At 56.0% G+C, this 221943-nt stretch carries 200 protein-coding genes and 7 tRNA genes (1 of these 207 running past the window's edge); 94 read left to right on the forward strand and 113 right to left on the reverse strand.

All coding sequences use genetic code 11. From position 1 onward, the window contains the following. The 3 genes from cadA to lysS all read left to right on the forward strand — a co-directional run. Positions 1 to 293, forward strand: the end of a protein-coding gene (gene cadA / locus AC2CGP_RS10870; protein WP_032707573.1) for a lysine decarboxylase CadA. Its footprint begins 1855 nt before the window's first position; only the last 293 of its 2148 coding nucleotides appear in the window; its start codon lies beyond the left edge, outside the window; the stop codon is at positions 291 to 293. Positions 294 to 353: 60 nt separating this feature from the next. Next, positions 354 to 1826 (forward strand): dipeptide permease DtpD, encoded by a 1473-nt coding sequence (gene dtpD, locus AC2CGP_RS10875; protein ID WP_047076211.1) that lies wholly within the window; start codon positions 354 to 356, stop codon positions 1824 to 1826. Between the two features lie 204 nt (positions 1827 to 2030). Further along, positions 2031 to 3548 carry a lysine--tRNA ligase gene (lysS, locus tag AC2CGP_RS10880; protein WP_015704650.1) on the forward strand — a complete coding sequence of 506 codons (1518 nt, stop codon included), beginning with the start codon at positions 2031 to 2033 and terminating at the stop codon, positions 3546 to 3548. Between the two features lie 58 nt (positions 3549 to 3606). Here lysS and AC2CGP_RS10885 read toward each other — a convergent pair whose 3' ends face one another. The 6 genes from AC2CGP_RS10885 to AC2CGP_RS10910 form a co-directional block, all read right to left on the reverse strand. Then, a complete protein-coding gene (locus AC2CGP_RS10885; RefSeq protein ID WP_015367855.1) occupies positions 3607 to 4995 on the reverse strand; it encodes an amidohydrolase family protein in 1389 nt (462 codons plus the stop codon). A 17-nt stretch (positions 4996 to 5012) separates the two neighbouring features. Then, positions 5013 to 5963, reverse strand: a complete 951-nt coding sequence (locus AC2CGP_RS10890) for a carbamate kinase family protein (protein ID WP_015367854.1) — start codon at positions 5961 to 5963, stop codon at positions 5013 to 5015. Positions 5964 to 6090: 127 nt separating this feature from the next. After that, the gene (locus AC2CGP_RS10895) at positions 6091 to 7509 is read right to left on the reverse strand and encodes a YlbE family protein (protein ID WP_213759364.1); all 1419 of its coding nucleotides are present in this window, start codon (positions 7507 to 7509) and stop codon (positions 6091 to 6093) included. Further along, on the reverse strand, positions 7509 to 9056 hold the full coding sequence (gene fdrA, locus AC2CGP_RS10900; protein ID WP_015367852.1) for an acyl-CoA synthetase FdrA: 1548 nt from the start codon (positions 9054 to 9056) through the stop codon (positions 7509 to 7511). Before fdrA ends, AC2CGP_RS10895 begins: the two co-directional genes overlap by 1 nt. Next, a complete protein-coding gene (locus AC2CGP_RS10905) occupies positions 9046 to 9909 on the reverse strand; it encodes an oxamate carbamoyltransferase subunit AllH family protein (protein WP_163389337.1) in 864 nt (287 codons plus the stop codon). The genes fdrA and AC2CGP_RS10905 overlap by 11 nt, the downstream gene beginning before the upstream one ends. A gap of 39 nt (positions 9910 to 9948) precedes the next feature. Next, positions 9949 to 10554: an ankyrin repeat domain-containing protein gene (locus AC2CGP_RS10910; RefSeq protein WP_020079417.1), complete on the reverse strand. Its 606-nt coding sequence runs from the start codon at positions 10552 to 10554 to the stop codon at positions 9949 to 9951. 259 nt (positions 10555 to 10813) lie between these two features. On the opposite strand from AC2CGP_RS10910, the gene AC2CGP_RS10915 reads away from it, so the two are divergent. From AC2CGP_RS10915 to AC2CGP_RS10945, 7 genes are all read left to right on the forward strand, one after another. Beyond that, complete coding sequence (locus tag AC2CGP_RS10915) at positions 10814 to 11308, forward strand: DUF1097 domain-containing protein (protein ID WP_015367847.1); 495 nt, start codon at positions 10814 to 10816, stop codon at positions 11306 to 11308. A gap of 101 nt (positions 11309 to 11409) precedes the next feature. Continuing rightward, positions 11410 to 12348 carry a LysR substrate-binding domain-containing protein gene (locus tag AC2CGP_RS10920; RefSeq protein ID WP_045361905.1) on the forward strand — a complete coding sequence of 313 codons (939 nt, stop codon included), beginning with the start codon at positions 11410 to 11412 and terminating at the stop codon, positions 12346 to 12348. A gap of 118 nt (positions 12349 to 12466) precedes the next feature. Continuing rightward, positions 12467 to 13108 carry a helix-turn-helix domain-containing protein gene (locus AC2CGP_RS10925; RefSeq protein WP_063410671.1) on the forward strand — a complete coding sequence of 214 codons (642 nt, stop codon included), beginning with the start codon at positions 12467 to 12469 and terminating at the stop codon, positions 13106 to 13108. A 93-nt stretch (positions 13109 to 13201) separates the two neighbouring features. Next, on the forward strand, positions 13202 to 13537 hold the full coding sequence (locus AC2CGP_RS10930; RefSeq protein WP_015367844.1) for a DUF3302 domain-containing protein: 336 nt from the start codon (positions 13202 to 13204) through the stop codon (positions 13535 to 13537). Beyond that, positions 13537 to 14679 carry an HlyD family secretion protein gene (locus AC2CGP_RS10935; RefSeq protein ID WP_032707576.1) on the forward strand — a complete coding sequence of 381 codons (1143 nt, stop codon included), beginning with the start codon at positions 13537 to 13539 and terminating at the stop codon, positions 14677 to 14679. The genes AC2CGP_RS10930 and AC2CGP_RS10935 overlap by 1 nt, the downstream gene beginning before the upstream one ends. 115 nt (positions 14680 to 14794) lie before the next feature. Further along, entirely contained in the window at positions 14795 to 15220 is a 426-nt protein-coding gene (locus AC2CGP_RS10940; protein ID WP_475702378.1) for a hypothetical protein, read from the forward strand. A 175-nt stretch (positions 15221 to 15395) separates the two neighbouring features. After that, complete coding sequence (locus AC2CGP_RS10945) at positions 15396 to 15860, forward strand: RcnB family protein (RefSeq protein WP_032712794.1); 465 nt, start codon at positions 15396 to 15398, stop codon at positions 15858 to 15860. A gap of 89 nt (positions 15861 to 15949) precedes the next feature. Here AC2CGP_RS10945 and AC2CGP_RS10950 read toward each other — a convergent pair whose 3' ends face one another. Further along, positions 15950 to 16540, reverse strand: a complete 591-nt coding sequence (locus tag AC2CGP_RS10950; protein ID WP_032707577.1) for a lipid-binding SYLF domain-containing protein — start codon at positions 16538 to 16540, stop codon at positions 15950 to 15952. A 235-nt stretch (positions 16541 to 16775) separates the two neighbouring features. Between AC2CGP_RS10950 and AC2CGP_RS10955 the strand changes: the two genes are divergently transcribed. The 3 genes from AC2CGP_RS10955 (at position 16776) to AC2CGP_RS10965 (ending at position 19834) form a co-directional block, all read left to right on the forward strand. Then, positions 16776 to 17954 (forward strand): M20 aminoacylase family protein, encoded by a 1179-nt coding sequence (locus AC2CGP_RS10955; RefSeq protein WP_015704662.1) that lies wholly within the window; start codon positions 16776 to 16778, stop codon positions 17952 to 17954. Positions 17955 to 17973: 19 nt separating this feature from the next. Beyond that, the gene (locus AC2CGP_RS10960) at positions 17974 to 18750 is read left to right on the forward strand and encodes an ABC transporter substrate-binding protein (RefSeq protein ID WP_015367838.1); all 777 of its coding nucleotides are present in this window, start codon (positions 17974 to 17976) and stop codon (positions 18748 to 18750) included. A 130-nt stretch (positions 18751 to 18880) separates the two neighbouring features. Continuing rightward, complete coding sequence (locus tag AC2CGP_RS10965; protein ID WP_015704664.1) at positions 18881 to 19834, forward strand: aldo/keto reductase; 954 nt, start codon at positions 18881 to 18883, stop codon at positions 19832 to 19834. Between the two features lie 775 nt (positions 19835 to 20609). On the opposite strand, the gene AC2CGP_RS10970 is transcribed toward AC2CGP_RS10965, so the two are convergent. The 4 genes from AC2CGP_RS10970 to AC2CGP_RS10985 form a co-directional block, all read right to left on the reverse strand. Beyond that, positions 20610 to 21401, reverse strand: coding sequence for a MoaF C-terminal domain-containing protein (locus tag AC2CGP_RS10970; protein WP_059305215.1), 792 nt, complete (start codon positions 21399 to 21401; stop codon positions 20610 to 20612). 25 nt (positions 21402 to 21426) lie between these two features. Next, positions 21427 to 22203 carry an SDR family NAD(P)-dependent oxidoreductase gene (locus AC2CGP_RS10975; protein ID WP_063410602.1) on the reverse strand — a complete coding sequence of 259 codons (777 nt, stop codon included), beginning with the start codon at positions 22201 to 22203 and terminating at the stop codon, positions 21427 to 21429. An 88-nt stretch (positions 22204 to 22291) separates the two neighbouring features. Further along, entirely contained in the window at positions 22292 to 24025 is a 1734-nt protein-coding gene (locus tag AC2CGP_RS10980; RefSeq protein ID WP_475702377.1) for a sulfatase-like hydrolase/transferase, read from the reverse strand. A gap of 45 nt (positions 24026 to 24070) precedes the next feature. After that, positions 24071 to 25258 carry an anaerobic sulfatase maturase gene (locus AC2CGP_RS10985; protein WP_020079410.1) on the reverse strand — a complete coding sequence of 396 codons (1188 nt, stop codon included), beginning with the start codon at positions 25256 to 25258 and terminating at the stop codon, positions 24071 to 24073. Positions 25259 to 25682: 424 nt separating this feature from the next. On the opposite strand from AC2CGP_RS10985, the gene AC2CGP_RS10990 reads away from it, so the two are divergent. From AC2CGP_RS10990 to AC2CGP_RS11000, 3 genes are all read left to right on the forward strand, one after another. Next, entirely contained in the window at positions 25683 to 26366 is a 684-nt protein-coding gene (locus AC2CGP_RS10990) for a helix-turn-helix transcriptional regulator (RefSeq protein ID WP_015367829.1), read from the forward strand. 117 nt (positions 26367 to 26483) lie between these two features. Further along, positions 26484 to 27677 (forward strand): MFS transporter, encoded by a 1194-nt coding sequence (locus tag AC2CGP_RS10995; protein WP_015367828.1) that lies wholly within the window; start codon positions 26484 to 26486, stop codon positions 27675 to 27677. Continuing rightward, positions 27674 to 28789, forward strand: a complete 1116-nt coding sequence (locus tag AC2CGP_RS11000) for a class II histone deacetylase (protein WP_049162529.1) — start codon at positions 27674 to 27676, stop codon at positions 28787 to 28789. Before AC2CGP_RS10995 ends, AC2CGP_RS11000 begins: the two co-directional genes overlap by 4 nt. Before the next feature lie 6 nt (positions 28790 to 28795). Here the strand turns inward: AC2CGP_RS11000 and AC2CGP_RS11005 are convergent, their stop codons facing one another. From AC2CGP_RS11005 to AC2CGP_RS11020, 4 genes are all read right to left on the reverse strand, one after another. Next, complete coding sequence (locus AC2CGP_RS11005) at positions 28796 to 29389, reverse strand: DUF3156 family protein (protein ID WP_213759369.1); 594 nt, start codon at positions 29387 to 29389, stop codon at positions 28796 to 28798. Then, the gene (locus AC2CGP_RS11010; protein ID WP_015367825.1) at positions 29367 to 30866 is read right to left on the reverse strand and encodes an APC family permease; all 1500 of its coding nucleotides are present in this window, start codon (positions 30864 to 30866) and stop codon (positions 29367 to 29369) included. The genes AC2CGP_RS11005 and AC2CGP_RS11010 overlap by 23 nt, the downstream gene beginning before the upstream one ends. Positions 30867 to 31240: 374 nt before the next feature. Beyond that, on the reverse strand, positions 31241 to 31606 hold the full coding sequence (locus AC2CGP_RS11015; protein ID WP_015704675.1) for a cupin domain-containing protein: 366 nt from the start codon (positions 31604 to 31606) through the stop codon (positions 31241 to 31243). Positions 31607 to 31619: 13 nt separating this feature from the next. Then, the gene (locus AC2CGP_RS11020; protein ID WP_020079404.1) at positions 31620 to 32921 is read right to left on the reverse strand and encodes an NAD(P)/FAD-dependent oxidoreductase; all 1302 of its coding nucleotides are present in this window, start codon (positions 32919 to 32921) and stop codon (positions 31620 to 31622) included. Between the two features lie 158 nt (positions 32922 to 33079). Here AC2CGP_RS11020 and AC2CGP_RS11025 point away from each other — a divergent pair, with 158 nt between their 5' ends. The 5 genes from AC2CGP_RS11025 (at position 33080) to pheP (ending at position 41389) form a co-directional block, all read left to right on the forward strand. Next, entirely contained in the window at positions 33080 to 34564 is a 1485-nt protein-coding gene (locus AC2CGP_RS11025; protein ID WP_045388713.1) for an aldehyde dehydrogenase family protein, read from the forward strand. Between the two features lie 328 nt (positions 34565 to 34892). Further along, the gene (locus AC2CGP_RS11030; RefSeq protein ID WP_484502336.1) at positions 34893 to 36197 is read left to right on the forward strand and encodes an NAD(P)/FAD-dependent oxidoreductase; all 1305 of its coding nucleotides are present in this window, start codon (positions 34893 to 34895) and stop codon (positions 36195 to 36197) included. Positions 36198 to 36565: 368 nt separating this feature from the next. Beyond that, positions 36566 to 37648, forward strand: coding sequence for a YncE family protein (locus AC2CGP_RS11035; protein ID WP_032712803.1), 1083 nt, complete (start codon positions 36566 to 36568; stop codon positions 37646 to 37648). A 59-nt stretch (positions 37649 to 37707) separates the two neighbouring features. After that, complete coding sequence (locus AC2CGP_RS11040) at positions 37708 to 39906, forward strand: TonB-dependent receptor (RefSeq protein ID WP_015704681.1); 2199 nt, start codon at positions 37708 to 37710, stop codon at positions 39904 to 39906. Positions 39907 to 40012: 106 nt separating this feature from the next. Then, the gene (gene pheP / locus AC2CGP_RS11045) at positions 40013 to 41389 is read left to right on the forward strand and encodes a phenylalanine transporter (RefSeq protein ID WP_015367815.1); all 1377 of its coding nucleotides are present in this window, start codon (positions 40013 to 40015) and stop codon (positions 41387 to 41389) included. A 36-nt stretch (positions 41390 to 41425) separates the two neighbouring features. Here pheP and AC2CGP_RS11050 read toward each other — a convergent pair whose 3' ends face one another. The 3 genes from AC2CGP_RS11050 to AC2CGP_RS11060 form a co-directional block, all read right to left on the reverse strand. Further along, positions 41426 to 41842, reverse strand: coding sequence for an Exc2 family lipoprotein (locus AC2CGP_RS11050; protein WP_045381305.1), 417 nt, complete (start codon positions 41840 to 41842; stop codon positions 41426 to 41428). A 131-nt stretch (positions 41843 to 41973) separates the two neighbouring features. Next, a complete protein-coding gene (locus tag AC2CGP_RS11055) occupies positions 41974 to 43218 on the reverse strand; it encodes a mechanosensitive ion channel family protein (RefSeq protein ID WP_015367814.1) in 1245 nt (414 codons plus the stop codon). A gap of 77 nt (positions 43219 to 43295) precedes the next feature. Next, positions 43296 to 44723 (reverse strand): MFS transporter, encoded by a 1428-nt coding sequence (locus AC2CGP_RS11060; RefSeq protein ID WP_058676007.1) that lies wholly within the window; start codon positions 44721 to 44723, stop codon positions 43296 to 43298. Between the two features lie 109 nt (positions 44724 to 44832). Here AC2CGP_RS11060 and AC2CGP_RS11065 point away from each other — a divergent pair, with 109 nt between their 5' ends. Further along, entirely contained in the window at positions 44833 to 45702 is an 870-nt protein-coding gene (locus AC2CGP_RS11065; RefSeq protein ID WP_020079399.1) for a helix-turn-helix transcriptional regulator, read from the forward strand. Positions 45703 to 45726: 24 nt separating this feature from the next. Beyond that, positions 45727 to 46764, forward strand: a complete 1038-nt coding sequence (locus tag AC2CGP_RS11070; RefSeq protein WP_015367811.1) for a DUF2157 domain-containing protein — start codon at positions 45727 to 45729, stop codon at positions 46762 to 46764. A 143-nt stretch (positions 46765 to 46907) separates the two neighbouring features. On the opposite strand, the gene nfsB is transcribed toward AC2CGP_RS11070, so the two are convergent. From nfsB to AC2CGP_RS11085, 3 genes are all read right to left on the reverse strand, one after another. Beyond that, a complete protein-coding gene (nfsB, locus tag AC2CGP_RS11075; protein ID WP_015367810.1) occupies positions 46908 to 47561 on the reverse strand; it encodes an oxygen-insensitive NAD(P)H nitroreductase in 654 nt (217 codons plus the stop codon). A 120-nt stretch (positions 47562 to 47681) separates the two neighbouring features. Beyond that, positions 47682 to 48050 (reverse strand): MmcQ/YjbR family DNA-binding protein, encoded by a 369-nt coding sequence (locus tag AC2CGP_RS11080; RefSeq protein WP_015367809.1) that lies wholly within the window; start codon positions 48048 to 48050, stop codon positions 47682 to 47684. After that, on the reverse strand, positions 48050 to 48631 hold the full coding sequence (locus tag AC2CGP_RS11085; RefSeq protein ID WP_032714030.1) for a TetR/AcrR family transcriptional regulator: 582 nt from the start codon (positions 48629 to 48631) through the stop codon (positions 48050 to 48052). Before AC2CGP_RS11085 ends, AC2CGP_RS11080 begins: the two co-directional genes overlap by 1 nt. Positions 48632 to 48804: 173 nt before the next feature. Between AC2CGP_RS11085 and AC2CGP_RS11090 the strand changes: the two genes are divergently transcribed. Together AC2CGP_RS11090 and AC2CGP_RS11095 are read left to right on the forward strand one after the other, a co-directional pair. Further along, a complete protein-coding gene (locus AC2CGP_RS11090) occupies positions 48805 to 49920 on the forward strand; it encodes an MBL fold metallo-hydrolase (RefSeq protein ID WP_015367807.1) in 1116 nt (371 codons plus the stop codon). Between the two features lie 32 nt (positions 49921 to 49952). Beyond that, the gene (locus AC2CGP_RS11095) at positions 49953 to 50294 is read left to right on the forward strand and encodes a RamA family antibiotic efflux transcriptional regulator (protein ID WP_015367806.1); all 342 of its coding nucleotides are present in this window, start codon (positions 49953 to 49955) and stop codon (positions 50292 to 50294) included. 57 nt (positions 50295 to 50351) lie between these two features. Here AC2CGP_RS11095 and AC2CGP_RS11100 read toward each other — a convergent pair whose 3' ends face one another. Then, complete coding sequence (locus AC2CGP_RS11100; RefSeq protein WP_015367805.1) at positions 50352 to 50600, reverse strand: DUF1158 domain-containing protein; 249 nt, start codon at positions 50598 to 50600, stop codon at positions 50352 to 50354. A 501-nt stretch (positions 50601 to 51101) separates the two neighbouring features. On the opposite strand from AC2CGP_RS11100, the gene AC2CGP_RS11105 reads away from it, so the two are divergent. Then, positions 51102 to 53825, forward strand: a complete 2724-nt coding sequence (locus AC2CGP_RS11105) for a cation-transporting P-type ATPase (RefSeq protein WP_484502337.1) — start codon at positions 51102 to 51104, stop codon at positions 53823 to 53825. Positions 53826 to 53869: 44 nt separating this feature from the next. Here the strand turns inward: AC2CGP_RS11105 and AC2CGP_RS11110 are convergent, their stop codons facing one another. Both AC2CGP_RS11110 and AC2CGP_RS11115 read right to left on the reverse strand, forming a co-directional pair. After that, positions 53870 to 54598, reverse strand: coding sequence for a phosphodiester glycosidase family protein (locus tag AC2CGP_RS11110; protein WP_484502338.1), 729 nt, complete (start codon positions 54596 to 54598; stop codon positions 53870 to 53872). 48 nt (positions 54599 to 54646) lie between these two features. Continuing rightward, on the reverse strand, positions 54647 to 55762 hold the full coding sequence (locus tag AC2CGP_RS11115) for a YbdK family carboxylate-amine ligase (RefSeq protein ID WP_032712811.1): 1116 nt from the start codon (positions 55760 to 55762) through the stop codon (positions 54647 to 54649). A 181-nt stretch (positions 55763 to 55943) separates the two neighbouring features. Here AC2CGP_RS11115 and AC2CGP_RS11120 point away from each other — a divergent pair, with 181 nt between their 5' ends. Beyond that, a complete protein-coding gene (locus AC2CGP_RS11120; protein WP_484502339.1) occupies positions 55944 to 56294 on the forward strand; it encodes a hypothetical protein in 351 nt (116 codons plus the stop codon). On the opposite strand, the gene betA is transcribed toward AC2CGP_RS11120, so the two are convergent. The 3 genes from betA to betI are packed head-to-tail and all read right to left on the reverse strand — an operon-like array spanning position 56291 to position 60047. Next, positions 56291 to 57955 (reverse strand): choline dehydrogenase, encoded by a 1665-nt coding sequence (gene betA / locus AC2CGP_RS11125; RefSeq protein ID WP_045366491.1) that lies wholly within the window; start codon positions 57953 to 57955, stop codon positions 56291 to 56293. The two genes, AC2CGP_RS11120 and betA, sit on opposite strands and share 4 nt — an antisense overlap. Positions 57956 to 57969: 14 nt before the next feature. After that, positions 57970 to 59442 carry a betaine-aldehyde dehydrogenase gene (gene betB / locus AC2CGP_RS11130; protein WP_484502340.1) on the reverse strand — a complete coding sequence of 491 codons (1473 nt, stop codon included), beginning with the start codon at positions 59440 to 59442 and terminating at the stop codon, positions 57970 to 57972. A gap of 11 nt (positions 59443 to 59453) precedes the next feature. Then, complete coding sequence (gene betI, locus AC2CGP_RS11135) at positions 59454 to 60047, reverse strand: transcriptional regulator BetI (protein WP_015367796.1); 594 nt, start codon at positions 60045 to 60047, stop codon at positions 59454 to 59456. Between the two features lie 128 nt (positions 60048 to 60175). On the opposite strand from betI, the gene betT reads away from it, so the two are divergent. Together betT and AC2CGP_RS11145 are read left to right on the forward strand one after the other, a co-directional pair. After that, on the forward strand, positions 60176 to 62209 hold the full coding sequence (gene betT / locus AC2CGP_RS11140) for a choline BCCT transporter BetT (RefSeq protein WP_015704693.1): 2034 nt from the start codon (positions 60176 to 60178) through the stop codon (positions 62207 to 62209). Between the two features lie 313 nt (positions 62210 to 62522). Then, the gene (locus AC2CGP_RS11145) at positions 62523 to 62885 is read left to right on the forward strand and encodes a hypothetical protein (protein ID WP_484502341.1); all 363 of its coding nucleotides are present in this window, start codon (positions 62523 to 62525) and stop codon (positions 62883 to 62885) included. Positions 62886 to 62965: 80 nt separating this feature from the next. Here the strand turns inward: AC2CGP_RS11145 and AC2CGP_RS11150 are convergent, their stop codons facing one another. Then, complete coding sequence (locus AC2CGP_RS11150; protein WP_020079389.1) at positions 62966 to 63604, reverse strand: helix-turn-helix domain-containing protein; 639 nt, start codon at positions 63602 to 63604, stop codon at positions 62966 to 62968. A gap of 276 nt (positions 63605 to 63880) precedes the next feature. Here AC2CGP_RS11150 and AC2CGP_RS11155 point away from each other — a divergent pair, with 276 nt between their 5' ends. Together AC2CGP_RS11155 and AC2CGP_RS11160 are read left to right on the forward strand one after the other, a co-directional pair. Beyond that, positions 63881 to 65380: a DUF1254 domain-containing protein gene (locus AC2CGP_RS11155; RefSeq protein ID WP_484502342.1), complete on the forward strand. Its 1500-nt coding sequence runs from the start codon at positions 63881 to 63883 to the stop codon at positions 65378 to 65380. Positions 65381 to 65397: 17 nt separating this feature from the next. Then, the gene (locus tag AC2CGP_RS11160) at positions 65398 to 66861 is read left to right on the forward strand and encodes a DUF1254 domain-containing protein (protein ID WP_020079387.1); all 1464 of its coding nucleotides are present in this window, start codon (positions 65398 to 65400) and stop codon (positions 66859 to 66861) included. Between the two features lie 98 nt (positions 66862 to 66959). Here AC2CGP_RS11160 and AC2CGP_RS11165 read toward each other — a convergent pair whose 3' ends face one another. The 10 genes from AC2CGP_RS11165 to AC2CGP_RS11210 form a co-directional block, all read right to left on the reverse strand. Further along, a complete protein-coding gene (locus tag AC2CGP_RS11165; RefSeq protein ID WP_015367793.1) occupies positions 66960 to 67991 on the reverse strand; it encodes a methionine synthase in 1032 nt (343 codons plus the stop codon). Positions 67992 to 68017: 26 nt separating this feature from the next. After that, on the reverse strand, positions 68018 to 68998 hold the full coding sequence (locus AC2CGP_RS11170; RefSeq protein WP_045411852.1) for a DUF1852 domain-containing protein: 981 nt from the start codon (positions 68996 to 68998) through the stop codon (positions 68018 to 68020). 307 nt (positions 68999 to 69305) lie between these two features. Then, a complete protein-coding gene (locus AC2CGP_RS11175; RefSeq protein WP_032707593.1) occupies positions 69306 to 70091 on the reverse strand; it encodes an SDR family oxidoreductase in 786 nt (261 codons plus the stop codon). A gap of 88 nt (positions 70092 to 70179) precedes the next feature. Further along, positions 70180 to 70977 (reverse strand): SDR family oxidoreductase, encoded by a 798-nt coding sequence (locus tag AC2CGP_RS11180; RefSeq protein WP_045361948.1) that lies wholly within the window; start codon positions 70975 to 70977, stop codon positions 70180 to 70182. Positions 70978 to 71039: 62 nt separating this feature from the next. After that, positions 71040 to 72107, reverse strand: a complete 1068-nt coding sequence (locus tag AC2CGP_RS11185; protein ID WP_015367789.1) for an ABC transporter permease — start codon at positions 72105 to 72107, stop codon at positions 71040 to 71042. Between the two features lie 17 nt (positions 72108 to 72124). Further along, positions 72125 to 73669, reverse strand: coding sequence for a sugar ABC transporter ATP-binding protein (locus AC2CGP_RS11190; RefSeq protein WP_047047098.1), 1545 nt, complete (start codon positions 73667 to 73669; stop codon positions 72125 to 72127). A 1-nt stretch (position 73670) separates the two neighbouring features. Further along, entirely contained in the window at positions 73671 to 74291 is a 621-nt protein-coding gene (locus AC2CGP_RS11195; RefSeq protein WP_058674156.1) for a DUF2291 family protein, read from the reverse strand. A 43-nt stretch (positions 74292 to 74334) separates the two neighbouring features. Beyond that, the gene (locus tag AC2CGP_RS11200) at positions 74335 to 75270 is read right to left on the reverse strand and encodes a D-ribose ABC transporter substrate-binding protein (RefSeq protein WP_015367786.1); all 936 of its coding nucleotides are present in this window, start codon (positions 75268 to 75270) and stop codon (positions 74335 to 74337) included. Between the two features lie 170 nt (positions 75271 to 75440). Further along, positions 75441 to 76961 carry an FGGY family carbohydrate kinase gene (locus AC2CGP_RS11205; RefSeq protein WP_126027577.1) on the reverse strand — a complete coding sequence of 507 codons (1521 nt, stop codon included), beginning with the start codon at positions 76959 to 76961 and terminating at the stop codon, positions 75441 to 75443. Between the two features lie 347 nt (positions 76962 to 77308). Further along, positions 77309 to 78259 carry a sugar-binding transcriptional regulator gene (locus AC2CGP_RS11210; protein WP_015367784.1) on the reverse strand — a complete coding sequence of 317 codons (951 nt, stop codon included), beginning with the start codon at positions 78257 to 78259 and terminating at the stop codon, positions 77309 to 77311. 372 nt (positions 78260 to 78631) lie between these two features. On the opposite strand from AC2CGP_RS11210, the gene AC2CGP_RS11215 reads away from it, so the two are divergent. Next, positions 78632 to 79462, forward strand: a complete 831-nt coding sequence (locus AC2CGP_RS11215) for a transketolase (RefSeq protein ID WP_015367782.1) — start codon at positions 78632 to 78634, stop codon at positions 79460 to 79462. Beyond that, the gene (locus AC2CGP_RS11220) at positions 79455 to 80396 is read left to right on the forward strand and encodes a transketolase family protein (RefSeq protein ID WP_045361960.1); all 942 of its coding nucleotides are present in this window, start codon (positions 79455 to 79457) and stop codon (positions 80394 to 80396) included. Before AC2CGP_RS11215 ends, AC2CGP_RS11220 begins: the two co-directional genes overlap by 8 nt. A gap of 43 nt (positions 80397 to 80439) precedes the next feature. On the opposite strand, the gene fepA is transcribed toward AC2CGP_RS11220, so the two are convergent. Then, positions 80440 to 82668: a siderophore enterobactin receptor FepA gene (gene fepA, locus AC2CGP_RS11225; protein ID WP_015704704.1), complete on the reverse strand. Its 2229-nt coding sequence runs from the start codon at positions 82666 to 82668 to the stop codon at positions 80440 to 80442. 236 nt (positions 82669 to 82904) lie between these two features. Here fepA and fes point away from each other — a divergent pair, with 236 nt between their 5' ends. The 3 genes from fes to entF are packed head-to-tail and all read left to right on the forward strand — an operon-like array spanning position 82905 to position 88272. After that, positions 82905 to 84173, forward strand: coding sequence for an enterochelin esterase (gene fes / locus AC2CGP_RS11230; protein ID WP_225317915.1), 1269 nt, complete (start codon positions 82905 to 82907; stop codon positions 84171 to 84173). Between the two features lie 3 nt (positions 84174 to 84176). Then, complete coding sequence (locus AC2CGP_RS11235; protein ID WP_015367778.1) at positions 84177 to 84380, forward strand: MbtH family protein; 204 nt, start codon at positions 84177 to 84179, stop codon at positions 84378 to 84380. Positions 84381 to 84390: 10 nt separating this feature from the next. After that, positions 84391 to 88272 (forward strand): enterobactin non-ribosomal peptide synthetase EntF, encoded by a 3882-nt coding sequence (gene entF, locus AC2CGP_RS11240; RefSeq protein ID WP_213759373.1) that lies wholly within the window; start codon positions 84391 to 84393, stop codon positions 88270 to 88272. Positions 88273 to 88359: 87 nt separating this feature from the next. Here the strand turns inward: entF and fepC are convergent, their stop codons facing one another. Genes fepC through fepD form a run of 3 tightly spaced genes read right to left on the reverse strand, consistent with a single transcriptional unit; the run spans position 88360 to position 91147 of the window. Further along, entirely contained in the window at positions 88360 to 89154 is a 795-nt protein-coding gene (gene fepC / locus AC2CGP_RS11245; protein ID WP_015367776.1) for an iron-enterobactin ABC transporter ATP-binding protein, read from the reverse strand. Beyond that, complete coding sequence (gene fepG / locus AC2CGP_RS11250) at positions 89151 to 90140, reverse strand: iron-enterobactin ABC transporter permease (protein WP_213759396.1); 990 nt, start codon at positions 90138 to 90140, stop codon at positions 89151 to 89153. Before fepG ends, fepC begins: the two co-directional genes overlap by 4 nt. Next, positions 90140 to 91147 (reverse strand): Fe(3+)-siderophore ABC transporter permease, encoded by a 1008-nt coding sequence (gene fepD / locus AC2CGP_RS11255; protein ID WP_015704708.1) that lies wholly within the window; start codon positions 91145 to 91147, stop codon positions 90140 to 90142. The genes fepG and fepD overlap by 1 nt, the downstream gene beginning before the upstream one ends. A 112-nt stretch (positions 91148 to 91259) precedes the next feature. Here fepD and entS point away from each other — a divergent pair, with 112 nt between their 5' ends. Continuing rightward, positions 91260 to 92501 (forward strand): enterobactin transporter EntS, encoded by a 1242-nt coding sequence (entS, locus tag AC2CGP_RS11260; protein WP_015367773.1) that lies wholly within the window; start codon positions 91260 to 91262, stop codon positions 92499 to 92501. Between the two features lie 58 nt (positions 92502 to 92559). Here entS and AC2CGP_RS11265 read toward each other — a convergent pair whose 3' ends face one another. Both AC2CGP_RS11265 and fepB read right to left on the reverse strand, forming a co-directional pair. After that, positions 92560 to 94692 carry a glycoside hydrolase family 18 protein gene (locus AC2CGP_RS11265; protein WP_213759374.1) on the reverse strand — a complete coding sequence of 711 codons (2133 nt, stop codon included), beginning with the start codon at positions 94690 to 94692 and terminating at the stop codon, positions 92560 to 92562. Between the two features lie 226 nt (positions 94693 to 94918). Beyond that, positions 94919 to 95878: a Fe2+-enterobactin ABC transporter substrate-binding protein gene (gene fepB, locus AC2CGP_RS11270; protein ID WP_213759375.1), complete on the reverse strand. Its 960-nt coding sequence runs from the start codon at positions 95876 to 95878 to the stop codon at positions 94919 to 94921. Between the two features lie 187 nt (positions 95879 to 96065). Between fepB and entC the strand changes: the two genes are divergently transcribed. From entC to AC2CGP_RS11305, 7 genes are all read left to right on the forward strand, one after another. Further along, positions 96066 to 97241 carry an isochorismate synthase EntC gene (gene entC, locus AC2CGP_RS11275; RefSeq protein WP_042893318.1) on the forward strand — a complete coding sequence of 392 codons (1176 nt, stop codon included), beginning with the start codon at positions 96066 to 96068 and terminating at the stop codon, positions 97239 to 97241. 9 nt (positions 97242 to 97250) lie between these two features. Continuing rightward, positions 97251 to 98858, forward strand: coding sequence for a (2,3-dihydroxybenzoyl)adenylate synthase EntE (gene entE, locus AC2CGP_RS11280; protein ID WP_015704713.1), 1608 nt, complete (start codon positions 97251 to 97253; stop codon positions 98856 to 98858). A 13-nt stretch (positions 98859 to 98871) separates the two neighbouring features. Continuing rightward, positions 98872 to 99723 (forward strand): enterobactin biosynthesis bifunctional isochorismatase/aryl carrier protein EntB, encoded by an 852-nt coding sequence (entB, locus tag AC2CGP_RS11285; protein ID WP_015367768.1) that lies wholly within the window; start codon positions 98872 to 98874, stop codon positions 99721 to 99723. Further along, the gene (gene entA, locus AC2CGP_RS11290) at positions 99723 to 100478 is read left to right on the forward strand and encodes a 2,3-dihydro-2,3-dihydroxybenzoate dehydrogenase EntA (RefSeq protein WP_015367767.1); all 756 of its coding nucleotides are present in this window, start codon (positions 99723 to 99725) and stop codon (positions 100476 to 100478) included. The genes entB and entA overlap by 1 nt, the downstream gene beginning before the upstream one ends. After that, a complete protein-coding gene (entH, locus tag AC2CGP_RS11295) occupies positions 100479 to 100892 on the forward strand; it encodes a proofreading thioesterase EntH (protein WP_213759376.1) in 414 nt (137 codons plus the stop codon). Positions 100893 to 101189: 297 nt separating this feature from the next. Then, positions 101190 to 103295, forward strand: coding sequence for a pyruvate/proton symporter CstA (gene cstA / locus AC2CGP_RS11300; RefSeq protein ID WP_149270601.1), 2106 nt, complete (start codon positions 101190 to 101192; stop codon positions 103293 to 103295). A 79-nt stretch (positions 103296 to 103374) separates the two neighbouring features. Then, entirely contained in the window at positions 103375 to 103572 is a 198-nt protein-coding gene (locus AC2CGP_RS11305; RefSeq protein ID WP_002893903.1) for a YbdD/YjiX family protein, read from the forward strand. Here AC2CGP_RS11305 and AC2CGP_RS11310 read toward each other — a convergent pair. From AC2CGP_RS11310 to AC2CGP_RS11320, 3 genes are all read right to left on the reverse strand, one after another. Next, positions 103569 to 103973, reverse strand: coding sequence for a helix-turn-helix domain-containing protein (locus AC2CGP_RS11310; protein WP_015704715.1), 405 nt, complete (start codon positions 103971 to 103973; stop codon positions 103569 to 103571). The two genes, AC2CGP_RS11305 and AC2CGP_RS11310, sit on opposite strands and share 4 nt — an antisense overlap. Continuing rightward, positions 103948 to 104250 carry a type II toxin-antitoxin system RelE/ParE family toxin gene (locus AC2CGP_RS11315; protein WP_475702371.1) on the reverse strand — a complete coding sequence of 101 codons (303 nt, stop codon included), beginning with the start codon at positions 104248 to 104250 and terminating at the stop codon, positions 103948 to 103950. The genes AC2CGP_RS11310 and AC2CGP_RS11315 overlap by 26 nt, the downstream gene beginning before the upstream one ends. A 183-nt stretch (positions 104251 to 104433) precedes the next feature. After that, complete coding sequence (locus AC2CGP_RS11320) at positions 104434 to 105177, reverse strand: SDR family NAD(P)-dependent oxidoreductase (RefSeq protein ID WP_032712840.1); 744 nt, start codon at positions 105175 to 105177, stop codon at positions 104434 to 104436. Between the two features lie 306 nt (positions 105178 to 105483). Here AC2CGP_RS11320 and AC2CGP_RS11325 point away from each other — a divergent pair, with 306 nt between their 5' ends. From AC2CGP_RS11325 to AC2CGP_RS11335, 3 genes are read left to right on the forward strand one after another with little or no spacing between them, the layout of a single operon-like run. Then, positions 105484 to 106986 carry a sugar ABC transporter ATP-binding protein gene (locus AC2CGP_RS11325; RefSeq protein WP_325910919.1) on the forward strand — a complete coding sequence of 501 codons (1503 nt, stop codon included), beginning with the start codon at positions 105484 to 105486 and terminating at the stop codon, positions 106984 to 106986. Continuing rightward, complete coding sequence (locus tag AC2CGP_RS11330; RefSeq protein WP_015367760.1) at positions 106983 to 107981, forward strand: ABC transporter permease; 999 nt, start codon at positions 106983 to 106985, stop codon at positions 107979 to 107981. Before AC2CGP_RS11325 ends, AC2CGP_RS11330 begins: the two co-directional genes overlap by 4 nt. A gap of 20 nt (positions 107982 to 108001) precedes the next feature. Further along, positions 108002 to 109066 carry a sugar ABC transporter substrate-binding protein gene (locus AC2CGP_RS11335; protein WP_015367759.1) on the forward strand — a complete coding sequence of 355 codons (1065 nt, stop codon included), beginning with the start codon at positions 108002 to 108004 and terminating at the stop codon, positions 109064 to 109066. An 8-nt stretch (positions 109067 to 109074) separates the two neighbouring features. Here the strand turns inward: AC2CGP_RS11335 and mtnK are convergent, their stop codons facing one another. Beyond that, entirely contained in the window at positions 109075 to 110274 is a 1200-nt protein-coding gene (gene mtnK, locus AC2CGP_RS11340) for an S-methyl-5-thioribose kinase (protein WP_213759379.1), read from the reverse strand. A 104-nt stretch (positions 110275 to 110378) separates the two neighbouring features. On the opposite strand from mtnK, the gene mtnA reads away from it, so the two are divergent. Then, on the forward strand, positions 110379 to 111404 hold the full coding sequence (mtnA, locus tag AC2CGP_RS11345) for an S-methyl-5-thioribose-1-phosphate isomerase (RefSeq protein ID WP_045361985.1): 1026 nt from the start codon (positions 110379 to 110381) through the stop codon (positions 111402 to 111404). A gap of 25 nt (positions 111405 to 111429) precedes the next feature. Beyond that, a complete protein-coding gene (locus AC2CGP_RS11350) occupies positions 111430 to 112035 on the forward strand; it encodes a methylthioribulose 1-phosphate dehydratase (protein ID WP_032714064.1) in 606 nt (201 codons plus the stop codon). Between the two features lie 3 nt (positions 112036 to 112038). On the opposite strand, the gene AC2CGP_RS11355 is transcribed toward AC2CGP_RS11350, so the two are convergent. Together AC2CGP_RS11355 and mtnC are read right to left on the reverse strand one after the other, a co-directional pair. Continuing rightward, positions 112039 to 112581, reverse strand: coding sequence for a 1,2-dihydroxy-3-keto-5-methylthiopentene dioxygenase (locus AC2CGP_RS11355; RefSeq protein WP_015367755.1), 543 nt, complete (start codon positions 112579 to 112581; stop codon positions 112039 to 112041). Next, positions 112578 to 113267 (reverse strand): acireductone synthase, encoded by a 690-nt coding sequence (mtnC, locus tag AC2CGP_RS11360; protein ID WP_032712849.1) that lies wholly within the window; start codon positions 113265 to 113267, stop codon positions 112578 to 112580. The genes AC2CGP_RS11355 and mtnC overlap by 4 nt, the downstream gene beginning before the upstream one ends. A gap of 184 nt (positions 113268 to 113451) precedes the next feature. Here mtnC and AC2CGP_RS11365 point away from each other — a divergent pair, with 184 nt between their 5' ends. Then, positions 113452 to 114597: a pyridoxal phosphate-dependent aminotransferase gene (locus AC2CGP_RS11365; protein ID WP_162778441.1), complete on the forward strand. Its 1146-nt coding sequence runs from the start codon at positions 113452 to 113454 to the stop codon at positions 114595 to 114597. Here the strand turns inward: AC2CGP_RS11365 and AC2CGP_RS11370 are convergent, their stop codons facing one another. The 4 genes from AC2CGP_RS11370 to dsbG form a co-directional block, all read right to left on the reverse strand. Then, positions 114598 to 115224, reverse strand: a complete 627-nt coding sequence (locus AC2CGP_RS11370) for an IbrB-like domain-containing protein (protein ID WP_015367752.1) — start codon at positions 115222 to 115224, stop codon at positions 114598 to 114600. After that, a complete protein-coding gene (locus AC2CGP_RS11375) occupies positions 115209 to 116432 on the reverse strand; it encodes a phosphoadenosine phosphosulfate reductase (protein WP_015367751.1) in 1224 nt (407 codons plus the stop codon). Before AC2CGP_RS11375 ends, AC2CGP_RS11370 begins: the two co-directional genes overlap by 16 nt. A 150-nt stretch (positions 116433 to 116582) precedes the next feature. Then, positions 116583 to 117485, reverse strand: a complete 903-nt coding sequence (citR, locus tag AC2CGP_RS11380) for a DNA-binding transcriptional repressor CitR (RefSeq protein ID WP_015367750.1) — start codon at positions 117483 to 117485, stop codon at positions 116583 to 116585. A gap of 193 nt (positions 117486 to 117678) precedes the next feature. After that, positions 117679 to 118431, reverse strand: coding sequence for a thiol:disulfide interchange protein DsbG (gene dsbG / locus AC2CGP_RS11385; protein WP_015367748.1), 753 nt, complete (start codon positions 118429 to 118431; stop codon positions 117679 to 117681). A 402-nt stretch (positions 118432 to 118833) separates the two neighbouring features. On the opposite strand from dsbG, the gene ahpC reads away from it, so the two are divergent. Together ahpC and ahpF are read left to right on the forward strand one after the other, a co-directional pair. Further along, entirely contained in the window at positions 118834 to 119397 is a 564-nt protein-coding gene (ahpC, locus tag AC2CGP_RS11390) for an alkyl hydroperoxide reductase subunit C (RefSeq protein ID WP_004859485.1), read from the forward strand. A 127-nt stretch (positions 119398 to 119524) separates the two neighbouring features. After that, positions 119525 to 121090, forward strand: coding sequence for an alkyl hydroperoxide reductase subunit F (gene ahpF, locus AC2CGP_RS11395; protein WP_213759380.1), 1566 nt, complete (start codon positions 119525 to 119527; stop codon positions 121088 to 121090). A gap of 80 nt (positions 121091 to 121170) precedes the next feature. On the opposite strand, the gene uspG is transcribed toward ahpF, so the two are convergent. From uspG to dcuC, 4 genes are all read right to left on the reverse strand, one after another. Beyond that, positions 121171 to 121599, reverse strand: a complete 429-nt coding sequence (gene uspG / locus AC2CGP_RS11400) for a universal stress protein UspG (RefSeq protein ID WP_015367746.1) — start codon at positions 121597 to 121599, stop codon at positions 121171 to 121173. A 189-nt stretch (positions 121600 to 121788) separates the two neighbouring features. Next, complete coding sequence (gene rnk, locus AC2CGP_RS11405; RefSeq protein WP_015367745.1) at positions 121789 to 122199, reverse strand: nucleoside diphosphate kinase regulator; 411 nt, start codon at positions 122197 to 122199, stop codon at positions 121789 to 121791. A gap of 172 nt (positions 122200 to 122371) precedes the next feature. Beyond that, entirely contained in the window at positions 122372 to 123169 is a 798-nt protein-coding gene (gene rna, locus AC2CGP_RS11410) for a ribonuclease I (RefSeq protein WP_213759381.1), read from the reverse strand. A gap of 93 nt (positions 123170 to 123262) precedes the next feature. Next, complete coding sequence (dcuC, locus tag AC2CGP_RS11415; RefSeq protein ID WP_015367743.1) at positions 123263 to 124636, reverse strand: anaerobic C4-dicarboxylate transporter DcuC; 1374 nt, start codon at positions 124634 to 124636, stop codon at positions 123263 to 123265. Between the two features lie 291 nt (positions 124637 to 124927). Between dcuC and pagP the strand changes: the two genes are divergently transcribed. Together pagP and cspE are read left to right on the forward strand one after the other, a co-directional pair. Then, positions 124928 to 125503, forward strand: coding sequence for a lipid IV(A) palmitoyltransferase PagP (pagP, locus tag AC2CGP_RS11420; protein WP_161798749.1), 576 nt, complete (start codon positions 124928 to 124930; stop codon positions 125501 to 125503). A 193-nt stretch (positions 125504 to 125696) separates the two neighbouring features. Further along, a complete protein-coding gene (gene cspE, locus AC2CGP_RS11425) occupies positions 125697 to 125906 on the forward strand; it encodes a transcription antiterminator/RNA stability regulator CspE (protein ID WP_012542460.1) in 210 nt (69 codons plus the stop codon). Positions 125907 to 125963: 57 nt separating this feature from the next. Here cspE and crcB read toward each other — a convergent pair whose 3' ends face one another. Then, positions 125964 to 126347: a fluoride efflux transporter CrcB gene (gene crcB, locus AC2CGP_RS11430; protein ID WP_015367741.1), complete on the reverse strand. Its 384-nt coding sequence runs from the start codon at positions 126345 to 126347 to the stop codon at positions 125964 to 125966. A gap of 88 nt (positions 126348 to 126435) precedes the next feature. Between crcB and AC2CGP_RS11435 the strand changes: the two genes are divergently transcribed. Both AC2CGP_RS11435 and tatE read left to right on the forward strand, forming a co-directional pair. Further along, positions 126436 to 127224, forward strand: coding sequence for a deaminated glutathione amidase (locus AC2CGP_RS11435; protein WP_072382741.1), 789 nt, complete (start codon positions 126436 to 126438; stop codon positions 127222 to 127224). A 138-nt stretch (positions 127225 to 127362) separates the two neighbouring features. Continuing rightward, positions 127363 to 127569: a twin-arginine translocase subunit TatE gene (gene tatE / locus AC2CGP_RS11440; protein ID WP_004859519.1), complete on the forward strand. Its 207-nt coding sequence runs from the start codon at positions 127363 to 127365 to the stop codon at positions 127567 to 127569. 204 nt (positions 127570 to 127773) lie between these two features. On the opposite strand, the gene lipA is transcribed toward tatE, so the two are convergent. The 15 genes from lipA to leuS all read right to left on the reverse strand — a co-directional run bounded on the left by lipA (position 127774) and on the right by leuS (position 143202). After that, a complete protein-coding gene (gene lipA, locus AC2CGP_RS11445) occupies positions 127774 to 128739 on the reverse strand; it encodes a lipoyl synthase (RefSeq protein WP_015367739.1) in 966 nt (321 codons plus the stop codon). Positions 128740 to 128920: 181 nt separating this feature from the next. Then, a complete protein-coding gene (locus tag AC2CGP_RS11450) occupies positions 128921 to 129895 on the reverse strand; it encodes a YbeF family transcriptional regulator (RefSeq protein ID WP_199802300.1) in 975 nt (324 codons plus the stop codon). A 104-nt stretch (positions 129896 to 129999) separates the two neighbouring features. Further along, complete coding sequence (gene lipB, locus AC2CGP_RS11455) at positions 130000 to 130641, reverse strand: lipoyl(octanoyl) transferase LipB (protein ID WP_015367737.1); 642 nt, start codon at positions 130639 to 130641, stop codon at positions 130000 to 130002. A 100-nt stretch (positions 130642 to 130741) separates the two neighbouring features. After that, positions 130742 to 131005 (reverse strand): DUF493 family protein YbeD, encoded by a 264-nt coding sequence (ybeD, locus tag AC2CGP_RS11460; RefSeq protein ID WP_015367736.1) that lies wholly within the window; start codon positions 131003 to 131005, stop codon positions 130742 to 130744. 113 nt (positions 131006 to 131118) lie between these two features. After that, positions 131119 to 132318 (reverse strand): D-alanyl-D-alanine carboxypeptidase DacA, encoded by a 1200-nt coding sequence (dacA, locus tag AC2CGP_RS11465; RefSeq protein ID WP_015367735.1) that lies wholly within the window; start codon positions 132316 to 132318, stop codon positions 131119 to 131121. Positions 132319 to 132460: 142 nt separating this feature from the next. After that, positions 132461 to 133597: an endolytic peptidoglycan transglycosylase RlpA gene (gene rlpA / locus AC2CGP_RS11470; protein ID WP_015367734.1), complete on the reverse strand. Its 1137-nt coding sequence runs from the start codon at positions 133595 to 133597 to the stop codon at positions 132461 to 132463. Between the two features lie 10 nt (positions 133598 to 133607). After that, the gene (gene mrdB, locus AC2CGP_RS11475) at positions 133608 to 134720 is read right to left on the reverse strand and encodes a peptidoglycan glycosyltransferase MrdB (protein ID WP_008805635.1); all 1113 of its coding nucleotides are present in this window, start codon (positions 134718 to 134720) and stop codon (positions 133608 to 133610) included. Continuing rightward, on the reverse strand, positions 134720 to 136621 hold the full coding sequence (mrdA, locus tag AC2CGP_RS11480) for a peptidoglycan DD-transpeptidase MrdA (protein WP_015367733.1): 1902 nt from the start codon (positions 136619 to 136621) through the stop codon (positions 134720 to 134722). The genes mrdB and mrdA overlap by 1 nt, the downstream gene beginning before the upstream one ends. 27 nt (positions 136622 to 136648) lie before the next feature. After that, entirely contained in the window at positions 136649 to 137116 is a 468-nt protein-coding gene (gene rlmH / locus AC2CGP_RS11485; RefSeq protein ID WP_015367732.1) for a 23S rRNA (pseudouridine(1915)-N(3))-methyltransferase RlmH, read from the reverse strand. A gap of 3 nt (positions 137117 to 137119) precedes the next feature. Continuing rightward, positions 137120 to 137437, reverse strand: a complete 318-nt coding sequence (gene rsfS, locus AC2CGP_RS11490; RefSeq protein ID WP_002894623.1) for a ribosome silencing factor — start codon at positions 137435 to 137437, stop codon at positions 137120 to 137122. A 243-nt stretch (positions 137438 to 137680) separates the two neighbouring features. Continuing rightward, positions 137681 to 138289 carry an adenosylcobalamin/alpha-ribazole phosphatase gene (locus tag AC2CGP_RS11495; protein WP_126028429.1) on the reverse strand — a complete coding sequence of 203 codons (609 nt, stop codon included), beginning with the start codon at positions 138287 to 138289 and terminating at the stop codon, positions 137681 to 137683. A gap of 51 nt (positions 138290 to 138340) precedes the next feature. Continuing rightward, positions 138341 to 138991 (reverse strand): nicotinate-nucleotide adenylyltransferase, encoded by a 651-nt coding sequence (gene nadD / locus AC2CGP_RS11500; protein ID WP_032707612.1) that lies wholly within the window; start codon positions 138989 to 138991, stop codon positions 138341 to 138343. After that, positions 138984 to 140015, reverse strand: coding sequence for a DNA polymerase III subunit delta (holA, locus tag AC2CGP_RS11505; protein ID WP_126028430.1), 1032 nt, complete (start codon positions 140013 to 140015; stop codon positions 138984 to 138986). The genes nadD and holA overlap by 8 nt, the downstream gene beginning before the upstream one ends. After that, a complete protein-coding gene (gene lptE / locus AC2CGP_RS11510) occupies positions 140015 to 140605 on the reverse strand; it encodes an LPS assembly lipoprotein LptE (RefSeq protein WP_015704738.1) in 591 nt (196 codons plus the stop codon). Before lptE ends, holA begins: the two co-directional genes overlap by 1 nt. A gap of 14 nt (positions 140606 to 140619) precedes the next feature. Further along, positions 140620 to 143202: a leucine--tRNA ligase gene (leuS, locus tag AC2CGP_RS11515; RefSeq protein ID WP_015367727.1), complete on the reverse strand. Its 2583-nt coding sequence runs from the start codon at positions 143200 to 143202 to the stop codon at positions 140620 to 140622. 226 nt (positions 143203 to 143428) lie between these two features. On the opposite strand from leuS, the gene AC2CGP_RS11520 reads away from it, so the two are divergent. Beyond that, positions 143429 to 143911: a zinc ribbon-containing protein gene (locus AC2CGP_RS11520; protein WP_015704740.1), complete on the forward strand. Its 483-nt coding sequence runs from the start codon at positions 143429 to 143431 to the stop codon at positions 143909 to 143911. A 45-nt stretch (positions 143912 to 143956) separates the two neighbouring features. Here the strand turns inward: AC2CGP_RS11520 and AC2CGP_RS11525 are convergent, their stop codons facing one another. The 11 genes from AC2CGP_RS11525 to miaB all read right to left on the reverse strand — a co-directional run bounded on the left by AC2CGP_RS11525 (position 143957) and on the right by miaB (position 157164). After that, the gene (locus tag AC2CGP_RS11525; RefSeq protein ID WP_047053360.1) at positions 143957 to 145750 is read right to left on the reverse strand and encodes a filamentous hemagglutinin N-terminal domain-containing protein; all 1794 of its coding nucleotides are present in this window, start codon (positions 145748 to 145750) and stop codon (positions 143957 to 143959) included. Between the two features lie 38 nt (positions 145751 to 145788). Continuing rightward, positions 145789 to 147462: a ShlB/FhaC/HecB family hemolysin secretion/activation protein gene (locus tag AC2CGP_RS11530; RefSeq protein ID WP_484502343.1), complete on the reverse strand. Its 1674-nt coding sequence runs from the start codon at positions 147460 to 147462 to the stop codon at positions 145789 to 145791. Positions 147463 to 147825: 363 nt separating this feature from the next. After that, complete coding sequence (locus AC2CGP_RS11535; RefSeq protein WP_015367722.1) at positions 147826 to 148551, reverse strand: amino acid ABC transporter ATP-binding protein; 726 nt, start codon at positions 148549 to 148551, stop codon at positions 147826 to 147828. Next, on the reverse strand, positions 148551 to 149225 hold the full coding sequence (gltK, locus tag AC2CGP_RS11540) for a glutamate/aspartate ABC transporter permease GltK (protein WP_015367721.1): 675 nt from the start codon (positions 149223 to 149225) through the stop codon (positions 148551 to 148553). The genes AC2CGP_RS11535 and gltK overlap by 1 nt, the downstream gene beginning before the upstream one ends. Further along, positions 149225 to 149965, reverse strand: a complete 741-nt coding sequence (locus AC2CGP_RS11545) for an amino acid ABC transporter permease (protein ID WP_015367720.1) — start codon at positions 149963 to 149965, stop codon at positions 149225 to 149227. Before AC2CGP_RS11545 ends, gltK begins: the two co-directional genes overlap by 1 nt. A gap of 163 nt (positions 149966 to 150128) precedes the next feature. Beyond that, a complete protein-coding gene (locus tag AC2CGP_RS11550) occupies positions 150129 to 151040 on the reverse strand; it encodes an amino acid ABC transporter substrate-binding protein (RefSeq protein WP_015367719.1) in 912 nt (303 codons plus the stop codon). A gap of 428 nt (positions 151041 to 151468) precedes the next feature. After that, the gene (gene lnt / locus AC2CGP_RS11555) at positions 151469 to 153007 is read right to left on the reverse strand and encodes an apolipoprotein N-acyltransferase (protein ID WP_015367717.1); all 1539 of its coding nucleotides are present in this window, start codon (positions 153005 to 153007) and stop codon (positions 151469 to 151471) included. A gap of 22 nt (positions 153008 to 153029) precedes the next feature. Continuing rightward, positions 153030 to 153908 (reverse strand): CNNM family magnesium/cobalt transport protein CorC, encoded by an 879-nt coding sequence (gene corC / locus AC2CGP_RS11560; protein ID WP_015704743.1) that lies wholly within the window; start codon positions 153906 to 153908, stop codon positions 153030 to 153032. Positions 153909 to 154066: 158 nt separating this feature from the next. After that, on the reverse strand, positions 154067 to 154540 hold the full coding sequence (ybeY, locus tag AC2CGP_RS11565; protein WP_020079357.1) for an rRNA maturation RNase YbeY: 474 nt from the start codon (positions 154538 to 154540) through the stop codon (positions 154067 to 154069). Then, a complete protein-coding gene (locus AC2CGP_RS11570; protein WP_015367714.1) occupies positions 154537 to 155583 on the reverse strand; it encodes a PhoH family protein in 1047 nt (348 codons plus the stop codon). Before AC2CGP_RS11570 ends, ybeY begins: the two co-directional genes overlap by 4 nt. A gap of 156 nt (positions 155584 to 155739) precedes the next feature. Then, a complete protein-coding gene (gene miaB, locus AC2CGP_RS11575; RefSeq protein WP_015367713.1) occupies positions 155740 to 157164 on the reverse strand; it encodes a tRNA (N6-isopentenyl adenosine(37)-C2)-methylthiotransferase MiaB in 1425 nt (474 codons plus the stop codon). Positions 157165 to 157334: 170 nt separating this feature from the next. Here miaB and ubiF point away from each other — a divergent pair, with 170 nt between their 5' ends. Beyond that, positions 157335 to 158510: a 3-demethoxyubiquinol 3-hydroxylase gene (gene ubiF / locus AC2CGP_RS11580; protein ID WP_015367712.1), complete on the forward strand. Its 1176-nt coding sequence runs from the start codon at positions 157335 to 157337 to the stop codon at positions 158508 to 158510. Positions 158511 to 158624: 114 nt separating this feature from the next. On the opposite strand, the gene AC2CGP_RS11585 is transcribed toward ubiF, so the two are convergent. From AC2CGP_RS11585 to nagB, 11 genes are all read right to left on the reverse strand, one after another. Beyond that, positions 158625 to 158699: transfer RNA gene (locus AC2CGP_RS11585), tRNA-Gln, on the reverse strand. A gap of 45 nt (positions 158700 to 158744) precedes the next feature. Then, a tRNA-Met gene (locus AC2CGP_RS11590) sits at positions 158745 to 158821 on the reverse strand. A 23-nt stretch (positions 158822 to 158844) separates the two neighbouring features. Continuing rightward, positions 158845 to 158919 (reverse strand) — tRNA-Gln (locus tag AC2CGP_RS11595). A gap of 36 nt (positions 158920 to 158955) precedes the next feature. Then, a tRNA-Gln gene (locus AC2CGP_RS11600) sits at positions 158956 to 159030 on the reverse strand. Positions 159031 to 159053: 23 nt separating this feature from the next. Further along, positions 159054 to 159138: transfer RNA gene (locus AC2CGP_RS11605), tRNA-Leu, on the reverse strand. An 8-nt stretch (positions 159139 to 159146) separates the two neighbouring features. Continuing rightward, a tRNA-Met gene (locus AC2CGP_RS11610) sits at positions 159147 to 159223 on the reverse strand. A 386-nt stretch (positions 159224 to 159609) separates the two neighbouring features. After that, the gene (gene asnB / locus AC2CGP_RS11615) at positions 159610 to 161274 is read right to left on the reverse strand and encodes an asparagine synthase B (protein WP_475702368.1); all 1665 of its coding nucleotides are present in this window, start codon (positions 161272 to 161274) and stop codon (positions 159610 to 159612) included. Positions 161275 to 161553: 279 nt separating this feature from the next. Next, the gene (locus AC2CGP_RS11620; protein ID WP_015367710.1) at positions 161554 to 162306 is read right to left on the reverse strand and encodes an HAD-IIA family hydrolase; all 753 of its coding nucleotides are present in this window, start codon (positions 162304 to 162306) and stop codon (positions 161554 to 161556) included. A gap of 45 nt (positions 162307 to 162351) precedes the next feature. Next, complete coding sequence (nagC, locus tag AC2CGP_RS11625) at positions 162352 to 163572, reverse strand: DNA-binding transcriptional regulator NagC (RefSeq protein ID WP_015367709.1); 1221 nt, start codon at positions 163570 to 163572, stop codon at positions 162352 to 162354. Between the two features lie 8 nt (positions 163573 to 163580). After that, positions 163581 to 164729 (reverse strand): N-acetylglucosamine-6-phosphate deacetylase, encoded by a 1149-nt coding sequence (nagA, locus tag AC2CGP_RS11630; RefSeq protein ID WP_015367708.1) that lies wholly within the window; start codon positions 164727 to 164729, stop codon positions 163581 to 163583. 102 nt (positions 164730 to 164831) lie between these two features. Further along, positions 164832 to 165632: a glucosamine-6-phosphate deaminase gene (gene nagB / locus AC2CGP_RS11635; protein ID WP_015367707.1), complete on the reverse strand. Its 801-nt coding sequence runs from the start codon at positions 165630 to 165632 to the stop codon at positions 164832 to 164834. Between the two features lie 314 nt (positions 165633 to 165946). On the opposite strand from nagB, the gene nagE reads away from it, so the two are divergent. The 4 genes from nagE to AC2CGP_RS11655 all read left to right on the forward strand — a co-directional run bounded on the left by nagE (position 165947) and on the right by AC2CGP_RS11655 (position 171960). Further along, complete coding sequence (gene nagE / locus AC2CGP_RS11640) at positions 165947 to 167899, forward strand: PTS N-acetyl glucosamine transporter subunit IIABC (protein ID WP_015704747.1); 1953 nt, start codon at positions 165947 to 165949, stop codon at positions 167897 to 167899. Positions 167900 to 168076: 177 nt separating this feature from the next. Then, positions 168077 to 169744, forward strand: a complete 1668-nt coding sequence (glnS, locus tag AC2CGP_RS11645; protein ID WP_015704748.1) for a glutamine--tRNA ligase — start codon at positions 168077 to 168079, stop codon at positions 169742 to 169744. A gap of 435 nt (positions 169745 to 170179) precedes the next feature. Beyond that, positions 170180 to 171580 (forward strand): chitoporin ChiP, encoded by a 1401-nt coding sequence (chiP, locus tag AC2CGP_RS11650; protein WP_015704749.1) that lies wholly within the window; start codon positions 170180 to 170182, stop codon positions 171578 to 171580. A 47-nt stretch (positions 171581 to 171627) separates the two neighbouring features. Next, positions 171628 to 171960, forward strand: coding sequence for a ChiQ/YbfN family lipoprotein (locus AC2CGP_RS11655; RefSeq protein WP_015367703.1), 333 nt, complete (start codon positions 171628 to 171630; stop codon positions 171958 to 171960). A gap of 52 nt (positions 171961 to 172012) precedes the next feature. Here AC2CGP_RS11655 and tcuC read toward each other — a convergent pair whose 3' ends face one another. The 8 genes from tcuC to ybfF form a co-directional block, all read right to left on the reverse strand. Then, positions 172013 to 173308, reverse strand: coding sequence for an MFS transporter (tcuC, locus tag AC2CGP_RS11660; protein ID WP_015704750.1), 1296 nt, complete (start codon positions 173306 to 173308; stop codon positions 172013 to 172015). Positions 173309 to 173362: 54 nt separating this feature from the next. Next, positions 173363 to 174502 carry a tricarballylate utilization 4Fe-4S protein TcuB gene (tcuB, locus tag AC2CGP_RS11665; protein WP_015367701.1) on the reverse strand — a complete coding sequence of 380 codons (1140 nt, stop codon included), beginning with the start codon at positions 174500 to 174502 and terminating at the stop codon, positions 173363 to 173365. Then, positions 174489 to 175892 carry an FAD-dependent tricarballylate dehydrogenase TcuA gene (tcuA, locus tag AC2CGP_RS11670; protein WP_015367700.1) on the reverse strand — a complete coding sequence of 468 codons (1404 nt, stop codon included), beginning with the start codon at positions 175890 to 175892 and terminating at the stop codon, positions 174489 to 174491. Before tcuA ends, tcuB begins: the two co-directional genes overlap by 14 nt. 96 nt (positions 175893 to 175988) lie before the next feature. Next, entirely contained in the window at positions 175989 to 176915 is a 927-nt protein-coding gene (tcuR, locus tag AC2CGP_RS11675; protein ID WP_015367699.1) for a tricarballylate utilization LysR family transcriptional regulator TcuR, read from the reverse strand. A gap of 113 nt (positions 176916 to 177028) precedes the next feature. Further along, a complete protein-coding gene (fur, locus tag AC2CGP_RS11680; RefSeq protein ID WP_015367698.1) occupies positions 177029 to 177481 on the reverse strand; it encodes a ferric iron uptake transcriptional regulator in 453 nt (150 codons plus the stop codon). 292 nt (positions 177482 to 177773) lie between these two features. Then, on the reverse strand, positions 177774 to 178304 hold the full coding sequence (gene fldA, locus AC2CGP_RS11685) for a flavodoxin FldA (RefSeq protein ID WP_015367697.1): 531 nt from the start codon (positions 178302 to 178304) through the stop codon (positions 177774 to 177776). Positions 178305 to 178453: 149 nt separating this feature from the next. Beyond that, positions 178454 to 178747 (reverse strand): LexA regulated protein, encoded by a 294-nt coding sequence (gene ybfE / locus AC2CGP_RS11690; protein ID WP_015367696.1) that lies wholly within the window; start codon positions 178745 to 178747, stop codon positions 178454 to 178456. A 133-nt stretch (positions 178748 to 178880) separates the two neighbouring features. Then, on the reverse strand, positions 178881 to 179654 hold the full coding sequence (gene ybfF, locus AC2CGP_RS11695) for an esterase (RefSeq protein WP_015367695.1): 774 nt from the start codon (positions 179652 to 179654) through the stop codon (positions 178881 to 178883). Positions 179655 to 179883: 229 nt separating this feature from the next. Here ybfF and seqA point away from each other — a divergent pair, with 229 nt between their 5' ends. Continuing rightward, complete coding sequence (gene seqA / locus AC2CGP_RS11700; protein WP_015367694.1) at positions 179884 to 180444, forward strand: replication initiation negative regulator SeqA; 561 nt, start codon at positions 179884 to 179886, stop codon at positions 180442 to 180444. 32 nt (positions 180445 to 180476) lie between these two features. Next, on the forward strand, positions 180477 to 182117 hold the full coding sequence (gene pgm / locus AC2CGP_RS11705) for a phosphoglucomutase (alpha-D-glucose-1,6-bisphosphate-dependent) (RefSeq protein WP_015367693.1): 1641 nt from the start codon (positions 180477 to 180479) through the stop codon (positions 182115 to 182117). Positions 182118 to 182171: 54 nt separating this feature from the next. Here pgm and kdpE read toward each other — a convergent pair whose 3' ends face one another. The 6 genes from kdpE to kdpF are packed head-to-tail and all read right to left on the reverse strand — an operon-like array spanning position 182172 to position 189957. After that, the gene (gene kdpE / locus AC2CGP_RS11710) at positions 182172 to 182849 is read right to left on the reverse strand and encodes a two-component system response regulator KdpE (RefSeq protein WP_015367692.1); all 678 of its coding nucleotides are present in this window, start codon (positions 182847 to 182849) and stop codon (positions 182172 to 182174) included. Continuing rightward, positions 182846 to 185533: a two-component system sensor histidine kinase KdpD gene (gene kdpD / locus AC2CGP_RS11715; protein ID WP_015367691.1), complete on the reverse strand. Its 2688-nt coding sequence runs from the start codon at positions 185531 to 185533 to the stop codon at positions 182846 to 182848. Before kdpD ends, kdpE begins: the two co-directional genes overlap by 4 nt. A gap of 3 nt (positions 185534 to 185536) precedes the next feature. Next, positions 185537 to 186109, reverse strand: coding sequence for a potassium-transporting ATPase subunit KdpC (gene kdpC, locus AC2CGP_RS11720; protein WP_015367690.1), 573 nt, complete (start codon positions 186107 to 186109; stop codon positions 185537 to 185539). A 10-nt stretch (positions 186110 to 186119) separates the two neighbouring features. After that, the gene (kdpB, locus tag AC2CGP_RS11725) at positions 186120 to 188168 is read right to left on the reverse strand and encodes a potassium-transporting ATPase subunit KdpB (protein WP_020079350.1); all 2049 of its coding nucleotides are present in this window, start codon (positions 188166 to 188168) and stop codon (positions 186120 to 186122) included. Positions 188169 to 188188: 20 nt separating this feature from the next. After that, positions 188189 to 189868 carry a potassium-transporting ATPase subunit KdpA gene (gene kdpA, locus AC2CGP_RS11730; protein WP_475702367.1) on the reverse strand — a complete coding sequence of 560 codons (1680 nt, stop codon included), beginning with the start codon at positions 189866 to 189868 and terminating at the stop codon, positions 188189 to 188191. Continuing rightward, positions 189868 to 189957 carry a K(+)-transporting ATPase subunit F gene (kdpF, locus tag AC2CGP_RS11735; protein WP_020079348.1) on the reverse strand — a complete coding sequence of 30 codons (90 nt, stop codon included), beginning with the start codon at positions 189955 to 189957 and terminating at the stop codon, positions 189868 to 189870. The genes kdpA and kdpF overlap by 1 nt, the downstream gene beginning before the upstream one ends. Positions 189958 to 190270: 313 nt before the next feature. Between kdpF and AC2CGP_RS11740 the strand changes: the two genes are divergently transcribed. Continuing rightward, a complete protein-coding gene (locus AC2CGP_RS11740; protein WP_015367687.1) occupies positions 190271 to 190477 on the forward strand; it encodes a DUF2517 family protein in 207 nt (68 codons plus the stop codon). 179 nt (positions 190478 to 190656) lie between these two features. Beyond that, on the forward strand, positions 190657 to 192066 hold the full coding sequence (gene phrB / locus AC2CGP_RS11745) for a deoxyribodipyrimidine photo-lyase (RefSeq protein ID WP_032712885.1): 1410 nt from the start codon (positions 190657 to 190659) through the stop codon (positions 192064 to 192066). Between the two features lie 3 nt (positions 192067 to 192069). On the opposite strand, the gene AC2CGP_RS11750 is transcribed toward phrB, so the two are convergent. Beyond that, entirely contained in the window at positions 192070 to 193548 is a 1479-nt protein-coding gene (locus tag AC2CGP_RS11750; RefSeq protein WP_015367685.1) for an MFS transporter, read from the reverse strand. Positions 193549 to 193816: 268 nt separating this feature from the next. On the opposite strand from AC2CGP_RS11750, the gene ybgI reads away from it, so the two are divergent. The 8 genes from ybgI (at position 193817) to nei (ending at position 200142) form a co-directional block, all read left to right on the forward strand. After that, positions 193817 to 194560 (forward strand): radiation resistance protein YbgI, encoded by a 744-nt coding sequence (ybgI, locus tag AC2CGP_RS11755; protein WP_015367684.1) that lies wholly within the window; start codon positions 193817 to 193819, stop codon positions 194558 to 194560. A gap of 14 nt (positions 194561 to 194574) precedes the next feature. Next, positions 194575 to 195231 carry a 5-oxoprolinase subunit PxpB gene (gene pxpB, locus AC2CGP_RS11760; RefSeq protein WP_015704760.1) on the forward strand — a complete coding sequence of 219 codons (657 nt, stop codon included), beginning with the start codon at positions 194575 to 194577 and terminating at the stop codon, positions 195229 to 195231. Then, the gene (gene pxpC / locus AC2CGP_RS11765; protein WP_015704761.1) at positions 195225 to 196157 is read left to right on the forward strand and encodes a 5-oxoprolinase subunit PxpC; all 933 of its coding nucleotides are present in this window, start codon (positions 195225 to 195227) and stop codon (positions 196155 to 196157) included. The genes pxpB and pxpC overlap by 7 nt, the downstream gene beginning before the upstream one ends. Beyond that, positions 196147 to 196890 carry a 5-oxoprolinase subunit PxpA gene (pxpA, locus tag AC2CGP_RS11770; protein WP_032714092.1) on the forward strand — a complete coding sequence of 248 codons (744 nt, stop codon included), beginning with the start codon at positions 196147 to 196149 and terminating at the stop codon, positions 196888 to 196890. The genes pxpC and pxpA overlap by 11 nt, the downstream gene beginning before the upstream one ends. A gap of 73 nt (positions 196891 to 196963) precedes the next feature. Next, positions 196964 to 197689, forward strand: a complete 726-nt coding sequence (locus tag AC2CGP_RS11775; protein WP_047056001.1) for a DUF969 domain-containing protein — start codon at positions 196964 to 196966, stop codon at positions 197687 to 197689. After that, positions 197686 to 198681, forward strand: a complete 996-nt coding sequence (locus AC2CGP_RS11780; protein ID WP_015367679.1) for a DUF979 domain-containing protein — start codon at positions 197686 to 197688, stop codon at positions 198679 to 198681. The genes AC2CGP_RS11775 and AC2CGP_RS11780 overlap by 4 nt, the downstream gene beginning before the upstream one ends. Positions 198682 to 198690: 9 nt before the next feature. Next, positions 198691 to 199335, forward strand: a complete 645-nt coding sequence (gene pcp / locus AC2CGP_RS11785; RefSeq protein WP_020079342.1) for a pyroglutamyl-peptidase I — start codon at positions 198691 to 198693, stop codon at positions 199333 to 199335. A gap of 15 nt (positions 199336 to 199350) precedes the next feature. Beyond that, entirely contained in the window at positions 199351 to 200142 is a 792-nt protein-coding gene (gene nei, locus AC2CGP_RS11790; RefSeq protein WP_047054882.1) for an endonuclease VIII, read from the forward strand. A gap of 97 nt (positions 200143 to 200239) precedes the next feature. Here the strand turns inward: nei and gltA are convergent, their stop codons facing one another. Continuing rightward, a complete protein-coding gene (gene gltA, locus AC2CGP_RS11795; RefSeq protein WP_015367676.1) occupies positions 200240 to 201523 on the reverse strand; it encodes a citrate synthase in 1284 nt (427 codons plus the stop codon). A gap of 183 nt (positions 201524 to 201706) precedes the next feature. Further along, positions 201707 to 201838: a hypothetical protein gene (locus tag AC2CGP_RS11800; protein WP_418268990.1), complete on the reverse strand. Its 132-nt coding sequence runs from the start codon at positions 201836 to 201838 to the stop codon at positions 201707 to 201709. 324 nt (positions 201839 to 202162) lie between these two features. Here AC2CGP_RS11800 and sdhC point away from each other — a divergent pair, with 324 nt between their 5' ends. The 20 genes from sdhC to AC2CGP_RS11900 all read left to right on the forward strand — a co-directional run bounded on the left by sdhC (position 202163) and on the right by AC2CGP_RS11900 (position 221942). Beyond that, positions 202163 to 202567 (forward strand): succinate dehydrogenase cytochrome b556 subunit, encoded by a 405-nt coding sequence (gene sdhC / locus AC2CGP_RS11805; RefSeq protein ID WP_020079340.1) that lies wholly within the window; start codon positions 202163 to 202165, stop codon positions 202565 to 202567. Further along, positions 202561 to 202908 (forward strand): succinate dehydrogenase membrane anchor subunit, encoded by a 348-nt coding sequence (gene sdhD / locus AC2CGP_RS11810; protein ID WP_015367674.1) that lies wholly within the window; start codon positions 202561 to 202563, stop codon positions 202906 to 202908. The genes sdhC and sdhD overlap by 7 nt, the downstream gene beginning before the upstream one ends. Then, the gene (sdhA, locus tag AC2CGP_RS11815; protein ID WP_015367673.1) at positions 202908 to 204674 is read left to right on the forward strand and encodes a succinate dehydrogenase flavoprotein subunit; all 1767 of its coding nucleotides are present in this window, start codon (positions 202908 to 202910) and stop codon (positions 204672 to 204674) included. Before sdhD ends, sdhA begins: the two co-directional genes overlap by 1 nt. 15 nt (positions 204675 to 204689) lie before the next feature. Continuing rightward, the gene (gene sdhB / locus AC2CGP_RS11820; protein WP_020079339.1) at positions 204690 to 205406 is read left to right on the forward strand and encodes a succinate dehydrogenase iron-sulfur subunit SdhB; all 717 of its coding nucleotides are present in this window, start codon (positions 204690 to 204692) and stop codon (positions 205404 to 205406) included. Positions 205407 to 205671: 265 nt separating this feature from the next. After that, positions 205672 to 208479, forward strand: a complete 2808-nt coding sequence (sucA, locus tag AC2CGP_RS11825) for a 2-oxoglutarate dehydrogenase E1 component (protein WP_213759392.1) — start codon at positions 205672 to 205674, stop codon at positions 208477 to 208479. Between the two features lie 14 nt (positions 208480 to 208493). After that, entirely contained in the window at positions 208494 to 209714 is a 1221-nt protein-coding gene (gene odhB / locus AC2CGP_RS11830) for a 2-oxoglutarate dehydrogenase complex dihydrolipoyllysine-residue succinyltransferase (RefSeq protein WP_020079338.1), read from the forward strand. Positions 209715 to 209859: 145 nt separating this feature from the next. Continuing rightward, complete coding sequence (gene sucC / locus AC2CGP_RS11835) at positions 209860 to 211026, forward strand: ADP-forming succinate--CoA ligase subunit beta (RefSeq protein ID WP_015367670.1); 1167 nt, start codon at positions 209860 to 209862, stop codon at positions 211024 to 211026. After that, positions 211026 to 211895 (forward strand): succinate--CoA ligase subunit alpha, encoded by an 870-nt coding sequence (gene sucD, locus AC2CGP_RS11840; protein ID WP_015367669.1) that lies wholly within the window; start codon positions 211026 to 211028, stop codon positions 211893 to 211895. The genes sucC and sucD overlap by 1 nt, the downstream gene beginning before the upstream one ends. Before the next feature lie 791 nt (positions 211896 to 212686). Then, positions 212687 to 214255 carry a cytochrome ubiquinol oxidase subunit I gene (gene cydA, locus AC2CGP_RS11845; RefSeq protein ID WP_015367666.1) on the forward strand — a complete coding sequence of 523 codons (1569 nt, stop codon included), beginning with the start codon at positions 212687 to 212689 and terminating at the stop codon, positions 214253 to 214255. Positions 214256 to 214270: 15 nt separating this feature from the next. Then, on the forward strand, positions 214271 to 215410 hold the full coding sequence (cydB, locus tag AC2CGP_RS11850; RefSeq protein ID WP_015367665.1) for a cytochrome d ubiquinol oxidase subunit II: 1140 nt from the start codon (positions 214271 to 214273) through the stop codon (positions 215408 to 215410). Between the two features lie 15 nt (positions 215411 to 215425). Next, positions 215426 to 215539 (forward strand): cytochrome bd-I oxidase subunit CydX, encoded by a 114-nt coding sequence (gene cydX / locus AC2CGP_RS11855; RefSeq protein WP_004100325.1) that lies wholly within the window; start codon positions 215426 to 215428, stop codon positions 215537 to 215539. After that, positions 215539 to 215829, forward strand: coding sequence for a cyd operon protein YbgE (gene ybgE, locus AC2CGP_RS11860; RefSeq protein ID WP_015367664.1), 291 nt, complete (start codon positions 215539 to 215541; stop codon positions 215827 to 215829). The genes cydX and ybgE overlap by 1 nt, the downstream gene beginning before the upstream one ends. A gap of 160 nt (positions 215830 to 215989) precedes the next feature. Then, entirely contained in the window at positions 215990 to 216394 is a 405-nt protein-coding gene (gene ybgC / locus AC2CGP_RS11865; protein ID WP_004859689.1) for a tol-pal system-associated acyl-CoA thioesterase, read from the forward strand. Beyond that, a complete protein-coding gene (gene tolQ / locus AC2CGP_RS11870) occupies positions 216391 to 217083 on the forward strand; it encodes a Tol-Pal system protein TolQ (RefSeq protein WP_015704769.1) in 693 nt (230 codons plus the stop codon). The genes ybgC and tolQ overlap by 4 nt, the downstream gene beginning before the upstream one ends. A 3-nt stretch (positions 217084 to 217086) precedes the next feature. Then, the gene (gene tolR, locus AC2CGP_RS11875; protein ID WP_015367661.1) at positions 217087 to 217515 is read left to right on the forward strand and encodes a colicin uptake protein TolR; all 429 of its coding nucleotides are present in this window, start codon (positions 217087 to 217089) and stop codon (positions 217513 to 217515) included. A gap of 90 nt (positions 217516 to 217605) precedes the next feature. After that, positions 217606 to 218910 carry a cell envelope integrity protein TolA gene (tolA, locus tag AC2CGP_RS11880; protein WP_015704770.1) on the forward strand — a complete coding sequence of 435 codons (1305 nt, stop codon included), beginning with the start codon at positions 217606 to 217608 and terminating at the stop codon, positions 218908 to 218910. Positions 218911 to 219040: 130 nt separating this feature from the next. Then, positions 219041 to 220333, forward strand: coding sequence for a Tol-Pal system beta propeller repeat protein TolB (gene tolB, locus AC2CGP_RS11885; RefSeq protein ID WP_015367659.1), 1293 nt, complete (start codon positions 219041 to 219043; stop codon positions 220331 to 220333). A gap of 34 nt (positions 220334 to 220367) precedes the next feature. After that, a complete protein-coding gene (gene pal / locus AC2CGP_RS11890) occupies positions 220368 to 220892 on the forward strand; it encodes a peptidoglycan-associated lipoprotein Pal (RefSeq protein WP_004859700.1) in 525 nt (174 codons plus the stop codon). A 9-nt stretch (positions 220893 to 220901) separates the two neighbouring features. After that, a complete protein-coding gene (gene cpoB / locus AC2CGP_RS11895; protein ID WP_015704771.1) occupies positions 220902 to 221705 on the forward strand; it encodes a cell division protein CpoB in 804 nt (267 codons plus the stop codon). A gap of 161 nt (positions 221706 to 221866) precedes the next feature. After that, a tRNA-Lys gene (locus AC2CGP_RS11900) sits at positions 221867 to 221942 on the forward strand. Position 221943 lies beyond the last annotated feature (1 nt).

The raw sequence follows: 221943 nt of genomic DNA on the forward strand, positions 1-221943 counted from the left end.
CCCCGTATGCCGCGTTCCAGAAAGAGCTGCACGGTCAGACTGAAGAAGTGTACCTCGAAGAGATGGTAGGCCGCGTCAACGCCAACATGATCCTGCCGTATCCTCCGGGAGTACCGCTGGTCATGCCTGGTGAGATGATCACCGAAGAAAGCCGCCCGGTACTGGAATTCCTGCAGATGCTGTGCGAAATCGGCGCTCACTACCCGGGCTTCGAAACCGATATCCACGGCGCATATCGTCAGGCGGATGGTCGTTACACCGTTAAAGTGCTGAAAGAAGAAAACAACAAGTAATAGACGCACACAAGGGAAGTGGCTTGCCACTTCCCTTTTTTCACGCTGCAAGGAGAACCTATGAAAACACCCTCACAGCCGCGCGCGATTTACTACATCGTAGCGATCCAGATCTGGGAGTACTTCAGCTTTTACGGCATGCGCGCCTTACTCATCCTTTATCTCACCCACCAACTTGGCTTTGATGATAGCCACGCCATCAGTCTGTTCAGCGCCTACGCATCTTTAGTTTACGTAACCCCCATTCTCGGCGGCTGGCTTGCCGACCGCCTGCTCGGCAACCGCACGGCGGTGATTGCCGGGGCGTTGTTGATGACCCTCGGCCACGTGGTGCTGGGCGTCGAATCTGATTCCACCTGGAGCCTCTATCTGGCGCTGGCGATCATTATCTGCGGCTATGGCCTGTTCAAATCCAATATCAGCTGCCTGCTTGGCGAACTGTACGCCGCTGACGACCATCGTCGCGATGGCGGTTTCTCGCTGCTGTATGCCGCCGGTAACGTCGGTTCGATCGCCGCGCCCATTGCCTGCGGGCTGGCGGCGCAGTGGTACGGCTGGCATATCGGCTTTGCGCTGGCGGGGATCGGCATGTTCATCGGCCTGATGATTTTCTTAAGCGGCAGCCGCTATTTCCGTGACACCCGGGGTGTCGATAAACAGGCGCTGTGCGCGGTGAAATTCGTGTTGCCGACCTGGGGCTGGCTGGTGGTGATGCTGTGCCTGGCGCCGGTGTTCTTCACCTTGCTGTTAGAAAACAACTGGTCCGGTTATCTGCTGGCGATTGTCTGCCTGTTCGCCGCGCAGATGGTGGCGCGGATCATGATCAAATCGCCGCAGCATCGCCGCGCGCTGTGGCAAATCGTTCTGCTGATGTTGACCGGAACGCTGTTCTGGGTACTGGCGCAGCAGGGCGGCAGCTCGATTAGTCTGTTTATCGACCACTTTGTCGATCGCCGGCTGTTCAATATTGAAGTACCAACCGCGCTATTCCAGTCGGTTAACGCGGTAGCGGTGATGGCGGCTGGCGTGATCCTGGCGTGGCTTATCCGCCCGGAAGGGCGTACCCGCTCGGTGTTAAAAGTATGGCTGAAATTCGCATTCGGCCTGCTGCTGATGGGGGGTGGATTTATGCTGCTGGCGCTAAATGCCCGCCACGGCGCGGCTGACGGTCAGGCCTCGATGGGCATGATGGTCGCCGGGCTGGCAATGATGGGCTTTGCCGAACTGTTTATTGACCCGGTGGCGATGGCGCAGATAACCCGTCTGAACATGCCCGGCGTCACCGGCGTATTAACCGGCATTTATATGTTGGCCACCGGCGCGGTCGCCAACTGGCTGGCCGGGGTGGTGGCGCAGCAAACCACCGAATCGCAAATCAGCGACACGGCGATTGCCGCCTATCAGCATTTCTTTTCGCAGATGGGCGAATGGACTATCGGCTGCGTAGCGGTGATTGTCATTGTCGCCTTTGCCGCGATTTGCAGCCCCGGCCAGCGCAGCGCGACCGGGGACATTAACTCAACAGCCAAGTGAACAGGAGGTGGATATTCTGGCAGGCGCGGAAGCCAACGATAAAAAATACCGTTAGTGAAGCCATAGCTGAGTGAGATCAGCTTGTAGTGAATCCAGAGTCGTTAAGATTGTTCTCTGGTGTGTTACCAGAGACAGGCCGCGCTGAATGGTGACCTGGTTCAATTTATCGAAGCTAGTTTGAAAGCAGGGTTATGAGGAACCAACATGTCTGAACAACAAGCACAAGGTGCCGATGAGGCAATTGACCTTAATAATGAACTGAAAACTCGTCGCGAAAAATTGGCTGCGCTGCGTGAGCAGGGCGTCGCTTTTCCGAACGATTTCCGTCGCGATCATACCTCTGACCAATTGCACGCTGAATTCGATGCGAAGGATAACGATGAACTCGCTTCCCTGAACGTTGAAGTCTCTGTTGCAGGCCGTATGATGACCCGCCGCATCATGGGTAAAGCCTCTTTCGTCACTCTTCAGGACGTCGGCGGCCGCATTCAGCTGTACGTCGCGCGCGATGACCTGCCGGAAGGCGTCTACAACGAACAGTTTAAAAAATGGGATCTCGGCGACATTATCGCCGCCCGCGGCAAGCTGTTCAAAACGCAAACCGGCGAACTCTCCATTCACTGCACCGAGCTGCGTCTGCTGACCAAAGCCCTGCGCCCGCTGCCGGATAAATTCCACGGCCTGCAGGATCAGGAAGTCCGCTATCGCCAGCGTTATCTGGATCTGATCGCCAACGAAGAGTCGCGTCATACGTTCCGTATCCGTTCGCAGATCCTCGCCACCATGCGTCAGTTCATGGTTGCTCGCGGCTTTATGGAAGTCGAAACCCCGATGATGCAGGTGATCCCAGGCGGCGCTTCCGCCCGTCCGTTCATCACCCATCACAACGCGCTGGATCTGGATATGTACCTGCGTATCGCGCCGGAACTGTATCTGAAACGTCTGGTGGTTGGCGGCTTCGAACGCGTCTTCGAAATCAACCGTAACTTCCGTAACGAAGGGATCTCCGTACGCCATAACCCAGAGTTCACCATGATGGAACTGTACATGGCGTATGCGGATTACAAAGACCTGATCGAACTGACCGAGTCGCTGTTCCGCACTCTGGCGCAGACGGTGCTGGGCAAAACCGAAGTGCCGTATGGCGACCAGGTGTTTGACTTCGGCAAGCCGTTTGAAAAACTGACCATGCGCGAAGCCATCAAGAAACACCGTCCGGAAACCAACATGGCGGATCTGGATAACTTCGACGCGGCGAAAGCGCTGGCGGAATCTATCGGTATTCAGGTAGAGAAAAGCTGGGGTCTGGGACGTATCGTGACCGAGATTTTCGATGAAGTGGCGGAAGCGCATCTGATCCAGCCGACCTTCATCACCGAATATCCGGCGGAAGTTTCTCCGCTGGCACGCCGCAACGACGTGAACCCGGAAATCACCGACCGCTTCGAGTTCTTCATCGGCGGCCGCGAAATCGGTAACGGTTTCAGCGAGCTGAACGATGCGGAAGATCAGGCGCAGCGTTTCCAGGATCAGGTCAATGCCAAAGCGGCGGGCGATGATGAAGCGATGTTCTATGACGAAGACTACGTCACCGCGCTGGAGTACGGCCTGCCGCCGACCGCCGGTCTGGGGATTGGTATCGACCGCATGGTGATGCTGTTCACCAACAGCCACACCATCCGCGACGTTATTCTGTTCCCGGCCATGCGTCCGCAGAAGTAATTGCGTCTGGTAAATGACAAAACCCCGGCTTGCCGGGGTTTCTTACATGACGCTGGCTTCAGGTGCCGACGCTGCCCCAGACCATCTTACCGTTATGGAAGGTGGCGGTGCGCGGCGAAATTCGCGCCACGGCTTCGGCGGAACAGGAGGCATCGACCAGCACAAAGCTGGCGTCGTCCTGCGCTTTTGGCCATACGCGCTCGCCCTTGTCATTCAGCGGCAGCACGTCGCCGGTGGCGATGGCCAGCGCGCGCGACAGGGTCTGCTCATTGGGGCGGATATACAGCTGGGCGTAGAGATTGGCTTTCTCCAGCATGTCGCCCAGTCCGTACGGCGACCAGTGGTCAATTACGCTATCGGTACCGGTCATCACGAAGACGCCTTTTTCGCGCAGTTGCTTGAGCGGCATGTGCAGAGTGCCGATCGGAACGGTGGAGGCGATGGTGATCTGCTGCGCCGCCATGCGGGTCGCGATGGCATCGACCTGCTGCTCGTTGAGCGTCGCCAGCGCAAAAGCGTGGCTGATGGTCAGCTTGCCTTTCAGCGCCGGGGTCTTCTCCACGGTTTCCACCATATAGTTCACCGCCGCCACGCCCGCCGGGCTGGTTTCATGCAGATGAATATCCACCCCTTTGTCGTAATCGAGCGCAATCTGGAACATGGTATCGAGCGATTTCTCCATCGCGCCATCGACGTTAGTCGGGTCGAGGCCGCCGACATAATGGGCGCCGGCCTGCATCGCTTCGCGAACCAGCGATTCCGATTTCGACAGCAGCAGCCCGTGCTGCGGAAAAGCGACGATTTCGCAGTCAAAGCCTGGCTTACGCCGCGCCAGTACTTCCTGCAGATTCTCAAGGTTCTTCAGCCCGGACACCGGCTCAATATTGCAGTGGCTGCGGGCGATGGTCGAGCCTTTGGATTGAATCAGGTCGATAAGCTTCTCGGCGTGCGCCTGCGTGTAAGGCTGGAGTTCCGGCAGCAATTTCTGCTCAAGCTTGATCATATCCTGAATGGTGGTGCCCGCCGGGCGGTTAAGCGAGCGCCACGGGCCGCCGTAAAACGTTTTGTCCAGATGGATATGCATGTCGCGCATGGCAGGCAGCATCAGTTTACCGCCCGCATCGTAGCGCGGCAGCGTGGCGTCCGGGTGGCTCAGATTGCTGCGCAGGGCGACGATTTTGCCGTCTTTTATTTCCAGTGTTTGCCGCTCGGTCCGGGTGTGAACCACCACGCCGTTTTCATATTCGAAGCCGCTTTCCAGCAGCACGTTATCAAGGTAGTAATGTTTATCGGCGACGTTGACCGCGCCTTTATTATCGCAGGTGGCCGCGGATGGCGGGTTGCTTGCGGCATACGCCGCCGGCGCGCCTGCCGCCAGCAGGGCGGCGGCGGTGACCATTTTTCCGCTTTGGGTAAGAAATTCACGGCGGCTATTGTCTTTATTCATTCTTTCTTCCTTTTGTGTCAGTCATGCACAATATGAGTTCCCGTTTCGCCACGTAGCGCGGCTGGCAGACATTCCGGCGTGGTGATGATCACCCGCTTGCCGCCGTGTTGCAGGAACGCGAGGCTGGCGACGATTTTTGGCAGCATGCTGCCAGCCGGGAAATGTCCTTCTTGCATATAGCGGCTCATCTCGTCGATACCGACGCGACCCAATGCCTGCTGATTAGGCTTGCCGAAATTCACGTACACTTTCTCCACCCCGGTGGTGATCACCAGAATATCAGCATCAATTTCGCGGGCCAGCAGGGCGGTTGAGAGATCTTTGTCGATCACCGCATCCACGCTCTGGTAGTCGCCCTGCGGGCTGCGCACCACCGGGATCCCGCCGCCGCCGGCGCCGATCACCACAAAGCCTTGCCGGGTCAGCGCTTTAATAGCTTCCGCTTCGACAATGCGTTTCGGCTCCGGCGAGGCGACCACCCGGCGATAGCCGCGGCCCGAATCTTCCACAAAGCGCCACTCAGGATGCGCCTGTTGTAGTTCATCGCGCTGGCTTTCGCTAAAGAACGCGCCGATAGGCTTGGTCGGATAGGCAAAGCCGGGATCGTTTTTATCGACTTCAACCTGGGTGACGACGGTAACCGCCTTTTGCTCGCCGCGCTGGGCAAGGCGGTTATTCAACGCCTGCTGGATCAGGTAGCCGATGCCGCCCTGGGTATCGGCGACGCAGTTAGCCAGCGGCGTCAGCGGCAGACCTTCTCGTTCATGGGCTATCTCCGAGCGGCGTAAATCCAGCCCAACCTGCGGGCCGTTACCGTGGGTTAGCACCACGTTATAGTCCGAAGCCAGCATCTCCAGCACCGTGCTGGCCACCGCTTTGACCGCCTCGGCCTGATGCTCGATCGACTGGCTGGCGTTATCTTTGATAATGCTGTTGCCGCCAATGGCAACGACGATAAGTTCTTTCATATCCGGCTTCCGCTACAGAAGGTGATGTGGTTATTGTTATTGTGTGGTCGTGGTAGTCGCCCGGCCAGGCGTAGGGCTGCCGGGGATTTCCCGGGGTCGGCGTAAACGCCTCGCCCGGGCTACAACGCTAAACGTCGTAACGATCGCACCAGCTGAGGATCGCTTTTTCGAAACAGGCAAACGGCGGATGAACGATCCCGGCGCCGATCATGCCGATCCCGGCGTCTTTGTGGGCGATAGCGGTGTTGATCACCGGTAAAATACCGCTGCTGCCGACGCGGGTGATGTCGATCGCGGTCGGGATCCCCATAAAGCCGAGCAGCGGAATGGTGACGTTCGGGTTTTCGCCAAGGGTGATTTCACGCATCTGGCGCGAGAAATCGACCGCTTCTTCTACCGTTCCGCCGACCAGCGCGACGATAGCCGGCGCCGTCGCCATGGCGAAACCGCCGATGCCATAGGTTTCGGTAATCGCGCTGTCGCCGATATCGAGGCCGGAGTCTTCCGGTTTAAAACCGGCAAACATCGGGCCTATCACCTGCTGCGCCGGGCCGGTAAACCATTGTCCCGGCAGGCCGCTGACCCGCAGTCCGAACTCGACGCCGTTACGCGCCATGGTGGTCACCACGGTGCTGTATTCAATACCGTGGGCCGCGTCCATCGCCGCTTTGCACATCGCCATCCACGTCGGCCCGGAGAAGTAATCGCTGCTGGCGACAAATTCGAACACTTCGCGCTGCTGCTCTACCGGATAACCGGCCTGAATAATCCCCGGCGTGAGCGCCTGAATCAGCAGGGTGGTGCCGGCGTTGTTGCGGTTATGGCACTCATCGCCCATGTGTAGCGCCTGCGCCAGCATTAAGCGCAGATCGATTTCGCCGATGATCTTCATGGCGTCGCGCAGCATGGGGCCCAGCACGTCGCGCATCCAGTTCAGACGATCGATCACGCTCTTATCGTTAGCCCCCATGCGCAGGATCTTCGCCATCTGCTCGCTCATGTTGGTATAAGCGATATTGCCGTAGGTTTTGTTCTCGACGATGTGCATGAACATCGACGCCGACGTCACGCCCGCCATCGAACCCACGCAGTCGTGTTCGTGACAGGGTGAGAAGGTAATTTCACCGGAGGCGGCAAGCTCGGCGGCTTCATCCAGATCTTTCGCCAGCCCTTCAAAGACCAGCGCGCCGGTGACCGCGCCTTTCATGGCGCCGCACATGTTTTGCCATTCCACCGGCGGGCCGGCATGCAGAATGGTTTTTGGCGTCATGCCCGGCACGACGTTAATGGCCTGATCAAAGCCGATGAGTACCGGGTGCGACTGAATAATACGCTCCAGCGCCTGCTGGTTGGCGGCGGCGATTTTATCCGCCAGCGGCGAGTCGGCGATGCGATCCAGCGCCTCGACCACCTGCATATTGCCCTGGCCCGGCGGCGTCCAGTCGAGCTGGGTGACGGCGGTGTGCTGCTTTTTCAAATCGTCGCTGAACATGGCGATACCGACGTTAATCACGTTCAACGGCTGGTTAAATAGCGACTGGCTCATCAGGCTTGCTCCCCTTTGCAGATAAATTCACGCGCCAGCAAACCGGTATTGGTACTGCTGCTGGCCAGAATGACGCCAGCGTCAAGCAGCATCTGGCGCTGTTGCTCCAGCGACGGCGTATCGATGTCGGTGCCTAACACGTAAGCGAGAATCGCTAATGGGCGGCCATCGGCGGCGGCAATGGCTTTGGCCTCTTTGATCGCCGCGATCGTCGAACCCACCGGATCTTCATGCGCTCCGAAGCCCAGCACGAAGTCCATGACGATGACCGCCACTTCGGGATCGCGCGCTTCTTGCAGCAGGCGACTGATACGGTTGGTTGGGTCGATCATCGGGTGCGGCTTACCGTTAGTGAAGTCGTCATCGCCGAAATCGAGGAAGGTGTGTTTGATGCTGCGATTGATATCGCTCAGGCGATAAGCCGGATCCGGCTGAATGTTGCTATAAACATCCGCGTGTTTTTCCAGTACCGCGAACATGGTTTCATCGCACAGGGTACCGCCGCAGAACAGGCCGCGAATGTACTTTTGCTGTGGCGTGAGCTGCGCGCGAACGTCAGCAATCAGCGCCTGGTTCAGCGGATGCACATCGAGATTTTCCTGCTTAATACCGCTCAGCAGGACGGCCTTCAGCGCCGCGTCTTTAGTGCCGCGGGCGAACTGCAGGCCTGGCTCATCGGCGGGGGGCTCGGCGCGGCCGAGGAAGCACGCCACCACCGGTTTACGGCAGGCGCGAGCGCGTTCGAGCACTTTTTTCGCCACCGCTGGAGCCGGTGGTTTTGAAACAAGGACGATAATTTCTGTTTGCGGATCGGCTTCCAGCATCTGAATGGCGTCGAGCATCATCAGGCCGCCGATTTTCTCACTCAGATCGCGGCCTCCGGTACCAATCAGCTGCGAGATGCCACCGCCGAAATCGTGGATACGGACGCTCAGCTCCTGGCTACCGGTGCCGGAGGCGCCGATAATGCCGATGTTGCCACGGCGAACCGCGTTACCGAAGCACAGCGCCGCACCGTTAATAATGGCGGTGCCGCAGTCTGGCCCCATCATCAACAACCCCTTTTCGTGGGCCAGCTGTTTCAGCGCCAGTTCGTCGTCAATAGAGACGTTATCGGAAAACAGCATCACGTTAAGATCGTTTTGCAGCGCCTGACGCGCTTCGCGAGCGGCAAACAGGCCGTTGACCGAAATAATCGCGAGGTTACTTTGCGGAAGATGTTTTTTGGCGCTGGCGAGGGTAGCGTAGCGCGCTTCGTGCTGGCCGCTTTCGGCCTTTTTGCTGAACAGCGCTTCTATTTCACTGAGTATTTGTTCGCAATCGGCGCCGTCTTTGCCCTTGATGACGATCATCAGGTCGCCGTTTTTCGCTGCTTCCAGCTCCGGGGTCAGCAGCCCAAGGTTATTCAGCACCCCTTTATTCATTTCCGTCGCCATCGCCACAAATGCCTGCTCTACGCCATCGAGCTTATTAGCGCGGGTGGAAATCGACATTAATGAGACGGAATCAAAATAGGTATTCTTCTTCACCACTATTTTAACTGACATTATTCCCTCCATACGTTTGGCTCAGCGCGCAGGCATCCGCCATGCCCAATAGCATGTCGCTGCCGGAACTTGAGCCAATATTTTTAATATCGGCAATAGCCTCAATAGAAAAGGTTGTCGATTGATTAACCAGCAGATTAATCAACACGGCGATACTTTCTCGATAACGTTGGTTTATCGCTGCCTCCAGCGTTATCGCGCTGAGCGGCGTAGTATTTTGTCGGGCGCTTTGCAGCGCGGTTATAAATGCTTCCCGGTATTGATTAGCCGGGTGCCCCTTTATGAATAAAATAACGCTTAGACCTAGCAAATAATCATCCGCCGATGGCGTCAGGCCAATGCCTAATCCGATCATGTTCGCCACGGCGGCGCTGATATTTTTATTTTCGCCAAGCGCTTTAAATAAGGTTTCCCGTCGCTGCTGGAGTTCATGACGCATCGCGTGATAAAAGGGATTGTCGCCGCGATAGAGAAATAACGTGTCATCCTCATGTAACTGCGTAACGATAATGTTGCGCCATCGTCGCCAGGCTATCTGGCTAAATGTTGCCGCGTTTAATACTGCCTGCGGCGTTTGCCAGCGCTCACAACGGTGGATGTCTATCCATGTATTATCGCCAATGTAAATCCCTGAATCGGTAAACCGGACGCTTTCCCCTGGCCAGAGCAGGTTGTCAAAGTGGGTGAGTGCTAACCTACAGCTATTGGGCGCATTATCAGAAGTTTCACACAGCAGCGTCAGAAGCCCTGGTTTGCCGGGGATGAGCAGGTTCACCGCATGAGTGAAAACCTGCTCGACCTGTCCGCCGCCGCGCTGCGAGAGAAAGCTCTCATCCGCAGTTAGCGCTTGCACACACCGCCATGAGGAGGTGTTAATGGCGATTCTCCTTCCTCAGGCTCCGGCGGCGACCAGCAGGTGGGCGATTTCACTGAATCCCTTATCCCATGCCAGCTCCAGCGGCGATTTACCGTACTTATCGGTCATATGCGGGTTGGCGCCGTGGTCCAGCAGCAGTTTGACGATCTCCTGCTGCGTCGCACCGCCGTCGTTTAAGACAATCGCTTCCAGTAGCGGTGTCCAGCCAACGAAATTGGTGTGGTTAACGTTAATATTGGTTTCCGTCAGCAATATTTTGACGATCTCAAGATGGCCTTTTTCACAGGCCGGGGTCAGGCCTACACCACCGAAACGCGTTAATCGTTCGAGGTCGGGATTTGCCGGCAAAATTAAGCGCAGTAGTTCGACGTCGTTATTCAGGCAGCTAATTAAAAACGGGTTAAAACAGGTCTGGTCCTGCTTATTAATATCCGCGCCAGCGGCAATAAGAACCGAGACACAAGCATAATGTTTATTCAGGCTGGCGAGGGTAATGGCGGTTCGCCCCTGACGATTACTGGCATTAATATCGACGCCACTTGCCAGGCAGGCTGTTAATTTCGCAATATTTCCCTGCTCTGCAGCCAAAAGATAGTCAGCAATAATATTTTCCGTGGCCATCATCTTGCTCCTGTTGTTGCGGCTGAGACTTTCTCGATGGCTTGAGCATAGCAACCAGAAATAGATAAAAGAACCCGCTTAAATTTTATTCGCCATAATCCGGTGGATTATTGAATAAATTTCAATAATCGATGCAGACTGTGCGGCAGAGCAATGTTTACTTCTTTACGCTTATACCCCTTAACGCAATCGGGTTTTCTTTCGATATAGTTGCCGTCAGAAAGCAACGTCATCAATCTATTTTTCAGAGGGGAAAGAGATGAACGGACTCACCGCTACGGGGATCACCGTCGGTATTTGCGCAGGCGTTTGGCAGCTCATTTCCTCGCACGTCGGGCTGCAGCACGGTTGGGAATTATTGGGAACCATCGGCTTCGTCGCGTTCTGTAGTTTCTATGCGGCAGGGGGGGGTCAATCCGGCTTTGTCAAAAGCCTGTGCGTTAACTATTCCGGGGCAGTGTGGGCGTGGCTGGCGGCGCTGGCCGCCGGCGCTCTCGCTTCAGCCAGCGGTATGTCGGGGTTCTGGGCAAGCGTCATTACCACGGTGCCGTTTTCGGCAGTCATCGTCTGGCAGGGGCGATTTACGCTGACCTCGTTTATTCCCGGCGGTTTCCTCGGCATGACGCTCTTTTTCGCCACCGGTTTGAACTGGACGGTGACTCTGTTGGGATTTCTGGCGGGCAATTGTGTCGGCTTTATTTCAGAATATAGCGGGCGCAAACTCAGCGAGGCGACCAGTAAAGAGCGAGCCTGAAGCCGCGACGGGTATTAAGCATTGTTCAAAAATGATTGCCCCTCGCCACAGTAACCAATACATTCAGCTCATGTATGGTTTAGCGAAGGCGGGAAGGGCGCATGAACTCGATTTTTACTGAAGAAAATCTGCTGGCATTCACCACCGCGGCGCGTTTTGGCAGCTTCAGCAAGGCGGCCGATGAGCTGGGGTTAACCACCTCAGCCATCAGCTATACCATCAAACGGATGGAAGCCGGGCTGGACGTGGTGCTGTTTACCCGCAACACCCGCAGCATTGAACTGACGGAATCTGGTTACTATCTGTTTCGCAAGGCCACCGATCTGCTTAATGATTTCCATGCGATAAAGCGCAGCATTGATACTATCTCGCAGGGCATTGAAGCGAGGGTGCGCATCTGCATCAATCAACTGTTATATACGCCGCGCCATACCGCCCGCCTGCTGCAGGTGTTGAAAAAACAGTTTCCCACCTGCCAGATAACCGTTACCACCGAGGTATACAACGGCGTCTGGGATTCGATCATCAATAACCAGGCGAATATTGCTATCGGCGCGCCGGATACACTACTTGACGGCGGCGGTATCGATTATACCGAGATCGGCGCGATCCGCTGGGTGTTTGCTATTGCCCCGGATCATCCGCTGGCGTTTATGCCCGAACCTATTTCAGAAAGCCAGTTACGCCTCTATCCCAATATCATGGTTGAGGACACCGCCAGTACGATTAATAAAAAGGTCGGTTGGCTTCTGCATGGCCAGGAGGCGATCCTGGTTCCCGACTTCAATACCAAATGTCAGTGTCAGATCCTCGGCGAAGGGATCGGCTTCTTACCCGACTATATGGCTCATGAAGCCATTGCGGAGAATCTGTTGGTGATCCGCCAGATCCACAACCCGCGCCAGGATTCCGGCATGTTGCTGGCCACTCAGCACGCGGCTACCGGCCAGGTGACGCAGTGGATTAAGAAGCAATTCCGCCCCGGCGGGATTTTAACGGCGATCTATGCTGATTTATTGCATCGTGGAGAGGGGAAATAGTCTTGCCAGACATATCTTTACGCCAAAACTCCAGCTGTGGACTTTTCCCCTCGCTTTGCCTTATATATATTTGATGACGTCGGTGATACGGGAAAGTACGGCAATGGATACGGGGAAGTTGAATAGCAGTTTTGGTCGTATCCATGCGTGCTACCAGAAGCTGCAGTTAAATGCGCATCTCCCACACGTCATCGCCTGTAGCGAAAACGTCGAGTGCGCCACCGGCGAGCGTTTTCAGCCGCAGGATGGGTTCATTTACTTTCTGCTGTCCGGGCAAATCACCCTCGCAGTCAACGACCCTGATAACCTGTTGGGGATTGTGATCGAGCATATGCCGCTGGGCCTGCTTGAGCACTACTGCCCGGCGGTAGAGCTACTATATCAATGTCTCGATCGCTGCCGTTTTGCCAGAATCAGCGTGGAGGATTTCGAGCGTATCTTCTTTTACTCTTCGCCGGAGTATATGAAAGAGCTGACGACTATTCTGGCCTACATGGGCATTTTTGCTCTCGATGCGCACAACGAGCGCGGCAACCTGTCCGGTTTTCAGACCATAAAATCGATGCTATCGCGTTATCTGTACCGTAACGAGATCGATTGTGGAAAACGTGAAAGCCTGTCCGCTTTTATTATTAAACGGACCAATCTTTCGCGCAGCTATGTATATCAGGTTTTAGCGGCGTTAAAAGAAGGCGGTTATATCACGGTGAAAAAAGGTCAACTCATTTCTATCGACCGAAAAATACCGGATAAATTCTGATTAATATGGTCAGTTGTCAGGGCGATTATGCCCGGCTTGCTGACGCCTGTATAAAGTGAATGTGAAATACGTCACACATTCTGGAGTTATTTTATGACCCTGGATTATATTGCTTTAGCCATCCTGATTGCGGTGGTGCTGATTTTATTTTATGGAATTATCATGATCCACGATATTCCGTATGAAATAGCCAAAAAAAGAAATCATCCGCACCAGGATGCGATTCATTACGCTGGCTGGGTGAGCTTGTTCACCCTGCACGTGCTGTGGCCGCTGCTGTGGATCTGGGCCACGCTGTGGCGAGAAGACCGCGGCTGGGGAATGCAGCAGTTAAAGACCGACCAGCACGATTTACATCAGCGTCTGGATGCGATGCAGGCGGAATTAAACCGTCTGAAAAATAGCGCCGTCAATCAGGAGGGTAAATAATGGAAACGTTATTACTGCTGTGTTATGCCGCCTTGTGTATCGTGATATTTAAAGTATTCCGTATTCCATTAAATAAATGGACGGTTCCCACTGCGGTATTAGGTGGCGTGATACTGATTGGCATGTTAATCCTCGGTATGAATTATAACTTCCCCTATAGCGAAGTCGGGAAGCAGGTTTATCGCACCGTGCCCATTGTTTCGCAAACCCGCGGTCGAGTCACCAGCGTGCCGGTGAAACCAAATCAGATGCTGCATGAAGGCGACATCTTGTTCACCATCGACCCAACCCCGTTCCAGGCGAAGGTGGACGACCTGACCGCGCAGGTGAAAGCGGCCAGCCAGGAGGCGTTGTCGCTGGATGCGGGGTTAACCAGCGCGCAGGCTGATTTAAGCAAAGCGGTCGCCGAGCGCGACCGGGCCCAGCGTGAATACGCCCGCTTCCAGGCAGGTCATGATAAAGGGGCCTTTTCCGATCAGATGGTCGATACCCGTCGCCAGAACTGGAAAGCCTCGCAGGCGGCGGTTGACGCCGCCCGGGCAAAGGTCGCACAGGCGCGTAACGATCTCAATTCGGTGGTGCACGGCGAGAACACCAAAGTCGCTTCGCTGCTGGCGCAGCTGCGCGAGGCGCAATTTAAGCTCGATAACACGGTGGTGCGCGCGCCGTCTGACGGCTATGTCAGTACCGTCGGTCTGCGTCCTGGGACCATGTCCACCGCGTTGGGGCTGAAGCCGGTAATGACGTTTGTGCCAACGGATAATGCGAATTCACGTGAATACGTCGCCGCATTCCGCCAGAACGCGCTGCAGCGTTTGCAAAAAGGTGAACAGGCTGAATTACTGTTCCCCTCTATTCCGGGAACCGTATTTAAAGCGCAGGTTGCGGAAGTGCTGCCGGCGATTGGCGAAAGCCAGTTTCAGGGTCAGGGGACGTTGCTGACGGCCAACGATCTGGCGGCGCGCGGCCGAGCGCTGGTGGTATTAAAAGTGACCGACGATCGTCTGGCAAATTATCAGTTGCCGCAGGGCGCGGATGTCGAAGCCGCCGTCTATTCGGAACATTTTGAGCACCTGTCGCTGATAAGAAAGATCCTCATCCGTATGAAAAGCTGGGAAAGCTATCTCTATCTCGATCACTAAAACGACGGAATAGCGGTCAGGCAGTTTTAAGAACTTTTCCTAATGCCAAGCGCAGAAGCTTATGCCATGCTGAATGTGACTCGTAACATAAAGCACGCGTTAAGAGAGGAAAAATATGAAAAAAGCAATGATTGCACTATCCGCTATTCTGGTCGCTTCTCCGGTATTCGCGGCAACCACTACACATGCAACCGATGATACCGTGGCCGCAGCCCACGAAAATGCCAACACGGCAAAAGAAAAACTGCACCAGGCGCAGAATCAGGGCGAAGAGATGAAGCTCAAGTCCAAACATGCTGCTGAAGGGAAAAGCGATAGCGTCGGCAGCCAGATAAGCGAAGGCACGCAGAATACCTGGAATAAAACCAAAGAAGGCGCCGAGAAGGGCTGGGATAAGACCAAAGAAGGCACTGAGAAAGGCTGGAACGCCACTAAAGAAGGCGCCAGCAAAGGTTGGGATAAAACCAAAGAAGTCAGCGAGAAAGGCTGGGATAAAACCAAGCAAGGCGCTGAAGAGTTAAAGAATAAAGTCTCTGAGTAATACTGACTCGCTGAGAACAAAAAAGGTCGCGTTAGCGGCCTTTTTTACGTCTGGCGCTCGCTGAAATTATTGTTTGCTTTCCTCCTGAATTAGCCAGGAATAGTCCTGGATAGGTTGCTAATCACTATTTCTCCACATTTGCAGGGTAGAAAAGAGATATATCAGGAGGTGTACTATGAAAAAGATGATTTCTCTGGCGGTTATTTTATCCTGTGTGCTGAGCGCTCAGGCTTTTGCCGATGGCCCAAATGACGGTCATCGTCCGGGGCAACAGCAGGTATGGCAGAATGGCCCGAAGCAGGGTGACCAGAATGGACACCACCAGCCGGGCGGTCCTGGCGATCACCATCAGGGCAACAATGATAGCCGCGGCCCGGACCGAAGAGGTCATGACGATCGTCACCAGGAACGCCATGAACAGGACCATTTCGCCTGGAGGGGTAACGATTTCCGTAAAGGCCATCCGGCGCCGGAGCATTATCGCGGTGATGAATATCGTGTTAGTAACTGGAACGAACGTGGCCTGCCGCGCCCCCCGGAGGGTCATCACTGGTCTTATATCGATGGCAATTACGTGCTGATCGCCGCAGCGACAGGAATCATTACCTCAATACTGGTAAGCGGCGCCCTCGGTCATTAAATAATGATACTTGCGGCATGGCATTCGCGCCGGGTCAGGCTAACGTCTGACCCGGCTTATGGATGCTAACTTGTACGGACCGCAGTGGATCACCTTTTATTCAGCTCGTCATCCGGCCAGTATTTATAACCGTTGACCATTGCCTGAGCCGCCAAACCTTTCTCGGTGATTTCATAAACATTGACTTTTGACGGCAGCGAAGAGGTATCTTTCGCCACGCCGTTGGCTGACGCGCCTATCGGGGCGATGCCGCTGTCGTCATATTTCGCTGCCGCGTTGGCATCCGCGCCGACCATATAGCCTTTAGTAATGAAAGTATTCAATGCGTCTTTATCGTGGAATACCAGTACGGTACGCAACTGTTTCACGCCCATACCCACACCGGCGCCGCCCTGGGCCATTTTCATATAGGTATCTTTGCCGGTGGCGCTATTTTTCACCACGCCGTAACCGCTACCGAATCCAAAGACTAATATCTTGCTGCTGTTACTGGCGAAGACCGCGTAGCCCTTTGAATGCTGGATATCGCTACGCGCTTCCGGGTACAGGCTATAGAGTTTACTGAGCGTGTTGGTACGCATCTTTTGGATGCTGGCGCGTTGCTGGCTGGCGGTGTCGCCCTCAGCGCTGCAGCCTGTTAGCGTCAGCGCGCAGGCAAGTAAAAGTAAATGATATTTCATGGCTGTTTATTTTTATTTAAAACTGAATTAAGCGGGGATAGTAGAGTAAGTGTTGGTGTGTAACCCATAAAATAAACGTTTATATTTAAATTTTGCCAGTTTTAATGGTTATTGTTCTGCGATTTGTCTGTATTAAAAATATGATGGATGGTGTTCCAGCAATTAGAAATGCTACTTGCATAAACTTTGCGCCAGGATAACTTGTTAAGTTCTTAATCTATTCCCGGAGAACGGCATGTCTGATTGTGTAATTCCAGAAATTAAAGCCACGGAAGATGAAATGATTTCTATCCGTCATTATTTACATGCCAATCCGGAATTAAGTCTGGAAGAGTTTAATACCAGCGAGCTGGTTGCCGGTAAGCTGACAGAATGGGGCTATCAGGTGACCCGCGGCCTCGGTAAAACCGGCGTCGTCGGCAGCCTGAGCAAAGGCGACTCGCCGCGCACTATTGGCCTGCGCGCCGATATGGACGCATTACCGATTTATGAAACCACCGATTTACCCTGGGCCAGTACCGTACCCGGAAAAATGCACGCCTGCGGCCATGATGGCCACACCACGATTTTGCTCGCGGCGGCGAAATATATCGCCTCGCCGGCCTGCCAGTTCAACGGCACGGTGCATCTGATTTTCCAGCCCGCGGAAGAAGCCATCGGCGGCGCGGATCTGATGATTAAAGATGGCCTGTTTGAGCAGTTCCCCTGCGAACGCATCTTCGGCCTGCACAATATGCCGGGGCTACCGGTTGGCAAGCTGGGCTTCTATGCCGGCAACTTTATGGCCTCGGCGGACACGGTCAAAATCACGATTACCGGCTACGGCGGCCACGGCGCGCATCCGGAACGAACCGTCGACCCTATCGTGGCCGGCGCGGCGCTGGTGATGGCGCTGCAGAGCATCGTCGCGCGCAACGTGCCGCCGGGTGAAACGGCGGTCGTCAGCGTGGGGACTTTCCAGGCCGGCATCGCCTCGAACGTGATTCCTGAGAGCGTGGTGATGGAGCTCAGCGTGCGGGCGATGAAACCGGAAATTCGCGATCTGCTGATTAAGCGTATTCAAGAGCTGACCGAGTTTACTGCCAAAAGCTATGGCGCCAGCAGCGAAGTCGAGATTTACGACTCTTACCCGGTATTAACCAACAGTAACGAAGAGACCGATTTCGCCCAGGCGCTGGCGCTGGAAGTCTTTGGCCGCGAAGGGGTGCTGGAGTCGGTATCGCCAATGAACGCCAGCGAAGATTTCGCTTTTATGCTGCGCGAGCGTCCGGGCTGTTACTTCCTGCTCGGCAACGGTGAAAAAGGCGAGAAGGGCGGCTGCATGGTGCATAACCCCGGTTATGACTTTAACGATGACATTATCTGCACCGGCGCGACGCTGTTCGCGCGTTTAGTGCAAGCCCATTGCCGTTAATCCCTGGAGAAGACTTCGAATGAAAAAATCACTGTTGTTGTGTTTGGCATTAATGGCGTCGACTTCGGCGCTGGCCGCCGGGGCGAAAGAGATCCGTTTTGGCGTTGACCCGACCTTCGCGCCGTTTGAATGGAAAGATCCGCAGGGCAAGCTGGCGGGATTTGATATCGATTTGGGCAACGCGATATGTCAGCAACTGCAGGCGAAGTGCGTGTGGGTGGAAAGCAACTTCGACGGCATCATCCCGGCGCTGAAGGCGCGTAAATTCGACGCGATCCTCTCAGGGATGTATATGACCGAGAAGCGTAAAGAGCAGATTGCTTTTAGCGATAAGCTGTACAACGGGCCGGTGTTTTTGGTGGCGCGCAAAAATACCCTCAAAGGCAATACGCCAGAGCAACTGAAGGGGAAAACTATCGGCGTCGAGCAGGGGTCGGCACAGGAAACTTATGTGAACCAGTACTGGCGGCCGCAGGGGATTAACATTGTCGCCTATCAGGGCGCCGATAGCGTCGTTCGCGACCTTGAGTCAGGTCGTCTCGATGGCGCGGTACTCTCCGGCATGATGGCCGATTACAGCTTCCTGCAGCAGCCGCAGGGCAAGGATTTCGCCTTTGTTGGCGGACAACTGCAGGATAATAAACTGTTCGGCGCCGGGGCGGCGATTGGCCTGCGTCAAGGCGACGATGCGCTGCGCGAAGAGATAAATGGCGCGATTGCGAAAATGCTTGCCGACGGCACCTACAAAAAACTGGCCGGGAAATATTTTAGCTTTGACGTTTATTCCGGGACATAATGTCAGAGTGTACCCTGCGGGCATGGACTGCCCGCCGCAAGATTCCTTTTCTGATTATCCACTCGACATCCTCTTCAGACCCCCTGCGGTTATCTGAGGGAAACAGAATATAAGCTAAGGAGTAATCGGCATGATGACACGTCCATTGGGCAAAAGCGGATTTTCCATCGCCCCATTAGTATTTGGCGGCAACGTCTTTGGCTGGACCATCGATGAGAAAACCAGTTTTGCCATTCTTGATGCTTTTGTTGACCACGGTTTTGATGCTATCGATACGGCGGATGTGTATTCCCGCTGGGCGGAGGGCAATCAGGGCGGTGAATCCGAAACCATTATTGGCCGCTGGCTGCAGGCGCGCCCTGGCATACGCGATAAAGTCAAAATCTTCACTAAAGTTGGCTCTGATATGGGGCTACCCGGCCATAAAGGATTGAAAAAAGCCTGGATCCAGCAGGCGATTGACGACTCGTTGCGCCGCCTGAATACGGATTACGTCGACCTCTATTTCGCCCACTGGCCGGATCCTGAAACGCCAATCGATGAAACGTTAGAAGCATTCCAGGCGCTGCAGCAGGCCGGCAAGGTGCGGGCGATTGGCGCTTCAAACCTCGACGCCGGACAGCTGTCATCGGCGCTGGAAGTGGCGCGTAAAGGCGGCCTTCCTGCCTGGCAGGTGCTGCAGCCGGAATATAACCTCTATCACCGCTCCGCCTTTGAAGGGGCGCTACGCGATCTCTGCGTCAGCCGCGATATAGGCGTGGTGACCTACTACAGCCTGGCTTCCGGCTTCCTGAGCGGTAAGTATCGCCAGCCGTCCGATTTAGCGCAAAGCCAGCGCGGTAGCGGCATCGCTAAATATCTCAATCCACGCGGAATGCGGATTATTGACACGCTGGTCGCGGTGGCGGAAGAACAGCAGGCGAAGCCCGCAGAAGTGGCGTTAGCGTGGCTGATGAGCCGGGAAGGCGTTACCGCGCCGATTGCCAGCGCCACCAGCCTGGCGCAGGTGGAAAGCTTCGCCCGCGCGGCAGCGCTGAGCCTTAGCAGCGAGCAGTTGGCGCGGCTCGACAGCGCCAGCGCCTGAGTCAGTCGCTCATCCCCGGAGGCGGCGCGTTGCGCCTTGTCCGGGCTACCAAATCGCACAGTGCCGTAGCCCCGGTAAGCGGTAGCGCCACCGGGGATTTTGCGGCCCCCAACCTCGGCAGTTTCAGCCACCATGGTGAATAATTAATGGCAGGCCACCCGGACCGTAGATACTGTTACCACTTTTCAACTTTTTTAGCCTGAGAAAAGCGTTTATCCCGTGGCGCTTCGGAGTATATTGCGCTCCCGGTTAATTTTTCTGCAATATGTTTTCTGTGGCGCAGGGAGCGCACAGAGGGCGGCCAGTCGCCGCCGCCCTCTGTACTCCCGGGCTCTGGCCGCCAAAATCGCCACTTCGTGGTGCCTTCGACTTATCCCGGCAGGCTTCGGGTCGGGCCGAGGCAGCGTCCCTGCAAATCACGGCCCTCAGCCCGCATCCATGCGGGCTGCCCCGGCCTGCCGGGAACGTCTCAGCGATTTTGAGGCCACCAACCTCGGCAGTTTCAGCCAGCGTGGTGAATAATTAATGGCGGGCCCCACGAACGGTAGGCCGGATAAGGCGCAGCCGCCATCCGGCGCAAAGCTGCTCCTTATCCGCGGATGTTGCCCGGCGTAGCGACACATGACCCCCTTTACTCATCAGGCTCACCCGCCGTTTCTGCTCCTGAACATGCATTTCCGTCAGTGCCTGATGCCGAAGCACCCGCGCCCGCAGGGCCCGTTCAACCGGATGGGGCGCTTCCGGTTGAACGGGCGCGTCTCCCGGCCACGCAATATTATTCCTGATGGCGGGTGACGTTGAGGATCTTCGCGCTCGCGCCGACCGGGAAATTACTCAAGGCGCCAAAATCACTGCCCTGATAACCCATGATCTTACCATCGGTACGCATCTGCTGAAGATCGATCAAGATAGCCCCCAACGTGGGAATGATTTTCTCCCGCCAGACGAACAAATAGAGATCCTCAGCCACCTGCACGTAATGGCAGCGATCGACATCCGCCAGCCCCTTTTCCACGCCATCCAGACACTGCCAGGCGTAAAAATTATCGTTGAGATAGATGTGTTCATAACGCTCGGTCGGGCTATAGGTGTACTGATTGCGCATGCCGACCAGCGCGGTGGTAAAGTCCGGCAGCGGTCCCGGCTGGGTATCCAGGCGGGCGAAGACAAATCGCGCCTCGACGGCGGTCAGCGGCAACCCTTGCTCTACCCGGCTGAAGGCGTCCAGCCGCGCGGCGGCTTCGTCCGGTAGCTGGCCGTATACCAGCGTGGCGTTGCGCTGCGTCAGGTTGCATACCGCGCTGAGACTGGCGTTATCGCGCTCCGGGTCAAGAAAATCGATAAACAGAATATCGGGGCGCAGGGCGGTTGCCCGCCAGGGCGCGCGTTTGCCGTTCCAAAGCAGTGTCTGGTCATTTTCGATAACCAACTGCTGCGGCTCGCTCCCGTCGGCATAAAAGGTAAAGCGTTCGCCTGCGGGCAGACTGGCGGTGGCCAGCAGGTTGCCGTGCGGGGCGAAACCATCGGCCAGCGCGCCGACCTGGATAAATACGGCTTCTGAAGTCATGTGAGCTCCTGAGTAGAGTAGGGCGTTAAGTGAACGCCAGCGTTGGAACATCGACGATGCTGGAACCGCCATCGGCGACCAGCGTCGCGCCGCTGATGATGGCGGCCTGCGGAGAGCAGAGAAACTGACAGGCCTGGGCTATCTCCTCGGGGCTGGCGGGGCGGCGTAGCGGAACGTCGCGGCACACCCGTTGATAGGCTTCGGTAAGCGACAGCCCGTGTTCCTGCGTCAGTGGGATCATCTCTTCATCCGCCATCGGAGTGGTGACCCAGCCGGGACAAATCGCATTGGCGCGGACGCCCTGTGGACCGTAATCGCGGGCGATGGAGCGCATCAGGCCAATTAACGCGTGTTTGGCGGTGACATAGCCACAGGCCTGCGGCCCGGCAGCGAGTGAGGCGATGGAGGCGACAAACAGCACATTGCCGCGGCAGGCAATCAGTGAAGGCAGGCAGGCGCGCACGCTGACGAAAGCGCTGTTTAAATTCGCGTCCAGCGCCTCGCGCCATTGGCGATCGCTGGTATCGGCGGCGGCGCTATTGCCCATGCCGCCGGCGCTGCAGATGAGTACATCAATACCGTGAGTCTGGTCGAGAATCGGCGGTAGCAGCCGTTCCCGCCAGACGTCGCCGTCGGCGGCATCGCCCACCAGCGCCGTCGCACCGGTTTCAACGGCGATCTTGTGTAGCGGCGCTTCACGTCTGCCGGTAATAAACACCCGATCTCCCGCCGCGCTCATCAACCGAGCGCAGGCGGCGCCGATCCCGCTTCCGCCTCCGGTAATCACCACGACTCTCGCCATCCGCTCTCTCCTGTAATGGGGTTCAGGATTACCTTAGAAAGCGAGTCTACTTCCGGCTATCGCCCGGAAGAACGATAACCGGGTTCGTTTATTTGCCCTCGCTCACAGGAATGGCTTGCGGCGCGGGCACCGGCTTCATGGTCGCCGGATCGACCGCCAGGTAGCGTCCGGTTTTGCTATCGATGCCGACATAATCGATCATCTTGCCCTGCGCTTTGGTAACCATGGTGCGCTTAGCAAATGCCTCGTAGGCGTCGCTCATGGCTTTGACCCGGTCGGCATGTTGGGCCGCGATATCGTGCGTTTCCAGCGGATCGTCATGCAGGTTAAACAGCTGCCACGGCGCGTCGCCGGCGCTGAGGCCACGAGGTACCAGCCGTCGCAGCTTCCATTCGCCATCGACCCAGGCCGCCTGATTATGCAATTCGACCCCGTAGTTGCCGCGCGGCGGCTGCTGGACTTCGCCGGTCAGATAGCGCTTAAAGCTGACGCCAATCATCGGCAATACGGGTTTCTTAGCCAGCGATTTGTTGGGATCGATGCCGGCGAATTCATATAGCGTCGGCGCCACGTCGTACACCGCCATCGTTGAGGCGTCGATTTTACCGCGCCGGGTAATGCCGGGGCCGGAGATCATAAAGTCGGTATTGATGCCGCCCTGGGCGCTGGTGGTTTTGTGATAATTGGCGTAGGGGGCGTTGCTGACGTTGGCCCAGTGGGGGCCGTAGGAGACAAAGGATCCTTTGCGGCCCACGTTGTCATAGCTGTTATCGAACTGCTTCCAGAATTCGGGAGTAGATTCGTAATAAAAACCCTGTGCCGGGTTGGCGCCGTTATCGGTTAAAAACACCAGCAGGGTATTTTTATCGCGCCCGGTTTGTTTCAGTGTCTCCATCAGCGTGCCGATTTGCGCGTCCATATTGGCGATCATCGCCGCATATACCTGCATCACTTTCGCCGTATATTTCTGCTGCTCTGGCGTTAGCGCTTCCCACTCTTTATCCAGCTCCAGATGCGGCAGCGGGGTGTCGTCATGAATAATTCCCAACGCTTTCAGGCGGGCGATGCGCTGGCGATAGACCTCGGCGTAACCCTGCTCATACTGGCCTTTAAAGCGCTTAATCCACTCGTCCGGCGCCTGCAGGGGGTCATGAGGGGCGGTGAAAGCCAGCCAGGCGAAGACCGGCTGCTCGTTCGGCGTCGCTTTAATCCAGCTATTCATCTGGCGGGCGTAAGCTTCGCTGGAGTAAAAATCATCTGGCAGGGAGACGCGCTCGCCATCGCGGGTATAGTAAGTGTGGAACGCCTCGACGGTTCCGAGCGGTATTGCATCGTTAAAATGGCTGGTGCCGCCGCCCATAAAGGCGAAGGAGTGGTTAAAGCCGCGATCTTTCGGCGTGGCGCCGGGAACAAAACCGAGATGCCATTTGCCGGCCATCAGCGTGTTATAGCCGGCATCTTTAAAGCGCTCGGCCATGGTGGTGACGCGGTCGGTCAGCCGCAGCTCGTAACCCTCCTTGCCAATGGTGCTGTCGTACCACCACATGCCGCCCATCCCGGCCTGCTGGTTACTGTTGCCGGTCAACAGCATCGAACGCGCCGGGGCCGACATCGGTGAGGTGTAATACTGGCTCATGCGGATACTTTGCTTCGCCATGGCCTGCAGGTTGGGGGTGGGGATCTCACCGCCGAAGGGGCTGATATCGGAATAACCCATATCATCGGCGATAATCACGATGACGTTTGGATGCTCATTCTGCGCGCCGTGCGCGCCGCCGGCGAGGATCATGCTGACCGCCGCGGCCATGGCTTTTTTGTTCACGACTGACTCTCCTGTTCATAGTGGGACAACCATCAGGGCAAAGGGCTACGCGGGATGCGCGGCCCCAACAAACGCGGCCCGCCAGGCTTTCAGGCCGTTAAGGTCGCGGGAAAAGGGGCGTACTGGCGCGAGGATTTCGCTAAAGAAACGGTAATAACCGCCGCAGAGGCGGTTGTTGCCAGCGGCGTTGAGATGCGCGGGGCAGCCGCCCTGGCAGACCATTTTTACGGAGCAAGTCTGACATTCGCGGCGCTGGCTTTTTTGCTGGCCGAAAGGGAGCTGAACTGAAGCGTCAACTGCGGCGGCAAGCGTCTGCTCGTCAAGGCGACCCAGCCGATGTTCGGCATTGATCAGATGATCGCAGGCGTAAAGTTGTCCATCCGATTCCATCACCAGATTGCTGCCGCAGCGGGCGCTATGCACGCAGCTGCCGCTGGTATGGGTAAAGTATTGCGCCCACGCCTGTTCGATATTGATGACGAACACCCGCCCCATATCGCAGCGCTTTTGCCACTGTCGCCAGATACCGACCATAAAACGCCCCCAGTTATCGGCGCTGAGCTGATAACCCTCACGCAGCGCGGCGCCTTCGCTCATTAGCGGCTGGAACTGCAGATAGCGCGCGCCAAGCGTGACCACCCGGTCATAAATCGCCGCCGCGTGGGCGGCGATTTCGTTATGCACCACTACCAGCAGATTAAACTCCACCTGATGCTGGTGGAGCAGGGCGATACCGCGCAGCGCAGCCGGCCAGGAAGCCTGCCCGCGTTTATCAGGACGATGGTGGTTTTGCAGCGCTTCGCTACCTTCGAGGCTGACGCCGATAATAAAGCCATGTTCGCGGAACAGCCGGCACCAGGCGTCGTTGATCAGCGTCCCGTTGGTCTGCAGGCTATTGCTGATGGTTACGCCATCAGGGGCGTAGCGCTGCTGCAGGGCGAGCGCTTTTTTATAAAAACTTAACCCGGCCAGTAGCGGCTCGCCGCCCTGCCAGACAAAGTTGATTTCCCGCGCGCTGGCGGGCTGGGCGGCAATATAGCGGCGGATAAACTGCTCCAGCCGCGCCTCGTCCATCTTCCTGACCGGCGTTTCATCCTGCGGGTAGTAGCAGTAGCGGCAGGCGAGGTTGCAGGCGGGACCAATCGGTTTCATCAGAATATGAAACGGCAGCGATGAGCGCGGTTCAACGGCCAGCGGAATTTGCTGCTGGCGTAAGGCGGCGATATTCAGCATCGGCTTATCCTCTATTAATTGCTGGCCTGGGCGGCATATTTGGGCAATAGCAAGTCAGGCGTAATCCGTTGATTAAGCCGCGGCGTTAAATTATCGACATCCTTTTTAGGGTATAAATGAAAAAATGCAAAAAACTATCGTTCTTAAGGATGAGATCGGACCTGCCAATATAAGGGTTTTTAATCCTTGCCGGAAAATAACGCGTAATGTTAATAACTTTTGTTTATGTTTTAACGCCGCTACGTTAACAGATAGCAGGGGGATTTTTAAATGCTTTAAATAACAATGTATTGATGAAAAATTTGTAATGGATATCACATTGTTAACATGTTAATGATTGTGTTACTTAAATGTGAAATGTATGCTTCATCTTACTCTGGTAATCCGCGTGTTACGCACCACCACCTTGACGGGGGGAAATATCATGTCTGCTTTATTAAAAGCCAGTCGTAATGATGCGATAATAGCCCGTTGTTTACAGACTATTTCACAGTTAATTCCACTGTCTTCAGCGGTTTTTTATCGAGTAAATAATCGTTTAAAACCTGAAAACTATATATTGCATAATATTTCGGATAATACACACCAACAATATCTGGAGAGCTTCCAGCCGTTGGATCCACACCTGCCGGCGCACTTTAGCCACCAGAGTACGACCATGGCAGCGATGACGCCGCGACTCTGTGACCGCAACCGCCATTACTATCATGAATTTATGTTGCCGAATAACGTACGCGACATGACCGAAATCTTTATTCGCCGCGAACGGCGGATCGTTGCCGGTATCTCGCTGATGCGCGACGTGCCTTTTTCCAGCGAGGAACGACTGCGGGCCCAGGCGGTACTGCCTTTGGTGGAACTGGCTATTCGCGATTTCCTGCAGGAAGAGGATGAACTCCCTGCCATCCTGACGGCCAAAGAGCGCGAAATCGTCGGCATGGTGCGTGAAGGCGCCAGCAACAAGCTGATTGCCCGCCAGCTGGATATCTCGCTCTCGACGGTGAAAACCCACCTGCGCAATATTTTCGCCAAGACCGAAGTCGTCAACCGGACTGAACTCGTTTCCCGAACCTGGATGCCTGCCGCTCAGCGTACGCTGCATCTGTAATCTGACTATCGCATCCCGCGCGCGCCGTGGCAGCACGGCGTTTTCCTGATGCCTGTGGGTATCACTCCCTGGATAACCGTCCGGGGGGAGGCTTTTTTGACTGGAGCACGCCCTACGATGTCGAGTACACCTCTTTCTGAAAATACCCTTTCCCGGCCTGACGGGCTGGTGGTGTCGCTGCGTTTGCTGGCGGCGATTGTTATTTTCGCCGCCATTGCGCCGGGGATTTTAATGACCGCGCCGGCGGTGGCGGCGCAGCTGGCCAGCGAATGGCACCTTAAACCAGGACAGATCGGCTGGCTATTTTCGGCGGAGCTCGGCGCGATGAGCCTGGCGACGCTCCCGGCGTGGTGGTGGATGAACCGCCTCGACTGGCGGCGGGTGGCACTCGTCGCCTGCGCGGTATTTCTGCTCGCTAACCTTGCTTCGGCGGTGGTAACTCAGTATGCGTCGCTGCTGGCGGTACGCTTTATTGCTTCCCTGGCGGGCGGCACGCTAATGATTTTGTGCATCAGCTGCGCGGCGGGAACGCCGAATCCATCGCGGGTGTACGCATTCTGGGTACTGGGGCAGCTGCTGTTAGGCATGCTTGGCCTGCTGGTGTTGCCCGGCCTGTTCGTGACCTTTGGCCTGAAGGTTGTTTATCTGATTCTCGCCGCCATCATGCTCTGCTGTTTGCCGCTGGTTTCCGCCTTCCCGTCGTGTTTTCAAGCGCGATCGGCTTCCCATCGCCAGCCGCCTGCGGCGTCGTGGCGAAAGGCGCTGGCGGTGCTCGCAGTTCTCACCTTCTATATCAGCCTCAGCGCGGTATGGACCTTTATCGGCACCATCGGCAGCGGGGCGGGGTTGAGTCCGACACAGGTCGGTCTGGTGCTGGCGGCGGCGACGGTGTTCGGCATTATCGGCGCAGGCGGCGCGGCGCTGCGCGGTACTCATCGCCCGGACCGGCTGGCGGTGTGGCTGGGATACGCGCTGCTGATCGCCAGCGTGCTGTTACTGACGGGCCATCCGCTGCTGGTGCGTTACGCCATTGCGGCGCTGCTGTTTAAGTTCACCTGGACATTCGTGCTGCCCTTTATCCTCGCTCGCGTGGCCGCGCTCGATAATAACGGCCGGTTGATGAACAGCATCAATCTGGTGATCGGCGGCGGAATGGCCGCCGGTCCGGCGCTCGCGGGGGCCTTACTGCAACACTTCGCCAGCGCCAATCCGCTGCTGGCGGCGGCAGGCGCCTGCGCGCTGCTGTCGCTGATTTTGATTGCGGCGGCGTCGTCCGCCGGAAAAGGTTTAGCCAACGGGAGGATAGAGTGAAAAGAAAAACCGGTTTCTTCTTTGATGAACGTTGTTTCTGGCACAGTACCGGCCTGCACGCGGTAACACTGCCGGTCGGTGGTTGGGTGCAGCCGCCGGCTGGCGGCGGCCATGCCGAGTCGCCGGAGACCAAACGGCGGATGAAAAACCTGATGGACGTCTCCGGGCTGACGCCGCAGCTGGAACTATGCAGCGCGGCGGCGGCGAGCCTTGAGGACCTGCGGCGGATCCATCCCGATAGCTATCTTGAGCGTTTTAAGGCAATCAGCGATAACGGCGGCGGCATGCTCGGCAAAGAAGCGCCGCTGGGGCCGGGGAGTTATGAAATCGCCTGCCTTTCCGCCGGACTGGCCTGTGCCGCCGTGGAAGCAGTGTTGAAAGGGGAGCTGGATAACGCCTATTCGCTGTCGCGGCCGCCAGGACACCACTGCCTGCCGGATCAGTCGATGGGGTTTTGTTTCCTCGCCAATATTCCCATTGCCGTTGAACGGGCGAAAGCGTTGCTGGGGCTCGGCAAGGTAGCGATTATTGACTGGGACGTTCACCACGGTAACGGTACACAGCATATCTATCTGCAGCGCGATGATGTGCTGACTATCTCATTGCATCAGGATGGCTGCTTCCCGCCGGGCTACTCCGGGGAGGACGATCGCGGCGTTGGCGCGGGCGAAGGTTACAACATCAATATTCCGCTGCTGGCCGGGGCGGGCGACGACAGCTGGCGCTATGCGCTGGAAACTATCGTCATTCCCGCGCTGGCGCGTTTTGAACCGGAGTTGATCATTGTCGCCTGCGGCTATGACGCCAACGCGATGGATCCATTAGCGCGGATGCAGCTACATAGCGACAGCTTCCGCGCGATGACCGAACAGGTCCAGCAGGCGGCGGATCGCCTGTGCGGCGGGAAACTGGTGATGGTGCACGAAGGCGGCTACGCCGAGTCCTACGTGCCGTTTTGCGGCCTGGCGGTGATGGAAACGCTGAGCGGGGTGCGCACCGAGGTTCAGGATCCGCTGCTGGAATTTATTCAGCAGCAGCAGCCGCGCGCCGCATTTGCGCAGTTCCAGCGCGAGGCCATCGATCGGCTGGCGCAGCAGTTTGGTCTGCTATAAACCACCTCAGCTTCCCCGCGGTGATGGCGGGGAAGTCAATGCTTTCTCTTCTGCGATTTCACCGCGCATCCACTGACTTATCGCCTGATTAATCATCGCCAGTACACTGAGCAGCAGCATCCGCTGCTGCGCTTCGAGCTTCAGATAACGGCGCAGCGGCGGCATTTTACAGACCACTTCGCTGGCGGCCCAGGGTTCAATGCAGCAGCGCCAGCCGCTATCGTCAAAGGTCAACGAAAAGCGGCGGTAGTCCAGCTCGCTTAAGGTCTGCTGGAGATTAGGAAAACCATTGAGATAGCCGGCGAGTTCCGCGCTCTCTTTACTGCCGATAAAACGGATTGGCAGGCGTTTTAGCCAGCCGGATTGGTGGGCGCGGATCTTGCCGCGAGCGGGCCGGGTAACCGGCCCCTCGACGACAAACTCGCAGCTGTGAATGCTGGCCATAAATAGCCGCTTCTGGCGCACGCTGAAGGTGACGGCGGTGATGTCGTTTAGCCGCAACATCGCGCTGCTTTCGCTCAGTTTTTCGCTCGGCCAGCCCGCTAAGTCGCGCTGCACCGCGTTCATTAATGGCGTTTCAAACCAGGGGACGGAGGACATCAGGCGTCATCTCCCCGCGGGTCTGTTTCTCGTAATTGCCGATAGCGCGCTCGACCACCTCTTCCACCTCCAGCGGCTTGAACGGATTAACGCGCTGTACGCACAGCGTCCAGAACAGGGCATAGGCAGCGGTCAGGCCGAGCATAATCCCGAACGGCACCAGCACCTCGCGGCTGTCCATTCCCGGTGGGGTAATATTCACGATCGCGATGATAATTCCGACGCTGGAGATAATCTGCGGTAGCGGGAACCACGGCGAGCGGTAGGCGCGCGGCAGGTCCGGGCGGCGAATGCGCAGCATCACCACCGACAGGGTGACCAGCAGATAGGCTACGCCCCAGGCGCAGACCGCGGCGAGGATCAGCGGCACGATGCGGTCCAGATCGCCGTTCAGGTACCAGGCGTGCAGGCAGGGGATGGCCACGCCGATGGCAATCGCGATCACCGGTGTTTTGAAGCGCGGATGCAGCCAGGTAAGAAAACGCGGCAGCGCGCCGTCCAGCGCCATACCGTAAATAATACGCGGCACCGCGGCCATCAAAGTATTAATTGTGGCGCAGCCCGCCAGCAGCAGGCCGACCCCGAGCCAATACTGGCCGGCGTGGCCCATCACCCGCTCGGCGAAGGCCGGGATCGCCATCGGCGTGTCCAGCAGATGGATGTTATTCGCCGCATCGACCACCACGTTTTCCACCTGGCGGTTAATCGCCGCGCCGTAGATAAACATGCAGCTGGCGACGCCCAGCAGACCCAGCGCCATCGCCCGCGGAATGGTGCGGTGGGCTTTTTTGATTTCCGGCGCCATCGGCGTCACCAGTTCGCAGCCGACGAACATAAACATCGCCATGCCGATATAGCCGAACAGGCCGGAGATATCGCTAACGTTCAGCGGTGTGCCGAACCAGCCGGAAAGGTGAGTCACCGGCGCCATAAAAATGCCGCACAGGCCGAAAATGGTCAGCGTCGTCCACATGCCAAAGGTGAGCACCACTTCGACCTTGCCGAAAATTTCCACGCCAATGGCGTTCAGCAGGCCGAAAATGACCACCATACCGACGCCGACCATCCAGGTGTTTTGATGGGCGGCCATCTGCGCGTTGACCGATTCGAAGTTCACCAGCGCCATAATGCCGGCGAGAATGGTCTCCGCGGTGCCGGCGAAGATATGGACGATAAGATAGGCGCACAGCGCGCCGGTAATGGCGAAGAAGCGGCCCATACCGCAGGAGATATAGTCGTACACCGAACCGGTGGTGGGGATTAACGTCGCGGCTTCAGCGAAGGTAGTGACCTGCGCCTGCATCATAATAAAAGCCAGCAGTACCGCCAGCGCGAAGGTGTCGCCGCCCATGCCGAATCCGCTGGTGACCGTCAGGATCACCGGGCTTGCCATAATCAGCCCAACCGAGCTGGCGAGGGTCGTCGGAAAGCCGACGACGCCGCGTTCAAGATGGCTGGCGAGTCTGTTACTAAACATAGTCAACCTCTGCACAATGTAGGGGAGGGCAGGGAATAGCCAGCGCCACTCCCGGATAGTCATAATTTAGGCGGGCATCCTGCTCAACGAATATCGTCCGGAAGGTGGAGAGCAACGGGTGAATCTGTGACGTAGTCCATGAATGTGGCGGTTGATAAATAAAATAGCCCCGGAAAGCGGGGCCATCTGTCTTGCCACGTTGCGCGTATTTCTGCCGGGTGGCGGCTAGCGCCTTACCCGGCCTACGGTCCGTGCGGCCTGCCTTTAATTTGGCCTCAAAATCCCCGGTGGCGCTGCCGCTTACCGGGGCTACAGCGCTGTGCGATTTGGTAGCCCGGAGAAGGCGTAATGCGCCGCCGGGCATTATCAGCGTGTTAGCGCGTCTCGACGTTCGCCAGGTAGTGTTTGACGAAACGCGGGGTGAGGATTTTCCACTCCACTTCGGTACCCTGTTTGACAAACCAGCTGTCCCCCGGCGCGAAGCGCTGCGGCTCGCCGCCGGCGACGGTCAGTTCAACTTCGCCCTCCAGCACGGTGGCGTGTTCGGTAAACGGATAGGTCATGGTAAAGCTCCCTTCGGTGGACGAAAACAGTCCGCAGGTAAAGGCATCCTGCGGCTCGCCGTAGATCATCGCGCCCGCTACCTGCGGGTCGCCGACGGTCGGCGTCGCGCCGAGCAGGCTGACGCTGCCGATCGGCTGCAGTTCAGGTACCGGGTGTTTGAGTTTAAAAGCGTGCATAGCGTTCTCCTGATTAACTCCGGCCTTTCCAGAAACCGGCGGTTTGATGCATCAGTTTTCCGGCGGTGACTAATAGCAAGCGCAGGCTGTCACGGCCGTGGATGGTCGCGTGGGGAATGCTGCTTAGCAGACGATAGCGGTCGGAACCACCATTGATCCCTTCGGCGAGGATTTTGCACACGATGTGCGAGGGGGTGACGCCGAAGCCGGAGTACCCCTGGACGTAAAAGACGTTGTTATGGTCGCGTAAGGTGCCAATCTGCGGGAACAGGTTGGCGCTACAGGCCATCGGCCCGCCCCAGGCGAAATCGATCTTCACATCTTTCAGGTACGGGAAGACCTCCGCCAGCAGCGTACGATTCCAGGCGGCGAAATCGTTCGGCGTATACTCCAGGAAGCGGGTGGCGCTACCAAACAGCAGGCGGTTTTCGCGGGTGACGCGGTAGTAGTTAATCACCGGGCGAATGTCGCTGAAGGCGCCGCGCAGCGGGCTGATGCGCTCGATCAGTTCATCGGAGAGCGGCTCGGTTGATACCTGATAGGAGTAGGTGACCAGCGTTTTGTTGTAGATCTCCGGCTCCATATTGTTGAGGAAGCTGTCGCAGGCCCACAGTAGTTTGGCGGCTTTAACGCTGCCCATCGCGGTGCGCACCTGCACCTGTTTGCCGTAATTCACCTCTACTACCGGTGAGGATTCGAAAATCTTCACCCCCAGAGAATGCGCGGCCTGTGCCGAACCAAGCAGCATATTGAGTGAATGGATCTGCCCGCCGCCCATATGTTTCAGCGCGCCGCAGTAGACCTCGGAGCCGACCACCTGCTGTACCTCTTTCCCGGTATACAGTTCAATCTCTTCATCCGGGGTAGCGGCTTTAAACTCCTTTTCCCACTGGCGCAGCGTTTTAAGCTGCCGCTGGTTATAGGCCAGGTAGCCGTAGCCGGGTACGAAATCGGCGTCGATGTTGTATTTGCGGATGCGTTCGCGAATGATACCCGCGCCGAGGTTGGCGATTTTAAACAGCGTTTCCAGCCCCTCTTTGCCGACGTGTTTTTTTACCGCTTCGATATCGTGGCCGATCCCGGCCATCACCTGGCCGCCGTTGCGCCCGGTGCCGCCATAGCCAAGATGGCGCGCTTCCAGCACCACCACGTTGGTGATCCCCTGTTCCGCCAGTTCCAGCGCGGTGTTAATGCCGGAGAAGCCGCCGCCGATAATCACTACATCGGCTTCGATATCTTCCCGCAGCGCCGGAAAATGGAGCTGGTATTTCTTCGTCGCGCCGTAGTAGTTCAGCGCATCGATTTTAATATTCATCGCGTTACCCTGTCGTCTTGCCTGGCTCAATGTCCTCATCACAGCACGCCGCGCGGGCGTTGAATATCGTCCGGAAGAATGACGTTCTTTAGAACGATGGGCGTCGCGGAACAACCGTGCTGTGATGGGCTAACTTTGCTGAAAAACGAGTGCTGACGATGAGCGAAATAACCTTACTGGCGGAAGTGACCGCCTTTTTACGCCAGCCGCACGGGCAGTTTATTGCCGGTCATCGGGAGGCGGGCCACGGCGCGCCGTTCGCGGTGATAAACCCGGCGACCGGAGAGGCGATTGCCGAAATCACGGCGGCGGATGTCGGCCAGGCGGACCGCGCCATGGAAAGCGCCCGCCAGGCGTTTAATCAGTGGCGCGAGATGCCGACGCTGGCGCGCGGCGCGCTGCTACTAAAGCTGGCGGACACGCTGGCAGAGCATCGCGAAGAGCTGGCGCAGCTGGAAAGTCTCTGCTCCGGTAAAACCATCATGCTGGCGCGGATGCTCGAGCTGGATCAGTCGGTGGCGTTTTTGCGCTACTTCGCCGGCTGGGCGGGAAAAATCACCGGCGAAACCCTGGATGTCTCGCTGCCTTCGATGGCCGGGGAGAAATATACCGCCTTTACCCGCCGCCAGCCGTTGGGCGTGGTGGTCGGCATCGTACCGTGGAACTTCTCGATTATGATTGCCATCTGGAAGATGGCGGCGGCGCTGGTCTGCGGCTGCACTATCGTCCTCAAGCCGAGCGAGTATACGCCGCTGACGCTGCTGCGGGTGGCGGAACTAGCGAAAGCGGTAGGTATCCCGGATGGCGTCATTAACGTGGTCAACGGCGCCGGCGGCGAAATTGCCCAACGCCTTATCACGCATCCGACCTGCGCCAAGGTGAGCTTCACCGGCTCGGTGGCGACCGGGGAAAAAGTCCAGCAGTCGGCCAGTGCGTCAGGTAAACGGGTTACGCTGGAGCTGGGCGGTAAAAACGCCGCGCTGTTTCTCGATGACCTGACGCCGGAGGCCATGGTGAACGGCATTATCGAAGCCGGTTACCTCAACCAGGGGCAGATTTGCGCCGCCGCTGAGCGCTTTTATCTGCCGCAGGGCAAACTGGATGCGGTGCTGGCGCTGCTGAAAGACAGGCTCAGCGCTTTCGCGCCGGGGTCGCCGCTGGATGAACAAACGCTGATGGGGCCGCTGGCCAACCGCCAGCAGTATGACAAGGTCTTGCGGCTCATTCAGACCGCACGCGAAGAGGGGGATACCATCGTCTGCGGCGGCGAAGCGCTGCCCGGCGAGGGCTATTTCCTGCAGCCGACGGCGGTTAAGGTGCGCAGCGAAGAGAGCACCCTGATGCGCGAGGAGACCTTCGGCCCGGTATGCAGCTTTATTGGCTATCGCAGTGAAGAAGAGGCGCTGGCCCGAATTAATGCTTCGCCGTATGGACTGGCGGCCAGCGTCTGGTCGGATAATATCCGCCAGGCGCTGCGCTATTCTCAGGCCATTGACGCCGGGATTGTCTGGGTCAATATGCATACCTTCCTCGACCCGGCGGTGCCGTTCGGCGGCATGAAAGGATCGGGTATTGGCCGTGAGTTTGGTAGCGCGTTTATTGATGATTATACTGAACTTAAATCGGTGATGATGCGTTATTAAACCACAGGAATACCGGAATGCCGCTAATCACCATTAATTAGTGAAACATAAGACTTGCTGGTTATTATTATCTAACCCACCACCAGGCCGCCAAATAATAATTTGGTGGCCTTTTTGTTTACCTCGAATATACGTGCAGGAAAATTACCCGGAAACTTGTACAATAATACCCCGATTAAAAATTGCCGCCAATTAAATTTGCGATTACCAATATGCACCGCGTCATCATCTAATGGATATCTGGCATTTTATTGTTTGGATTATTGTTAACTAAAAATTATTTAGAGTGTTTTTAATTAACATTTAATTAATTATTTTGGAGGTCACATTGACTACGCCATTAAAAGAGATCGTTATTGTCGGCGGCGGCGCCGGTGGGCTGGAGCTAGCGACCCAACTGGGACGTAAATTAGGGCGCCGAGGGAAAGCGAATATCACCCTTGTCGACCGCAGTCAGAGCCATCTGTGGAAGCCGCTGCTGCACGAAGTCGCCACCGGTTCGCTGGATGAAGGCGTGGACGCGTTAAGCTTTCTTGCCCATGCCAGCAAACACCACTTTTCCTTCCAGCACGGTTCGGTAATGGATATCGATCGGCAGAATAAAACGATTACTATCGCCGCACTGCGGGATGAACAAGGCGAGGTGTTGGTGCCGGAGCGTAAATTATGTTGGGACACTCTGGTAATGGCGCTGGGCAGTACTTCCAATGATTTCAATACGCCGGGTGTTAAAGAGCACTGTATTTTTCTCGACAGTTCTGAGCAGGCAAAAGTATTTCATCAGCAAATGCTGAACCAATTTCTGCGCTATTCTGCCGACCCTCAGACGTCAGGTAAGGTCAATATTGCCATTGTTGGCGGGGGCGCTACCGGGGTTGAATTATCTGCCGAATTACATAATGCGGTAAAAGAACTGCGTAGCTACGGTTATAAAGATCTGACCAACGAAGCGTTAAATGTCAGCCTGATAGAAGCCGGCGACGGTATTTTACCTGCGCTGCCAAAACGGATTTCCAGCGCTGTGCACGAAAAGCTGACCCAACTTGGCGTGAATGTGATGACCAATACCATGATCACCGGCGTTGAAGAAGGTGGCCTGCATACCAAAGATGGCCAGTTTATCGAGGCGAGTTTAATCGTCTGGGCGGCGGGGATAAAAGCGCCGGACTTCATGAAGGATATTGCCGGGCTGGAGACCAACCGTATTAATCAACTGATGGTGACCCCGACGCTGCAAACCACGCGCGACGCTGATATTTTTGCTTTCGGCGACTGCGCGGCGTGCCCGCGTCCGGAAGGTGGATTTATTCCACCGCGTGGCCAGGCGGCGCATCAAATGGCGCTCTTCACTGCCGACAATATTATCGCCCGGATGAAGGGGCATCAGTTGAAATCGTTCTCCTATCGCGATCGCGGTTCGCTGGTTTCGCTCTCCGGCTACACGACCTTTGGCAGCATCATGGGGCATCTACCGATCGGCCCGATGATGGTCGAAGGCCGTATTGCGCGGATGGTTTACGATTCGCTGTATCGGATGCACCAGGTGACGCTGCACGGTTATTTTAAAACCGGCCTGATGATGTTGTCCGGCGGGATTAACCGGATTATTCGCCCGCGCCTGAAATTGCATTAAGCGTGCTAAGCCGCCCTTCGCAAGAAGCGTGCGGCATAGCCTCCTGTCGCCCGGATAAGGCGTAGTGTCCCGCTATCCGGGTATGTATCGATCCCGAAGTTTCTTTCTTCCCCTATCAATCCGCTATTCCACGTTAAATAATCAGCAGATTATCTTTTTTGCCCGCCGGGGGTTGCCTGATACATGATAATGCGTATAGTTCTCATTCTCTTTTTTGTTCGCAGACTAAGCAGGGATCGATCTGCGCCAGTGAGTCGTTCACAAGGAACAGCAAAGGCGTAGGGTGACGCAAAGACAGCAGGCCGGAAACACACAATATCGGCCACTGCGCGACCACCGGGTCATTGATTTTTTATAGGGTTGTTCCAATGAAATACACTCTTCCTGCGTTGGCGCTGGCCATCAGCGCGACGTTAGGCGGCTGCGCGACTCACCATTCCGCTGCCGTTGCGCAACCGGTTGTTAACTCTCCTGCGGCTAACGTGGCGCAACCGCTGCAGCGCCAGCTAGCGGAAGGGTTGTACGAGATGGCGCTAAGCCCGCAGGGTGATGCGCTGTACGTCGCCAGCGCCGAAGGCTTTAAAGATGTGCAGGGCGGGGCGGTTTACAAGCTGGATCCGCAAACCCTTAATACCATAGGCCTGACGCATACCGATCTGAAAAACTTCGCTTTGCAGCTCTCTGCGGATGGTAAAACGCTATACGTCAGCAATTCGCTTGACGGCGGCATCAGCGCTATCGACACCGCCACCGGCAAGGTAAAAAACCGCCTGCTGTTCAGCGAGCGCAATGAAAAAGGGCTCCCCTATGGGGCGCGTCAGCTGCTGCTGTTAAATAATACCCTCTACGTTGGCGCGGTCGCCGACCCGGCGCAAATCTGGGTGGTTGACGCCACTACCATGAAGCTGAAAACGCGGATTAAAAACACCGGTAAATGGATGACCGGCCTGCACTATTCTGCACAAACCGGGCGCGTATACGCCGCCAACGGCAGCGGTGAAATTCTGGTGATCAACCCGCGTAACCAACGCATTGAACAGCGCTGGAAGCCGCTGGGCGACAAGCCGGCGCTGCTGCTTAATATGGCCGAAGATAGCGACACCGGTCGTCTGTTCGTGACCGATAACTCGAAAGCGAAAACCACCCTGGTGCTGGATATCCACAGTGGCAAACTGCTTAAACAGCTCGAGGTCGGCGATTCGCTGGCGGTGCAGTTCAATGGGAAACGCCACGAAATTTATATTTCACAGCGTGAATCCGGCAAGGTTATCAGCCTTGACGACAGCCGCTATACGCTGAAGAAAAGCTGGGCGCTGCCGGCCAATCCCAACAGCCTGCTGCTTTCCGCCGATGGTCAGACGCTGTTTGTCACCGTCAAACAGCCCTTCAATAAAGACCACTCCACTAAAGGCCCGGACAGCGTCGTACGCATCGACCTGAACGAGCAATAAAAATAACTGGCCCGGCGACGGGCCCTTTGATCCATTTATCCTCATCCATGGGGCAAATTATGCACACCACGCACTATTCATCCTTCCCGCTGCGTAAAACGCTGTTGGCCTTAGCCATCGGCGCCGCCAGTCAAACGGCGATGGCCGCGGACGCTACCGCCGCGAAGCAACCTGGCGAAGAGACCCTCATCGTCGAGGCTAACGAAACCAGCGATTTTAAATCCGGCGGCGACCTGGTGGTTCCGGCATTCCTCGACGGGCAGATCGCCCACGGCGGCCGTCTGGGGATGCTTGGCGAACAAAAGGCGATGGACGTTCCTTTTAACGTCATCGGCTATACCTCGAAACTGATTCAGGATCAGCAGGCGAAAACCATCGCCGATGTCGTCAGTAACGACGCTGGCGTGCAGGCCGTACAGGGCTACGGAAACTTCGCCGAGACCTATCGAATCCGCGGGTTTAAGCTCGATGGCGATGACATGACCATGGGCGGTCTGGCGGGCGTGGTGCCGCGTCAGGTGATGGACACCCAGATGCTGGAGCGCGTTGAAATTTTCAAAGGGGCTAACAGCCTGCTTAACGGCGCGGCCAGCAGCGGCGTCGGCGGGATGATTAACCTCGAGCCGAAACGGGCGGAAGATCTGCCGACCGCACGTGTTGGCGTCGACTATACCTCTGATTCGCAGGTTGGCGGTACCCTCGACCTGGGACGCCGTTTCGGCGATAACAACCAGTTCGGCGCCCGGGTCAACCTGGTGCATCGCGAGGGCGAAGGCGCTATCGATAACGATAAACGCCGTACCACGCTGGCTTCGCTGGGGCTTGATTACCGTGGCGATCGTTTCCGCTCCTCGCTCGATTTCGGCTATCAGAAGAAAACGTTCCACGGCGGTACGATGGGCGTCAATATCAGCAGCGTAGATTTCATCCCGGCGCTGCCGGACAACAGCAAAAACTACAGCCAGAAGTGGGGCTATAGCGATATTGAAAGCGAGTTCGGCATGGCGAAGGCGGAATATGACCTGAGCGATAGCTGGACGGTATACAGCGCCCTCGGCGGTCAGCATTCGCATGAAATCGGCACCTACAGCGCGCCGAAGCTGCTCAATAAAAACGGCGATGCAACGGTTGGCCGCCTTGATACTAACCGCATCATCGACGCGATCAGCGGCATGGGCGGGGTACGCGGCGATTTCAATACCGGCGCGATTTCGCATAAGGTGAATCTCGGCTATGCGGCGCAGGTGCATACCGATGCGACCGCCTGGCGGATGTCGGCGAAGAATCCGACCACCAATATCTATGACAACCGCGATGTGGCAATGCCGGATAACGCCTATTTTGGCGGCAACTACCACGATCCGCTGGTCACCTCGCGCAGCCGTACGCAGGGCTGGCTGCTGAGCGACACTCTCGGCTTCTTTAACGATAAGGTGCTGTTTACCGCGGCTGCTCGTCATCAGAAAGTGGTCGTGCGCAACTACAGCAACGCCACCGGACTGGAAGATACCTCTTCGCGTTATACCCAAAGCCGCTGGATGCCGACGTTTGGCCTGGTGTACAAGCCGTGGGAGCAGCTGTCGCTGTATGCTAACCATACCGAAGCGCTGCAGCCGGGCTCTGTGGCGCCGACTACGGCGGCCAATGCCGGGCAGAGTACCGGGATAGCGCACTCGAAGCAGGACGAAGTGGGCGTCAAGATCGACTACGGAACGATCGGCGGATCGCTGGCGCTGTTTGAAATCAAAAAACCGAACGCCATTTCCGATACCGCTGGCAATTACGGCCTCGACGGCGAGCAGCGTAACCGCGGCGTAGAGATGAACGTCTTCGGCGAGCCGATGCTGGGGCTGCGTCTTAACGCCAGTACGGTGTGGCTGGATGCCAAACAGACTAAAACCGCTAAAGGCGCAACCGATGGTAAAGATGCCATCGGGGTGGCTAATTTCTACGCGGTGCTCGGCGCCGAGTATGATATTAAGCCGGTGGAAGGCCTGACCGCGACAGCGCGTGTCAATCATAGCGGCTCGCAGTATGCCGATGCGGCCAACACCAAGAAGCTGGATAGCTACACCACCCTGGATTTAGGCCTGCGCTATCGTATGCGCCTGAACGCCGACCAGAACGAAATGACCTGGCGCATCGGGGTGACCAACGTGACCAACGAGAAGTACTGGTCCGGCATTGACGATACCGGAACCTATCTGTTCGAAGGCGATCCGCGTACCGTTCGCGTCTCAATGAGCTACGACTTCTAACGCTAAAAAAGCGGGGCGGGCGGCTGATGCTTGCCCCGCGCAACTTGCGACAATCCCCCCTAAGTGATAAAAGGTGCCCCTTCACAAAAACACACAGGGGAACGACGTGAAAGACGCGTCAACGTCGTCGGATGCCGTAGAAGAGAGCGGCCCGACGCTTCATCGCGGTTTACAGAACCGACATATTCAACTTATCGCCCTTGGCGGCGCGATTGGGACCGGCCTGTTTCTTGGCATTGGTCCCGCGATTCAAATGGCTGGCCCGGCGGTGTTGCTGGGTTACGCCGTGGCCGGTATTGTCGCTTTTCTGATTATGCGCCAGCTTGGCGAGATGGTGGTGGAAGAGCCGGTATCCGGTTCTTTTGCCCACTTTGCCTATAAATACTGGGGCCCGTTCGCCGGTTTCCTGTCCGGCTGGAACTACTGGGTGATGTTCGTGCTGGTAGGAATGGCGGAACTGACCGCCGCCGGGATTTATATGCAGTACTGGCTCCCCGATGTTCCCACCTGGGTCTGGGCGGCGGCTTTCTTCATCATTATTAACGCCGTCAACCTGGTCAACGTACGCCTGTACGGCGAGGCGGAGTTCTGGTTCGCGCTGATAAAAGTGCTGGCGATTATCGGCATGATCGCCTTTGGCCTGTGGATGCTGTTTGGCGGCCACGGCGGCAGCAAAGCCGGTTTTGATAACCTGTGGAAGCATGGCGGTTTCCTCGCCACTGGCTGGCATGGCCTGGTGCTGTCGCTTGCGGTGATTATGTTTTCTTTCGGCGGGCTGGAGCTTATCGGCATCACCGCTGCGGAAGCGCAAAATCCGGAAAAGAGCATTCCGAAAGCGGTCAACCAGGTGGTTTACCGTATCCTGCTGTTTTATATCGGTTCGCTGGTGGTGCTGCTGGCGCTCTACCCGTGGGTGGAGATTAAATCCGACAGCAGCCCGTTTGTGATGATTTTCCATAATCTTGACAGCAACGTGGTGGCCTCCGCGCTGAACTTCGTCATTCTGGTGGCATCGCTGTCGGTCTATAACAGCGGCGTCTATTCCAACAGCCGGATGCTGTTCGGCCTGTCGGTACAGGGCAATGCGCCGAAGTTTCTCGCCCGCGTCAGCAAACGCGGCGTGCCGGTGAATTCGTTGCTGCTGTCAGGCGTCATTACCTCGCTGGTGGTGGTGCTCAACTATCTGCTGCCGCATGAAGCGCTGGGGCTGCTGATGGCGCTGGTGGTGGCGACGCTGCTGCTGAACTGGATCATGATCTGTATGGCGCACCTGAAGTTTCGCGCCGCGCAGCGTCGTAAGGGGCGTGAATCGAAGTTCAAAGCGTTACTGGCGCCAGCCAGCAACTACTTCTGTATCGCCTTTCTCGGTTTGATTCTGGTGCTGATGTGCACCATTGACGGGATGCGTCTGTCGGCAATACTGCTGCCGGTGTGGATTATCTTCCTGTTTGCCGCCTTCAAACTGCTGCGCCGCCCGGCGTAAGGCTTATCGCCCCGCGGACTGGCGGGGCGACACAGCTTATTTTATCCCGTGGAAGCCGTCCAGATAGGCGCCAGCCAGCTCATTACCAAACAGACGAGCATCCTTCGCTTCCATCGTTTCGCTCCACCGATCGCTCGCATTACCGTTGAAGGAGTGTTGTGACTTCACCCCTTCCAGCGCCTGTTGCTTAATGGCGTCGGCAACCCGCTGCGCATCGCTTTCACTCACCCCTTTTTTCCGATCTTCTTGCCCGCGGGCATAGATATCGCGGAAGTTAGGCAGGTTCATCTGATAATTTTGCTGACGGTTAACGGTGAAATTACCGCCGACGAAATCTGAACGGTGAGACACGAAGCTATAAGCATGGCGTTCTGGCGAGGTCTTCGATGATGTGCAACCGGAAAGGAGTGCTAAAGCGCAGCCAAGCGCGACAAACGTTGTGGTTAATTTCATTATGCAGAGCGTCCTTTGGCGATAATCCATGTTGGTGAAAAGATCATCTGCTTAAACTGTGTCGACGGCTAGCCCTGAGAAATGATAGTGGAGTGAGAGTACGCTGGCGCGCAATGCGCGCCAGCCGGGAATCAGGACGACAGCGCGCCCGACAGTGAACGAATGTCGTTGCCGGTTGGCGTCTGGTGAATACGCAGGCCGAACTCGTCAACCACCGCAAAGATATGGTCGAAGATGTCCGCCTGAATGCCTTCATACTCCGCCCACACCACGGTATTGGTGAAGCAGTAGATCTCAATCGGCAGGCCGTTAGCGTCCGGCGCCAGCTGGCGCACCATCATGGTCATATCCTTACGTAGCCGCGGATGGTTACGCAGATACTCCTGCAGATAGGCGCGGAAGGTGCCGATATTGGTCATTTTGCGCAGGTTAAGCACCGACGGTTCATTAGCGTGCTGTTGGTTCCACTCATTAATTTCCTGATGGCGCGAGTCCATATAGGGCTTCAGCAATTTGGCCTGAATCAGCCGCTGCTGCTCCTGCTCGTCAAGAAAATGGATGCTGGTGGTATCGATGTTCAGGCTGCGCTTAATACGACGACCGCCGGAGGCCGACATCCCGCTCCAGTTTTTAAACGAATCCGAGACCAGCGACCAGGTGGGGATCGTGGTGATAGTGTTATCCCAGTTGCGCACTTTTACCGTCGTCAGGCCGATATCAATAACCGCGCCATCGGCGCCGTATTTCGGCATCTCCAGCCAGTCGCCGAGTTTGAGCATGTCGTTGGCGGAAAGCTGGATCCCGGCCACCAGGCCAAGAATCGGGTCTTTAAATACTAACATCAGCACGGCGGCCATCGCGCCAAGACCGCTAATCAGAATCGCCGGCGATTGTCCAATCAGCAGCGATATGATCAGGATGCCGATAATAATTGCCGTGACCAGCTTAATCCCCTGGAAGATACCTTTAAGCGGCAGCTGCGAGGCAGTGGGGAATTTTTGCGCCAGGTTGAAAATCACGTCCAGCAGCGAGAAGAAAGAGAGCATGGCGTAAACCATGACCCACAATTGCGCGCAGGTAGATAAGATTTCCGCCGCTTCGCTGCCTTTCTGCAGCCAGAGCACGGCCTGAACGTTGACGATAATCCCCTGCAGGGTGAACGCCAGGCGGTGGAAGAGTTTATTTTGCGTAATGATCTGCAGCCATAAATGGCTGCTGGCCTGCGCCCGCTTTTCAAAGGTGCGTAGAACCACTTTGTGCAGAATGAGATGAACGACAATCGCCGTCAGAAAAATAATGCCAAAAGTAATGATGAGCGAGGTGGTAGGGGTGATTTTGATGCCTAATGCGGCGATTTGCGATATTAATTCCTGCATAACGTCTCCTGTACATCCAGCGGTTATGATGACCGCTGGATGACTATTATGCAAATCAGAGGTTACACAGTTGTGAATCAGGACGCCGTCGCCGCCGGCTGCAGGTTCAGGTGATGGCGCAGCCAAAGGGCAATAGCGCCCAGCAGCAGCATCATCGCCACCTCGACCAGCAGGAAGACGATCAGCGCCTGCGTATAGTCACCGCCGCCGCGCTTGGCCAGGGTTAAGAACAGTGAGCCGAGAATGGCCGGCCCCAGCCCCAGCGTCGCCTGCTGCAAGGTGCTGAGGATGGCGCTACCGGCTCCGGCATCGCAAGCGCGAATGTCCCGCATCCCGATACGATAGAAACTGTTGACGATTAACGCCTGACCATAGCCGATCAGCGCGGTGGAGGGCACCAGCGCCAGCGTCGTGGTCCGCAGGCCAAGTTGATAAAAGGTGACGCTCAGCAGCAGCAGGCCGCTAATCTGCACCACCAGGCCAATCAGCAAAATCCGTCCCATGCTGTAGCGAGCGATAAGCTTTGGCGCGTACAGCGCGGAGATAAAATAGGCCACCCCGAGAGCGATAAAACTGTTGCCGGACTGCCACGGCGCCATCCCCAGCCCGGCCTGCATGGTCAGCGCCATACAAAACATAAAGCCGGACCAGGCGCTGAAGAACAGCAGTGCGATAGCCATACCAAAACGGATGCTGGTGAGCTTCAACAGCCGCGGCGGCAGCAGCGGTTGCTCGCCGCGCTGCTGCTTACGCAGCGCGCTCAGGCGCATCCAGGCGAGCAGGGGGAATACGGCCAGCAAAAGCAGCTGTAGCTCCCATGGCCAGTGCAGTTCCGGCCCCAGCGCCATCGGAAACAGCAGGCAGCAGAGGATTAACGCCAGGCTGAAAGTTCCCTGCCAGTCGATGCTGGAATGGCTTTCGCGGCGGGTTTCCGGCACATAGCGGCGGCTAAAAGCGAGCACCAGCAGGCAGATTGGCACGTTGATAAAGAAGGCGTTACGCCAGCCGAGCCCGGCGATATCGGCGGAGACCAGCCAGCCGCCGCCCATCTGGCCGACGATAAACGCGATGCCGCCGATACCGCCGTACAGGCTTATCGCCCGGGCGTGAGCGGTGCCTTTCAGGGTGACGTGCAGGGTGGCGAGGATTTGCGGCACGATCAGCGCCGCGCCCGCGCCCTGCAGCGTTCGTGCGGCGAGTAGGGCGTTAATGGAGTTAGCCATTCCGCATAGCAGTGAGGCGATGCCGAATACCGCCACCCCCCACAGAAACAGGCGGCGGCGTCCATAGTTATCGCCCAGTTTGCTGCCCATCGCCAGGCAGACGGCAAAGGCCACGCCGTACAGCGCGACGATAAGCTCCAGTTGGGTGGCGCTGGCGTCGAGGGAGTGGGTGATCGAGTCCAGCGCCACGTTGGTTATCGAGGTATCAATTAACGGCAGCATCTGGCCGGTCAGTAACAGCAGTAATCCGGCGCGGCCGGGTGAAACAGCAGACGAATTCATCGGATCTCTCCATTGCGTCATTCAGCGGATGGCCGTAGCATCTCCGATTAATTAAACGGGTACCAGTTCCTGTCTATACTGGTATTGGTACTACCATGCTGGAGGAACAATGACGCTAATGCTGCAACGTGAGGCGCTGAATCTCGCGCCCGATGATAGCCGTAAACAGCTGGGAGCATTTCTGCGCGCCCGCCGCGAGAGTCTTGACCCGCAGCGACTCGGCCTGCCGCGCGTCGGGCGGCGGCGGACGCCGGGGCTGCGCCGGGAAGAGGTGGCGATGCTGGCGGACGTCGGCGTGACCTGGTACACCTGGCTTGAGCAGGGGCGAGAAGTGAATCCGTCGGCGGCGGTATTAAGCGGCGTGGCCAGCGCGCTACAGTGCAGCCCGCTGGAAACCCGCCATCTGTTCGTACTGGCCGGCTTAACGCCGCCGGAGAATACGCAGGCCACGGTTTGCGAGGGGATCAGTCCCGGAACCCGACGCATGCTTGATAGCCTGATGCCGCAGCCCGCCAGCATTCAGAAACCGAACTTTGATATCGTCGCCTGGAATGACAGCTTTTGCCGCCTGATGGGCGTTGATTTCGCGACGATTGCCGAAGAAGACCGCAATTGCATCTATCTCTATCTCACCTGCGAAGCCTGGCGTAGCCGCATTGAAAATCGTGACGTGTTGCCGACTTTTGTTTCCTATTTTCGCGCGGCGATGGCTGAGCATCGCGGTTCTCCAGAGTGGGAAGATAAGCTGGCGCGCTTTTTCGCCGCTTCAGCGGAGTTCGAAGCGCTATGGCACCAGCGCTATGAGGTGCGCGGCGTCGAAAACCAGGTGAAAAATTTTAACCATCCGCAGCTCGGGCGCTTTAGCCTGCAGCAAATGTACTGGTATTCCGCGCCGCGCAACGGTTCGCGTCTGCTGGTCTATTTACCGCTGGATGAAACCGGAGAACAGGCGCTGGCCTGGCTGGATCAACAGGGCTAAGCCCGCAATGGACAAGGAACGCTTATGAACGTCACCCGCAAGCAGCAGCGGATTCTTCAACGCGCTATTGAGCAATGGCAGCAGGAGGGGGTCCTGAACAGCAGTGACGGCCAACGGCTGTCAGCGTCGCTATCTGTCCGTACTTTCGACTGGCAGCGCCTGAGCCGCTATGCCTTCTGGACCGCGATAGCCTGCGTCTTGATTGCGCTGGGGAGTCTGTTCGCCGATGCTGAATTGATTGCGGCGATTATCAATCTGTTCAGCGACTCCGCCGTGGCGCGGATTATCCTGCCGACGCTGCTGGCCATCGCATTTTACTATTGGGGGTTCCGCCGCCAGCGGCGCGAATCCCAGTGGCACTACAGCACCGAGGCGATTTTGTTCCTCGGCGTCGTCTGTACCGCCATTGCCTTGTGGCAGCTAGGCGATCGGCTGGACGACGGCAGCGGCCACGTGGCGCCGCTAATACTGCTCGGCTGCGCCATTTACGGCCTGATAGGGTTTTTCGCCCGCTCCGGGCTGGTGTGGCTGTTCTTCCTGCTGGCGTTAGGTAACTGGTTTGGCGCGGAAACCGGCTATATATCAGGTTGGGGCGCCTACTGGCTGGGGATGAGCTTCCCGATTCGTTTCGTGCTGTTCGGTGGCGTGCTGCTGGCGCTGTGCTACTTGATGCAAAATGTGTTACGTCAGCGGCAGTTGTTTACCGTTAGTAAGGCGATGGGGCTGACCTGGCTGTTTGTCGCGCTGTGGATCCTGTCGATTTTCGGCAACTACGATTCCGATAGCTGGTATGGGGTGAGCCAGGCGCAACTGCTGCCGTGGGGGCTGCTGTTTGCGCTGGCGGCGGCGATCTGTATTTATATCAGCCTGAAAACCGACGATGGCATGCTGCGTGGATTTGGCCTGACGTTTCTTGCCATCAACCTCTACACCCGCTTCTTCGAATTCTTCTGGTACAGCCTGCACAAGGTGGTGTTTTTCCTGATCCTGGCGGTATCGCTGGCGATGATTGGCCGTTACGCCGAGCGGATCTGGCACGCCGGCGAGGGGGAGAAAAAGTAACGGTTTTTCCCTGCTAAGCGTAAGCGATCGCCGCAGCCCTCCCCGGATGGCGGCGCGTTGCGCCTTATCCGGGCTACGATCCGGCACTCGGTTGGTAGCCCCGGTAAGCGTTAGCGCCATCCGGGGAGGGCAGCGCGCGGAGATTAGATCTCGGTGATGGTGGTGGACTGCGGCAGGCGGGATTTCGGCAGCGCGGCGTTGAAGTCTTCCACGCTGTGATGACCGACCGGCACCACGACCACGCTGGTATAACCTTGCGCTTTCAGGCCAAATTCTTCGTCGAGGATAGCGAAATCGACGCCTTCGATCGGCACCGCATCCAGACCCATTGCCGCCACGCCGAGCAGGAAGTTGCCCACGTTAAGATAAACCTGCTTCGCCATCCACTGATCGTCATCTTTCAGCTCTTTGCGGTGCATATCGGCAAAGAAGGTGCGGCCTTTGTGGTTACCGGCTTTGGCTTCCGGAGTGGCAAAACGGCCATCGGCATCTTCCTGATCAACGACTTTTTCCAGCCACGCATCGTCCATTGCGGTTTTCGCACAGAACACGACAACGTGGGAAGCGTCGAGGATTTTACGTTCGTTGAACACATAGGTGCCGCTGGCTGCTTTCGCGACGCGAGCTTTACCTTCATCGCTGCTGGCGACGATAAAGTGCCATGGCTGGGAGTTGGTGCTCGACGGGCTATATTGCAGCAGCGTTTTCAGGTTTTCCGCCTGTTCAGCCGTCAGTTTTTTCGCCGGATCGAAAGCCTTAGTGGAGTAACGTTTTAAGGCAACTGAGATAATATCCATGACTCTTCCTCACAATTTTCAGCCCCTTACGGGCACATTTCGTGGGAGGAAGAGTACAGCGATGCGCGGGAAATGATAAGAGTGAAAAATGCGATAACACTTATCGCATTTATTTGAAAATCAGCCGGGACGCAGCCGACGCTGGTCTTTTTTCGCCAGCTTATCCACCACCAGATTCCACGAGTCGTCAATAAGCTCGGCAAGTAAATCCTCGCTGATATCCTCGCCCGGGACCACGGTGATCCAGTGCTTTTTGTTCATGTGATAGCCCGGTTCGATGCTGCGGTATATTTGCTGATTGAGCAGCGATTTTTGCGGATCGGCCTTCAGGTTGACTATGGCACGCCCGCGAAGGGTCATGGTCAACATGAAAATACGCCCACCGACTTTAAACACGTCATACTCCGGGCCAAACGGCCAGCAGTGTTCGGTAAAAGGGTAGGTCAGCGCGATACGCTGCGCGTGATGGTGTAGCGCTTCGTTATCCATTACGACTCACTCTCATGCAGCGCATTCCACATGGCCTCAAAACCGAGGGCAATGATCTCGCGGGCGCGCTGTGGATCGTGGCTGGCGAACTCGATGGTGGTTTCGGCCAGCGACAGGAACAGGGCATCGCCGAAAGCGCGATAGGCGTCGCTAAGGAAAACCGCTTTCACCGACAGCTGGCACATCTCGTTCAGCTCGGGAAAACTCTCTTTGACCTGGCTGCGGGTTTCATCGGTAATGCGTTCGCTCAATGCCATACGGCGAATGGCGCGGTATTCCATAGGGTTACGCATCCCCCAGTCGATATAACTGTTCCAGATGTTCCGCGCGTTTTCTTTTGGGCGTTTTTCGTCAGGATTGAGCCCGGCGATCATTGTCTGTACTAAGCGCATCTTAATGGCGAGGTATAACTCGTTGAGCAACTCATCTTTAGTGGCGAAATAGCGAAACAGCGTTCCCTCGGCAACCCCCGCGCTGCGGGCTATCGCCGATGTTGAAGCGGCAATGCCGGACTGGGCGAAAGCGGCCGTGGCGGCTTCCAGTAACGCTTGTTTTTTATCTTCACTCTTAGGACGAGCCACTACATTTTACCTCGCTGAAAGTTAAACCTCGATCTAATCACGGCGGACCGCACAACTGCAACGCCAGATGTCAAAAATTGAAAATAGTCTTGACGATTTTCTACTCCTTCCTAATAATGAGTGCTTACTCACTCATAATCAAGTTATATCATAAAGTCCCCTGGATGGGGCTTTTGTCTGGTCAGGATATGAACCGTGTCACCTTTAGCGTGGTCGCCATTATGTTATTAGCAGCAGCAACGACATTGCCGTTTGTTCTTAATGCCGGTTTTGGCAAAGCGCCGCAGGGTGCGCAGCTCAGTCTTGTCGAACAGTCGCCGAACTACCGTGACGGCCAGTTCCATAACCAACTGCCGACGCCGGGATTCACCGGCCAGAAAAACATGCTGGCCGCGTGGTGGGATTTTCTGGTCACGAAGCGAGAAAACGCGCGCCCGCAGCAGCCGTTGCCGCTGGTGAATACCGATCTTGCCGGTTTGCCGTCTGGTGAAGACGTCATGGTCTGGCTCGGTCACTCATCGTGGTATCTGCAGCTGGCGGGTAAACGTATCCTGATCGACCCGGTATTTAGCGATTACGCCGCGCCGTTCTCTTTCATCAATAAGGCTTTCCCCGGTGATTACCCGTGGAACGCGCAGCGGATGCCGGAGATCGATCTGCTGATTATCTCCCACGATCACTACGACCATCTCGACTACGCCACCATTAAGGCGCTGATGCCGAAAGTTAAACGCGTGGTGACGCCGCTCGGCGTCGGCTCGCATCTGCGCTACTGGGGAATGGATGCGGCGATTATTGATGAAGTGGACTGGAACCAGACGATAAAAATCAGCGATGAACTCACCGTACATGCGCTGCCGGCTCGCCATTTCTCCGGCCGTGGGCTGAAACGCAACCAGACCTTATGGGCCAGCTTCCTGTTCGTCACTCCGCAGGAAAAGATTTATTACAGCGGCGATAGCGGCTATGGCCCGCATTTTAAGGCCATTGGCGAACAGTTTGGCCCTATCGACCTGGCAATCATGGAAAACGGTCAATATGACCAGGACTGGAAGTACATCCACATGATGCCGGAAGAAACGGCGCAGGCCGCCGATGATTTACGCGCCCGGTCGGTATTACCGGGGCATGCCGGACGCTTTGTGCTGGCAAAACACAGCTGGGACGATCCGTACCAGCGGCTGGCGGCAGCCAGCGAAGGACGTGAGTGGCGTTTAGTCACGCCAATGCTGGGCGAACCGGTGTGGGTCGCTGATAAGACACAATCATTTAACGCCTGGTGGCGCTAACCGCCAGAGTGGTTCAGAAGGAGAGAAGAGATATGAATATATCCGCTCAGGTGATTGACACTATCGTGGAATGGATTGATGACAATCTGCATCAACCGCTGCGTATTGATGATATTGCGCGCCATGCCGGGTATTCGAAATGGCATCTGCAACGGCTGTTTTTACAGTACAAAGGGGAAAGTCTCGGGCGCTACATTCGCGAGCGTAAACTGCTGCTGGCAGCGCGCGACCTGCGCGATACCGATCAGCGGGTTTATGATATCTGCCTGAAATACGGCTTTGATTCGCAGCAGACTTTCACCCGTATCTTTACCCGTACCTTCAATCAGCCGCCGGGCGCGTATCGCAAAGAGAACCACAGCCGCGCGCACTGAGCGCCGGCTGCATACCAGTCCGCCTCTATCGGCGGGCTTTTTTTGCTCTCGTACGGCTTAATCTGCCAGCGAGAACCAGCGGCGCCATATCCAGCGCAATACCAGATACTCAACGACTCCCAGCGCTAAGAACCACAGGCAGAAGATCAAGGTATAGAGCTGGTTGAGATCCATCAGGTGGAAGGATGTGACCAGTTTTTGCGCCAGCGTCAGGCCGAGCGAGGGCGCCGGCAGCAATAAGCATGAGATCAGGGCTAACAGCAAAATGCCGGCGGCGGATAACAGCGTTTCCAGCGGGTGTTTCATTATAATGTTAATCGTCAGTTAAAAAACATATTGTCTGGTAAAAAGTCCGTTAACGCAATATGCTTTATCCGCTTATTAATTTACGTCATTCATATTATTTCTAATACTATTAATTAAACCCCCTCTGTTAATTTATTGAGTAATATTTGTGATTAAGTTAATTGCACCGCGAGGTAAATTAACGTCATTTATTATCCCAGCATTTTTACAAAAGTATAGGTACTATATCCCACTATTGTGGCGATAATAATTGCCAGTGCGACATACAGCACCAGCCGGCGTCCACGGTAGATTCCAAACATGTTTCACCTCGTTTATAAATGGTTTAGAAATACCCTGTAATATTTGTTTTTCAGAACCAACTTACCATGTATTTTTTAATTTGCGAGTAAATAAATATTCTGGCTGGATAATTTGATCTTGCTCGCAAAACGCATTAATTCATTGGCCAGAAATGATTTCAGGCTTTCCGAATGACGGAATTTAAAAGGAAACTTAATTTTGACCCGGATGATTAACCCCCACAACATCACGCCTTCGGGCGACAGCGCGCCACAGCAGGTTTATCAGCAAACAGTCGAAGCGGTACTGGCGCAAAAAAAGAGCCATGCCGACGGTCTCAGCACCGCTGAAGCCGTCGGGCGCCTGAAATCATACGGCCCTAACGCGCTGCCGGAAAAGAAAGGCAAACCGGCCTGGCTGCGTTTTCTTGCCCACTTCAACGATGTCCTGATTTACGTCCTGCTGGCCGCTGCCGCGCTCACCGCGGTGATGGGCCACTGGGTCGATACCCTGGTTATTCTCGGCGTTACCGTCATTAATGCGTTGATCGGTCATATTCAAGAGAGCAATGCCGAAAAATCGCTGCAGGGGATCCGCAACATGCTCTCCAGCGACGCCCGCGTCCAGCGCAACGGCAAGCATGAAACCATCCCCACCCGTGACCTGGTGCCGGGCGATATTGTTATTTTGCGCGCTGGCGATCGCGTCCCGGCGGATATGCGCCTGATTGAAAGCCACAATCTACGGGTCGAAGAGGCGATTCTCACCGGCGAATCAACGGTGGTGGATAAAACCACTGTGGCGTTGCAGGGCGAGCTACCGCTGGGTGACCGCACCAATATGGTCTTCTCCGGCACCACTATCAGCGCCGGCAGCGGCGTCGGTGTGGTCACCGCTACCGGTCAAGAGACCGAGCTAGGCCACATCAATCAGATGATGGCGGCTATTGAAAAGCACCGTACTCCGCTGCTGGTGCAGATGGATAAGCTGGGGAAAGCGATTTTTGTCATCATCCTCGCAATGATGGTGGCGCTGTTCTTCTTCAGCCTCGCGTTGCGCGATATCCCGCTGGGCGAGCTGCTGCTGTCGCTGATTAGCCTCGCGGTGGCGGCGGTGCCGGAAGGCCTGCCGGCGATTATCTCGATTATCCTGTCGCTCGGCGTACAGGCGATGGCGCGCAAGCGGGCAATTATCCGCAAGCTGCCGACGGTTGAAACGCTTGGCGCGATGACCGTGGTGTGTTCGGACAAGACCGGCACCCTGACCATGAACGAAATGACGGTGAAAGCGATCATCACCGCCGACTGCTGCTACCGCGTTGAAGGCGACAGCTATGAGCCGCAGGGGCGCATTTTCCAGGAGGGCAGCGACGAGCCGGTGGTGGTCCAGCCGGGCAGCGTTTTGGAAACCTACCTCCGTACCATCGATCTGTGCAATGACAGCCAGATCGTTCAGGACGAGCGTGGCCTGTGGGGGATCACCGGCGGCCCGACCGAAGGGGCGCTGAAGGTGCTGGCGGCGAAAGCCCAGTTAGCGCCGGTCGCCACCCGGTTGGTGGCGAAAATACCCTTCGACTCGCAGTACAAATATATGGCCACCCATCAGCAGATCGGCGATGAGGAGCGGGTGCTGATTACCGGCGCGCCGGATGTCATCTTTGCCCTGTGCGGCCAGCAGATGAGCAAGCAGGGGCCAAGGCCGTTTGACCGTCAATACTGGGAAGACGAAATGGCGCGTTTCGCCCGTCAGGGGTTACGGATGGTTGCCGCCGCCTGTAAACCGGCAACCGTCGGCAGCGCCACATTGACCCACGATGATCTGAAGGAAGGTCTGGTGTTCCTCGGCATCGCCGGAATGATGGATCCGCCGCGTCCGGAGGCGATTGACGCGATCCACGCCTGCCAGACCGCCGGGATCCGCGTGAAGATGATCACCGGCGACCACCCGCAGACGGCGATGAGCATCGGGCAGATGCTGGGGATCGCCAACAGCCGCCAGGCGATGACCGGCTATCAACTTGAGCATATGGATGATGCCGAGCTGGCGAAGGCGGCGGTGGAGTTTGATATTTTCGCCCGTACCAGTCCGGAGCATAAACTGCGTCTGGTCAAGGCGCTGCAGGATAGCGGCGAAGTGGTCGGGATGACCGGTGACGGCGTTAACGACGCCCCGGCGCTGCGTCAGGCCGACGTGGGCATCGCCATGGGCATTAAAGGAACCGAGGTGACCAAAGAGGCCGCCGATATGGTGCTTACCGACGACAACTTCGCCACCATCGCCGGCTCGGTGAAGGAGGGACGCCGCGTCTACGACAATCTGAAAAAGACTATCCTGTTCATCATGCCGACCAACCTCGCGCAGGGACTGTTGATCATCATTGCGCTGCTGGCGGGCAATATTATTCCGCTGACGCCGGTGCTGATTTTGTGGATGAACATGGCGACCTCGGCCACGCTCTCCTTCGGCCTGGCCTTTGAAGCCGCCGAGCGCAACGTGATGAACCGTCCGCCGCGTAAGACCGGCCAGCACGTGATGGATGGGTTCGCCGTCTGGCGCGTCGCTTTTGTCGGTTCGATGATTGCCGTCGCCGCTTTTGTTCTCGAAGCCTGGCTGGCGCCGCGCGGCCACAGTGCTGAGTTCATCCGCACCGTACTACTGCAGATGCTGGTGACCGCCCAGTGGGTCTATATGATCAACTGCCGCAGCAGCGACAGCTTCTCCCTGAACAAAGGATTGCTGCGCAACAAAGGCATCTGGCTGGTGACCGGCGTCTTGTTGCTGATGCAGCTGGTCATCATCTATGTGCCGCTGATGCAGAACATGTTCGGCACCGAAGCACTACCGCTGCGCTACTGGTTCGTGACCCTGGCGATTGGCGTGGCCATGTTCCTGGTGGTCGAAGTCGAGAAGCGGCTAACCCGCCGTTTGCGTAAACCTACCTGATACCGAATGGCGCCCCTTCAGGATAGAGCGGGCGCCATTTTCGTTTAGCCAGGTTTTTGGGTTTCCACCGCGATCATGGTGACGAACGGATGGTATTGCCACGGTATGCTGCCGCCCTTTTGATACATTTTTGAAATCGTACCGTCGAGGTAGAGCATCTGGCGCACGTGGAGTTTGGACTGTGCGTAACAGGCGAAATCGTAGAAATTGGTTTCGCGCTCGCTAAGCATAAATACCACCCGTCCCTGCTTATCAATGCCGACGCCGTTGCGCAGTTTGCGCGAGCTGGCGGAGGGCTTCAGTCGCCAGTTGATGGCGCCGTTTTCAATCAGCATTGGCCCGGACTGCACGGCGTAGGTTATCTCAGGCGATAGCTTAAATTTATTGATAGGCGTTATTCCCGCCCGCTGGCCCTTCAGCCAGAATACGCCGCCGGGGCGAATGAAAAAGTTGCCGCCGCCGGAGGCGCGGTTGAGGGGCTTTATCTGCTCGCCATTTTCGATATACAAGCCCAGCGGTTCGTAGGCCTTATCGTATATCCCGCCGTTCATCGCCATCTGGACGCGGTCGTCTTTATTGATATCCGCAAGCAGCGAGCGTAGCGAGCCCCAGGCTTTGCCATTTTGCTTTTGCCAGTACATCACGATGCGCTCTTGCTGCGGATTAACCGTATAGCTTTGCAAGGTCATCGTTGGGTCGGTGAGCGTACAGGCAGCATGGGTAAAGGCGGTGAAGGGAAGAAGCGCAAGAGGGAGCAGGCGGCGTAATAACATGAACAATCCTTTTGAATATCCTGCGCCGAGTATACCCGTTTCGCTTCCTTATGCCGCCCAAATCTCGCAATGCTTTTGTACCAGGCCGATCAGCGAACCGCCGTTGGCGATGAATTCGCGCATCTGCTGCGCTTCGCTGATGGTGGACCTGGCCTGGCGCACAACCGATTCCAGCGCCGCGCTGGCGTGCACCTTATGGGCAAAGGGCGCCAGTCTGTCGGCTAACTGTAGAATGTTCGCGCGGATGCTTTGTTGTTCTCCGGACCAGACATCGGTTATCACCCCGTCGAGGCCGTAACGACAGGCCTGATAGCGGTTGAAAGGGTAGAGGAGGTAATCCTCCGGCTGATGTTTAAACGGCCGTTCGCTTAACAGCCAACAGGCTAGCGTCTGGATAAATCCGGCGATATTCACCGCCTGGCCTATCGTCAGCGGCGTATCCATCACCCGCACCTCGACGGTACCGAAAACCGGGCTCGGGCGAATATCCCAGTGCAGATCCTTCATGCTGTCGATCATGCTGGTGTAGCTCAGGCGGCGGAATAAACGCTGAAAGGCCTGCCAGTTCTCTACCCACGGCATCGGCCCGTTATCGGGATAGGAAGAGAAACGGTTCAGGCGCGAACAGGCAAAGCGGCTATCGGTGCTGTCGAACCACGGCGAGGCGGCGTTGAGGGCAATAAAGTGCGGTACAAAGCGTGACAGCCCGTGCAGCAAATAGATGGCGTCGTCGCCGTTCTGACAGCCGACGTGGACATGTTGGCCAAACACCGTCGCCTGCTTTGCCAGATAGCCGAAGTGCTCGACGGTTTTCACATAGCGCGGGTTATCGCTGATTTGTTGACGCTGCCAGGCGTGGAAAGGATGCGAACCGCCGCCGCAGATTTGCAGGTGGTGATGGAGAGCGGCGCGCTGTACCGCCTGATGGATGGCGCCTAGCTGTGTGGTGGCGTGGCTGATATCGCGACAGATGCCGGTGGCTATCTCCAGCATGCTTTCGGTGATGTCGTGTTTGGCCTCTCCCGCCGTCAGTTCGCGTTGGATATCGGCAATCAGCGTGGAGGCATCCTGGCTGAGGTCGTATCCCGGCGGGTTGACGACCTGTAACTCCAGCTCAATACCAAGCGTAAAAGGCGCTGAAACGTGAAAATCGGGTAGCGTCATCGTCTTTCTCCTGTCCCCGCTTAAACTGCAAGTATAGGAGAAGCGCAGTGAGTGCGGACGGGATGAGAAAACCCCGGTGGCGCTGCCGCTTACCGGGGCTACAGAGTTGTGCGATTTGGTAGCCCGGATGAGCGCAGCGCAATCCGGGAGGCCGGGTGGTGTATCGCTGACACCGGTGCTGGTGGCTTCAAAATCCCCGGTGGCGCTGTCGCTTACCGGGGCTACAGCGCTGTGCGATTTGGTAGCCCGGATTAGCGCAGCGCAATCCGGGAAGGCGGGTGGCGTATCGCTGACACCGGTGCTGGCGGCTTCAAAATCCCCGGTGGCGCTGTCGCTTACCGGGGCTACAGAGTTGTGCGATTTGGTAGCCCGGATGAGCGCAGCGCAATCCGGGAGGGCGGGTGGCGTATCGCTGACACCGGTGCTGGTGGCTTCAAAAACCCCGGTGGTGCTGTCGCTTACCGGGGCTACAGAGTTGTGCGATTTGGTAGCCCGGATTAGCGCAGCGCAATCCGGGGACCTGCTCGTTTAGCGGCGAACCGGCGCGTCGCCGGCGACATAGTAGGCCGCGGTGCTGCGCGGTAACGGCTGACGCCCGCGAATGGCATCGGCCATCTTCTCGCCAATCATGATAGTGGTGGCGTTCAGGTTGCCGGTAATAATCTGCGGCATAATCGACGCGTCGATGACTCTCAATCCTTCCATGCCGTGGACGCGGCCTTCTCCGTCGACCACCGCCATGTCGTCGTACCCCATCTTACAGGTGCCGCACGGGTGGAACGCGGTCTCGGCGTGATTACGCACAAACTCATCCAGTTCGGCATCGCTCTGGCACTCAAGTCCAGGGCTGATTTCGCGCCCGCGATATTTATCCAGCGCCGGCTGGTTCATGATTTCGCGGGTAATACGGATGGCGTCGCGGAATTCCTGCCAGTCCTGGTCGCTCGACATATAGTTGAACAGGATTGCCGGATGGGCATGCGGGTCGCGCGATTTCAGACGCACGTGACCGCGGCTTGGTGAACGCATCGAGCCAACGTGGCACTGGAAACCATGCTCTTTAACCGCATTGGATCCATTGTAGTTAATCGCCACCGGCAGGAAGTGGTACTGAATATTCGGCCAGGCGAATTCCTCGCGGCTGCGAATAAATCCGCCCGCTTCAAACTGGTTGCTGGCGCCGATCCCGGTGCCGCCGAACAGCCATTCCGCGCCGATTTTCGGCTGATTCCACCATTGTAGCGCCGGGTACAGCGATACCGGCTCTTTGCACTCGTACTGCAGGTACATCTCAAGATGGTCCTGCAGATTTTCACCGACGCCGGGCAGGGCGTGGACCAGCGGAATATCAAACTGGCGCAGGAGTTCCGGATTGCCGACCCCGGAACGCTGCAGAATCTGCGGCGAGGCGATGGCGCCGGCGCAGAGCAGCACTTCTTTATTGGCCATTGCTTTCGACGGCGCGCTGCTGTCGCCTTCCAGCCACTCGACGCCAACGGCGCGTTTGCCGTCAAAAATAATGTGATCGGTCATGGCATGGGTACGGATGGTCAGGTTCGCGCGGCTGCGGGCCTGATCGAGATAGCCGCGGGCGGTGCTGGCACGGCGTCCCTGCGGCGTCACGGTGCGGTCCATCGGGCCAAACCCTTCCTGCTGATAACCGTTGAGATCGTCAGTACGCGGATAGCCCGCCTGCACGCCGGCTTCCACCATTGCATGAAACAGCGGGTTATTATTCTGTTTCGGCGTAGCGACGCTCACCGGGCCGTCGCCGCCGTGATAGTCGTTAGGGCCGATGTCGCGGGTTTCCGCTTTCCGGTAATAGGGCAGGCAGTCGAGGTAGCTCCAGTGTTCCAGCCCCGGCGCGGCGGCCCAGTTATCAAGGTCCATGGCGTTGCCGCGGATATAACACATGCCGTTAATCAGCGAGGAGCCGCCGAGCCCTTTACCGCGTCCGCACTCCATGCGGCGGTTGTTCATATAGGGTTCCGGTTCGGTCTCATAGGCCCAGTTGTAGCGTTTGCCCTGCAGCGGGAAAGCCAGCGCGGCGGGCATCTGGGTGCGGAAATCAAAGCGATAATCCGGGCCGCCCGCTTCCAGCAGCAGGACGGTGGTGTTGGGATCTTCCGTTAAACGCGTCGCGAGGACGTTGCCGGCGGAGCCGGCGCCAATAATGATGTAGTCAAACTGCAAAAATGACCTCCTGGTTAAAATATGGATTGAAACTGACCCATCTCAACCTGGATGGATTTCACTTGGGTATAGCTCTGTAGCGTCATCACGCCGTTTTCTCGGCCAATGCCGGAGTGTTTATAGCCGCCGACCGGCATTTCCGCCGGCGATTCTCCCCAGCTGTTTATCCAGCAAATGCCGGCTTCCAGCTGGTGGATGATGCGGTGAGCGCGGTTCAAATCCGGCGTGACCACGCCAGCGGCAAGGCCGTACTCGGTGGCGTTAGCGCGGCGAATCACTTCCGCTTCATCGTCATAGCTAAGAATCGACATCACCGGTCCGAAGATCTCTTCGCGCACGATAGTCATGTCGTCGGTGCAGTCGGTGAAGACCGTCGGAGCGACCCATGCGCCATTCTCGAAGCCTTCGCCTTTCAGCACATCGCCGCCGCACAGCAGGCGAGCGCCTTCGCTTTTGCCGCTCTCGATATAGCGCAGGACATTCTGGCGATGCGGGAAGCTGACCAGCGGGCCGAAATTGGTATCATCGGCAAACAGGTCTCCGGCGCGGATACGGCCCACGCGCTCCAGGATCTTGTGTTCAAATTCGGCTTTAAACTTCGCGGGCACAAACACGCGGGTGCCGTTGGTGCAGACCTGACCGGAGCTGTAGAAATTGGCCATCATGGCGATATCGGCGGCGAGGTCGAGGTTGGCATCTTCCGCGATAATCAGCGGTGATTTACCGCCCAGCTCCATGGTCACCTCTTTTAAAGAAGAGGCGGCGGAGTTGGCCATGACTTTTTTGCCGCTGGCGACACCGCCGGTGAAGGAGATTTTGGCGATATCCGGATGCTCGGTCAGGTACTGGCCGGTTTCGGCGCCGATCCCCGGCAGGACGTTGAAGACCCCTTCCGGCAGACCCGCTTCTCGGTAGATTTCCGCCAGCTTCAGCGCGGTGAGGGGAGTGACTTCGCTCGGTTTAAAGATCATCGCGTTACCGGCGGCCAGCGCCGGGGCCGATTTCCACAGCGCTATTTGGATCGGGTAGTTCCAGGCGCCGATACCGGCGACCACGCCAAGCGGTTCACGGCGGGTGTAGACAAAAGAACTGTCGCGCAGCGGGATCTGGCTGCCTTCCAGCGCCGGGATCAATCCGGCGTAGTACTCCAGTACATCGGCGCCGGTCACGATATCGACGGCGGCGGTTTCGCTCAGCGGTTTGCCGGTATCGAGCGTCTCCAGACGCGCCAGCTCATCGTTACGTTCGCGCAGAATATCAACCGCTTTACGCAGGATCCGCGAGCGCGCCATCGCGCTCATCGCCGCCCAGACTTTTTGCCCCTGTTGGGCGCTTTTTACCGCACGGTCGACGTCTTCACGCCCGGCGGCCTGGACGGTTGCCAGCACTTCCCCAGTGGCAGGGTTGATGGTCTCGAAAGTTTTACCGCTGGTGGCGGCGACAAACTTGCCGTGAATATAAAGCTGCTGTTCGGCCATTCGGGACATGGTTTCCTCCATTATTGCGAAGTCGGTGGCAGATACTGACTGATGAAATGGTCGGCGAGGGTTTCGGCACGCGTTTTGTCGAGCGGTTTACCGCTTAACGCCGCCCGCAGCCACAGGCCGTCGATCAGCGCCGCCAGACCGTAACCTGCTTCCTGCGCCTGCTCGCGGGGTAGCTGACGCTGAAACTCATACACGATGTTCGACAACAAACGTTTACTGCTGACCTGCTGCAGGCGATAGAGCATCGGCTGATGCATACTGCTGGCCCAGAAGGCGAGCCAGGCCTTCATCGCCGCGCCGCTTATCTGGCTGTCATCGAAATTGCCGGCGACGATGGCCCGCAGGCGCCGTTCAGCGCTGGCGCCGGGTAGCGCCCGCAGCCGCTGTAACACCGCATGGCGTAGCTGGCCGGTGATGTCGCGCATCGTCGCTTCCAGCAGTCCGTTTTTATCCTTGAAATAGTGGCTGATGATGCCCGTCGATACGCCCGCCCGGCGGGCGATCTGCGCGATGGTGGCGTCATGCATGCCGACCTCATTAATCGCCGCCAGCGTGGCGTCGATCAGCTGCCGCTGACGTATCGATTGCATCCCCAGTTTTGGCATTTCCCGGACTCCATTCATCAGATTTGTTTATCTATTAAAGCGGTTTTTGATTGGACGTTCAATATAAAATGTGTCTTAATTGTTGCCGATTTGCTTTTTAATAGTTGCAATAAATGTAAGGAGAATGGATGACAGACCTTTCGCCGAGCAGAGAAAAGGACAAAATCAATCCGGTGGTTTTTTACACTTCCGCAGGACTGATTTTGTTGTTTTCCCTGATGACTATCTTCTTCAGCGATTTTTCCGCGGCCTGGATTGGCCGTACCCTGAACTGGGTTTCTAAGACATTTGGCTGGTATTATTTACTCGCCGCCACGCTGTATATCGTGTTCGTCGTCTGTATTGCCTGTTCGCGCTTTGGTTCGGTGAAGCTGGGGCCGGAACACTCGAAGCCGGAGTTCAGCGTGCTGAGCTGGGCGGCGATGCTGTTTGCCGCCGGTATCGGTATCGACCTGATGTTCTTCTCGGTCGCCGAACCGGTCACGCAGTATATGCAGCCGCCGGAAGGGGCGGGGCAGACCATGGAAGCGGCGCGCCAGGCGATGGTATGGACGCTATTCCACTACGGCCTCACCGGCTGGTCGATGTACGCCCTGATGGGAATGGCGCTGGGATACTTTAGCTATCGTTATAATTTGCCGCTCACCATTCGCTCCGCGCTCTATCCTATCTTCGGGAAAAAGATTAATGGCCCCATCGGCCACAGCGTCGATATCGCCGCGGTGATCGGTACGATTTTCGGCATCGCCACTACCCTCGGTATCGGCGTGGTGCAGCTCAATTACGGCCTGAGCGTGCTGTTCCATATTCCTGATTCCTTGGGCGCAAAGGCGGCGCTGATTGTATTGTCGGTGATTATCGCCACCATTTCAGTGACCTCCGGCGTGGATAAGGGCATTCGTATCCTTTCCGAGCTCAACGTGGTACTGGCGCTGGGGCTGATCTTATTCATTCTGTTTATGGGCGATACCGAGTTCCTGCTCAATGCGCTGGTGTTGAACGTCGGGGATTACGTCAATCGCTTTATGGGAATGACGCTAAACAGCTTCGCCTTCGACCGCCCGGTTGAATGGATGAATAACTGGACGTTATTCTTCTGGGCCTGGTGGGTGGCGTGGTCGCCATTTGTCGGCCTGTTCCTGGCGCGTATTTCGCGCGGGCGCACCATTCGTCAGTTTGTGGTCGGTACGCTGATTATTCCGTTCACCTTCACCCTGCTGTGGCTGTCGGTATTCGGCAATAGCGCGTTATATGAAATTATTCATGGCAATGCAGATTTTGCCGCCGAGGCCATCGCTCACCCGGAGCGCGGTTTCTATAACCTGCTGGCGCAGTATCCGGCGTTTACCTTTAGCGCCTCGGTCGCCACCATTACCGGCCTGCTGTTTTACGTCACCTCAGCGGACTCCGGCGCGCTGGTGCTCGGCAACTTCACTTCGAAGCTGAAGGATATTAATAGCGATGCGCCGAACTGGCTGCGCATCTTCTGGTCGGTGGTGATTGGCCTGTTGACCCTCGGTATGCTGATGACTAACGGCATCTCCGCGCTACAGAACGCGACGGTGATCATGGGGCTACCGTTCAGCTTTGTGATTTTCTTCGTGATGGCGGGGTTATATAAGTCATTGAAGGTGGAAGATTATCGCCGCGAAAGCGCCAATCGCGACACTGCGCCGCGCCCGCTGGGCGTGCAGGATCGTCTGAGCTGGAAAAAGCGCTTGTCACGCTTAATGAACTATCCCGGCACGCGCTATACCCGCCAGATGATGGAGACGGTGTGCTTCCCGGCGATGGAAGAGGTGGCGCAGGAGCTGAAGCTGCGCGGCGCTTACGTTGAGCTGAAAAGCCTGCCGCCGGAAGAGGGCGATAACCTTGGTCACCTCGATCTGCTGGTGCATATGGGCGACGAACAAAACTTCGTCTACCAGATTTGGCCGCAGCAGTACTCGATTCCTGGTTTTACCTACCGGGCGCGCAGCGGCAAATCGACCTACTACCGTCTTGAGACTTTCCTGCTGGAGGGGAGCCAGGGCAATGACCTGATGGATTACAGCAAAGAGCAGGTGATCACCGATATTCTCGACCAGTACGAGCGACACCTGAACTTTATTCATCTACACAGGGAAGCGCCGGGGAATAGCGTCACCTTCCCTGGAATGTAAACCCGCTTTTACCAGGGCGTCATGTAATAAATGACGCCCTTTTTTTGCAATCTAATACATTGTCAATTTACAGCTTTAATTATTAAATAGCCATTTAATGTACTATTTGTGCTTAATTAAATTTTTTTATTTGTGTTATTACTGGTTGTCATATAGTCATGGGGGAGTATCTACGCTTAAATATCGTTATTTGCAAATAATGAAATGAAATAATGGGGCCTGCAGGATTGCTTCCAGGGACGACAACGATATCACGTTTTAAATTCGTATAAATCGCACTATTAACAATAACAATCATTACATGAGAAATATAATGGAAAAATATTCAGGGATCATTATTCGTGGGCCCTTCTATGCGATGATGGCCGCGGTTGTCTTCTGTTTTTCCAGAGGTTTTTTCCTCTACTGGATGATCAAAAGGGATCCTGTAGCGACCCGCGCCAGTATCGTGACTTACTACCCAAAAACGCCAAACGATCGTGGTGAGGTGAGTATTGTATTAACGTATAGCTTTAGTGCCGAAGGTAAAATTTATAGTAAGGCCAATCAGTTTATGACTATTAATACGGTGGATCTCGATAAGGTTTATGTGGGAAAAGAGGTACCCGTGATCTACTACCGGGCTAATCCTAAGTTCAGTCAGTTAGATTATTATCATGAAGAATTAAAGTATTGAGAGTTTGCTAGCGGATTGGCGCCCCAGGCGTAGATAGATTTTGAGTGTTTTTTATTTATTGGGGGGCGATCCCCGGTTAGTTAAAAATCATTGGGTAGCTTCCGGTTAATAGCGATCAATTTTCCTTTCTGTATTGTAATGTATTGGCCTTCTTTCAATTCTGCCAAAACACGGAAAACATAGCTTCTGGAAAGGTTGGTTCTACGAATAATAAAATTGGCAATGCCTTCCCTTTCAAATGAATTAACGCTTCTACGATACATGTAACGATGCAACATCGCCTTGATTGTATGATAGCCAGAGTCTGTTCTGCGCTCTACATGCACATCCAGAATAAAAATCAGCATATACGAAAGGATCGCTGCGAGTTCTTGCATATACTCTTTTGTATTGCCAAAAAATATCCGATCAAACTCTTGTTGAGAAATTTTAATCATGGAAGTTGGGGTGAGCGCGGAGTAACGGAATTGAGCGATAGGGCAAAATCTTTCTAAAAGCCCAATCGGCATATATTCAATGGTTGTACCGATAATTCGCTCATCGTCATCAACGGCGATAGACATTACCCCAGTATCAACATAGTAAATAAAATTTTTCTCCATATTGAGGATTTCATTTGATTTCATATTAAATCGAATGCCTGCCTCGATCACGCGGTGACGATGTTCGCTAAAATTCTGTTTGCGGTAGAATTCATGAATAGTTTCAAAGGCTAACATCGATACGGTCCCTCCTGAGCACAGAGCACTATGTCAGTTTAGCGACATGGTATCAATCTCCAGGCCATTTTTTTTACAAAAGGTCCCCACCGGGACTTTTTTGAAATGCTGCAGTCATTAAACTTAAGTGAGTTTGGATGAGTTACGGCTATCCAATCCTTAACTTCTCATTTCCAGTGCTACATAGCGTGCCGTCAAAAATGTTAGTAACACTATATTTTTTCGAGAATTAGTGTCTATGCTTAGTGGATTGACGCTTACCTGATGGAGTATATGATGACCAAGAAAAAACCGGCCCTGCGCCTTATCGCAAGCGCAGTGCTGTTTGCTTGCCTTAGCAGTAGTTCGGCGTTTGCAGCCCCTGCCAGCGCGCCGCTTTCACCGCTGATGAAACAATTAAATAACGGCAATTGGCTACCGCAACAGGAAGCGCAATCGCTAAGCGATGAGCTCTATTATCAGGATGCAATCCACGCCTACATTCAGACGCTGCCTCTGTTGAACACTATTGGTTTACGCGATGGTTCAGAAGCGGCATTCGGCAAAGGCTATAACGTGCTGCCAATTTGGAAGGAGCGTATGGACAGCCGGGCGGTGGTGCCCACGCCAAATGGTGATGTCATCTACTCCATGAGCTATCTGGATCTGAAAGAAACGGGTCCATTAGTGATTAAGGCCCCGGCGAATGTCATCGGCATGTTTACGGACTTCTTCCAGAAAACTATCACCGATGTCGGCGCCATTGGTCCCGATCGTGCTCGTGGTGGGTTATACCTGCTGTTACCGCCAGATTATAACGGCCCAGTTCCGCAGGGGTATTACGCATTTAAATCTTCCACCTACAACGTATTCCTGTTCTTCCGCACCATTATGGGTAAAGGAGAGGGCAAACCTGACCCAGCGCCGGCGGTCAAAAATGCGGAAACTACCCGTATTTATCCGCTCTGGGATGTTGAAAAAGAAGTCAAACCAATGCAGTTCCCTGATGCCAGCGGTAAGCGTGTCAACATGATGTATCCAACGGACAACAACTACTGGAAAAAACTCAAAGACTTCGTCGATTATGAACCGCTGACCGCTATCCCGGAAGATACCCGCAGCGCGTTATTGAGTATCGGTATTGTTAAAGGAAAACCGTTTAAGCCTACGGCGAAACAGCAAGAACTGCTGAAGAAAGCGGTAGAAACGGCACCGCGGATGATCCTCGCCCGTCGTCAGGTTGGCCGAGACGATCAGCGTCAGTTGTACTACAAAGACCGTCAGTACGAAAACTCCTGGGCAGGCGCTACCGCTGAGTGGATGCAATACGGTACCCTGGATGAAAATCAGCGCGCGGCGTTCTTCCAGATTGCGTATTCCAGCGCAGCGGCGATGGTGATGCATACCACGGGGGCGGGTTCGAAATATCCTTATACCACCCGAGACAAAGAGGGCAAATTCCTCAACGGCGGCAATACGTATAAGCTGCATCTGCCGCCTAATCCGCCAGCCGCATTGTTCTGGGCAGTAACGGCTTACAACATTACCGATGGCACTATGCCGGAAACCGACCAGTTACTGCCATCCACCAATGGTTATTACAATCTGCCGAAAAACAGCGACGGCTCGATTGATATCTGGTTTGGTCCGCAAAAACCGGATGGTGTGGCGGATAACGCCTTTATCAAGACGGTACCGGATCGCAACTTCCTCGTTGCCCTCAGGCTATATGGCACCGAAGACGGTTTCTACGATCAGACTTGGGTACCTGACGATCTGGTTCAGACAAATAAATGAATACGAAGGGAAAAATAATGAAACTCAAATCTCTGGCACTGCTGACCGCATTGGCGTTCAGCGCTGGCGCGGCGGCACAATCGGCGCCGTTAACTATCCCTCACCCCACTCAGTTTGACCAGTTAGCGACTACGCCGACCGATGTCAAAATGCCTGAGGCGTACGTGAAAGCAATTGCTCAACAGGCCTATATCTGGGGGTGGCCGATGGTTAACCAGTTTAACCGTCGTGAAACCATCACTAAAGCACCTTACCCAGCGCTTAATGGCGGGATGGTTCCGGTGGCGCCGATGGGTCAGTTGAGCATGCTGACCGACTACATCAAACCGCAGGAGACCTTTGTCACCTGTCCTAACCAGGACGTGGCATATGGATTAGGTTTTTATGAACTGGATAAAGAGCCGGTCGTCATTCAGGTGCCTGATTTTGGCGATCGTTTCTGGGTATATGCGATTTATGACGCGCGTACTAACCAGATCGGTAACGTCGGTAAACCTTACGCGACTAAACCGGGTTTCTATCTGCTTGTCGGGCCAAACTGGAAAGGCGAAACGCCGAAAGGATTTAACGGGGTGATCCACTCGTCTACCGAGATGGCGAATATGATCCCGCGTATCCAGATGGATGATACACCGGAAGATCGTGCCGCTATCCAGGCGCCAATTAAAGAGGTGATGTCGTACCCGCTCAGCGAATTCAACGGCAAAATGAAGTCTTATGAATACGCGAAAATTCCGGCAATTGGCGATAAACCGGATCCAAACGCCGGTGAGACGAAATGGGTGGTTCCGGAAAAATATTTCGATCAGCTAGCGAATGTACTGAATAAAGTTGCGCCGTTGCCGGGTGAAGAGGCGATGTACGCCCAGTATCGTCATTTGATTGAAGCCGGTAAGAAAGATCCGCAAATCCGTAAGTGGATGGATGAAGCAGCCGTTGAGACCGATAAAACGGTTATCGCCGAGTTCTTTAAATGGAAAAATAACGGTGTTCCGGCAGGCAACGGCTGGAATCGTTCGAAGAACAACGCCCAGTTTGGTGTTGATTACTACAACCGTACCGGCACCGCGAAGTCAAACATGTTCGATAATAAGCCGGACGAAACGCAATATTTCTACACGGATAATGATGCGGGCGGCGTTCAGCTTTCGGGCGATCATGCTTATACCGTTACTTTCCCGAAAGGCGAATTGCCGCCGGTGAAAGGCTTCTGGTCGCTGACACTGTATAACAGTAAGCATCTCTTCAGCCCGAATGAGCTTAATCGTTATTCTTTGGGTACCAAGAATAAGGATCTCAAATTTAATAATGATGGCTCGCTGACGCTTTACGTCAGCAAAGATCGTCCGGCTGCAGACAAAATCAACAACTGGCTTCCGGCGCCGGATGGGACATTCTCGCTCTATATTCGCGCATACTGGGGAGAGAAACCGATTCTGGATGGAACCTGGCAGCCGCCTAAAATTGAAAAGATTAACTAGCGCTTAGTCGTTCTTTCTTTGAGGAAGCCATAGCTAACAACAGGATCCAGATGTGAGCGGATCCTGTTTTATTTTCAGAAGTGAACGGCGGGCGGCGATTATTTCGCCGCCAGCTCCCGGCGAATAATATCCGCCCCGGCGCTTAGCGCATGTAGCTTACCGCTGGCGACCTGACGCGATAACGGCGCCATGCCGCAGTTGGTTGATGGATAGAGCTTGTCGGCGTCAACGAACTGCAGGGCTTTGCGTAGCGTGCTGGCCACCTCTTCTGGCGTCTCAACGGCGTTGGTCGCCACATCGATAGCTCCGACCATCACTTTCTTACCGCGGATAAGCTCCAGCAGGTCCATCGGTACGCGCGAGTTGTGGCACTCCAGCGAAATAATATCGATAGAGGAGGTCTGGAGTTTCGGGAACGCCTCTTCATACTGGCGCCATTCGGAGCCGAGCGTTTTTTTCCAGTCGGTATTGGCCTTAATACCGTAGCCATAGCAGATATGCACGGCGGTTTCGCATTTCAGCCCTTCAACGGCTCTTTCCAGCGCGGCGATCCCCCAGTCATTGACTTCATCAAAGAAGACGTTAAACGCGGGTTCATCAAACTGAATAATATCTACCCCGGCGGCCTCTAATTCCCGGGCTTCCTGGTTGAGAATTTTGGCAAATTCCCAGGCCAGCTTTTCACGGCTTTTATAGTGATTGTCATACAGCGTATCGATCATCGTCATTGGCCCAGGCAGGGCCCATTTAATCGGTTTGTTGGTGAGTTGACGCAGGTATTTTGCATCTTCCACAAACACCGGCTGCTGGCGCTCGACGGCGCTGACTACGGTCGGCACGCTGGCGTCATAGCGGTTGCGAATTCTTACCGTTTGCCGTTTCTCAAAATCGACGCCGCTAAGATGTTCAATAAAGGTGGTGACAAAGTGCTGACGCGTCTGCTCGCCATCGCTGACGATATCAATGCCTGCGCGCAGCTGATCGTCGAGCGATAAACGCAGCGCATCGCGTTTGCCCAATACTAACTCTTCATTCTGTAATTTCCACGGTGACCACAGCGTCTCAGGCTGCGCCAGCCAGGTCGGTTTCGGTAAACTGCCTGCGGTGGATGTCGGGAGCAATGTTTTCATACAGGTGACCTTTATTTTTTTATGATTTAGAGAGCGTAATGAGCTGACCATTGCTCAAGAATATGCTGGTACGGCTTAATAAACTGTTGTTCGGTAAATTTGCCCTGTTCAATCGCCAGGCGGCTGCGCTCTTCGCGGTCATAAACAATCCGGGTCAACGAATGATCCTGATTATTCAGGTTCGGCTGATAGCACTGCCCGGCCGCAGAGTTAGCGTTATAAATTTCCGGGCGATAAATCTTCTGGAACGTCTCCATCGTGCTAATAGTGCTGGCAAGCTCAAGGTTGCTGTAATCGCTGAGCAGATCGCCCGCGCAGAAGAAGGCCAGCGGCGCTACGCTATTGGCCGGCATAAAGTAACGCACCTGCAGGCCCATCTTATTGAAATAGGCCTCGGTCAGCGCCACGCCATCCTGCTGGTACTCGACGCCGAGAATAGGGTGCTGATTGCCGGTCCGGCGATAGGTATGCTTATTAGATACGCTCAGGCAGATGACCGGCGACTTTTTAAAACATTCATGGTATTCGGCAGAGCGTATGAAATGTTTGAAAATATTGCCATGCAGAACGCCATAATTTTCCGGCACGCTGAATGTTGCTTTATCTTTATTATATTCCGGCAGTAATACGCTAAAATCATAATCGCGCACATAAGAGGAGAAGTTATTCCCAACAATACCTTCGATTCGCGCGTTGGTGGCTTTATCAATAATATTGGTTTGCAGAATCTCAATCACCGGGAATGCCGCATTATGGCCGTTATCGCTAATATTCATTTCGACCGAGATGATATCGAGCTCGACGGAGTAGCGGTCGCCGTTCGGGTTGTCCCACTGCACCAGGTTATTAAAGCGATTATCAATCATTGCCAGCGCATTGCGCAGGTTCTGCTGACGGTTTTCGCCCCGCGCCAGGTTGGCAAAATTGGTGGTAATACGCGTATTTTCCGCCGGGTTATAGTGTTCATCAAAACGACTACGTTTAATCGTAAAGGTAAAGTCTGTCATCGTCTCTTTCCACCCTGGGTTCTGATATAAAAATGCAGGTATTTCACATTCCCAGAATGACCTTGCGATTTATCTGGATTTATTATTCAGTAGCATTCATATTGTCTGCAGTTGCTGAAGACTATTTTTGCCAGAGTCATTGAGTGAGTGAAAGAGAGTTAATTTCAATACTGCATGAGCCATCTTCATGATCCATCATGTGCTCTGCATAGATGTGCAAGACGGCTGAAGAAAATTGCGCCGGGAGAGGTGCGTGCGGAAAGAAAACGCCCCGGCTTGTGCATCGTTAGCCGGGGCAAGACCGGTTTTACCAGCAGACAAACCCACCGTCGACCACCAGATCCACGCCGGTGCAGAATGAGGCGGCGTCGCTGGCGAGGAACAGCGCCGGGCCGGCCATCTCTTCTACCTTCGCCATGCGCTGCATCGGGGTCTGGCTTTCAAACTCGCGGGTCTGATGCACCATCTCCGGGCGGGTATTCATCGGCGTGGCGGTATAGCCTGGGCTGATGGCGTTGACGCGGATCCCTTTATCAACCCACTCCATGGCCAGGCTTTTCGACAGATGAATAACGCCGGCTTTCGAACAGTTGTAATGCGCCTGATCGAGGCCACGGTTCACGATAATCCCCGACATCGAGGCGATATTGATAATCGATCCACCGCCGGACTCCTGCATCAATTCCGCTTCTGCTTTGCAGGAGTTCCATACGCCGGTGAGGTTGATGTCGATAACCCGCTGCCACTGCTCGCTTTCCATCTCCAGGGCCGGATTGGCGTTGGCGATACCGGCGGCGTTAACGGCGATATCGAGGCGGCCAAAGCGGCTTTTGGCCAGCGCAACGGCGGCGCGCAGGTCGGCAAGCTGGCGGACATCGCCGGTATAAGAACAGGCCTGGCCGCCGATGGATTCAATATGGCTGACCGTTTCCGCCAGCCCGCCGTCGTCGCGAAGATCAAAACAGACCACCCGCGCGCCGGCGCTGGCGAGCGCGCAGGCGATGGTTTGGCCGATGCCGCTGCCGGCGCCGGTCACGAAAGCGACGCGCTCCTGTAGGTTAAACAGCTGCTGTGCAAAGTCTTTGCCGATCATAGTGATTACTCTCTTCAATATAGTGTCGAACGTCGGGAGCCCGCTTTCCCGGATGGCGGCGCGTAGCGCCTTATCCGGGCTATCGCGTTCAGGACATAATCAAACCGCCATCGATATTGATGGTCTGCCCGGTGAGGTAGCGTGCATCGTCGGAGGCGAGGAAGGCCACCAGCCCGGCTACGTCTTCCGGCTTACCGGCGCGCTTCATCGGGATCCCTTCGACCCATTCCGCCATCAGTTCGCCCTTGCCGTAACGCTTTTGCTCGGTGCTGAGAATTTCTCCCCACACGCGATCGTTGTAATCCCACATTTCGCTTTCAATAATGCCGGGGCAGAAGGCGTTGACGGTGATGTTCCACGGCGCCAGTTCGTGGGCCAGGCTTTGGGTAATACCGATCACGCCCATTTTGCTGGCGGCGTAGTGCGGCGTGTAGATAAAGCCCTGACGCCCCTGGCCGGAAGAGGTGTTAATCAGGCTGCCGTGGTTCTGTTTCACCATATATTTAGCGGCCTCGCGGCAGCACAGCCACACGCCGGTGGTGTTAACCGCGAGCACTTTTTCAAAATCGGCTTTTGGCATCCGATCGTAGTAATCGATGGTGATCACCCCGGCGTTCTGAATGGAGACGTCAATGGTGCCGAAGCGCGCGGCGGCCTGCTCATACAGCGACTGTACCTGGGCTTCATCGGTCACATCGACCTGCAGCGATAAAATATCCGCCTGATAGCGCTGACGCAGGATTTCGGCGGTCTCGTGAACGCGCTCGGCGTTGGAGACCATCACCAGATTAGCGCCGTCGCGGGCAAAGCGCTCCGCAATACCTGCGCCGATGCCGCGGCAGGCGCCGGTGATAACCACCGTTTTATTATGGAAATCTCGTTGCATATTTTTTCCCTTTCGATAAGCCGGGCGCCAGGCCCGGCGGAATACGTGTATACGGTTGCCGATTAGCTGGAGGTGGCGCCGTTCGGCGGGATGGCGGCCAGCTTCTCTTCGTGGCGGCGCATCAGGATGACTTTGTTCTGCAGCTTCTGCTGGAACTGGTCGACGACAACGGCGGTGACGATCACCAGGCCCTTAATGACCATCTGCCAGAAGTCGCTAACGCCCATCATCACCATGCCGTCGGCGAGGAAGACGATCACGAAGGCGCCGATAATCGAGCCGGTCACCCGGCCGCGGCCTCCTGCCAGCGCGGTTCCGCCGAGCACGGTGGCGCCGATGGCGTCCATCTCAAACATGTTGCCGGTCATCGGGTGGGCGGTTTGTAGCTGGGAGGCGACGATCAAGCCGACGAAGGCGGCGCACAAGCCGGAGAAGGCGTAGACGAAAATTTTGGCTTTGACGATCGGTACGCCGGCGAGGCGAGCGGCGGATTCGTTGCCGCCGATAGCGTAGATGTAGCGACCAAGCGGCGTTTTGGTGGTCAGCCAGTAGCCCAATACCAGGAAGCCGATCATCAACCAGATCGGCAGATAAACTCCAAGCAGGGTACCGGAGCCCAGCGTGGCGAAACCGGTATTGCCCAGCGCTTCCATGCCGTTGAGGTTCGGGTAGGTGCTGCCGTTGTTAAACAGTAGCGCGGAGCCGCGGGCGACGTACATCATCCCTAAGGTGCAGATAAACGGCGCGACGCCGAAGCGGGTAATCACCGCGCCGTTAACCAGCCCCACCAGCACGCCGAAGACCGCGACGCAAAGGATCACTTCCGGGACGTTAAAGAAGATGATGTCGCCGTTCCATAGAGGCAACCCGTTGGTCAGCAACGCGCCCGCGACCATCCCGCAGATACCCGCCACCGCGCCGACGGACAGGTCAATGCCGCCGGTGAGGATCACCAGCGTCATACCGATGGCCAACAGGCCGGTAATCGCCACGTGCTGGGTCATGATCAGCAGGTTAGAGGCGGTCAGGAAGTTCGGTACCATCACGCTGAAGAATGCGATCACCAGCAGCAGGGCGATGAAGGTTCTGGCCTTCAGCAGGTACATATAAATCATATATTTCTGGTTCATGATGGATTCCAGCCTGATTAATCTTGAGGTGTTGAAGCCGCGATTAACTTTTCGCGGGTCACCGCATGGCGCGGTAAATCGGCGGTAATGCGGCCATCGGCCATCACCAGGATGCGGTCGGCCAGCGCCATCACTTCATCCAGCTCCGAAGAGGAGAACATAACCGCCAGCCCCTGCTGGGCCATTTTGCCGATCAGGTGATAGACATCGGTTTTTGCGCCGACGTCGATACCGCGCGTCGGTTCGTCGAGGAACACCACCTGCGGCTGGGTCATCAGCGCCTTACCCAGCACCACTTTTTGTTGATTGCCGCCGCTCAGCGAGGTGATGGGCAAATTGGCGTCGCTCACCTTGATAGCCAATTGCTGAATCATCTCTTTTACGCAGGACTCTTCTTTCTGCGGATTCAGCCACCGCCAGGCGCGGCGAAAACCCTGCAGGCTAAAATCAGAGAGCGTCATGTTGGATTGAATCGACATCATCTGCACCACGCCTTCGCCCTGACGGTCTTCCGGCACCAGCGCCAGCCCCTTTTTCAGGCGGTGTTGAAAGCGAGATTTGCCGATGCTTTCGCCGTTAAGATGTACCTCGCCGTTCTGGCAGGGCATCAAGCCAACCAGCCCTTTAAACAGCTCGGTGCGCCCGGCGCCCAGCAGGCCGTAAATGCCGATCACTTCGCCTTTGCTGAGGGTAAAGGTGACATCATTGAGTTTGTAGCCGCCGCTCGGATGCAACGCGGTCAGCCCCTTGACGTCAAGCACCGCGTTGCCTTTTGGCGCGGGCTGATAATCAAAGTGCTTTTTCTTATCGCCGACCATCTGTTCGATGATCCACGGAACGCTGGCGTCGCTGACGTTGCGTTCGCTGATAAAGCGACCGTCGCGGAAAATGGTGATGTTGTCGCCAATCTCCATCAGCTCTTCGAGGCGATGCGAAATATAGATAATGGTGACGCCGCGGCGCTTAAGCTGCTCGATGACCTTAAACAGCACTTTGACCTCGGACTGGCTCAGCGCCGAGGTGGGTTCATCCATAATCAGCACGCGGGTGTCTTTTGATAGCGCACGGGCGATTTCAACCAACTGCTGATGGCCAATCCCCAGTTCGCCCAGCTGCGTGTAGGGATCGACGTCGAGCTCCAGCCGCTCCAGTAGCGATTTAGCTAACGCATATTGATATTTCTCGTTGATGCGTCCTTTCTGAAAGAATTCATTAGCCATGAATATGTTGTCCATCACATTCATATTGGGGAATAAATTCAGTTCCTGGAAAATAATGCTGATGCCGAATTTCTCTGCCTGATGGGTAGAGTTTAAAGTCACCGCCTCGCCATCGAGAATAATTTGACCGGAGGAGGGCGTTTCAACGCCGGCAAGCATTTTCATCATGGTGGATTTACCCGCACCATTTTCTCCGATCAGAACGTTAACCTTATTTCGATAGACCCGGTAATTCACGTTATCCAGCGCGGTCACGCCGGGATAAATGCGCGAAAGGCCACGGGTTTCGATAATCACTTCAGATTCGACTGGTTGGGGAGCGACGATATCTTGCGGCGTCATATTATTGACCTCCCGGATGAACGATTTTCGCCGGGGTGATTTCCGGAATAGTTTGTGGAATATCCCAGGCCGAAAAGACGCCATACACTTCTACGTTGTCGCCGGTTTTCAGGTTGGCCGCCTGAATCATTTTGACCGCCTGACTATTAATATTTTTGCTGTATTCGCCAAACAGCACCTGGTCGTTAAAGTCCTGGTAGCTGGCGCCGCGGTAACCGTCGCGCAGCAGGGTGCCGCGCAGAGTAGGGCCAATCTGCACCACTACATTACCGATGCTGCCATCGGCAAGGGTCATTTTGCCGCTACGCGAGGCGCTATCCAGCTTGCTGACGGCGCCTGTCACCTTAACGTAAAAGATGCACGGGTTTTCGTCCTGGGCGCGGTAGCCCAGCGCTTTGCAGGCGCTATCGATATCTTTTTGCGCCTTCAGCGCGCTCATCAACTCCGCCGCCGGGCGGGCGTTGGCGACCACCTGCGGCACGATGCTCTGCTGCCAGGTTTTATCGATGTTCGCCATATGCGGATTGGGCGGGGATTTCAGGTCTGCCAGTTCCTGCTGCGAGACGATGCGGCAGCCGCCAAGCGCCAGAACGGCAAGCGCGAGACAGGTTTTCTTGTACATAATGCTCTCCTCTGCGCCCCCGCAGGGGCGCAACCACCCGAACTCAGGACTTGATGTTGAAGTCCTGAACTTTATCTGCGTTATCCTGGGTAATCAGAATGCCGCGGAACATCACGCGCTGCTTCGCCGGCTTCTCGCCTTTTTGCAGGTAGTTATCCAGATCGGTAACGCCCTGGGCGGCGATGGCCTGCGCCTGGAGCATCACGGTCGCCTGTAGCGTACCGGCCTTCACCGCATCGCGTTCATCGTTGCTACCGTCGATACCGACGACGATCACATCGTTACGATTGGCCGCTTTTAGCGCCGCGATGGCGCCAAGGGCCACCGGGCCGTTACCGCAGATCACCCCTTTGACATCCGGGTGAGCCTGGAGAATGCTATCCATTATGCGTTTGCCGTCGATCAGGGTGCCTTTGGCATCCTGTTTTGCCACGCTGACCATATCCGGGTACTGGTCAATCACCTGGTGGAAGGATTTAGAACGGGTGACGCAGTTATTATCGGCGAGGTTGCAGGTCAGTTCGGCGTATTTGCCTTTTTCCGCCATTTTCTCAACAAATACGTTGGCGACTTCTGAACCGGCCTGGAAGTTATTGTGGGTAATTTGTTCCAGCGCGACATCATCAACCGGAATTTCACGGTTAATTAATACCACCGGAATGCCCGCTTTTTTGGCTTTTTCAATGGCGGCGACGCTGGCGGTGGAGTCGGCGTTATCGAGAATAATCCCCTGCACCTTTTTACCAATGGCGGTATCAATCAGCTCATTTTGCTTTTTGACATCTTCGCCATGCGAGAGCACGGTCGTTTTATAGCCGAGGGCTTGCGCTTTTTCGCTGGCGCCTTTGGCTTCCGAGGCGTAATAAGGGTTATCCAGCGAGTTAACCATTATCATAATGGTGCCTTTTTCGGCGCTATGCGCGGCAAAGGAAAAGGCAGTCAGGGTCGCAGCGGTTAAAAGAGTTAAACGTAATTTCATGACTCTGTTCCTATATTTTTATATTCGAACAAATGAGCCCCTGAGCGGGCAGGATTTTACGGTCTGAAATTTCCCCAGAATAAATTCGGGGGTGTGATACATCGTTATGGGCCGGGGTTCTCCTGTAGTGGGTTAATAAGGTTCGTCGCTCAATCTGACGCCGATGGGCATCAGGCTGGCGAATCCGGTTTCCATAATGTTCTGTTTACCGCATGGCGCCACTCCCGCCAGCGCTGCTGTAGTCGCTGGTGGCGGGCCATGTCGGGTTGAAAAGCGCTGTGTTCGGTTAAAAAGGCTTGCAGGTCGGCGGTCTCGCCCGGAGTGAGGGCTTTGCGGGCGAGTAGCGCCGCGCCGATGGCGGACAGCTCCGGGATATCGCTGCGCATTACCGGGCAGCCGAGCAGGTCGGCCTGATATTGCATCAGCCAGTTGTTGTTGGTTGGGCCGCCGTCGACCATTAACGCCGTCAGGGTGAATTCAGCGTGCTGGCGCATCGCCGCCACCACGTCGGCGATTTGATAGGTAATGGATTCCAGCGCCGCGCGGATCAGGTGCGCGCGCTTGACGCCGCGGCTGAGGCCGCAGATCACCCCGCGGGCGCTGTCATCCCACCAGGGGGCGCCGAGCCCGGTCAGCGCCGGCACGAAGTAGACCCCTAAGGTCGAATCGACGGAGGCGGGCAGGGTATTCAGCTCGTGGGCCAAATCGGCTGCTGAGAGTTCGCTCAGCCCGGTGCTGTCAGCCATCCATGCTACCGCATCGCCGGTATGGGGAATGTTGCCTTCCAGTCCCCACACCAGTCGGTCGCCATCGTGCCAGGCGACGGTGGTCGCCAGGGCGGCAATATCGCACTGGGCCGATTGGACCGGCGCCATCACCGAGGAGCCTGTGCCGTAGGTGGCTTTCACACAGCCAGCTTCGCCAAGGGCGTGGCCGAATAGCGCGGCGTGGGAGTCGCCAATCATCGCCATCACCGGAATACCGTCGGGGATCGCCGCCAGCCCTTTGGTGTAGCCGAACAGCCCGCTCGACGGTTTAATCTCCGGCAGCGCAGCGCGCGGAATACCAAACAGCGTCAGCATTTCGTCATCCCACTCGCCGCGGTGCAGATTCAGCAATTGGGTGCGGGCGGCGTTGGAATAATCGCAGAAGAAGGATTGTCCGCCGGTTAAATTCCACAGCAGCCAGCTGTCGATAGTGCCGAGGCAAATCTCGCCGCGTGCGGCAAGCTGATAGCCATCGGGAGTGGCGTCCAGCAGCCAGCGCATTTTGGAGGCGGAAAACAGCGGCGCAATCGGCAGGCCCGTGGCGTGCTTAATGCGCTGCTCCTGACGATCGCGACGCAGCGTGTCGCAGAACGCGGCGCTGCGGGTGCACTGCCAGGTGATGGCGGCGTTAATGGGTTCGCCACTGGCGCGATACCAGCCGATGGCGGTTTCGCGTTGATTGCTGATAGCCAGCGCCGCAACGTTTTCCGCGCCGACGTGAGCCACCGCTTTGGCGATCACCGCCAGCGAGGCCGCCACCAGCGCCTCGCCGGATTGTTCCACCCAACCTCCGCGCGGGGTTTGGATCGCCAGCGGCTGCGAGAACTTGACGCTAACCTTGCCTTTGCCGTCCAGCACCACGGCTTTCGCGTTGGTGGTGCCTTCATCCAGCGCAATGATGAACTCTTTGGCTGTCGCCTGCATATGATGCTCTCCTCGGTCACCCATTGTCCTGGAACGGCGGAAACAGAGATGGTCTCCGGCCATTGCATGCGTCTATGCAGGCCATGATGTGACATATCGTTATCGCTTTTTAATCACTGAATATATATTCGATAGTGATTATTTATTTGATACCTTAAGCCACAACCCGGTGATGGGCTACCTGAAAAATCATCAATTGTGCTGGCAATCACATTTCGCAGATTGGGAATATGACACGAAGGCGGGGAGGGTGTTTATTTAATGTATTGAATTATAATGAGTTATTCTGCAATCCCTGTTGCTGAAAAACAGCCTCAGGGATTGACGAGGCATAAAACTGCGGAGGATTAGTCGCTAACCAGTAGTCTGGCGGTGGGGTAATCGGTGATTAAAACATCGATATAGCCGCCGGTAAGCGCGCCTTTAATTGCCGCGACTTTGTCGGTGCCGCCGGCCAGCGCGACCACGTTCGGACATTTTTTGACTTTCTCCAGCGCCATGCCGATCACCGGATCTTCATCTTCGCGTAACACCGGCTGGCCGTATTTGTCGTAGTAGTGCAGGCAGATATCGCCAACCGCGCCGCGTGCCGCCAGCACCTGCAGCATATCTTCGTGATAATAGTTACCCGACGTTTTCAGCAACTGGGAAGGTTCGAGAATTCCAATGCCGACAATGGCGATATCGACCTCGTCAAAGCGTGAAACCACGTCGGCGACATCTTTGCTGGCCAGCAGGCGATTGCGCTCTTCCATGGAGCCTTCGATGCTCTGCGACGGCAGCAGCCAGGCATCGCAGTTAAGACGCTGGGCCAGCGTCTGGGTGAGGATCGTCGCCTGCACGTTGCCGTTGGGCCCGACGCCGCCAAGCAGTTGGATGACGCCGCTGGCCTTCAGATTTTGCGCGTGGACCTCATCAACCATCGCGCGGATGGTCGAACTCCATGAAGAGACGCCAATCAGATCTTTTGGCCGCAGGCGGGTTTCCAGGTAGTGCGCGGCGGCGGAGCCAATCGCCCGCTTGATGGTATGGTCGCTGGCCTCTTCTTCGGTATCGACCACCACCGCCTGTTTAAGCCCGTAGCGATCCTCAAGCCCCTTTTCGAGATTGAGAAAGATATTCGATGGCTGCACGACGCTGATTTTGACGACGCCCTCTTTTTGGCAGCGGGTAATCGCACGAGAGACAAATGACTGAGACAGCGAGAGAAGTTGGGCGATATCAGACTGCTTTCGTCCTTCCAGATAGTAAAGCGTGGCAATCTTCACCAATAGCCGTTGTTCATCCTGCTTAGCCATATTTATCCTCGAAAATCATTTATCGCCTTTCTTCAGGCGTTTAGCTGCAGCCATTATCGTAGTGACTTCTATCATACGCGAAAAAAAATCACACTTAAGTGTGATGGTGGTCAAATTTTTACCACTCATCAAAATCGACTATGGACAAAAACAAAACAGCCAGGTCATAATCGAATAAAGAATCATCATTGAATATATATTCAAGGTGGCTTTGAGTCAACGAGTTTATCCGGGCTTACCTGGAGCGGGAGGCAGAATGTTCCTGAGTACGGCGCAGTGGTGTAAGGCTAACCACCGACATGGGGATATCTGGTTTTTTTAGTTCCTGTTGGAATAAATATTCCATATTGAAAATAAATTCAGAGGTATTAAATGAATCCCTACAGATTTGATATCCAGACGCTTGAGCGCAAAGCGCGCGCCGTGCGCCGCCACATTGTCCGCTTAAACGCCAATAGTCCGGCTGGCGGTCACACCGGGGCTGACCTGTCGCAGGTCGAATTGTTAACCGCGCTCTATTTCCGCGTACTCAATGCGGCGCCCGATCGTCTTGACGACCCGCAGCGCGATATCTATATCCAGTCGAAAGGCCATGCGGTGGGCTGCTACTACTGCGTACTGGCGGAAGCCGGTTTTTTCCCGATCGATTGGCTGGAGACCTACCAGCACGCGAACTCGCACCTTCCCGGTCATCCGGTGCGGCAGAAAACGCCGGGCATTGAGCTTAACACCGGCGCGCTGGGCCACGGTTTGCCTGTTGCGGTGGGGCTGGCGCTGGCCGCAAAGAAAAGCAACAGCCCCCGCCGCATCTTTTTAATCACCGGCGACGGCGAACTGGCAGAAGGCAGTAACTGGGAGGCGGCGCTGGCGGCGGCCCATTATGGCCTCGATAACCTGGTCATTATTAATGATAAGAACAATCTTCAGCTGGCCGGGCCAACCCGTGAAATTATGAATACCGATCCGCTGGCCGATAAATGGCGGGCCTTCGGCATGGAGGTCAGCGAATGCGACGGCAACGATATGGCCTCGGTGGTCGCGGCTATCGAAGGGCTGCAGCAGAACGGTAAACCTAACGTCATTATTGCCAACACCACGAAGGGCGCGGGCATCTCCTTTATCCAGGGGCGCCCGGAGTGGCACCACCGGGTGCCGAAAGGCGAGGAAATCGCACTGGCGCTGGAGGAACTGAAAGATGAGTAATGCAGAACACCTGGCGAACGTGATGGTCGAGGCGTTTATCGCCGCGGTGGAAAAGGGCGTCGATCTGGTGCCGGTGGTCGCGGACTCCACCTCAACGGCCAAGATCGCTCCCTTTATTAAGCAGTTCCCCGGACGGCTGGTTAACGTCGGTATCGCCGAGCAGAGCATGGTCGGCACCGCCGCGGGGCTGGCGCTCGGCGGTAAAGTGGCGGTGACCTGTAACGCCGCGCCGTTCCTTGTCTCCCGCGCTAACGAGCAGATTAAAGTCGATGTCTGCTACAACAACACCAACGTCAAGCTCTTTGGCCTTAACGCCGGGGCCAGCTATGGCCCATTGGCCAGTACCCACCATGCTATTGACGACCTGGCGGTAATGCGCGGTTTCGGCAATATCCAGATTTTCGCCCCCTCCACGCCGCGCGAATGTCGGCAGATTATCGACTACGCCCTGGCGTATCAGGGGCCGGTTTATATCCGCCTTGACGGCAAGGCGCTGCCGGAGTTGCATGACGAAGCGTACCGTTTTGTGCCCGGCGCGGTGCTGACCCTGCGCGAAGGCGCTGCGGTGGCGCTGGTGGCGACCGGTTCAACCGTGCACGAAGTGGTGGAGGCGGCGCAGCAGCTTGCCGACCTTGGTATTGAGGCGAAAGTGGTCAGCGTGCCGTCGATTCGTCCCTGTGATACCGCGGCGCTGCTGGCGGCGCTGCAGTCATGCCGTTCAGTTATTACCGTCGAAGAGCATAACGTCAACGGCGGTCTGGGGAGCCTGGTCGCCGAAGTGCTGGCGGAAGCGGGCGCGGGGATTGCCTTGCAGCGTCTGGGGATCCCGGATGGCGAGTATGCGGCGGCCGCCGATCGCGGATGGCTGCGTCAACATCACGGTTTTGACGCAGCGTCGATTGTCGCGCGGGTACAGAAAATAGCGCAGGGTTGAAAAAACGCCCTCCCGGGGGGGAGGGCGTCAGACACTAATATTATCAGAAGTGGGTGTTGACGCTCATATACCAGGTACGGCCGGATTCGTTATAGGTCTCCGCGCCAGCGCCGTACATATAACCCTTGTCGCCGCCGGTGGTTTGGGCGTTACCCGCGCGCCAGTGGCGCTTGTCGAAGACGTTATCCACGCCGCCGGTCAGGCTGACGTTTTTGGTCACGTCCCAGGTCGCGCTCAGGCCGAGGATGCTATACGGGCTGACCTCGTTCTTCTCGCTGCCGGAGACCGGCTGGCCTTTGTAGTTGTACTTCTTCGGTTCCTGCTTGCCGTACCAGGTGAAGGTCGATTGCACAGAAACGTCCTGATAAACCTGCCAGCTCAGCGTTGAGTTCAGCGTGTATTCCGGAATAATCGACAGGCGATCGCCGGTCTCTTTGTTCTTACTCTGCAGCATGTAGGTGATGTTGTTGGTCCAGTTCACCGTCTCGCTGACCGGCACGTTCAACGTGCCTTCCAGCCCTTCAACTACCGCTTTCGGCACGTTTTCCCATTTGTACAGATCGGTGCCTTTGCCGTTGGTATAAACCGGAGCATAGCCTGCTTCAATCTTGTTGCGGTAATCGTTACGGAACCAGGTGACGCCCGCCAGCCAGCCGTCGCGTTTGAATTCCAGGCCGATCTCTTTGTTGATGCTGGTCTCTGCTTTTAAGTCATCATTCCCTTGCAGATAGCAGCCGGATTTACTCGCATAGCAGCCCTGGCCTTTACTGTAGAGAATATAGTTGGGGTTGGTTTGATACAGGCTCGGCGCTTTATAGGCGCGAGCGATACCCATTTTCAGGGTAAAGTCGTCGCCCAGACCCTGCGACAGGTTCAGCGACGGGCTCCAGTTATTACCGACGATGCTGTGGTGATCGAAACGCAGCGCCGGCGTCAGCATGGTGGTATCGGTCACTTCCATGTTGTTCTCGGCGAACAGCGAGAAGATTTCCGCTTTTGAATAGGGGCTGCGGCCGGTGCTGTCGTAGCCCGGGATTTCACCGCCGGAGAGTTCCTGGGTATTAGAGGCGTTGTCCTTCATGCGCTGCTGGTTCCATTCGGTACCCAGCGTCAGATTCTGGTTAACCCACAGATCGAACGGAATATTGACTTCGCTGTGCAGCATCACGTCGGAGAGATCGATATCCGAGAACTGGTTGCTGCTGAAGATCCCCTCGGTGCCGCCCGCCAGGCCTTCGCCTTTACGCGAGTTGCGGGTGTGTTCGTACTGCGCCCAGTTGCTGGTGGTCACGCCGTTATCCCAGCCGCCGTTCCAGGTCACGGAGTAAGTATTGCGATAGAGACGGTTGGTCTCTTTACCGTAGTTCTCTTTCACCAGATCGTTGCTGTTGGTGTTTTGCGTATCACCGGCATACAGGTTGCCCTGGCGGCTATAGCCAGCTTCAAACTCCAGCGACTGCATCGGCGCGAAATCCCAGCGCACCACGCCGTTGATGTTTTTGTTTTCTACCCCTTCACGCCCGGCGGGCAGGGTATCGGCGTAAATGCCGGTACGTTCAGACTGGTGGCCCTGGTTGATATCCCAGGCGTCAGCCTGGGTTTTATCGAGATTACCGTACATGCGGAAGCTGAAATCGCCGCCCAGCGGGCCGCTGAGGCTAAAGTCGGTACGCTTGGTCGCGCCTTCGTCTTTATGCTCCGGCATGTTCATGTAGGCGTTCCACGAACCATGCCACTGGTTGTCGAATTTTTTCGTAATGATGTTGACCACGCCGCCCGCCGCGCCGTTACCGTAACGCGCCGCCGCCGGGCCGCGGATAACGTCTATACGTTCGATCATTTCCGGCGGTACCCAGCTGGTATCGCCGCGGGTGTCGCGTTCGCCGCGCCAGCCGAGACGAACAGAGTTACGGCTGGTCACGGGCTTACCATCAATCAGGATTAAAGTGTTTTCCGGGCCCATACCGCGAATATCAATCTGGCGATTGTTGCCGCGCTGGCCGCTGGTGGAGTTGCCGGTCAGGTTGACGCCCGGCATGGTACGGATGATTTCAGAGACGTCGCGCGCCGGCGGACGTTTGCGAATTTCATCGGCGGTAATGGTGGAAACGCCCGGCGCCTGTAGGTTTTGCACCTCGGCGGTGACCACCATCGTTTCTTCACCGGCGGCTTGTTTACTGTCGGTGGTTTCTTCCGCCGCGCACAGCGGGAATGCCACCCCGTAGATACCCAGATTGACCATTAAGGCCAGGGACTTAATCCTGTTATTCATTGTAAGTCAGTTCCGCTTTTCTTTGCCGCTTTCCCCAGAAGCCCCTTCCCACCGGGAGAGGAGGCGGCATAAATGTAGCCAGTAGAAGGTGAACGCTTTCCGTAGCCGACCGAGCCAAACGCTCTGAAAAGACCCTCTCTGACCTTGATTTAATGTAATGAGAAGACGCGCTACCCATAGGCGCGTTAATACGCTATTGCAAATGCAAATAGTTATCAATAATATTATCAATAAATATTACCTTTGTTGATAAAAATCACGGTAAACATAGGGTTACTGACGGAATGCAAATAACGGGAAGTGACGACTGGTGGCGGGAGATCGCCGGCCCGCAGACAGAGGCGCTGGGCGACGCATATCGGGTGACCTTCTGGTGGCGCGATCCGGCAGGCAGCGAAACCACGTCGCCGATTCGGCGGGTGTGGATTTACATTACCGGCGTCACCGATCATCACCACAACGCGGCGCCGCAAACCCTGCAGCGCATCCCAGGTACCGATGCCTGGTGCTGGCAAACCACGCTCCCCGCCAGCTGGCGCGGCAGCTACTGTTTTATTCCCTCCGAACGCGACGACGATTTTTCCCCGCAGCTCTTTAACGGTGAAGCGCCGGACCGCGCGCTACTGCGCGAAGGCTGGCGCAAACTGCTGCCGCGGGCGGTTGCCGATCCCCGCAATCCGCAAAGCTGGAAGGGGGGGCGCGGCCACGCGGTCTCAGCGCTGGAACTGCCGCAGGCGCCGGAACAGCCGGGTTGGCATTATCGCGAGCCGGTTTCGCCAGCGCCGCGCTGTATTGAATGGCGCAGCCAGCGATTAGGAAACCAGCGACGAGTGTGGATTTACACCACCGGCAGTGGGGCGGATCGCCCGCTGGCGGTCCTGCTTGACGGCCAGTTCTGGGCCGAAAGCATGCCTGTCTTTGCGCCGCTGGCGGGGCTGACGCGGGAAGGCCGCCTGCCGCCGGCGGTCTATGTGCTGATCGACGTTATCGACAATCAACACCGCGGCGTGGAGCTGCCCTGCAATCGTGATTTCTGGCTGGCGGTACAGGAAGAACTGCTGCCGCTGGTGCAGGCCGTGGCGCCATTCAGCGATCGCGCCGACAGGACGGTAGTTGCGGGGCAGAGCTTCGGCGGTCTGGCGGCGATGTATGCCGCGCTCCACTGGCCGCAGCGTTTTGGCTGCGTTCTGAGCCAGTCGGGGTCGTACTGGTGGCCGCAGCGCGGCAGTAGCCAGCCGGGAGTGATACTTGAACAACTGCAGCGCGGCGAGCTTCGACCGCAGGGGCTGCGTATCTGGCTGGAAGCCGGCGTGCGCGAGCCGATTATTTTTCGCGCCAACCAGGCGCTTTTCGCGCAACTACGGCAGACCACGCCGTCCGTTTTCTGGCGCCAGGTTGACGGCGGTCATGACGCGCTATGCTGGCGCGGCGGGCTGACGTCCGGGCTTATCCAGCTATGGCAGCCTTTGCGCCGCGGGCAACAACACGCGCTTAATGAGGAGTGAGAGATGCAATTCAGCAACCCCTTCGACAATCCGCAAGGGCAGTTTTACATTCTGCGCAACGCACAGGGGCAATATAGTTTGTGGCCGCATCACTGCGCGCTGCCGACAGGCTGGACGGTGGAGTGTCCGCCGCAGTCATTAGAGGCCTGCAACGCCTGGCTTGCCGCCAACTGGTCAACCCTTATCCCAGCGCACTACGCCTCCTGAGGAGCTTTCGATGAGTACACGTTTACCGCTGGTTGCGGCGCAGCCGGGAATTTGGATGGCTGAACGCCTCTCCACGCTACCCGGCGCCTGGAGCGTTGCCCACTATGTTGAACTGCGCGGCAATCTTGATCCGGCGCTGCTGAGTAAGGCGATCGTCGCCGGGCTTAAGCAGGCCGATACCCTGAGCATGCGCTTTTGCGAAGATAATGGCGAAGCGTGGCAGTGGGTTGATGACGCGCGCGAGTTTGCCGAGCCGCAAAGCGTCGACCTGCGCCAGCAGGCCGATCCGCATATGTCCGCGCTGACGCTGATGCAAAGCGATCTCGGGCAGAATCTGCGCGTCGACAGCGGTAATCCGCTGGTCTGCCATCAGCTCATGCGCGTTGGCGACGACTGCTGGTACTGGTATCAGCGCTATCACCATTTACTGGTCGATGGTTTTAGTTTCCCGGCCATTACCCGCCAGATCGCCGCTATTTATCGTGCCTGGCAACGCGGCGAAGAGACGCCGGATTCACCGTTTACGCCGTTCGCCGAAGTGGTGGAAGAGTATCAGCGCTACTACGGCAGCGAGGCGTGGCAGCGCGATAAAGCCTTCTGGCAGGCGCAGCGTCAGGCGTTGCCGTCTCCGGCCTCGCTATCAGACGCGCCGCTGGCCGGCCGGGCGACCAGCAGCGATATCTGGCGCCTGAAACTGGAGGCCGATCCGGCTGTCTTCAGCCAGCTCGCGGCCAGCGCGCCGCAGTGCCAGCGCGCCGATCTGGCGTTGGCGCTGACGACGTTGTGGCTGGGGCGGTTGTGCGGCCGAATGGATTACGCGGCTGGCTTTATCTTTATGCGCCGCATGGGATCGGCGGCGCTGACCGCCACCGGCCCGGTACTCAACGTACTGCCGCTGGCGGTGAATATCGACGCGCAGGAGACGCTGGCGCAACTGGCGACGCGTCTCTCCGGACAACTGAAAAAAATGCGTCGCCATCAGCGCTACGATGCCGAGCAAATTGTCCGCGATAGCGGTAAAGCGGCGGGCGACGAACCGCTGTTTGGCCCGGTGCTGAACATCAAAGTCTTTGATTACCAGTTGGATATCGACGACGTGCAGGCGCAGACGCATACCCTCGCCACCGGCCCGGTGAATGACCTCGAGCTGGCACTGTTCCCGGACGAACGCGGCGGTCTGTCGCTGGAGATCCTCGCCAATAAAGCGCGTTATGATGAGGCGACGCTGAACCGCCACGTGTCGCGGCTGACCGCGCTGCTGGCGCAGTTCGCCGCCAACCCGGCGCTACGCTGTGGCGAGGCGGAGATGCTGTCGGCGGAAGAAGGCGCGCAGCTGGCATTGATCAACAATACCGCGATGCCGCTGCCGACCACTACCCTCAGCGCGCTGGTGGCGGAACAGGCGCGGAAAACGCCGGATGCCCCGGCGCTGGCGGATGCCAGCTGGCGCTTTAGCTACCGCGAAATGCGCCAGCAGGTGGTGGCGCTGGCCAACCTGCTGCAGCAACGCGGCGTGAAGCCGGGGGATAGCGTGGCGGTTGCCTTACCGCGTTCGGTGTTCCTGACGCTGGCGCTGCACGGCATTGTCGAAGCCGGCGCCGCCTGGCTGCCGCTGGACACCGGCTACCCGGATGACCGTCTGCGGATGATGCTGGAAGATGCGCAGCCATCGCTGCTGATTACCTCTGACGATCAACTGTCCCGGTTTAGCGATATTCCGGGACTGACCAGCTTGTGTTATGAGCAGCCGCTGGCTGCTGAAGATGATACGCCGCTGGCGCTGTCAAAACCGGAACATACCGCGTATATCATCTTCACCTCCGGTTCCACCGGACGGCCGAAAGGGGTGATGGTCGGGCAGACCGCCATCGTGAACCGCCTGCTGTGGATGCAAAATCACTATCCGTTAACCGCCGCCGATGTGGTGGCGCAGAAGACGCCGTGCAGCTTTGATGTCTCGGTATGGGAGTTCTGGTGGCCGTTTATGACCGGCGCCCAGCTGGTGATGGCGGCGCCGGAGGCGCATCGCGATCCACAGGCGATGCAGCGGTTCTTCGCGCAGTACGGCGTGACCACCACCCACTTTGTTCCGTCGATGCTGGCGGCGTTTGTCGCCTCGCTGGATAGCGATAATGTGTCGTCCTGCCGGACGCTAAAACGCGTTTTCTGTAGCGGCGAAGCGCTGCCGACGGAACTGTGTCGCGAATGGGAGCGCTTAACCGGCGCGCCATTGCATAACCTGTACGGGCCGACGGAAGCGGCGGTGGATGTCAGCTGGTATCCCGCCTGCGGGCCAGAGCTGGCGGCGGTCACCGGCACCAGCGTGCCTATCGGCTGGCCGGTATGGAACACCGGATTACGTATTCTTGATGCCGCCATGCGCCCGGTGCCGCCGGGCGTGGCGGGTGATTTGTACTTAACGGGCATTCAGCTGGCGCAGGGGTATCTGGGCCGCCCGGATCTCACCGCCAGCCGCTTTATTGCCGACCCGTTTGCCCCCGGCGAGCGCATGTACCGCACCGGCGATGTGGCGCGCTGGCTGGATAACGGGGCGGTAGAGTATCTTGGCCGCAGCGACGATCAGTTGAAAATTCGCGGTCAGCGCATTGAGCTTGGCGAGATCGACCGGGTGATGGCGGCGTTGCCGGACGTCGCGCAGGCGGTGTGCCACGCCTGCGTCTTCAATCAGGCGGCGGCCACCGGCGGCGATGCCCGCCAGCTCGTCGGTTATCTGGTGAGCGAGTCCGGCCAGCCGCTGGACGTGGCGGCGCTGAAGGCCCGTCTTAGCGAACAGCTGCCGCCGCACATGGTGCCGGTGGTGTTAATCCAGCTGGAATCCTTCCCGCTCAGCGCCAACGGTAAGCTGGATCGTAAAGCGCTACCGCTCCCCTCCTTAAGCAGCGAGCGCAGCGGTCGCCCGCCGCAATCGGCTACCGAAATGGCCGTTGCCGCGGCGTTCAGCCAGCTGCTGGGCTGCGAGGTAAATGACATCGACGCCGATTTCTTCGCCCTCGGTGGCCATTCGCTGCTGGCGATGCGGCTGGCGGCGCAGCTTAGCCGCGAGCTGGCGCGGCAGGTGACGCCGGGGCAGGTGATGGTCGCTTCGACGGTCGGCAAGCTGAGCGCGCTGCTGGCTTCCGACCTGAGCGACGAGCAGGCGCAGCGCCTGGGCTTCGATGCGCTGTTGCCGCTGCGCGAGAGCGACGGTCCGACGCTGTTCTGCTTCCATCCGGCCTCCGGTTTTGCCTGGCAGTTCAGCGTGCTGGCGCGTTATCTTAACCCGCGCTGGTCAATTACCGGTATTCAGTCGCCGCGTCCGACGGGGCCGATGGCTTCCGCTGCCAACCTCGACGAAGTTTGCGAGCACCATCTGCGCACGCTTTTAGCGCAGCAGCCGCATGGGCCTTACTATCTGTTTGGCTATTCGCTCGGCGGAACGCTGGCGCAGGGGATTGCCGCCCGTTTACGCCAGCGCGGCGAAGAGGTGGCGTTCCTCGGCCTGCTGGATACCTGGCCGCCGGAGACGCAAAACTGGGCGGAGAAAGAGGCGAACGGCCTGGATCCCGAGGTGCTGGCGGAAATCGCCCGCGAGCGCGAAGCGTTTCTCGCTGCTCAGCAGGGGCAGGCTTCCGGCGAGCTGTTCAGCGCGATCGAAGGTAACTACGCCGATGCGGTGCGCCTGTTGACGACCGCACACAGTGCGAAGTTTGACGGCAAGGCAACGCTATTTGTGGCGGAGAAAACGCGCCAGAAAGGGATGGATCCGCAGGTCGCATGGGGGCCATGGGTTGGCGAGCTGGAGGTGTTCAGCCAGAACTGCGCCCACGTCGAGATTATCTCGCCGCAGGCCTTTGAAGCGATAGGCCCGGTAGTGCGGGAGATTCTGGGGTAACGGTAGAGCCCGGGCTACCCGTTTTTGGTAGCCCGGCTCAGCACAGCGCAAGCCGGGAATGCGATGGTTGAGATGGTATAGAAAAGATTATCGGCGACCCAGCGGCACTACCAGCGGCGTATGCGCCACCGGATCGTCGATGATCGTGCAGCGCAGACCGTAGATACGCTCAATCAGATCCGCCGTGACGATCTCTTTCGGCGCGCCTTCGGCCACGATCTTACCGTCGCGCAGGGCGATCAGATGGGTGGCGTAACGACAGGCCTGATTGAGATCGTGCAGTACCGCCGCCAGCGTATATCCCTTCTCGCGATTCAGCTCGCTTAACAGTTCCAGCAGGTCGATCTGATGGCTGATATCCAGCCAGGTCGTCGGCTCATCAAGCAGCATAATCGCCGTCTCCTGCGCCAGTACCATCGCAATCCACGCCCGCTGGCGCTGGCCGCCGGAGAGGGTATCCACGCTCTGCAGCGCGAGGTCGACAATACCCGTCGCCCGCATCGCGTTATTTACCGCTGCTTCGTCTTCTTTACGCCAACGGGTAAACATCGGCTGGTGCGGATAGCGCCCGCGCGCCACCAGCTCCTGTACGGTGATATCGCCGGGCGTGGTGGCATTCTGCGCCAGCAGGCCAATCCGCTTTGCCACCTCTTTGCTGGCGTAGTGCTGGATCTGCTCGCCATCGAGATAAACGTGGCCGCTGGACGGGGTCATCAGGCGGCTGAGGGTGCGAAGCAGGGTTGATTTACCACAGCCGTTGGGGCCGATAATCGCCGTGAAATGGCCGTCAGGAATCGTGACGTTCAGCGATTCGGCGATGGTCTTTTTGCCGTAGGCCAGGGTCAACTGGTCGCCGCGCAAACGGGAAGTTACAGCGGTCATTTTTTGCGGGACTCCTGAATTAATAACGCGATGAGGTAGATACCGCCAAGACTGACGGTGACCACCCCTACCGGTAACTGATAAGGCATGAACAGGCGCTGGGCGCAGTAATCGGCCAGCGCCAGCAGCAGCGCGCCGCACAGCGCCGACTGGGTTAACCCCCAGCGTGCGGTGCCGCTTATCCGCCGGGCGATATGCGGGGCGACCAGCGCGACGAAAGAAATAGGCCCGGCCAGCGCGGTGGCGGAAGCGGTCAGCAGCACCGCCACCAGCATCAGCAGCAGGCGTGAACGTTCGACTCGAACCCCCAGCGCGCAGGCGGTATCGTCGCCCATCTCCAGCAGTCGCATCCGCCGCGCCAGCAGCGCGCCGCACGCTAACATCAGCAGGATCAGCGGCGCCGATGGCCAGGTTTTGCCCCACGTCAGGCCGTTGAGCGAACCGGCATTCCACAACCCGGCGGAAAGGGCAGTCTCAAGCGACGCGCGCAGCAGCAGCCAGGTATTGAATGCCACCAGCATGGCGCGCACGCCGATGCCGATAATGATCAGGCGGAAGGTTTCAATGCCGTTGCGCCACGCCAGCAGCCACACCACCAGCGAGGTCAGCACGCCGCCAAGCATCGCCGCCAGCGCGATGGCGGTCAGGTTCTGGCCGAACATCACCATCGCCACCAGCACGCCGCTCCAGGCACCGGTGTTGAAGCCCATCACGTCCGGGCTACCCAGCGGGTTACGCATCAATGACTGAAAAATGGCGCCGCTGACGCCAAGCCCGGCGCCGATCAGCAGCGCCATCAGCACGCGCGGCAAGCGCCATTCGGTGACCACCATGCTGACGTTGCGCGGCGCGTCGCCGAGCAGCGCAGAAACCACCTGTTCAATGCTGAGCGGCACCAGGCCATTACCCAGACCGAACAGGGACACCAGCAGACTGGCGGCGATCAGCAGCAGGCAGCAGAACATCAGGCGGCGGGAGGGAGCCATCACAGCGCACCTCCTCGCGGCTGACGGCGAACCAGCCAGATCAACACCGGCGCGCCGATAAAGGCGCTGACCACCGAAACGCGCAATTCACCAGGCACCAACAGGCGGCCAAGCACGTCGGCAAACAGCAACAGGGCGGGGGTGGCGAGCAGCGTAACCGGCAATGACCAGCGGTGATCCGCCCCTACCAGCCAGCGGGCCATATGCGGCATCATCAGGCCGATAAAGGCGATAGGGCCGACCAGCGCCGTCGCGCTGCCGCACAGGACGGTTATCGCCAGCAGGCCGATTAACTGGGTGCGCGCGACCCGGCTGCCGAGCGCGGTGGCGGTGTCGGCGCCGAGACTCAGGCTGTTCAGCGCCCGGCTGAGAAAAAGGGTTACCACGGCGGCAATCAGCACCGGTAGCAGGACGATTTTCAGCGTTTGCAGGGTGCGAATATCCAGCGAGCCGGCTTGCCAGAAGCGCAGTTGGTCATACACGTCCGGGTTGAGCAGGGCGATGCCGTTGGATAGGCCTTCCAGGACCGCCGCCAGCGCTACGCCCGCGAGGGTCAGGCGCACCGGGCTAAGCTGGCCGCCGCCCTGGCTGCCGGTAAACGCGACCAGTAGCGACGCGGCGAAGGCGCCGCAAAAGGCCATCAGCAACTGCTCCTGCGGCGAAGTGATGCCCAACAGCGCCGCACCGAGCACGATGGCGAAGCTGGCGCCGGAGTTGACGCCGAGCAGGCCCGGGTCGGCCAACGGGTTACGGGTGAGGGTTTGCATTAGCGCGCCGGCGAGGCCAAGCGCGCAGCCGGCCAGCAATCCGGCCAGCGTACGCGGCAGGCGGGCATCCAGTACGATAGTGCAGTCGGCGCTCTGACAGCTGCCGGAGAAGGCATCGACAATCACCGAAGGCGGCAGAGGTTTGGCGCCGATAAGCAGGCTGAGCGCAATCGCGAGAGCTAAAAGTAACAAGAGACCAGGCACGGCGACGGCGCGCACCGTGGTCGTAGAAAACGACATAGTTCAAATCCCTGATATGATAATGATATTAATTATCGTTATCGATTTTATTCAGGTATATTACCATGAGAAACCATAAAAATGGTATGAAAAATAACGACAAGGCCCTTGCATGAACCGACCTTCCCGGCTGCTTGATGTCAGCCTCCTGCGCACCCATCCGGCGTTCCGCGCCGTCTTTATCGCTCGCTTTATTTCTATCCTGTCTCTTGGCCTGCTAGGCGTGGCGATCCCGGTACAAATCCAGATGATGACCCATTCGACCTGGCAGGTGGGGCTCTCGGTGATGCTGACCGGCTGTTCGATGTTCATTGGGCTGATGGTCGGCGGCGTGCTGGCCGACCGTTATGAACGCAAACGCCTGATCCTGCTGGCGCGTGGCACCTGCGGCGTGGGCTTCGTCGGCCTGTGCCTGAACGCTATGCTACCGGAACCCTCGCTGGCGGCAATTTACCTGCTGGGGATCTGGGATGGCTTCTTCGCCTCTTTGGGCGTGACCGCGCTTCTGGCGGCAACGCCGGCTTTAGTCGGCCGCGAAAACCTGATGCAGGCCGGAGCGATCACCATGCTGACCGTGCGTCTCGGTTCGGTGATATCGCCGATGATCGGCGGGCTATTGCTGGCGACCGGCGGCGTGGCCTGGAACTATGGCCTGGCGGCGGCGGGGACGTTCATTACCACCCTGACGCTGCTACGCCTGCCGCTGCTGCCGCCACCGCCGCAGCCGCGCGAGCATCCGCTGAAATCGTTGCTGGCGGGGCTGAAATTTCTCTTTAATAGCCCGCTTATTGGCGGCATTGCGCTGCTCGGCGGCCTGTTGACGATGGCCAGCGCGGTGCGGGTGCTTTATCCGGCGCTGGCGGAAGGCTGGCAGATGTCAAATTCGCAGATTGGCCTGTTGTATGCCGCCATTCCGCTTGGCGCGGCGCTGGGGGCGTTAACCAGCGGACAACTGGCGCATACCGCGAAGCCGGGGGCGCTGATGCTGATAACGACGGTAGGGTCGTTTGTGGCGATTGCGCTGTTCAGCGTGATGCCGTTCTGGGCGCTGGGCGCGCTCTGTCTGGCGCTGTTTGGTTGGCTGAGCGCGATAAGCTCGCTGCTACAGTACACGTTGATCCAAACGCAAACGCCGGAAAATATGCTGGGGCGCATTAATGGCCTGTGGACCGCGCAGAACGTGACCGGCGATGCTATTGGCGCGGCGCTGTTGGGTGGATTAGGGGCGGTAATGACCCCGGTGGCTTCAGCCAGCGCCAGCGGCTGGGCGCTGGTGATTGTTGGCGTATTACTGATTGGCTTATTGCGAGAGCTACGCCGTTTTCAGCGTCCGGAGCAGGCCTGCGAAAGTTAAGCGCGACAACAGCAAAAAGGCCCCGGATTGCTCCGGGGCCTGGCTTCATTTATAACCCTTAGTACGCGCCGAGATCTTTCCAGACGTCGAACTGGCCGCAGTACAGGTCAGGCTGGTTGCCCTGAGACCACCATTTCACCTGATAGTTGTGGCCTTTCCAACTCACGGTTTCAAAGGTACCCCAGTTGCCGCCATAAACGGTTTTGGCATCCCACAGCGGGTAAGGCGTGGCGTCGTCAGATGGTACCACGTCATCATCCTGCGCAGGCGTGGTGTCATCAGTCTCTTTTTCTTCGTCAGCAGGTTCATCTGCCGGCTCATCGGCTGGCTTGTCATCACTCTGACCGTTTCCGGAAGCCACGACAACGGAGAGGATAAAGCGCTGCTGGGTTGACGGTTCGCCCCAGGTATCGCGAACGAACAGCGTGAAAGTGAACTCGGTATCCGCGGTGACTTCCGGTACATCGAACTCAATAACCGCGGCGGTTTTATCCGCAACATCAATGGCTGCCGGCACGCCCCAGCTGTAGCTCAGCTCGTCGCTATCTTCATCAGACGATTTTTCCCCGGACAGGCGTACGCGGGAGCCGCCTACGACCATCATTTCAATTGCCGCTTCCGGCGCATGGTTTACCGTCGGTTCAATTGGCTCATCTTCTGACTTATCGTCTTCTTGTTCATCAGCAGGCACAACGTTAATGCCTTCGAAATAGAACGGGTCCATATCGATAACTTCAGAGGCGATTTCGTAGCCCAGACCTTCACGGGCGGCGTTAACCAGCACGCCGTTATCATGGTCGATAGTCCAGGTAAACAGACCGCCCAGCCCCAGGCTGGCAGCGTATTCCCCTTTGGCTTTGACGGTGCGCGGGGTATCCAGCGACATAAACAGTTTGGATTCCGGGTTGTAGAGGAAATCAGCGTCAGCCACCTGATCGGTATAGACGTTAAAGCCGTTACGCCCTTTCTGGTTTTCCAGATCCAGGTAGTTATAAATGACGTCATACCATTCGTTGGTACCGGATTCAAAGGTACCGACGGTGGTGCCGTTCCCCGGGTTATAGGTGCCTTTCAGCGGAGACAGCGATTCCAGCTCGGCGTTGCGGCCGTTACGGGTATAACCGGCGTAACCGATGTTGATGCGTTCAGCCGGGAAACCTTCCGCCAGCAGATGTTCAACGATGGTGTTAATCGCCCAGCCGCCTTGCTCAATAGCTTTCAGATTGGTGTGGTGGGTGATGCTTTCCGCCCACGGGGTGCCGAAGAAGTCATAGGTCATGACGTTGATGCCGTACAGACCGGCATTCATCAGCGCTTTGACGTTGGAATAATCAAAGGTCTTCACCACGGCGGAGCTGGCGATAGAGATTTTGACATCGCTCAGGCCGGCGGAATCCAGCTGCTTACGCAGTTCGGCAATAAGTAACGCATAGTTTTCACCATCTTCCGGGCCGTAGGGGTTGCCGGCGCCTTCGGCGTTCGGGTATTCCCAGTCGATATCCACTTCGCTGAACATCGGGAACTGTTTGAACAGCTTCACCACGCCTTTAGCGAAGGTTTTACGCGAGGAATCAGATGCCGCGGTTTCATGGAAACCGTTACTCATGCTCCAGCCGCCGATGCTCATGGACAGCACCAGGTTGTGGCCCTGCTGTTTGGCTTTCGCCTGCAGGTCGCGCAGACCGCCGAGCAGGCCTTTGGTGTTTGTCTGGGTTACGGTTTTCGGATCGACATCCCAGCCGCTGACGCTGTGGCCAACGTTAACGTAAGACTGGAAGTCGCCCCACGGGTCGAGGAAGGTCGGTTCATATTTGACTTTGCCGCACTGCTCAGCGCCTTCGGCTACCACATCACGCCACAGGCCATCCACTTTATGGAAGCCGGTCACGCCGACGAAACCAACGATGATTTTATCGTAAGCGGTAGGGGAGACGTTGGTCAGGTCGTAGCCGCGTCCGCGGTTATCTTTCGTATCGCTGCCCTGCAGGCGGCCATCGTACTGAGACCAGTCGGTGTAGTAACCGAAGACCTTTGGTTTGTTGGTCGCGTTTTTGTATTTGTTATAGACCGGTTTAGCGACGCGGTCTGACGTATAGCTGTAGTTGCTGACTTCAGTTGCCGGGTTAAAACCATCTGCCGCATTGCTGGTTTCGGTCAGGGTATCGCCCTTGATCAATTTGCTAGTGGTCACGGTAAGTTCCTTCTGAGTTGAATGTCCACCTCAAGTGGTGTGGGGCAGATATTCAGGGAAGGCGGCGACGATGGCTAATCACAAAACAACACCTGAAACGATGATGATTCGCGTGAGGCGCCGATGAGGTACCAAGAGAGGAAAGAAATAAAAAATTCTTTTATAACAACATGATGATGTGGGTGATGATGTGAAATGAGATCCCGGCGCAGGGCCGGGAAGAGAATCAGGCAAAGAGCGCCGATAAACGCTGCAGCACCAGCATGGCGCTGTAGTAGTCCAGACGGAAGGTTTCGGTCCCCAGCGGATAAACGCGTTTAGCGGCAACCGACGGTAGGTGCGCCAGTAGCGGGTTGGCGTAAATGGCCCCGGCGTCTTTCTCATCGCCGGCGAACAGGAACAGGCTTTCGCCGTTGATACCCGCTGCCAGATTCTCGCCGCCTAACTGCACGATGTCGTGACGCTTACCCTGGCTCTGGCTGGCGTGCAGGTTACCCGGCAGCGTCGCCAGCTTAAAGCCTAACTGTTCCAGCATCTGACCCTGCGCTGATTCCGGCGTCCAGATATTGGCGCTGTGCGCCGCGGCGGTATAAACCAGCGCGGTGACCGGCTGCGGCGGCAACTTTAGTTTCTCTTTTAACGAAACGAGCTGTTTATTGAATTCGGCAATGCGCGCGTCCGCCTGCTTTTCGTGACCGGTAATATGCCCTAATTGGGTAAGAAGCGTCTGCCAGCTTTTATCGTCGTAGTTGATGATAAGGGTCGGCGCGATAGTCGACAGCTGGTCGTACAAGGCCAGCGCGGAATCTCCCCCGGTGGCGCTTATCAGAATCAGATCCGGCATCTGCGCCGCCACCGCTTCGGCGCTGGGTTCGCCAATATAGAGTCGCGCCAGGTTGCGCTTTTTAGCGATATCGCCCCACTGGCGCAGAAAGCCCTGTGCATCAGCCACGCGGTTATTCGGCGTGGTCGCGCCGCTGGCGACCACCGGCGCATCAATAGCCAGCAGCGAGCCGGTGAGGGTGACGCTGGTCGAGACGATGCGCTGCGGTTGGCTTTCCAGTGTATGAGTGCCGCGGCTATCGGCGATCTGACGCGGCCAGTCTGCCGCCAGCGCTGAGTTAATTCCTAAAAGGCACAGCCCGCTGGCGAGTAAAGTACGACGGCAAAAAGTGGCAAAATTCACGAATTCGCATCCTGAGTAAGTTGTAGTAAATACGTCTCATTTTCAACATTGTATTGTCCGGATGCAAGTGTAAGTCGCATAACCTGCTGTTTGTGCGGTTGACAAGGAGAGCAATACCTTTTAGGTTAGCCAACAAAAATATAAATGATAATTATTCTTAATATCTTTATCGTTTTTGGAGGATGATATGGAAACGTCACTGGCTGAGGATGTACAGGAAAAAACGCAGACCCTGTCGCCGCAAAGCTTCTTCTTTATGTCGCCGTACCGCAGCTTCAGCACCACCGGCTGTTTTAGCCGTTTTTCCCAGCCTGCCGTCGGCGGTGATTCGCTGAACGGCGAGTTCCAGCAGAAAATGGCGGCCGCTTTTGCCGAAGCCCGTGCGGCGGGGATCCGCAAGCCGGTCATGGTCGGGGCGATTCCGTTCGACACCAATCAGCCTTCCGAGCTCTATATTCCCGAACGTTGGGAAACCTTCTCCCGTACCGACAAACAGCAGTCCGCGCGTTACGCGGCGCCGCTCAAAGCTATGGATGTTGTCGATCGTCAGGAGATCCCGGAACAGGACGAGTTTTTGGCGATGGTGGAACGCGCCGCCGCGCTGACGGCGACTCCGGAAGTCGACAAAGTGGTGCTCTCAAGGCTGATTGATATTACGACCCGCGACCGGGTCGATAGCGGCGCGCTGCTGGAGCGGCTGATCGCCCAGAACCCGGCGAGCTTTAATTTCCATGTTCCACTGTCCAATGGTGATGTGCTGCTGGGCGCCAGCCCGGAACTGCTGCTGCGTAAAGAAGGGCTGCACTTCAGTTCGCTGCCGCTGGCCGGCTCCGCCCGCCGCCAGCCTGACGATGTGCTGGACCGGGAAGCGGGTAACAAGCTACTGGCGTCGGGCAAAGATCGCCATGAGCACGAGCTGGTGACGCAGGCGATGAAGAGCGTGCTTGGCCCGCGCAGCAGTCATCTGTCGCTACCGGAGTCGCCGCAGCTGATTACCACCCCGACGCTCTGGCATCTGGCGACGCCGATCGAAGGTACGGCGCTGGCGGAAGAAAACGCCATGTCGCTGGCCTGCCTACTGCACCCGACCCCGGCGCTGAGCGGCTTCCCGCACCAGGTGGCGAAGCGGCTGATTGCCGAGCTCGAACCCTTCGATCGCCAACTGTTTGGCGGCATTGTCGGCTGGTGCGATGACGAAGGCAACGGCGAATGGGTGGTGACCATCCGCTGCGCGCGCTTACATCAACGCTCGCTACGCCTGTTTGCCGGCGCGGGTATCGTCCCGGCCTCTTCGCCGCTGGGCGAATGGCGTGAAACCGGCGTCAAACTCACCACCATGCTCAACGTATTTGGCTTGAATTAAGAGGCAAGGATGATTGCATTTACCCGTTGGCCGGAAGAGTTTGCGGCCCGCTATCGTCAAAAAGGCTACTGGCAGGATCTGCCGTTAACCAATCTGATTACTCGTCATGCGGACAATGACGCCGTGGCGATTATCGACGGCGAGCGGCAGATTAGCTACCGCCAGTTTAACCAACTGGTGGATAACCTCGCGTCCTCCCTGCAGCATCAGGGACTCAAGCGTGGAGAAACCGCGCTGGTGCAGCTTGGCAACGTCGCCGAGTTCTACATTACTTTCTTTGCGCTGCTGCGCATCGGCGTCGCACCGGTTAACGCTTTGTTTAGCCATCAGCGCAGCGAACTCAACGCCTATGCCGCGCAGATTAAACCGGTGCTGCTGATTGCCGATCGCGAGCACGCGCTGTTTGCTGACGATAGTTTCCTTAATGGTTTTATCGCTGAGCATCCTTCGCTGCGTGTCGCGCTGCTGCGTAACGATGGCGGCGAGCGCGACCTGGCAACGGAAATTAACCGCACGGCGGATAACTTTGTCGCCAATCCGACGCCGGCTGACGAAGTGGCTTTTTTCCAGCTCTCCGGCGGCAGCACCGGGACGCCGAAGCTTATTCCGCGAACCCATAACGATTACGACTACAGTATCCGCCGCAGCAACGAGATCTGCGGTATTAACGCCGACACGCGCTATCTCAACGCGCTGCCGGCGGCGCACAACTATGCGATGAGCTCGCCGGGATCGCTGGGCGTCTTTCTCGCCGGCGGCCGGGTGATCCTCGCCGCTGACCCGAGCGCCACGTTGTGTTTCCCGCTGATCGAAAAACATCAGATTAACGTCGCGTCGCTGGTGCCGCCGGCGGTCAGCCTGTGGCTGCAGGCTATTCATGAATGGGGCAGCAACGCGCAACTGCAATCGCTGCAGCTGCTGCAGGTTGGCGGAGCGCGCCTGTCCGCGACGCTCGCCGCGCGTATCCCGGCGGAAATCGGCTGCCAGCTGCAGCAGGTGTTCGGCATGGCGGAAGGGCTGGTTAACTACACCCGCCTCAACGATAGCCCGCAGCGAATTATCAACACCCAGGGTTGCCCGATGTGTCCTGACGACGAAGTGTGGGTGGCGGATGCCGACGGTAACCCGCTGCCGCGCGGCGAAGTGGGCCGTCTGATGACCCGCGGCCCTTATACCTTCCGCGGCTATTACAACAGCCCGCAACATAACGCTGAAGCCTTTGATGCCGATGGATTTTACTGCTCCGGCGATCTGATTTCGATCGATGAAGATGGCTATATCACCGTCCAGGGCCGGGAAAAAGATCAGATCAACCGCGGTGGCGAGAAGATCGCCGCTGAAGAGATAGAAAACCTGCTGCTGCGCCATGAGGCGGTGATCCACGCCGCGCTGGTTAGCATTGAAGACAATCTGCTGGGCGAGAAGAGCTGCGCTTATCTGGTGGTGACATCGCCGCTGCGCGCCGTCGCGGTGCGCCGCTTCCTGCGCGAGCAGGGCGTGGCGGAATTTAAATTGCCGGATCGCGTGGAGTGCGTTGCCGCGCTGCCGCTGACGCCGGTGGGCAAAGTCGATAAAAAACAATTACGTCAGTGGCTGGCCGAAGGCAAGCTGGGCTGAAGGAGAACAGAAAATGGCAATCCCTAAATTACAGGCTTACGCGCTGCCGGAAGCCAGCGATATTCCGGCCAACAAAGTTAACTGGGCCTTTGAGCCGTCGCGCGCCGCGCTGCTGATCCATGATATGCAGGAGTATTTCCTCAACTTCTGGGGCGAAAACAGCGCGATGATGGAAAAAGTGGTGGCCAATATCGCCGCCCTGCGCGACTTCTGCAAACAAAACGGCATTCCGGTGTACTACACCGCCCAGCCGAAAGAGCAGAGCGATGAAGACCGCGCCCTGCTGAATGATATGTGGGGGCCGGGGTTGACTCGCTCGCCGGAACAGCAGCAGGTGATTGCCGCGCTGGCGCCGGATGAGCAGGATACGGTGCTGGTGAAATGGCGCTACAGCGCGTTTCATCGCTCACCGCTTGAAGAGATGCTGAAAGAGACCGGCCGCGACCAGCTGATCATCACCGGCGTTTACGCCCATATCGGCTGCATGACCACCGCCACCGACGCTTTTATGCGCGATATCAAACCGTTCTTTGTCGCCGACGCGCTGGCAGATTTCAGCCGCGAAGAGCATTTGATGGCGCTGAAATACGTCGCCGGCCGTTCTGGACGCGTGGTGATGACCGAAGAATTGTTGCCGCTGCCGGCCTCCAAAGCGGCGCTGCGCGCGCTAATTCTGCCGCTGCTCGACGAATCCGACGAACCGCTGGATGATGAAAACCTGATCGACTACGGTCTGGATTCGGTGCGTATGATGGCGCTGGCCGCCCGCTGGCGCAAAGTACACGGCGATATCGACTTCGTGATGCTGGCGAAAAACCCGACCATCGACGCCTGGTGGGCGCTGCTCTCCCGCGAGGTGAAATAATGGCGGCGCTGGATTTTCACGGCCAGACCGTGTGGGTGACTGGCGCAGGTAAAGGCATTGGCTATGCCACCGCGTTGGCTTTCGTCGAGGCCGGGGCCAACGTCACCGGTTTCGACCTTGCCTTTGACGGCGAAGGTTATCCGTTTGCCACCGAAATGCTCGACGTCGCCGATGCCGACCAGGTACGCGACGTTTGCGCGCGTCTGCTCAACGATATCGAACGACTGGACGTGCTGGTGAATGCCGCCGGGATCCTGCGCATGGGGGCTACCGATCAATTGAGCGCGGAGGACTGGCAGCAGACTTTCGCGGTGAACGTCGGCGGCGCGTTTAATCTGTTTCAGCAGACGATGGCGCAGTTCCGCCGTCAGCGGGGCGGGGCGATCGTCACCGTCGCCTCCGATGCCGCGCATACGCCGCGTATCGGCATGAGCGCCTATGGCGCCTCGAAAGCGGCGCTGAAAAGCCTGGCGTTGACCGTCGGGCTTGAGCTGGCAGGTAGCGGCGTGCGCTGCAACCTGGTATCGCCGGGCTCCACCGACACCGATATGCAACGTACCCTGTGGGTCAATGAAGATGCTGAACAGCAGCGGATCCGCGGATTTGGCGAGCAGTTTAAGCTTGGCATCCCGCTGGGCAAAATCGCCCGACCGCAGGAGATCGCCAATACCATTTTGTTCCTCGCCTCTTCTCACGCCAGCCATATTACGCTGCAGGATATTGTGGTCGATGGCGGCTCGACGCTGGGGGCGTAGATGGCCTGGAAACGAGAGCTCACACTTGCGGTGCTGAACGCCAGTAGCGAAAACACCATGGTGGCGCATCTGGGTATTGTCTACACCCGGCTGGAGGAGGCGCTGCTGGAGGCGGAGATGCCGGTGGATGCGCGCACGCATCAGCCGTTTGGCCTGCTGCACGGCGGGGCATCCGCGGCGCTGGCGGAGACGCTGGGCTCGATGGCCGGTTGGCTGATGACCGAAGAAGGGCGATGTGTGGTGGGCACCGAGCTTAACGCTACCCACCATCGTCCGGTCTCCAGCGGTAAAGTGCGCGGCGAATGCCGACCGCTGCATCTTGGCCGCCAGAGTCAGAGCTGGGAAATTGTGGTGTATGACGAAAAAGGGCGGCGCTGCTGCACCTGTCGTCTGGGAACCGCGGTGCTTGGCTAAGACGCTGCTATTTCCCCGGCTTGCGCTGCGCTAAGCCGGGCTACCAAATCACACAGCGCTGTAGCCCCGGTAAGCGGTAGCGCTACCGGGGGTTTTGAGGCAGCCACCCGACAAAAAAACGGCACCGTTCACGGTAATCCTTTCATTTATTTTCCTGCCTTAAGTGATCTCGCTAGCAATGTGAGACAAATCTCCGCCGCGGCATGGCATCTGCGCTGTTTCGAAGTTGTTAAACTCTGCGTTGTGTTCTAGAAACAAACTGTAACATCCTGATTACCCTACCGGTGGACCACAACAATGAATAATTCAGGGAAATACCTTATCTGGACACTGCTCTCCGTGATCGGAGCCTTTGCCCTCGGCTATATCGCCTTAAACCGGGGTGAGCAGATAAATGCGCTGTGGATTGTCGTCGCGGCGGTCTGCGTTTATCTGATCGCGTATCGTTTCTACGGCCTGTATATCGCCAAAACCGTCCTCGGCGTTGACCCAACGCGGATGACGCCGGCGGTACGACATAACGACGGCCTCGATTATGTTCCGACTGACAAAAAAGTGCTGTTCGGTCACCATTTTGCGGCGATTGCCGGCGCAGGGCCGCTGGTTGGCCCGGTGCTTGCCGCGCAGATGGGCTACCTGCCGGGGATGATCTGGATCCTCGCCGGCGTGGTGCTGGCCGGCGCCGTGCAGGACTTTATGGTGCTGTTTGTTTCGACCCGTCGCGATGGCCGTTCGCTTGGCGAACTGGTTAAAGAGGAGATGGGGCCAACCGCTGGCGTACTGGCGCTGGTGGCCTGTTTTATGATCATGGTGATCATCCTCGCGGTACTGGCGATGATCGTGGTGAAAGCATTGACCCACAGTCCGTGGGGGACATACACCGTCGCCTTTACCATCCCGCTGGCGATTTTTATGGGCATCTATATTCGCTATCTGCGCCCGGGGCGCATCGGCGAGGTGTCGGTGATAGGCCTGGTGATGCTGGTGTTTGCGATCATTTCCGGCGGCTGGGTGGCGGAAAGCCCGACCTGGGCGCCGTGGTTTGATTACACCGGCGTACAGCTGACCTGGATTCTGGTGGGTTACGGCTTTGTGGCTGCGGTACTGCCAGTCTGGCTGCTGCTGGCGCCGCGCGACTATCTCTCCACGTTCCTGAAAATCGGCACCATCGTTGGGCTGGCGATTGGCATCCTGATTATGCGCCCGACGCTGACCATGCCGGCGCTGACGAAGTTTGTTGACGGCACCGGCCCGGTATGGACCGGCAACCTGTTCCCGTTCCTGTTTATCACCATCGCCTGCGGCGCGGTTTCCGGCTTCCATGCGCTGATCTCCTCCGGCACCACGCCGAAAATGTTGGCCAACGAAGGGCAGGCCTGCTTTATCGGCTACGGCGGCATGTTGATGGAATCCTTCGTCGCCATTATGGCGCTGGTGGCGGCCTGTATTATCGATCCGGGCGTCTACTTCGCGATGAACAGCCCGATGGCGGTGCTGGCGCCGGCAGGAACCACCGATGTCGTGGCCTCGGCGGCGCAGGTAGTGAGCGGCTGGGGCTTTAGCATAACCCCGGATACGCTGCGCCAGATTGCCAGCGAGGTCGGCGAACAGTCGATTATTTCACGCGCCGGCGGCGCGCCGACGCTGGCGGTGGGGATGGCTTACATTCTGCACGGCTCGCTGGGCGGGCTGATGGATGTCTCTTTCTGGTACCACTTCGCCATTCTGTTTGAGGCGCTGTTTATCCTGACGGCGGTTGATGCCGGCACCCGCGCGGCGCGATTCATGCTGCAGGATCTGCTGGGCGTGGTGAGTCCGGGGTTGAAAAAAACCAGCTCGCTGCCGGCTAACCTGCTGGCGACCGCGCTGTGCGTCCTGGCGTGGGGCTACTTCCTGCATCAGGGGGTGGTCGATCCGTTGGGCGGCATCAATACCCTGTGGCCGCTGTTCGGTATCGCCAACCAGATGCTGGCGGGGATGGCGCTGATGCTGTGCGCGGTGGTACTGTTCAAGATGAAACGCCAGCGCTATGCGTGGGTGGCGCTGCTGCCGACAAGCTGGCTGCTGATTTGTACGTTGACCGCCGGCTGGCAGAAGTCGTTTAGCCCGGATACCAAAGTCGGTTTTCTGGCCATCGCCAATAAATTCCAGGCGATGATCGACAGCGGCGCCATTCCGCCGCAGTATACGGAATCGCAGCTGGCGCAGCTGGTGTTTAATAACCGTCTTGATGCCGGGCTGACTATCTTCTTTATGATTGTGGTGGTGGTTCTGGCGCTGTTCTCGATTAAAACCGCGCTGGCGGCGTTGAAAGAGGATAAACCGACGGCGAAAGAGACGCCGTATGAAGCGATGCCCGCGGATGCGCAGACCTTAACGGCGCAGGCAAAACGCGCGCATTAACCTGTTTGGCCTACCTTTCTTCTCCTCCCTCTCCCTGTGGGAGAGGGCTGGGGTGAGGGAAATAAGCGAGAAACTCATTATGTTCGACACCCTTTCAAAAGCAGGAAAATATTTAGGCCAGGCGGCGAAGATGATGATCGGCGTGCCGGATTACGATAACTACGTTGAGCATATGCGAATAACCCACCCGGATCAGACGCCGATGACCTATGAAGAGTTCTTTCGCGAACGCCAGGACGCGCGCTATGGCGGTAAGGGCGGGGCGAAGTGCTGCTAGCCTTCTTTCGGTAAGTAGAGGCTGATTTGCTCCTGGGTACAGCCGTAAATCGCCGCCAGTTTTTCGCGGGTCCGCTTCTGCGGACGGGAGTCCAGCGCTTCCAGCTGTGACACCGCGGACTGGCTGATGCCGAGTTTAGCCGCGACCTCCCGCTGTGAGAGTCCGCGCAGGATACGCCACGCGGCCTGCAGGCTGACGTTTTCTTTATGCATCACGTCGCAGACATCCCCTGGCAGCATTACGTTATCATAGATATCTGATTCATAAGAAATATCTTCCCAATTGTTTTCATCCTCGTCGTCGTACTCCAGCAGAGCCAGGCGCATACGAAAGTAATCACTGTAAGGAATGACGACATACTGGTCTTTTCCTTCTTCATCCTTGATGTACTGAATAGTCATATTCGGTATGTTCCTCATGAAGGTAGGTGGTGGTGGTTCGGCGTTTAACCGCCACTACGTAGCAGGTATCGTCCGGCGGATCCCCAAAGATGTAGATGACTCTGTAATCACCTAATCGCAGCCTGTAGTGGTTTTCGGGAAAGGACAATTTTTTGATATCCGAGATAGGTGAAGCTTTATCATTCATCTTCTCCAGCCTGGATTTAATGCGGTTCTTATACCGATTATCGATTTTAGAAAATTGCTTATTTGCCGTTTTTGACCAGACAATCTTCATCCGTACCTCCACTGTACGCCCACACAAAACATAAGGAAATAATAAGACTATTAGATAAATTCCGAATTTCTTATGGAGTACAGTAGAGCGGAGAAAAAACGCAGGTAAGAGGCAAAGCGTAACCCGTCGAGGCGGCGCGGGAAGGCCTCTGCCGGGCGACAGAGGCTTGCAGAAAAGATGCGATCAGGCGTTCAGGCCGCCATCCACGTCGAGCCCCGTACCGGAGATCTGCCCGGCGGCCGGGCTGGCCAGGAAGGTGACCGCCGCGGCGATGTCTTGCGGCTGGCCGTAGTGACCGACCGCAATCATCTGGCGCTGGGCTTCCGCCTGTTCCCCATCCTCCGGGTTCATATCGCTGTTGGTCGGCCCTGGATGGACAAGGTTAACGGTGATCCCGCGAGGGCCTAAATCACGCGCCAGGCCACGGGTCAGGGAGTTGAGGGCGGACTTGGTCATGGCGTAAACCGCGATGCCCGGCATGGCTACGCGGTTGGCCAGACAGCTGCCGATGTTGATGATCCGTCCGCCATCGGACATATGCACCAGCGCTTCCTGGATAGCGATGACCACCCCACGAATATTGACGTTGATAAGGTCGTCAATGTCCGCCAGCGTCATGGATTCCAGTGGACCGCCGCGGGCGATGCCAGCGTTGTTGACCAGAATGTCCAGCCCGCCGAGGGCCCGGGCTGCATGGGTGACGGCATCCTGAATGGCCTGCGCGCTGGCGCTGTCTGCCTGCACCGCTTCGCTGTACCGACCCAGCGTCTTAATTTCATCGGCGACTGCCTGGGCTTTATCGGCCGATTTTTCATACGTAATAACCACATCGGCGCCGGCGCGCGCCAGCGACAGCGCAATAGCGCGACCCAACCCACGGCTGGCGCCGGTAACCAGCGCCTTCTTACCTGTTAAATCGATCTGCATGATGACCTCGTTACGAGAGTGGTGAGAATCATCATTAGGTATAGATGGTCTGGGTGATTAACGGCTGAAGTATTCCACCTTCTCAAACGTCGCGCGCAAAGCGTCAGGGGTTAACGTCGCCGGCAGGCTAAAGCGCTGCCAGGGCGGGAAGCGCTCCTTATAGGTGTTGGGCTAACCTGATGTTATCTCTGGACATCCAGATGGCTAATATTATTTGGTTTTAGCTTATGCTTTTTACGCAGTTGTCAGGCATCGGCGGCTGTGAAAAATTCGTTAAATCAGAATATTAATTGCCTGGGGAGGGTGATGAGCGTGAATCGCCTTGAGATGCATAACATTAGCCTGGCCTTTTCCGGCTTTCAGGCGCTGAGCAAGGTGGCGTTTACCCTTAAGGGCGGAACGGTGCATGCGCTGACCGGCGCCAACGGCGCAGGCAAATCGACGCTGATGGCGGTGTTGTGCGGGACGCATGCCGATTACGAAGGTGAAGTGGTGATCAATAACCAGCCGGTTAGCATTCGTTCGCCGCGCGATGCAAAGCAACTGGGGATCCATCTGGTACAGCAGGAGGTGGATGTTGCGCTGGTTCCGGGGCTGAGCATTGCGGAAAACATCATGCTGGACAGGCTGGCTGAACCGGGTGCGGTTTTTCGCTGGTCGCGGGTGCGTCAGCAGGCGCGCGAAGCGCTGGCGCAGCTTGATATTGCGCTGGACGCTCGACGTTCAATCGATAGCTGTACCCTTGCCGAAAAGCAGCAAATTCTGCTGGCTCGCGCACTGTCGCACCACTGCCGTTTTTTGATTCTTGATGAACCCACCGCGCCCTTGGATCAGCACGAAAGCGAACGCTTATTTGCGGTGGTTCGTCGTCTGCAGCAGCAGGGGATCGGCGTGGTCTTTATTTCGCATCGTATTCATGAACTGAAAGCGATTTGCGACACCCTGACGGTGCTGCGCGATGGCCGTTTAATCGAAAGCGGGCCGATGGCCGAACTCAGCGGCGAACAGATCGTCGAAAAAATGCTCGGCCACGAGTTGAGCGATATTTTCCCGCCTGCGCGTCCGCCGCATGGCGAAGAGGTGCTGTTGCAGGTTGACGGTTTGCATGACGAAGCGCTGTTGCAGGATATCTCGCTACGCCTGCATAAGGGGGAAATTCTCGGTATCGCCGGCTTGGCGGGCGCGGGGAAAACTGAACTCTGCAAAGCCTTATTCGGCGCCAGCAAAAGCCGACTGCGCTACGGCGAACTTAACGGCCAGCCGTGGCGGCCGCGCGATCCGGCCGATTCCGTCCTCCAGGGGCTGGCGCTGGTGCCGGAAGAGCGGCGCAAAGAGGGGATATTCATTGATGAGGCGATCGCCATGAATCTGGCGGTCAGCGCCGATAACAGCTTTTCGCGCTGGAGCCTGTTCGGCCATCGGCAGGCGTGGCGGTGGGCGCAGGAGGTAATTGCCCGTATCGGCGTGCGTGCCACCGGACCGGGGCAGTCACTGCGCCGTCTCTCCGGCGGTAATCAGCAAAAAGTGGCCATCGGCAAATGGCTGCGCGGCAGCGCAAACGTGCTGATTTTCGACGAGCCGACGAAAGGGGTGGACGTGAAAGCGAAAACCGATCTGTTTCAGTTGATTGATGGCCTGGCGCGGGAGGGCCGGGGCGTGATTTACGCCTCCGGCGAATTTTCCGAGCTGGTGGGCCTGTGCGATCGCATCTGCGTGTTGTGGGATGGGCGCATTGTGGCGGAAATACCCGGCGCCGAGGCGCGGGAAGAGACGATTCTTTATTACTCCACCGGAGGAGCGGCAGCGTGAGCAAGGCCCTGGCAGTCAACGCGACGGTATCGGGCCGTCAGCGGTTTTTCGATTTTCTCTATAAATGGGGTATGTTGCTGACCGTGGTGCTGCTGGTTGGCGTCTTTGGTTTAGCCTCAGATAACTTTCTTGATCCCTTTAACATCATCAACATTCTGCGCTCCATCGCTATCGTGACGGTGATTGCCATCGGGGTGTCGATTTCGCTCACCATCGGCGGCTTTGATCTGTCGGTGGGGTCGACGGCGTCGCTGGCGAATGCGTTAGTGATTTCGTTGTTTGTCTGGCACGGCCTGAACACCACTGAAGCCATTCTGATTACCCTCGCGCTCTGTACGCTGGTGGGGTTATTCAACGCGTTTCTGATCGTGGTGCTGCGCATTCCTGACATGCTCGCCACGCTTGCCAGCCTGTTTGTGATTCAGGGCGTGGCGATGACCTACAGCTACGGCGGTTCGATCACCGAAAATATGGTGTTGCCGAGCGGCGATATGGCTGAAGGCACGATTCCGGCGGCGTTTGGCGCGCTGGGGCAGGTGCCGACCATCGTCATTATCATGCTGGTGGTAACGCTGATCGCACAGCTGGCGCTGTCGTTCACCACCCACGGGCGGCGGATGTACGCCATCGGCGGTAATCCGGAGGCGGCGCGGCTCTCCGGCCTGCGGATCACGCGCTATAAAGTGGCGGCCTACGTGATTGCCTCGCTGCTGGCCGGGCTGGGCGGCATTCTGCTGGCATCAAGGATTGGTTCTTCCCAGGTGAACGCCGGCGGCGGTTACCTGATGGACGCGGTCGCGGCGGCGTGGATCGGCTTTTCGCTGGCGGGCTCCGGCAAGCCGAATGCGCTGGGGACGCTGGTGGGAGCGGTGATCCTCGGCGTGCTTTCCAATGGCCTGGTGATGCTGTCAGTGCCCTATTACGCGATGGACATTATTAAAGGACTGGTGCTGGCTGGCGCGCTGGCACTGACCTATTTTCAGCGCCGTACCTAACACTTTACAGGGTAAACAAAATGAAAAAGATAGCACTTTCTCTTATGGCGCTGGGCCTGCTGCAGTCGATGGCAGCGCTGGCGCAGACCCCAACGCCGGTTCCGGCGGCGATAGCTGAGCATAACGGCCCGATCCGCATCGCGGTGATTCGCAATCTCGGTTCTGACGATAACACTACCCAGTTTGTCGCCGGGGCGATTCAGGAAGGTAAAAAGCTCGGTTTTAAAGTCAGCGCTTTCCTGAGCAACGGTGATGACGCGAAGTTCCAGGATTTCGTCAATCAGGCCATTAGCCAGAAATACGACGGTATTATTCTTTCCCAGGGGCGCGATCCCTACTCGACCGCGCTGGTGAAAAAAGCGGTCGATGCCGGGATCAAAGTGGCGGTGTTCGATACCGCGGTGCAGGGAGCCGTCCCCGGCGTGACGGTTAGCCAGCAGGATGACGCCTCGTTGACCGAGCTCTCTTTTGGCCAACTGGTAAAAGACTTCAACGGCAAGGCCAATATTATCAAGCTATGGGTGGCAGGCTTCCCGCCAATGGAGCGCCGCCAGGCAGCCTACCAGACGCTTCTTAAACAAAATCCGGGGATTAAAGAGCTGGAGTCTATCGGCGCCGTTTCATCCGACGTGCAGGGTGACACCGCTAACAAGGTCGGCGCAATTTTGGCTAAGTATCCTAAAGGTAAAATTGACGCCATCTGGGGGACGTGGGATGCCTTTAGCCAGGGAGCCTATAAGGCGCTGAAAGAAAACGGGCGCAGCGAAATCAAACTCTACAGCATCGATATTTCCAATCAGGATTTACAGCTGATGCGGGAGGCCGGTAGCCCGTGGAAGGTTAGCGTGGCGGTCGATCCGAAACTCATTGGCGCCACCAACGTACGCTTGATTGCCAATAAGATTGCCGGGGAAAGCACCCCGGCTACCTACGATTTCAAAGCGGCGGCGATTCCGCAGGCGCTGCTGGCGGCACAGCCGGGGGCGGTCAACGTGGCGTCGCTGGGGAAAATCATCCCTGGCTGGGGGCAGACCGAAGACTTTATTGCCCCGTGGTTTGCCACCCTGGAAGCCCAACATAAATAATCACGCGGTTAGCTGTACTGACGTACGCGGGCGATAAGTTCGTCCACGCTATCGATACGCTCGGCGATGACGATCAGCGCTTTGCCGAGCGTAATTGCATGGCGCAGGCATTCGTGGCGCATGGCCGTGTCCTGAATCGAATCGATATCGGCGACGTGTGAAAGCCCGACGCTGCGGCGTATCAGTTCAGTTCCGCAGAATCCAATGGCATCGCACCATACTTTTTTGAGGAATACTGAGGCGTAACCGGGGCAGGCCAGCGCCGCATCGCGGGTTTTCTCCGCCGCTAACGCCTGGAAACGCTCGCTGAAGGTGTGCCACAAGGTCTGTATATCGTTGAGCCGCTGCTCGCGCGCGGCTGCGGCATCGCGAATGCCGAGATGGCCAGGTAGACCGCAATAGTTAAGCAACAAATTGCCAATGGCGGTGCCGACGTCAAAACCGATAGGGCCGAAATAGCCAAATTCGGCATCGATGGCTTTAAGGCTATTTTCAGCGACGAAGATGGAGCCGCTATGAATATCGCCGTGCAGCAGGGCTTCGGCCTGTGAGAAAAAGCGGTGCTTCAGCGCCGCGACCGCCAGTTTAAGCTGAGCGTCCTCACGCAGGGCGGCAACCTCTTCTTCCAGCTCCGCCGGGTAGTTATTGCGCTCGTGGATCTGATACGGATCGTTAAAAAACAGATCCTCGGTGATCTCGCACATTTCCGGATTGATAAATTGCGCCACCTGCGCTTTTTTCTCATGCGGATGGAGATAGAAATCGCTGGTGTGGAACAGCGTCTGCGCCAGATATTCGCCCAACTGGCCTGCTGCCTGCGGATAGTAGACGTTGCCGATAAGCTCGCCGCGCCAGATACGGTGGTCGGAAAGGTCCTCCATCACCATCACCGCCAGAGCGGGATCGAAATGAATAATGTGTACCGTATGCTGCGGGCTGTGCTGATAGTGGGCGACCAGGGTCTGTGCTTCGAGGCGCGCGCGGTCGAGGGTCAGCGGCCAGGATTCGCCGACGCAGCGCACGTAGGGCAGCGCCTGCTTAACAATAATCCGGCTCACGCCCTGAGCATCGAAAATTTTGAACACCAGATTGAGATTGCCGTCGCCTACCTCCTGCGCCGACACCAGCTCAGACGGATCGTCGAGCCCGCCAAATTGTTGTGCGTAAGCCACCGCATCGCTGGCCGTGAAGGTATGGTATTGCGACATTGCCTCGATCCTCAAAAGTGCTGAATTAAGCCGTTCAGACGTCTATACATCTGGATTTCATCCTGACACAATGTGATACAACAACGCAACAGGGATTTAACGATATGCAGACACTACAGACCACCAGCCTGCGGGTAAGCGAAAATCAGCTTTTTATTCTCGATCAACAGGCATTGCCGCAGGAAAAACGCTGGCTGGCGGCGGATAACGTTGCGCTGCTGGTGGACCATATTCATGCTTTGCGGGTGCGCGGCGCGCCGTTGATTGGTCTCTCCGCCAGTCTGCTGCTGGCGCTGTTGGCGCAGCGCGGCTTATCCCGCGACGAGCTCACTCAGGCGCTGGAAACCCTGCGCGCGGCGCGGCCGACGGCGGTCAATTTAATGAATAATCTCGATCGTATGAAGCAGGCGCTGGCGCAGGAAGACTATCCGCAGGCGCTGGAGAGCGAAGCGCTGCGCCTGATTGCGGAAGATAAACAGCTGTGCGCCAGCATTGCCGAAGCTGGCAATGCGCTGGTAACGCCGGGTAGCCGTTTGTTGACCCACTGTAATACCGGTGGCCTGGCGACGGCGGGGGGCGGCACCGCGCTGGGGGTTATCGCTTTGGCCTATGAACAGGGCAAGGTGGCTAACGTCTGGGTCGATGAGACGCGGCCGCTGCTGCAGGGCGGGCGCCTGACCGCCTGGGAATTGGGGGAGCTGGGCGTGCCGTATCAGCTTATTACCGACTCAATGGCCGCCAGCCTAATGGCGCAGGGGCAGGTTGATGCGGTATGGGTCGGCGCGGATCGTATCGCCGCCAACGGCGACGTGGCGAATAAAATTGGGACCTATTCGCTGGCGGTGCTGGCTCACTATCATCGTATTCCTTTCTACGTGGCGGCGCCGCAAACCACTCTCGATCGCTACTGCCCGAACGGCGCGGCGATCCCGATTGAACAGCGTGCGGCGCAAGAGGTGACCGGCGTAAAAGGCAGCTTTGGCGCCGTGCAGTGGGCGCCAGAAAACGCGCCGGTTTATAACCCGGCCTTTGACGTGACGCCAGCTGCGTTAATCAGCGGTTGGGTGCTGGATAGCGGCGTGGTCACGCCACAGCAGGTGGCGGACGGTATTTTTGCGCCGCTGGCGTAACGGTTAACAGTGATAAGGAACGATTATGTGGCAAGAGCGACTCGCACAACTGGTGACCACCTGTCACTGGATTGGCGCAAAAGGGTGGGCGCCGGCAACCGGCGGCAATATGTCAGTACGCGAGGATGCGCGCTGGTGTTGGTTGAGCGAATCGGGGCGCGATAAGGGCAGCCTGACCAGCGACGATTTTTTACAGGTGGACATCACCAGCAATCGCGCGCCGTCGGGCCGTAAACCGTCGGCGGAGACCGGGTTGCATACGCTGGTTTATCGTCTGTTTCCTGAAGCGAACGTCGTGCTGCACGTGCATACCGTGCACGCTACGGTGCTCTCACGTCTTGAAACCAGCGATACCCTGCAGCTGCAGGGCTATGAAATGCAAAAAACGCTGAGCGGGCAACATAGCCATCTCGATAGCGTACCGGTGGCGATTTTCGATAACGATCAGGATATCGAGGCGCTGGCGGAGCGGGTTGAAGCGTATGCCCGTAGCCATCCTTTGCGTTATGGATTTTTGATCCGCGGCCACGGTTTAACCTGCTGGGGCAGGGATGTTAGCGAGGCGCGGCGTCAGCTGGAAGGGCTCGAATTTCTCTTCGAATGCGAGCTGCTGCGCCGCCGCTATGCATAAAGGTTAGGGTAAGCGCGGATAGGCATCGGCGATAGCATCGCCGGTGAACTGTGCTATCCAGCCTTCCGGATTGTCAAAAATACGAATGGCGGTGAAATTCGGCTCCGAACCCATATCGAACCAGTGCGGCGTATGCGCCGGGACGGAGATCAGATCGTTCTTTTCGCACAGCACCTGAAAGACTTCATCGCCGATATGCAGGCAAAACAGCCCGGCGCCTTCGACAAAGAAGCGTACTTCATCTTCGCCATGGGTATGCTCATTGAGGAATTTAGCCCGCAGCGCCTCTTTCTGCGGATTATCCGCCCGCAGGCTAATGACATCCCAGCTCTGGTAGCCCTTTTCAGCCACCAGTTTATCAATCGCATGCTGATAGGCCGCAATAACGGTTTCAGCGGTTGGCGCCGGGCCCAGGTAGCGATCGGCCTGCCAGCGCTCGAAGCGCACCCCTTTTGCGCGCAATTGCTGCTGGATTTCATCGGCGTTGCTGCTGTGCCAGCGTGGATGGCTGGCGTCGTTAACGGAAAAAATAGTTAATTCGCTCATGCGGGAAGTTGCTCCGGGTCGATGTCGTCAAAACGCTGAACCTGTGGATGATGGCTGGCCGGGTCGCGGTCGCCGCGTACCAGCTGCAGGGTGCGTAAACCTGCCGCTTCGGCGGCGTCCAGTTCCTGATGGATATCAGAGAGGAACAGAATGCTCGCCGGGCTATGCCCCAGTTGTTCGGCGATAGTGCGATAGGATTGAACTTCGCGTTTGGCGCCGACCAGGGTATCGAAATAGCCGCTGAAGAGATGAGTAATATCACCTTCGTCGCTGTAGCCAAATAACAATTTCTGCGCGGCGACCGAGCCTGAGGAATATACATATAAATCAATGCCCATCGCCTTCCACTTCTCCAGCGCCGGGAGTACATCGGGATAAAGATGGCCGGTAAAGTCGCCGTTCAGATAGCCCTCGCGCCAGATAATGCCCTGCAGCGCTTTCAGCGCCGTGGATTTACGATCCTCATCCATGAAGCGGAATAGCGTGTCGATAAGCGCTGCGGTGCTGGCTTCGGGAGCGGCGATTTCTGTACGCAGATTGTCGAGAATGGTACTGACCGGCTCGACATACTGCTGCGCGCTGACAAAAGCGGCCAGCCGCTCGCGGGCGTAGGGGAATAAGATGTTATGGACAAAGCGAATGTCGCTGGTGGTGCCTTCAATATCGGTCACGATAGCGCGGATCATGGTATCTCCAGAGTGGATAGTGCGCCGTGCTGCCGGTGGCGTCGGTTTGCCGCCTGCCTGCGGCAAGCGAAATAACGTTAGCATTTAGACGTCTAAGCGTCTTGATTGCCAAATATTAACATCGTGTTATAGTGGCTTCAACAACAGCATTACAATCGGAACAAAGATAATGAGCAATAAGCCACTGATTCCTGAGAGTAAACTCCCTGCATTAGGCACCACCATTTTTACCCAGATGAGCGCGCTGGCGCAGCAGCATCAGGCCATCAATCTATCACAAGGTTTTCCGGATTTTGATGGCCCGCGTTACCTACAGGAACGGTTGGCCTGGCACGTCGCCCAGGGGGCTAACCAGTACGCTCCGATGACCGGCGTACCGGCGCTGCGCGAAGCCATTGCCGATAAAACCGCTGAGCTGTATGGCTATCGCCCGGATGCGAATAGCGATGTTACCGTCACCGCGGGGGCGACCGAAGCGCTGTATGCGGCGATCACCGCGCTGGTCAGAGCCGGCGATGAGGTGATCTGCTTTGACCCGAGCTATGACAGCTACGTGCCGGCGGTAGAACTTTCCGGCGGGGCGCTGAAACGTATTGCTCTGCAGCCGCCGCATTTCCGCGTTGACTGGCAGCAGTTTGCCGCCACGTTAAGCGACCGCACCCGTTTGGTGATTCTTAATACGCCGCATAATCCATCAGCCACCGTCTGGCAGCGGGAAGATTTTGCCGCGTTGTGGCAGGCGATCGCTGAACGGGAAATCTACGTTATCAGCGACGAAGTGTATGAACATATCTGTTTTGCAGAGCAGGGCCATACCAGCGTGCTGGCCCATCCGCAGCTGCGCGAGCGGGCAGTCGCGGTCTCTTCTTTCGGTAAAACCTTTCACATGACCGGCTGGAAAGTGGGTTATTGCGTGGCGCCTGCCGCCATCAGCGCCGAACTGCGTAAGGTGCACCAGTATTTGACGTTTGCCGTCAATACGCCGGCTCAATTGGCGCTGGCGGATATGCTGCACGCGCAGCCGGAGCACTACCGCGAGCTGCCTGCGTTTTATCGGCAGCGTCGGGATCTGTTTATCGATGCGCTACGCGATAGCCGGCTGGAGATTTTGCCTTGTGAAGGGACCTACTTCTTGCTGGCCGACTATAGCGCGATCTCTGACCTTGATGACGTCAGCTTTTGTCGCTGGCTGACCACTGAAGTCGGCGTGGCGGCGATCCCGCTGTCGGTATTCTGTGCCGATCCGTTCCCGCATAAGCTGATTCGCCTGTGCTTCGCCAAGCAGCCGGAGACCCTGCTGGCGGCAGCAGAGCGGCTGCGTCGCCTGTAGCTATTTCACCGTCCATGCCTGAGAAAATTGACGGTCGGCGAACATCTCGGCCAGACCGTTAATTTGCTTCAGGCGCAGCACTTCATCGGCATCCATCCCCAGCTCTTTGCTGATTTTGCTATTGCTCCAGCCGAGATTGGCCAGCTCGCGGACAATTTCCGACATCGCGTGGATCTGATGGCGCCCGCGCGCCCGGTTGTGGCGGATAGTCGCGGCTATCAGGGCATCGCGCGGGGGGCTGTTCGCCGACAGACAGGTTACCGGCAAATATCCCTTGAGCTGTTTTTTCAGCGACAGCTTGCTGCCCGCCAGTTCGTGGCGGTGAAAACCGTCAACGATGGTATAGCGTTTTGACTGTTGATTCTGCACCACGATCGGTTGCGTGAAACCATTGGCCTCCAGCGAAGTTAATAACAGCCGCTTTTCCGGCGGCGCAAGGTTATTAGGGTTGTAATCGTTGGGAACCACCTCTTCCTCTTTAACCCATAGCACGCAGTCAACCGGCTGGTTGTGAAAGGGGCTATGGCGGTGCAGAGCCTGGCGAAAGTGATTCAGCGCGTCGATTTTTTCCTCTTCCGGCAGCGCTGCCAGATACTCTTCTATTTGGGTAATTAGTCGTTGTTGCATAGCAGTCCCCATTGTTGGCGTTTTTTACTTATGCGCTTGCAGTAGCTTTTATAGCGGGTGGCTTTAGTTGGGCTAAATGAGAGCTGGCGACACCAGTAATCATTGTTTAATAACACTTTGCAGACGCGCCGCCATGAAGGGATATCCCGGGTGCCGATGTCGCTCTCCTGGCTATCGGGGATATCCTCCATTCCCTGTTTTTGATACCAATGCAGATAGACCGCGATTTTATTACGATAATGCTCGGCGGTTGGCCGCGGCATGCTATCCAGCAGGAACAGGGCGTAACTCTTCCAGCTGTGGTGCCCGGGTTTATCGAGTTTGCGGTGGCCATAAAATTTGTTGTCGTACCCTGCGTAAATACCACCGCTGTGCACGCCGTTTACGCGCTGGCAAATGGCTGCCCAACGTTCTGGCTCCAGCACGTGATACAGCCAGAGACCCTGGCGCTGCTCCGGGCCAAAGGGTTCGCAGATGCGCATATAGCGCAGCGGCACCCCGGCCTGATACATCAGATCGTAAAGGGGGTTATAGGTATGACCGCTTTTGCTAAACCACGTCCAGATATCGGCGGTTTTCCAGTCATAAATCGGGTAGATGTACCAGGTATGGCCGCCCGGTGCCGATGTCGTCCATGGCTTATCATCGGCAAAGCGCAGTTTGCGCTGCGAGGAGATGGTCATAAACCGATTAAGCGATTCATCTGCCCGGATACCCACCATCATCGCCGCCGGACGGTTTTGTGAAAACCAGTCGGCGAAATCACGGACGAACTCTTCGAAGCTCATTCCGCTGCTATAAAACGGGAAATAGCCGGGATCGGTAATGGCGTCAGCGGGCGGCTGGCGTACCCAGTTGACGCCCGGCTCCCAGCATTGCCACTCCGGCGAAAACTGAGTCAGTGAATTTTGCGTGGTGAGCGGTAGGGCGACCCAATAAAATTTCTCAATAACATCCTGGTATTCGGTACGGATATTTTCGCAATGCTGAATGGTGCAGGAAAATTGCGCCTCCCAATCAATAAACAACACGTTGAATTTTTTTCCCATTTGCCGGGCGCAAAGCGCCGCCAGGTGCAGCATGGTGGTGGAGTCTTTTCCGCCGGAGAAAGAGATGCAGATGCGTGAAAAATTTTCTAATACCCACTGTATCCGCTGCTGGCTAGCCTGAAGAACGGACTCGGGTAATGGAATTTTTACCAAAGACATTACCATTAATCCTTTAATGTGATGGATGCGCTTTCACGGTAGTGTAGAACACATTAATGGTAAGGTTAATATGAAATGGTAATGTTTTAAGTGGGTTCAATGTAATTCACACAAACATATTCACCATGTGAATATGTTTGTAATGGCAAATTAGTTGACTGCGGTATTTTGCGTAATAAATTCGGAAAATTTGGGGTTGTTTAATGATGAACGATTATAAATCATATAGGCCATTACCGGAGGGATCGGGTCAGGCAAAATGATTTCGCGGAATTTAAATGAAGCGCTAAAATAACTTAATGCGTGCTTCGGGACAAAACCAATAAGATCGCTCTGATTGATCATCGTTAAAATAGCTATTAGCGAGTTGCTGCGAAACGCAATTCTTCTTTCAGGCATGAGATCGCTCCCGTGCTGTTGAAAGGCCTTTACATTCGGGTCAGATGAGGTGTAAAGCGTAAATCCTTCCCGAGACACCTCTTCAAATGAATTCAGATGATCTGCACGAGGGTGGCCTTCGCGACAAACCAGTGCAATTTCTAATTCCTGAAAAGGCTGGCAAATAGTACTGTGATTAGAAAGAGGCGTAATACTATAAATCAGGTCGGCTTTACGGTAAGCCATCAGGTCTTCAACGCTTTCTGGGGATAGCAGCAGATCGCGATGATCGATTTGTAGATTCGGGTCCATGTGCAATTTATTAATTAAATCCATGGTTGCTGGTGATATAAGAAGTTGCGGGCTGTAAATTACAAATCGTTTACTTAATTCAGAATGATTGGCGATATTAATTGTTTTTTCTAATTGGTTGAGGTTTTTTTCCAGGTGATGATGTAAGTTCATGCCCACGATCGTCGGGGTAATTCCTTTACCGGAACGCACAAATAGCGGATCGTTTAATTGATTACGTAACCGCTGCAGTGACTGGCTTACCGCGGAAGGAGTAATAAACAGCGTTTCCGCCGCTTTACTGATACTAAGATGTTGATAAATGCACTCGAAGATAACCAACAGGTTTAGATCGAATTTTTTTAAATCATAAAGGTTGGCCATGCTTAACGTCCTGTTTATGTTGCAGCGAGGCGAACGGATTATTATTTCTTACCGTTATACATTTGTGGCGATGCTATCAAATATCATTATTATAGCTAAATATACAATTAATCCCTACTAAATGTATACCAACCAATCGCTTTCCGCCAGATCCTTTTTTGTCCTTAAGTATCTGGCGGAAATGCGTTATTTTTTACTGCTGCTTTTCACCCATCATCACCTGCAGTTTCTCTTTATCGGGTAGTCCCACTACCTGCTGCAGCACGTTATCTTTATTCATATAGTAAATAGCCGGCGTGGCGTTGGCGCCAAGGTCATCCATCAGCTGCTGGTTGATATTCAGGGTCCTCATCAAGGCCGCAGGGATATCTGTCGGTACGTTCAGCTTCAGTTTGCCGTTGGACTGTTCGTAATCATGCCAGGTTTGCGCCGGGTCTTTGCTTGCCAGTATGGCCGCTGCGGTGGCCGGACTTTCTGGTTTAATCACGCCGACCAATAGTGTGCGCAGTTGCACTTTACCGGATTCAACCCACGGCCTCGCCTGTTGCCAGAACTGTTTACAGTAGGGGCAGAAAGGGTCGGCAAACACATAAAGGACGATGGGCGCCTCTTTTTTACCTTCCCGTAGCCAGTCAGCGGACTCGAGTTTTTTCCACATCGCCTGTCCGGCCGGGGTATAGAGTTCTTTCTGGAAAAGCTGTTCGCTCAGATTGTTGCCTTTTTCGTCGTACATGTAGCCGGAAATGGCGTGCTTACCGTCGGGGGTGAGATAAATAGCAACGCCCATATCCTGATACTTTCCGAGCCAGCCTTTGACGCCGCCGGGGGCTTCAAAGGGCTTAATGATAGTAATACCCTGTTTTTCTATTGCTTTTACGGGGGCGGGGAGGTCTTCGGCATAGCTACACAACGGCAGCAGGCTCAGAAAAAGCAGTCGTTTTAACATGAGTATTCCTTTTAAATCAGAAGCTAATGTGAAGTGGTGGCGAAACCTATCGCAGCCATAGATAACACCTGCCGGGCGTTTGGTTGCCCTTTAGTTCGGCGAATGATGTAATCCTTCATGCTGTTACATTAAGGTGTAGAGCGCAACATATTGCCAGCCATTCTGGCGCTGAAGCTACCTGCGGGTATTTCAGGTAACGGGGCCGCCTGAGAGGGCGGCCTTTTTACTTTCAGCGAAATGAGGCGAAACACGGGGAAAAACCGCGATCGCGACGGCAGGTTCACAAAGTTGTCTTGTTACGGTTGTTAGATAACGCTTATTGATTTGATAATGCAAACGCATTGGTCGAGTCAGGAAAAATTCGTTAACTTAGACCTCAACAAAAACACGGAGGAAGTATCGATGTCTTTAATTAATACCAAAATCAAACCTTTCAAAAACCAGGCATTCAAAAACGGTGAATTCATCGAAGTTACCGAAAAAGACACTGAAGGCCGCTGGAGCGTCTTCTTCTTCTACCCGGCCGACTTCACTTTCGTTTGCCCGACCGAACTGGGTGACGTGGCTGACCATTACGAAGAGCTGCAGAAACTGGGCGTAGACGTTTACTCTGTTTCTACCGACACCCACTTTACCCACAAAGCGTGGCACAGCAGCTCTGACACCATCGCTAAAATCAAATACGCGATGATCGGCGACCCGACTGGCGCCCTGACCCGTAACTTCGACAATATGCGTGAAGATGAAGGTCTGGCTGACCGCGCGACCTTCGTCGTTGACCCGCAGGGTATCATCCAGGCAATCGAAGTTACCGCTGAAGGTATCGGCCGTGATGCGTCTGACCTGCTGCGTAAAATCAAAGCCGCTCAGTACGTTGCTTCCCACCCAGGCGAAGTGTGCCCGGCTAAGTGGAAAGAAGGCGAAGCGACACTGGCTCCTTCTTTAGATCTGGTTGGTAAGATCTAATTCGTTTTATTCCCGCTAATCAACGGGCGCACCAGCGCCCGTTTTATTCCACACCATGATGCAAGCGCATTCAGGCTGCCTGACAAAGGCCGCTTGCATGATGATGTTTTAAGCCCAGGAGATAAAAATGCTCGACACCAACATGAAAACCCAGCTCAAGGCCTATCTTGAGAAGCTGACCAAACCTGTTGAGCTGATTGCCACGCTGGATGACAGCGCTAAATCGGCAGAGATCAAGGAACTGTTGGCTGAAATCGCTGAACTGTCAGACAAAGTTACCTTTAAAGAAGACAACACGCTGGCGGTACGTAAGCCATCGTTCCTGATTACTAACCCAGGTTCCAACCAGGGGCCGCGTTTTGCTGGTTCTCCCCTGGGACATGAGTTCACCTCATTAGTGCTGGCGCTACTGTGGACCGGCGGTCATCCGTCGAAAGAAGCGCAGTCGCTGCTGGAGCAGATCCGCAACCTTGACGGTGATTTTGAATTCGAGACTTACTACTCGCTCTCTTGCCACAACTGCCCGGACGTGGTGCAGGCGCTGAACCTGATGGCGGTGCTGAATCCGCGCATCAAACACACGGCGATTGATGGTGGAACCTTCCAGAATGAAATCACCGATCGCAACGTGATGGGCGTACCGGCGGTGTTTGTGAATGGTCAGGAGTTTGGTCAAGGTCGTATGACGCTGACTGAAATCGTCGCCAAAGTGGATACCGGCGCGGAAAAACGCGCGGTGGAAGAGCTGAACAAACGCGATGCTTATGATGTTCTGATCGTCGGTTCCGGCCCGTCTGGCGCCGCGGCGGCGGTATACTCCGCGCGTAAAGGCATTCGTACCGGCCTGATGGGCGAACGTTTCGGCGGCCAGGTGCTGGATACTGTAGATATCGAAAACTATATTTCCGTACCGAAAACCGAAGGCCAAAAACTGGCCGGCGCCCTGAAAGCGCACGTCAGTGAATATGATGTTGATGTGATTGATTCACAAAGCGCGGCAAAACTGATCCCGGCAGCCGTCGAAGGCGGCCTGCATCAGATCGAAACCGCCTCCGGCGCGGTGCTGAAAGCGCGCAGCGTGATCATCGCAACCGGCGCCAAATGGCGTAACATGAACGTACCTGGTGAAGACCAATACCGCACTAAGGGCGTAACCTACTGCCCGCACTGCGACGGCCCGCTGTTCAAAGGTAAACGCGTGGCGGTGATTGGCGGCGGTAACTCTGGCGTTGAAGCGGCAATTGATTTGGCGGGCGTCGTTGAACACGTGACGTTGCTGGAGTTCGCGCCAGAAATGAAAGCCGACCAGGTGCTGCAGGATAAAGTACGCAGCCTGAAAAATGTCGATATTATTCTCAACGCCCAGACCACCGAAGTGGTTGGCGACGGCAGTAAGGTGACTGGCCTGCAGTACCGTGACCGCGTCAGCGGCGATGAGCATCATGTCGCGTTAGCCGGTATTTTTGTCCAGATCGGCCTGTTGCCGAATACCAACTGGCTGGAAGGTACGGTTGAGCGTAACCGCATGGGTGAAATCATCATTGATGCCAAATGTGAAACCAACGTGAAGGGCGTGTTTGCCGCCGGCGACTGCACTACCGTGCCGTACAAACAAATTATTATCGCCACTGGCGAAGGTGCGAAGGCTTCTTTGAGCTCATTTGATTATCTGATTCGCACCAAAAGCGCATAAAAAGTCGTAAGACAATACCTGCACACAGCAAAGAGGCGACCCTGGGGTCGCCTCTTTTTTTTGCTTATTGCACCGTTCCGTTATCTCACGACCATTACCGGAATATGGGCATGACGAATCACGCTTGAGGCGTTTGAACCCAGCAAATGGGTGCTGATCGACGGATTACGTGAACCAATGACTACCACGTCAGCTTTGATTTCATTGGCCAGCTCATTAACCATATCGCGGACGTTGCCGAAACGCACATGGCTCTTGATGCGTGAAGGGTCGATGCTGAAGTGGCCGACCATGGTCTGCAAGCGGGTTTCCGCTTCATGCTGCAAATGCTCTTCAAAGCGGCGCAGATCGGCGGTAAAACGGCTCATGGTGAAGCTGGATGAACCGGGTAAGACGTGAAGTAAATGAATAATACCGTCCTGTTGGGCGAGAAACTCTGCATGGCGGACAGCCTTGTCGCTCAGCTCCATTTCAAAGACATCAACCGGCATAATGATAGTTTTATACATATGCATTTCTCCTTGTTTGTCTGTTTCTATATCAACATATTATACAAGGATATTGCGGCATTCAGGTCGCAAAACTGTATACGCCGTCACGGGATGAGGTAAAAATTTGTCACAGAGGGTGGGGAAACAGAAAGAGGATGACGAGGCATCCTCTGAATAAAGCGTGAAACGCCTCAGGCAGCGGGGTACTTAGCGGTGGAATTCGCCTGCGGCTTCCGGCTGGTACAGCAGTTCCAGCACTTCCAGATGCGCCGATGCGCCGCCGGGTAACTCCCAATGGATGGAGGTCCCGACTTTCAGCCCGAGCAGCGCTGCGCCAACCGGCGCCAGAACCGAAAGCTGAGTGGCGCTATCGGTCGCCTGCGCCGGGAAAACCAGAGTCCGCACGCGTTCTTCACCGCTGGTTAAGTCGCGGAAGCGGACTTTGCTGTTCATGCTGACGACGTCGTGCGGCATTGCTTCCGGCGCCAGCATTTGCGCGCGGTCCAGTTCGTCGTTCAGGGCATCGGCTACCGGTGAATTAGCATACGCCGGCTGTTCAAGCAGTCTGTCGATACGTTCAGCATCGAATTCATTAATAATGATTGCGGGTCTGGTCATTGCATACTCCATGTTATCCAGGAACCTTTTCCGTAAAAGAAAACCCTCGCCGAAAGGGGCAAGGGTTAATGTCCCTTCATCATACTGAGACTTGCCTGATGTTTGAAGTGATTAAGCGCACATTCAGCGCATCGTTAGCAAAAGCAGATGAAATGGGCGCATCGCTCTGTTATCAAGAACCGACTTTGTCCAGCACAAACTGCTTAGCGCAGTTGCCCGGATGCGGCTGCGGCAGGAACGCATCTGCGCCCAGCGGAGCATTGATCGCGCTAGCTTTGATGGAGATTTGCATTTCCGTTAAATAAGCGGGATTGCCGTCACAGGTTAATTTAAAGGCTTTCACGTTTTGCGCGCCATAGGCTTTGGCGACGGCGGCATCAAAATCGCTACGGCTAACGGTTTGTCCGTAATGTTTCGCCAGAAAATCGCCGATTGCGCTTTGCTTCACTTCGCCATTCAGGCGCACCATCGTGCCGAAGTAGCTATCCGGATCGAAGCCGAAACAGACGCCATGTTTGGCATACTCATAGCGTTCCAGGCAGGAGTTACCGCCGGAACCCGGCATCACGCTATTCAGCTTATTGGCCATTTCCAGCGATAGCCCGGTTTCCGCGGCCTGGCATTTACGCCCGGCTCTGACTTCCGGCATATTGGGGATAGGGCGCGTCGCGCAGCCGTAGCGCATCCAGCGGCGCTCATCGACGCCGCGCGAGGCGATCGACTTCGGCAGGCCCGGCCACAGGCCGTGTACCGTCAGAAAATCGGCTTTGTTGCGTTCTTCCTGCTGTAGCCGGCACTCCTCTGGTTCATTACGATTTCTATCCAGCATGCTCTGACAAAAACCGGTTTGCCAGGACAATGCCAGCACGTAACGATCGAAATCACCGTATTTCGTCGCGGTAAGCGGTTCTGCGCCAACCTGTGTTGCGCCGAGTAAAAGGGCAATGGCGACGACATCCTTCCTGAACATTTTTATTCCTGATAGTGGGAGATGATTAATTGCTGGGATTTATTAAAGCATAAAAAAGGCGCCTGCTGGCGCCTTTTCACTGCGGTTTGTGGTTTATTGAATCGCGGCGCCGGGGACCAGAATCTCGGTGGCGATGATCACCACTAACAGGCCGACGATAACGGGAACCGAGGTGCGTTTAACAACTTCGAACGGAGAAATCTTCGCCATTCCCGCCACCGCCACCACCACGCCGGAAACCGGTGAAATGGTGCGTCCCAGATTCGATGCCTGCAACATAGGGATCGACAGATAGGCCGGGTTGATGCCGGAAGAGTGGGCAAGCTTCGGGATCATCTCAACGAAGGCGTAAAACGGCGCGTTGCCGGAACCGGTAGTCATCGCCGCCAGCATGGTCAGGACGACTAATACCAACATCAGGATGATGCTGGCGGATCCGAACGAGGTCGCAATAGAGATAAGACCGTCGATAAAACCGATAGTGCTCAGACCCTGGGCAAATACGCCCGCCGCCACCAACAGCATGACGACGCTGGCGAAGGCGTCCGCCATGCCGCGATAGGCGGCTTCCAGCCCGGTGAAGACCTTTTTAGTGTCAAAACTGCGCAGGAATTCCAGTACTGAAGCCAGCACCATACAGATCACCAGAATCGTGATGATGTGTAACTCCGGCCCCCATTTGCCGTCAAAAATCAGCACGCCGATAATCGGTGTGAAAGGCAGAATGGCGTACAGCGCCGGGGCGGTGGTGGTTATCTCATTGACGTCGAGCATCTCGTGCGAGGCGTTCTCTTTTTTATCGAGGTAGCGCTGCCAGAAGAAGTGAGCGATGGCCATACAGACGATAGCGGCAATCGAGATAGGTAAAGTGGTTTTGAAAGCGAAATCAATCAGCGGCATTTCGGCAGCTTTGGCCGCCAGCACTACGTCACCGGAGGTTGGTGACAGGATCAACGCGGCAGGGGAGGCGCAAATCGCCGCCGCGGCGCCGCGGCTGATGCCGACATTGACCATTACCGGAAACAGCGTCGCCATCAGCAGCACCCCAAGGCCAGTTGCCGAGGAGACCGCCAGCGACATCAGGCAGGCGAGGAAGTAGGCGGCAATCATCAACAGATAAGGCGAGTTAATATATTGCAGCGGCTTAGAGGCCAGTTTAACCACCATATCGTTGGCGCCGATATGGGTCATATAGGTGGCGAAACCGCAGAGCATCATAATCATCATGCCGAGGTCGCCGCCGCGGCTCATGAGCAGTATTTTAATATATTCAAAGATGTCGGTTGCGGTGTAACCCGTAGTGGCGGCGCTGGCCGGGAGAACTTTATGTCCCATAATGGCGCTGGCGATAAGCAAGATTAAACCGCCGACAAACAGCACCCCTGTCGCGGAATAACCTTTTATAATGTAGCGGGCGACGCCCACAATAACCACGACCCCGATAAGGATCTCAACAAGCGTAAGCATACTTTACCCCTAAGCCATTAACCCAAAGAATCTGCTGATATATAAAGCACTACAAAAATTAAGTGATGGAATGTGCCCAAAAAACGGACAGAACTTGCTGACCCAAATCAATAAACTACTGAGAATTGACTAATCAGAACCCGTGGCACGGCTAACATCACAAAAGTTGTCTACCAGCATGAGCTTTTTGCTATGGCGCAATTCAGGATTTTGCCTTATTCCGTTAACAGTCTATTAAGATTACATTTGTTACTTTACTTCGTTTTTAAAATTGCAATCGGTAATAGAGAAGTGTTTAAACTACGTCAATTTACATTATTTATGCTTGCGCTGTCCGGCCTGCTGCTGTCGCCCGGCTATGCTAACGCCTCGTTCTCGTCAACGCTCCGCGATGGCTACAATACGCTGACGGACAATGTCGCGCAAACCTGGAACGAGCCTGAGCACTACGATCTCTACATCCCGGCGATCACCTGGCACGCGCGCTTTGCCTATGACAAAGAGAAAACCGATAAGTATAACGAACGCCCATGGGGCGCGGGATTTGGCATGTCGCGTTGGGACGAGAAAGGTAACTGGCACGGCCTTTATCTGATGGCGTTTAAAGATTCCTTTAATAAGTGGGAGCCGATTGGCGGCTATGGCTGGGAAAAAACCTGGCGCCCGCTGGCCGACGACAACTTCCATCTTGGCCTTGGTTACACCCTTGGCGTAACGGCGCGCGACAACTGGAACTATATCCCGATCCCGGTGGTGCTGCCGCTGGCATCGATTGGCTACGGCCCGGCGACGTTCCAGATGACCTACATCCCCGGCACTTATAACAACGGCAACGTTTATTTTGCCTGGGCACGGATTCAGTTTTAATCGTTATAACGTAGTGACAAAAGTGATAAGTTCTTTGTCTTGTTGAAAAACAATGACTAACGTAACTGTCGGCTATAAAGATAGAGACTTTTATCACTTTTTAAGAAAGTTACGCTGGACAAAAGGCATCACAATTGATGTACTGGTATCCGACACAGCATTAGTGTCGTTTTTTAATTTAAAGGTAATTTTGATGTCTAAGATTAAAGGTAACGTTAAGTGGTTTAATGAGTCCAAAGGATTCGGTTTCATTACTCCGGAAGATGGCAGCAAAGATGTATTCGTACACTTCTCTGCAATCCAGTCCAACGGTTTCAAAACTCTGGCTGAAGGTCAGCGCGTAGAGTTCGAAATCACTAACGGTGCCAAAGGCCCTTCTGCTGCAAACGTAATGGCTATCTAACCAACGCGTCAGTAGAATATAAAAACCCGCTTATAGCGGGTTTTTTTTTGCCTGTCGTTAGCGGGCGGCTGACTGTGAGAACAGCCAGAATGCCGTCGCGGTCATGGCGAAAGAACCCAGTAGATTGACCAGCACGTTTAACAATGCCCAACTGAAACGCCCCTGCTGGAGCAGGAAGACCACTTCTGCTGAAAAGGTGGAGAAAGTCGTCAGGCCGCCGCAGAAACCGGTAGTGATAAGCAGTTTCCACATTGGATCGACATGCGTTAGACGATTGAACCACGCCAGCCCGGCGCCGATAATAAATGCGCCCAGCAGGTTAGCGATTAGCGTGCCAATGGGAATCGCATGATGCATGGGGTTAAATTTCATGCCCAGCCACCAGCGCAACACGCTGCCGGTTCCGCCGCCAACAAAAACGGCTAAAAGGAGTTGTAACACGGTTTTTTCCTGCTATTTGGTTAGGTATAAGGCCGAGTGTAGCGCGCCAAAGGCGTTTTTGGCTATGGATTCGAAGTGGGAGAAAGAGATGCGGGTAGCAGCAGGGCAATTTGCCGTCACGGCGCAGTGGCAAACTAATGCGCAGATCTGCGTTGAACTGATGCGTCAGGCGGCAGAATGCGGGGTATCGTTACTGGTCTTACCCGAGGCGTTGCTGGCGCGGGCCGATAACGATCCTGATATGTCGGTAAAATCAGCGCAGGCGCTGGACGGCGGCTTCATGCAGCAACTGCTGGCCGAAAGCCGGAGTAATGACTTAACCACGATATTAACGCTGCACGTGCCCTCTGGCGAAGGGCGCGCGAGCAATACCCTGGTCGCAATACGACAGGGGATGATTAGCGCACAATACCAGAAACTCCATTTGTACGATGCGTTTAATATGCAGGAGTCGCGGCTGGTGGATGCCGGCGAACAAATTCCGCCGTTAATTGATTTAAATGGGATGCGAATCGGCTTAATGACCTGCTACGATTTACGCTTTCCCGAATTAGCGCTATCGTTAGCGTTAAAGGGGGCCGATGTGTTGGTGCTTCCTGCCGCGTGGGTTCGCGGGCCATTGAAGGAACATCACTGGGCGACGCTGCTGGCGGCAAGAGCGCTGGATACCACCTGCTACATTATTGCGGCAGGCGAATGTGGAACGCGTAATATCGGTCAGAGCCGGATTATCGATCCGTTCGGTACCACCATTGCTGGCGCCGCTGCCCAGCCGCAGCTGATTTTTGCTGAGATATCCGCAGATTATATTCGTCAGGTGCGTGAGAGTTTGCCGGTGCTGCGTAATCGCAGATTTGCGCCACCGCAATTATTGTGACGTTTTTTTAAACAAGGCTTGATTCACCTTGTTACAGATTGCTATTGTGTCGGCGCGTCAAATAGCCGTTAATTGTATGCGTATATGTGTATGATGGCGTATTCGCAGCTTGAGCTTGTATAGAGAAGAAGGTTAGCTATGGGTGAGATTAGTATTACCAAACTGCTGGTAGTCGCAGCGCTGATTATTTTAGTGTTTGGTACCAAAAAATTACGCACGCTGGGTGGAGACCTGGGTTCGGCTATCAAAGGCTTCAAGAAAGCCATGAATGATGACGATGACAGTGCCAAAAAGACCAGCGCTGAGGAAGACGCGCCGGCACAGAAGCTCTCTCATAAAGAGTAATTAATCACGGGCTCCCGACGAACGGGGGCGCGTCGCGGCCGGGTGTGAAGCTCAGGCGGCAAAGAGGCGGCAGCGTATTCGTTGTCGCCTTTTTTATGGTTAGCGTTTTGGATATGAAAAAAGATGCAACCAGGTATGACAATGGAAAGGGGGATTAGCCGGTAAATCAGGCCGCCGCGAACGACGGCCAGAGAAAGACAGGAGTTATTTTACTTCCATACCTTTTGCCTGCAGATCGGCATGATAGGAAGAGCGGACGAACGGGCCGCAGGCAGCATGGGTAAAGCCCATCGCCATGGCTTCAGCTTTCATCTCTTCAAACTCTTCCGGGCTAACATAACGCTGTACCGGAAGGTGGTGACGGCTCGGCTGCAGATACTGACCCAGCGTCAGCATGGTGACGCCATGACGGCGCAGATCGCGCATCACTTCGATGATCTCTTCATTGGTTTCGCCAAGACCGACCATCAGACCCGATTTGGTCGGGATTTCCGGATGCGCTTCTTTAAAGCGCTCCAGCAGTTTCAGCGACCAGTTGTAATCTGCGCCCGGACGCACCTGGCGATACAGACGCGGTACGTTTTCCAGGTTGTGGTTAAACACATCCGGCGGCGTCACTTTCAGAATATCCAGCGCGCGATCCATACGGCCACGGAAATCCGGCACCAGCGTTTCAATCTTGATATTTGGGCTCTTCTCGCGGATAGCGCTGATACAGTCAGCGAAGTGTTGCGCGCCGCCATCACGAAGATCGTCGCGGTCAACGGAAGTCACCACCACGTAGCGCAGACCCATATCGGCGATGGTTTGCGCCAGTTTTTGCGGCTCATTGGCATCAGGCGTCACCGGACGACCGTGGGCAACGTCGCAGAACGGACAACGGCGAGTACAGATAGCGCCGAGGATCATAAAGGTCGCGGTACCGTGGTTGAAGCACTCGGCAAGGTTCGGGCAAGAGGCTTCTTCGCACACGGAGTGCAGGCCATTCTTACGCATCGCTGCCTTGATCCCCTGAATACGGGACGAGTCAGCCGGAAGTTTGATTTTCATCCATTCCGGTTTTCTGAGCAGAGCTTCACGCTCAGTTGCCACGTTTTTCACCGGGATAAGGGCCATTTTATCGGCGTCGCGGTACTTAACACCGCGTTCCATCACAATGGGTTTACTCATAGCGTGCGTGTTCCAGTTGCGAGTCACGAAGGAAAGCGAATTAATTCAATCAAATGTTGTATTTATCAACTATTTTTGAACTAAGGACAGGCAGTATATCATTGATACGGGGTTGAAAGCAGCCTGGTTACCCGGCAAATTGTAAAATAGTTGTTGTTTTATCCTTTTCCCTCGCGTGCGGTTAGCAGGCATAAGTTTGCACAATGGTGTCGATAATCGCTTTCAGTAACGGCTCCTGTGCGCTTTGCCGGTTGTAATGGAGCGAAATATCAATACGCTGGTCCTGCAGAGGTGGAAAAGAAATCGCTTGTAAAGGCCAGATTTTCGCCACCAGCGCGAACATACTCTCCGGCGTCAGCCCCAGCAAATCGCTATTATTCATCATTGCCGCCTGGGTCAACAGGTTATAGCTGCTAAAGCCGCAGCGGCGTTCGCCGACGTACTCTTCTAGCTGGCGATGCAGAGTAGGGTAGCGCTGCCCTTCCGGTAGCAATAGCGCGAACTCATACTGCTGCAGATTTTCCTTCGTCAGGGGAAGGTGCAAAATGGGGTGATTTTCGCGGCAAAAGATGACAACCGGTTCGGAGAACAGCACCTGGTGTGCAATAGCCAGCCCGCTATGGGGATAGCTGTCGATCAGTAAGTCAACCTGCCGCTGATTAAGCTGGCTGGCGGCATCGGTAATCGCCATATTGTGCAGTAATACCTGAGGAAAGCGCGATTTCAACGCATTGGCGATTTTCGGTATCACCAGAGCGCCGACGGTCGGCGCGGTGGCAATAGTGAGCACACGCTGCTGATGTGAGCCGCTGCCCAAATCCAGCGCATTGAGAAAGGCTTCCATCCCCTGGCTGATATATTGATGCAGGTGGGTCGCATAAGCCGTGGGCGTGACTCCCTGACCTTTACGAATAAAGAGCGGGTCGGGGAATAGAGCCCGTAGTTTATTGATGGACTGGCTAATCGCCGAAGGTGTGATATTTAATACCTTCGCCGCGTTGACGATGCCTTTGTGCACGTACACGGCTTCGAAGATAGTTAACAGGTTAAGATCGATATTACGCAGAATACGAAAGATCTGCCGATCTTCTGGCTGTTCGTTGCTTTCCAATGGAGGATGATTGTCGGCCACTCGCGGATCCGGTCGTTGGGTCATAGCCTCATTATAGCGGGCGATTATGTGGCGTAGAGTGACAATTGATTGCAAATTTGAAGTATTAATAATGAGTTGCGCTCTGAAGGTTCAGAGCGCGGTGCGCATCAAGCGGCGACATATTCATGCGGCGGGTTATTCAGCAGCGCCAGCAGGTTGGCGACCAGCCGCGGCGCGACGTTTTCCGTAGTGGCCTGCGGCTGCCAGTGGCGCATTTGCGTCATCTCCATGCCGGCATAGCCGCACGGATTAATACGCAGGAATGGCGTCAAATCCATTGCCACATTCAGCGCCAGTCCGTGGAACGAGCAGCCCTTGCGAATACGCAGCCCCAGTGAACAGATTTTCTGTTCACCAACGTAAACCCCCGGCGCATCGGCGCGTGGGTGGGATTCAATCTGATACTCTGCGAGAGTATTGACCACGGTCTGCTCCAGTAGCGTCACTAATTCACGTACGCCGAGTTTACGCCGTTTAAGATTCAGCAATACATACATCACCTGTTGGCCTGGCCCGTGATAGGTCACCTGACCGCCGCGATCGCTCTGAATAACCGGGATATCGCCTGGCACCAGCACGTGTTCGGCTTTACCGGCCTGACCCTGAGTAAAGACCGGGTGATGTTCTACCAGCCAGATTTCATCCAGCGTCGTGTCGTCACGACTGTCGGTAAATTCATGCATTGCCTGCGAGATGGGTTCGTAAGGTTGCAGGCCGAGTTGTCGAATAAGAATGGTATTGTGCTGCAAAACAACGTCTCCGCCGAGAGGGATGACTTAAGTGGGGGAGAGTATATCACAGCGAAAGAAAGAGGATTACCCGGCGCTTGAGGCCGGGTAAGGCGAGGGATTACAGCACCATCCGCACGATTTCGATATTGCCCAGCTCTTCGTACAGGGCTTCGACCTGCTCAATGTGGGTAGCGTTAATGGTGATGGAGACCGAGTGGTAGTTACCTTTGCTGCTCGGTTTTACTGACGGAGAGTAATCACCAGGCGCATGGCGCTGTACCACTTCCACCACCTGATCAACCAGCTCAGGCAACGCCTGCCCCATTACTTTGTAAGTAAATGGAGTAGGGAATTCAAGCAGTTCGTTAAGTTTGGTTTTCATGTCAGCTCCGGTGTGACGACTAAAATAATAACTCCCACGTGATGTGGGAGTTATCAGGTTTCTTTGATGAATAGTATATGGGGATAGAAATCACACTTTCAAGTGTTCAATTTTTAACCAAACCAGTGATGGAACATTAACTTAATGTAATCAATGATTTTGCCGAAGAAATTACCTTCCGGAATTTCCTGCAGCACCACTAACGGACGCTGATCGATAGTTTTGCCATCTAACTGGAAGTTGATGGTACCGACTACCTGGTTTTTCTGCAGCGGCGCGTGCAGCTCGGTGTTATTCAACACATAGCTGGCTTTCAGATCTTTCATGCGCCCGCGTGGGATAGTCAGATAAACATCCTTATCTACGCCCAGAGAGGCGCGATCGCTATCGCCGAACCAGGCCGGTTCAGAGGCGAACTCTTTACCTGCTTTAATGGGGTTTACGGTTTCGAAGAAGCGGAAGCCCCAGGTCAGCAGTTTCTTGCTCTCGGATTCACGACCCTTATAGGTACGTCCACCCATAACCGCGGAGATCAGGCGCATCTGGCCTTCGGTAGCAGAAGCGACCAGGTTGTAACCTGCTTTATCGGTATGGCCAGTTTTAATACCGTCGACGTTGAGGCTGTTATCCCACAGCAGGCCGTTACGGTTCAGCTGGCGAATACCGTTAAAGGTGAACTCTTTCTCACGGTAGATGGAGTACTCATTCGGTACGTCGCGGATCAGCGCCTGGCCGATCAGAGCCATGTCACGTGCGGAGCTGTACTGACCGTCGGCATCCAGGCCGTGAACGGTCTGGAAATGGGTGTTTTTCAGGCCCAACGCGTTAACGTAATTGTTCATCAGGCTGACAAATGCGTCCTGGCTGCCGGCGACGTAGTCGGCCATCGCCACGCAGGCATCGTTACCGGATTGCAGGTTGATGCCGCGGATCAGCTGAGAAACCGGCACCTGCATGCCCGGTTTCAGGAACATCAGGGAAGAACCTTTAAACACCGGATTACCGGTTGCCCACGCGTCGTTACCCACGGTGACCAGATCGGATTCTTTGAATTTCCCCGCCTTCATGGCCTGGCCAATGACGTAGCTGGTCATCATTTTGGTCAGGCTCGCCGGATCGCGACGGGCGTCGGCGTTGTTTTCCGCCAGTACTTTACCTGAGTTGTAATCGATAAGAACCCAGGATTCGGCATCGATCTGCGGAGCGCCTGGGATCATGGTTTTCATATTCAGGTCATCGGCGCGGGCAGCGGTAGACAGTGCCGCAACGGAGAGGGCCGTAACGAGTAAACGAGCGGTGAAAGAGGTCTTCATGGTTAAAACAACGGCATCCGTGATGAAATTAAAAAAAGTGCCTTACTATAACAAATGCATTTCGCAGCGGCACCCGACATTACATATGACTTTGTTAATGATTTTTACATATGCAGTAGCACGGGATGCCGCGGCGTTGCGTTTAGTTGGCGCGAGTAATAAATGATTGCAGCTGCGCTTCGTTTTGCAGGCGCTGTTGTACCGTCGACGCTTGCGACTTACTGGCAAATGGCCCCAGTTGGATCCGCCATACGGCGCCGTTTTGCATCACACGTCCGGGAACGGCGAACTGCTGGCTCAGGCGCTGCTGATATTGCTGGGCGCGAGCCTGGTCGCTAACGGCGCCCACCTGCACGACGAACTCGCCGCTGGTGCTGGCGGCTGGTGCGGCAACAGTCGCGGCTGCTGCTGCGGTCGCGGCAGGCGCAACGCTTCCCTGAATCGAGCCCGGCGCGGTGACCGGAGCGCTGGGTGTTGCCGGCGTCGCGGCGACGGCGGCAGGCGCAGCAGCAGGTTCGCTGCTTTCCAGCACGCCATTATTCAGCGGCGTCGGTGCGCCAAGGAATCCACTGCCGTTAACCGGCGCGCCCACGTTATCTTCAGGCTTAAGCGTTGAGTTGCTGATGGCGTGAACGTTTGACTGATCGGCCGGGGCGATGGCGGCAGAACCATCGCCATCAAGGTTGGGACGTGAAGGCAGGGCATAGGTCTGTTTGGCGACGGTGGTGCATGCCATACCTGGGCCGGACAAGGCGCCGTCCTGAGAGACGATGATAGGATCGATACGAACTTTAGTATTGTTCGAGGTATTCAGGCGGTCGGCGGAGGCGCGGGACAGGGAAATGACCCGGTCATTGCCGTACGGGCCGCGATCGTTAATGCGCACCACGATCATTCGGCCATTAGCCAGGTTCGTGATACGCGCATAGCTTGGGATGGGCAAGGTCGGATGTGCGGCTGTAAGCTGTGTTGGATCGAACGCTTCGCCAGAGGCGGTCAGGTTGCTGTTCGGCTCGGCGTCATAAATTGCCGCCAGACCGGTCTGGGTGAAGTTGGCCGGATCCTGGACGATTTTGTAGCTTTTGCCATCGCGTTCATAATCCTGATTGGCCGTGGCGTTCAGCGTTTCGAAACGCGGGTCGGCGCCGCTAATTTCTACCGTCGGACCATTACAGACAGCCGGCTGCGGGACGCTAACCGTCTTCTGCTGAACGTCTTCACCCGAACATGCCGCCAGCAGCCCCGCTGCTATGCAGATCCCCAGCCATTGCTTACGCATTGCGAACCCCTTAAACGCTTTTCGACAACATTTTTCTGTGGGTATGGATCGACATTACGATACCAAACCCGGCCATCAATACGATTAGGGCTGAGCCCCCGTAGCTGACCAGCGGCAAAGGTACCCCCACCACCGGCAAAATACCACTTACCATACCAATATTTACGAAGACATAAACGAATAAAATCAACATTAAACCGCCTGCCATGACGCGGCCAAAGGTGGTTTGCGCCTGGGCGGCGATCCACAGTCCGCGCATGATAAGCAAAATGTACAATGCCAGCAGGATCAATACCCCGATAAGACCCAGCTCTTCCGCCAGCACGGCGAAGATAAAGTCAGTATGGCGCTCAGGCAGGAATTCGAGCTGCGACTGAGTGCCATGCAACCAGCCTTTACCGCGTAAGCCGCCGGAACCAATAGCGATTTTCGACTGAATAATATGATAGCCCGCGCCCAACGGATCGGTCTCTGGATCGAGCAGCATCATGACGCGTTGACGCTGGTAATCGTGCATCAGGAAGAACCATAAAATCGGAATAAAGGCGGCGACCAGCACTACCGCGATACCGATTAAACGCCAACTGAGGCCGGAGAGGAACAGGACAAACAGGCCGGAGAGGGCGATCAAAATTGAGGTGCCGAGGTCTGGCTGCGCCGCAACCAGCAGGGTCGGCAGGAAGATCAGGACCAGTGCGATGGCGGTATTCTTCAATGACGGCGGACAGACATCGCGGTTAATAAACCGCGCCACCATCAGCGGTACCGCTATTTTGGCAATCTCCGAGGGCTGAAAGCGTACAATACCGAGATCCAACCAGCGCTGTGCGCCTTTGGATATTGCGCCGAAGGCGTCTACGGCAACCAGCAAAATAATACAGAAAATATAGAGGTAGGGCGCCCAGCCCTCATATACCCGCGGCGGGATCTGCGCCATCACGATCATTATCACCACGCCCATGGCGATTTGGCCGATTTTACGCTCCATCATGCCCACGTCCTGGCCACTGGCGCTCCAGATAACCAGCGCGCTGTAGGTGAGCAGCGCCAGCAGGATGAGCAGCATCGTGGGGTCCAGATGGATTTTATCCCATAGTGATTTTTTGTTTGGATTATCGGTCATTATTGATCCTCCCCCGCCGTCACCGCCGGGCTTTCACTCGGCAGATTGGTGTTGTTATCACCCAGCATGATGTGATCGAGGATCTGGCGCATAATGGTACCGACCGCCGGGCCGGCGCCGCCATTCTCCAGGATCATCGCCACCGCGACCTGGGGGTTGTTGTAAGGCGCAAACGCCGTCATAAGTTTGTGGTCACGCAGACGTTCGGAAATTCGGTGCGCGTTATAGGTTTCGTTGGCTTTCAGGCCGAATACCTGCGCGGTACCGGACTTCGCCGCAATCTTATACGGCGCGCTGGCAAAGTATTTGTGCGCGGTACCGTTGCCGCGGTTGGCAACGCCATACATGCCGTCTTTAGCGATTTCCCAATAGCCGGAATGAATATCGCCGACCGGCGGTTCATGCGGCTGAACCCAAGGGACCTGTTTACCGTCTTCAAGCGTGCTTTGCAGCAGGTGAGGGACTTTAACCACACCGTCATTTATCAGGATCATCAGCGCTTTGTTCATCTGAATCGGCGTAGCGGTCCAGTAGCCCTGGCCGATACCGACCGGGATGGTGTCGCCCTGGTACCAGGGTTTCTTAAAGCGCTTGAGCTTCCATTCGCGAGTTGGCATGTTGCCGGAGCGCTCTTCCGCCAGGTCAACGCCAGTGTAATCGCCGTAGCCGAATTTACTCATCCATTCGGAAAGGCGGTCGATGCCCATATCATAGGCGACCTGATAGAAATAGGTATCCGCGGACTCTTCCAGCGCCTTAGTGACGTTCAGGTGACCGTGACCCCATTTTTTCCAGTCGCGATAGCGTTTTTCCGAGCCAGGCAACTGCCACCAGCCGGGGTCGAACAGACTGGTGTTGCGGGTAATGACGCCGGCGCTCAAGGCTGAGACCGCGACGTAGGGTTTTACCGTCGAGGCGGGTGGATAGACCCCCTGCGTCGCGCGGTTGACCAGCGGGGTATTTGGATCGTTGAGTAGTCCGGAATAATCTTTGCTGGAGATACCATCGACAAACAGGTTGGGATCGTAGCTCGGGGTTGAAACCAGCGCCAGAATCGCGCCGCTGCGCGGGTCGGTGACCACCACCGCCGCACGGCTGCCCGCCAGCAGCGTTTCGATATACTGCTGCAGCTTCAAATCAAGGGTTAGGTAGATATCGCGCCCGGCCTGCGGCGGCACTTCTTTTAGCTGACGAATAACGCGGCCGCGGTTGTTGACTTCAACCTCTTCGTAGCCGGTTTGTCCGTGTAGCACGTCTTCATAATAGCGCTCGATTCCCAGCTTACCGATGTCGTGGGTCGACGCGTAGTTAGCCAGTTTGCCCTCTTTATCCAGGCGATCGACGTCTTTATCGTTAATTTTAGAGACGTAGCCGATAACGTGGGTCAGGGCGGAGTTATACGGATAGTAGCGGCGCTTGTAGCCTTTGACTTCAACGCCGGGAAAGCGGTACTGGTTTACGGCGAAACGCGCCACCTGGACTTCATTAAGATTGACCTTCACCGGAATCGAGGTGAAACGGTGAGAGCGCGCGCGCTCTTTTTTAAAGCCGGCGATGTCGTCGTCGGTCAGGTCGACGACGTCGCGCAGCGCATCCAGCGTCTGCTGCACGTTATCGACTTTTTCCGGCATCATCTCCAACTGATAGATGGTGCGGTTCAGCGCCAGCGGCGTGCCGTTACGATCGTAAATAATGCCGCGGCTGGGCGGAATAGGGACCAGCTTAATGCGGTTTTCGTTGGAACGCGTTTGGTAGTCGTTGAAACGGACAATCTGTACGTTGTAGAGGTTGGCAATCAGCACGCCGGTAAGCAACAAAATGCCCGTAAAAGCGACCAGCGCGCGGCGTACAAACAGCGAGGATTCAGCCGTATAGTCGCGGAAAGAATTCTGTAATTTCATTCGCTGCTTAGTCTACCCAGGTCATCATTACTCACGGTGGTAAGGGTGGTTAGTCGTTATGCTCCACGCACGATACAGGCTCTCAGCCACCAGCACGCGTACCAGCGGATGGGGCAACGTGAGCGTGGAAAGCGACCAACTCTGTTCCGCTGCCGCTTTGCAGGCCGGAGAGAGACCTTCCGGGCCGCCAATGAGTAAACTGACGTCCCGGCCATCCTGCTTCCAGCGTTCCAGTTCTCGCGCCAGCTGTGGCGTATCCCAGGGTTTGCCGGGGATGTCCAGGGTCACGATACGGTTCTTGCCTGCCGCTGCCAGCATCATTTCGCCCTCTTTTTCGAGGATACGTTTGATATCGGCATTCTTTCCGCGCTTACCGGCAGGGATCTCTACCAGTTCGAACGGCATATCTTTTGGAAAACGGCGCAGATATTCGCTAAAGCCGGTCTGAACCCAGTCCGGCATTTTGGTGCCAACGGCCACCAATTGCAGCTTCACGCATTAACTCCAGAGTTTTTCCAGCTCGTACAGACGACGGCTCTCTTCCTGCATGACGTGAACCATCACGTCGCCCAGATCGACCACGATCCAGTCGGCGGCGGCTTCACCTTCAACGCCCAGCGGCAGCATACCGGCGGCGCGGGATTCCTGCACCACATGGTCGGCGATGGACATCACGTGGCGCGTAGACGTGCCGGTGCAAATAATCATGCAATCGGTGATGCTGGATTTGCCATGTACATCAATGGCGACGATGTCCTGACCTTTCAGGTCATCAATTTTGTCGATAACAAAATCCTGGAGTGCTTTACCCTGCAAGTGTTCCCCCTGGGTGCGTGAAGAGTGATAACAATAACGAGCCTGACAGTATACCCGAAGTCATGGCAATGTCGGGAGAAAAGTCAGCTTTCAGCCCTTGAAAGCGGGCTATCATCCCATCCCTTGCCGACGAATGCATCGCCATTTTTGTAAAACAATTTCTGCAAGATGCGTATAGCGGGTGTAGCCTGGCTGCGGAGAATAGCAGCCTGCTCGGGGCTGTCAATGGGCGGCCATGAATTCTTATTCCGCGCGCCACTGCGCCTGGCTATTTAATACGCGTAAGGTTGTGAAATCGTCGCGTCGTTCGATAAGGCTCCAGCTACCGTGGGCGAGGGGAAAATGCCACATTGCTGCCGCAGGCATTTGCAATAAGAGTGCGATTAACAGGCTTAAAGCGCCCTGATGGCCGACGATCAGCAGGTTAGCCCGCTGTTGATATTGCCCGAGGCTGGCGGCAAAGTCCGCGATACGCTGGGCAAAGGCCTGGAAGCTTTCGCCATTGGTCGGCGTGGCGTGTTGCCAGTCTTTGCACCAGGCAGCGTAGTTCCGCGGGTCTTCTTTTTGCAGATCGCGATGGTGGCGCATTTCCCAATCGCCAAAGAACATCTCATTCAATGAAGGAATAATTTGCCGGGGGACAGGCCGGCCAGCGAGCAACAGGTCGGCGGTGTGCTGGGTTCTCGCCAGCTCGCTGCACAATACCCGGTCGAAAGGCGCCGCTTGCAGATAGTCACCCAGCGAGCGCGCCTGCTGGATACCGCGTTCGGTAAGGGGGGTGGGAGCATGTCCGCTATACAGTCCGTCGAGGTTAGCCTGCGTTTCGCCGTGGCGAACCAGCCATAATTTCATGATGCACTCCGTGGAAATCGCGTAGCGTAACGATATCCTCGCAGCCGGTTCTCAGCAATAGAGCTTCTGCTGGTGAATATAGTCCAGTACGGCGGCCGGCAGCATATCGGCGCAGGAGACACCTTGCTGTAGACGCTGACGAATCAGCGTGGCGGAAATATCGAACCACGGGGTTTCCGCCAGATAGATAACCCCGGCGGGACGGGTATGTAACAACTCGACGTCGTGGGTGAGATGTTTATCGAGCCATTGCTGATCTTCTTCGCGCTTCATCGCCAGCGGATATCCCGGACGGCGGCAGACGATCAGATGCGCGTTATCGAGGATCGTGGCGTAGTTATGCCAGGTAGGGAAGGTCAGCAGCGAGTCCTGGCCGATGATAAATGCCAGGGGCTGTTCCGGGCCTTGTTCTTGCCGCCACTCCTGTAGCGTTTGCGCAGTCCAGGACGGCGTATCGCGCTGTAGCTCTCGTTCGTCGAGAACAAATAGGGGTTTATCGGCAATTGCCAGCTCCAGCATATGCACCCGCTGGGCGCTGGTGGCTTCCGGCTGCGGGCGATGCGGCGGCACGTTATTGGGCACGATAATGACCCGGCTAAGACCAATTTGGTTTGCCAGAATCTCTACCGGCTTAAGGTGACCATAATGCACCGGATCGAAGGTGCCGCCGTACATTGCCTGCAACTGAGTCATATCAACCATCAATAAAAACGTCCGCCAGCGCTTTATGGCAGAGCAGTAACGAAAGGCTTTCCAGCTCGGGCCATATTGACTGGCCGTAGTCCTGTTTGAAGGTGAGCTCGGCGCGGGTTAATAACGTAACGGCCTGGCGTAACTGTTCGGCGCTGAGGCGCGTGAGCGCGTCGCCGACCAGCTGACGTCGATTCTGCCAGACCCGGTGTTTATCAAACAGCGTGCGCAGCGGCGTATGTGCCGACTGGCGCTTCAGAGTGACCAGCAGCAGCAGTTCGCGCTGCAGCGTGCGCAGCAAAATAGCGGGTTCGCAACCTTCAAGGCGCAGTTGTTGCAGGACGTGCAGTACGCGTTTGCTTTTACCGGCCAGCAGGGCATCGACCCAGTGATACGGCGTAAAGTGGGCGGCGTCATTCACTGCCTGTTCAACGCGCGGCAGCGTCAGTTTACCGTCAGGCCACAGCAAAGAGAGGCGCTCCAGCGCCTGCGCCAGCGCCAGCAGGTTGCCTTCATAGCAGTAGCATAGCAGTTGGCTGGCGGCCTCATCTAACTGCAACTGATTCTGTTTAGCGCGGGCGGCCAGCCAGCGAGGCAACTGCGCGTATTCCGGCGTCTGGCAGCTCACCTGCACGGCGCGGCTGGCAAGCGTTGTTATCCACGCCGCGTTTTCCTGCGCCTTGGTAAGCTTGTTGCCGCGGACAATCAGCAGCAGATCTTCATGCAGCATACCGACCAGCGTGGACAGCTGTTCGTTGATCGCCGCATTCGGGCCGTTTTCCGGCAGGATAAGCAGAAGCGTCTGGCGGCTGGAAAAGAGGCTCAGCGCCTGACTTAAGGAAAAAAGGGCGGGCCAGTCGGTGCTGGCATCGATGGTCGCGGTGTGATGTTCGGTAAAGCCCTGGGTGGCCGCGGCTTCGCGGATCGCATCCTGGCTTTCCTGTAACAGTAATGGGTCGCTACCAAGCAATAAATACGCCGCGCGCAGCCCTTCAGTGAGCTGCGCGCGGAGTTGTTCCGGGTACAACCGAATCATCAGTTACCCAGCGTAGTGGAGACGCGGTTGCCAGAGGTTGAGGTGGCCGGGGTACCAGACACCGGCTGCTCAGCCTCTTTAGTGGCTTCGACATCCGCAACATGCACGCTCGGCAATTTACGGATCAACTGTTCCGCAGCCTTATCGTACATTTCACGAACAATCATGTCCTGCTCGGCATCTTTCGCCAGCGCCGCCTGCGGGTTATCGAAGAACGAGCGATAAACCTTGGTATTGATTGGGTAAATGTCATGGCCCGGAATCAATACGGTGGCGTTAACGGTCAGCACCATTTGGTATTCAGCAGTACGACCATCCTGGAAAATGGATGCCGTATCTTTCTGAATGGATGAGTTACCCAGACGCAGGGACGGAATATCCTTACGCAGCGTATCGGCTTCGATCAGCTCTACGCCATTCAGACGTAGCTGGTTACGTACCGCACGGCTTAACGGACCATTCGGATCGCCTGACTGGAAAATCATAGTTTTCATTGTGGTTGGAACCTGCGTATTACTACGTAGATGCCAGCCGCAACCGGCGGTGATTAACACCGCCAGAGATAACAGCATTGTTGCCAGATATCGCACGCTTCCTCCCGCGCTTAGCCAACGACCAGATTGAGCAGTTTGCCCGGAACGTAAATCACTTTACGTACGGTCACGCCTTCAAGGTATTTTGCGACCAGATGTTCCTGGCCTGCACGTTCACGAACCTGCTCTTCGGTTGCGTCTACCGCAACGGTAATTTTACCACGAACTTTACCGTTTACCTGGACGACGACCAGAGTCGTGTTTTCAACCATTGCACTTTCGTCTGCTACCGGCCACGGCGCGTTGTCGATATCGCCTTCGCCGCCCAGTTCTTGCCACAGGGTGAAGCAGGCATGCGGGGTGAACGGGTTGAGCATACGCACCACTGCCAGCAGCGCTTCACGCATCAGCGCGCGATCCTGTTCGCTTTCCTGCGGCGCTTTCGCCAGTTTGTTCATCAGCTCCATTACCGCGGCAATGGCGGTATTGAAGGTCTGACGACGGCCGATATCATCGGTCACTTTGGCAATCGTTTTATGCACGTCGCGACGCAGCGCTTGCTGATCTTCGCTGAGGCTTGCCACATCCAGGGCGACAGCCGGGCCCTGAGAGGTATGCTCGTAAACCAGTTTCCAGACGCGTTTCAGGAAGCGGTTTGCCCCTTCTACGCCAGATTCCTGCCACTCAAGGGTCATTTCTGCTGGGGAGGCGAACATCATGAACAGACGTACGGTATCCGCGCCGTAGCGCTCAACCATAACCTGCGGGTCGATACCGTTGTTCTTCGACTTGGACATTTTGCTCATGCCGGTATACACCAGCTCGCGGCCCTGTGGGTCGAAGGCTTTAACGATACGGCCTTTTTCATCACGCTCAACGGTGGCGTCAATCGGTGATACCCAGTTACGCTCGCCGTTTTCGCCGACGTAGTAGAACGCATCGGCCAGTACCATACCCTGGCACAGCAGCTGTTTAGCTGGCTCATCGGAGTTCACCATACCGGCATCGCGCATCAGCTTGTGGAAGAAGCGGAAATAGAGCAGGTGCATGATGGCGTGTTCGATGCCGCCGATGTAGATATCCACCGGCAGCCAGTAGTTCGCGGCATTCGGGTCCAGCATACCTTTATCGTACTGCGGGCAGGTGTAGCGCGCGTAGTACCAGGAGGACTCCATAAAGGTGTCAAAGGTGTCGGTTTCACGCAGCGCCGGCATGCCGTTAACGGTAGTTTTCGCCCACTCAGGATCGGCTTTGATCGGGCTGGTGATGCCGTCCATGACGACGTCTTCCGGCAGGATAACCGGCAGTTGGTCTTCCGGCGTCGGCATCACGGTACCGTCTTCCAGGGTCACCATTGGAATTGGCGCGCCCCAGTAACGCTGGCGGGAAACCCCCCAGTCGCGCAGGCGGTAGTTAACTTTGCGCTCGCCAACGCCCATCGCGGCCAGTTTGTCGGCAATGGCGTTGAAGCCCGCTTCGTAATCCAGGCCGCTAAATTCGCCGGAGTTGAACAGCACGCCTTTCTCGGTCAGCGCCTGCTCGGAGAGATCCGGCTCGGAACCGTCGGCGGCGAGGATAACCGGCTTGATGTTCAGGCCGTATTTGCTGGCAAACTCGTAGTCGCGCTGGTCGTGACCCGGAACGGCCATCACCGCGCCGGTGCCGTACTCCATCAGTACGAAGTTTGCCGCCCATACCGGGATGGCTTCGCCGGTCAGCGGGTGAATAGCTTTAAAGCCGGTGTCGACGCCTTTTTTCTCCATCGTCGCCATATCGGCTTCGGCAACTTTGGTGTTACGGCATTCGTCGATAAAGGCGGCCAGCGCCGGATTGTTAGCCGCAGCCTGTTGCGCCAGCGGGTGACCCGCTGCGACGGCAAGGTAGGTGCAGCCCATGAAGGTATCCGGGCGGGTGGTGTAGACGGTCAGCTTATCGGCGTAGTCGTTGACGTCAAAGGAGATTTCTACCCCTTCAGAGCGGCCGATCCAGTTGCGCTGCATGGTCTTAACGGTGTCAGGCCAGTGATCCAGGTTGTCCAGATCGTTGAGCAGTTCGTCGGCGTAGGCGGTGATTTTAATAAACCACTGCGGGATCTCTTTGCGCTCAACTTTGGTGTCGCAGCGCCAGCAGCAGCCGTCGATAACCTGTTCGTTAGCCAGCACGGTCTGATCGTTCGGACACCAGTTCACCGCTGAGGTTTTTTTGTACACCAGGCCTTTTTTATACAGCTCGGTGAAGAATTTTTGCTCCCAGCGGTAGTATTCCGGGGTGCAGGTCGCAATTTCACGGCTCCAGTCATAGCCGAAGCCCAGCTTTTTCAGCTGGTTTTTCATGTATGCGATGTTGTCATAGGTCCACGGGGCCGGGGCGGTATTGTTTTTCACCGCCGCGCCTTCCGCAGGCAGACCAAACGCATCCCAACCGATCGGCTGCAGGACGTTTTTGCCCAGCATGCGCTGATAGCGCGCGATGACGTCGCCGATGGTGTAGTTACGCACGTGACCCATGTGTAGTCGACCAGAAGGATAAGGAAGCATCGACAGGCAGTAATACTTCTCTTTGCTCTCGTCTTCAGTTACTTCAAATGTACGATTTTCGTCCCAGTGAAGCTGGACTTTCGATTCTATCTCTTCCGGGCGGTATTGCTCTTGCATGGCAGCCAGTGGTCCTGTTTTCAATACAGCTACAAAATGTAGCCAATGGATGTGTTATTTCAGATCGGCATAGCATAGCCCAAACGTCCACGTCAAAACAGCCTTTCGCACATTAACATCGGCAAAAGCGGCGCAGAATTTTTCGCGACTCTGTGGCGCGGATGGCAAAGCAAACCGCCGATAACGTCTATTATTAGAAGCAGTTAATCACACCGGAGGCGAAATGATGAACAAGGTTGCTCAATATTACCGGGAACTGGTCTCCTCGCTCAGTGAACGGCTGCGCAATGGAGAGCGTGACATTGACGCGCTGGTGAAGCAGGCGAGGGAGAAAATCACCCAGGCAGGCGATCTGACGCAGAGCGAGGTTGAGTCACTTATCGCGGCGGTGAAGCGCGATTTGGAAGAATTTGCCCGCAGCTATGAAGAGAGCCATGAAGACGATAGCGACAGCGTCTTTATGCGGGTGATCAAAGAGAGCCTGTGGCAGGAGCTTGCCGATATCACCGACAAAACCCAGCTTGAGTGGCGTGAGGTGTTTCAGGATCTGAACCACCATGGAGTCTATCACAGCGGGGAAGTGGTCGGTCTTGGCAACCTGGTATGCGAGAAGTGCCACTACCATCTGGCGGTATACACCCCGGATGTGCTGCCACTCTGCCCGAAATGCGGGCATGACCAGTTTCAGCGGCGGCCATTTGAGCCGTAAACGCTAAAAGCAGCGATGCGCATTGCGCTGCGCATCGCTGAGTCATTACAGTACGGTATTAATTTCTGCAACCTTGAAGTATTGATAACCACCCATCTCACTGGCGTATTTATGCGAGGAGTTGAGGACCATCTTGTTGGCGCTGATGGTGCCGACATCACAGGTATTAAATTTCAACCAACCGCAGCCGCGACCGCTGTTAACCACCTTTTTCGCGGTCATGGTTAAGGTGCCGTTCGCCTGAATTAATGAGTAGTTATAGATATTGCCTTTTAACTGGGTGTCCAGCAGCAGATCGCCGGTGCTGTAAATCGTCCCTTCATTAGTAACATCATAATAAGTTGTCAGAGAGACATTGGCTGCGGTGATAGTACCTGTGTTACTAATCGTGCCATGATCGGTAGTAATATCAGCGGCTTTCATATAACCGTTGTTATTCAGCCAGTAGCTATGCGCGGTAATGGCGTTGGTGGCCTCCATGCGACCACTGGTGCTTTGCGCCAGCGTGCCGTTGGTTTGTAGATTGATGTTTTCGCCAGTGATATTACCCAGATTGTAGATTTCCCCGACATTTACGGTGCCATCCTGCTTAAGAGACTGAATGGTGGTGTTGCCGGTTGAATTAATGTTCCCGGTATTTTTAAAACTCTCGCCAACAAAAGTAAGGGTGGTGTTTTTAGCACTGATTTTCCCTTCATTCAGAAAATCGCCTATTGCCGTGGCGGAAATCTGGTTATTCGACAGCAGGGAGGCCTTAGCCTCATTACGGATTTTTCCACCGCTGGCCAGGCTTAACCCACTGGTTCCGGTCATCGTTCCAGAGTCGCCGTTAGTGATGTTGCCGTTAGCGGTGGCAATTAGCTGACCGCCAGTGATAGAACCGACGTTAACGATATAATCCCCACTGGAGAGCATTAAATAATTGGCTCCGCCGATACTGCCTTCATTGGTGATACCTGTGACCGTAGAAACCTGGCTTAGCAGACCGTTGCCTTTTATCGTCCCTTTATTCAGCAGATTTCCGTAGCTGGTGAGTTGCAGTGAGCTGTTTGAGATAATAGAGCCATTATTACGTACGCCAAAACCAATGTTATTGCCAATCATGCTAATGCTGTTGGCAGTAATGCCGCCAAGACTACTGACGTCGATGCTGTATTGCGGGTTAATCGTCATTTCGATCAGGGTCGCTTTTTTACCCGCTGAGGTCACCGCGCCAGAACTGTTATCCATGGTGAAATTACCTGCACTAACAAGGGCGTTCTTGGCCTGCACTTTACCATTAATTTTAATCGCGTCGGCGAGTAGAGCAGCATAGCTGTTAGCGGCGTTCATGCCATTTTCATCGATGGTGATTTTGCCATTGGTGATGGTATAGCTGCCGATAGCGCCTTCATCGGTCAAATTCACCTGACCTGTCGTTAATATTGCCTTGTTGGTATTAACGAAACTACAGCCGGAGCAGGTAATACCGTTAGGGTTAGCGATTACCACGTCGGCTTTCAGCCCGGCGACTTCAATGAAGCCATTTAATGAACTGGCTTTATTGGAGGTGACTTCATTCAGGATCACCGATGCGCCGCCATTAGTCAGATTGTTGTTTTTAGCAATATTGCCAAAAGTCGCATGATTAATATCGCTGTCGCTGTTATTGAGTATTAAACCGTTGCTGCCAACGTTAAATTCACGATACAGGTTGTGCGAAACGCCTGCAGCATTCGGCGCTTCAATATCAACCACCGTTGCGCCTGATAGATGGGTGTAAGTCGACGGATCGGCGTACACCACCGTCGAGCTTAACGCTGCTGCTAAAGCAACATAGGTTAATTTAAACTTAAACATGAATTTATTCCTTTAAATATAGTGAAAAATAGGTTGTGTTAATACTTCCACTTCAATGAGAAACCCATATTGAATGAGTCACTACTAAAGTTATCTGGTTTACTTAGCGGTGTGCCGATGAAAAAATCATATTGTGTTGAGAATATATCACCGCGCAATCCGCTAACGGCACCTGAAATAACTTTTCCTTGCCGATATTGTTCGCTGCCGATAATACGACCAATATCTAATCCTAAATAGAATTGCTGTTCCGGGCCGGCAATATCCCAGATGAAATCATTGCTCCAGTACCATCCCTGATTGCCAGAGAGAGTATATTCGCCATCAAATCCGCGAACCGTCCAGCGGTTGCCAATATTAAATTGGTTATCCGAAGAGAGAATGTCCGGGCTATATTGCGCATTAAAATGCGGTGCATAGCTAAATCTATCTCCGGTTAAATCGAATTTCATTAAGGCCTGCAAATCGGCATGTACTACGCGTGAGCGCTTACTGAACTGGCCTGCTTTTTCTTCCGGTGTGGCGACGGAGTTTAGCCATGGGAGGCGGCGCTGTAACCCCAGGCTGGCGGCGACAACTTTTTTATCGAAATAGCGTTGCTGTCGTAGCGTCAGCTCCCATGTCGGGTTCTGTTTGCGCATCACCCTAAGTTCTTCACCGCCAAAATAGTAGTGTGATGTACTTTTTGAGATACGGAAATCCAGCGACGTTTTTTGCTGACGGGTGTGAGACAGCAGTCGTGACAGCGTCGCGCTATAGTAGCGATTTTTACTTTTATAATCCGTTTGCGACCAGTTGCCCTTGAACAACTGGCGATATTGGCTCTGTGAACCGTAAAGACCTAACGCCCAGTAACCGAAGGGAATCGAGTAATACAGACTGCCATTCTGGTTACCATCATTATGTTGATTAAACTCGATATCTCCTCCTCCTGAGACATAGAAAATGTCGTTGAGTGTGGTGATATCATAAAGATAGAGCGCACCTCCGGCCTGATAGCGACCGCTGGCGCGGCTGCCAGCGTCATCCATCCAGGCTCCCACCTGCCATTTTTTATCCAGCCGACGCGTTAGCTGCAGATTGCTTTCTGCCTCCCGTTGTCCCGGTAATATTTGCATATTCGCCGAACTTCCTGGCAGGCGGCGCAGGTTTTCCATTCCCTGTTCGAGATCGGTGAGACGCAGGATATCTCCCTTGCCGGTGGGGATATTGTTCCAGATGCTGGTGGTTTGCTCGCTTGTCGTTGACCAGAAAATATCACCGATTTTGCCATAAGCGAGTTCGAGCCTTAATGTGCCCTCCGTCAATGACTGTTCCGGGATGGTCAGTAATGAAGTTATGTAACCACGGGCGATTAACTCATTTTGTAATGCCATGGTGAGGTGCTGAATACCGTTAATCCCCAGACAACGATGCAGAGCCTGAGCTGTAAGGTTGTCAAGAAGCTGATGCGTGAGCTTCGACTCGGCAGAATCGATATGAATATTATTGATGAACCTGCAGTTTTCTTCCTTTGGAAACGTGAGCGTTTGTCGGTCGGTATTAATTAGTGAAGCCTGGGCGGCCTGCTGCTGTGGTGTCAGCGCCGCCTGACGGGCTTTATCCTGCTCGTTTTGGTTAGTCGTGGTGGAGACTATCGTACTGGCGAAAACCTGCTGCTGACACAAAAACACAATCAGCAGGGTGTGAATCAGATTTTTTTTATTAAACATGAAGCAAGTTCCATTTGTTTCATTAAATTTGCATGCTGTATTGCTAAGCTTGCTTAAAACACGGCCTTATTCAGGGTATAGGGTCATCCATAAAAATATTATTTTTTATTATCAGAAAGTTTTGTGTTGGGAAATATTCCCAGGGCTTGTTCTTAAGGGGGGTATGTTAGCGGTGGCGGTAACGCTTAGCCATGCGAAGAAAACTGAATTTTGTATGAATTAAATTAATTTAGAATGTGATTTGTTAGGGGGAGTGTTAAATTATTCACTGGTTTAATAAGAAAACAATTAAAATAAACCACTAATATATGGCACACATTATCGAGAGAGAAAAGGCGCGCACATGACGTGCGCGCTGGGATTTTAGTGCAGGATTTTGGCAAGGAAATCTTTCGCGCGTTCTGATTGCGGGTTGGCGAAGAAGGCTTCTTTATCGACATCTTCGACAATTTTACCTTCATCCATAAAGATGACCCGGTTAGCCACTTTACGGGCAAAGCCCATTTCGTGCGTCACCACCATCATGGTCATACCTTCGTTAGCCAGCTCGACCATCACGTCCAGTACTTCGTTGATCATCTCCGGGTCTAGCGCTGAAGTTGGCTCATCGAACAGCATCGCGATCGGATCCATGCACAGCGCGCGCGCGATCGCGACACGCTGCTGCTGGCCGCCGGAGAGCTGCGCCGGATATTTTTCCGCATGCGCCGCCAGACCCACGCGCTCCAGCAGCTTAAGCCCCTTTTTACGCGAAGATTCTTTATCGCGATTGAGAACCTTAATTTGCGCCAGCGTCAGGTTGTCGATGATCGACAGGTGTGGGAACAGTTCAAAGTGCTGGAATACCATACCGACGCGGGAACGCAGTTTAGCAAGATTGGTTTTCTTATCGTTAACCTGAGTGCCATCAACGATAATTTCGCCTTGCTGCACCGGCTCAAGGCCATTAACGGTTTTAATCAGCGTCGATTTACCGGAGCCTGACGGCCCGCAAACTACCACCACTTCGCCTTTTTTCACTTCGGTGGAGCAATCGGTCAGCACCTGAAAGTGACCATACCATTTTGAAATATTTTTCAGGGTAATCATTACACAGTCCTTTTCTTCAACCAGCTGACCAACAGCGATGCGCTGAGACTAAATACAAAATAAACGGCGCCTGCGAACAGGATCATTTCCACCTGGGTTCCGTCACGTTCGCCAATGGTGGAGGCGGTACGGAAGAAATCGGCCAGGCTCAGGACGTACACCAGCGAGGTATCCTGGAATAGGACGATACCCTGGGTTAACAGCAGCGGGACCATCGCGCGGAAGGCCTGCGGCAGAATCACCAACTTCATCGATTGCCAGTGGGTCATCCCCAGCGCCAGCGCGGCGCTCGACTGACCACGGGAAATACTCTGGATCCCGGCGCGAATAATTTCCGAATAGTAGGCCGCTTCAAACATCGAAAATGCCACCATCGCCGAAATCAGGCGAATATCGGTTTTCGGCGACAGCCCCAGCACGTTTTGCAGGAATCCGGGAACGATCAGATAGAACCACAGCAGCACCATCACCAGCGGAATCGAGCGGAAAACGTTAACGTAGGTTTTGGCAAACCATGCCAACGGCAGGAAGCTTGACAGGCGCATCACCGCCAGAATGGTGCCCCAGACGATACCGATAATAATTGCCGTGACGGTGATTTTCAGCGTAATGACCAACCCTGCCAGCAGGTAGGGCATGGAAGGAACAATTGAACTCCAGTCAAAATCGTACATTATTTGCCTCCCATATTGCCCGGCAGGCGAACTTTACGTTCAACCACATACATCACCAGCATGATTACGGCGTTGATGAATACATAGGCGAGGGTGATCGCGGTAAACGATTCCCAGGCGTGGGCTGAGTAATCCAGCAGCTTGCCGGCCTGCGCCGCCATATCCGCCAGACCGATAGTGGAAGCGATAGCCGAGTTTTTTACCAGGTTCATCATTTCCGAGGTCATCGGCGGCACGATAACGCGATAAGCGTTCGGCAGCAGCACGTAGCGATAGGTTTGCGGCAGGGTCAGCCCCATCGCCAGGCCGGCATTTTTCTGCCCGCGAGGAAGGGACTGTATCGCGGCGCGGACCTGCTCGCAGACGCGGGCAGCGGTAAACAGCCCAAGGCACAGCATTGAGGAGACAAAGAACTGAATATTTGGATCCAGTTCCGACTTAAACCACATGCCGATGTTTTCCGGCAGAAACTCCGGAATAACAAGGTACCAGGTAAAGAACTGGACAATCAGTGGAACGTTACGAAACAGTTCGACGTAGCAGGTGCCGATCCCGGCTAACCAGCGGTTAGGGACGGTACGCAGAATACCGAACAGCGAGCCGATGAGGAAAGCGATAATCCAGGCGCTAATCGACAGCGCGACGGTAACCTGAAAGCCGCTCCATAACCAGCCTAGATAAGTGGTGTTGCCGAACGGGGCGGGTTGCAGGAATATTCCCCAGTTCCAGTCTATTGACATAAATAAACTCCAGAAAAAAAAGGGTAGCAGCGCTACCCTCGAAGATTGTTGCCCTGCTTGTTTCGGTATTCGCGGCGGCTGGGGAACGACCAGCCACCGTATAGTCTGTCCGTGCAAAGGTAACAATCGGGAGGGCTACTTTATCGAGCCCCTGTTTTTTTAATTAGTTAAGAGCCTTGTCATTGGGTGATTTGAACAGCGCCTTCATGTCGTCGGACAGTTCGAAGTTCAGGTTCAGATTTTTCGGCGGAATCGGGTTCTTAAACCAGGTATCGAACCATTTCGCCGCTTCGCCAGAGGTCTGCGCCTGGGCAACGGTGTCATCTACCAGTGTTTTGAACGATGCGTCGTCTTTACGCAGCATGCAGCCATAGGCCTCTTTCGACTGCGGCGTACCGACGATTTCCCAGTTATCCGGTTTCTTCGCTTTTGCGCGCTCGCCGGCCAGCAGGGCATCATCCATCATAAAGGCCACCGCGCGGCCACTTTCCAGCGTACGGAAAGAGTCGCCGTGATCTTTCGCGCTGATGATGCGCATGTTCATTTTCTTCTCGTCGTTCAGCTTATGCAGCAGCACTTCCGAGGTGGTACCGGAAGTGACGACGACCGCTTTGTCTTTCAGATCCGGGAAGTCTTTAATCGGCCCACCTTTTTTCACCAGCAGACGAGTGCCGACGACGAAAATGGTATCGGAGAAGGCGGCCTGCTTCTGACGCTCAAGGTTGTTGGTGGTGGAACCGCACTCGAAATCATAAGTGCCGTTCTGCAGTAACGGGATGCGGTTCTGCGAGGTGACCGGAATCAGTTTCACCTGCAGATCGGGTTTATTCAGCTTTTTCTTGATGGCTTCAACGATAGCGTTGGAGTAATCCTGAGAGTAACCCACCACTTTTTGTTGGTTATCGTAATAGGAGAATGGTACTGACGACTCGCGGTGGCCGACGACGATCACCCCGTTTTTGGCGATTTTATCCAGCGTGCTCTGACCTGCGGCCGGGGCGGCATCTTCAGCGTGCGCCAGACCAGCGGTCACTCCCATGACCAGCATTGCGGCGGCCAGTTTACGTAATTGCATATCCAACTCCTTATCCTTAACGCCAGGGACGCTAGTGATACCCATTGTGATTGTGTGTATGTGTTGTTATTCCTGCGAGCACTGCCGTAAGGCGGCGCTTTCGGGAATCGTCTGCAATCTTAAAGTGCAGTATTTGTATGAGCTTGTTAGCATTTAGTTTGGCTTAATGTAAAGATTTTGATGCGTTATTGTTTATTTTTGCGAAGCGCACCGCACCATTTGTGGGCAAAAATGGGTTGTTGCACCAACGTGGCGCGAAGTGCGAACGCTTTCGGTGCAACCCTGGTACAACCGCGGTCAAAATCGCCTACAGGGATGAAATTAAGCAATGGACGTGCCAGATTGGCGCTGGAGAGCGTAAAGCGAGGAAGACCCGCCGGCGACGAATGCCGCCGGGAGCAGGCCGGGCGGCTGCCCGGCGGAAAAGATTAGCGTCGACGCTGGCGCAGGCTCATCACCAGCGCGGCAAAGCCAAAGAGGGCGGTTAACGCCCACAGCGGCCAATTGCCGGTACGGGCATACGGCGTCAGGCCGGTGGTTGGCGTGACCTTAGTGGTCAACACCGCGCGGGTAAACTGTGGGATCATGTCCTGAATTTCACCACGCGGGCCAATAACGGCGGTGATACCGTTGTTGGTGCTGCGTAGCAGCGGGCGCGCCAGTTCCAGCGCGCGCATCCGCGCCATCTGGAAGTGCTGCCATGGGCCAATTGACTTACCAAACCACGCATCATTGGAGATAGTCAGCAGATAATCGGTATCCGGGCGGAAATTATCACGGACCTGCTCGCCGAGAATGATTTCGTAGCAAATTGCCGCCGTAAGCTTCAGGTTATGCGCTACCAGCTGCGGCTGCACGTAAGGGCCGCGGCTGAACGAGGACATCGGCAAATCGAAGAACGGCGCCAGAGGGCGTAAAATCGATTCCAGTGGTACGAATTCGCCGAACGGCACCAGATGGTTTTTATTATAGCGATTGGTCGAGTCGTAGCTGTACGGGTTATCTTTACCCAGCGTGATGATGGTGTTGTAGGTATCGTAGCGGTTTTGTTTATTGAGCCGCGCATCGACAATACCGGTAATCAACGAGCTATTTTTGGCCCGCATCAGGTCATCAACCATGCTAAGGAAATGCTGCTGATTGATTTCCAGATCCGGAATCGCCGACTCCGGCCAGATAATCAGCTGCGATTTACCCATATGCGGCTGGGTGAGATCGAGATAGGTTTTCAGGGTGTTAACCAGCTGGTTTTCATCCCATTTCATCGCCTGCGGAATATCGCCCTGCACCAAAGAGACTTCCGTCGCCCGTTCTGGCAGCAGTTGATACCACTGGATATAACGCAGCGGGAAGGGCAGGGCAAACAGCACTATCGCCACCAGCAGCGGTTTCCAGTGTCGCTGCGCGATAGCCAGCGCCAGCAGGCCGCTGACCACCATCAACAGAAAGTTTATCGCCTCAACGCCCATCACCGGCGCCAGGCCCTTTAGCGGACCGTCAATCTGGCTATAGCCGAACTGCAGCCACGGGAAACCGGTCAGCACCCAGCCGCGGAGAAATTCGGTAATTTGCCAGATGACAGGCGCGGCGATGGCCAAACGGATCCAGTTAGTTTTCGGCCACAGTCTCGCGAGGATCCCGGCGAACAGACCGGTGTACAGCGATAAATAGGCCGCCAGCAAAGCAACAAGGAAAACGTTAACCGGGCCCGGCATGCCGCCGAACTGCGCGATGCTAACGTAAACCCAGTTAATACCGGTGCCGAATAGCCCAAGACCCCAGAAGTAGCCAATCCAGGCGCTCTGTAGCGGGCGACGGTTGAGAGTGAGCGCCTGCAGACCAAACAGCGAGACAATCGCCGCTGGCCAGAAGTCGTAAGGTGAAAAAGCCAGCGTTCCGCTGGCTCCGAATAACAGCGCCAGCAGCAGACGTACGCGCTGGCGTTCAAGTAAAGAGGCAAATACCATTTAGGTTAATCGTCCCGTTAAATTAGTCTTCCAGCTTCGGCTGCGGCGCATCATCAGGAAGCTTTACATGGACCTGAATAATACGTCTGCTGTCAGCCATTGCGACCTTGAATTGGTAACCATCAATGTCAATCGACTCGCCGCGGGCCGGGAGATGACCAAAGGCCTGCATCACCAGTCCGCCGATGGTATCGACCTCTTCATCGCTGAAGTGAGTGCCGTAGGCTTTATTGAAATCTTCAATCGATGCCAGCGCGCGTACCGTCCAGGTATGACGGCTTAGCTGACGGAAATCGATATCTTCCTCTTCATCGTATTCGTCTTCGATTTCGCCGACGATAAGTTCGAGAATATCTTCGATAGTCACCAGGCCGGAAACGCCGCCGAACTCATCGATGACGATCGCCATATGATAACGTTGCGAGCGGAACTCTTTCAGCATGCGGTCAACCCGCTTGCTTTCAGGCACGACAACCGCCGGACGTAACACTTTTTCCATGCTGAAAGCTTCGGCGTCGCTGCGCATAAACGGCAGCAGATCCTTAGCCATCAGAATCCCTTCAATGTGATCTTTATCTTCGCTAATGACCGGGAAACGCGAGTGGGCGGATTCGATGATCACATCGAGGCACTCGTCCAGCGTCTGGTTGCGTTTCAGGGTAATCATTTGCGAACGCGGGATCATAATATCGCGGACGCGTTGGTCGGCGATATCCATTACCCCTTCGAGCATGTCGCGCGTATCTTCATCGATAAGCTCGTTCTGCCCGGAGTCACGGATCAGCGCCAATAATTCATCACGGTTTTTGGGTTCACCGTGGAAAAGTTGGCTGAGTAAGAGGGAGAAAAATCCCTTTTTGCTGTTTACTGTGTCACTACTGTGTGAATTGTCGTCGCTCATGGCGTCGTATGGGTTCTCGTGTTGATTTAATTGTCGCTCGTCGCGCGTAAACTCAGCGTCGTACGGCATGTTTTGCCTGATAGCGCTACGCTTATCAGGCCTGGGATACGCATGAATGTAGGCCGGATAAGGCGCTTGCGACGTCATCCGGCAAGTTACTATTCAGCAATCTTCTCGGCAATGTACGGATCCTCATAGCCCAGAGCAAGCATTATCTCTGTTTCGAGGCCTTCCATTTCTTCCGCTTCGTCGTCTTCGATATGATCGTAGCCCAGCAGGTGCAGGCTACCGTGCACGACCATGTGCGCCCAGTGAGCCTCCAGCGGTTTTTCCTGCTCTTTGGCTTCCTGTTCAACCACCTGGCGGCAGATGATCAGATCGCCGAGCAGCGGCATCTCAATGCCCGGCGGGGCTTCGAAGGGGAAGGAGAGGACGTTAGTCGGCTTATCCTTGCCGCGATAGGTCAGGTTCAGCTCGTGGCTTTCGGCGACATCCACCAGGCGAATCGTTAACTCTGACTCTTCCTGGAACTGCGGGATGACGGCTTCCACCCAGCGTTGAAAGAGGGCTTCGTCCGGTAGACCGCTGGTGTCTTCGCAGGCCAGCTGTAAATCGAGAATCACCTGGCTCATTTTTGCTCCTGTTCCTGGGCTTCGCGTTTGCGCTCGGCGGCCAGTTCTGCTTTACGTTTTTGTTCGGCTTCTTCCCATGCCTCATAGGCATTGACGATGCGGGCGACCACCGGGTGGCGCACCACGTCTTCGCTGTGGAAGAAGTTGAAGCTGATTTCATCGACTTCCGCCAGCACTTCAACGGCGTGGCGCAGACCTGATTTGGTATTGCGCGGTAGGTCAATCTGGGTCACGTCGCCGGTGATAACCGCTTTCGAGTTAAAGCCGATACGGGTCAGGAACATCTTCATCTGCTCGATGGTGGTGTTCTGGCTTTCATCGAGAATGATAAAGGCGTCATTCAGCGTACGCCCGCGCATGTAGGCCAGCGGCGCGACTTCAATGACGTTACGCTCAATCAGCTTCTCGACTTTCTCAAAGCCGAGCATCTCGAACAGCGCGTCGTACAGCGGGCGCAAATACGGGTCAACCTTCTGGCTTAAGTCGCCCGGCAGGAAGCCGAGCTTCTCGCCTGCTTCGACCGCAGGACGAGTCAGCAGAATGCGGCGAATTTCCTGACGCTCCAGGGCATCGACCGCCGCGGCGACCGCAAGATAGGTTTTACCAGTACCCGCCGGGCCGACGCCAAAGGTAATGTCGTGGTCGAGGATATTGGCGATGTATTGCGCCTGGTTTGGCGTACGCGGTTTGATGACTCCGCGTTTGGTTTTGATATTGATGGCCTTGCCGTATTCCGGCACGCTCTCGGCGCTCTGTTCGAGCACCCGGGCTTCTTTAATAGCCAGATGGATTTGTTCCGGTTCAATATCCTGAATCTGGCCGCGCATTGGCGCGGTATCGACATACAGGCTTGTCAGAATATCGGCCGCGGCGTGCACGCAGATGGCGCGGCCGGTCAATTTAAAGTGATTGTCGCGGCGGTTGATCTCAATACCCAACCGACGCTCCAGCTGTTTGATGTTGTCGTCAAACGGGCCGCACAGTGCTAACAGGCGGGCATTGTCCGCTGGCTCCAGGGTAATTTCACGGGTTTCTATGTTCAAACTGTTCCTCTTATTACGTGTGTTGCCGGAGGACAATCGTCATCCGGCCAATAAGGAAATTATTCACGTCACGGGAATATGGCGCAAGCATTGCTGTAGATATAGGGGCGAGGAGGGGAAATGCAAGGCCTGCCGGAACCGACAGGCCTGCCGGGATTACGGCTGGTAGATGCCGACGCCCAGATCGTTTTCTTTTCGCGTACGCGCAATGACCGATTCCGGCGATTCCACGACGCGCAGTCCCATCTCATCTTCTGTGCGGACAATTTTGCCGCGTAATGAGTTAGTGTAGACATCGACGATTTCTACGTCGACGAATTTACCGACCATATCCGGCGTGCCTTCGAAGTTCACCACGCGGTTGTTCTCGGTGCGCCCGGAGAGCTCCATCAGGCTCTTACGCGACGTGCCTTCTACCAGAATACGCTGGGTGGTGCCGAGCATGCGGCGGCTCCACGCCATCGCCTGCTGATTAATACGCTCCTGCAGAATGTACAGGCGCTGTTTTTTATCGGCTTCAGGAACATCGTCGACCATATCCGCCGCCGGGGTGCCCGGGCGGGCAGAGAAGATAAAGCTGTAGCTGACATCAAAGTTAACCTCGGCAATCAGCTTCATGGTTTTTTCGAAGTCTTCCGTCGTTTCGCCAGGGAAACCGACGATAAAGTCGGAGCTAATCTGAATATCCGGGCGCGCTTCGCGCAGCTTGCGGATAATCGCTTTATATTCCAGCACGGTGTGGGTACGGCCCATCAGGTTCAGTACGCGATCGGAACCGGCCTGCACCGGTAAATGCAGGAAGCTCACCAGCTCAGGGGTATCGCGATAGACCTCGATGATATCGTCAGTAAACTCAATCGGGTGGCTGGTGGTGAAGCGAATACGGTCGATGCCGTCGATAGCGGCGACCAGACGCAGCAGATCGGCAAAGTTGCCGGTCGTGCCATCGTAGTTTTCGCCGCGCCAGGCGTTAACGTTCTGCCCGAGCAGGTTGACTTCACGCACCCCTTGCGCCGCCAGTTGAGCGATTTCAAACAGAATATCGTCGCACGGACGGCTCACTTCTTCACCGCGGGTATAGGGCACCACGCAGTAAGTGCAGTATTTGTTGCAGCCTTCCATAATGGAAACGAAGGCGGTCGGCCCCTCGGCGCGCGGTTCCGGCAGGCGATCGAATTTTTCGATTTCCGGGAAGCTCACGTCGATAACCGGTTTATGGTTATTGCGCACCGCGTCGATCATCTCCGGCAGGCGATGCAGCGTCTGCGGGCCAAAAATAATGTCAACGTAATGGGCGCGCTGGCGAATCAGTTTGCCTTCCTGGGAGGCGACGCAGCCGCCGACGCCGATAATCACGCCGGGTTTTTTCTCTTTCAGTAGTTTCCAGCGGCCAAGCTGATGGAACACTTTTTCCTGCGCCTTCTCGCGAATTGAGCAGGTGTTGAGCAGCAGCACGTCCGCTTCTTCGGCCACTTCTGTGAGTTGATACCCATGGGTGGCATCCAGCAGATCGGCCATCTTGGATGAATCGTATTCGTTCATCTGACAGCCCCAGGTTTTAATATGGAGTTTTTTTGTCATCGACTTGCTCATGCTCAATTATAAAGACGGGTATAAGTTAAGAATTAGAATTCGTTTGCAGGGTACGCATTGTAATGCTTTGGTTGCCACCTGACCAGTGCGACCACGATCCCCCGCAAGGTGCAAAAAATCCGGTAAACTTAAGGAAATCAGCTTTAAGGATAATTGCCATGACAATTCATGCAACAGATATCGCCATCGTTGGCGGCGGAATGGTCGGCGGCGCGCTGGCGCTGGGGCTGGCGCAACACGGGTTTTCGGTGACGGTGATAGAAAAACACGCGCCTCCGGCCTTTGATGCCGCTGCGGCGCCGGATGTGCGTATTTCGGCGATCAGCGCGTCGTCGGTCGGCTTGCTCAAAAGCCTCGGCGTTTGGGAAGCGGTGCGCGGTATGCGCGCGCATGCTTATCGTCGTCTTGAAACCTGGGAGTGGGAAAGCGCGCACGTTGACTTTAATGCCGCCGAGCTGAAGCTGCCTGAGCTTGGCTATATGGTGGAAAATAGCGTGCTACAGCTGGCGCTGTGGCAGGCGCTTGAAGCCCATCCGCAGGTGAGCTTGCGGGTTGGCGTGACGTTAAGCGAGCTTCATCGTGAGCCGCAGGGCGTTTCGCTGCGCCTGAGCGATGAGAGCGTTTGCACGGCGCAACTGGCGATCGGCGCAGACGGCGCGAATTCTCAGGTGCGCGAACTGGCCGGCATCGGCGTACAGGCGTGGCAATATCAGCAATCCTGTATGCTAATTAGCGTGCAGTGCGCCGACGATCCCGGTGATAGCACCTGGCAACAGTTCACCCCCAGCGGGCCGCGCGCCTTCCTGCCGCTATTCGATAACTGGGCGTCGCTGGTGTGGTACGACACCCCGGCGCGCATCCGCCAGCTGCAGGCGATGTCGATGACCCAACTGCAGCAGGAAATCACCGCGCATTTCCCGAAACGTCTGGGCAGCGTGACGCCAATGAGCGCCGGCGCCTTCCCGTTAACCCGCCGACATGCGCTGCAGTACGTGCAACCGGGGCTGGCGCTGGTAGGGGATGCGGCGCATACCATTCATCCGCTGGCGGGGCAGGGGGTTAACCTTGGCTATCGCGACGTTGACGCGCTGCTGGATATTTTGGCGGAAGCCCGCGGGCGCGGGGAAGCCTGGTCCAGCTTGCCGGTGCTGAAGCGCTATCAGGCGCGGCGCCGGGCGGATAACTTTATTATGCAATCCGGCATGGATCTGTTCTATGCCGGCTTCAGCAACGATTTAGCGCCGGTGCGCGTGTTGCGTAATATTGGCCTGATGGCTGCCGAACGTGCCGGTGTATTAAAGCGCCAGGCATTGAAATATGCATTAGGGTTGTAAAGGGGCATTTGCCGATGGGGGCTGCAGACTAAAGTTTTGCAGTACCTGCATCGGCAAGATGACTATCCGCAGAAAGCAAAAAAGCTCACCGAAGTGAGCTTTTTTGTTAATAAGTGGCTGGGGTACGAGGATTCGAACCTCGGAATGCCGGAATCAGAATCCGGTGCCTTACCGCTTGGCGATACCCCAACAAATTTTTACGGATTTACCGATATTAACCGATAGTCCTGAATATGGTGGCTACGACGGGATTCGAACCTGTGACCCCATCATTATGAGTGATGTGCTCTAACCAGCTGAGCTACGTAGCCAAATTGTCATGCTGTTTCTTCGATGGCTGGGGTACCTGGATTCGAACCAGGGAATGCCGGTATCAAAAACCGGTGCCTTACCGCTTGGCGATACCCCAATACCGTCGCGGCTAACCGCAAATATCGAAGAAATATGGCTGGGGTACCTGGATTCGAACCAGGGAATGCCGGTATCAAAAACCGGTGCCTTACCGCTTGGCGATACCCCATCCGTGCAACGCTTTTTGGTGAATGGTGCGGGAGGCGAGACTTGAACTCGCACACCTTGCGGCGCCAGAACCTAAATCTGGTGCGTCTACCAATTTCGCCACTCCCGCAAAAAAGATGGTGGCTACGACGGGATTCGAACCTGTGACCCCATCATTATGAGTGATGTGCTCTAACCAGCTGAGCTACGTAGCCATCTTTTTTTCGCGTTACCTTATCGGCGTTGCGGGGCGCATTATGCGTATTGGGCCTGCGAGCGTCAACCACTTTTTCAAGGAAAATCGTCGTAATGTGACTGTTTGGTTAGGTTGCGAACAGCATGCTGCAATAATCGGCAAGAATTGATTATTTATCGTTTTTATTTGCCAATTTTGGCATAAAAAAAACGGACCCCGTAGGGTCCGTGAGATTGATGACAAACCTTATACATCGTTAGGTTTGCAGATAGCGACAGGCAAATAACAAGGAAAATCAATTCATTGATTTTCGACTGATAGCCACAAAGAAGGAAAAACCACGCTTTTTCCTTCTTTGTCAGCAGCCTGGCGGACCCCGTAGGGTCCGCTATGCGTGTTGATTGCTTATTTATAAGCTGACTGGTGGACGCCGACCGCGCGTCCTGATGGATCGTTCATGGTTTTGAACGCTTCATCCCACTCGATGGCTTTCGCTGAAGAGCAGGCAACGGACGGGCCGCCGGGTACGCATTCCGCCGCGCTGGGCAGCGGGAACAGCTCTTCGAAGATTTCGCGGTACAGATAACCTTCTTTAGAGGTCGGCGTGTTGTAAGGGAAGCGGAAGCTTGCCGTCTCCAGCTGCTGGACGCTAATCTGTTTTGCCGCCACTTCTTTCAGCGTATCAATCCAGCTATAGCCCACGCCGTCGGAGAACTGCTCTTTCTGGCGCCAGGCGACGCTGGCTGGCAGATAGGACTCAAAGCATTCGCGCAAAATATGTTTTTCCATTTTGCCGTTGCCGCACATTTTATCCTGCGGGTTGATGCGCATCGCCACATCGAGGAATTTCTTATCGAGGAACGGTACACGGGCCTCTACCCCCCAGGCGGACATCGCTTTGTTAGCGCGGGCGCAGTCAAACATGTGCAGCGCCTGCAGTTTACGCACCGTTTCTTCATGCAGTTCTTTAGCGTTCGGCGCTTTGTGGAAGTAGAGATACCCGCCGAATACTTCATCGGAACCTTCGCCAGAGAGCACCATTTTAATGCCCATGGCTTTAATTTTACGCGACATCAGGTACATCGGCGTCGAGGCGCGAATGGTAGTCACGTCGTACGTTTCGATGTGATAGATAACGTCGCGGATCGCATCCAACCCTTCCTGTACCGTAAAGTGAATTTCGTGATGCACGGTGCCGAGGTGGTTTGCGACTTCCTGCGCCGCTTTCAGGTCAGGGGAGCCTTCGAGGCCGACCGCGAATGAATGCAGTTGCGGCCACCAGGCTTCGCTGCGCTCCTGATCTTCAACGCGGCGGGCGGCGTATTTTTTGGTAATGGCCGAAATCACCGACGAGTCCAGGCCGCCGGAGAGCAGCACGCCGTAAGGTACGTCGGACATCAGGTGGCTCTTCACCGACTCTTCCAGCGCCTGACGCAGTTCGTTTTTATCCGTGACGTTGTCTTTTACCGCGTCGTAGTCGAACCAGTCGCGCTGATAGTACTGGCGAATTTCGCCATCCTGGCTCCACAGGTAGCTACCCGCAGGGAACTCTTTAATCGTGCGGCAGACCGGCACCAGCGCTTTCATTTCAGAGGCGACGTAGAAGTTGCCGTGCTCGTCGTGGCCCATATACAGCGGAATAATACCGATATGGTCGCGGCCAATCAGATAAGCGTCTTTCTCGCTGTCATACAGCGCGAAGGCAAACATCCCCTGCAGTTCATCGAGGAACTCAGGCCCTTTTTCCTGGTACAGCGCGAGGATCACTTCACAGTCGGAACCGGTCTGGAACTGGTAGCGATCGCCATATTCGGCGCGCAGCGCCTGGTGGTTGTAGATTTCACCGTTGACCGCCAGCGCATGGGTTTTTTGTTGGTTATAGAGCGGCTGGGCGCCGGCGTTGACGTCGACGATCGACAGACGTTCGTGGGCGAGAATCGCTTTATCGCTGGCATAAACGCCGGACCAGTCCGGTCCGCGGTGGCGCATCAGGCGGGAAAGTTCCAGTGCCTTTTTACGCAGTTCGCCTGCGTCAGTTTTAATATCCAGTACGCCAAAAATAGAACACATAGCCTTCTCCGTTACCCTGTCGTGTAGTGATGTTATGCAGACCTCGTCTCTTGCAAGGTCTTAGTGCGTGTTAAAGAAAATGCCGTAAAGGAGAGTGGGGCGCAAGAGATTTACCGGCAGAAAAGTAAAAAGTGCAATGCTGATTGCCGGATGTTGAAAAATGAGTATGTTTATCTCGGCTTTATTGATGATTATTTAGCGATAAGCCATTTTCATTAGATGAATCTATTTTTTGCGGCACCAAAAATAAAAAACCACGTCCAGGGACGTGGTTTCGGCTCAAAAAACGTCGATTTCGGCGACCGACGGATAAATCCACGACGGGCGGAACGGCATGCTGTCGATATCGTCCAGCGTGGAGACTCCGGAGAGCACCAGAATGGTCTCAAGGCCCGCCTGGAAGCCGGCGAGGATATCGGTACGCAGGTTATCGCCGACGATCACCGTTTGCTCGGAGTGGGCCTGCATTTTGTTAAGCGCGGAACGGATAATCCACGGGCTCGGCTTACCGACATAAAACGGTTTACGGCCGGAGATTTTTTCGATTCCCGCACAGAGTGCGCCGCAAGCAGGGTAGTAGCCACGGCCGTGAGTATCCGGGTTGGTGGCGATGAAACGCGCGCCGTTGGCGACAAAGAAAGCCGCTTTATGCATCATTTCCCAGTTAAAGGAGCGGGTCTCGCCAACGATGACGAAATCAGGGTTAACGTCGGTGATGGTGAAGCCGGCCTTATACAGTTCGTGGATGAGCGCGCCTTCGCCAACCACATAGGCTTTTTTACCTTCCTGGCGACGCAGGAAATCGGCGGTGGCCATGGCGGAGGTGTAGAACGCGGTATCCGGCACTTCGATACCGGCGGTGGCGAAGCGGTTGGCCAGGTCCTGCCCGGTTTGCGAAGGATAGTTGGTCAGCATCACCAGCGGCATGCCTTTTTCCAGGATGCGTTTGATAAATTCAGCGGCGCCGGGAACAGCCACGTTATCGTGCATCAGCACGCCGTCGATATCACAAATTACGTTTTGAATGGTCATGGACAGTCCAACATCATTAACGAAAGGCGAAACTATAAAGCTGGATTAACTTTCCAGCAAATGCTGTAGCAGGATGCCGTTGAGCATCGCGCGCTTGACCAGCGCAAAGGCGCCGATGGCGGAGCGGTGATCGAGCGTCGAGCGTACCACTGGCAGATTGTGGCGAAACGCTTTCAACGCCTGGCCGTTGATACAGCTTTCGATGGCCGGCAGCAGCACCTTTTCCGCCTCGACGATTTCACCGGCAATCACCACTTTTTGCGGGTTAAACAGGTTGATGGCGATGGCGATGGTTTTGCCCAGATGACGGCCAACGTATTCGACCACTTCACAGGCCAGCGCATCGCCTTTATTTGCCGCTTTGCAGATGGTTTTGATATTGCAGTCATCAAGCGTGATGCGACTTTGATAGCCCTGCTCAAGCAGATGGCGGACGCGGTGCTCAATAGCGGCGTTCGCGGCGACGGTTTCCAGACAGCCGAAGTTGCCGCAGTGACAGCGTTCGCCTAATGGGTCAACCTGGATATGGCCAATTTCGCCGACGTTACCGTTACGGCCGATAAAAATGCGCCCGTTGGAAATAATGCCCGCGCCGGTACCGCGGTGTACGCGCACCAGAATAGAGTCCTCGCAATCCTGGCTTGCGCCAAAATAGTGCTCGGCCAACGCCAGGCTGCGGATGTCGTGGCCGACAAAACAGGTGACGTTAAAGCGTTTTTCCAGTGCTTCGACCAGCCCCCAGTTCTCTACCTGAATGTGCGGCATATAGCGGATAACGCCGCTTTCCGGATCGACCAGCCCCGGCAGAATGACCGAAATGGCGATGAGCTCGCGGATTTTGCGCTGACAATTTTCAATAAAGGTGGCGATGATATTCAGCAGCGCGTGCTCAAGCGTTTCCTGGGTACGCTCCGGCAGCGGGAAGTGCTCTTCTTCCAGCGTCTTACTGCTTAAATCATAGAGGGTCAGGGTGGCGTCATAGCGGCCAAGCCGCACGCCGATAGCGTTGAAATTGCGGGTTTCCGCAATGATAGAGATGGCGCGGCGCCCCCCGGTGGAGGCCTGCTGATCGACTTCTTTGATCAGGCCGCGCTCAATAAGCTGACGCGTAATTTTGGTTACGCTGGCAGGGGCAAGCTGACTTTGTTCCGCTATCTGAATGCGCGAGATGGGACCATGTTGGTCAATCAGCCGATAGACGGCCGCGCTGTTCAGCTGTTTTACCAGATCGACGTTACCAATTTGAGCTTGTCCGCCTGCTGTCATACTTTTACTTACTCAGTGACGACCTCGTTACCATTAACGATGGTCTTGATGATTTTATAATCGCGGCTGAAAGCGGTCAGGTTAGCGACCATACCCGGCGCAATGCTGCCGAGCTGCTTGTCCACGCCAATCGCGCGCGCTGGGTAGAGCGTCGCCATACGCAGCACTTCGTCCAGCGCTACGCCGCAATGTTCAACGAGGTTACGTACCCCTTCGATCATGGTCAGCGAAGAACCGCTGAGAGTGCCGTTTTCATCCACGCACAGACCATTACGGTAGTATATTGTTTTACCAGCAAAAATGAACTGGTCAATATTAGCCCCTGCCGGCGCGGTGGCGTCAGTCACCAGGCACAGTTTATCGCCTTTCAGGCGTTTAGCGTTACGCACGTTGGCATAATCGACGTGCATGCCGTCAACGATGATACCGCAGTAGACATCCGGCTCGTCGAAAATGGCGCCGGCCAGACCTGGTTCACGGCCGGTAATGTACGGCATGGCATTATAAAGGTGTGTCGCAAAAGTGATACCGGCGCGGAAACCGATTTTCGCTTCTTTCAGCGTAGCGTTAGAGTGACCTGCCGAAACCACGATGCCGGCGGCGACCAGTTTACGGATCACTTCCGGCTCGACGCGCTCAGGGGCCAGCGTCACTTTGGTGATAACGTCGGCGTTGTCGCACAGGAAGTCGACCAGCGCGGCGTCCGGTTTACGCACGTAGTCCGGGTTATGGGTGCCTTTCTTGACGATATTCAGCCACGGCCCTTCCAGATGCAGACCCAGCGCCTGGTTGGGGTGTTTTTGCAGGTATTCGCGCATGACGCGGATGCCTTGCTTCATCAGATCATCGCTGGAAGTAATCAGCGTCGGCAGGAAGTTGGTGCAGCCGGAACGCTCATTCGCTTTCTGCATAATTTCCAGCGTTTCGACGGTGACCGCATCCGGACTATCGTTGAATTGCACGCCGCCGCAGCCGTTCAGCTGGACGTCGATGAAACCGGGGGCAATAATCGCGCCGTTGACCGAGCGTTGCTCAATTTCAGACGGCAAATCAGCCAGCGGACAGAGACGTTCGATACGGCCATTGGCGATAACGACCGCATGGTCATCGAGAATTTCATGACCGGTGTAAACCCGGCCCTGGGTTAATGCATACATTACGACCCCCGGTATATACGCCCCACCAGCTCAACTCGCATTGTTCTGGCGTTGCATACAAAGAAAAAGATGGTCCCACGCCAGGGCGCGGGACGGACTACATTACAGACCTTTAATATTTTCAGCTTCTAATTCGTTGAAATATTTCAGGGTCTTCACTTTCAGTTCCATCGTGGACGGCTCGTCGCAGACCACAACCGCTTTCGGATGCAGTTGCAGACAGGTGATGGTCCACATGTGGTTGACGTTACCTTCGACCGCCGCCTGCAGCGCCAGCGCTTTCTGATGGCCCAGTACCAGAATCATCACTTCTTCTGCATCCAGCAGGGTACCCACGCCCACGGTCAGCGCATATTTCGGCACCAGATCCACATCGCCGTCGAAGAAGCGGGAGTTGGCCACGCGGGTGTCATGGGTCAGGGTTTTAATACGGGTACGGGACGCCAGAGAAGAGGCCGGTTCGTTAAACGCGATATGACCATCGTTACCTACGCCGCCCATAAACAGGTGGATTTTACCGTAGGAGCGGATTTTTTCTTCATAACGACGGCATTCTGCATCGATATCTGGCGCATTACCATTCAGCAGGTTGATATTTTCAGCTGGAATATCAACATGGTCAAAGAAATTGCGGTGCATGAAGCTATGATAGCTTTCCGGATGCTCTTTCGGCAGGCCGACATACTCATCCATGTTGAAGGTAACAACGTGCTTGAAGCTAACCTGGCCTGCTTTATGCATTTCAACCAGCGCTTTGTAAGCGGTAAGAGGCGTACCACCGGTAGGCAGACCCAGTACGAATGGACGGTCCGCGGTCGGTTTGAACGCGTTAATGCGGTTAACGATATGACGGGCAGCCCATTTACCTACTTGTTCAGCTGTTACCAGGGGGATCAGTCTCATTCTTCACCTCTATAGTTAAATTAGAACCTGGCGGATTGGCGCCAGCATACTATGAAGAGTATTGCAGCAACTGCGCCGACCGGGGTCAATCCGTGTTGATTTTTTGAATGATAAAATAAGTTTTCGATGTTAGCCAGTCAAAGGGAGGGGTGAATACGATATTTGGTGATTATAGTCACAAAAAATACCCGTTTAATTTGCGATACGAATTAATTTTTCACACACTTTGCCGGTAAGTGATAAATCCGACCTTGTTACACAATAAAAAAGTGGCTTTGAAATGAGCCTCATCGGGGTCTCATAGGGGGAATAAGATGAATATTTTAGGTTTCTTTCAGCGGCTGGGTAGGGCATTACAGCTCCCTATCGCAGTGCTGCCGGTCGCGGCATTGCTGCTGCGATTCGGGCAACCGGATCTGCTGAACGTACCCTTCATCGCGCAAGCGGGTGGGGCAATCTTTGACAACTTAGCGTTGATCTTCGCCATCGGCGTGGCATCAAGCTGGTCCAAAGATAACGCGGGTTCTGCGGCGCTGGCCGGCGCGGTAGGTTATTTCGTGATGACCAAAGCGATGGTTACCATCAACCCGGAAATTAACATGGGTGTGCTGGCGGGTATCATTACCGGTCTGGTCGCGGGTGCTGTTTATAACCGCTGGGCCGGCATTAAACTGCCAGACTTCCTGAGCTTCTTCGGCGGCAAACGCTTCGTACCGATCGCTACCGGCTTCTTCTGTCTGGTGCTGGCTGCCATCTTCGGCTATGTCTGGCCGCCGGTGCAGCACGCTATTCATGCGGGCGGTGAATGGATCGTGTCTGCGGGCGCGCTGGGTTCCGGTATCTTCGGTTTCATTAACCGTCTGCTGATCCCAACCGGTCTGCATCAGGTGCTGAACACCATCGCCTGGTTCCAGATTGGCGAGTTCACCAACGCCGCGGGTGCGGTCTTCCACGGCGACATCAACCGCTTCTATGCCGGTGACGGCACCGCGGGGATGTTCATGTCCGGCTTCTTCCCGATCATGATGTTCGGTCTGCCGGGCGCTGCGCTGGCAATGTACATGGCTGCGCCGAAAGAGCGTCGTCCGATGGTCGGCGGTATGCTGCTGTCCGTGGCCATCACCGCGTTCCTGACCGGTGTGACCGAGCCGCTGGAATTCCTGTTCATGTTCCTGGCGCCATTGCTGTACCTCCTGCACGCTATCCTGACCGGTATCAGCCTGTTCATCGCAACGGCGCTGGGTATCCATGCGGGCTTCTCCTTCTCCGCGGGCGCTATCGACTACGTGTTGATGTACAGCCTGCCGGCAGCCAGCAAAAACGTCTGGATGCTGCTGGTGATGGGCGTGGTGTTCTTCTTCGTTTACTTCCTGTTGTTCAGCGCGGTTATCCGCATGTTCAACCTGAAAACGCCGGGTCGTGAAGATAAAACCGACGACGTCGTGACTGAAGAAGCTAACAGCAACACCGAAGAAGGTCTGACTCAGCTGGCGACCAACTACATCGCAGCCGTAGGCGGTACCGATAACCTGAAAGCCATTGATGCTTGTATCACCCGTCTGCGTCTGACCGTCGGCGACTCGGCGAAAGTCAACGATGCCGCCTGTAAACGTCTCGGCGCCTCCGGGGTGGTGAAACTGAACAAACAGACCATCCAGGTCATTGTTGGCGCGAAAGCGGAATCCGTTGGCGACGCCATGAAGAAAGTGGTTGCCCGTGGTCCGGTTGCTGCTGCGGCTGCTTCGACTGACAGCGCGCCAGCCGCCGCGCCTGCGGCCAAACCGCAGGCGGTCGCGAACGCCAAAACCGTCGAAGCGCTGGTTTCCCCGATCACCGGTGAAGTGGTGGCGCTTGAGCAGGTACCGGATGAAGCCTTCGCCAGCAAAGCCGTTGGTGACGGTATCGCGGTGAAACCGACCGATAACATCGTTGTCGCGCCGGCGGCCGGTACGGTGGTGAAAATCTTCAACACCAACCACGCATTCTGCCTGGAAACCGATAACGGCGCGGAAATCGTCGTCCATATGGGCATTGATACCGTCGCGCTGGAAGGCAAAGGCTTTAAACGTCTGGTTGAAGAGGGCGCACAGGTGAAAGCCGGCGAGCCGATCCTGGAAATGGATCTGGCGTTCCTTAACGCCAACGCCCGCTCGATGATCAGTCCGGTCGTCTGCAGCAACAGCGATGATTACAGCGCGCTGGTGATTCAGGCAACGGGTAACGTTGTCGCCGGCCAAACGCCGTTGTTCGAGATTAAAGGCAAGTAAGGCTCCTGAGTAGAGTTTTGCCTCAGCGGCGCAGCGAAACCTGCGCCGCTTTTTTTTGCAGCAAATACCCCCATATCCAACAACAGATACGTATTTTGCGTAACTAATAGTTGTCTCTGCGCCCTGCTTGTAAGATCATGTGCCGTTATACGTTGTTTACGCTTTGAGGAACCCGTGATGAGTGAGGCAGAAGCCCGCCCGACTAACTTTATCCGTCAGATCATCGATGAAGATCTGGCTACCGGTAAGCACACCACCGTTCATACCCGCTTCCCGCCGGAACCGAACGGTTACCTGCACATTGGCCATGCAAAATCCATTTGCCTGAACTTCGGCATCGCTCAGGATTATCAAGGTCAATGTAATCTGCGTTTCGATGACACCAACCCGGTGAAAGAAGATATCGAATACGTGGAGTCGATTAAAAACGACGTGCAGTGGTTAGGTTTCCACTGGTCCGGCGATGTCTGCTACTCCTCTGATTACTTCGATCAGCTGCATCAGTATGCGGTTGAACTGATCAACAAAGGTTTGGCCTACGTTGACGAACTGTCCGCCGATGAGATCCGCGAATACCGCGGTACCCTGAAAGAACCGGGTAAAAACAGCCCGTACCGCGATCGCAGCGTGGAAGAGAACCTCGCGCTGTTCGAAAAAATGCGTACCGGCGGTTTTGAAGAGGGTAAGGCTTGCCTGCGCGCGAAGATCGACATGGCGTCGCCATTCATCGTGATGCGCGATCCGGTGCTGTATCGCATTAAATTTGCCGAACACCATCAGACCGGCAACAAATGGTGCATCTACCCGATGTACGACTTCACCCACTGCATCAGCGATGCGCTGGAAGGTATCACCCACTCGCTGTGTACCCTGGAGTTCCAGGACAACCGTCGTCTGTACGACTGGGTGCTCGACAACATCAGTATTCCGGTGCATCCGCGTCAGTATGAATTCTCGCGCCTGAATCTCGAATACACCGTGATGTCCAAGCGTAAGCTGAATCAGCTGGTGACCGAAAAGCATGTGGAAGGCTGGGATGACCCGCGTATGCCGACTATTTCCGGGCTGCGCCGTCGCGGCTATACCGCTGAATCCATCCGCGAGTTCTGCAAACGCATCGGCGTGACCAAGCAGGACAACACCATTGAGATGGCGTCGCTGGAGTCGTGCATTCGTGAAGATCTGAATGAAAACGCGCCGCGCGCGATGGCGGTGATCGATCCGGTTAAACTGGTTATCGAAAACTATCCGCAGGGCGCAAGCGAAATGGTGGCGATGCCGAACCATCCGAACAAGCCGGAGATGGGCAGCCGCGAAGTACCATTCAGCGCTGAGATCTGGATCGATCGCGCGGACTTCCGCGAAGAAGCTAACAAACAGTACAAGCGTCTGGTGCTGGGTAAAGAGGTGCGTCTGCGCAACGCCTACGTGATTAAAGCGGAACGCGTTGAGAAAGATGCAGAGGGTAACATCACTACCATCTTCTGTACTTACGATGCCGACACCCTGAGTAAAGACCCGGCCGATGGCCGCAAGGTCAAAGGCGTTATCCACTGGGTGAGTGCGGCGCACGCGCTGCCGGTTGAAATTCGCCTCTATGACCGTCTGTTTAGCGTGCCGAACCCGGGCGCGGCGGATGACTTCCTGGCGGTAATGAACCCGGAATCTCTGGTCATCAAGCAAGGTTTCGCGGAGCCGAGCCTGTCGAAAGCGCAGGCGGGTAAAGCATACCAGTTCGAGCGCGAAGGTTACTTCTGCCTCGACAGCCGCTACGCCACCGAGGGCCATCTGGTCTTTAACCGCACCGTTGGCCTGCGTGACACCTGGGCTAAAATCGGCGAGTAATGCTCACCGTATTCATGAAACGCCGCACATTGCGGCGTTTTTTTTATTTCAGAATCAGTGAATTAAAAATCGATATTTTTTCGATGCGAATTAATCTTATTAAAACACCGTAATAATTCCCCATCTCTTCCTGCCGGTGTATTTACATTTAACCGTTTCAGCTTCCGGCAACTATCAATTTTTTTTCGATATAACCATGACTTATCGTTAAAAAAGCTGAGAAGTAAGTCTGTAACAAAAAGACATAAATTATGTGCGCTTTGTCATAATCTTAAGCTTTGCTCTGCGAAAGAGATTGATAATTCGCGTCACGAAAAATAGTCTATCCATAGTGGTTTCGCGGACTTTTAACCGCACCGCTTTTAGTACTTTTTTATTTTTTTAGCGAGCTGCCTTTGGCAATCGCAATTTTAAAACGTCAAAGAGGATATGCACATGCGTACGTTTAGTGGCAAACGTAGTACGCTGGCGCTGGCTATTGCCGCCGTCACCGCGATGTCGGGTTGGGTTGTGGCTCCACAGGCCAGCGCAGCAGGCTTTATCGATGATTCTACTTTAACTGGCGGTATCTATTACTGGCAGCGCGAGCGCGACCGTAAAAACGTAGAAACCGACAAGTATGAAACCAACCTTTCCCATTCTACCTGGAACGCCAACCTGGATTTCCAGTCCGGCTATGCCGCTGATATGTTCGGGATTGATATTGCTGCCTTTACCGCGATAGAAATGGCGGAAAACGGCGACAGCGGCCACCCGAACGAAATTGCCTTCTCCTCCAGTAACCGTGCCTACAGTGAAGATTATTCCGGCGATAAGAGCGGGATTAGCCTGTATAAAGCAGCGGCTAAATTTAAATTCGGCCCGGCGTGGGCGCGCGCGGGTTATATCCAGCCGACCGGGCAAACGCTGCTGGCGCCGCACTGGAGCTTTATGCCGGGTACCTATCAGGGGGCGGAAGCCGGAGCCAACTTCGACTATGGCGATAACGGCGCGCTGAGTTTCTCCTACATGTGGACCAACGAATATAAAGCGCCGTGGCATATCGAGATGGATGATTTCTACCAGAACGATAAGAAAACCAAGGTCGACTATCTGCACTCTCTTGGCGCGAAATACGATTTTAAAAACGATCTGGTGCTGGAAGCCGCTTTTGGCCAGGCTGAAGGTTATATCGATCAATACTTTGCGAAGGCCAGCTACAAATTTGATATCGCCGGTTCGCCGTTAAGCGCCAGCTATCAGTTCTATGGTACCCGCGATAAAGTCAGCAACGGCGGCGTCAACGACATCTACGACGGCACCGCGTGGCTGCAGGCGATCACCTTTGGCTATAAAGCGGCCGATGTGCTGGATCTGCGTCTGGAAGGGACCTGGGTTAAAGCCGATGGTCAGCAGGGCTACTTCCTGCAGCGTATGACGCCAACCTATGCCTCCTCTAATGGTCGTCTCGATATCTGGTGGGATAACCGCTCCGACTTTAACGCCAACGGCGAGAAAGCAGTATTCTTCGGCGCGATGTATGACATGAAGAACTGGGATATGCCGGGCTGGGCGTTTGGCGCTTCCTATGTTTACGCCTGGGATGCGAAGCCTGGCAGAATGGCATCCCCGGATGCTTACTACGATCCTAACTATCGTCTGAAAGAATCCGCCTACAGTCTGGATGCTATCTACACCCTGCAGGAAGGCCGGGCGAAAGGAACGATGTTCAAACTGCACTTCACGCAATACGACAACCACTCCGACATCCCAAGCTGGAGCGGTGGTTACGGCAACATCTTCCAGGATGAGCGTGACGTGAAGTTTATGGTTATCGCGCCGTTCACCATTTTCTGATGCCTGCGCGGCGGGCGTGAGCCTGCCGCCCCTCTGGGAGAATAACTATGAAAAAGTTGCTGCTCATCGCCATCATGGCATCGGGTCTGGTTGCCTGCGCGCCATCGCCAGCGCCGAAAGAAGATTCCAAATTGAAAGATGCCTATAGCGCCTGTATCAACACGGCAGAAGGTAATCCGGACAAGATTGAAGCCTGTCAGAGCGTACTCAACGTCCTGAAGGAAGAGAAACCGCATCAGCAGTTTGCGACGCAGGAGAGCGTCAGAGTGCTGGATTATCAGGCCTGTATTCAGGCGACGCGCACCGGTAATGACCAGGCGGTCAAAGCGCGCTGCGATAAAATCTGGCAGGAGATTCGCAGTAATAACACCACTAAATAAAGCAGACAGTTAAGCGTAAACGGGCGGAGCGCACACTCCGCCCGTCGCTATTTTAACGCGGTATTTCCGCTGGCTGATAGCCGCGGCTCAGACGCATGAACAGCATGGCGGTGGCGGCGAATCCGCATAGGGCCGCGCACATCAGCCACCAGCCTGGCGCGCTCTTATCACCGGTGATTTCGACCAGTGCGGTAGAGATAGCCGGCGTCAGCCCACCGAAGATAGCGGTGGCGAGGCTAAACGCCAGCGAAAAGCCCACGGTGCGAACGTAGACCGGCATCACTTCCGTTAGCGCCGCCACCATTGCGCCGTTATACATACCAAAGAAGAACGAGAACCACAGCAGCACCAGCGTCATGCGGGTGAAATCCGGCGCGGCGGTGAGCCATTGCATCACCGGCCAGGTGGTCAGCAGCGCCAGGACGGTAATTCCCATCAGTACCGGACGGCGGCCTATTTTGTCTGACAGCGCCCCGCCAATCGGCAACCAGATAAAGTTAGAGATACCGACCAGCATCGTGACCAGCAAGCTGTCGCGTGCGCTCAGATGCAGTACCGCTCTGCCATAAGTTGGGGTATAGACGGTAATAAAATAAAAGGTGGTGGTGGTCATCGCCACCAGTAAGGTGCCCGCGCTGATGATGCGCCAGTTTTTAACAATAGTGGTCAGTATCTCTTTGGTATCGGGACGATGCTTACGCTGCAGAAACGCTTCGGTCTCCTGCAGCGAACGCCGGAGCACGAAAATCAGCGGGATAATCAGGCAGCCGATAAAGAAGGGAATGCGCCAGCCCCATTCTGCAATCTCGTCGTGACCCAGCGTCTCGTTCAGCGCGTAGCCAATCAGCGCCGCCATGACGATGGCGACCTGTTGGCTGGCGGACTGCCAACTGGTATAGAACCCCTTTTTCCCCGGTTTGGCGATTTCCGACAGGTAGACCGACACACCGCCGAGCTCGACCCCGGCCGAGAATCCTTGCAACAAACGGCCAATTAAGACCAGCACCGGCGCCAGCACGCCGATGGTTTGGTAGCCCGGCACCAGCGCAATCAGTAACGTGCCGCAGCCCATAATCGCCAGGGTGACCATCAGCCCTTTGCGGCGACCGATCCTGTCGATATAAGCTCCTAATACCACCGCGCCGATGGGGCGCATCAGGAAACCGGAACCAAATACGGCAAAGGTGAGCATCAACGCCGCGAACTCACTCTCTGCCGGAAAGAAGGTCCTGGCGATATAGGTGGCATAGAAACCAAACAGAAAGAAGTCGAATTGCTCGAGAAAATTACCGCTGGTTACGCGGAGAATTGCGCCGAAGGTACCGGCGCGCGAGGTTGGTTGGGTCATAGGGTGTGCTCTCCATTGTCTTTATCTTGTTTTTATAGAGGTAAGAGGGGCGGGTTAGTCACCTGCGACTGCCGCCTGTTTTCCGCGGCGTTTCTCAATCGCCCACTTGAGTAGCGCCGCACAGCGATAAAATCCGTGGGCAAATTTTCCGTAAGGCAGCGTTAAAAACAGCGCCATCACCACCCCGAGATGGATAGCGAGCAGAATGCCCATCCACGAGGTGTCCCGGCCCACCAGTAGCGCGAGCCCGGTAAAACTGGTCAGCAGCAACAGTAGGATAAAAGCGCGATCCATCGGTTTTTGCCGTGCGTCGCCGTGCAGCGGCGAGCGGCGCAGGTTCAGCCATAGCAAACCCGCCGGGCCCACCAGTAGCCCGATGCCGCCAAGTGTGCCAAGCAGCACCGGTACGCTGAAGAACGGATAGGGCGCTTCCCAGCCGGCGAAATAGTGATAGCCCGTAGCCACCAGCGTGGCGGCGAAACAGAGCATAAAGCCGTAAAAGGTGAAGTGGTGAAAACGGCGGCGCATCAGCGTGAAGGCATCATCGGCCTCGTTACAGCCTTTACCGTGGCCACCGTCGAGATATTTCAACGTCAGCGCATCATGCGAGGCCCTGGCGATATCACCAGCTTGCGGTTGGCCAGGCGAGATCTCGCGCCAGAAACGAATCACCCCGCTCATCAATAAACCAATGGCCACAATGAAAACCGAACCGAACATCCACGCCAGCAGGTTATGCGGGAAAATCTGGTAGAAATCACCGGCCAGCGGCGGGTGCAGCAGCGAACCTTTAAGCCCCATCGCCAGCAGCAGAAACAGAACAAGACCCGCGACCAGCGCCAGCACCGTGGCGATCCCCGCACGGCGATATAAACTGCCGAAAGCGGCGGGCCGGGCGTAATGTTGATAGGTTTCCAGCCGCACTTCCGCCATTGCTTTGGGAACATTAATCGCAAACTCGTGCGGCGGGGCATACTGACAGGCGTGCAGACAGGCGCCGCAGTTGTGGCACAGGTTCGCCAGATAGTTAATATCCGCCTTGCCGAATGCCAGACGCTGGGTCATGGCAGGGAATACGGCGCAAAACCCTTCGCAATAGCGGCAGGCGTTACAGACCTGCATCACCCGTTCGACTTCCGCCTCCGGTTCGGTGATGATTTGCGCCTCGATGATCAGCTTTTCAAGCGACTTCATGATGTTTCTCCTGCTGCGCCGCCAGGGCGGCTTGCTGACCGGCAATGCGGCCGAATGTGGTCCCGATCGACATGCCTACGCCGGCGGTATAGCCTTTGCCCAGTACGTTGCCAGCCATCATTTCGCCGGCGACAAACAGGTTGCGGCTCGGCTTACCGGCAAAGTGAACGGCGGCGTGTTGATTGACGTACAGCCCGAGGTAGGTGAAGGTGATCCCTGGACGCAGGGCATAACCATAATAAGGCGGCGTATCGATAGGCCGCGCCCAGTGGGTTTTTGGCGGCGTCAGGCCGGAGGTAGCGCAGTTATCAAGACGGGTATGGTCGAACTGGCCTGGCGTACAGGCGGCATTGTAGCTGGCGATGGTCTGCGACAAACGTTCGCCATCCAGCCCCAATTGGCGGGCCAGTTCCGCGATGGTATTGGCCTGGGCGCCCGGAAAAACGGGCGGCATAAACTGTCCAACGGCTTTACTGTCGATGATCGAATAGCCGATTTGCCCCGGCTGGTGGGCGACCAGACGGCCCCAGATGGCGTAACGTTTGGGCCAGAAATCCTCCCCTTCATCATAAAAGCGCTCGGCATCGCGGTTCACCACCACCCCCAGCGACACGCAGTCGACGCGGGTACAGATGCCGCCGTCATAGAGTGGCGCCCGGGCGTCAATGGCGACGCAGTGCGACTGTGAAGGATCGCCGATGATATCGGCTCCGGCGTCGATCATAAATTTGAGCAGCACCCCCTGGTTAAAACGGGTGCCGCGGATGAGAAAGTTGTCGGCAGGCCACTCGCCGCGCTCATTTTGCCCCCAGGCTTCGCGCAGCCACTCGCGGTTAGATTCAAAACCGCCGGCGGCGAGCACGCAGGTTTTCGCGGCGATCCGCTCGGCGCCTGCCAGCGCGGCGACGAATTCGCCATCACGTAATTCAAGCGCCTGCACCGGCGTGTTATAGCGGATCTGCACGCCCATCTGCTCGGCGCTGCGGTAATAGGCATTGACCAGGGCTTTACCGCCGCCCATAAAAAAGGCGTTGGTGCGGGCGACATGCAGGGCGCCGGATAAGGGCGGTTGAAAGTTAACGCCATGACGGCGCATCCAGTCCCGACATTGCGACGAAGTGCGGATCACCAGGCGAGCCAGCGCTTCGTTGGTGTTGCCCCCGGTGACGCGCAGCAGATCCTGCCAGTATTCTTCTTCCGGGTAGCTGTCTACTAAGACATCCTGCGGCGCATCGTGCATACAACGCAGGTTACGCGTGTGCTGAGAGTTACCGCCCCGCCATTCCCGCGGCGCGGCTTCCAGCAGCAGTACGGATGCGCCTGCTTCCCGGGCGGTTAAGGCGGCGCATAACGCGGCGTTGCCGCCGCCAATCACCAGTACATCCACCATTATCGGCTCCATTACGCTTTGACTAATTGTTAAATTTGTAATGGAAATGTAAGGCGCAGGAGCGACAGGCGCTATGGCGTAAAGCTAAAGAGGGGTTTAGGAAGTGTAAAGGCTGGCGCCCGGCCAGCAGCCAGTTTCTACAAGCTGACGCATGACTTTGGTCAGTATCACGCGCGCGGCAAGGCCTGCCGGGGTGAGTTCGTCATCTGAGAGACTGACCAGAAAATTAGGTCGGCTTAGTACCGGATTATCGACGCCGATCACTCTTAGCGCCTCGCTGTCGAGATGAGAAATCGCCGCGCCCGGCTGCAGCGTGGCGCCGAGCCCGTCACGGACGGCGCGCATCAGCAGGGCCAGGCCATCGATTTCAGCCACCACGTCAACGTTGATGGCGTGCTCCTGGCAAATAGCGTCCAGCCTGCCGCGCAGGCCATGTCCCTGGCTTGGCATAATCAGCGGGATGGCGGCAAGCTGGTCCGGAGAGATGCTATCGCCGGGCAGCGGCGCCAGCACGTCATGGGCGCCAATCAGGAACAGACGTTCCTCAAGAATGGGTCGGGCGCTCCAGCGCAGGATCTTCTCTTTCTGGAAAACGATGGCTAAATCGAGCTGGCGGGTGTTGATCATCCGTTCCAGATTGCCGGAGAGGCTTTCCACCAGGTGCAGGCGGACGTCGGCGTAGCTTTCGCGCATGGCGTTGATAAAAGGTACGCCCAGCACAGAAGCGGTGCTCGGCGCCATACCGACGCTGACGTGACCGGAAAGGCGTGCTTCACGCGCGGCGAGAATGGCATCGTCAGCATGGCGCAGCGCCAGTTGCGCCTGCGAGTAAAAGGCGAGGCCGGCGCTGGTGGGCATTACGCCGCGCGAAGTCCGTTGCAGCAGGCGGATAGCGAGTTCATTTTCCAGACGCGCCATTTGCTGGCTGAGCGCAGAAACGCCAATATTCAGATCGAGCGCGGCGCGGCCCATACTGCCTGTTTCCACGATGCGGACAAAATAGCGTAGCTGGCGCAGCTCCATAGTGACTCTCCGTACAAGGCGTTAGGCTCTGACAGAATACGCATTCAGGCGGATTTCGCCCATAAAAAAAGCCAACCTTCAGGTTGGCTTTTCATTACATACGAGACGGGAAATTATTTATTCACCGCATCGTGGGCATGTTCATCTTCGCGGCAGTCGCCTTCCGCACAGTGGCCGTAGAGGTACAGGCTGTGGTTGGTTAAGCGGATGCCGTGTTGCGCAGCAATTTCACGTTGGCGGGATTCGATAGAATCATCGCTGAACTCGATCACTTTGCCGCAATCGAGGCAAATCAGGTGATCGTGGTGGTGTTGCTGAGTCAGCTCGAATACGGATTTACCGCCTTCGAAGTTGTGGCGAGTCACGATGCCTGCATCGTCGAACTGGTTCAGCACGCGGTAAACGGTAGCCAGACCAATCTCTTCACCCATATCGATCAGGCGTTTGTATAAATCTTCCGCACTGACGTGATGGTTATCCGGTTCCTGCAACACTTCCAGAATTTTCAGTCGGGGAAGTGTGACTTTCAGGCCAGCCTTCTTTAATGCGATATTGTTGTCAGTCATGCGGAATCTGTCCTGTTGCTAAAGATCGGCTTCCTTTAAAGGGAAGCAATACAGAGAATCACCCGATGTAATGCGTCTCATTATAGAGCTGCTACTCTGAAATGAAAACTGCAACCATCGCGCCTTGTAAGCTGTCAAAAACGAATTACCAGCTACAAACTGTGTCACGTGACCTCGTGGAATCAGAGGACATTGTACAGATATGTGATGAAAAGTTAAAAACTTGTAGCTATTAGTTTGATTGCTTTTATCTATTAATTCAGCGCAGCTTAATAGCTGCGCTGTTTGATTCTTAGGCGTTTTTGATTTCTTCCAGATGCAGCTCTTCGGAAATCTGCTTCACCCACTTCTCAACGCGCTCGTTGGTCAGTTCCGGCTGACGGTCTTCATCAATCGCCAGACCGACGAAGTGATCGTCGTCCGCCAGGCCTTTAGACGCTTCGAAGTGGTAGCCCGCGGTCGGCCAGTGGCCAACGATGGTTGCGCCGCGCGGTTCAATGATGTCACGAATGGTGCCCAGCGCATCGCAGAAGTATTCTGCGTAATCTTCCTGGTCGCCGCAGCCAAAGACGGCTACCAGCTTACCGTTGAAGTCGATCTCTTCCAGCGTCGGGAAGAAGTCGTCCCAGTCGCACTGCGCTTCGCCGTAGTACCAGGTTGGGATGCCGAGCAGCAGAATATCGTGGCTTTCCAGATCTTCTTTGCTGCTCTTGGCAATGTCGTGAACTTCAGCAACGTCTTTACCGAGCTGCTTTTGGATCATTTTTGCAATATTTTCGGTGTTGCCGGTGTCGCTGCCAAAAAAGATGCCGATGATTGCCATGAGTAAAATAACCTCTTGAAACTTAATGATGTGGTAGTGGCATTATGCCTACAGTTAACGGCAATCATAGCAGAACAGGGAAGGGCGCGGAAACAGCAATAACGTCCTGGTGCACACTCTGCTACATGAAAGCGATTTTTTTGCGTTTTTCAGACTTCGCCCTGGTTACGCAGGCAGGCCAGTTGGTGCATCAGCATCTCTTCGATAAGATCGCTGCGGCTCATGTTGCGGGCTTCCGCCAGCTCATTAAGCGCGTCGACCGCATCGGCGTTGAGCTTCAACTCAACGCGCTTCAAGCCGCGAACCTTATCGCGTTTGAGCTGATTGCGTTTGTTGATGCGCAGTTGTTCATCGCGCGAAAGCGGATTGGTTTTCGGTCTACCCGGGCGACGCTCATTTGCGAACAAATCTAATGTCGTTCGGTCCGTTTGTTCTTTTGCCATGATTCAGAGTGACTTCGGGGAAACAAGCTGCCGGGCTATAGCCGGCGCAGATAGCGCGCCATAATACATCAGGCGAACCGCTGCGCCAACGACCGCGGGCATTCTGCCGCGCGGTCGGGCGTTTTTTAGCCACTCAGGCTTCAATTGTGCTCAGATAACGGCGAATTGCGCGTAAAACCGCCTCGGGTTTTTCCGCATGCACCCAGTGTCCGGCGCCGGCAATGACGTGGGCGCGGGCTTGCGGGAACTGCGCCAGCAGCGCGTCGCGGTATTCATCGGTGACATAAGGGGAGTTGCCGCCGGGAATAAATTGCGCCGGGTGCGGCCAGGCGGGCACGGTTTCCCAGCCGACAATATGCGGGTATTGATCCCACAGCGCCGGCACGTTGAAGCGCCACGCGCCGTCGACAAAGGATTTCAGCAGAAACTGAATGACGCCTTCTTCATTTATATACTCGCGCATTACCTGCGCCGCCTGCTGGCGGGTGCTGGCGGCGGATTCGCTGACGGCGTTAATCGCCGCGAAGATCTCATCATGACGGCGGACGTGATAAGCCACCGGCGCGATATCAATCGCCACCAGCCCGGCGATGCGATCCGGCGCCAGCGCGGTCAGCGCCATCACCGCTTTGCCGCCCATCGAATGGCCGATAAAGGTCGCTTTCTCGATCTGATGATCGTCGAGGGTATCGAGCAGGTCCTGCGCCATCGCGCGGTAGGTCATCTCCGGTGAACGCGGCGATAAGCCGTGGTTGCGCATATCGACCTGCAATATATCGTAGTCGGCGACCAGATCGCGGGCGAGGATCCCAAGGTTGTCCAGGCTGCCGAACAGGCCGTGTACCAGGACGATTGGGGATTTATTGTGCGGGTTTTGTGCAGATTGCGCTCGGCTATTTAATTTCATGGCAAAGTTCTTTTTTTCGCTCCGTCGGGTTAGGGTATTATGTTGGACATTCTGCCATTAGGCTGCAAGACCCGGAAGCATTCTGAGTTTTAACGCCATCCTGGTTTGACGCTATTCGCGGTTGGGATTTGTCCTCTATCTGATGCCTTTTGCGCAGTAGTGTGAAAGACAAAGGATAGTTAATCCCGACGACTTGTATTCAGAAACAAAGAAATCGCACTGGATTAAGATGAAAACAATCGAAGTTGATGATGAGCTCTACCGCTATATTGCCAGCCACACTCTGCATATCGGCGAGAGCGCATCCGACATTTTACGGCGCATGCTGAAATTTTCCGCCGTTTCTCAGCCTGCATCTGGCGCGCCAGCGGCGAAAGCCGCGCCGGCGGCTGCTCCTGCGGCGGCGCCAGTCGTCGAAGCGAAGCCGGCCAACCCGGTTAAAGATAAAGTCCGCGCCATGCGCGAGCTGCTGTTATCTGACGAATACGCTGAACAAAAGCGCGCGGTTAACCGCTTCATGCTGGTATTGACTACGCTTTACTCGTTAGACAGCAAGGCATTTTCAGAAGCCACTGAGTCTCTGCACGGACGCACCCGCGTATACTTCGCCGAAGACTCACGGACGCTGCTGAAAAGCGGTAATCAGACCAAACCGAAACAGGTTCCTGGTACGCCGTGGTGGGTTATCACCAATACTAATACCGGCCGTAAATGCAGCATGATCGAACACATCATGCAATCAATGCAGTTCCCTGCGGAGCTGATTGAAAAGGTATGCGGCACGATCTAGTTAATTAAACTTTGCACCAGAAGGATCAGGCAATGGCAATCGATAAACGTGCGGGTCAGCCGGCACAACAGAGTGATTTGATTAACGTCGCCCAGCTGACCGCTCAGTACTATGTGCTGAAGCCGGAAGCGGGCAATGCGGAGCATGCGGTTAAGTTCGGCACCTCCGGCCATCGCGGTAGCGCAGGGCGCCACAATTTCAATGAGCAGCATATTCTGGCGATTGCGCAGGCGATTGCGGAAAACCGCGCGAAAAACGGCATCACCGGCCCGTGCTACGTGGGTAAGGATACCCACGCTTTATCCGAACCGGCCTTCATTTCCGTGCTGGAAGTGCTGGCGGCGAACGGTGTTGATGTGATCGTTCAGGAAAACAACGGTTTCACCCCGACGCCGGCGGTTTCCAACGCGATTCTGGTGCATAACAAAAAAGGCGGCCCGTTGGCGGATGGTATCGTTATCACCCCGTCGCACAACCCGCCGGAAGATGGCGGTATTAAGTACAACCCGCCAAACGGCGGCCCGGCTGATACCAACGTGACAAAAGTGGTGGAGAACCGCGCGAATGAACTGCTGGCCGCCGGTCTGCAGGGCGTGAAGCGTATTTCTCTCGACGCCGCGCTGGCTTCCGGCCACGTGAAAGAGCAGGACCTGGTACAGCCGTTTATTGAAGGGCTGGCGGATATCGTCGATATGGCGGCTATTCAGAAAGCGGGCCTGAAACTGGGCGTCGACCCGCTGGGCGGTTCGGGTATCGAATACTGGAAACGCATCGGCGAGCACTACAAGCTGGATCTGACCATCGTTAACGATCAGGTCGATCAGACGTTCCGCTTTATGCACCTGGATAAAGATGGCGCGATCCGCATGGACTGTTCCTCCGAGTGTGCGATGGCGGGTCTGCTGGCGCTGCGCGATAAGTTCGATCTGGCCTTCGCCAACGATCCGGATTACGACCGTCACGGTATCGTGACCCCGGCTGGCCTGATGAATCCGAACCACTATCTGGCGGTGGCTATCAACTACCTGTTCCAGCATCGTCCGCAGTGGGGTAAAGACGTTGCGGTTGGTAAAACGCTGGTTTCCTCGGCGATGATTGACCGCGTGGTTAACGATCTGGGCCGTAAGCTGGTGGAAGTGCCGGTGGGCTTCAAGTGGTTTGTTGACGGTCTGTTCGACGGCAGCTTCGGCTTCGGCGGCGAAGAGAGCGCAGGGGCATCATTCCTGCGTTTCGACGGCACGCCGTGGTCCACCGATAAAGACGGTATCATCATGTGCCTGCTGGCGGCGGAAATCACCGCGGTGACCGGTAAGAACCCGCAGGAGCACTACAACGAGCTGGCGGAACGCTTTGGCGCCCCGAGCTACAACCGTCTGCAGGCATCGGCCACTTCCGCGCAGAAAGCGGCGCTGTCTAAGCTGTCGCCGGAAATGGTGAGCGCCGACACGCTGGCGGGCGATCCAATCACCGCGCGTCTGACCGCGGCGCCGGGCAACGGCGCTTCTATCGGCGGGCTGAAAGTGATGACCGACAACGGCTGGTTCGCGGCCCGTCCGTCAGGCACCGAAGACGCCTACAAAATCTACTGCGAGAGCTTCCTTGGCGAAGAGCATCGCAAGCTGATTGAAAAAGAAGCGGTAGAGATTGTCAGTGAAGTGCTGAAAAACGCCTGATCCTGTTTACCCCGGCGGCATTAACCGACCGCCGGGGTCATTGATTTGTTTCCTTCAAGGCATAAAGCGATAGCCAATACCGGTTTCGGTCAGCAGATGCTGCGGCCGCGCCGGGTCAGCCTCCAGTTTTTGCCGTAAGTGCCCCATATAAATCCGCAAATAGTGACTGTGCTCCACGGCGTTAGGTCCCCATACCTGATTCAGAAGCTGGCGCTGGGTAAGCACTTTGCCCGGATTGTTCAGTAGCGCCGCCAGCAGGCGAAACTCGATGGGCGTCAGATGAATTTCTTCACTGCCGCGCATGATACGGCGGGCGGGGATATCGACGCTAATATCGGCAAAATGCACCACCGGCTCATCGGCCTGCGCGCTGCCGTGACGGCGCAGCGCGACGCGCAGCCGCGCCTGCAGTTCGCCTATGCCAAACGGTTTACTCAGGTAGTCATCGGCGCCGGCGTCAAGGGCGGCGATTTTGTCATGCTCTTCGCTGCGTGCCGACAGCACGATAATCGGCATCTGGCTCCACTGGCGAACTTCACGGATAAAATCATTACCGTCCCCGTCCGGCAGGCCGAGATCGAGGATCGCTAAATCCGGTTTGCGGGTGGCGGCTTCGATGAGCCCCCGCTGCAGGGTTTCGGCTTCAAATACGCGCATACCGTCGGCTTCCAGCGCGGTGCGCAGAAAGCGGCGGATAGCGTGTTCGTCTTCGATGATTAAAACGTTAATCACATGTCCTCGGTTAACTCTTCCAGTTCTGGGGGCGATTCTCGCGGCAGTGTAACACGGAAACAGGCTCCGCCCTCCGGACGGTTGCTGGCGGTAATGCTACCGTCGTGCACCTCGACAATGGCCTGGCAAATCGCCAGCCCCAGACCGACGCCGGGGATAGCCGATTCTTTATTACCACGCGCGAACTTATCAAAGATAGCTTGTTCCTGGCCTGCCGGGATCCCCGGACCATTATCCCAGACTTCAATGATCAACTGCTGCCTATCCGCTTCGGCGTGAATGCCAATCTGCGCCTGCGCGCCGGCGTATTTATGCGCGTTTTCCAGCAGGTTGATCAGCACCCGCTCAAACAGCGGGCCGTCTACGTGGACCAGCAGTAGCGGGTCCGGCAGCGACAGCTGGATGTGCTGGCCGCCAAGCCCTGGCTCCAGCATACGCAGGGCGCTACCGACTATCTCTTCGAGGGTTAACCACTCTTTATGCAGATTAAAGCCGCCGGACTGAATACGCGCCATATCCAGTAAATTATTCACCAGCCGGGTGGTGTTGAGCACGTGCTGGCGAATTTCGTTGGCCTGCGGCGCGTGCTTCGAACCTTCGCTGGCCAGATCGAGGGTCAGGATCTCCGCCTGGCCGAACAGGACCGTCAGCGGCGTCCGCAGATCGTGGGAGAGGGCGGCCAGTAGTGAGTTGCGCAGGCTTTCGCGTTCGCTGGTCAAGCGCGCCTGCTCTTCGCTGGCGGTCAGGGTCAGACGTTCAAGGGCGCTGGCCACCAGCAGGGTAAAGGTTTCCAGCAGCCGTTGCTGTTCGGGGATCATCAGCTGACGCAGATTTTCCGGTTCGACCAGCAGCAGTCCCCAGGTGCGGGCGGCGCTTTGTAGCGGCAGAATTTGATACGGCACGCCGGGGAGAGTGTCGGTACCGGCTCCGGCTGGCTGGCCCTTATCGAAGCTCCAGCGGGCAATCGCATCATCCCACGAGAAAACGCCGGATTGCTGGGCCATCGGCTGCAGCTGCCCGTTCTCATCTGGCAGCAGTAGTTGGCTGCGGGCCTGAAAGGTGGAGGTAATAAAGCGTTCGCTGGTGGCGGCGATATCTTCGCGGCTGCGGCCGACCGCCAGCGCTTTCGACATTTCATACAGGTGGCGGGTGCGCCGCTCGCGGTAACGCGCCACCCGCGCCTGGTAACGCATCCCGGCGGTCAGGTTGCCGATCACCAGACCAACGGTCAGCATCACGCCGAACGTCAGCAGATACTGGACGTCGGAAACCGCCAGCGTGCCGCGTGGGGCGACAAAAAAGAGATCGAAGCTAATGACGTTGATAAAGGTCGCCAGCACCGATGGCCAGCGGCCATACAGCAGGGCGATAATCACCACGCCCAGTAGATAGAGCATCACCAGGTTGGCGGCTTCGAAGGCCATCAGCCACTGCATGGCGACTACGGTGATAATGGCGCACAGCGCCACGGCCAGCAGGCAGCCCTTCAACTGCTGGCGCCATTTGTCGAGCGCCGTACGATTGTCGTTCGCGCGGGCGGGCAGGGAGGCCGGTTTTTCATCCAGCGCGATCACCACCAGATCGAGGTCCGGGGCGCGGCGCGCCAGACGGTCGGCAAACCCGGCTCGTTCCCACCAGCGGCGCTCTCCCTGGCGGCCAATCACAATTTTGCCGAGGTTGTGCTCGCGAGCGTAATGCAGCACCGCTTTTTCTTCCGATGGGTCGGAGAGGGTGGCGGTCTCGGCGCCTAACTCTTGCGCCAGCTTCAGCGCGGCGAGGATCGCCCGCCGCCTGGCCTCCGGCAGTCGGTGCAGCGCGGGCGTTTCTACATAGACCGCGTGCCAGACGCTGCCGAGCCTGGCTGCCAGCCGGGCGGCGGCGCGAACCAGTTTTTCACTGCCGGTGTTGTGGCCGATGCACAGCAGAATGGCGTCGCGGGTGTGCCAGACTTTTTCCTGCCCCTGGCGGTCGCGCCAGGCGCGCATTTGCTCGTCTACCCGGTCGGCGGTACGGCGCAGCGCCAGCTCGCGCAGGGCGATCAGATTACCTTTGCGGAAGAAGTTTTCGATGGCGCGTTCGGCCTGGCCGCCGATGTACACCTTGCCCTCATTCAGGCGCTGGCGCAGATCGTCCGGCGGCAAATCCACCAGAACGACATCATCGGCGGCGTCAAAGAAGGGGTCGGGGACGGTTTCGCGTACCTGCACGCCGGTAATACCGCTGACCACATCATTGAGGCTTTCAAGATGCTGGACGTTGACGGTGGTGAAGACGTCGATACCGGCTTCGAGCAGTTCTTCGACGTCCTGCCAGCGTTTCGGGTGGCGCGAACCCGGCGCGTTGCTATGCGCCAGTTCGTCCACCAGGATCAGCGCCGGGCGGCGGGCCAGCGCGGCATCGAGGTCAAACTCATGGACGTAGCGTCCGCGATGGGAAATGCGCTTTTGCGGGAGGGCGCTAAGCCCCTCCAGCATGGCGGCGGTATCTTTGCGGCCGTGGGTTTCCGCCACGCCGATCAGAATATCCAGCCCCTGAGCGCGCAGCCGCTGCGCTTCCGCCAGCATAGCCCAGGTCTTACCCACCCCGGCGCAGGCGCCGAAAAACACCTTCAGCTTGCCGCGATGCGGCGCAGCGGTTTGTTGCAGCAGACGGTCGGGGTCCGGGCGCAGCGGCTCGTCACTCATTGATTAATCCTTCAGGGCATCCAGCGCCATATTCAGTTGCAGTATATTTACCACAGGTTGACCGAGAAAGCTGAGCAACGGTTTTTGCGTTGCCTGATCCACTAACTGTTTCACCTGCGCATCGCTAAGATTGCGCGCTTTGGCGACGCGCGGTACCTGCCACAGCACCGCGGCAGGGGTCAGGTTGTTATCCAGCCCGCTGGCCGATGCGGTCACCAGCTCGACCGGCACCGTCGGATTCGCTTGCGGGTTAGCGGCGCGTAACGCCTCTACCCGTTCGCTAATCGCTTTATCCTGCGCCGGATTGCTGACCGCCAGGTTACTGCCGCCAGAGGCCAGCGGATTATCCGCCACCTCTGCCGTCGCGGAAGGGCGTCCATGGAAATAACCGGCGGCGGTAAAGTTCTGCCCGATCAGAGCGGAGCCGCGCACCTCGCCGTCGATCTGGATCAGCGAGCCGTTAGCCTGCTGCGGGAACCACCAATGCCCTAAGGCGGTAGTCAGCAACGGATACAGGCCGCCAGTGAGCAGGGTTAACAGAATAAATAGCACAAATGCCGGACGAATTAATGACATGGTAGTTTCCTCACACCAGACCGCTCAGGGTCAGCAACAGGTCGATAGCTTTAATACCGACAAACGGCACAATCAGCCCGCCGAGGCCGTAAACCCACAGGTTGCGGCGCAGCATCGCCGATGCCGACAGCGGACGATAGCTCACGCCCTTCAGCGCTAAAGGGATCAGGCAGACGATAATCAGGGCGTTGAAAATAACCGCGCTCATGATCGCCGAAGAGGGCGAGTGCAGATGCATCACGTTCAGCATCGCCAGCTGCGGATAGGCGGCGGCGAAGGCGGCCGGAATAATCGCGAAATACTTGGCGACGTCGTTGGCGATACTGAATGTGGTTAACGACCCACGGGTCATCAGCATCTGTTTACCGATATGCACCACTTCAATCAGCTTGGTCGGGTTCGAGTCGAGATCCACCATATTGCCCGCCTCTTTTGCTGCCTGGGTGCCGGAGTTCATCGCGACCGCCACATCAGCCTGCGCCAGCGCCGGGGCGTCGTTGGTACCGTCACCGGTCATCGCCACCAGCCGTCCTTCCGACTGATACTGACGAATCAGCGCCAGCTTGGCTTCCGGCGTCGCTTCGGCAAGAAAATCATCAACCCCCGCTTCGGCGGCGATGGCGGCGGCGGTCAGGCGGTTATCACCGGTGATCATCACCGTTTTAATGCCCATTTTGCGCAGCTGGGCGAAACGCTCTTTAATGCCGCCTTTGACGATATCTTTGAGCGAAATAATGCCCAGCACGCGTTCGCCTTCCGCCACCACCAGCGGCGTGGCCCCCTGGCGGGCGACCTCTTCTACCTGCTTATCGACATCGGCCGGGAAGTGGCCGCCGTTAGCTTCGATATGGCGGCGAATCGCGTCCACCGACCCTTTGCGGATCATACGTTGGTCGATGTTGATACCGCTCATACGGGTCTGGGCGGTAAAGGGGACAAATGTGGCGTGCAGCGACTGCAGGTCGCGTTCGCGCAGATTAAAGCGCTGTTTCGCCAGCACCACGATGCTGCGGCCTTCCGGCGTTTCATCCGCCAGCGACGATAGCTGTGCGGCATCGGCCAGCACGCGCTCTTCGACGCCGCGCGCCGGCAGGAAAGCCGAGGCCTGACGGTTGCCGAGGGTGATGGTGCCGGTTTTATCCAGCAACAGTACGTCGACATCGCCGGCGGCTTCCACCGCGCGGCCGCTGGTGGCGATAACGTTGGCGCCGAGCATCCGGCTCATCCCGGCGACGCCGATAGCGGAGAGCAGGCCGCCGATGGTGGTCGGGATCAGACACACCAGCAGCGCGACCAGCACGGTAACGCTAACCGCATTACCGCTCCACGCCGAGAATGGCCAGATGGTGGCGGTGGCCAGCAGGAACACCAGCGTCAGGGCGATCAGCAGGATCGTCAGCGCGATTTCGTTTGGAGTTTTACGGCGCTGCGCGCCTTCAACCATAGCGATCATCCGGTCAAGGAAGGTTTCGCCAGGGTTGACGCTGCAGCGGATCACCAGCCAGTCAGAGAGGATCCGGGTGCCGCCGGTGACCGAGGCGAAATCGCCGCCGGACTCGCGGATCACCGGCGCGGATTCCCCGGTGATGGCGCTTTCATCTACCGAAGCGCCGCCTTCGATCACTTCGCCGTCGCAGGGGATAATGTCGCCAGCTTCGACCAGCACGATATCGCCTTTGCGTAACTCTTCCGCCGGGACGTGATCCATCGGAGCATCGTGCTGCGGCGCGCGCAGCTTACGGGCGAAAGCGGTTTTCTTCACCCCTTTCAGGCTGTTGGCTTGCGCTTTGCTACGTCCTTCGGCCATGGCTTCGGCGAAGTTGGCGAACAGTACGGTAAACCATAACCACAGGCTGACGGCGGCGGTAAAGCCGGCGTGACCCGTGAGATACCCCCCGGCCATGGCCATCGCCAGCAGGGTGGTCAGCACGCTGCCAATCCAGACGATAAACATCACCGGGTTACGCCACTGCACCGAGGGGCTGAGTTTTTTCACCGCATCCAGCAGCGCCTGACGCACCAGCGTCGGCTCCAGCAGGGCTAATTGTTTGCGACTCATAACAGGCTGCTCCGCATCGCTTAAAGTAAAGAGAAGTGTTCCGCCACCGGGCCGAGCGCCAGTGCGGGGATAAAGGTCAGGGCGCCGACCAGCAGGACGGTGCCGATAAGCAGGCCGATAAACAGCGCGTCGTGGGTGGCGAGCGTGCCGGAGCTGGCGGGCTGAATTTTCTTATTCACCAGCGACCCGGCAATCGCCATCACCGGGACGATCACCCCGAAGCGGCCCACCAGCATGCAGAACGCCAGCAGCAGGTTCCAGAATGTCGTGCCGGCGCTTAAGCCGCCGAAGGCGCTGCCGTTGTTGTTGGCCGCCGAGGTGACGGCGTACAACACTTCGCTAAAGCCGTGCGGCCCAGGATTCAGCATGGCGCTGCGTCCGGCTTCGGTCATCATCGCCAGCGCGGCGCCGAGCAGTACCAGCGTCGGGGTCACCAGAATCGCCAGCGCGATCATTTTCATTTCGCGCACGTCGATTTTCTTGCCGAGATATTCCGGCGTGCGGCCAATCATCAGCCCGGCGATAAATACCGCCAGCATGACGAACAGCAGCATGCCGTACAGCCCGGAGCCTACGCCGCCGAAGACCACCTCGCCAATCTGCATCAACCACATCGGCACCATACCGCCCAGCGCGGTGAAGGAATCATGCATCGCGTTGACCGCACCGCAGGAGGCCGCAGTGGTGACCACCGCAAACAGGCTGCTGGCGAGAATGCCAAAGCGGCTCTCTTTCCCTTCCATATTCAGGCTGCTGTCGGCGCCAAGACTGAGCAGATGCGGATTTCCGCGGGTTTCCGCCCACATCACCACCGCCACGCAGACCACGAAAATCAGCGCCATCGCCCACAGGATGGCGCGCCCCTGACGGCGATCGCCGACCGCTTCGCCAAAGGCAAAACACAGCGCCGCCGGGATCAAGAAGATCGCCAGCATCTGCACCAGGTTGGTTAACGCCGTCGGGTTCTCAAACGGATGCGATGAGTTGGCGTTAAAGAACCCGCCGCCGTTGGTACCGAGCATTTTGATCGCTTCCTGCGAGGCGACCGGTCCCATCGGTAGCCATTGGCGAACGCCTTCCAGGCTGGTGAACGGCTGATAAGCCTGCAGGTTCTGCGGCACGCCCTGTTGCACAAAGAACAGCGCAATCAGCAGAGAGATTGGCAGTAGCAGCCACAGCGTAATGCGGGTCAGGTCGACCCAGGCGTTGCCGAGGGTGCTGACTTTCTGTCGCGCCCAGGCGCGGGTCAGCACGAAGATCACCGCAATACCGGTCGCGGCCGACAGGAAGTTTTGCACCGCCAGGCCCACCATCTGGCTGAGATAGCTCATGGTGGTTTCCCCGGCGTAGGCCTGCCAGTTAGTGTTGCTGACGAAGCTTACCGCGGTATTCAACGCTAAATCCCATGACAGGTTGGAGAAGTGCTGCGGATTGAACGGCAGCCACCCCTGACACATCAGCAGCGCCATCAGCGCCGCGAGACCAATAGCGTTAAACAGCACAATGGCGATCAGGTACTGCCGCCAGTCCATCTCCTGGCTGCGAATCCCCGCCAGCCGCCAGATACCGCGCTCAACGCCGGCAAGTCCAGGAAGCGGAACATCGTTGATCATTCGCGCCAGCAGCGAACCGAGTGGCCGCGCCAGCACCAGCAGTACCAGCAGGAAGCTGGCGATAAGTAAGAACCCTTGCGCGGCCATCAGAACGCCTCCGCATGTATCAGGGCATAGACCAGATACGCCAGCAGCAGGAACACCAGCGTTACGCCGGCAATGATGCCTGTAGTCACTTTCCACCTCCGGGTGTGTCTCTTATTGATATACCGAGAGGGTAGGAATTTCGGCGCAAAGATTTCGCAAAAATCGCCGCGGGCGGTGTAAAAAAAGTATAAAAATGGCTAAAGGCACAATTTAACTAATGGTTAGTATTAATTTAACTTTTTTGTAACTCAGTTACGCCGAGAATGTAAATTAAGTATAAATAAGTGCTTTTTAGTGGTCGGATGAGTAGTAAAATTACAACCAGCGCGGTACTATTTGTGCAGACAAACATTGTGACATTTACCGGCGTTGCTTGCCGGCCTGACAAAGGGGAGAGAAATTATGGCGTTGTACAAAGCTTATCCTGCTCACATTATCCTGATGCGTCGCGCTTTCGCCGTCGTGGCCGGGGTCGCTGCGCTGCCGGTGATGCTGTTCTGGAAAGATCGCGCCCGTTATTACAGCTGGCTGCATCGCGTATGGGCGAAAACCAGCGAACAGCCGGTATGGATGGCGCAGGCGGAAAAAGCCGCGCACGACTTCTACTAAATCCGCGCTGCTGCGACGAATATCAAAACCGCCGGTTGACGACCGGCGGTTTTTTTTCGTCTGCTGTCTACACTTAGCTTTCACGCGCCGTGGCAGAATTGGCAGGTGCGTATTTTACCGCAGCGCGCTATTTTGCCGGCCTGAGTGCTGAGTTTTGCTTACGGAGAGTGAGGAGTTTTATGGCCACCCATTTGGTCTGGTTTCGCATGGATTTACGCCTTAACGATAATCTGGCGCTGGCCGCCGCCTGCCGCGACCCGAAGGCGCAGGTGCTGGCGCTGTATATTGCTACGCCGGAGCAGTGGCGCCAACATCACATGGCGCCGCGCCAGGCGGCCTTTATCGCCAGCCATTTACGCAGCCTCCACGCGGCGTTGGCGGAACGCGGTATCCCGCTGCTGGTTGAAGAAGCGGACAATTTCGCCGCCAGCATCGAGCTGCTGACGCGCATCTGTAAACAGCACCAGGTTAGCCATCTATTTTATAATTATCAGTATGAGTTTAATGAGCGCCAGCGCGACGCCGGTGTTGAGAAAATCCTGAAAGAAGTCACCTGCCAGGGGTTTGATGACAGCGTGCTGTTGCCGCCGGGCAGCGTGATGACCGGCAACCGCGAGATGTATAAAGTCTTTACGCCGTTTAAAAATGCCTTTATCCGCCGCCTGCGTGAAGGGTTGCCGGAGTGCGTGGCGGCGCCGAAACCGCGCCAGTCAGCCACCCGACAGGCCTCGCCGCTGCCTGAGATCAACTATCCGCAAGCGCCGTTCGACACCGATCTGTTCGCGGCGGATGAAAAAACGGCGCTGGCTCGATTGCGCGCGTTTTGTCAGCAGCCGGCGGCAGATTACGACCAGCAGCGCGATTTTCCGGCGATAGAGGGAACCAGCAGGCTATCGCCGTGTCTCGCGGTCGGCGTATTGTCGCCGCGCCAGTGCCTGCATCGCTTGTTACGGGAGCAGCCCGGCGCGCTGGATGGCGAAGCGGGCGCAAGTTGGCTGAACGAGATTATCTGGCGCGAGTTCTATCGTCATCTGATGGTTTACTATCCGAAACTGTGTAAAGGCCGGCCGTTTGTCGCCTGGACCGACAAGGTCGCCTGGCGCAGCAATGAGGATGAACTGCGGGCCTGGCAACAGGGGCAAACCGGTTTCCCCATCGTCGATGCCGCCATGCGGCAGCTTAACGCCACCGGCTGGATGCACAATCGCCTGCGGATGATTGTCGCCAGCTTCCTGGCGAAAGACCTGCGCCTCGACTGGCGGCACGGAGAGCGCTATTTCATGAGCCAACTGATCGACGGCGATTTGGCGGCCAACAACGGCGGTTGGCAGTGGGCGGCCTCGACCGGTACCGATGCAGCCCCTTATTTTCGTATTTTCAATCCGACGACCCAGGGCGAGAAATTTGATAAGCAGGGCGAGTTTATTCGCCGCTGGCTGCCGGAACTGGCTGAAGTGCCAGAAAAAGCGCTGCATCAGCCGTGGCTGTGGGCGGATAAACAGGGGGTAACGCTGAGGTATCCGCGCCCGCTGGTTGACCATAAGCAGGCGCGGCTGGAGACGCTGGCGGCCTGGGAAGCCGCCAGATAGTTTCTACTCTACCGCCAGTTGGCGGGTTTTGACCTTCACGGAGTGATACAGCCAGATGACCAGCACCAGGCCAACGCAGGCCAGCGCGCCCCAGGTGATCTGGCTGAAGACGTCGATGTAGGCTTCAATCGAATAGTTAACCGCGCCCGCGGCATCAAACGACGCCTGCGACGTCTGGTCGGCGATGACGCCGGCCAGATAGTTGGCGATCGCCCCGGAAAGCAGCATATAGATACCGGTCAGCACCCCGGTGACGCCGGGGATTTCGATCCGGGTGATTTGCGACATCGCAACCGGGTCGATAAACAGTTCGGCGAAGCCCATCACCGCCAGCCCCAGTACCATCAGCGGCATGGAGGAGTGGCCATACGCGGCTGACCAGCGGGCGCTCAAGGTCAGAATGCAGAACCCGGCGCTCATTAGCCCCAGACCGAGGGCGAATTTCCCCCAGATACGCACGGTGCGGTTGCCCTTGATGTTCTCTTTAACCAGCCATGCCAGCACCATACCGCAGAGCATTACCGCGAAGGCGTTAACCGACTGGAACATCGCGGTTGGTACTTCATAGCTCATGACGTGGCGGTTCACGAAACGGTCGATATACAGGCTGATGGAGCTGCCGCCCTGCTGGGCAAAGGCCCAGAACAGCAGGCTAAAACCGGTGAGGACGATAATCAGACGCAGCTCTTTACGCTGTTTGTCGTTCTCCGCGCGCAGGTAAATACGCGCCAGTACCGCCAGGCCAATCACCGTCGCGACGATCAGCGCATACACCGACCACTCCTGCCAGAACAGCACGGTAATCAACAGCGGCGTCGCCACCAGCAATACCAGCAGCCAGCCCCAGTTCGGCAGGAGGAAGGTCCGCGCGCACAGTGCCTCGCGGTTAACGCCGGTGGTATGGCGGAAGTGGCGACCGCCGCAGAGGAAGATCACCAGACCGGCAATCATACCGACTGCCGCCAGCGCAAAGCCCATCGCCCAGCTGTACTCTTCCTGCACGTAGCCGCAGGCGATAGGCGCGATGATCGAACCAATATTTCCCGCGGCGTACATCAGCGAGAAGCCGCCATCGCGGCGCGGATCGGTCGGCTCATACAGTTCGCCAAGCAGGCAGCTGACGTTGGATTTAAACAGCCCGTAACCGCAAACGATAATCGCCAGCGATAAATAGAGGAAGGTGGGGGCGATTTCGCTGGCGCCGAGCACCAGGTGACCGATAGCCATGAGTAGCGCCCCGAGCATCACCGCCATGCGGTTGCCGAGCAGCTTGTCGGCGAGGAAGCCGCCGAGAATAGGGGTGACATAGACCAGGGAGCAGTAGGCGCTAAAAAGGGTATAAGCGTGGTTATCGTCGTACTTGAGCTGGTTGGTGAGGTACAGGATTAACAGCGCCCGCATGCCGTAAAAACTGAAGTATTCCCAAATTTGCAGCGCAACGACGTAATAAATCGCCCGTGGCTGTGAAGTTTGTCTGTTCATGTAACGTTCATTTCCTGGCCGTAAAACGAAAGTCGATCTTTCTGCATGAATAGCGTTTGTTTGGTGTTATTCATGGCCTAAATGGCTTTCTGGTTATTTAATATGCTTTATAAGTGCATAAATATACACTAATGCGCGGTGAGGGGAAGAGGCAATTTGGGCGATTATGCGAATGGCTGAAATAGACCCTTTGGCGTCGCTATCGACGACTCGGGCGGATGTGGTTATGTTATAGGTTTGTACAAACTGATTTTCTGATGGAGCGGCAATGAAAAATAGCGAACTGGAACAATTAATTAACGAAAAACTGAATAGCGCGGCCATCAGTGATTACGCCCCGAATGGCCTGCAGGTCGAAGGGCGGGAGTCGGTGCGGAAAATCGTTACCGGCGTGACCGCCAGCCAGGCGCTTCTCGATGAAGCCGTGCGTCTGCAGGCGGATGCGGTGATTGTGCATCACGGCTACTTCTGGAAAGGCGAGTCGCCGGTGATCCGCGGCATGAAGCGCAATCGGCTGAAAACGTTGCTGGCCAACGATATCAACCTTTATGGCTGGCATTTACCGCTGGATGCGCATCCGGAACTGGGCAATAACGCCCAACTGGCGCAACTGCTGGGGATCAACGTGATGGGGGAAATCGAACCATTGGTGCCGTGGGGCGAGCTGTCTATGCCGGTATCCGGGCTGGAACTGGCCTCGTGGATTGAAGCGCGATTGGGACGTAAACCGCTGTGGTGCGGCGATACCGGGCCAGACAAAGTCGCCCGCGTCGCCTGGTGTACCGGTGGCGGCCAGAGCTTTATCGATAGCGCGGCCCGCTTTGGCGTCGATGCCTTTATTACCGGCGAAGTGTCTGAGCAGACCATCCATTCCGCTCGTGAGCAAGGGTTGCATTTTTATGCCGCTGGCCATCATGCCACCGAGCGTGGCGGTATTCGCGCTCTGAGCGAGTGGTTGACGGAAAATACCGACCTGGACGTCACCTTTATTGATATCCCTAACCCGGCCTGATGAGAGAGAAAAAAGTGCAGCGAGCGCGTTGTTATCTATTAGGTGAAACGGCGGTGGTCCTGGAGCTTGAGCCTCCGGTGACCCTGGAGAGCCAAAAACGTATCTGGGGCCTGACGCAGCGGTTAACCGACCACGAAGAAGTGGTTGAAGTGATACCGGGGATGAACAACATCACCGTTGTACTGCGCCGCCCGCAGGAGATGGCGTGGGAGGCGATTGACAAGCTGCAGCGCTGGTGGGAAGAGAGCGAAGCGCTGGAACCGGAATCCCGCGAGATTAGTATTCCGGTTATCTATGGCGGCGAGGCGGGGCCAGACCTTGGCGACGTCGCGCGCCATTGCGGATTGAGCGAAAAGCAGGTGGTCGAACTGCACTCTTCGGTGGAGTACATGGTGTGGTTTCTGGGTTTCCAGCCGGGGTTTCCGTACTTTGGCGGCCTGCCGGAGCAGCTGGCGATGCCGCGTCGCGCCGAGCCGCGCGTACTGGTACCGGCGGGATCGGTTGGTATCGGCGGATCGCAAACCGGTATTTATCCGCTGGCGACGCCGGGCGGCTGGCAGCTGCTGGGTCGCACGCCGCTGGCATTATTCGATCCAAAACGTGAAGAGCCGGTGCTGCTGCGTTCTGGCGATCGCGTACGCTTTGTGCCGCAGAAGGAGGGGGTATGTTGAAATTTATCCGCGCCGGCATGTACACCTCGGTACAGGATGGCGGCCGGGAAGGCCAGCGCCAGTGGGGGATCAGCCGCTGCGGCGCGCTGGATAAACCGGCGATGACCATTGCCAATCTGCTGGTGGGCAATGCGCCGGAGACGGCGGCGCTGGAAATTACGCTGGGTCAGGTCGATGTACAGTTTACCCGCCATTGCTGGTTCGCGTTGACCGGCGCCGCCTGCGAAGCGACGCTCGACGGCGCGCCGGTCTGGCTGGGCTGGCGAATGGAAGCGAAGGCCGGACAGCGGCTGGTGCTGAAAAATCCTCAGCATGGGATCCGCAGCTACCTGGCGGTCGCGGGCGGTATCGACGTCCCTGAAGTTTTGGGTTCCCGCTCTACCGATCTGAAAGTCGGTATCGGCGGAATCGAAGGGCGCCGGTTGCAGGATGGCGATCAATTGAAGATTGGGAAATCCTCCCGCCGCTTTAGCGCTTCGCGCGGCGTTAAACAGCTGCCGATAGGCAATATTATTCGCGCGCTGCCGGGGCCGGAGTATCACGAATTCGACAGCGTGTCGCAGGAGTCTTTCTGGCGCTCGCCGTGGAAGCTGAGTCCGCAGAGCAACCGTATGGGCTACCGCCTGCAGGGTCAGCCGCTCAAGCGCACAACCGACCGGGAAATGCTCTCCCATGGCCTGCTGCCCGGCGTGGTACAGGTACCGCATAACGGCCAGCCGATTGTGTTAATGAACGATGCGCAGACCACCGGCGGCTATCCGCGTATAGCGTGCATTATTGAAGCCGATATGTACCAACTGGCGCAAATTCCGCTGGGGCAGCCGATCCATTTCGTCCCCTGTTCGCTGGAAGACGCGCTGAAAGCGCGCGCCGACCAGCAGCGTTACCTTGAACAACTGGCCTGGAGATTAAGCGATGAAAATTGATTTAAATGCCGACCTCGGCGAAGGCTGCGCCAGCGATAGCGCGCTGCTGCAGCTGGTCTCTTCCGCCAATATCGCCTGCGGCTTTCACGCCGGCGATGCGCTGCTCATGCAGCAGTGCGTGCGCGAGGCGCTGAAAAATGGCGTCGCTATTGGCGCGCACCCAAGCTTCCCGGACCGGGAAAATTTCGGCCGCACCGCGATGCAGTTACCGCCAGAGACGGTTTATGCCCAGGTGCTGTATCAAATTGGCGCGCTGGCGGCAATCGTGCATGCCCAGGGCGGCGAGCTGCGGCACGTCAAACCGCATGGCATGTTGTATAACCAGGCGGCGAAAGAGCCGGCTTTGGCCGATGCCATCGCCCGTGCGGTGCGCGATGCCGACGCCGGCCTGGTACTGGTCGGGCTGGCGGGGAGCGAGCTTATCCGCGCCGGACAGCGCTATCAGCTGACGACGCGCCAGGAAGTCTTCGCCGATCGCGGTTATCTCGCCGACGGTAGCCTGGTGCCGCGCAGCCAGCCGGGCGCGCTGATAGAGAACGAAGAGCAGGCGCTGGCGCAAACGCTGGAAATGGTGCAGCACAATCGGGTGCGCAGCCTGAGCGGCGAATGGGCGCATGTGAAGGCGGAAACGGTCTGTCTGCATGGCGATGGCGCTCATGCGCTCGATTTCGCCCGACGCTTGCGCGCCGCGTTTGCCGGGCGCAATATCGACGTCAGCGCGGACATCGATTAATCGTCCGCCTGAGTATTTTAATAATAATTAAATCAAACAATAAACAACACTCACAACTGAACAGGACGTTATTATGCAAGAGGCGATATCCCTCTGGCCGCTGATCGGCATTGCCGTGATTGTGGTCGGTTTTGTATTACGCTTTAACCCGGTGCTGGTGGTGATAATCTCCGGGATCGTCACCGGCGTGGCGGCGCATATGCCAATAGCCACTATTCTGGAGAAACTGGGCGAGGGCTTCCTTAATACCCGTAATCTGCCGTTTATTCTGCTGCTGCCGCTGGCGGTGATCGGGCTGCTGGAGCGACATGGTCTGAAAGAGCGGGCGCAGGCGTGGATCGCGAAGATCCATAGCGCGACCGCCGGACGTCTGCTGATCGTCTATCTGTTTGTGCGCGAAGCTACCGCCGCCCTGGGATTGACCAGCCTCGGCGGGCATCCGCAAATGGTGCGACCGCTGCTGGCGCCAATGGCGGAAGGGGCGGCGGAAAAGCGCTTTGGCCCGCTGCCGGGTCATGTGCGCTACCGGCTGCGCGCGATGTCGGCGGCGACCGATAACGTCGGGCTGTTTTTCGGTGAAGATATTTTTGTCGCCTTTGGCGCGATCATCTTCATGCACAACTTTATGCTGGAGTCGGGCGGGATCCAGACGGAACCGTTGCATATTGCCCTGTGGGGGATCCCGACGGCGATCTGCGCCTTCCTGCTCCACGCCGCGCGCCTGTGGCGCCTCGATCGCCATCTCCAGCGTGAGCTGGACCGGGTTAACGCCGGGCAGGCGAAAGGCGGTGCGGCATGAACTTCCAGCAAACGTATTTATACTGGCTGGCCGGCGCGGTACTGCTGGTCGTGGCTATCATGTCCTGGCGCGACAAAAGCAATCCGCGGCGTCTGACAACCGGCCTGTTCTGGGGTCTGTACGGGCTGGTGTTCTTGCTCGGCGACTGGACGTATCAACTGGTGGGCGATAAGCGTGCGGTGAATATCGCCGTCGGCGGGGTGGTGGTGGTACTGGCGCTGATCGCCGGTTTTGGCGGTGTGCGCCTCGGCAGCTACCATCAGCGTAGCCAGGAAGAGAAAACCGCCAGCGCGAAACGCCTCGGCAACAAACTTTTCTATCCGGCGCTGGCGATTCCGGTCGTCACCGTCATTGGCGTACTGCTGTTTAACAATCTGCCTTCATGGCAGGTGGCGCTCTTCGGGCCGGGCAACCACGCGACGCTGATTACCCTGTTCTCGATGACCGTCGGTACGCTGATTGGCCTGGCGATGGCGATTCGTATGACCCATGAAACGGTGGCGCAGCCGATGCAGGAAGCGCGCCGTTTACTTGATTCCGTCGGCTGGGCCTTTATCCTGCCGCAGATCCTCGCGGTGCTGGGGCTGCTGTTCACCACGGCGGGTGTCGGAACCAGCATTTCGTGGCTGACCGAGCACTATCTGGCGGTAGATAACCGCTTTATCGCCGTGGCCGTGTACGCCATCGGCATGGCGGTGTTGACGATGGTGATGGGCAATGCCTTTGCCGCTTTCCCGATTGTGACAGCCGGGGTTGGCATTCCGATTTTAGTTCTGCAGCACGGCGGCAATCCGGCGGTAATGGCGGCGATTGGTATGTTTTCCGGCTACTGCGGTACGCTGATGACGCCGATGGCGGCGAACTTTAATATCGTACCGGCGGCGCTGCTGGAACTGCCGGATAAAAATGCGGTGATTAAAGCCCAGGTACCGACCGGTATCCTGCTGCTGATCGTCAACGTATTCTTACTCTATTTCCTGATGTTCCTGTAAGGAGGGATGATGGCTGGCGTATTAATTACCGGTTTTGAGCCGTTCGGCGGCGAAACGGTTAATCCTTCATGGGAAGTGGTTAAGCAGCTTGATGGCATGATTATTCGCGGGCAGCAGGTGGTGGCTAAACAGTTACCCTGCGTGTTCGGCGAGGCGCTAACGGTGCTGAACGCCGCGCTGGAAACCTATCAACCGCAGCTAACGATTGCCGTCGGGCAGGCCGGAGGCCGTGTCGATATTACCGTCGAACGTGTGGCTATCAACGTCGATGATGCGCGGATCCCCGACAATAAAGGCCAGCAGCCGATCGATGAGCCGATCGTCGCTGACGGCCCCGCGGCATGCTTCAGTACGCTACCGATCAAAGCGATCGTTAGCGCGTTGCGCCAGCAGGGGATCCCGGCCTCGGTGTCGCAAACCGCGGGCACCTTCGTCTGCAATCACGTGATGTATGGTTTGCTGCATCAGCTGCAGGGAAAAAGCGGGCAGAAGGGCGGTTTTATCCATATTCCTTATCTGCCTGAACAGGCGGCGGCCCATCCGGGGCAGGCGAGTATGTCGGTCGAGACGGTACGCGCGGCGCTGGAAACGGCGATTACCGTCGCCCTTGAACAGGATGACGACGTCAAAATTGGCGGCGGCGCCACGCACTAACAGAAGGACGAAACTATGCCTGAAGGCCCGGAGATCCGCCGCGCGGCGGATACCCTGGAGGCGGCTATCAAAGGCGAACCGTTAACCGAAGCCTGGTTCGCCTTTCCACAGTTGCAACCCTATCAAACTCAGCTAATTGGTCAGCGGGTGACCCATATCGCCACCCGCGGCAAGGCCCTGTTAACCCACTTCTCCGGCGGATTGACGCTGTATAGCCATAACCAGCTGTATGGCGTCTGGCGCGTGGTGGATGCCGGCGTTGAGCCGCAATCGAAGCGCGTGCTGCGCGTCAGGTTACAGACCGCACGCAAGGCGATTTTGCTCTATAGCGCCTCCGAGATTGAGATACTGACGGCGCAAGAGCTGGCCCATCATCCGTTTTTACAACGGGTCGGGCCGGATGTGCTGGATATGACGTTAACCGCCGGGCAGGTCAGAGAGCGGCTGTTATCGGCGAAATTTCGCAATCGCCAGTTTTCCGGCCTGTTGCTGGACCAGGCGTTTCTCGCCGGGCTTGGTAACTATCTGCGGGTGGAGATCCTATGGCAGGTGGGGTTGACCGGGCAGCATAAGGCCGCCGAGCTCAATGACACGCAGCTCAATGCGCTGGCGCACGCGCTGCTGGATATCCCGCGCCTTTCTTACCGCACCCGCGGGCAAGTGGATGAAAACAAACATCATGGCGCGCTATTCCGCTTTAAGGTTTTTCATCGCGAGGGTGAGGCCTGCGAACGCTGCGGCAGTATCATTGAAAAAACCATGCTGTCATCGCGACCCTTTTACTGGTGTCCTGGCTGCCAGCACTAACGTCAGTTATTGAGTGATTCAAATTTTTTTGTACGCTTAAATAAAAAAAATCGGGGAAGGTCCCCGATTTTTTTTGCTAACCCCGACAGGGTTGAAATTACTTCTTGAGATCGGACTTGAAATCGCGCTTCTGGTAGCCGGTATACAGCTGACGCGGACGGGCAATTTTCATACCGTCGCTGTGCATTTCGTTCCAGTGGGCAATCCAGCCGACGGTACGCGCCATCGCGAAGATGACGGTAAACATCGAGGATGGAATACCCATCGCTTTCAGGATGATGCCGGAGTAGAAGTCGACGTTCGGATACAGTTTCTTCTCGATGAAGTACGGGTCGTTGAGCGCGATATGCTCAAGTTCCATCGCCACTTCCAGCAGATCGTCCTTGGTGCCCAGCTCTTTCAGTACTTCGTGGCAGGTTTCACGCATTACGGTGGCGCGCGGATCGTAGTTCTTGTACACGCGATGACCGAAGCCCATCAGGCGGAAAGAGTCATTCTTGTCTTTCGCGCGGCGCACGAATTCCGGAATGTGTTCAACGGAGCTGATCTCTTCCAGCATTTTCAGCGCGGCTTCGTTGGCGCCGCCGTGCGCCGGCCCCCACAGGGAGGCGATACCCGCAGCGATGCAGGCGAACGGGTTAGCGCCGGAAGAGCCAGCGGTACGCACGGTAGAGGTTGAGGCGTTCTGTTCGTGGTCAGCGTGCAGGATCAGGATACGGTCCATCGCGCGTTCCAGCACCGGGTTAACCTCATAGGTTTCGCACGGCGTGGAGAACATCATATTCAGGAAGTTACCCGCGTAGGAGAGATCGTTGCGCGGATACACGAAAGGCTGGCCGATAGAATATTTGTAACACATCGCTGCCATGGTCGGCATTTTGGACAGCAGACGATAGGCGGCGATTTCACGGTGACGTGGGTTATTTACGTCCAGTGAATCGTGATAGAACGCCGCCAGCGCGCCGGTAATACCGCACATCACCGCCATCGGGTGAGAGTCGCGGCGGAACGCGTGGAACAGACGGGTAATCTGCTCGTGGATCATGGTGTGGCGGGTAACGGTAGTTTTGAATTCGTCGTACTGCTGTTGAGTCGGTTTTTCGCCGTTCAACAGGATGTAGCACACTTCAAGATAATTTGACTCGGTAGCCAGCTGATCGATCGGGAAACCGCGGTGGAGCAGGATCCCTTCATCGCCGTCGATAAAAGTAATTTTAGATTCACACGAGGCTGTTGAAGTGAAACCGGGGTCGAAGGTGAAGACACCTTTTGAACCAAGACTACGAATATCAATAACATCCTGACCGAGCGTGCCTTTTAGCACATCAAGTTCAATAGCAGTGTCACCACCCAGGGTGATTTTTGCTTTAGCATCAGACATTTATGGTCTCCTTAGCGCCTTTTATTGCTTAAGACTGCCGGGTGGTGGATTTGCATTCGGCCCGAACCTGACTACGTTACCAGATTGTTATGTTGCTCACAGCTCTGTGTCGCGAAAATTGCAGGGTACAGAGCGCAGGCGCTTGATGGTACGTCTTCAGCCCGGGAGTGAAACGGCAGCAAATCAGCGTTTTAGCAGCCCGAATATTAAAACCTGTATACCACTAATAACTGTCCTGATTACATCGGTCAATACCATCACACTGTTACATAACTTATTCTCAGGTGAAAGAGTGACCCCATAACTTTTGGGCATTATTGCATTAATCTAGTAATGGTTGTAACAAGAATGTTTAATATTTGTCAAATCAGGTGATTAAAATTTAAAATAATGTTGTAATCGTGACCTTGATCACTGTTCCGGACAAAACCCGACAAACTATATGTAGGTTAATTGTAATGATTTTGTGAACGGCCTATACTGCCGCCAGGTCTCCGGAACACCCTGCAATCCCGAGCCACCCAGCGTTGTTTGGTCACGCTTTTACTCCTGGAAAGGGGTTTTAACATGACTTCTGGTTATAGAAAGGACGCTGTCTGACCCGCAAGCAGACCGGAGGAAGGAAACAATAAGAACAGCATGTGGGCGTTATTCATGGTAAGAAATGTGAAAAAACAAAGACCTGTCAATCTGGATCTACAAACGATTCGATTCCCAATCACGGCGATAGCGTCCATTCTCCATCGCGTATCCGGTGTGATCACTTTTGTGGCGGTCGGTATTCTGCTTTGGTTGCTGGGCACCAGCCTTTCCTCTCCGGAGGGCTTCCTGACGGCCGCCTCCATCATGAATAGCTTCTTCGTGAAGTTCATCATGTGGGGCATCCTCACCGCGCTGGCTTATCACGCCGTTGTCGGTATCCGCCATCTGCTGATGGACTTTGGCTATCTGGAAGAAACCCTCGAAGCAGGGACACGCTCCGCCAAAATTTCTTTTGTTATTACTGTCGTGCTTTCACTTCTCGCAGGAGTCCTCGTATGGTAAGCAACGCCTCAGCACTGGGACGCAACGGCGTACATGACTTTATTCTGGTCCGTGCTACCGCCATCGTTCTGACCCTCTACATCATCTACATGGTTGGCTTCTTCGCCACCTCCGGTGAGATCTCCTGGGAAATCTGGACCGGATTCTTCTCCTCCGCGTTCACCAAAGTCTTTACCCTGCTGGCTCTCGTTTCCATCCTGATTCACGCCTGGATCGGTATGTGGCAGGTGTTGACGGACTACGTTAAACCACTGGCCGTGCGCTTAGTTCTGCAACTGATTATCGTTGTGGCGCTGGTGGCTTACGTTCTTTATGGATTTGTTGTGGTGTGGGGTGTGTAATGAAATTGCCAGTCAGAGAATTTGATGCAGTTGTAATTGGTGCCGGCGGCGCAGGTATGCGCGCGGCGCTGCAGATTTCCCAGAGCGGACAGACCTGTGCGCTGCTCTCTAAAGTTTTCCCTACCCGTTCCCATACCGTTTCCGCGCAGGGTGGCATCACCGTCGCGCTCGGTAATACCCATGAAGATAACTGGGAATGGCACATGTACGACACCGTAAAAGGGTCGGACTATATCGGCGACCAGGACGCCATCGAATATATGTGTAAGACCGGCCCGGAAGCGATTCTTGAGCTGGAACATATGGGTCTGCCGTTCTCCCGTCTTGATGACGGCCGTATTTATCAGCGTCCGTTTGGCGGCCAGTCGAAAAACTTCGGCGGCGAGCAGGCGGCACGTACCGCGGCGGCGGCCGACCGTACCGGTCACGCGCTGCTGCACACCCTGTATCAACAGAACCTGAAAAACCACACCACTATCTTCTCCGAATGGTATGCCCTCGATCTGGTGAAAAACCAGGACGGTGCGGTGGTCGGTTGTACCGCTCTGTGCATCGAAACCGGTGAAGTGGTGTACTTCAAAGCTCGCGCTACCGTGCTGGCGACCGGCGGCGCAGGCCGTATTTATCAATCCACCACCAACGCCCACATCAACACCGGCGACGGCGTCGGTATGGCTCTGCGCGCGGGCGTTCCGGTGCAGGATATGGAAATGTGGCAGTTCCACCCGACCGGTATCGCCGGGGCGGGGGTGCTGGTCACCGAAGGTTGCCGCGGCGAAGGCGGTTACCTGCTGAACAAACACGGCGAGCGCTTTATGGAGCGTTATGCGCCGAACGCGAAAGACCTGGCGGGTCGTGACGTGGTGGCGCGTTCCATCATGATCGAAATCCGCGAAGGCCGCGGCTGCGATGGTCCGTGGGGCCCGCACGCCAAGCTGAAACTGGATCACTTGGGTAAAGAAGTGCTGGAATCCCGTCTGCCGGGCATTCTTGAACTGTCTCGTACCTTTGCCCACGTTGACCCGGTTAAAGAACCGATTCCGGTTATCCCAACCTGCCACTACATGATGGGCGGTATTCCGACGAAAGTGACCGGCCAGGCGCTGACCGTGAACGAGAAGGGCGAAGATGTGGTGATCCCGGGCCTGTTCGCCGTTGGCGAAATCGCCTGTGTATCGGTACACGGCGCCAACCGTCTGGGCGGCAACTCGCTGCTGGACCTGGTGGTCTTCGGCCGCGCGGCGGGTCTGCATCTGCAGGAATCCATCGCCGAGCAGGGCGCGCTGCGCGCTGCCAGCGAGTCCGATGTCGAAGCTTCCCTGGACCGTCTGAATCGTTGGAACAACACCCGTTCCGGCGAAGACCCGGTTGCTATCCGCAAAGCGCTGCAGGAATGTATGCAGCATAACTTCTCGGTCTTCCGTGAAGGCGACGCGATGCACAAAGGTCTGGAAAAACTGAAAGAGATCCGCGAGCGTCTGAAAAATGCGCGCCTGGACGACACTTCCAGCGAGTTCAACACCCAGCGTGTCGAGTGTCTGGAGCTGGATAACCTGATGGAAACTGCCTATTCCACGGCGGTATCCGCAAACTTCCGTACCGAAAGCCGCGGCGCGCATAGCCGCTTCGACTTCCCGGAACGTGATGATGAAAACTGGCTGTGCCATTCCCTGTATCTGCCAGAGTCGGAATCCATGACGCGTCGAGCGGTCAACATGGAACCGAAACTGCGTCCGGCATTCCCGCCGAAGATTCGTACTTATTAATGCGGAGACAGGAATATGAAACTCGAGTTTTCAATTTATCGCTATAACCCGGATGTTGACGACGCTCCGCATATGCAGGATTACACCCTCGACGCGGAAGAAGGTCGCGACATGATGCTGCTGGATGCGCTTATCCAGCTGAAAGAAAAAGATCCGTCGCTGTCGTTCCGCCGCTCCTGCCGTGAAGGGGTGTGCGGTTCCGATGGTCTGAACATGAACGGTAAAAATGGTCTGGCGTGCATCACGCCGATCTCCGCGCTGAACCAGCCGGGTAAGAAAATTGTTATCCGTCCGCTGCCTGGATTGCCGGTTATCCGCGATTTGGTGGTAGACATGGGGCAATTCTACGCACAATATGAGAAGATCAAGCCTTACTTATTGAATAATGGGCAAAATCCTCCGGCTCGCGAGCATCTGCAGATGCCTGAGCAGCGCGAGAAACTCGATGGTCTGTACGAGTGTATTCTGTGCGCATGTTGTTCGACCTCTTGTCCGTCGTTCTGGTGGAACCCGGACAAGTTCATCGGCCCGGCAGGCCTTCTGGCCGCGTATCGCTTCCTGATTGACAGTCGCGATACCGAAACCAGCGAGCGTCTGGAAGGTCTGAGCGATGCTTTCAGCGTATTCCGCTGTCACAGCATTATGAACTGCGTCAGTGTGTGTCCTAAGGGATTGAACCCAACGCGCGCTATCGGCCATATTAAGTCGATGCTGCTGCAGCGCAGCGCGTAAGTTGTTTTCGTTGCCGGATGGCGACGTAAACGTCTTATCCGGCCTACAGGATCGTATCTTGTAGGCCTGATAAGCGAAGCGCCATCAGGCAATAGATATAGCAGGAAACCTCTAAAAACTGCCCCTGATAGTTAGACAGTTTTTAAAGGTTCCTTAGCGGATAGAAACCACAACTCGTCCGCAACAAGTGAACCCCGGCACGTGCACTCGGTGTGCGTGGTAGTTTCTACGGCGAAATAAGCATAAAAATGCTTAAGGGATCACGATGCAGAACGGCGCAATGAAAGCCTGGCTGGACTCTTCTTACCTCTCTGGTTCGAACCAGAGCTGGATAGAACAGCTCTATGAAGACTTCTTAACCGATCCTGACTCTGTTGACGCCAACTGGCGTTCGATGTTCCAGCAGTTACCTGGCACCGGAGTTAAACCGGATCAATTTCATTCGAAAACGCGTGATTATTTCCGTCGACTGGCGAAGGATGCCTCACGTTACACTTCTTCGATATCCGACCCTGATACCAATGTGAAGCAGGTTAAAGTCCTGCAGCTCATCAACGCATACCGCTTCCGTGGTCACCAGCAGGCGAAACTCGATCCGCTGGGACTGTGGCAGCAAGAGAGAGTGGCGGATCTCGATCCGGCTTACCACGATCTCACCGAGGCCGATTTCCAGGAAAGCTATAACGTAGGTTCTTTCGCCATCGGAAAAGACACGATGAAGCTGGGCGACCTGATCGCGGCGCTTAAGCAAACCTACTGCGGCTCCATCGGCGCGGAATACATGCACATCACCTCTACTGAAGAAAAACGCTGGATCCAGCAGCGCATTGAGTCAGTAGCAGGCAAAGCGAGCTTCACCGCGGAAGAGAAAAAGCGCTTCCTGAGCGAGCTGACCGCCGCGGAAGGCCTGGAGCGCTATCTCGGCGCCAAATTCCCGGGCGCGAAACGCTTCTCGCTGGAAGGCGGCGATGCGTTAATCCCGATGCTCAAAGAGATCATCCGCCACGCCGGTAAGAGTGGCACCCGTGAAGTGGTGCTGGGTATGGCGCACCGTGGTCGTCTGAACGTACTGGTCAACGTGCTGGGTAAAAAACCGCAGGACCTGTTCGACGAATTCGCGGGCAAACATAAAGAACACCTCGGCACCGGCGACGTGAAGTACCACATGGGCTTCTCTTCCGATATGGAAACCGAAGGCGGTCTGGTTCACCTGGCGCTGGCGTTTAACCCGTCGCACCTGGAAATCGTCAGCCCGGTGGTTATCGGCTCCGTACGCGCCCGTCTGGATCGTCTGGACGAGCCGAGCAGCAATAAAGTTCTGCCAATCACCATCCACGGCGACGCCGCGGTAGCCGGCCAGGGCGTGGTTCAGGAAACCCTGAACATGTCCAAAGCGCGCGGTTACGAAGTGGGCGGAACCGTTCGCATCGTTATCAACAACCAGGTTGGCTTCACCACGTCCAACCCGCTGGATGCGCGTTCTACGCCGTACTGCACCGATATCGGTAAAATGGTTCAGGCGCCGATTTTCCACGTTAACGCGGATGACCCGGAAGCGGTTGCTTTCGTTACCCGTCTGGCGCTGGATTTCCGTAATACCTTCAAACGCGATGTCTTCATCGACCTGGTGTGCTATCGCCGTCACGGCCACAACGAAGCCGACGAGCCGAGCGCAACCCAGCCGCTGATGTACCAGAAAATCAAAAAGCATCCGACTCCGCGCAAAATCTATGCTGACAAGCTGGAACAGGACAAAGTCGCGACGCTGGAAGACGCTACCGAACAGGTTAACCTCTACCGCGATGCGCTGGATGCCGGCGATTGCGTGGTAGCGGAATGGCGTCCGATGAACATGCACTCCTTTACCTGGTCTCCGTACCTCAACCATGAGTGGGACGAGAGCTACCCGGATAAAGTTGAGCCAAAACGTCTGCAAGAGCTGGCCAAACGCATCAGTACGGTGCCGGAAACCGTTGAGATGCAGTCTCGCGTAGCGAAAATCTACGGCGACCGTCAGTTGATGGCCGCCGGTGAGAAACTGTTCGACTGGGGCGCGGCGGAAAACCTGGCGTACGCCACCCTGGTTGATGAGGGTATCCCGGTGCGTCTGTCCGGCGAAGACTCCGGTCGCGGTACCTTCTTCCACCGTCATGCGGTTATCCATAACCAGAGCAACGGTTCTACCTATACGCCGCTGCAGAACGTACACAACGGTCAGGGCCAGTTCCGCGTCTGGGATTCCGTGCTGTCTGAAGAAGCGGTACTGGCATTCGAATATGGTTACGCCACCGCGGAACCACGCACCCTGACCATCTGGGAAGCGCAGTTCGGCGACTTCGCCAACGGCGCGCAGGTGGTGATTGACCAGTTCATCAGCTCCGGCGAGCAGAAATGGGGCCGGATGTGCGGCCTGGTGATGCTGCTGCCGCACGGCTACGAAGGGCAGGGCCCGGAGCACTCCTCCGCGCGTCTGGAACGTTATCTGCAGCTGTGCGCTGAGCAGAACATGCAGGTTTGCGTACCGTCCACTCCGGCACAGGTTTACCACATGCTGCGTCGTCAGGCGCTGCGCGGTATGCGCCGTCCGCTGGTGGTCATGTCGCCGAAATCTCTGCTGCGTCACCCGCTGGCGGTTTCCAGCATGGACGAACTGGCGAACGGCACCTTTATGCCGGCGATTGGCGAAATCGACGAGCTCGATCCGCAAGCCGTGAAACGCGTCGTACTGTGCTCTGGTAAGGTTTACTACGACCTGCTGGAACAGCGCCGTAAAAACGAGCAAAAAGATGTCGCCATCGTGCGTATCGAACAGCTCTATCCGTTCCCGCATCAGGCGGTACAGGAAGCGCTGAAAGCTTACTCGCACGTCCACGATTTTGTCTGGTGCCAGGAAGAGCCGCTCAACCAGGGCGCATGGTACTGCAGCCAGCACCACCTTCGTGAAGTAGTTCCATTTGGGGCCTCTCTGCGTTATGCAGGCCGCCCGGCCTCCGCCTCTCCGGCGGTAGGGTATATGTCCGTTCACCAGAAACAGCAACAAGATCTGGTCAATGACGCGCTGAACGTCGATTAATTAAAGGATACACAATGAGTAGCGTAGATATTCTGGTTCCCGACCTTCCTGAGTCCGTAGCTGACGCAACCGTCGCCACCTGGCACAAAAAACCGGGCGACGCGGTAGTCCGCGACGAAGTTCTGGTCGAAATCGAAACTGACAAAGTGGTACTGGAAGTACCGGCATCAGCGGACGGCATTCTGGATGCAGTACTGGAAGACGAAGGCGCCACCGTGCTGTCTCGTCAGATTCTGGGCCGCCTGCGTGAAGGCAACAGCGCCGGTAAAGCCGCTGATGCGAAAGCTGATACCAAAGAGTCCACCCCGGCTCAGCGTCAGCAAGCGTCTCTGGAAGAGCAGAGCAACGACGCGCTTAGCCCGGCTATCCGTCGTCTGCTGGCTGAACACAGCCTCGACGCGGCGGCGATTAAAGGCACCGGCGTTGGCGGCCGCCTGACCCGCGAAGACGTTGAGAAACATCTGGCGAGCGCGCCGGCGAAAGCTGAAGCGAAAGCGCCAGCCGCTGCTGCGGCGCCGGTTGCGCAACTGGGCCACCGCTCTGAAAAACGCGTACCGATGACCCGTCTGCGTAAACGCGTTGCCGAGCGTCTGCTGGAAGCGAAAAACTCTACCGCCATGCTGACCACGTTCAACGAAGTCAACATGAAGCCGATTATGGATCTGCGTAAGCAGTACGGCGAAGCGTTCGAAAAACGTCACGGTATCCGTCTGGGCTTCATGTCCTTCTACGTGAAAGCGGTTGTTGAAGCGCTGAAACGTTATCCGGAAGTGAATGCTTCCATCGATGGCGACGATGTGGTTTATCACAACTACTTCGACGTGAGCATGGCGGTTTCGACCCCACGTGGCCTGGTGACTCCGGTGCTGCGTGACGTTGACCTGCTGGGCATGGCGGATATCGAAAAGAATATTAAAGAGCTGGCAGTGAAAGGCCGTGACGGCAAGCTGACCGTAGATGACCTGACCGGCGGTAACTTCACCATTACCAACGGCGGCGTATTCGGTTCTCTGATGTCCACGCCGATCATCAACCCACCGCAGAGCGCCATTCTGGGTATGCATGCCATTAAAGACCGTCCGATGGCGGTCAATGGCAAGGTAGAAATTCTGCCGATGATGTACCTGGCGCTCTCCTATGACCACCGTCTGATCGACGGACGTGAATCGGTAGGCTTCCTGGTAGCGATTAAAGAGCTGCTGGAAGATCCGACTCGTCTGCTGCTGGACGTGTAGTCAGTAAGAGTATTACCTACCGTAGGCCGGATAAGGCGTTCGCGCCGCCATCCGGCGTTGATGAGATGCCTGATGGCGACGCTTGCGCGTCTTATCAGGCCTACAGGTTTAAAGATAATTATTACCTGAAGGATGGACTGAACACATGAACTTACATGAATATCAGGCAAAACAACTTTTTGCCCGCTATGGCTTACCGGCGCCGGTGGGTTATGCCTGTACTACTCCGCGTGAAGCAGAAGAAGCCGCTTCAAAAATCGGCGCGGGTCCGTGGGTAGTGAAATGTCAGGTTCACGCTGGTGGCCGCGGTAAAGCGGGCGGTGTGAAAGTAGTTAAGAGCAAAGAAGAGATTCGCGCTTTTGCTGAGCATTGGCTGGGCAAACGCCTGGTGACTTACCAAACAGATGCTAACGGCCAGCCGGTAAACCAGATTCTGGTTGAAGCAGCGACCGATATTGATAAAGAGCTGTATCTGGGCGCGGTTGTTGACCGTAGCTCCCGTCGCGTGGTGTTCATGGCGTCTACCGAAGGCGGCGTGGAAATCGAAAAAGTAGCGGAAGAAACCCCGCACCTGATCCACAAGATCGCCATCGATCCGCTGGCGGGCCCGATGCCTTACCAGGGTCGCGAACTGGCGTTCAAACTGGGTCTGGAAGGTAAACAGGTTCAGCAGTTCACCAAGATCTTCATGGGTCTGGCGACCATCTTCCTGGAGCGCGATCTGGCGCTGATCGAAATCAACCCGCTGGTTATCACCAAGCAGGGTGACCTGATCTGCCTCGACGGTAAACTGGGCGCTGACGGCAACGCGCTGTTCCGCCAGCCGGATCTGCGTGAAATGCGCGACCAGTCTCAGGAAGATCCGCGCGAAGCTCAGGCGGCGCAGTGGGAACTGAACTACGTTGCCCTCGACGGCAACATCGGTTGCATGGTTAACGGCGCAGGCCTGGCGATGGGTACCATGGACATCGTTAAGCTGCACGGCGGCGAACCGGCTAACTTCCTCGACGTTGGCGGCGGCGCCACCAAAGAGCGCGTGACCGAAGCGTTCAAAATCATCCTCTCTGACGACAACGTTAAAGCGGTTCTGGTTAACATCTTCGGCGGTATCGTACGTTGCGATCTGATCGCTGACGGCATCATCGGCGCGGTTGAAGAAGTGGGTGTTAACGTACCGGTTGTTGTACGTCTCGAAGGTAACAACGCCGAACTGGGCGCGAAAAAACTGGCTGACAGCGGCCTGAATATTATTGCAGCGAAAAGTCTGACGGACGCAGCACAGCAGGTTGTTGCCGCAGTGGAGGGGAAATAATGTCAGTTTTAATTAATAAAGACACCAAGGTTATCTGCCAGGGCTTTACCGGTAGCCAGGGTACATTCCACTCTGAACAAGCGATCGCTTACGGCACTCAGATGGTTGGCGGCGTAACGCCAGGTAAAGGCGGCACCACCCACCTGGGCCTGCCGGTATTTAACACCGTGCGCGAAGCCGTTGAAGCCACCGGCGCGACTGCGACCGTCATCTACGTTCCGGCGCCGTTCTGCAAAGACTCCATTCTGGAAGCTATCGACGCGGGCATTAAGCTGATTATCACCATCACCGAAGGTATCCCGACCCTGGATATGCTGACCGTGAAAGTGAAGCTGGACGAAGCTGGCGTTCGCATGATCGGCCCGAACTGCCCAGGCGTTATCACCCCGGGCGAATGTAAAATCGGCATCATGCCGGGTCACATTCACAAGCCGGGTAAAGTGGGCATCGTTTCCCGTTCCGGTACCCTGACCTATGAAGCGGTTAAGCAGACCACCGACTACGGCTTCGGCCAGTCTACCTGCGTCGGTATCGGCGGCGACCCGATCCCGGGCTCCAACTTCATCGATATCCTGAAAATGTTCCAGGAAGACCCGCAGACCGAAGCGATCGTCATGATCGGTGAAATCGGCGGCAGCGCGGAAGAAGAAGCGGCAGCTTACATTAAAGAGCACGTGACTAAGCCGGTTGTCGGCTACATCGCGGGCGTTACCGCGCCGAAAGGCAAGCGTATGGGCCACGCCGGCGCCATCATCGCGGGCGGTAAAGGTACTGCTGATGAGAAATTTGCTGCGCTGGAAGCGGCCGGTGTGAAAACCGTTCGCAGCCTGGCGGATATCGGCGAAGCGCTGAAAGCTATCATCAAGTAAACCCTCACTGCTCCTCAGGAGCAGACTAATGTCCGATTTCGACATGGTTGGCCACCGTCAGGTGGCCTTTTTTTTGCCTTGTCGACAGCCGCAGGCGCTCTCTTGCGTTAAAAACCCCTATTTTATTGATTTACTGAATATTATTGGGAATAATCACTCGCCGCTTTGCCGGGGGAGGGGAGATGGTTAATTTTATGTGAAAATAAACAGAAAAACGCAGACGTTATTTTTTGCATTTCGATTGGGAAAAATAGTGTGACCGGTCTAACATTATTAGGATCGCATCATTTCTTACCTTAAATTGGTCAAAGTTAAAATTATATTACCTATAATTCTCATCTCTCTCTTTTTAGTAACCGCTAGCGGCAGACTTTAAACACATTTTTAACATCAATTTTACTGTTATTCTTTATTGCGCCACATAATTAACATAGGCGGGAAAAATTGATTTATATCAATGCTTAATACTTGGAAAAAATCCACAAAAAACGTTAAATTGTCGCAAATCAAATTGGCCTATTCGGGGCATTTTCGCTATATATTGATCACCGTCGAAAAATGTAAAGCTGGAACAATAAAATCCTATTTATTGTAAGGTTATTGCGGCGTAATATATTAGAGAATCATTTGGTTTTTTCGTTAACGTATTTGTAACCTTTGCGAGGGCACTGTTTCATCGCCAGATGAGCAGTAACGTACCAGGGAGCAAATAATTTTGTATTGGGGCATGCGTATGAACCTGAATTTTGGGTTCGTTCTCGGAGTCTTCATGCGATGAGCAAGGAGTCATGATGTTAGATATAGTCGAACTGTCGCGCTTACAGTTTGCCTTGACCGCGATGTACCACTTCCTTTTTGTGCCGCTAACGCTCGGTATGGCGTTCCTGCTGGCCATCATGGAAACGGTCTACGTCCTTTCCGGCAAACAGATTTATAAAGATATGACCAAGTTCTGGGGCAAGTTGTTTGGTATCAACTTCGCTCTGGGTGTCGCAACCGGTTTGACCATGGAGTTCCAGTTCGGGACTAACTGGTCTTACTATTCTCACTATGTGGGCGATATCTTCGGTGCGCCGCTGGCCATTGAAGGTCTGATGGCCTTCTTCCTCGAATCTACCTTTGTAGGTCTGTTCTTCTTCGGTTGGGATCGTCTGGGCAAAGTTCAGCACATGGCGGTGACCTGGCTGGTCGCTCTGGGGTCTAACCTCTCCGCGCTGTGGATCCTTGTGGCCAACGGCTGGATGCAGAACCCGATCGCATCGGATTTCAACTTTGAAACCATGCGTATGGAGATGGTCAGCTTCTCTGAGCTGGTCCTGAACCCGGTTGCTCAGGTTAAATTCGTCCACACCGTGGCCTCCGGCTATGTGACTGGCGCGATGTTCATCCTTGCTATCAGCTCCTGGTACATGCTTAAAGGCCGTGATTTCGCCTTTGCTAAGCGCTCCTTCGCGATTGCTGCAAGCTTTGGTATGGCCGCTATCCTCTCCGTTATCGTCCTCGGCGATGAGTCCGGTTACGAAATGGGTGACGTGCAGAAAACCAAACTGGCGGCGATTGAAGCAGAATGGGAAACTCAGCCGGCGCCGGCTGCCTTTACCCTGTTTGGTATTCCCGATCAGGAAGCGCAAACCAACCACTTCTCCATCCAGATCCCTTACGCGCTGGGTATCATCGCTACCCGCTCGGTGGATAAGCCGGTTATCGGCCTGAAAGATCTGATGGCGCAGCATGAAGAGCGTATTCGTAACGGGATGAAAGCCTATGCGCTGCTGGAACAGCTGCGCGCCGGTTCCACCGATCAGGCGGTTCGCGATCGGTTCAATGATGTTAAGAAAGACCTCGGTTATGGCCTGCTGCTCAAGCGCTATACCCCGAACGTCGCCGACGCCACGGAAGAGCAGATTGCTAAAGCGACCAAAGACTCTATTCCGAGCGTAGCGCCGCTGTACTTCGCCTTCCGTATCATGGTGGCGTGCGGCGTACTGATGCTGTTGATTATCGGCGCCTCTTTCTGGACCGTGATTCGTAACCGCATTGGCGAGAAAAAATGGCTGCTGCGCGCCGCGTTCTTCGGTCTGCCGCTGCCGTGGATTGCCGTTGAAGCGGGCTGGTTTGTTGCCGAGTATGGCCGTCAGCCGTGGGCGATTGGTGAAGTGCTGCCTACAGCGGTGGCGAACTCATCGCTGACCGCGGGCGATCTGATCTTCTCGATGTTGCTGATCTGCGGTCTGTATACGCTGTTCCTGGTGGCTGAACTGTTCCTGATGTTCAAGTTTGCCCGCAAAGGACCGAGCAGCCTGAAAACGGGTCGCTATCACTTTGAACAGTCCTCCGCGGCTATTCAGTCGGCACGCTAAGACAGGAGTCGTCAAATGATCGATTATGAAGTATTGCGTTTAATCTGGTGGCTACTGATCGGCATCCTGCTGATTGGCTTCGCCGTCGCCGACGGATTCGACATGGGGGTGGGCATGCTCACCCGTTTCCTCGGTCGTAATGACACCGAGCGTCGAATCATGATCAACTCCATCGCCCCGCACTGGGACGGAAACCAGGTGTGGCTCATCACCGCCGGCGGCGCGCTGTTTGCTGCCTGGCCGATGGTATACGCCGCCGCGTTCTCCGGCTTCTATGTGGCGATGATTCTGGTGCTGGCGTCTTTATTCTTCCGTCCGGTGGGCTTCGACTACCGCTCCAAGATTGAAGATACCCGCTGGCGCAACATGTGGGACTGGGGCATCTTCGTGGGGAGCTTTGTGCCGCCGCTGGTTATCGGCGTGGCTTTCGGCAACCTGCTGCAGGGCGTACCGTTCCATATTGATGAGTATCTGCGTCTGTACTACACCGGCAATTTCTTCCAGCTGCTGAATCCGTTTGGTCTGCTGGCGGGTATCGTCAGCGTGGCGATGATCCTGACGCAGGGCGCGACCTACCTGCAGATGCGTACCGTAGGCGAACTGCATCTGCGCACCCGCACCGTCTCCACGGTGGCGGCGCTGGTGACGCTGGTTTGCTTCGCGCTGGCGGGCGTATGGGTCTACTACGGTATCGACGGTTACGTGGTGAAATCGGTGCTGGATCATACCGGCCCGTCTAACCCGCTGACCAAAGAAGTGGCGCGTGAAGCCGGCGCGTGGATGGTTAACTTTAACAATATGCCAGCGCTGTGGGCTATTCCTGCCCTGGGCGTGGTGCTCCCGCTGCTGACCGTCGCGTCGACAAAAGCAGATAAAGGCGCCATGGCGTTTCTGTTCTCCTCGCTGACGCTGGCCTGCATCATCCTGACCGCGGGTATCGCGATGTTCCCGTTCATCATGCCGTCCAGCACGATGCTGAATGCGAGCCTGACGATGTGGGATGCCACCTCCAGCCAGCTGACGCTGAATGTGATGACCTACGTGGCTATCGTGTTTGTGCCGATTATCCTCGGCTACACCACCTGGTGTTACTGGAAGATGTTTGGCCGCATTACCCGCGAAGACATCGAAAAGAACACCCACTCGCTGTACTAAGGTAAGGAGCTATATATGTGGTACTTCGCATGGATTTTGGGAACGCTGCTTGCCTGTGCCTTTGGGGTGATTACCGCGCTGGCGCTTGAGCACGTGGAAGCAACCAAAGCAGGTAAAGAAGAGCATTGATGAAAATTATCGCGACCCTTTACGCGATGATGGACAAGCGCCCGTTAAGGGCGCTTTCCTTATTAATGGCGCTCCTGCTGGCAGGCTGCATCTTCTGGGATCCGTCGCGCTTTGCGGCGAAGACCAGTGGGCTTGAAATCTGGCATGGTTTCTTGCTGATGTGGGCGGTGTGCGCCGGCGTCATTCACGGTGTGGGCTTCCGTCCGAAAGCCGTGCACTGGCAGGGGATTTTCTGTCCGCTTATCGCTGATATTGTTCTCTTTGCAGGCCTGATCTTTTTCTTCTTTTGAAAGATAAGAGTATAAGAGAAGTCTGTTAACCGCATGGGCTTGCATAAGCCCATAAAAATTTACTCGCCGTTTACTTTCTCCCATTCCAAACCACGATTCCCGCGCGTATAGTAGCGAAGTTTGAAAGCACTACTCTTTTTTTGCATTACCGGGATGTAAAGTGAATACAACGCTGTTTCGATGGCCGGTCCGGGTCTACTACGAAGATACCGATGCCGGTGGTGTGGTTTACCACGCCAGTTACGTCGCTTTTTATGAAAGAGCACGCACAGAGATGCTGCGCCACCATCACTTCAGTCAGCAGGTTCTGTTGGCTGAACGAGTTGCCTTTGTCGTTCGCAAAATGACGCTGGAGTATTTTGCGCCCGCCAGACTCGACGACATGCTCGAAATCCAGACGGAAATTACCTCGATGCGAGGCACCTCTTTGGTTTTCACGCAGCGAATCGTCAACGCCGAGAATACAGTTTTGAACGAAGCTGAAGTTCTCATTGTGTGCGTTGATCCACTCTTAATGAAGCCTCGTGCGCTTCCCAAGTCTATTGTCGCGGAGTTTAAGCAGTGACTGACATGAATATCCTTGATTTGTTCCTGAAGGCGAGCCTTCTGGTTAAACTTATCATGTTGATTTTGATTGGTTTTTCTATCGCTTCCTGGGCTATTATTATTCAGAGAACGCGTATCCTCAATTCCGCCAGCCGCGAAGCCGAAGCGTTTGAAGATAAGTTCTGGTCCGGTATTGAACTGTCTCGCCTGTACCAGGAGAGCCAGGGCCGTCGCGATAGCCTCGCCGGTTCCGAGCAGATTTTTTACAGCGGCTTTAAAGAGTTCGCGCGTCTGCATCGTGCCAACAGCCATGCGCCGGAAGCGATTGTCGAAGGGGCGTCGCGCGCGATGCGTATCTCGATGAACCGCGAACTGGAAACGCTGGAAACGCATATTCCGTTCCTTGGCACCGTGGGTTCCATCAGCCCGTATATCGGCCTGTTCGGTACCGTCTGGGGGATCATGCACGCCTTTATCGCCCTCGGCGCGGTGAAGCAGGCGACACTGCAGATGGTTGCGCCGGGGATCGCGGAAGCGCTGATCGCCACGGCAATCGGTCTGTTTGCTGCCATCCCGGCGGTTATGGCCTACAACCGTCTGAACCAGCGCGTGAACAAACTTGAACTGAACTACGACAACTTTATGGAAGAGTTCACCGCCATTCTGCACCGTCAGGCGTTTACCAGCAGCGAAAGCAATAAGGGGTAAGCCATGGCCAGAGCACGTGGACGCGGACGTCGCGAACTGAAGTCCGAGATTAACATCGTTCCGCTGCTGGATGTCCTGTTGGTGCTGTTGCTGATCTTCATGGCGACAGCGCCGATCATTACGCAGAGCGTGGAAGTCGATCTGCCGGACGCCACGGAGTCGCAAGCGGTGAAAAGCAACGATGAACCACCGGTTATCGTTGAAGTCTCCGGAGTAGGGCAGTACAGCGTGAAAGTCGGTCAGGAAACGTTGTCCCAACTGCCGCCGGAGCAGGTCATTGCTGAAGCGAAGCGCCGACTCGAAGCGAACGAGAAGACGGTGTTCCTTATCGGTGGCGCGAAAGATGTGCCTTACGATGAAATCATTAAAGCGCTTAACCTGTTGCATAGCGCAGGGGTTAAATCGGTTGGCTTAATGACCAAGCCTATTTAATCGGCCCGCGGAGCGAGCGGCGGTGGATATCGATAGCATTCCGCCGTTGCTTTTAAGCGGCAACAGGCGAACAGTTTTTGGGAACCGATAGTGTCAAAGGCAACCGAACAAAACGATAAGCTTAAACGAGCGATCATAGTTTCAGTGGTGCTGCACATCATTCTGATTGCGCTACTGATCTGGAGTTCGTTCGACGAGCATCTGGATACTTCCGGCGGCGGCGGAGGTTCGTCCATTGATGCGGTGATGGTCGATCCTGGCGCGGTAGTCAACAACTACAACCGCCAGCAGCAACAGCAGTCCAGCGCGCGTCGCGCGGCCGAGCAGCGTGAAAAGCAGGCTCAGCAGCAGGCCGAGGAACTGCGGGAAAAACAGGCTGCCGAGCAGGAACGCCTGAAGCAAATGGAACAAGAACGTCTGCAGGCGCAGGAAGCGGCTAAAGAAGCGAAAGAGCAGCAAAAACAGGCTGAAGAAGCGGCAGCCAAGGCGGCGGCCGCGGCAAAAGCGAAAGCAGATGCCCAGGCGAAAGAAGCGCAGGAAGCTGCCGCTAAAGCCGCTGCTGATGCCAAAGCTAAGGCCGATGCCCAGGCGAAAGTCGCGGAAGCGGCTGCCGCTAAGGCGGCAGCCAAAGCAGCCGCTGACGCGAAGAAACAGGCGGAAGCCGAAGCGGCGAAAGCCGCCGCGGATGCGCAGAAGAAAGCCGAAGCGGAAGCTGCGAAAAAAGCTCAGCAGGATGCAGAGAAGAAAGCGCAGCAGCAGGCCGAGAAGAAAGCTCAGCAGGAAGCGGCGAAACAGGCTGCGGCAGAAAAGGCCGCCGCTGAGAAAGCTGCTGCCCAGAAAGCTGCCGCGGAAAAAGCTGCTGCTGAAAAAGCCGCAGCAGCCGAAAAAGCCGCTGCCGCCAAAGCTGCCGCAGCAGAAAAAGCGGCGGCTGATAAAGCGGCCAAAGCCGCCGCCGCGAAGGCCGCCGCGGCCAAGAAAGCCGCTGCAGCTAAAGAAGCAAGCGGTGTTGACGATCTGCTTGGTGACCTGAGCTCAGGTAAGAATGCGCCGAAAACCGGCGGTGGCGCTAAAGGTAATGGCCAGCCATCGAAAGATAGCGGTGCCTCAGGCGCCAACGGCGGGGCAACGGGAGCTGATATCAGCGCATACGCAAAGCAAATACAGATGGCTATTCAAAGCCGCCTGTATGATGCCAGCCTCTATCAAGGCAAGCGTTGCGTGTTGCATATCAACCTTGGGCCTGACGGCACATTAAAGGATATCACCTCTGAAGGAGGCGACCCTGCGCTGTGTCAGGCGGCATTAACGGCAGCACGTACTGCGAGTATTCCTAAACCGCCAAGTCAGGCTGTTTATGAGAAAATAAAAAATGCGACACTAGACTTTAAACTGTAATCGTTTTTCCCCGTACAAGCGGGGAAAAACAATCTATGGTAGTCACAGGGTTTTGGTAGTTTTGTGTATTTGGGTTTGTTAACATTCTGCTAAATTATCGTGGGCTTTCCGCCCGGATAAGGGAGATATGATGAAGCAGGCATTACGAGTAGCATTTGGTTTTTTGATGCTGTGGGCGGCGGTGCTGCACGCAGAAGTACGCATCGAGATCACCCAGGGGGTGGACTCGGCGCGCCCCATCGGTGTGGTGCCATTCCAGTGGGCTGGCCCGGGCGCTGCGCCTGAAGATATTGGCGGCGTGGTAGCGGCTGACCTGCGCAATAGCGGCAAGTTTAATCCGCTGGATCGCTCGCGCCTGCCTCAGCAGCCGGGTAGCGCTCAGGAAGTGCAGCCTGCAGCATGGTCCGCGCTGGGCGTTGACGCCGTGGTCGTAGGCCAGGTGACGCCAAACCCTGACGGTTCTTACCAGGTTGCCTATCAGCTGGTTGATACCGGCGGTGCGCCGGGTACCATCCTGTCGCAAGGCTCTTTCAAAGTGACCAAGCAGTACCTGCGTTATGCCGGACATACTGCCAGTGACGCGGTATTCGAAAAGCTGACCGGAATTAAAGGCGCTTTCCGTACCCGTATCGCTTACGTGGTTCGCACCAATGGCGGTCAGTTCCCGTATGAGCTGCGCGTCTCTGACTACGACGGCTACAATCAGTTCCTGGTTCACCGTTCATCACAGCCGCTGATGTCGCCGGCATGGTCTCCGGACGGTTCTAAACTGGCCTATGTGACCTTCGAAAGCGGCCGCTCCGCGCTGGTAGTTCAGACGTTGGCGAATGGCGCAGTCCGTCAGATTGCCTCCTTCCCGCAGCACAACGGCGCGCCGGCCTTCTCGCCGGATGGCAGCAAACTGGCATTCGCACTGTCGAAAACCGGTAGCCTGAATCTGTACGTGATGGACCTTGGCTCCGGCCAGATTCGTCAGGTGACTAACGGTCGCAGCAATAACACCGAACCGAGCTGGTTCCCGGATAGCCAGAACCTGGCGTTTACTTCCGACCAGGCTGGCCGTCCTCAGGTGTATAAAGTCAACATCAACGGCGGTACGCCGCAGCGTATTACCTGGGAAGGTTCGCAGAACCAGGATGCTGACGTCAGCGCTGATGGTAAAATTATGGTAATGGTAAGCTCGGCCAACGGTCAGCAGCACATTGCTAAGCAAGATCTGGAAGCGGGTGGTGTACAGGTTCTGTCATCAACGTTTTTAGATGAAACGCCAAGTCTGGCACCTAACGGCACTATGGTAATCTACAGCTCTTCTCAGGGGATGGGATCCGTGCTGAATCTGGTTTCTACAGATGGGCGTTTCAAAGCGCGTCTTCCGGCAACTGATGGACAGGTAAAATTCCCTGCCTGGTCGCCGTATCTGTGATAATAAATAATTGATTATTAAAGGAATCAAAGAAATGCAACTGAACAAAGTGCTGAAAGGGCTGATGATCGCTCTGCCGGTTATGGCAATCGCGGCGTGTTCTTCCAACAAGAACGCCAGCAACGACCAGAGCGGTGAAGGCATGCTGGGTGCCGGCACTGGTATGGACGCTAACGCTAACGGCGGCAACATGTCTTCCGAAGAGCAAGCTCGTCTGCAGATGCAGCAGCTGCAGCAGAACAACATCGTTTACTTCGATCTGGACAAGTACGATATCCGTTCTGACTTCGCTGCAATGCTGGATGCGCACGCTAACTTCCTGCGTAGCAACCCGTCCTACAAAGTGACCGTAGAAGGTCACGCGGATGAGCGCGGTACTCCGGAATATAACATCGCTCTGGGTGAGCGTCGTGCTAACGCCGTTAAGATGTATCTGCAGGGCAAAGGTGTTTCTGCTGACCAGATTTCCATCGTTTCTTACGGTAAAGAAAAACCTGCAGTACTGGGTCATGACGAAGCGGCATATGCCAAAAACCGTCGCGCCGTACTGGTTTACTAAGAGAATTGCATGAGCAGTAACTTCAGACATCATTTATTGAGTCTGTCGTTACTGGTTGGCATAGCGGCCCCCTGGGCCGCTTTTGCTCAGGCGCCAATCAGTAGTGTCGGCTCAGGCTCGGTCGAAGACCGCGTCACTCAACTTGAGCGTATTTCCAATGCTCACAGCCAGCTTTTAACCCAACTCCAGCAACAACTCTCCGATAACCAAAGCGATATTGATTCCCTGCGCGGTCAGATTCAGGAAAATCAGTATCAGCTCAATCAGATTGTCGAACGCCAGAAGCAGATTCTGCAACAGATCGACGGGCTGACGAGCGGTGGCGGAGCAGCAGCGGCAGGCGCGCAGGCGCAGGCTCCGTCGTCTTCCGGCGATCAAAGCTCGGCTGCCGCCAGTACGGCGCCAGCGGCGTCTTCCGGGGCGCCTGCGATGACCGGGGATGCCAACACCGATTACAACGCGGCTATTGCGCTGGTTAAAGATTCGTCCCGCCAGGATGACGCAATGGTGGCGTTTCAGAACTTCGTCAAGAAGTACCCGGATTCAACTTATCAGCCGAACGCCAACTACTGGCTCGGACAGTTGAACTACAATAAGGGGAAAAAAGACGATGCGGCATATTATTTCGCCTCAGTGGTGAAAAACTATCCGAAATCCCCGAAAGCGCCGGATGCGATGTTTAAAGTCGGCGTTATCATGCAGGACAAAGGCGACACCGCGAAAGCGAAAGCGGTTTACCAGCAGGTAGTCAGCAAATTCCCTGGCACCGATGGTGCGAAACAAGCGCAAAAACGTCTTAACGCCCTGGGTTGATTATGGCATGACCAGAAATCGCGTTATTTCTGGTCTTGTCGCACGAAACCCAAGCAGTTAAGTGATCTTTATCGAAATTTTAGTTGCGCTGAAATCTGAAATCAGTAATATATGCCGCCGTTGCCAAGGGATATCGAACAAGCCCAAAGCGACGCCAGAGTGGGTCGTTAGCTCAGTTGGTAGAGCAGTTGACTTTTAATCAATTGGTCGCAGGTTCGAATCCTGCACGACCCACCAA

The sequence above is a fragment of the Klebsiella sp. SYXHC3 genome (genome assembly GCF_057196925.1).

Bases quoted from the DNA above. Each gene is read 5' to 3' on its own strand.
- dtpD (WP_047076211.1), top strand. From the start codon at position 354: ATGAAAACACCCTCACAGCCGCGCGCGATTTACTACATCGTAGCGATC.
- lysS (WP_015704650.1), top strand. From the start codon at position 2,031: ATGTCTGAACAACAAGCACAAGGTGCCGATGAGGCAATTGACCTTAAT.
- AC2CGP_RS10885 (WP_015367855.1), bottom strand. From the start codon at position 4,995: ATGAATAAAGACAATAGCCGCCGTGAATTTCTTACCCAAAGCGGAAAA.
- AC2CGP_RS10890 (WP_015367854.1), bottom strand. From the start codon at position 5,963: ATGAAAGAACTTATCGTCGTTGCCATTGGCGGCAACAGCATTATCAAA.
- AC2CGP_RS10895 (WP_213759364.1), bottom strand. From the start codon at position 7,509: ATGAGCCAGTCGCTATTTAACCAGCCGTTGAACGTGATTAACGTCGGT.
- fdrA (WP_015367852.1), bottom strand. From the start codon at position 9,056: ATGTCAGTTAAAATAGTGGTGAAGAAGAATACCTATTTTGATTCCGTC.
- AC2CGP_RS10910 (WP_020079417.1), bottom strand. From the start codon at position 10,554: ATGGCCACGGAAAATATTATTGCTGACTATCTTTTGGCTGCAGAGCAG.
- AC2CGP_RS10915 (WP_015367847.1), top strand. From the start codon at position 10,814: ATGAACGGACTCACCGCTACGGGGATCACCGTCGGTATTTGCGCAGGC.
- AC2CGP_RS10920 (WP_045361905.1), top strand. From the start codon at position 11,410: ATGAACTCGATTTTTACTGAAGAAAATCTGCTGGCATTCACCACCGCG.
- AC2CGP_RS10930 (WP_015367844.1), top strand. From the start codon at position 13,202: ATGACCCTGGATTATATTGCTTTAGCCATCCTGATTGCGGTGGTGCTG.
- AC2CGP_RS10935 (WP_032707576.1), top strand. From the start codon at position 13,537: ATGGAAACGTTATTACTGCTGTGTTATGCCGCCTTGTGTATCGTGATA.
- AC2CGP_RS10940 (WP_475702378.1), top strand. From the start codon at position 14,795: ATGAAAAAAGCAATGATTGCACTATCCGCTATTCTGGTCGCTTCTCCG.
- AC2CGP_RS10945 (WP_032712794.1), top strand. From the start codon at position 15,396: ATGAAAAAGATGATTTCTCTGGCGGTTATTTTATCCTGTGTGCTGAGC.
- AC2CGP_RS10950 (WP_032707577.1), bottom strand. From the start codon at position 16,540: ATGAAATATCATTTACTTTTACTTGCCTGCGCGCTGACGCTAACAGGC.
- AC2CGP_RS10955 (WP_015704662.1), top strand. From the start codon at position 16,776: ATGTCTGATTGTGTAATTCCAGAAATTAAAGCCACGGAAGATGAAATG.
- AC2CGP_RS10960 (WP_015367838.1), top strand. From the start codon at position 17,974: ATGAAAAAATCACTGTTGTTGTGTTTGGCATTAATGGCGTCGACTTCG.
- AC2CGP_RS10965 (WP_015704664.1), top strand. From the start codon at position 18,881: ATGATGACACGTCCATTGGGCAAAAGCGGATTTTCCATCGCCCCATTA.
- AC2CGP_RS10970 (WP_059305215.1), bottom strand. From the start codon at position 21,401: ATGACTTCAGAAGCCGTATTTATCCAGGTCGGCGCGCTGGCCGATGGT.
- AC2CGP_RS10975 (WP_063410602.1), bottom strand. From the start codon at position 22,203: ATGGCGAGAGTCGTGGTGATTACCGGAGGCGGAAGCGGGATCGGCGCC.
- AC2CGP_RS10985 (WP_020079410.1), bottom strand. From the start codon at position 25,258: ATGCTGAATATCGCCGCCTTACGCCAGCAGCAAATTCCGCTGGCCGTT.
- AC2CGP_RS10990 (WP_015367829.1), top strand. From the start codon at position 25,683: ATGTCTGCTTTATTAAAAGCCAGTCGTAATGATGCGATAATAGCCCGT.
- AC2CGP_RS10995 (WP_015367828.1), top strand. From the start codon at position 26,484: ATGTCGAGTACACCTCTTTCTGAAAATACCCTTTCCCGGCCTGACGGG.
- AC2CGP_RS11005 (WP_213759369.1), bottom strand. From the start codon at position 29,389: ATGTCCTCCGTCCCCTGGTTTGAAACGCCATTAATGAACGCGGTGCAG.
- AC2CGP_RS11010 (WP_015367825.1), bottom strand. From the start codon at position 30,866: ATGTTTAGTAACAGACTCGCCAGCCATCTTGAACGCGGCGTCGTCGGC.
- AC2CGP_RS11015 (WP_015704675.1), bottom strand. From the start codon at position 31,606: ATGCACGCTTTTAAACTCAAACACCCGGTACCTGAACTGCAGCCGATC.
- AC2CGP_RS11020 (WP_020079404.1), bottom strand. From the start codon at position 32,921: ATGAATATTAAAATCGATGCGCTGAACTACTACGGCGCGACGAAGAAA.
- AC2CGP_RS11025 (WP_045388713.1), top strand. From the start codon at position 33,080: ATGAGCGAAATAACCTTACTGGCGGAAGTGACCGCCTTTTTACGCCAG.
- AC2CGP_RS11035 (WP_032712803.1), top strand. From the start codon at position 36,566: ATGAAATACACTCTTCCTGCGTTGGCGCTGGCCATCAGCGCGACGTTA.
- AC2CGP_RS11040 (WP_015704681.1), top strand. From the start codon at position 37,708: ATGCACACCACGCACTATTCATCCTTCCCGCTGCGTAAAACGCTGTTG.
- AC2CGP_RS11050 (WP_045381305.1), bottom strand. From the start codon at position 41,842: ATGAAATTAACCACAACGTTTGTCGCGCTTGGCTGCGCTTTAGCACTC.
- AC2CGP_RS11055 (WP_015367814.1), bottom strand. From the start codon at position 43,218: ATGCAGGAATTAATATCGCAAATCGCCGCATTAGGCATCAAAATCACC.
- AC2CGP_RS11060 (WP_058676007.1), bottom strand. From the start codon at position 44,723: ATGAATTCGTCTGCTGTTTCACCCGGCCGCGCCGGATTACTGCTGTTA.
- AC2CGP_RS11065 (WP_020079399.1), top strand. From the start codon at position 44,833: ATGACGCTAATGCTGCAACGTGAGGCGCTGAATCTCGCGCCCGATGAT.
- AC2CGP_RS11070 (WP_015367811.1), top strand. From the start codon at position 45,727: ATGAACGTCACCCGCAAGCAGCAGCGGATTCTTCAACGCGCTATTGAG.
- nfsB (WP_015367810.1), bottom strand. From the start codon at position 47,561: ATGGATATTATCTCAGTTGCCTTAAAACGTTACTCCACTAAGGCTTTC.
- AC2CGP_RS11080 (WP_015367809.1), bottom strand. From the start codon at position 48,050: ATGGATAACGAAGCGCTACACCATCACGCGCAGCGTATCGCGCTGACC.
- AC2CGP_RS11095 (WP_015367806.1), top strand. From the start codon at position 49,953: ATGAATATATCCGCTCAGGTGATTGACACTATCGTGGAATGGATTGAT.
- AC2CGP_RS11100 (WP_015367805.1), bottom strand. From the start codon at position 50,600: ATGAAACACCCGCTGGAAACGCTGTTATCCGCCGCCGGCATTTTGCTG.
- AC2CGP_RS11110 (WP_484502338.1), bottom strand. From the start codon at position 54,598: ATGTTATTACGCCGCCTGCTCCCTCTTGCGCTTCTTCCCTTCACCGCC.
- AC2CGP_RS11115 (WP_032712811.1), bottom strand. From the start codon at position 55,762: ATGACGCTACCCGATTTTCACGTTTCAGCGCCTTTTACGCTTGGTATT.
- betB (WP_484502340.1), bottom strand. From the start codon at position 59,442: ATGTCCCGAATGGCCGAACAGCAGCTTTATATTCACGGCAAGTTTGTC.
- betI (WP_015367796.1), bottom strand. From the start codon at position 60,047: ATGCCAAAACTGGGGATGCAATCGATACGTCAGCGGCAGCTGATCGAC.
- betT (WP_015704693.1), top strand. From the start codon at position 60,176: ATGACAGACCTTTCGCCGAGCAGAGAAAAGGACAAAATCAATCCGGTG.
- AC2CGP_RS11145 (WP_484502341.1), top strand. From the start codon at position 62,523: ATGGAAAAATATTCAGGGATCATTATTCGTGGGCCCTTCTATGCGATG.
- AC2CGP_RS11150 (WP_020079389.1), bottom strand. From the start codon at position 63,604: ATGTTAGCCTTTGAAACTATTCATGAATTCTACCGCAAACAGAATTTT.
- AC2CGP_RS11155 (WP_484502342.1), top strand. From the start codon at position 63,881: ATGACCAAGAAAAAACCGGCCCTGCGCCTTATCGCAAGCGCAGTGCTG.
- AC2CGP_RS11160 (WP_020079387.1), top strand. From the start codon at position 65,398: ATGAAACTCAAATCTCTGGCACTGCTGACCGCATTGGCGTTCAGCGCT.
- AC2CGP_RS11165 (WP_015367793.1), bottom strand. From the start codon at position 67,991: ATGAAAACATTGCTCCCGACATCCACCGCAGGCAGTTTACCGAAACCG.
- AC2CGP_RS11170 (WP_045411852.1), bottom strand. From the start codon at position 68,998: ATGACAGACTTTACCTTTACGATTAAACGTAGTCGTTTTGATGAACAC.
- AC2CGP_RS11175 (WP_032707593.1), bottom strand. From the start codon at position 70,091: ATGATCGGCAAAGACTTTGCACAGCAGCTGTTTAACCTACAGGAGCGC.
- AC2CGP_RS11180 (WP_045361948.1), bottom strand. From the start codon at position 70,977: ATGCAACGAGATTTCCATAATAAAACGGTGGTTATCACCGGCGCCTGC.
- AC2CGP_RS11185 (WP_015367789.1), bottom strand. From the start codon at position 72,107: ATGAACCAGAAATATATGATTTATATGTACCTGCTGAAGGCCAGAACC.
- AC2CGP_RS11190 (WP_047047098.1), bottom strand. From the start codon at position 73,669: ATGACGCCGCAAGATATCGTCGCTCCCCAACCAGTCGAATCTGAAGTG.
- AC2CGP_RS11195 (WP_058674156.1), bottom strand. From the start codon at position 74,291: ATGTACAAGAAAACCTGTCTCGCGCTTGCCGTTCTGGCGCTTGGCGGC.
- AC2CGP_RS11200 (WP_015367786.1), bottom strand. From the start codon at position 75,270: ATGAAATTACGTTTAACTCTTTTAACCGCTGCGACCCTGACTGCCTTT.
- AC2CGP_RS11205 (WP_126027577.1), bottom strand. From the start codon at position 76,961: ATGCAGGCGACAGCCAAAGAGTTCATCATTGCGCTGGATGAAGGCACC.
- AC2CGP_RS11210 (WP_015367784.1), bottom strand. From the start codon at position 78,259: ATGGCTAAGCAGGATGAACAACGGCTATTGGTGAAGATTGCCACGCTT.
- AC2CGP_RS11215 (WP_015367782.1), top strand. From the start codon at position 78,632: ATGAATCCCTACAGATTTGATATCCAGACGCTTGAGCGCAAAGCGCGC.
- AC2CGP_RS11220 (WP_045361960.1), top strand. From the start codon at position 79,455: ATGAGTAATGCAGAACACCTGGCGAACGTGATGGTCGAGGCGTTTATC.
- fepA (WP_015704704.1), bottom strand. From the start codon at position 82,668: ATGAATAACAGGATTAAGTCCCTGGCCTTAATGGTCAATCTGGGTATC.
- AC2CGP_RS11235 (WP_015367778.1), top strand. From the start codon at position 84,177: ATGCAATTCAGCAACCCCTTCGACAATCCGCAAGGGCAGTTTTACATT.
- entF (WP_213759373.1), top strand. From the start codon at position 84,391: ATGAGTACACGTTTACCGCTGGTTGCGGCGCAGCCGGGAATTTGGATG.
- fepC (WP_015367776.1), bottom strand. From the start codon at position 89,154: ATGACCGCTGTAACTTCCCGTTTGCGCGGCGACCAGTTGACCCTGGCC.
- fepG (WP_213759396.1), bottom strand. From the start codon at position 90,140: ATGGCTCCCTCCCGCCGCCTGATGTTCTGCTGCCTGCTGCTGATCGCC.
- fepD (WP_015704708.1), bottom strand. From the start codon at position 91,147: ATGTCGTTTTCTACGACCACGGTGCGCGCCGTCGCCGTGCCTGGTCTC.
- entS (WP_015367773.1), top strand. From the start codon at position 91,260: ATGAACCGACCTTCCCGGCTGCTTGATGTCAGCCTCCTGCGCACCCAT.
- entC (WP_042893318.1), top strand. From the start codon at position 96,066: ATGGAAACGTCACTGGCTGAGGATGTACAGGAAAAAACGCAGACCCTG.
- entE (WP_015704713.1), top strand. From the start codon at position 97,251: ATGATTGCATTTACCCGTTGGCCGGAAGAGTTTGCGGCCCGCTATCGT.
- entB (WP_015367768.1), top strand. From the start codon at position 98,872: ATGGCAATCCCTAAATTACAGGCTTACGCGCTGCCGGAAGCCAGCGAT.
- entA (WP_015367767.1), top strand. From the start codon at position 99,723: ATGGCGGCGCTGGATTTTCACGGCCAGACCGTGTGGGTGACTGGCGCA.
- entH (WP_213759376.1), top strand. From the start codon at position 100,479: ATGGCCTGGAAACGAGAGCTCACACTTGCGGTGCTGAACGCCAGTAGC.
- cstA (WP_149270601.1), top strand. From the start codon at position 101,190: ATGAATAATTCAGGGAAATACCTTATCTGGACACTGCTCTCCGTGATC.
- AC2CGP_RS11305 (WP_002893903.1), top strand. From the start codon at position 103,375: ATGTTCGACACCCTTTCAAAAGCAGGAAAATATTTAGGCCAGGCGGCG.
- AC2CGP_RS11310 (WP_015704715.1), bottom strand. From the start codon at position 103,973: ATGACTATTCAGTACATCAAGGATGAAGAAGGAAAAGACCAGTATGTC.
- AC2CGP_RS11315 (WP_475702371.1), bottom strand. From the start codon at position 104,250: ATGAAGATTGTCTGGTCAAAAACGGCAAATAAGCAATTTTCTAAAATC.
- AC2CGP_RS11320 (WP_032712840.1), bottom strand. From the start codon at position 105,177: ATGCAGATCGATTTAACAGGTAAGAAGGCGCTGGTTACCGGCGCCAGC.
- AC2CGP_RS11325 (WP_325910919.1), top strand. From the start codon at position 105,484: ATGAGCGTGAATCGCCTTGAGATGCATAACATTAGCCTGGCCTTTTCC.
- AC2CGP_RS11335 (WP_015367759.1), top strand. From the start codon at position 108,002: ATGAAAAAGATAGCACTTTCTCTTATGGCGCTGGGCCTGCTGCAGTCG.
- mtnK (WP_213759379.1), bottom strand. From the start codon at position 110,274: ATGTCGCAATACCATACCTTCACGGCCAGCGATGCGGTGGCTTACGCA.
- mtnA (WP_045361985.1), top strand. From the start codon at position 110,379: ATGCAGACACTACAGACCACCAGCCTGCGGGTAAGCGAAAATCAGCTT.
- AC2CGP_RS11350 (WP_032714064.1), top strand. From the start codon at position 111,430: ATGTGGCAAGAGCGACTCGCACAACTGGTGACCACCTGTCACTGGATT.
- AC2CGP_RS11355 (WP_015367755.1), bottom strand. From the start codon at position 112,581: ATGAGCGAATTAACTATTTTTTCCGTTAACGACGCCAGCCATCCACGC.
- mtnC (WP_032712849.1), bottom strand. From the start codon at position 113,267: ATGATCCGCGCTATCGTGACCGATATTGAAGGCACCACCAGCGACATT.
- AC2CGP_RS11370 (WP_015367752.1), bottom strand. From the start codon at position 115,224: ATGCAACAACGACTAATTACCCAAATAGAAGAGTATCTGGCAGCGCTG.
- AC2CGP_RS11375 (WP_015367751.1), bottom strand. From the start codon at position 116,432: ATGTCTTTGGTAAAAATTCCATTACCCGAGTCCGTTCTTCAGGCTAGC.
- citR (WP_015367750.1), bottom strand. From the start codon at position 117,485: ATGGCCAACCTTTATGATTTAAAAAAATTCGATCTAAACCTGTTGGTT.
- dsbG (WP_015367748.1), bottom strand. From the start codon at position 118,431: ATGTTAAAACGACTGCTTTTTCTGAGCCTGCTGCCGTTGTGTAGCTAT.
- ahpC (WP_004859485.1), top strand. From the start codon at position 118,834: ATGTCTTTAATTAATACCAAAATCAAACCTTTCAAAAACCAGGCATTC.
- ahpF (WP_213759380.1), top strand. From the start codon at position 119,525: ATGCTCGACACCAACATGAAAACCCAGCTCAAGGCCTATCTTGAGAAG.
- uspG (WP_015367746.1), bottom strand. From the start codon at position 121,599: ATGTATAAAACTATCATTATGCCGGTTGATGTCTTTGAAATGGAGCTG.
- rnk (WP_015367745.1), bottom strand. From the start codon at position 122,199: ATGACCAGACCCGCAATCATTATTAATGAATTCGATGCTGAACGTATC.
- rna (WP_213759381.1), bottom strand. From the start codon at position 123,169: ATGTTCAGGAAGGATGTCGTCGCCATTGCCCTTTTACTCGGCGCAACA.
- dcuC (WP_015367743.1), bottom strand. From the start codon at position 124,636: ATGCTTACGCTTGTTGAGATCCTTATCGGGGTCGTGGTTATTGTGGGC.
- cspE (WP_012542460.1), top strand. From the start codon at position 125,697: ATGTCTAAGATTAAAGGTAACGTTAAGTGGTTTAATGAGTCCAAAGGA.
- AC2CGP_RS11435 (WP_072382741.1), top strand. From the start codon at position 126,436: ATGCGGGTAGCAGCAGGGCAATTTGCCGTCACGGCGCAGTGGCAAACT.
- tatE (WP_004859519.1), top strand. From the start codon at position 127,363: ATGGGTGAGATTAGTATTACCAAACTGCTGGTAGTCGCAGCGCTGATT.
- lipA (WP_015367739.1), bottom strand. From the start codon at position 128,739: ATGAGTAAACCCATTGTGATGGAACGCGGTGTTAAGTACCGCGACGCC.
- AC2CGP_RS11450 (WP_199802300.1), bottom strand. From the start codon at position 129,895: ATGACCCAACGACCGGATCCGCGAGTGGCCGACAATCATCCTCCATTG.
- ybeD (WP_015367736.1), bottom strand. From the start codon at position 131,005: ATGAAAACCAAACTTAACGAACTGCTTGAATTCCCTACTCCATTTACT.
- dacA (WP_015367735.1), bottom strand. From the start codon at position 132,318: ATGAAGACCTCTTTCACCGCTCGTTTACTCGTTACGGCCCTCTCCGTT.
- rlpA (WP_015367734.1), bottom strand. From the start codon at position 133,597: ATGCGTAAGCAATGGCTGGGGATCTGCATAGCAGCGGGGCTGCTGGCG.
- mrdB (WP_008805635.1), bottom strand. From the start codon at position 134,720: ATGACCGATAATCCAAACAAAAAATCACTATGGGATAAAATCCATCTG.
- mrdA (WP_015367733.1), bottom strand. From the start codon at position 136,621: ATGAAATTACAGAATTCTTTCCGCGACTATACGGCTGAATCCTCGCTG.
- AC2CGP_RS11495 (WP_126028429.1), bottom strand. From the start codon at position 138,289: ATGAAATTATGGCTGGTTCGCCACGGCGAAACGCAGGCTAACCTCGAC.
- nadD (WP_032707612.1), bottom strand. From the start codon at position 138,991: ATGGTTGATATGACTCAGTTGCAGGCAATGTACGGCGGCACCTTCGAT.
- holA (WP_126028430.1), bottom strand. From the start codon at position 140,015: ATGATTCGGTTGTACCCGGAACAACTCCGCGCGCAGCTCACTGAAGGG.
- leuS (WP_015367727.1), bottom strand. From the start codon at position 143,202: ATGCAAGAGCAATACCGCCCGGAAGAGATAGAATCGAAAGTCCAGCTT.
- AC2CGP_RS11520 (WP_015704740.1), top strand. From the start codon at position 143,429: ATGAACAAGGTTGCTCAATATTACCGGGAACTGGTCTCCTCGCTCAGT.
- AC2CGP_RS11525 (WP_047053360.1), bottom strand. From the start codon at position 145,750: ATGTTTAAGTTTAAATTAACCTATGTTGCTTTAGCAGCAGCGTTAAGC.
- AC2CGP_RS11530 (WP_484502343.1), bottom strand. From the start codon at position 147,462: ATGTTTAATAAAAAAAATCTGATTCACACCCTGCTGATTGTGTTTTTG.
- AC2CGP_RS11535 (WP_015367722.1), bottom strand. From the start codon at position 148,551: ATGATTACCCTGAAAAATATTTCAAAATGGTATGGTCACTTTCAGGTG.
- gltK (WP_015367721.1), bottom strand. From the start codon at position 149,225: ATGTACGATTTTGACTGGAGTTCAATTGTTCCTTCCATGCCCTACCTG.
- AC2CGP_RS11545 (WP_015367720.1), bottom strand. From the start codon at position 149,965: ATGTCAATAGACTGGAACTGGGGAATATTCCTGCAACCCGCCCCGTTC.
- AC2CGP_RS11550 (WP_015367719.1), bottom strand. From the start codon at position 151,040: ATGCAATTACGTAAACTGGCCGCCGCAATGCTGGTCATGGGAGTGACC.
- lnt (WP_015367717.1), bottom strand. From the start codon at position 153,007: ATGGTATTTGCCTCTTTACTTGAACGCCAGCGCGTACGTCTGCTGCTG.
- corC (WP_015704743.1), bottom strand. From the start codon at position 153,908: ATGAGCGACGACAATTCACACAGTAGTGACACAGTAAACAGCAAAAAG.
- ybeY (WP_020079357.1), bottom strand. From the start codon at position 154,540: ATGAGCCAGGTGATTCTCGATTTACAGCTGGCCTGCGAAGACACCAGC.
- miaB (WP_015367713.1), bottom strand. From the start codon at position 157,164: ATGACAAAAAAACTCCATATTAAAACCTGGGGCTGTCAGATGAACGAA.
- ubiF (WP_015367712.1), top strand. From the start codon at position 157,335: ATGACAATTCATGCAACAGATATCGCCATCGTTGGCGGCGGAATGGTC.
- asnB (WP_475702368.1), bottom strand. From the start codon at position 161,274: ATGTGTTCTATTTTTGGCGTACTGGATATTAAAACTGACGCAGGCGAA.
- AC2CGP_RS11620 (WP_015367710.1), bottom strand. From the start codon at position 162,306: ATGACCATTCAAAACGTAATTTGTGATATCGACGGCGTGCTGATGCAC.
- nagC (WP_015367709.1), bottom strand. From the start codon at position 163,572: ATGACAGCAGGCGGACAAGCTCAAATTGGTAACGTCGATCTGGTAAAA.
- nagA (WP_015367708.1), bottom strand. From the start codon at position 164,729: ATGTATGCATTAACCCAGGGCCGGGTTTACACCGGTCATGAAATTCTC.
- nagB (WP_015367707.1), bottom strand. From the start codon at position 165,632: ATGAGACTGATCCCCCTGGTAACAGCTGAACAAGTAGGTAAATGGGCT.
- nagE (WP_015704747.1), top strand. From the start codon at position 165,947: ATGAATATTTTAGGTTTCTTTCAGCGGCTGGGTAGGGCATTACAGCTC.
- glnS (WP_015704748.1), top strand. From the start codon at position 168,077: ATGAGTGAGGCAGAAGCCCGCCCGACTAACTTTATCCGTCAGATCATC.
- chiP (WP_015704749.1), top strand. From the start codon at position 170,180: ATGCGTACGTTTAGTGGCAAACGTAGTACGCTGGCGCTGGCTATTGCC.
- AC2CGP_RS11655 (WP_015367703.1), top strand. From the start codon at position 171,628: ATGAAAAAGTTGCTGCTCATCGCCATCATGGCATCGGGTCTGGTTGCC.
- tcuC (WP_015704750.1), bottom strand. From the start codon at position 173,308: ATGACCCAACCAACCTCGCGCGCCGGTACCTTCGGCGCAATTCTCCGC.
- tcuB (WP_015367701.1), bottom strand. From the start codon at position 174,502: ATGAAGTCGCTTGAAAAGCTGATCATCGAGGCGCAAATCATCACCGAA.
- tcuA (WP_015367700.1), bottom strand. From the start codon at position 175,892: ATGGTGGATGTACTGGTGATTGGCGGCGGCAACGCCGCGTTATGCGCC.
- tcuR (WP_015367699.1), bottom strand. From the start codon at position 176,915: ATGGAGCTGCGCCAGCTACGCTATTTTGTCCGCATCGTGGAAACAGGC.
- fur (WP_015367698.1), bottom strand. From the start codon at position 177,481: ATGACTGACAACAATATCGCATTAAAGAAGGCTGGCCTGAAAGTCACA.
- fldA (WP_015367697.1), bottom strand. From the start codon at position 178,304: ATGGCAATCATCGGCATCTTTTTTGGCAGCGACACCGGCAACACCGAA.
- ybfE (WP_015367696.1), bottom strand. From the start codon at position 178,747: ATGGCAAAAGAACAAACGGACCGAACGACATTAGATTTGTTCGCAAAT.
- ybfF (WP_015367695.1), bottom strand. From the start codon at position 179,654: ATGAAATTAAATAGCCGAGCGCAATCTGCACAAAACCCGCACAATAAA.
- seqA (WP_015367694.1), top strand. From the start codon at position 179,884: ATGAAAACAATCGAAGTTGATGATGAGCTCTACCGCTATATTGCCAGC.
- pgm (WP_015367693.1), top strand. From the start codon at position 180,477: ATGGCAATCGATAAACGTGCGGGTCAGCCGGCACAACAGAGTGATTTG.
- kdpD (WP_015367691.1), bottom strand. From the start codon at position 185,533: ATGAGTGACGAGCCGCTGCGCCCGGACCCCGACCGTCTGCTGCAACAA.
- kdpC (WP_015367690.1), bottom strand. From the start codon at position 186,109: ATGTCATTAATTCGTCCGGCATTTGTGCTATTTATTCTGTTAACCCTG.
- kdpB (WP_020079350.1), bottom strand. From the start codon at position 188,168: ATGAGTCGCAAACAATTAGCCCTGCTGGAGCCGACGCTGGTGCGTCAG.
- kdpA (WP_475702367.1), bottom strand. From the start codon at position 189,868: ATGGCCGCGCAAGGGTTCTTACTTATCGCCAGCTTCCTGCTGGTACTG.
- AC2CGP_RS11740 (WP_015367687.1), top strand. From the start codon at position 190,271: ATGGCGTTGTACAAAGCTTATCCTGCTCACATTATCCTGATGCGTCGC.
- phrB (WP_032712885.1), top strand. From the start codon at position 190,657: ATGGCCACCCATTTGGTCTGGTTTCGCATGGATTTACGCCTTAACGAT.
- AC2CGP_RS11750 (WP_015367685.1), bottom strand. From the start codon at position 193,548: ATGAACAGACAAACTTCACAGCCACGGGCGATTTATTACGTCGTTGCG.
- ybgI (WP_015367684.1), top strand. From the start codon at position 193,817: ATGAAAAATAGCGAACTGGAACAATTAATTAACGAAAAACTGAATAGC.
- pxpC (WP_015704761.1), top strand. From the start codon at position 195,225: ATGTTGAAATTTATCCGCGCCGGCATGTACACCTCGGTACAGGATGGC.
- pxpA (WP_032714092.1), top strand. From the start codon at position 196,147: ATGAAAATTGATTTAAATGCCGACCTCGGCGAAGGCTGCGCCAGCGAT.
- AC2CGP_RS11775 (WP_047056001.1), top strand. From the start codon at position 196,964: ATGCAAGAGGCGATATCCCTCTGGCCGCTGATCGGCATTGCCGTGATT.
- AC2CGP_RS11780 (WP_015367679.1), top strand. From the start codon at position 197,686: ATGAACTTCCAGCAAACGTATTTATACTGGCTGGCCGGCGCGGTACTG.
- pcp (WP_020079342.1), top strand. From the start codon at position 198,691: ATGGCTGGCGTATTAATTACCGGTTTTGAGCCGTTCGGCGGCGAAACG.
- nei (WP_047054882.1), top strand. From the start codon at position 199,351: ATGCCTGAAGGCCCGGAGATCCGCCGCGCGGCGGATACCCTGGAGGCG.
- gltA (WP_015367676.1), bottom strand. From the start codon at position 201,523: ATGTCTGATGCTAAAGCAAAAATCACCCTGGGTGGTGACACTGCTATT.
- AC2CGP_RS11800 (WP_418268990.1), bottom strand. From the start codon at position 201,838: ATGCCCAAAAGTTATGGGGTCACTCTTTCACCTGAGAATAAGTTATGT.
- sdhC (WP_020079340.1), top strand. From the start codon at position 202,163: ATGTGGGCGTTATTCATGGTAAGAAATGTGAAAAAACAAAGACCTGTC.
- sdhD (WP_015367674.1), top strand. From the start codon at position 202,561: ATGGTAAGCAACGCCTCAGCACTGGGACGCAACGGCGTACATGACTTT.
- sdhA (WP_015367673.1), top strand. From the start codon at position 202,908: ATGAAATTGCCAGTCAGAGAATTTGATGCAGTTGTAATTGGTGCCGGC.
- sdhB (WP_020079339.1), top strand. From the start codon at position 204,690: ATGAAACTCGAGTTTTCAATTTATCGCTATAACCCGGATGTTGACGAC.
- sucA (WP_213759392.1), top strand. From the start codon at position 205,672: ATGCAGAACGGCGCAATGAAAGCCTGGCTGGACTCTTCTTACCTCTCT.
- odhB (WP_020079338.1), top strand. From the start codon at position 208,494: ATGAGTAGCGTAGATATTCTGGTTCCCGACCTTCCTGAGTCCGTAGCT.
- sucC (WP_015367670.1), top strand. From the start codon at position 209,860: ATGAACTTACATGAATATCAGGCAAAACAACTTTTTGCCCGCTATGGC.
- sucD (WP_015367669.1), top strand. From the start codon at position 211,026: ATGTCAGTTTTAATTAATAAAGACACCAAGGTTATCTGCCAGGGCTTT.
- cydA (WP_015367666.1), top strand. From the start codon at position 212,687: ATGTTAGATATAGTCGAACTGTCGCGCTTACAGTTTGCCTTGACCGCG.
- cydB (WP_015367665.1), top strand. From the start codon at position 214,271: ATGATCGATTATGAAGTATTGCGTTTAATCTGGTGGCTACTGATCGGC.
- cydX (WP_004100325.1), top strand. From the start codon at position 215,426: ATGTGGTACTTCGCATGGATTTTGGGAACGCTGCTTGCCTGTGCCTTT.
- ybgE (WP_015367664.1), top strand. From the start codon at position 215,539: ATGAAAATTATCGCGACCCTTTACGCGATGATGGACAAGCGCCCGTTA.
- tolR (WP_015367661.1), top strand. From the start codon at position 217,087: ATGGCCAGAGCACGTGGACGCGGACGTCGCGAACTGAAGTCCGAGATT.
- tolB (WP_015367659.1), top strand. From the start codon at position 219,041: ATGAAGCAGGCATTACGAGTAGCATTTGGTTTTTTGATGCTGTGGGCG.
- pal (WP_004859700.1), top strand. From the start codon at position 220,368: ATGCAACTGAACAAAGTGCTGAAAGGGCTGATGATCGCTCTGCCGGTT.
- cpoB (WP_015704771.1), top strand. From the start codon at position 220,902: ATGAGCAGTAACTTCAGACATCATTTATTGAGTCTGTCGTTACTGGTT.